Annotated in this window: 243 protein-coding genes, 13 tRNA genes and 1 pseudogene (2 of these 257 only partly in view); 72 read left to right on the top strand and 185 right to left on the bottom strand. The window is 38.3% G+C overall.

The features are described from left to right. From rpsP to EPR_RS01565, 15 genes are all read right to left on the bottom strand, one after another. On the bottom strand, nt 1–152 hold the 5' portion of the coding sequence (gene rpsP / locus EPR_RS01635) for a 30S ribosomal protein S16 (RefSeq protein ID WP_200763421.1). The gene continues 76 nt to the left of window position 1, outside the view; the window shows 152 of its 228 coding nt (coding positions 1–152); it begins with the start codon at nt 150–152; its stop codon lies off the left edge, out of view. Between the two features lie 87 nt (nt 153–239). Further along, entirely contained in the window at nt 240–1,583 is a 1,344-nt protein-coding gene (ffh, locus tag EPR_RS01630; RefSeq protein WP_200763417.1) for a signal recognition particle protein, read from the bottom strand. 95 nt (nt 1,584–1,678) lie between these two features. After that, nucleotides 1,679–2,410 carry an RluA family pseudouridine synthase gene (locus tag EPR_RS01625; protein WP_200763416.1) on the bottom strand — a complete coding sequence of 244 codons (732 nt, stop codon included), beginning with the start codon at nt 2,408–2,410 and terminating at the stop codon, nt 1,679–1,681. Nucleotides 2,411–2,496: 86 nt separating this feature from the next. Further along, a complete protein-coding gene (locus EPR_RS01620) occupies nt 2,497–2,784 on the bottom strand; it encodes a DUF167 domain-containing protein (protein WP_200763415.1) in 288 nt (95 codons plus the stop codon). After that, entirely contained in the window at nt 2,769–3,911 is a 1,143-nt protein-coding gene (gene waaA, locus EPR_RS01615) for a lipid IV(A) 3-deoxy-D-manno-octulosonic acid transferase (protein ID WP_200763414.1), read from the bottom strand. The genes EPR_RS01620 and waaA overlap by 16 nt, the downstream gene beginning before the upstream one ends. Nucleotides 3,912–3,972: 61 nt before the next feature. Beyond that, a complete protein-coding gene (locus EPR_RS01610) occupies nt 3,973–4,692 on the bottom strand; it encodes a zinc ribbon domain-containing protein (RefSeq protein ID WP_200763412.1) in 720 nt (239 codons plus the stop codon). Between the two features lie 9 nt (nt 4,693–4,701). Further along, nucleotides 4,702–5,424, bottom strand: a complete 723-nt coding sequence (locus tag EPR_RS01605; RefSeq protein ID WP_200763410.1) for a Nif3-like dinuclear metal center hexameric protein — start codon at nt 5,422–5,424, stop codon at nt 4,702–4,704. Further along, the gene (gene glyQ / locus EPR_RS01600; protein ID WP_200763402.1) at nt 5,421–6,293 is read right to left on the bottom strand and encodes a glycine--tRNA ligase subunit alpha; all 873 of its coding nucleotides are present in this window, start codon (nt 6,291–6,293) and stop codon (nt 5,421–5,423) included. Before glyQ ends, EPR_RS01605 begins: the two co-directional genes overlap by 4 nt. Before the next feature lie 8 nt (nt 6,294–6,301). Further along, on the bottom strand, nt 6,302–6,553 hold the full coding sequence (locus EPR_RS01595) for a glutaredoxin family protein (protein WP_200763400.1): 252 nt from the start codon (nt 6,551–6,553) through the stop codon (nt 6,302–6,304). 78 nt (nt 6,554–6,631) lie between these two features. Continuing rightward, complete coding sequence (locus EPR_RS01590) at nt 6,632–7,498, bottom strand: damage-control phosphatase ARMT1 family protein (protein WP_200763390.1); 867 nt, start codon at nt 7,496–7,498, stop codon at nt 6,632–6,634. A gap of 72 nt (nt 7,499–7,570) precedes the next feature. Then, nucleotides 7,571–8,065: a 5-(carboxyamino)imidazole ribonucleotide mutase gene (gene purE / locus EPR_RS01585; protein WP_200763389.1), complete on the bottom strand. Its 495-nt coding sequence runs from the start codon at nt 8,063–8,065 to the stop codon at nt 7,571–7,573. Between the two features lie 11 nt (nt 8,066–8,076). Then, nucleotides 8,077–8,415: a hypothetical protein gene (locus tag EPR_RS01580; RefSeq protein WP_200763381.1), complete on the bottom strand. Its 339-nt coding sequence runs from the start codon at nt 8,413–8,415 to the stop codon at nt 8,077–8,079. Further along, the gene (locus tag EPR_RS01575) at nt 8,399–9,673 is read right to left on the bottom strand and encodes a peptidase U32 family protein (RefSeq protein WP_200763380.1); all 1,275 of its coding nucleotides are present in this window, start codon (nt 9,671–9,673) and stop codon (nt 8,399–8,401) included. The genes EPR_RS01580 and EPR_RS01575 overlap by 17 nt, the downstream gene beginning before the upstream one ends. Then, nucleotides 9,660–10,139, bottom strand: a complete 480-nt coding sequence (locus tag EPR_RS01570) for an ankyrin repeat domain-containing protein (RefSeq protein ID WP_200763379.1) — start codon at nt 10,137–10,139, stop codon at nt 9,660–9,662. Before EPR_RS01570 ends, EPR_RS01575 begins: the two co-directional genes overlap by 14 nt. A gap of 35 nt (nt 10,140–10,174) precedes the next feature. Continuing rightward, on the bottom strand, nt 10,175–10,663 hold the full coding sequence (locus tag EPR_RS01565) for a hypothetical protein (protein ID WP_200763378.1): 489 nt from the start codon (nt 10,661–10,663) through the stop codon (nt 10,175–10,177). A gap of 69 nt (nt 10,664–10,732) precedes the next feature. Here EPR_RS01565 and EPR_RS01560 point away from each other — a divergent pair, with 69 nt between their 5' ends. Both EPR_RS01560 and glnA read left to right on the top strand, forming a co-directional pair. Beyond that, nucleotides 10,733–11,551, top strand: a complete 819-nt coding sequence (locus EPR_RS01560; protein ID WP_200763377.1) for a histidinol-phosphatase — start codon at nt 10,733–10,735, stop codon at nt 11,549–11,551. Between the two features lie 131 nt (nt 11,552–11,682). After that, a complete protein-coding gene (gene glnA, locus EPR_RS01555; protein WP_200763376.1) occupies nt 11,683–13,113 on the top strand; it encodes a type I glutamate--ammonia ligase in 1,431 nt (476 codons plus the stop codon). A 41-nt stretch (nt 13,114–13,154) separates the two neighbouring features. Here glnA and EPR_RS01550 read toward each other — a convergent pair whose 3' ends face one another. From EPR_RS01550 to EPR_RS01510, 9 genes are all read right to left on the bottom strand, one after another. Continuing rightward, nucleotides 13,155–13,568 carry a hypothetical protein gene (locus tag EPR_RS01550; protein ID WP_200763373.1) on the bottom strand — a complete coding sequence of 138 codons (414 nt, stop codon included), beginning with the start codon at nt 13,566–13,568 and terminating at the stop codon, nt 13,155–13,157. 19 nt (nt 13,569–13,587) lie between these two features. Continuing rightward, the gene (locus EPR_RS01545; protein ID WP_200763372.1) at nt 13,588–15,513 is read right to left on the bottom strand and encodes a transglycosylase domain-containing protein; all 1,926 of its coding nucleotides are present in this window, start codon (nt 15,511–15,513) and stop codon (nt 13,588–13,590) included. Then, nucleotides 15,510–16,202: an ATP-binding cassette domain-containing protein gene (locus EPR_RS01540; protein ID WP_200763371.1), complete on the bottom strand. Its 693-nt coding sequence runs from the start codon at nt 16,200–16,202 to the stop codon at nt 15,510–15,512. Before EPR_RS01540 ends, EPR_RS01545 begins: the two co-directional genes overlap by 4 nt. Further along, complete coding sequence (locus EPR_RS01535; RefSeq protein WP_200763370.1) at nt 16,189–17,286, bottom strand: aminotransferase class I/II-fold pyridoxal phosphate-dependent enzyme; 1,098 nt, start codon at nt 17,284–17,286, stop codon at nt 16,189–16,191. Before EPR_RS01535 ends, EPR_RS01540 begins: the two co-directional genes overlap by 14 nt. A 70-nt stretch (nt 17,287–17,356) precedes the next feature. Further along, nucleotides 17,357–17,917 (bottom strand): septum formation inhibitor Maf, encoded by a 561-nt coding sequence (maf, locus tag EPR_RS01530; RefSeq protein WP_200763369.1) that lies wholly within the window; start codon nt 17,915–17,917, stop codon nt 17,357–17,359. Between the two features lie 70 nt (nt 17,918–17,987). After that, the gene (gene speD, locus EPR_RS01525) at nt 17,988–18,416 is read right to left on the bottom strand and encodes an adenosylmethionine decarboxylase (protein WP_200763368.1); all 429 of its coding nucleotides are present in this window, start codon (nt 18,414–18,416) and stop codon (nt 17,988–17,990) included. A gap of 20 nt (nt 18,417–18,436) precedes the next feature. Continuing rightward, the gene (locus EPR_RS01520; RefSeq protein WP_200763366.1) at nt 18,437–18,916 is read right to left on the bottom strand and encodes a hypothetical protein; all 480 of its coding nucleotides are present in this window, start codon (nt 18,914–18,916) and stop codon (nt 18,437–18,439) included. A gap of 20 nt (nt 18,917–18,936) precedes the next feature. Further along, nucleotides 18,937–21,498, bottom strand: coding sequence for an alanine--tRNA ligase (gene alaS / locus EPR_RS01515; RefSeq protein ID WP_200763365.1), 2,562 nt, complete (start codon nt 21,496–21,498; stop codon nt 18,937–18,939). A 107-nt stretch (nt 21,499–21,605) separates the two neighbouring features. Further along, nucleotides 21,606–23,354, bottom strand: a complete 1,749-nt coding sequence (locus tag EPR_RS01510) for a peptidoglycan D,D-transpeptidase FtsI family protein (protein ID WP_200763364.1) — start codon at nt 23,352–23,354, stop codon at nt 21,606–21,608. Between the two features lie 152 nt (nt 23,355–23,506). Between EPR_RS01510 and EPR_RS01505 the strand changes: the two genes are divergently transcribed. Beyond that, on the top strand, nt 23,507–24,682 hold the full coding sequence (locus tag EPR_RS01505) for a peptidoglycan glycosyltransferase FtsW (protein ID WP_200763363.1): 1,176 nt from the start codon (nt 23,507–23,509) through the stop codon (nt 24,680–24,682). Continuing rightward, nucleotides 24,679–25,728: an undecaprenyldiphospho-muramoylpentapeptide beta-N-acetylglucosaminyltransferase gene (gene murG / locus EPR_RS01500; protein WP_234697145.1), complete on the top strand. Its 1,050-nt coding sequence runs from the start codon at nt 24,679–24,681 to the stop codon at nt 25,726–25,728. The genes EPR_RS01505 and murG overlap by 4 nt, the downstream gene beginning before the upstream one ends. On the opposite strand, the gene panC is transcribed toward murG, so the two are convergent. Beyond that, nucleotides 25,717–26,538 (bottom strand): pantoate--beta-alanine ligase, encoded by an 822-nt coding sequence (panC, locus tag EPR_RS01495; protein WP_200763362.1) that lies wholly within the window; start codon nt 26,536–26,538, stop codon nt 25,717–25,719. The genes murG and panC overlap by 12 nt on opposite strands. A gap of 79 nt (nt 26,539–26,617) precedes the next feature. On the opposite strand from panC, the gene prfB reads away from it, so the two are divergent. The 4 genes from prfB to EPR_RS01475 all read left to right on the top strand — a co-directional run bounded on the left by prfB (nt 26,618) and on the right by EPR_RS01475 (nt 29,872). Beyond that, entirely contained in the window at nt 26,618–27,733 is a 1,116-nt protein-coding gene (gene prfB / locus EPR_RS01490; protein ID WP_200763361.1) for a peptide chain release factor 2, read from the top strand. An 84-nt stretch (nt 27,734–27,817) separates the two neighbouring features. Further along, nucleotides 27,818–28,258, top strand: coding sequence for a hemerythrin domain-containing protein (locus EPR_RS01485; RefSeq protein ID WP_200763360.1), 441 nt, complete (start codon nt 27,818–27,820; stop codon nt 28,256–28,258). An 86-nt stretch (nt 28,259–28,344) separates the two neighbouring features. Next, a complete protein-coding gene (locus tag EPR_RS01480) occupies nt 28,345–28,605 on the top strand; it encodes a DUF2249 domain-containing protein (protein ID WP_200763359.1) in 261 nt (86 codons plus the stop codon). Nucleotides 28,606–28,612: 7 nt separating this feature from the next. Beyond that, nucleotides 28,613–29,872, top strand: a complete 1,260-nt coding sequence (locus tag EPR_RS01475; protein WP_200763357.1) for a hypothetical protein — start codon at nt 28,613–28,615, stop codon at nt 29,870–29,872. Nucleotides 29,873–30,211: 339 nt separating this feature from the next. On the opposite strand, the gene EPR_RS01470 is transcribed toward EPR_RS01475, so the two are convergent. Further along, nucleotides 30,212–31,474, bottom strand: a complete 1,263-nt coding sequence (locus tag EPR_RS01470) for a P-loop NTPase fold protein (RefSeq protein ID WP_200763355.1) — start codon at nt 31,472–31,474, stop codon at nt 30,212–30,214. A 170-nt stretch (nt 31,475–31,644) separates the two neighbouring features. Here EPR_RS01470 and EPR_RS01465 point away from each other — a divergent pair, with 170 nt between their 5' ends. From EPR_RS01465 to EPR_RS01445, 5 genes are all read left to right on the top strand, one after another. Further along, complete coding sequence (locus EPR_RS01465) at nt 31,645–32,631, top strand: hypothetical protein (protein ID WP_200763353.1); 987 nt, start codon at nt 31,645–31,647, stop codon at nt 32,629–32,631. Between the two features lie 97 nt (nt 32,632–32,728). Further along, complete coding sequence (locus tag EPR_RS01460) at nt 32,729–32,884, top strand: hypothetical protein (RefSeq protein ID WP_200763351.1); 156 nt, start codon at nt 32,729–32,731, stop codon at nt 32,882–32,884. 196 nt (nt 32,885–33,080) lie between these two features. After that, nucleotides 33,081–34,430, top strand: a complete 1,350-nt coding sequence (locus tag EPR_RS01455; RefSeq protein WP_200763349.1) for a hypothetical protein — start codon at nt 33,081–33,083, stop codon at nt 34,428–34,430. A 9-nt stretch (nt 34,431–34,439) separates the two neighbouring features. Continuing rightward, a complete protein-coding gene (locus tag EPR_RS01450; RefSeq protein WP_200763347.1) occupies nt 34,440–34,766 on the top strand; it encodes a helix-turn-helix domain-containing protein in 327 nt (108 codons plus the stop codon). Further along, a complete protein-coding gene (locus EPR_RS01445) occupies nt 34,702–35,781 on the top strand; it encodes a site-specific integrase (RefSeq protein ID WP_200763345.1) in 1,080 nt (359 codons plus the stop codon). Before EPR_RS01450 ends, EPR_RS01445 begins: the two co-directional genes overlap by 65 nt. Nucleotides 35,782–35,858: 77 nt before the next feature. Here EPR_RS01445 and EPR_RS01440 read toward each other — a convergent pair. The 4 genes from EPR_RS01440 to mqnP form a co-directional block, all read right to left on the bottom strand. Then, nucleotides 35,859–35,935, bottom strand: a tRNA-Arg gene (locus tag EPR_RS01440). A 68-nt stretch (nt 35,936–36,003) separates the two neighbouring features. After that, nucleotides 36,004–36,987, bottom strand: a complete 984-nt coding sequence (locus EPR_RS01435; protein WP_200763343.1) for a cytochrome-c peroxidase — start codon at nt 36,985–36,987, stop codon at nt 36,004–36,006. An 18-nt stretch (nt 36,988–37,005) separates the two neighbouring features. Next, nucleotides 37,006–37,713 carry a uracil-DNA glycosylase family protein gene (locus EPR_RS01430; RefSeq protein WP_200763342.1) on the bottom strand — a complete coding sequence of 236 codons (708 nt, stop codon included), beginning with the start codon at nt 37,711–37,713 and terminating at the stop codon, nt 37,006–37,008. Continuing rightward, on the bottom strand, nt 37,706–38,569 hold the full coding sequence (mqnP, locus tag EPR_RS01425; RefSeq protein ID WP_200763341.1) for a menaquinone biosynthesis prenyltransferase MqnP: 864 nt from the start codon (nt 38,567–38,569) through the stop codon (nt 37,706–37,708). Before mqnP ends, EPR_RS01430 begins: the two co-directional genes overlap by 8 nt. Before the next feature lie 65 nt (nt 38,570–38,634). Between mqnP and miaA the strand changes: the two genes are divergently transcribed. Beyond that, complete coding sequence (gene miaA / locus EPR_RS01420) at nt 38,635–39,537, top strand: tRNA (adenosine(37)-N6)-dimethylallyltransferase MiaA (protein ID WP_200763340.1); 903 nt, start codon at nt 38,635–38,637, stop codon at nt 39,535–39,537. 10 nt (nt 39,538–39,547) lie between these two features. On the opposite strand, the gene nuoN is transcribed toward miaA, so the two are convergent. From nuoN to EPR_RS01325, 19 genes are all read right to left on the bottom strand, one after another. After that, complete coding sequence (gene nuoN, locus EPR_RS01415) at nt 39,548–41,035, bottom strand: NADH-quinone oxidoreductase subunit NuoN (RefSeq protein WP_420827464.1); 1,488 nt, start codon at nt 41,033–41,035, stop codon at nt 39,548–39,550. After that, nucleotides 41,032–42,558, bottom strand: coding sequence for an NADH-quinone oxidoreductase subunit M (locus EPR_RS01410; RefSeq protein ID WP_200763338.1), 1,527 nt, complete (start codon nt 42,556–42,558; stop codon nt 41,032–41,034). The genes nuoN and EPR_RS01410 overlap by 4 nt, the downstream gene beginning before the upstream one ends. Before the next feature lie 11 nt (nt 42,559–42,569). Next, nucleotides 42,570–44,459, bottom strand: coding sequence for an NADH-quinone oxidoreductase subunit L (nuoL, locus tag EPR_RS01405; protein ID WP_200763337.1), 1,890 nt, complete (start codon nt 44,457–44,459; stop codon nt 42,570–42,572). Between the two features lie 9 nt (nt 44,460–44,468). Next, complete coding sequence (nuoK, locus tag EPR_RS01400; RefSeq protein ID WP_200763336.1) at nt 44,469–44,771, bottom strand: NADH-quinone oxidoreductase subunit NuoK; 303 nt, start codon at nt 44,769–44,771, stop codon at nt 44,469–44,471. Further along, nucleotides 44,768–45,322: an NADH-quinone oxidoreductase subunit J gene (locus EPR_RS01395; RefSeq protein ID WP_200763335.1), complete on the bottom strand. Its 555-nt coding sequence runs from the start codon at nt 45,320–45,322 to the stop codon at nt 44,768–44,770. The genes nuoK and EPR_RS01395 overlap by 4 nt, the downstream gene beginning before the upstream one ends. Before the next feature lie 11 nt (nt 45,323–45,333). Beyond that, nucleotides 45,334–45,942 (bottom strand): NADH-quinone oxidoreductase subunit NuoI, encoded by a 609-nt coding sequence (nuoI, locus tag EPR_RS01390; protein ID WP_200763333.1) that lies wholly within the window; start codon nt 45,940–45,942, stop codon nt 45,334–45,336. 9 nt (nt 45,943–45,951) lie between these two features. After that, a complete protein-coding gene (gene nuoH / locus EPR_RS01385; protein WP_200763331.1) occupies nt 45,952–46,947 on the bottom strand; it encodes an NADH-quinone oxidoreductase subunit NuoH in 996 nt (331 codons plus the stop codon). A gap of 3 nt (nt 46,948–46,950) precedes the next feature. Continuing rightward, complete coding sequence (locus EPR_RS01380; protein WP_200763329.1) at nt 46,951–49,437, bottom strand: NADH-quinone oxidoreductase subunit G; 2,487 nt, start codon at nt 49,435–49,437, stop codon at nt 46,951–46,953. Next, a complete protein-coding gene (locus EPR_RS01375) occupies nt 49,434–51,707 on the bottom strand; it encodes an NADH-quinone oxidoreductase subunit G (protein ID WP_200763327.1) in 2,274 nt (757 codons plus the stop codon). The genes EPR_RS01380 and EPR_RS01375 overlap by 4 nt, the downstream gene beginning before the upstream one ends. Nucleotides 51,708–51,716: 9 nt before the next feature. Continuing rightward, entirely contained in the window at nt 51,717–53,717 is a 2,001-nt protein-coding gene (locus EPR_RS01370) for an FAD-dependent oxidoreductase (RefSeq protein ID WP_200763325.1), read from the bottom strand. Next, nucleotides 53,717–53,947 (bottom strand): NADH-ubiquinone oxidoreductase subunit E family protein, encoded by a 231-nt coding sequence (locus tag EPR_RS01365; protein ID WP_200763323.1) that lies wholly within the window; start codon nt 53,945–53,947, stop codon nt 53,717–53,719. The genes EPR_RS01370 and EPR_RS01365 overlap by 1 nt, the downstream gene beginning before the upstream one ends. Before the next feature lie 86 nt (nt 53,948–54,033). Next, a complete protein-coding gene (gene nuoD / locus EPR_RS01360; protein ID WP_200763320.1) occupies nt 54,034–55,266 on the bottom strand; it encodes an NADH dehydrogenase (quinone) subunit D in 1,233 nt (410 codons plus the stop codon). 10 nt (nt 55,267–55,276) lie between these two features. Further along, nucleotides 55,277–56,074 carry an NADH-quinone oxidoreductase subunit C gene (locus EPR_RS01355; RefSeq protein WP_200763318.1) on the bottom strand — a complete coding sequence of 266 codons (798 nt, stop codon included), beginning with the start codon at nt 56,072–56,074 and terminating at the stop codon, nt 55,277–55,279. After that, nucleotides 56,074–56,583, bottom strand: a complete 510-nt coding sequence (locus EPR_RS01350) for a NuoB/complex I 20 kDa subunit family protein (RefSeq protein WP_200763316.1) — start codon at nt 56,581–56,583, stop codon at nt 56,074–56,076. Before EPR_RS01350 ends, EPR_RS01355 begins: the two co-directional genes overlap by 1 nt. Further along, nucleotides 56,565–56,963, bottom strand: a complete 399-nt coding sequence (locus EPR_RS01345) for an NAD(P)H-quinone oxidoreductase subunit 3 (protein WP_420827461.1) — start codon at nt 56,961–56,963, stop codon at nt 56,565–56,567. The genes EPR_RS01350 and EPR_RS01345 overlap by 19 nt, the downstream gene beginning before the upstream one ends. 152 nt (nt 56,964–57,115) lie before the next feature. Further along, nucleotides 57,116–58,849 carry an ATP-binding protein gene (locus EPR_RS01340; protein WP_200763311.1) on the bottom strand — a complete coding sequence of 578 codons (1,734 nt, stop codon included), beginning with the start codon at nt 58,847–58,849 and terminating at the stop codon, nt 57,116–57,118. Between the two features lie 70 nt (nt 58,850–58,919). Continuing rightward, a complete protein-coding gene (gene nfo / locus EPR_RS01335) occupies nt 58,920–59,786 on the bottom strand; it encodes a deoxyribonuclease IV (protein WP_200763309.1) in 867 nt (288 codons plus the stop codon). Nucleotides 59,787–59,874: 88 nt separating this feature from the next. Next, nucleotides 59,875–60,351, bottom strand: a complete 477-nt coding sequence (locus tag EPR_RS01330) for a hypothetical protein (RefSeq protein ID WP_200763307.1) — start codon at nt 60,349–60,351, stop codon at nt 59,875–59,877. Further along, entirely contained in the window at nt 60,348–61,745 is a 1,398-nt protein-coding gene (locus EPR_RS01325) for an MBL fold metallo-hydrolase RNA specificity domain-containing protein (protein ID WP_200763305.1), read from the bottom strand. Before EPR_RS01325 ends, EPR_RS01330 begins: the two co-directional genes overlap by 4 nt. Before the next feature lie 151 nt (nt 61,746–61,896). Here EPR_RS01325 and EPR_RS01320 point away from each other — a divergent pair, with 151 nt between their 5' ends. The 18 genes and pseudogenes from EPR_RS01320 (at nt 61,897) to EPR_RS01230 (ending at nt 79,659) form a co-directional block, all read left to right on the top strand. Continuing rightward, on the top strand, nt 61,897–62,154 hold the full coding sequence (locus EPR_RS01320; protein ID WP_200763303.1) for a hypothetical protein: 258 nt from the start codon (nt 61,897–61,899) through the stop codon (nt 62,152–62,154). Beyond that, nucleotides 62,154–62,765: a protein-L-isoaspartate O-methyltransferase gene (gene pcm / locus EPR_RS01315; RefSeq protein WP_200763301.1), complete on the top strand. Its 612-nt coding sequence runs from the start codon at nt 62,154–62,156 to the stop codon at nt 62,763–62,765. Before EPR_RS01320 ends, pcm begins: the two co-directional genes overlap by 1 nt. 79 nt (nt 62,766–62,844) lie before the next feature. Next, nucleotides 62,845–63,162, top strand: coding sequence for a MarR family EPS-associated transcriptional regulator (locus tag EPR_RS01310; protein ID WP_200763299.1), 318 nt, complete (start codon nt 62,845–62,847; stop codon nt 63,160–63,162). After that, on the top strand, nt 63,159–64,451 hold the full coding sequence (tviB, locus tag EPR_RS01305) for a Vi polysaccharide biosynthesis UDP-N-acetylglucosamine C-6 dehydrogenase TviB (protein WP_200763297.1): 1,293 nt from the start codon (nt 63,159–63,161) through the stop codon (nt 64,449–64,451). The genes EPR_RS01310 and tviB overlap by 4 nt, the downstream gene beginning before the upstream one ends. Nucleotides 64,452–64,461: 10 nt before the next feature. After that, complete coding sequence (rfbF, locus tag EPR_RS01300; RefSeq protein ID WP_200763295.1) at nt 64,462–65,235, top strand: glucose-1-phosphate cytidylyltransferase; 774 nt, start codon at nt 64,462–64,464, stop codon at nt 65,233–65,235. Further along, nucleotides 65,220–66,347, top strand: a complete 1,128-nt coding sequence (rfbG, locus tag EPR_RS01295) for a CDP-glucose 4,6-dehydratase (RefSeq protein ID WP_234697144.1) — start codon at nt 65,220–65,222, stop codon at nt 66,345–66,347. Before rfbF ends, rfbG begins: the two co-directional genes overlap by 16 nt. Continuing rightward, nucleotides 66,334–66,885 carry a dTDP-4-dehydrorhamnose 3,5-epimerase family protein gene (locus EPR_RS01290; protein ID WP_200763284.1) on the top strand — a complete coding sequence of 184 codons (552 nt, stop codon included), beginning with the start codon at nt 66,334–66,336 and terminating at the stop codon, nt 66,883–66,885. Before rfbG ends, EPR_RS01290 begins: the two co-directional genes overlap by 14 nt. Next, nucleotides 66,885–67,769, top strand: a complete 885-nt coding sequence (locus EPR_RS01285) for an NAD-dependent epimerase/dehydratase family protein (RefSeq protein WP_200763282.1) — start codon at nt 66,885–66,887, stop codon at nt 67,767–67,769. The genes EPR_RS01290 and EPR_RS01285 overlap by 1 nt, the downstream gene beginning before the upstream one ends. Beyond that, entirely contained in the window at nt 67,766–69,094 is a 1,329-nt protein-coding gene (gene rfbH, locus EPR_RS01280; protein ID WP_420827463.1) for a lipopolysaccharide biosynthesis protein RfbH, read from the top strand. The genes EPR_RS01285 and rfbH overlap by 4 nt, the downstream gene beginning before the upstream one ends. Continuing rightward, nucleotides 69,094–70,386, top strand: a complete 1,293-nt coding sequence (locus EPR_RS01275) for a lipid II flippase MurJ (protein WP_200763279.1) — start codon at nt 69,094–69,096, stop codon at nt 70,384–70,386. The genes rfbH and EPR_RS01275 overlap by 1 nt, the downstream gene beginning before the upstream one ends. Continuing rightward, nucleotides 70,370–71,308, top strand: a complete 939-nt coding sequence (locus tag EPR_RS01270) for a glycosyltransferase family 2 protein (protein ID WP_200763277.1) — start codon at nt 70,370–70,372, stop codon at nt 71,306–71,308. Before EPR_RS01275 ends, EPR_RS01270 begins: the two co-directional genes overlap by 17 nt. A gap of 9 nt (nt 71,309–71,317) precedes the next feature. Then, nucleotides 71,318–72,393: pseudogene (locus EPR_RS01265) on the top strand (glycosyltransferase family 4 protein). Continuing rightward, nucleotides 72,394–74,295: an asparagine synthase (glutamine-hydrolyzing) gene (gene asnB / locus EPR_RS01255; protein WP_200763269.1), complete on the top strand. Its 1,902-nt coding sequence runs from the start codon at nt 72,394–72,396 to the stop codon at nt 74,293–74,295. Then, on the top strand, nt 74,295–75,185 hold the full coding sequence (locus tag EPR_RS01250; protein ID WP_200763268.1) for a glycosyltransferase family 2 protein: 891 nt from the start codon (nt 74,295–74,297) through the stop codon (nt 75,183–75,185). The genes asnB and EPR_RS01250 overlap by 1 nt, the downstream gene beginning before the upstream one ends. Further along, complete coding sequence (locus EPR_RS01245) at nt 75,182–76,264, top strand: glycosyltransferase (protein WP_200763267.1); 1,083 nt, start codon at nt 75,182–75,184, stop codon at nt 76,262–76,264. Before EPR_RS01250 ends, EPR_RS01245 begins: the two co-directional genes overlap by 4 nt. Continuing rightward, nucleotides 76,264–77,424, top strand: a complete 1,161-nt coding sequence (locus EPR_RS01240) for a hypothetical protein (RefSeq protein ID WP_200763266.1) — start codon at nt 76,264–76,266, stop codon at nt 77,422–77,424. Before EPR_RS01245 ends, EPR_RS01240 begins: the two co-directional genes overlap by 1 nt. Next, a complete protein-coding gene (locus EPR_RS01235; protein WP_200763265.1) occupies nt 77,412–78,584 on the top strand; it encodes a glycosyltransferase in 1,173 nt (390 codons plus the stop codon). The genes EPR_RS01240 and EPR_RS01235 overlap by 13 nt, the downstream gene beginning before the upstream one ends. Continuing rightward, nucleotides 78,562–79,659 carry a glycosyltransferase family 4 protein gene (locus tag EPR_RS01230; RefSeq protein ID WP_200763259.1) on the top strand — a complete coding sequence of 366 codons (1,098 nt, stop codon included), beginning with the start codon at nt 78,562–78,564 and terminating at the stop codon, nt 79,657–79,659. The genes EPR_RS01235 and EPR_RS01230 overlap by 23 nt, the downstream gene beginning before the upstream one ends. Here EPR_RS01230 and EPR_RS01225 read toward each other — a convergent pair. Continuing rightward, nucleotides 79,654–80,577 (bottom strand): sugar transferase, encoded by a 924-nt coding sequence (locus tag EPR_RS01225; RefSeq protein ID WP_200763258.1) that lies wholly within the window; start codon nt 80,575–80,577, stop codon nt 79,654–79,656. The genes EPR_RS01230 and EPR_RS01225 overlap by 6 nt on opposite strands. After that, entirely contained in the window at nt 80,574–81,443 is an 870-nt protein-coding gene (locus EPR_RS01220) for a Wzz/FepE/Etk N-terminal domain-containing protein (RefSeq protein ID WP_200763257.1), read from the bottom strand. The genes EPR_RS01225 and EPR_RS01220 overlap by 4 nt, the downstream gene beginning before the upstream one ends. 77 nt (nt 81,444–81,520) lie before the next feature. Between EPR_RS01220 and EPR_RS01215 the strand changes: the two genes are divergently transcribed. The 3 genes from EPR_RS01215 to brnA all read left to right on the top strand — a co-directional run bounded on the left by EPR_RS01215 (nt 81,521) and on the right by brnA (nt 84,282). After that, nucleotides 81,521–83,722: an STT3 domain-containing protein gene (locus EPR_RS01215; RefSeq protein ID WP_234697186.1), complete on the top strand. Its 2,202-nt coding sequence runs from the start codon at nt 81,521–81,523 to the stop codon at nt 83,720–83,722. An 85-nt stretch (nt 83,723–83,807) separates the two neighbouring features. Beyond that, nucleotides 83,808–84,071, top strand: coding sequence for a BrnT family toxin (locus tag EPR_RS01210; protein ID WP_200763255.1), 264 nt, complete (start codon nt 83,808–83,810; stop codon nt 84,069–84,071). Beyond that, on the top strand, nt 84,058–84,282 hold the full coding sequence (gene brnA, locus EPR_RS01205) for a type II toxin-antitoxin system BrnA family antitoxin (RefSeq protein ID WP_200763253.1): 225 nt from the start codon (nt 84,058–84,060) through the stop codon (nt 84,280–84,282). The genes EPR_RS01210 and brnA overlap by 14 nt, the downstream gene beginning before the upstream one ends. A 73-nt stretch (nt 84,283–84,355) precedes the next feature. Here brnA and galE read toward each other — a convergent pair whose 3' ends face one another. The 5 genes from galE to EPR_RS01180 form a co-directional block, all read right to left on the bottom strand. Next, entirely contained in the window at nt 84,356–85,384 is a 1,029-nt protein-coding gene (gene galE, locus EPR_RS01200; RefSeq protein ID WP_200763251.1) for a UDP-glucose 4-epimerase GalE, read from the bottom strand. Beyond that, the gene (locus EPR_RS01195; RefSeq protein WP_200763248.1) at nt 85,381–85,626 is read right to left on the bottom strand and encodes a ComEA family DNA-binding protein; all 246 of its coding nucleotides are present in this window, start codon (nt 85,624–85,626) and stop codon (nt 85,381–85,383) included. The genes galE and EPR_RS01195 overlap by 4 nt, the downstream gene beginning before the upstream one ends. A gap of 10 nt (nt 85,627–85,636) precedes the next feature. Next, on the bottom strand, nt 85,637–86,080 hold the full coding sequence (locus EPR_RS01190; protein WP_234697142.1) for a Mut7-C RNAse domain-containing protein: 444 nt from the start codon (nt 86,078–86,080) through the stop codon (nt 85,637–85,639). Between the two features lie 20 nt (nt 86,081–86,100). Then, nucleotides 86,101–86,883 carry a GGDEF domain-containing protein gene (locus EPR_RS01185; protein WP_234697185.1) on the bottom strand — a complete coding sequence of 261 codons (783 nt, stop codon included), beginning with the start codon at nt 86,881–86,883 and terminating at the stop codon, nt 86,101–86,103. Nucleotides 86,884–86,959: 76 nt separating this feature from the next. Beyond that, nucleotides 86,960–87,622, bottom strand: a complete 663-nt coding sequence (locus EPR_RS01180; protein ID WP_200763244.1) for a S24 family peptidase — start codon at nt 87,620–87,622, stop codon at nt 86,960–86,962. Between the two features lie 86 nt (nt 87,623–87,708). On the opposite strand from EPR_RS01180, the gene EPR_RS01175 reads away from it, so the two are divergent. Then, a complete protein-coding gene (locus tag EPR_RS01175) occupies nt 87,709–88,974 on the top strand; it encodes a DNA polymerase Y family protein (RefSeq protein ID WP_200763242.1) in 1,266 nt (421 codons plus the stop codon). A gap of 39 nt (nt 88,975–89,013) precedes the next feature. On the opposite strand, the gene EPR_RS01170 is transcribed toward EPR_RS01175, so the two are convergent. From EPR_RS01170 to EPR_RS01060, 23 genes are all read right to left on the bottom strand, one after another. After that, complete coding sequence (locus EPR_RS01170; protein WP_200763240.1) at nt 89,014–89,283, bottom strand: RNA recognition motif domain-containing protein; 270 nt, start codon at nt 89,281–89,283, stop codon at nt 89,014–89,016. A 155-nt stretch (nt 89,284–89,438) separates the two neighbouring features. Then, on the bottom strand, nt 89,439–89,912 hold the full coding sequence (locus tag EPR_RS01165; protein WP_200763238.1) for a helix-turn-helix domain-containing protein: 474 nt from the start codon (nt 89,910–89,912) through the stop codon (nt 89,439–89,441). Nucleotides 89,913–89,993: 81 nt separating this feature from the next. After that, nucleotides 89,994–90,860 carry a ThiF family adenylyltransferase gene (locus EPR_RS01160; protein WP_200763236.1) on the bottom strand — a complete coding sequence of 289 codons (867 nt, stop codon included), beginning with the start codon at nt 90,858–90,860 and terminating at the stop codon, nt 89,994–89,996. Nucleotides 90,861–90,990: 130 nt separating this feature from the next. Continuing rightward, complete coding sequence (locus tag EPR_RS01155) at nt 90,991–91,506, bottom strand: glycine zipper 2TM domain-containing protein (protein ID WP_200763234.1); 516 nt, start codon at nt 91,504–91,506, stop codon at nt 90,991–90,993. Nucleotides 91,507–91,571: 65 nt separating this feature from the next. Further along, nucleotides 91,572–91,648: transfer RNA gene (locus tag EPR_RS01150), tRNA-Arg, on the bottom strand. 121 nt (nt 91,649–91,769) lie between these two features. Then, the gene (gene fusA, locus EPR_RS01145; RefSeq protein ID WP_200763233.1) at nt 91,770–93,848 is read right to left on the bottom strand and encodes an elongation factor G; all 2,079 of its coding nucleotides are present in this window, start codon (nt 93,846–93,848) and stop codon (nt 91,770–91,772) included. Nucleotides 93,849–93,964: 116 nt separating this feature from the next. Continuing rightward, on the bottom strand, nt 93,965–94,432 hold the full coding sequence (rpsG, locus tag EPR_RS01140) for a 30S ribosomal protein S7 (RefSeq protein ID WP_200763232.1): 468 nt from the start codon (nt 94,430–94,432) through the stop codon (nt 93,965–93,967). A 120-nt stretch (nt 94,433–94,552) separates the two neighbouring features. After that, complete coding sequence (gene rpsL / locus EPR_RS01135) at nt 94,553–94,924, bottom strand: 30S ribosomal protein S12 (protein WP_200763231.1); 372 nt, start codon at nt 94,922–94,924, stop codon at nt 94,553–94,555. Between the two features lie 127 nt (nt 94,925–95,051). Beyond that, nucleotides 95,052–99,572, bottom strand: coding sequence for a DNA-directed RNA polymerase subunit beta' (gene rpoC, locus EPR_RS01130; protein WP_200763230.1), 4,521 nt, complete (start codon nt 99,570–99,572; stop codon nt 95,052–95,054). Further along, nucleotides 99,550–103,710 carry a DNA-directed RNA polymerase subunit beta gene (gene rpoB / locus EPR_RS01125; protein WP_200763229.1) on the bottom strand — a complete coding sequence of 1,387 codons (4,161 nt, stop codon included), beginning with the start codon at nt 103,708–103,710 and terminating at the stop codon, nt 99,550–99,552. Before rpoB ends, rpoC begins: the two co-directional genes overlap by 23 nt. 121 nt (nt 103,711–103,831) lie before the next feature. Beyond that, complete coding sequence (gene rplL, locus EPR_RS01120) at nt 103,832–104,203, bottom strand: 50S ribosomal protein L7/L12 (RefSeq protein ID WP_234697141.1); 372 nt, start codon at nt 104,201–104,203, stop codon at nt 103,832–103,834. Between the two features lie 37 nt (nt 104,204–104,240). Then, nucleotides 104,241–104,732: a 50S ribosomal protein L10 gene (rplJ, locus tag EPR_RS01115; RefSeq protein WP_200763228.1), complete on the bottom strand. Its 492-nt coding sequence runs from the start codon at nt 104,730–104,732 to the stop codon at nt 104,241–104,243. Nucleotides 104,733–104,814: 82 nt separating this feature from the next. Next, nucleotides 104,815–105,519 (bottom strand): 50S ribosomal protein L1, encoded by a 705-nt coding sequence (rplA, locus tag EPR_RS01110; protein WP_200763227.1) that lies wholly within the window; start codon nt 105,517–105,519, stop codon nt 104,815–104,817. 65 nt (nt 105,520–105,584) lie between these two features. Next, nucleotides 105,585–106,010, bottom strand: coding sequence for a 50S ribosomal protein L11 (gene rplK, locus EPR_RS01105; RefSeq protein WP_200763226.1), 426 nt, complete (start codon nt 106,008–106,010; stop codon nt 105,585–105,587). Nucleotides 106,011–106,051: 41 nt separating this feature from the next. Then, the gene (nusG, locus tag EPR_RS01100; RefSeq protein ID WP_200763224.1) at nt 106,052–106,582 is read right to left on the bottom strand and encodes a transcription termination/antitermination protein NusG; all 531 of its coding nucleotides are present in this window, start codon (nt 106,580–106,582) and stop codon (nt 106,052–106,054) included. Between the two features lie 13 nt (nt 106,583–106,595). Beyond that, nucleotides 106,596–106,775, bottom strand: a complete 180-nt coding sequence (secE, locus tag EPR_RS01095; RefSeq protein WP_200763222.1) for a preprotein translocase subunit SecE — start codon at nt 106,773–106,775, stop codon at nt 106,596–106,598. Between the two features lie 16 nt (nt 106,776–106,791). Further along, a tRNA-Trp gene (locus tag EPR_RS01090) sits at nt 106,792–106,867 on the bottom strand. A gap of 62 nt (nt 106,868–106,929) precedes the next feature. Beyond that, on the bottom strand, nt 106,930–107,082 hold the full coding sequence (gene rpmG / locus EPR_RS01085; protein WP_200763220.1) for a 50S ribosomal protein L33: 153 nt from the start codon (nt 107,080–107,082) through the stop codon (nt 106,930–106,932). A gap of 42 nt (nt 107,083–107,124) precedes the next feature. Beyond that, nucleotides 107,125–108,324, bottom strand: a complete 1,200-nt coding sequence (gene tuf / locus EPR_RS01080) for an elongation factor Tu (protein ID WP_200763219.1) — start codon at nt 108,322–108,324, stop codon at nt 107,125–107,127. An 86-nt stretch (nt 108,325–108,410) separates the two neighbouring features. Beyond that, nucleotides 108,411–108,485 (bottom strand) — tRNA-Thr (locus EPR_RS01075). Nucleotides 108,486–108,567: 82 nt separating this feature from the next. Continuing rightward, nucleotides 108,568–108,644 (bottom strand) — tRNA-Gly (locus tag EPR_RS01070). Nucleotides 108,645–108,660: 16 nt separating this feature from the next. Further along, nucleotides 108,661–108,746: transfer RNA gene (locus tag EPR_RS01065), tRNA-Tyr, on the bottom strand. A 33-nt stretch (nt 108,747–108,779) separates the two neighbouring features. Next, nucleotides 108,780–108,856: transfer RNA gene (locus EPR_RS01060), tRNA-Thr, on the bottom strand. A gap of 193 nt (nt 108,857–109,049) precedes the next feature. Here EPR_RS01060 and EPR_RS01055 point away from each other — a divergent pair. Beyond that, nucleotides 109,050–109,787: a YaaA family protein gene (locus EPR_RS01055; protein ID WP_200763217.1), complete on the top strand. Its 738-nt coding sequence runs from the start codon at nt 109,050–109,052 to the stop codon at nt 109,785–109,787. 112 nt (nt 109,788–109,899) lie between these two features. Beyond that, a complete protein-coding gene (locus EPR_RS01050) occupies nt 109,900–110,295 on the top strand; it encodes a hypothetical protein (protein WP_200763216.1) in 396 nt (131 codons plus the stop codon). 17 nt (nt 110,296–110,312) lie between these two features. Here the strand turns inward: EPR_RS01050 and tkt are convergent, their stop codons facing one another. The 37 genes from tkt to rpsJ all read right to left on the bottom strand — a co-directional run bounded on the left by tkt (nt 110,313) and on the right by rpsJ (nt 130,862). Beyond that, nucleotides 110,313–112,256 carry a transketolase gene (gene tkt, locus EPR_RS01045; RefSeq protein WP_200763214.1) on the bottom strand — a complete coding sequence of 648 codons (1,944 nt, stop codon included), beginning with the start codon at nt 112,254–112,256 and terminating at the stop codon, nt 110,313–110,315. 10 nt (nt 112,257–112,266) lie between these two features. After that, complete coding sequence (locus EPR_RS01040) at nt 112,267–113,130, bottom strand: polyprenyl synthetase family protein (RefSeq protein WP_200763212.1); 864 nt, start codon at nt 113,128–113,130, stop codon at nt 112,267–112,269. 4 nt (nt 113,131–113,134) lie between these two features. Beyond that, nucleotides 113,135–113,449, bottom strand: a complete 315-nt coding sequence (locus EPR_RS01035) for a YbaB/EbfC family nucleoid-associated protein (protein WP_200763210.1) — start codon at nt 113,447–113,449, stop codon at nt 113,135–113,137. Nucleotides 113,450–113,548: 99 nt separating this feature from the next. After that, nucleotides 113,549–113,914, bottom strand: a complete 366-nt coding sequence (panD, locus tag EPR_RS01030) for an aspartate 1-decarboxylase (RefSeq protein ID WP_200763208.1) — start codon at nt 113,912–113,914, stop codon at nt 113,549–113,551. Next, complete coding sequence (locus EPR_RS01025) at nt 113,914–114,303, bottom strand: (2Fe-2S) ferredoxin domain-containing protein (RefSeq protein WP_200763207.1); 390 nt, start codon at nt 114,301–114,303, stop codon at nt 113,914–113,916. The genes panD and EPR_RS01025 overlap by 1 nt, the downstream gene beginning before the upstream one ends. A gap of 78 nt (nt 114,304–114,381) precedes the next feature. After that, nucleotides 114,382–115,686, bottom strand: a complete 1,305-nt coding sequence (locus EPR_RS01020; RefSeq protein WP_200763206.1) for a UDP-N-acetylmuramoyl-L-alanyl-D-glutamate--2,6-diaminopimelate ligase — start codon at nt 115,684–115,686, stop codon at nt 114,382–114,384. Next, the gene (locus EPR_RS01015; protein ID WP_200763205.1) at nt 115,676–116,290 is read right to left on the bottom strand and encodes a hypothetical protein; all 615 of its coding nucleotides are present in this window, start codon (nt 116,288–116,290) and stop codon (nt 115,676–115,678) included. The genes EPR_RS01020 and EPR_RS01015 overlap by 11 nt, the downstream gene beginning before the upstream one ends. 10 nt (nt 116,291–116,300) lie before the next feature. Next, nucleotides 116,301–116,579 (bottom strand): NifU family protein, encoded by a 279-nt coding sequence (locus tag EPR_RS01010; RefSeq protein ID WP_200763204.1) that lies wholly within the window; start codon nt 116,577–116,579, stop codon nt 116,301–116,303. Between the two features lie 132 nt (nt 116,580–116,711). Beyond that, nucleotides 116,712–117,062 carry a 50S ribosomal protein L17 gene (gene rplQ / locus EPR_RS01005; RefSeq protein ID WP_200763203.1) on the bottom strand — a complete coding sequence of 117 codons (351 nt, stop codon included), beginning with the start codon at nt 117,060–117,062 and terminating at the stop codon, nt 116,712–116,714. 10 nt (nt 117,063–117,072) lie between these two features. Next, complete coding sequence (locus tag EPR_RS01000) at nt 117,073–118,071, bottom strand: DNA-directed RNA polymerase subunit alpha (protein ID WP_200763202.1); 999 nt, start codon at nt 118,069–118,071, stop codon at nt 117,073–117,075. Between the two features lie 110 nt (nt 118,072–118,181). Beyond that, complete coding sequence (gene rpsD, locus EPR_RS00995) at nt 118,182–118,808, bottom strand: 30S ribosomal protein S4 (RefSeq protein WP_200763201.1); 627 nt, start codon at nt 118,806–118,808, stop codon at nt 118,182–118,184. Between the two features lie 65 nt (nt 118,809–118,873). Next, entirely contained in the window at nt 118,874–119,263 is a 390-nt protein-coding gene (gene rpsK, locus EPR_RS00990) for a 30S ribosomal protein S11 (protein ID WP_200763195.1), read from the bottom strand. Nucleotides 119,264–119,280: 17 nt separating this feature from the next. Next, entirely contained in the window at nt 119,281–119,643 is a 363-nt protein-coding gene (gene rpsM, locus EPR_RS00985) for a 30S ribosomal protein S13 (protein ID WP_200763194.1), read from the bottom strand. 3 nt (nt 119,644–119,646) lie between these two features. Further along, nucleotides 119,647–119,760 (bottom strand): 50S ribosomal protein L36, encoded by a 114-nt coding sequence (rpmJ, locus tag EPR_RS00980; protein ID WP_200763193.1) that lies wholly within the window; start codon nt 119,758–119,760, stop codon nt 119,647–119,649. A gap of 312 nt (nt 119,761–120,072) precedes the next feature. Continuing rightward, nucleotides 120,073–120,291 (bottom strand): translation initiation factor IF-1, encoded by a 219-nt coding sequence (infA, locus tag EPR_RS00975; RefSeq protein WP_187647494.1) that lies wholly within the window; start codon nt 120,289–120,291, stop codon nt 120,073–120,075. Nucleotides 120,292–120,351: 60 nt separating this feature from the next. Beyond that, entirely contained in the window at nt 120,352–121,113 is a 762-nt protein-coding gene (map, locus tag EPR_RS00970) for a type I methionyl aminopeptidase (protein ID WP_200763192.1), read from the bottom strand. Beyond that, on the bottom strand, nt 121,113–122,375 hold the full coding sequence (gene secY / locus EPR_RS00965; RefSeq protein ID WP_200763190.1) for a preprotein translocase subunit SecY: 1,263 nt from the start codon (nt 122,373–122,375) through the stop codon (nt 121,113–121,115). The genes map and secY overlap by 1 nt, the downstream gene beginning before the upstream one ends. Continuing rightward, entirely contained in the window at nt 122,375–122,776 is a 402-nt protein-coding gene (rplO, locus tag EPR_RS00960) for a 50S ribosomal protein L15 (RefSeq protein WP_200763188.1), read from the bottom strand. Before rplO ends, secY begins: the two co-directional genes overlap by 1 nt. Nucleotides 122,777–122,808: 32 nt before the next feature. Beyond that, nucleotides 122,809–123,252, bottom strand: coding sequence for a 30S ribosomal protein S5 (gene rpsE / locus EPR_RS00955; RefSeq protein WP_200763186.1), 444 nt, complete (start codon nt 123,250–123,252; stop codon nt 122,809–122,811). A gap of 9 nt (nt 123,253–123,261) precedes the next feature. After that, nucleotides 123,262–123,618 (bottom strand): 50S ribosomal protein L18, encoded by a 357-nt coding sequence (gene rplR, locus EPR_RS00950; protein WP_200763184.1) that lies wholly within the window; start codon nt 123,616–123,618, stop codon nt 123,262–123,264. Nucleotides 123,619–123,633: 15 nt separating this feature from the next. Further along, nucleotides 123,634–124,170, bottom strand: coding sequence for a 50S ribosomal protein L6 (gene rplF / locus EPR_RS00945; protein WP_200763183.1), 537 nt, complete (start codon nt 124,168–124,170; stop codon nt 123,634–123,636). Nucleotides 124,171–124,228: 58 nt separating this feature from the next. Then, nucleotides 124,229–124,624 carry a 30S ribosomal protein S8 gene (rpsH, locus tag EPR_RS00940; RefSeq protein ID WP_200763181.1) on the bottom strand — a complete coding sequence of 132 codons (396 nt, stop codon included), beginning with the start codon at nt 124,622–124,624 and terminating at the stop codon, nt 124,229–124,231. A gap of 65 nt (nt 124,625–124,689) precedes the next feature. Next, nucleotides 124,690–124,875 (bottom strand): type Z 30S ribosomal protein S14, encoded by a 186-nt coding sequence (locus EPR_RS00935; RefSeq protein ID WP_200763180.1) that lies wholly within the window; start codon nt 124,873–124,875, stop codon nt 124,690–124,692. Then, the gene (gene rplE / locus EPR_RS00930; protein ID WP_200763177.1) at nt 124,868–125,422 is read right to left on the bottom strand and encodes a 50S ribosomal protein L5; all 555 of its coding nucleotides are present in this window, start codon (nt 125,420–125,422) and stop codon (nt 124,868–124,870) included. Before rplE ends, EPR_RS00935 begins: the two co-directional genes overlap by 8 nt. Further along, nucleotides 125,419–125,661, bottom strand: coding sequence for a 50S ribosomal protein L24 (gene rplX, locus EPR_RS00925; protein WP_200763175.1), 243 nt, complete (start codon nt 125,659–125,661; stop codon nt 125,419–125,421). Before rplX ends, rplE begins: the two co-directional genes overlap by 4 nt. Next, entirely contained in the window at nt 125,661–126,029 is a 369-nt protein-coding gene (rplN, locus tag EPR_RS00920) for a 50S ribosomal protein L14 (protein WP_200763173.1), read from the bottom strand. Before rplN ends, rplX begins: the two co-directional genes overlap by 1 nt. Continuing rightward, nucleotides 126,029–126,280, bottom strand: a complete 252-nt coding sequence (gene rpsQ, locus EPR_RS00915; protein WP_200763171.1) for a 30S ribosomal protein S17 — start codon at nt 126,278–126,280, stop codon at nt 126,029–126,031. Before rpsQ ends, rplN begins: the two co-directional genes overlap by 1 nt. Nucleotides 126,281–126,292: 12 nt before the next feature. Further along, entirely contained in the window at nt 126,293–126,481 is a 189-nt protein-coding gene (rpmC, locus tag EPR_RS00910; RefSeq protein WP_200763168.1) for a 50S ribosomal protein L29, read from the bottom strand. After that, a complete protein-coding gene (gene rplP, locus EPR_RS00905) occupies nt 126,468–126,893 on the bottom strand; it encodes a 50S ribosomal protein L16 (RefSeq protein ID WP_200763167.1) in 426 nt (141 codons plus the stop codon). The genes rpmC and rplP overlap by 14 nt, the downstream gene beginning before the upstream one ends. 2 nt (nt 126,894–126,895) lie before the next feature. Then, nucleotides 126,896–127,594, bottom strand: a complete 699-nt coding sequence (gene rpsC / locus EPR_RS00900; RefSeq protein ID WP_200763165.1) for a 30S ribosomal protein S3 — start codon at nt 127,592–127,594, stop codon at nt 126,896–126,898. Beyond that, nucleotides 127,594–127,926 (bottom strand): 50S ribosomal protein L22, encoded by a 333-nt coding sequence (rplV, locus tag EPR_RS00895; protein ID WP_200763163.1) that lies wholly within the window; start codon nt 127,924–127,926, stop codon nt 127,594–127,596. The genes rpsC and rplV overlap by 1 nt, the downstream gene beginning before the upstream one ends. A gap of 9 nt (nt 127,927–127,935) precedes the next feature. Further along, complete coding sequence (rpsS, locus tag EPR_RS00890) at nt 127,936–128,217, bottom strand: 30S ribosomal protein S19 (RefSeq protein ID WP_200763154.1); 282 nt, start codon at nt 128,215–128,217, stop codon at nt 127,936–127,938. Nucleotides 128,218–128,226: 9 nt separating this feature from the next. Continuing rightward, a complete protein-coding gene (rplB, locus tag EPR_RS00885) occupies nt 128,227–129,057 on the bottom strand; it encodes a 50S ribosomal protein L2 (RefSeq protein ID WP_200763153.1) in 831 nt (276 codons plus the stop codon). Nucleotides 129,058–129,066: 9 nt separating this feature from the next. Beyond that, nucleotides 129,067–129,348, bottom strand: a complete 282-nt coding sequence (locus EPR_RS00880; RefSeq protein ID WP_200763152.1) for a 50S ribosomal protein L23 — start codon at nt 129,346–129,348, stop codon at nt 129,067–129,069. 1 nt (nt 129,349) lies between these two features. Then, the gene (rplD, locus tag EPR_RS00875) at nt 129,350–129,964 is read right to left on the bottom strand and encodes a 50S ribosomal protein L4 (protein ID WP_200763151.1); all 615 of its coding nucleotides are present in this window, start codon (nt 129,962–129,964) and stop codon (nt 129,350–129,352) included. Continuing rightward, entirely contained in the window at nt 129,961–130,539 is a 579-nt protein-coding gene (gene rplC, locus EPR_RS00870) for a 50S ribosomal protein L3 (protein ID WP_200763150.1), read from the bottom strand. Before rplC ends, rplD begins: the two co-directional genes overlap by 4 nt. Nucleotides 130,540–130,550: 11 nt before the next feature. Continuing rightward, nucleotides 130,551–130,862, bottom strand: coding sequence for a 30S ribosomal protein S10 (rpsJ, locus tag EPR_RS00865; RefSeq protein ID WP_200763149.1), 312 nt, complete (start codon nt 130,860–130,862; stop codon nt 130,551–130,553). Nucleotides 130,863–131,015: 153 nt separating this feature from the next. On the opposite strand from rpsJ, the gene EPR_RS00860 reads away from it, so the two are divergent. Both EPR_RS00860 and EPR_RS00855 read left to right on the top strand, forming a co-directional pair. Further along, the gene (locus EPR_RS00860) at nt 131,016–132,110 is read left to right on the top strand and encodes an ATP-binding protein (RefSeq protein ID WP_200763148.1); all 1,095 of its coding nucleotides are present in this window, start codon (nt 131,016–131,018) and stop codon (nt 132,108–132,110) included. Further along, complete coding sequence (locus tag EPR_RS00855; RefSeq protein ID WP_200763146.1) at nt 132,110–132,664, top strand: ribonuclease HII; 555 nt, start codon at nt 132,110–132,112, stop codon at nt 132,662–132,664. The genes EPR_RS00860 and EPR_RS00855 overlap by 1 nt, the downstream gene beginning before the upstream one ends. Before the next feature lie 12 nt (nt 132,665–132,676). Here EPR_RS00855 and EPR_RS00850 read toward each other — a convergent pair whose 3' ends face one another. The 7 genes from EPR_RS00850 to EPR_RS00820 all read right to left on the bottom strand — a co-directional run bounded on the left by EPR_RS00850 (nt 132,677) and on the right by EPR_RS00820 (nt 140,603). Continuing rightward, complete coding sequence (locus EPR_RS00850; protein WP_200763145.1) at nt 132,677–133,948, bottom strand: citrate synthase; 1,272 nt, start codon at nt 133,946–133,948, stop codon at nt 132,677–132,679. 2 nt (nt 133,949–133,950) lie between these two features. After that, nucleotides 133,951–135,279, bottom strand: coding sequence for an FAD-dependent oxidoreductase (locus EPR_RS00845; protein WP_200763144.1), 1,329 nt, complete (start codon nt 135,277–135,279; stop codon nt 133,951–133,953). 8 nt (nt 135,280–135,287) lie between these two features. Further along, nucleotides 135,288–137,030, bottom strand: coding sequence for an FMN-binding glutamate synthase family protein (locus EPR_RS00840; protein ID WP_200763143.1), 1,743 nt, complete (start codon nt 137,028–137,030; stop codon nt 135,288–135,290). Between the two features lie 242 nt (nt 137,031–137,272). After that, nucleotides 137,273–138,346 carry a chorismate synthase gene (aroC, locus tag EPR_RS00835; protein WP_200763142.1) on the bottom strand — a complete coding sequence of 358 codons (1,074 nt, stop codon included), beginning with the start codon at nt 138,344–138,346 and terminating at the stop codon, nt 137,273–137,275. Further along, entirely contained in the window at nt 138,339–139,028 is a 690-nt protein-coding gene (rnc, locus tag EPR_RS00830) for a ribonuclease III (protein ID WP_200763134.1), read from the bottom strand. The genes aroC and rnc overlap by 8 nt, the downstream gene beginning before the upstream one ends. 137 nt (nt 139,029–139,165) lie before the next feature. Then, a complete protein-coding gene (rnhA, locus tag EPR_RS00825; protein ID WP_200763133.1) occupies nt 139,166–139,594 on the bottom strand; it encodes a ribonuclease HI in 429 nt (142 codons plus the stop codon). Next, complete coding sequence (locus EPR_RS00820; RefSeq protein WP_200763132.1) at nt 139,572–140,603, bottom strand: tetratricopeptide repeat protein; 1,032 nt, start codon at nt 140,601–140,603, stop codon at nt 139,572–139,574. The genes rnhA and EPR_RS00820 overlap by 23 nt, the downstream gene beginning before the upstream one ends. A gap of 88 nt (nt 140,604–140,691) precedes the next feature. Here EPR_RS00820 and dnaG point away from each other — a divergent pair, with 88 nt between their 5' ends. From dnaG to EPR_RS00795, 5 genes are all read left to right on the top strand, one after another. Next, complete coding sequence (gene dnaG, locus EPR_RS00815; RefSeq protein WP_200763131.1) at nt 140,692–142,353, top strand: DNA primase; 1,662 nt, start codon at nt 140,692–140,694, stop codon at nt 142,351–142,353. Continuing rightward, nucleotides 142,331–143,320, top strand: coding sequence for a 7-cyano-7-deazaguanine synthase (locus EPR_RS00810; protein WP_200763130.1), 990 nt, complete (start codon nt 142,331–142,333; stop codon nt 143,318–143,320). The genes dnaG and EPR_RS00810 overlap by 23 nt, the downstream gene beginning before the upstream one ends. 3 nt (nt 143,321–143,323) lie before the next feature. After that, nucleotides 143,324–143,692: a diacylglycerol kinase gene (locus EPR_RS00805; RefSeq protein ID WP_200763122.1), complete on the top strand. Its 369-nt coding sequence runs from the start codon at nt 143,324–143,326 to the stop codon at nt 143,690–143,692. 30 nt (nt 143,693–143,722) lie between these two features. Further along, a tRNA-Ala gene (locus EPR_RS00800) sits at nt 143,723–143,798 on the top strand. A 206-nt stretch (nt 143,799–144,004) separates the two neighbouring features. Next, nucleotides 144,005–144,841 (top strand): M90 family metallopeptidase, encoded by an 837-nt coding sequence (locus EPR_RS00795; protein WP_267905525.1) that lies wholly within the window; start codon nt 144,005–144,007, stop codon nt 144,839–144,841. On the opposite strand, the gene EPR_RS00790 is transcribed toward EPR_RS00795, so the two are convergent. Then, a complete protein-coding gene (locus EPR_RS00790; RefSeq protein WP_200763118.1) occupies nt 144,838–145,275 on the bottom strand; it encodes a DUF2267 domain-containing protein in 438 nt (145 codons plus the stop codon). The genes EPR_RS00795 and EPR_RS00790 overlap by 4 nt on opposite strands. Nucleotides 145,276–145,513: 238 nt before the next feature. Here EPR_RS00790 and EPR_RS00785 point away from each other — a divergent pair, with 238 nt between their 5' ends. Continuing rightward, nucleotides 145,514–145,750, top strand: a complete 237-nt coding sequence (locus EPR_RS00785; RefSeq protein WP_200763116.1) for a hypothetical protein — start codon at nt 145,514–145,516, stop codon at nt 145,748–145,750. A gap of 28 nt (nt 145,751–145,778) precedes the next feature. Here EPR_RS00785 and hypA read toward each other — a convergent pair whose 3' ends face one another. Genes hypA through hypB form a run of 6 tightly spaced genes read right to left on the bottom strand, consistent with a single transcriptional unit; the run spans nt 145,779 to nt 151,070 of the window. After that, a complete protein-coding gene (gene hypA / locus EPR_RS00780) occupies nt 145,779–146,126 on the bottom strand; it encodes a hydrogenase maturation nickel metallochaperone HypA (RefSeq protein WP_200763114.1) in 348 nt (115 codons plus the stop codon). Then, nucleotides 146,108–147,832 carry a hydrogenase maturation protein gene (locus EPR_RS00775; protein ID WP_200763112.1) on the bottom strand — a complete coding sequence of 575 codons (1,725 nt, stop codon included), beginning with the start codon at nt 147,830–147,832 and terminating at the stop codon, nt 146,108–146,110. Before EPR_RS00775 ends, hypA begins: the two co-directional genes overlap by 19 nt. Nucleotides 147,833–147,841: 9 nt before the next feature. Further along, nucleotides 147,842–148,861: a hydrogenase expression/formation protein HypE gene (gene hypE, locus EPR_RS00770; protein ID WP_200763110.1), complete on the bottom strand. Its 1,020-nt coding sequence runs from the start codon at nt 148,859–148,861 to the stop codon at nt 147,842–147,844. Further along, entirely contained in the window at nt 148,858–150,000 is a 1,143-nt protein-coding gene (gene hypD, locus EPR_RS00765) for a hydrogenase formation protein HypD (protein ID WP_200763108.1), read from the bottom strand. The genes hypE and hypD overlap by 4 nt, the downstream gene beginning before the upstream one ends. A gap of 33 nt (nt 150,001–150,033) precedes the next feature. Beyond that, on the bottom strand, nt 150,034–150,282 hold the full coding sequence (locus EPR_RS00760; RefSeq protein ID WP_200763106.1) for a HypC/HybG/HupF family hydrogenase formation chaperone: 249 nt from the start codon (nt 150,280–150,282) through the stop codon (nt 150,034–150,036). 38 nt (nt 150,283–150,320) lie between these two features. Then, nucleotides 150,321–151,070: a hydrogenase nickel incorporation protein HypB gene (gene hypB, locus EPR_RS00755; protein WP_200763104.1), complete on the bottom strand. Its 750-nt coding sequence runs from the start codon at nt 151,068–151,070 to the stop codon at nt 150,321–150,323. 197 nt (nt 151,071–151,267) lie between these two features. On the opposite strand from hypB, the gene EPR_RS00750 reads away from it, so the two are divergent. From EPR_RS00750 to EPR_RS00700, 11 genes are all read left to right on the top strand, one after another. Continuing rightward, nucleotides 151,268–152,533: an O-acetylhomoserine aminocarboxypropyltransferase/cysteine synthase family protein gene (locus EPR_RS00750; protein WP_200763101.1), complete on the top strand. Its 1,266-nt coding sequence runs from the start codon at nt 151,268–151,270 to the stop codon at nt 152,531–152,533. Between the two features lies 1 nt (nt 152,534). Beyond that, nucleotides 152,535–152,951, top strand: a complete 417-nt coding sequence (locus EPR_RS00745) for an RrF2 family transcriptional regulator (protein ID WP_200763099.1) — start codon at nt 152,535–152,537, stop codon at nt 152,949–152,951. 9 nt (nt 152,952–152,960) lie between these two features. Next, entirely contained in the window at nt 152,961–153,881 is a 921-nt protein-coding gene (gene cysK / locus EPR_RS00740; protein WP_200763097.1) for a cysteine synthase A, read from the top strand. Between the two features lie 74 nt (nt 153,882–153,955). Continuing rightward, nucleotides 153,956–154,183, top strand: a complete 228-nt coding sequence (locus EPR_RS00735) for a DUF2061 domain-containing protein (RefSeq protein ID WP_200763095.1) — start codon at nt 153,956–153,958, stop codon at nt 154,181–154,183. Between the two features lie 11 nt (nt 154,184–154,194). Continuing rightward, a complete protein-coding gene (locus tag EPR_RS00730; protein ID WP_200763093.1) occupies nt 154,195–154,908 on the top strand; it encodes a phosphoadenylyl-sulfate reductase in 714 nt (237 codons plus the stop codon). 10 nt (nt 154,909–154,918) lie between these two features. Further along, nucleotides 154,919–155,830, top strand: a complete 912-nt coding sequence (cysD, locus tag EPR_RS00725) for a sulfate adenylyltransferase subunit CysD (protein WP_200763091.1) — start codon at nt 154,919–154,921, stop codon at nt 155,828–155,830. Between the two features lies 1 nt (nt 155,831). Beyond that, nucleotides 155,832–157,301, top strand: coding sequence for a sulfate adenylyltransferase subunit CysN (gene cysN, locus EPR_RS00720; protein ID WP_200763090.1), 1,470 nt, complete (start codon nt 155,832–155,834; stop codon nt 157,299–157,301). Beyond that, on the top strand, nt 157,298–158,866 hold the full coding sequence (locus tag EPR_RS00715; protein WP_200763086.1) for a nitrite/sulfite reductase: 1,569 nt from the start codon (nt 157,298–157,300) through the stop codon (nt 158,864–158,866). The genes cysN and EPR_RS00715 overlap by 4 nt, the downstream gene beginning before the upstream one ends. Before the next feature lie 74 nt (nt 158,867–158,940). After that, on the top strand, nt 158,941–159,366 hold the full coding sequence (locus tag EPR_RS00710; RefSeq protein WP_200763085.1) for a YqaA family protein: 426 nt from the start codon (nt 158,941–158,943) through the stop codon (nt 159,364–159,366). A gap of 18 nt (nt 159,367–159,384) precedes the next feature. Continuing rightward, the gene (locus EPR_RS00705; protein WP_200763083.1) at nt 159,385–159,816 is read left to right on the top strand and encodes a PNPOx family protein; all 432 of its coding nucleotides are present in this window, start codon (nt 159,385–159,387) and stop codon (nt 159,814–159,816) included. Further along, nucleotides 159,789–160,478, top strand: a complete 690-nt coding sequence (locus EPR_RS00700; RefSeq protein WP_200763081.1) for a hypothetical protein — start codon at nt 159,789–159,791, stop codon at nt 160,476–160,478. The genes EPR_RS00705 and EPR_RS00700 overlap by 28 nt, the downstream gene beginning before the upstream one ends. A gap of 61 nt (nt 160,479–160,539) precedes the next feature. Here the strand turns inward: EPR_RS00700 and EPR_RS00695 are convergent, their stop codons facing one another. Genes EPR_RS00695 through EPR_RS00655 form a run of 9 tightly spaced genes read right to left on the bottom strand, consistent with a single transcriptional unit; the run spans nt 160,540 to nt 168,329 of the window. Continuing rightward, on the bottom strand, nt 160,540–161,157 hold the full coding sequence (locus EPR_RS00695) for a V-type ATP synthase subunit D (RefSeq protein ID WP_200763079.1): 618 nt from the start codon (nt 161,155–161,157) through the stop codon (nt 160,540–160,542). Next, nucleotides 161,123–162,496 carry a V-type ATP synthase subunit B gene (locus EPR_RS00690; protein WP_200763077.1) on the bottom strand — a complete coding sequence of 458 codons (1,374 nt, stop codon included), beginning with the start codon at nt 162,494–162,496 and terminating at the stop codon, nt 161,123–161,125. The genes EPR_RS00695 and EPR_RS00690 overlap by 35 nt, the downstream gene beginning before the upstream one ends. A gap of 1 nt (nt 162,497) precedes the next feature. Further along, entirely contained in the window at nt 162,498–164,237 is a 1,740-nt protein-coding gene (locus EPR_RS00685; protein WP_200763075.1) for a V-type ATP synthase subunit A, read from the bottom strand. Then, entirely contained in the window at nt 164,238–164,777 is a 540-nt protein-coding gene (locus EPR_RS00680; RefSeq protein WP_200763073.1) for a hypothetical protein, read from the bottom strand. After that, nucleotides 164,755–165,057 (bottom strand): V-type ATP synthase subunit F, encoded by a 303-nt coding sequence (locus EPR_RS00675; protein ID WP_200763071.1) that lies wholly within the window; start codon nt 165,055–165,057, stop codon nt 164,755–164,757. The genes EPR_RS00680 and EPR_RS00675 overlap by 23 nt, the downstream gene beginning before the upstream one ends. Beyond that, nucleotides 165,054–165,329, bottom strand: coding sequence for an ATP synthase subunit C (locus EPR_RS00670; RefSeq protein WP_200763069.1), 276 nt, complete (start codon nt 165,327–165,329; stop codon nt 165,054–165,056). The genes EPR_RS00675 and EPR_RS00670 overlap by 4 nt, the downstream gene beginning before the upstream one ends. Continuing rightward, entirely contained in the window at nt 165,326–167,143 is a 1,818-nt protein-coding gene (locus EPR_RS00665) for a V-type ATP synthase subunit I (RefSeq protein WP_200763067.1), read from the bottom strand. The genes EPR_RS00670 and EPR_RS00665 overlap by 4 nt, the downstream gene beginning before the upstream one ends. A 2-nt stretch (nt 167,144–167,145) precedes the next feature. Beyond that, nucleotides 167,146–167,997 carry a V-type ATPase subunit gene (locus EPR_RS00660; RefSeq protein WP_200763065.1) on the bottom strand — a complete coding sequence of 284 codons (852 nt, stop codon included), beginning with the start codon at nt 167,995–167,997 and terminating at the stop codon, nt 167,146–167,148. Then, nucleotides 167,994–168,329 carry a hypothetical protein gene (locus EPR_RS00655; RefSeq protein ID WP_200763063.1) on the bottom strand — a complete coding sequence of 112 codons (336 nt, stop codon included), beginning with the start codon at nt 168,327–168,329 and terminating at the stop codon, nt 167,994–167,996. The genes EPR_RS00660 and EPR_RS00655 overlap by 4 nt, the downstream gene beginning before the upstream one ends. Nucleotides 168,330–168,480: 151 nt before the next feature. Here EPR_RS00655 and EPR_RS00650 point away from each other — a divergent pair, with 151 nt between their 5' ends. Next, nucleotides 168,481–169,719 carry a tetratricopeptide repeat protein gene (locus EPR_RS00650; RefSeq protein ID WP_200763061.1) on the top strand — a complete coding sequence of 413 codons (1,239 nt, stop codon included), beginning with the start codon at nt 168,481–168,483 and terminating at the stop codon, nt 169,717–169,719. 10 nt (nt 169,720–169,729) lie between these two features. On the opposite strand, the gene hemJ is transcribed toward EPR_RS00650, so the two are convergent. The 7 genes from hemJ to EPR_RS00615 all read right to left on the bottom strand — a co-directional run bounded on the left by hemJ (nt 169,730) and on the right by EPR_RS00615 (nt 178,927). After that, nucleotides 169,730–170,164 (bottom strand): protoporphyrinogen oxidase HemJ, encoded by a 435-nt coding sequence (hemJ, locus tag EPR_RS00645; RefSeq protein ID WP_200763059.1) that lies wholly within the window; start codon nt 170,162–170,164, stop codon nt 169,730–169,732. A gap of 114 nt (nt 170,165–170,278) precedes the next feature. Then, a complete protein-coding gene (hypF, locus tag EPR_RS00640) occupies nt 170,279–172,576 on the bottom strand; it encodes a carbamoyltransferase HypF (RefSeq protein WP_234697140.1) in 2,298 nt (765 codons plus the stop codon). A gap of 200 nt (nt 172,577–172,776) precedes the next feature. Continuing rightward, nucleotides 172,777–174,687, bottom strand: coding sequence for a carbamoyltransferase HypF (locus EPR_RS00635; RefSeq protein WP_200763057.1), 1,911 nt, complete (start codon nt 174,685–174,687; stop codon nt 172,777–172,779). 17 nt (nt 174,688–174,704) lie between these two features. Then, nucleotides 174,705–175,250: a HyaD/HybD family hydrogenase maturation endopeptidase gene (locus EPR_RS00630; RefSeq protein ID WP_200763055.1), complete on the bottom strand. Its 546-nt coding sequence runs from the start codon at nt 175,248–175,250 to the stop codon at nt 174,705–174,707. After that, complete coding sequence (locus tag EPR_RS00625) at nt 175,247–175,951, bottom strand: cytochrome b/b6 domain-containing protein (protein ID WP_200763053.1); 705 nt, start codon at nt 175,949–175,951, stop codon at nt 175,247–175,249. Before EPR_RS00625 ends, EPR_RS00630 begins: the two co-directional genes overlap by 4 nt. A 13-nt stretch (nt 175,952–175,964) precedes the next feature. Beyond that, nucleotides 175,965–177,695, bottom strand: coding sequence for a nickel-dependent hydrogenase large subunit (locus EPR_RS00620; protein ID WP_200763051.1), 1,731 nt, complete (start codon nt 177,693–177,695; stop codon nt 175,965–175,967). Further along, on the bottom strand, nt 177,692–178,927 hold the full coding sequence (locus EPR_RS00615) for a hydrogenase small subunit (RefSeq protein ID WP_200763049.1): 1,236 nt from the start codon (nt 178,925–178,927) through the stop codon (nt 177,692–177,694). Before EPR_RS00615 ends, EPR_RS00620 begins: the two co-directional genes overlap by 4 nt. 248 nt (nt 178,928–179,175) lie before the next feature. On the opposite strand from EPR_RS00615, the gene rpsU (EPR_RS00610) reads away from it, so the two are divergent. Continuing rightward, nucleotides 179,176–179,388, top strand: coding sequence for a 30S ribosomal protein S21 (gene rpsU / locus EPR_RS00610; protein ID WP_200763047.1), 213 nt, complete (start codon nt 179,176–179,178; stop codon nt 179,386–179,388). A 12-nt stretch (nt 179,389–179,400) separates the two neighbouring features. Here rpsU (EPR_RS00610) and EPR_RS00605 read toward each other — a convergent pair whose 3' ends face one another. The 10 genes from EPR_RS00605 to EPR_RS00560 form a co-directional block, all read right to left on the bottom strand. Then, nucleotides 179,401–180,708, bottom strand: coding sequence for a nickel-dependent hydrogenase large subunit (locus tag EPR_RS00605; RefSeq protein WP_234697184.1), 1,308 nt, complete (start codon nt 180,706–180,708; stop codon nt 179,401–179,403). Next, nucleotides 180,686–181,600 (bottom strand): NADH-quinone oxidoreductase subunit B family protein, encoded by a 915-nt coding sequence (locus EPR_RS00600; RefSeq protein WP_200763037.1) that lies wholly within the window; start codon nt 181,598–181,600, stop codon nt 180,686–180,688. Before EPR_RS00600 ends, EPR_RS00605 begins: the two co-directional genes overlap by 23 nt. Beyond that, complete coding sequence (locus EPR_RS00595) at nt 181,572–182,174, bottom strand: TetR/AcrR family transcriptional regulator (protein WP_200763035.1); 603 nt, start codon at nt 182,172–182,174, stop codon at nt 181,572–181,574. Before EPR_RS00595 ends, EPR_RS00600 begins: the two co-directional genes overlap by 29 nt. Before the next feature lie 148 nt (nt 182,175–182,322). Beyond that, nucleotides 182,323–183,105, bottom strand: coding sequence for an energy-coupling factor ABC transporter ATP-binding protein (locus tag EPR_RS00590; protein WP_234697183.1), 783 nt, complete (start codon nt 183,103–183,105; stop codon nt 182,323–182,325). Beyond that, nucleotides 183,098–183,385: a hypothetical protein gene (locus EPR_RS00585; protein WP_200763032.1), complete on the bottom strand. Its 288-nt coding sequence runs from the start codon at nt 183,383–183,385 to the stop codon at nt 183,098–183,100. The genes EPR_RS00590 and EPR_RS00585 overlap by 8 nt, the downstream gene beginning before the upstream one ends. 247 nt (nt 183,386–183,632) lie before the next feature. Continuing rightward, entirely contained in the window at nt 183,633–184,277 is a 645-nt protein-coding gene (locus tag EPR_RS00580; protein WP_200763030.1) for an energy-coupling factor ABC transporter permease, read from the bottom strand. Between the two features lie 8 nt (nt 184,278–184,285). Beyond that, nucleotides 184,286–185,260 carry a transporter gene (locus EPR_RS00575; protein WP_200763028.1) on the bottom strand — a complete coding sequence of 325 codons (975 nt, stop codon included), beginning with the start codon at nt 185,258–185,260 and terminating at the stop codon, nt 184,286–184,288. After that, entirely contained in the window at nt 185,257–185,673 is a 417-nt protein-coding gene (locus EPR_RS00570; protein ID WP_200763026.1) for a hypothetical protein, read from the bottom strand. The genes EPR_RS00575 and EPR_RS00570 overlap by 4 nt, the downstream gene beginning before the upstream one ends. Next, a complete protein-coding gene (locus EPR_RS00565; protein ID WP_200763024.1) occupies nt 185,670–186,341 on the bottom strand; it encodes a DUF4198 domain-containing protein in 672 nt (223 codons plus the stop codon). The genes EPR_RS00570 and EPR_RS00565 overlap by 4 nt, the downstream gene beginning before the upstream one ends. A gap of 127 nt (nt 186,342–186,468) precedes the next feature. Continuing rightward, on the bottom strand, nt 186,469–187,392 hold the full coding sequence (locus EPR_RS00560; protein ID WP_200763022.1) for a cation diffusion facilitator family transporter: 924 nt from the start codon (nt 187,390–187,392) through the stop codon (nt 186,469–186,471). 117 nt (nt 187,393–187,509) lie between these two features. Between EPR_RS00560 and prx-suh the strand changes: the two genes are divergently transcribed. Both prx-suh and EPR_RS00550 read left to right on the top strand, forming a co-directional pair. Continuing rightward, nucleotides 187,510–188,046 (top strand): thiol peroxidase Prx-SUH, encoded by a 537-nt coding sequence (gene prx-suh / locus EPR_RS00555; RefSeq protein WP_200763020.1) that lies wholly within the window; start codon nt 187,510–187,512, stop codon nt 188,044–188,046. A gap of 75 nt (nt 188,047–188,121) precedes the next feature. Continuing rightward, entirely contained in the window at nt 188,122–189,312 is a 1,191-nt protein-coding gene (locus tag EPR_RS00550) for an NnrS family protein (RefSeq protein ID WP_200763018.1), read from the top strand. 20 nt (nt 189,313–189,332) lie between these two features. On the opposite strand, the gene EPR_RS00545 is transcribed toward EPR_RS00550, so the two are convergent. Both EPR_RS00545 and EPR_RS00540 read right to left on the bottom strand, forming a co-directional pair. Beyond that, nucleotides 189,333–190,193: an abortive infection family protein gene (locus tag EPR_RS00545; RefSeq protein ID WP_200763016.1), complete on the bottom strand. Its 861-nt coding sequence runs from the start codon at nt 190,191–190,193 to the stop codon at nt 189,333–189,335. An 84-nt stretch (nt 190,194–190,277) separates the two neighbouring features. Beyond that, the gene (locus tag EPR_RS00540) at nt 190,278–190,973 is read right to left on the bottom strand and encodes a hypothetical protein (protein ID WP_200763015.1); all 696 of its coding nucleotides are present in this window, start codon (nt 190,971–190,973) and stop codon (nt 190,278–190,280) included. Nucleotides 190,974–191,676: 703 nt separating this feature from the next. Between EPR_RS00540 and EPR_RS00535 the strand changes: the two genes are divergently transcribed. Further along, on the top strand, nt 191,677–192,288 hold the full coding sequence (locus tag EPR_RS00535) for a hypothetical protein (protein ID WP_200763013.1): 612 nt from the start codon (nt 191,677–191,679) through the stop codon (nt 192,286–192,288). A gap of 22 nt (nt 192,289–192,310) precedes the next feature. On the opposite strand, the gene EPR_RS00530 is transcribed toward EPR_RS00535, so the two are convergent. The 6 genes from EPR_RS00530 to EPR_RS00505 form a co-directional block, all read right to left on the bottom strand. After that, nucleotides 192,311–193,201 (bottom strand): hypothetical protein, encoded by an 891-nt coding sequence (locus EPR_RS00530; protein ID WP_200763011.1) that lies wholly within the window; start codon nt 193,199–193,201, stop codon nt 192,311–192,313. Nucleotides 193,202–193,319: 118 nt separating this feature from the next. Further along, nucleotides 193,320–193,404 (bottom strand) — tRNA-Leu (locus tag EPR_RS00525). A gap of 45 nt (nt 193,405–193,449) precedes the next feature. Continuing rightward, nucleotides 193,450–193,526, bottom strand: a tRNA-Arg gene (locus EPR_RS00520). Between the two features lie 13 nt (nt 193,527–193,539). After that, nucleotides 193,540–193,616 (bottom strand) — tRNA-Arg (locus EPR_RS00515). A gap of 89 nt (nt 193,617–193,705) precedes the next feature. Beyond that, nucleotides 193,706–193,782 (bottom strand) — tRNA-His (locus EPR_RS00510). Nucleotides 193,783–193,788: 6 nt separating this feature from the next. Next, nucleotides 193,789–193,866: transfer RNA gene (locus EPR_RS00505), tRNA-Pro, on the bottom strand. A 189-nt stretch (nt 193,867–194,055) separates the two neighbouring features. Here EPR_RS00505 and EPR_RS00500 point away from each other — a divergent pair. Then, a complete protein-coding gene (locus EPR_RS00500) occupies nt 194,056–195,402 on the top strand; it encodes a sodium-dependent transporter (protein ID WP_200763010.1) in 1,347 nt (448 codons plus the stop codon). 68 nt (nt 195,403–195,470) lie between these two features. Here the strand turns inward: EPR_RS00500 and EPR_RS00495 are convergent, their stop codons facing one another. From EPR_RS00495 to EPR_RS00480, 4 genes are all read right to left on the bottom strand, one after another. Beyond that, nucleotides 195,471–196,250, bottom strand: coding sequence for a thiazole synthase (locus EPR_RS00495; protein WP_200763008.1), 780 nt, complete (start codon nt 196,248–196,250; stop codon nt 195,471–195,473). A 77-nt stretch (nt 196,251–196,327) separates the two neighbouring features. After that, on the bottom strand, nt 196,328–196,903 hold the full coding sequence (gene purN, locus EPR_RS00490; RefSeq protein ID WP_200763006.1) for a phosphoribosylglycinamide formyltransferase: 576 nt from the start codon (nt 196,901–196,903) through the stop codon (nt 196,328–196,330). After that, nucleotides 196,894–198,288 (bottom strand): NAD(P)H-hydrate dehydratase, encoded by a 1,395-nt coding sequence (locus tag EPR_RS00485; RefSeq protein WP_200763005.1) that lies wholly within the window; start codon nt 198,286–198,288, stop codon nt 196,894–196,896. The genes purN and EPR_RS00485 overlap by 10 nt, the downstream gene beginning before the upstream one ends. Before the next feature lie 12 nt (nt 198,289–198,300). Then, nucleotides 198,301–199,200 (bottom strand): LysR substrate-binding domain-containing protein, encoded by a 900-nt coding sequence (locus EPR_RS00480; protein ID WP_200763003.1) that lies wholly within the window; start codon nt 199,198–199,200, stop codon nt 198,301–198,303. 122 nt (nt 199,201–199,322) lie between these two features. Between EPR_RS00480 and EPR_RS00475 the strand changes: the two genes are divergently transcribed. After that, nucleotides 199,323–200,357: a YeiH family protein gene (locus tag EPR_RS00475; protein ID WP_200763002.1), complete on the top strand. Its 1,035-nt coding sequence runs from the start codon at nt 199,323–199,325 to the stop codon at nt 200,355–200,357. Nucleotides 200,358–200,417: 60 nt separating this feature from the next. Here EPR_RS00475 and EPR_RS00470 read toward each other — a convergent pair whose 3' ends face one another. From EPR_RS00470 to tig, 4 genes are read right to left on the bottom strand one after another with little or no spacing between them, the layout of a single operon-like run. Then, nucleotides 200,418–201,929 (bottom strand): YifB family Mg chelatase-like AAA ATPase, encoded by a 1,512-nt coding sequence (locus tag EPR_RS00470; protein ID WP_200763001.1) that lies wholly within the window; start codon nt 201,927–201,929, stop codon nt 200,418–200,420. Between the two features lie 49 nt (nt 201,930–201,978). Next, on the bottom strand, nt 201,979–202,521 hold the full coding sequence (gene def / locus EPR_RS00465) for a peptide deformylase (protein WP_200763000.1): 543 nt from the start codon (nt 202,519–202,521) through the stop codon (nt 201,979–201,981). Further along, nucleotides 202,522–203,112 carry an ATP-dependent Clp endopeptidase proteolytic subunit ClpP gene (gene clpP / locus EPR_RS00460; protein ID WP_200762999.1) on the bottom strand — a complete coding sequence of 197 codons (591 nt, stop codon included), beginning with the start codon at nt 203,110–203,112 and terminating at the stop codon, nt 202,522–202,524. Further along, nucleotides 203,112–204,410, bottom strand: coding sequence for a trigger factor (gene tig / locus EPR_RS00455; protein ID WP_200762998.1), 1,299 nt, complete (start codon nt 204,408–204,410; stop codon nt 203,112–203,114). Before tig ends, clpP begins: the two co-directional genes overlap by 1 nt. Before the next feature lie 135 nt (nt 204,411–204,545). Here tig and folE point away from each other — a divergent pair, with 135 nt between their 5' ends. From folE to EPR_RS00440, 3 genes are all read left to right on the top strand, one after another. Then, complete coding sequence (gene folE, locus EPR_RS00450; protein ID WP_200762997.1) at nt 204,546–205,121, top strand: GTP cyclohydrolase I FolE; 576 nt, start codon at nt 204,546–204,548, stop codon at nt 205,119–205,121. Nucleotides 205,122–205,198: 77 nt separating this feature from the next. Further along, nucleotides 205,199–206,377, top strand: coding sequence for a NifS family cysteine desulfurase (locus EPR_RS00445; RefSeq protein WP_200762996.1), 1,179 nt, complete (start codon nt 205,199–205,201; stop codon nt 206,375–206,377). 15 nt (nt 206,378–206,392) lie between these two features. After that, nucleotides 206,393–207,376 (top strand): iron-sulfur cluster assembly scaffold protein, encoded by a 984-nt coding sequence (locus tag EPR_RS00440; protein WP_200762995.1) that lies wholly within the window; start codon nt 206,393–206,395, stop codon nt 207,374–207,376. A 24-nt stretch (nt 207,377–207,400) separates the two neighbouring features. On the opposite strand, the gene EPR_RS00435 is transcribed toward EPR_RS00440, so the two are convergent. Both EPR_RS00435 and EPR_RS00430 read right to left on the bottom strand, forming a co-directional pair. Continuing rightward, nucleotides 207,401–208,675, bottom strand: coding sequence for an MgtC/SapB family protein (locus EPR_RS00435; protein WP_234697139.1), 1,275 nt, complete (start codon nt 208,673–208,675; stop codon nt 207,401–207,403). Then, the gene (locus tag EPR_RS00430; protein ID WP_200762994.1) at nt 208,665–212,615 is read right to left on the bottom strand and encodes an HAD-IC family P-type ATPase; all 3,951 of its coding nucleotides are present in this window, start codon (nt 212,613–212,615) and stop codon (nt 208,665–208,667) included. Before EPR_RS00430 ends, EPR_RS00435 begins: the two co-directional genes overlap by 11 nt. A gap of 108 nt (nt 212,616–212,723) precedes the next feature. On the opposite strand from EPR_RS00430, the gene EPR_RS00425 reads away from it, so the two are divergent. Beyond that, nucleotides 212,724–213,455 (top strand): arginyltransferase, encoded by a 732-nt coding sequence (locus EPR_RS00425; RefSeq protein ID WP_200762993.1) that lies wholly within the window; start codon nt 212,724–212,726, stop codon nt 213,453–213,455. A 42-nt stretch (nt 213,456–213,497) separates the two neighbouring features. Here EPR_RS00425 and EPR_RS00420 read toward each other — a convergent pair whose 3' ends face one another. The 11 genes from EPR_RS00420 to EPR_RS00370 form a co-directional block, all read right to left on the bottom strand. Next, the gene (locus tag EPR_RS00420; protein ID WP_200762992.1) at nt 213,498–213,728 is read right to left on the bottom strand and encodes a hypothetical protein; all 231 of its coding nucleotides are present in this window, start codon (nt 213,726–213,728) and stop codon (nt 213,498–213,500) included. Nucleotides 213,729–213,824: 96 nt separating this feature from the next. After that, nucleotides 213,825–215,324 (bottom strand): NAD(P)/FAD-dependent oxidoreductase, encoded by a 1,500-nt coding sequence (locus EPR_RS00415; protein ID WP_200762991.1) that lies wholly within the window; start codon nt 215,322–215,324, stop codon nt 213,825–213,827. Nucleotides 215,325–215,418: 94 nt separating this feature from the next. Beyond that, nucleotides 215,419–216,984: a single-stranded-DNA-specific exonuclease RecJ gene (gene recJ, locus EPR_RS00410; protein ID WP_200762990.1), complete on the bottom strand. Its 1,566-nt coding sequence runs from the start codon at nt 216,982–216,984 to the stop codon at nt 215,419–215,421. Further along, entirely contained in the window at nt 216,981–218,606 is a 1,626-nt protein-coding gene (locus EPR_RS00405; protein ID WP_200762989.1) for a CTP synthase, read from the bottom strand. The genes recJ and EPR_RS00405 overlap by 4 nt, the downstream gene beginning before the upstream one ends. Before the next feature lie 212 nt (nt 218,607–218,818). Further along, nucleotides 218,819–219,217: a rhodanese-like domain-containing protein gene (locus EPR_RS00400; protein WP_200762988.1), complete on the bottom strand. Its 399-nt coding sequence runs from the start codon at nt 219,215–219,217 to the stop codon at nt 218,819–218,821. 73 nt (nt 219,218–219,290) lie between these two features. After that, nucleotides 219,291–220,466, bottom strand: coding sequence for an NAD(P)/FAD-dependent oxidoreductase (locus EPR_RS00395; protein ID WP_200762987.1), 1,176 nt, complete (start codon nt 220,464–220,466; stop codon nt 219,291–219,293). Nucleotides 220,467–220,603: 137 nt separating this feature from the next. Next, on the bottom strand, nt 220,604–222,058 hold the full coding sequence (ccoG, locus tag EPR_RS00390) for a cytochrome c oxidase accessory protein CcoG (protein ID WP_200762986.1): 1,455 nt from the start codon (nt 222,056–222,058) through the stop codon (nt 220,604–220,606). Then, the gene (locus EPR_RS00385; RefSeq protein WP_200762985.1) at nt 222,055–222,699 is read right to left on the bottom strand and encodes a recombinase family protein; all 645 of its coding nucleotides are present in this window, start codon (nt 222,697–222,699) and stop codon (nt 222,055–222,057) included. The genes ccoG and EPR_RS00385 overlap by 4 nt, the downstream gene beginning before the upstream one ends. A 161-nt stretch (nt 222,700–222,860) precedes the next feature. Then, on the bottom strand, nt 222,861–223,880 hold the full coding sequence (locus EPR_RS00380) for an aldo/keto reductase (protein ID WP_200762984.1): 1,020 nt from the start codon (nt 223,878–223,880) through the stop codon (nt 222,861–222,863). Nucleotides 223,881–224,015: 135 nt separating this feature from the next. Further along, nucleotides 224,016–225,041, bottom strand: coding sequence for a cytochrome-c peroxidase (locus tag EPR_RS00375; RefSeq protein ID WP_200762983.1), 1,026 nt, complete (start codon nt 225,039–225,041; stop codon nt 224,016–224,018). 73 nt (nt 225,042–225,114) lie between these two features. After that, nucleotides 225,115–225,630 carry a ferritin-like domain-containing protein gene (locus EPR_RS00370; RefSeq protein WP_200762982.1) on the bottom strand — a complete coding sequence of 172 codons (516 nt, stop codon included), beginning with the start codon at nt 225,628–225,630 and terminating at the stop codon, nt 225,115–225,117. 143 nt (nt 225,631–225,773) lie between these two features. Between EPR_RS00370 and EPR_RS00365 the strand changes: the two genes are divergently transcribed. The 4 genes from EPR_RS00365 to purT form a co-directional block, all read left to right on the top strand. Next, nucleotides 225,774–226,175, top strand: coding sequence for a Fur family transcriptional regulator (locus tag EPR_RS00365; protein WP_200762981.1), 402 nt, complete (start codon nt 225,774–225,776; stop codon nt 226,173–226,175). Between the two features lie 55 nt (nt 226,176–226,230). Then, on the top strand, nt 226,231–226,443 hold the full coding sequence (gene rpsU / locus EPR_RS00360) for a 30S ribosomal protein S21 (protein ID WP_200762980.1): 213 nt from the start codon (nt 226,231–226,233) through the stop codon (nt 226,441–226,443). A 133-nt stretch (nt 226,444–226,576) separates the two neighbouring features. Continuing rightward, entirely contained in the window at nt 226,577–227,908 is a 1,332-nt protein-coding gene (locus EPR_RS00355) for an APC family permease (protein WP_200762979.1), read from the top strand. Between the two features lie 104 nt (nt 227,909–228,012). Next, nucleotides 228,013–228,850: the 5' portion of a formate-dependent phosphoribosylglycinamide formyltransferase gene (gene purT / locus EPR_RS00350; protein ID WP_200762978.1), read on the top strand. It continues 419 nt past the right edge of the window; the window shows 838 of its 1,257 coding nt (coding positions 1–838); the start codon lies at nt 228,013–228,015; its stop codon lies beyond the right edge, outside the window.

Below are 228,850 nucleotides of genomic sequence, written 5' to 3'. Positions count from 1 at the left end.
TCGAATTTTACAGTAGCAGGCTCTGTGAGAGGATTGTAATATCCGATAGACTCTATCCATCCACCGTCTCTCTTTTTTCTACTGTCCGTAACTACGATTCTGTAGAAAGGCTTTTTCTTTCTACCCATTCTTGTCAATCTGATTACTGTCATTAACTTTCTCCTTTTGATTTTTAAACGTTAGGTAAAAAAGTCAAAAGGTTTTCACCTTTTCACCTCTTTACCCATCAATCTTTTGGCCTACCTGGGTATATTCATATGCTTCATCTGATTCATCATATTCTGCAGATCCTGCATACCTTTTTTGCCGGAAAATTTTTTCGCAAATTTTGCAGCATTGTTGAACTGCTTTATTATTTTATTGACTTCCTGCTGTGAAAGTCCCGCCCCCGCAGCAATCCTTCTTTTTCTGCTGTTATTGAGAAGGTCGGGGTTTTGCCTCTCCTTGGGAGTCATAGAGTTTATCATTGCCCTTATCTTTTTTATCTCTTTTGAGTTGTCAAGGTCTATATCTTTCAATGCTCCGGCCATATTTGATAGACCCGGAATCATTCCTATAAGAGACTTTAGACTCCCCATCTTTTTCAAAGATTCCAACTGCTCCAGAAAATCTTCAAAATTGAATTTTCCTTTCTGAAGCTTTTTGGATATCTTTTTGGCCTTCTTCTCATCTATAACCGCAGCCGTTTTTTCTGCAAGAGACTCTATGTCTCCAGCCCCCATTAGTCTGCCGGTGATTCTTTCCGGGATGAAAACCTCAAGATCGGGCATCTTTTCACCCGTACCTATAAATCTCAGAGGAACACCTATTTGATGGGCAATACCCAGAGCAACACCACCTTTGCTGTCGCCGTCGTATTTTGTAAGGATAACCCCAGTTATACCTATCTCATTATTGAACGTGGCAGCACTCCTTACTGCATCCTGTCCTGTCAAAGAGTCGGCAACATAGAAAACCTCATCGGGATTAACGGCATTTTTGACGTTTTTGAGCTCTTTCATAAGCTCTTCGTCTATAGCCAAACGGCCTGCCGTATCTATAAGCAGCACATCATAAAGATTTTTGTTTGCCATATCAAGGGCATTTTTTGCTATCTTTACAGGGTCCTTTTCATTTTCGTCAGCGTATATGTCCACCTCTATCTGGGAAGCTATCTGTTTTAGCTGCTCAACTGCTGCCACTCTTTGCAAATCCGCAGCAACCATAAGAACTTTTTTCTTTCTAAGTTTCAGATAGTATGCCAATTTTCCTGTAGTTGTGGTTTTACCGCTTCCTTGCAGACCTGTCATCAAAACCACTGTAGGCGGTTTTGAAGCGAAAACAAATCCCTGTTTTCCCGGTACACTCAAAATTTCTGTAAGATTTTTTTCAAGAGCTTTTAGAAAGTTCTCTTTTCCTATGCCTGCTCTTTTTGTATCAAGTTCGACTCTTTGCAAAAGCTCTTTGACAACTTTATGGTGTACGTCCGCTTTCAAAAGAGATTTTTTCAGTTCGGACAACGCTTTTTTAAGAGCTTTTTCATCATCTTTAAATCTTATTTTTCTTATTGCGTTGCTAAATGAGCTTGACAGGGCTTCAAACACTTCTTTTCCGCCTTTTTGTTAAATTTTTGTATCTTTTCTATAAATTTGCAATAAAGAGTTTTTAGTGCCGAATTTTACTTAAATTTTTCTTTATATTATATAAATTTTTCAAACTCCTTTGGCTGGGGCGCTTCAAACGAGTATCCTAAAAGCTCTATTTTTTTGGCATGAAGCATAACTCTTTCATATTCTGGTCCGCTATAATATGTATCTCCGATAATCGGATGATCTATTCTTGAGAGATGAACTCTTATCTGATGGGTTCTTCCGGTTTTTATCACCGCTTTGACCTTTGTCTTTTTTGCAGCAATTTCCAAAGGCGTAATTGTGGTCAAAGCCTCTTTTCCTTTTGAATAGGAAATTCTGCTTCTCGCCCTGTGTCCTTTTTTGTCCGTCAAAATTGGCAAATCGATTTTTGTCTCCTCGGCGACAATCCCCTGAACCCATGCGATATACTCTTTAAAAACTCTTCCTTTTCTAAACTCTTCAATAGCTCTTTTCCTAAACTCTTCATTTTTTACAAGCAGCAGCACTCCGCTTGTCTCTTTGTCAAGTCTGTGCAAAAGCTTGGCTCCGCTCTCCTTTTCTATCTCTTCACTTGAAATGTGTGCCGGTTTGTCAACCGCAATAATATTTTCATCTTCAAAAATCTTTTTTACAGGATTTGTCTCTTTTACTTTGAACTTTGTCTTTGTATCGATCTCTCCTCTGGCAATCAAGACTTTTTTGCCTCCCGCATATACAAGCCCTCTGTCGATCAACTCTTTTGCTTTTTTATTGGAGATACCAAGCTGCAAAGCCAGTACCTTGTATGCTTTCTCTTTCATTTTTCCTTCTTTTTTCGTAATTCGTGATTGGTAATTGATGTCGGTAATCAGCATTCACTCACACCCACACCCACACTCACACTAACTCAACTCCCCATCTTCTTCACAAACTCTTTAATTTTCTCATTATACTGCATCTTTATCTTTTTGCGTTTGCTCGTTTCTCCTCCCAAAAACTCAATGGAACTTTTGGGTATTTTGAAACTTTTCGAAAGAAATTTTACAAGCTCTTTGTTTGCCGCACCCTCTACCGCAGGAGCTTTTATCTTGACTTTCAGCGAATCATCGTAAATACCGGCAAATTCATTTCTGGAACTGTTGGGTTGAGCTTTTATATAAAACAGTATCTCATCCCCGATTATCTCATACCACACTCTATCTCCCTGATAATTGGCGATAAATCGTTTTTCTCTTTGATATAGGATTTTCCCAGCTCTTTTTTCAATATATCGGCCAAATTTTCACTTTCACAGATATGGTAATTTTCCACCTTTGAAAAAGTCTCATGCTGATTGAAAATATTCGGGCCTGTTATCAAAGAACAGCCAAAATTTGCTGGTTCCAGAGGATTATGTCCTCCTATGGGGACAAAACTTCCTCCCAAAATTACAATATTGCTGATTGCATATATGTTTATAAGCTCTCCCATTTTGTCCACAACGGTAATATCGGCTTTGAAAGACTCATCTTCACTGAAACGTACGCAACTAAATCCCTCTTTTTTGGCAAACTCTTTGACAAGCCTCCACACTCTATCAAACCTCTCGGGATGTCTGGGTACTATTACCAGTTTTCCTCTGCCGTACTCTTTGAAAGCTTTCAAAACCAGTTCTTCTTCACCCTCATGCGTACTGGCCGCCGTTATGAGAATCTCCTCTGTTCTTTTCAATTTTCTGGTTGGTTTGAACTCCTGAGCCGATTTGATATTTCCGACAACTTCCACATTTTTGGCACCAAGAATCTCGAGTCTTTTTCTATCGATATCTCTTTGGCAGAAAACCTTGTCAATATTTTCAAAAATTTTTCTGTAAAACCAGCGAAATTTTAGATATTTCGGGTATGACCTTTCGCTGATTCTCCCATTTACAAGTATCGTTTTGGTACCTCTTTTTTTTGCAAGATAAAAAAGAAGATACCATAGTTCAGCTTCAGCCACCACAAGAACTTTTTGTGGCTTCATCCAGAAAAAAAGAAGTATCTCAAAGGGTAAAAATCTCGTATCAAATCCGTAACTTTTTGCCTCATCAAATCCGGTCTGCGTTATCACGGATATATTTTTGATACCCTTTACTCTCTCCAAAAGAGGACGTATAGACTTTACTTCACCTAAAGAACAGGCATGAAACCAGACTCCGCTTTTTTTGAACGGAGGATTTTTATAAAGAAAAAATCTTGCCGGAATTGAATGCCTGTATTTTTTTTTGAAAGACAAAAAGATTAAAAAAGGGATAGAAAGCAGATATACAAAAGATAAAATTAAAGTGTATATTATTGGAAACATTTACAGCCTCGACACTGGACACAGGGTTTTACCAGTGTCCGGGTTCCAATGTTCTATAGCTCTATACCGTCTCTTCCTCTTTTTCAAGATAGAGTATTCTGCCACAATGAGGACAGGTGACTATCTCCTCTCCTTTTATAACTTTTGCATAGGTTTTATCATTTATTCTCATAAAGCAGCCCATACATGCCTGTTTTTTCACAGGTACAACCGCTGTATTTCCTGCCCATCTTCTTATCTTCTCATAAAAAGCAAGAACTTTTTGGCTCATTTTGGATATAAGCTCTTCTTTTTTCTCAAATACTTTTTTTCTCTCTTCTTCTATCTGGGCAATCTCTTTTTCAACAGCCTCTTTTGTTGCGCTCAATTTCTCTTCCAGTTCGGAAAGCAATTGTTTAAGGCTCTCAATCTCCTCTTTCTTTGTTTCGCAGATATTTTCATATCTTGCTATCTCTTCATTAGCAAAATTTATCTGCTCTTTGGCAATCTCTTCTTCAAGCTGCAGAGCCTTTGCCTCTTTTTCGGTTTTTACCTGTGCGCTCTTTTTAGCAAGCTCCTCAAGCTTTGCTGCAAGTTCCTGAAGATGAAGTTCATTCTTTTTCTTCTTTATTTCGCACTCTGCCACTTCTTCATTGAGCTGCTCTATCTGCTTCTTGATAGTCTCTTCTTCTTTTAAAATATTTTCTAGTCTTACTTTGGCCGCTTCGATTTTCGGTCCGAAAGCGTCTATCTCTTTGTCTATCTTTGAGAGCTCAACAAGCTGTTCGATATACTGTTTCATTACTGCCCTTTATAAATATTCGAAAGGATTTTTTGAGGGTGTTATTATAACCTCTATTTCATATTTTTTCAAATGAGAGGCCAGAATTTCCGCAAAATAGCGTTCACTCTCATAATGACCTATATCTATCATACTAAGACCCACCGCTTTTGCTTCCATTGCATCATGATACTTTATATCACCTGTTAAAAAAAGGTCTGCTTTTACCTCTTTTATCAGCGATCCTCCAGATCCGGTTGTAAGAGCTACTCTTTTTATACGCTCTTTAGTTTTTACACTTTTCAAAATCGGCAGATTCAGATTTTTTTTGACCAAGTCTGCAATCTCTTCAAAGCTCATATCCACATCATAGTAGCATATAAAATCGTCACAAATGGCGCTTTCAAAATCCAAAATTTTATGAGCCACATATCTGTTAAGATGTGTTTTATCAAAGTTTGTATGCATAGCAATCATTGAGATATTTTTCTTTATCATCTCTCTTATCAGTATAGAAGGATACTCGCTAAAATTAAGAGATTTCAGCGGAGAAAAAATAAGAGGATGATGAACTATCAGCAGCGTATTTGCCGGAACTCTTTCCAGCAGTTCGGCATCTATATCCATTGAAAGTACAACATTTTCCGGCTCTTCGTAAAAAGTTCCAACCTGAAGGCCGCTATTGTCCCATTTCTCCTGAAGCTCGAAAGGACTCAATTCATCAAGAATGTTGTATATATCTATAATTTTCATGCGCTCTCTTTTAGCTCCGTAACCTCTTTGTAAACTTCCGCACATCCTCTGGCGAGCTCTCTTACTTTTAGTATGAAGTTCTGTCTTTGTGTGACTGAAATGGCCTTTCTCGCATCAAGTGTATTGAAAATATGAGAAGCCAAAAGACACTGGTCATATGCCGGAAGCGGAAGTTTTTCCTCAAGACACCTTTTACACTCATTTCTTGCATTTTCAAAATGTTCAAACAGCATATCCGTATCGGCAACTTCAAAATTGTATCTGCTGAATTCAAATTCGCCTCTTTTATGCACATCGCCGTATGTGGTTTTTTTGCCGTCAAACTCATTCCAGACGATATCAAAAACACTCTCCACCTCTTGCAGATACATGGCCAGTCGTTCAGTCCCGTATGTAATTTCTACGGCAACAGGTTCACATGTAAAACCTCCTACCTGTTGAAAATAGGTAAACTGTGTAATTTCCATGCCGTCAAGCCACACCTCCCAGCCAAGCCCCCAGGCTCCGAGAGTAGGACTCTCCCAGTTATCTTCTACAAAGCGAATGTCGTGCTTTTTTATATCAAGGCCCAGAAATTCAAGGCTTTTGAGATAAAGTTCCTGAATATTGTCGGGGCTAGGCTTTATGAGCACCTGAAATTGATAATAAGCCCCCAGCCTGTTCGGATTTTCTCCGTATCTTCCGTCGGTAGGCCTTCTTGAAGGTGCAACATATGCCGTTGACCAGGGTTTGTTATCAAGGCTTTTAAGAAATGTAGCGGGATGAAATGTCCCGGCCCCGCTCGGTATATCGTATGGCTGCATTATAGTGCACCCCTGGTTTGCCCAATATGTCTGAAGCTTGAGTAAAAGTTCGCTGAATGTTATCATCTATTCTCCTAAATTCCCAACTCTTTATTTATTTTTGCCTGATCAAAACCGCATATCCATCTGCTTCCGATAAGTACAACAGGTACTCCTCTGCATCCATGTCTTTCACAGTCGAGTGCCGCTTTTTTATCTCTGCTTATATCTATCTCTTTGAATCTTATCCCTTTTGCCCTAAAGTAGTTTTTGGCTTTTACGCACCAGTGGCATCCGGGACCTGTAAAAAGTACTACTCTTTTTTGAGGTTTTTTTGCTTCACTCATACAACCTCCTTTTTTTCTTGACTCGTGACTTGTGATTTTTTATCACACACCCACACACACTCACACTAGCATAACCTATCATTCGATTCCGTTATTCATACAAATTATATCACCAACCCGCTTTCCCACTTTTGAAGCCACTACATTGCATTTTACTTTGAAGAGAAAGAAAACTCTTTTGTCTTTTCTCTCTTCCATGCATTCATAGTTTCCCATACCTTTGGCAAGGATCAGATCCACCTTGTCAAAAAGCTCTTTGGTCTCTTCGTTTGCTCTTTCGTATACAAATCCGGGTGTATCAACTCCGCTATTTACTATAGTGGCGATTTTGTCTATATCAATGGCTTTTACGTCGCTTGGAGTAACATCATTGATGATAGGCTTCCCCCTTGTTACATAGTAGATATCCAGACCTGGATTGAAATCAAAAAGAATCTCCATCATTATTTTGTCAAAAACATGTTCGCCCACATTGTCGCCGATAACCATCAGAGTTTTCGCATCTTTGACTCTCTTTTTAAAAAGAGGCTTATCATCAATAGCAAATTCGGTTTCAAAAATAGTATCTATCTCTTTTTCGATATCAAATATCACTTCAGTCGCAAAATCTATCACATTGCCTGCAACCGCCGCTCTTAAAGCCGCATCCACATCATCTTCGCTCTTATTTATCTTTTCAAGTACCAAATCCATCAGCTTGAAGGCTTTGTTTGTAGACTCTATCTTTTTGGTTTCGTAAACATCTTCTTTTCCCAATACTTTAGATATTTTAGGATAAAGAATTGCAGCGGCTTCAGGCGGTGTTTGGTTTAGATCGAATTTCGCTAAAGTTAAAGCAGCCACATCCAAAACTTTTTTGGCACTGATATCGTCACAATCAAGAGCCTTAGTGACCCTTAGCATCTGGTTGAAAAGACATACCAGACAATCAGGTTTCATATTCATTTTTATCCTTGGTAAAACGTAATGCGTGATACGTAATGCACGGCATAATCATAGATACGTATCTCTATCACGTTATAGCAAAACCTCTATTTCACTTGAATCAGCCTCCACTTTTTTAGCTTTTGCTATTCTGTCTTCTTCAAGTTTTACTTTCAGTTCGTCATCGTCAATTGCAAGTATCTGCATGGCAAGATATGCCGCATTTACCGCTCCAGCTTTCCCTACTGCTACAGTTGCCACAGGCATGCCGGCAGGCATCTGAACTGTACTTAGAAGCGCATCCATTCCATCCATAAAACCACCTTTCATAGGAACGCCTACTACAGGTTTTGTAGTTAGAGACGCCACTACACCGGCAAGATGAGCGGCCATTCCGGCAGCACATATAAACACTTTTGCGCCTTTTTTTTCTGCATCTACCACATATGTTTTTGTTCTGTGTGGACTTCTGTGAGCACTGGATATTATCATCTCATACTGTACACCAAACTTTTCTAATACATTGGCACACTCTTTCATAACCTCATAATCGCTTTTACTTCCCATAATGATAGATATAAATCTCATGAATTCTCCTTTTATTTTTTACTTGCTGTTTTGCCTAAAAATTCATTATATTGCACACTATCCTCAACGTTTTCACATATGCACTCCGTTTCAGGCTCAATTTTGATACTAAAATCTCTGTATTTTTTCTGGAGGGCAAATTTTAAAAAATATATCGAGGCATAAACTCCAATGCCAATTGAAACAAGATTTGAAATTATATAAATATTTTCTTTTGATAAACCAAAAAGAGAACCGATAAAACCAATCATAAAGGTAAAAATCGAAGTAGCTACAATCGTAGCTACGGCAACTCTCCACTGCCAAGCCCACCAGATGGCTAAAACTTTTTTATTAGTCAGTTTTTCCAACTTCTCTCCTGAAAAATGAAAACGCAGGAAGGCGGCAGGGAAGTTTTACGGGATTTGTATTTCCGCTGTGAATACACTCCATCTCTTTTCCGCTTTTTGTTTCTATCTTGTAAAATCTGATAAACCAGTTTCCCTCTTTTTCGTAAACTTTTCCTATCTCGTTTTCACAAGGCTCCAATTTAGAGTTTGGCGGAGCTATGATTTCCACCTCATCGTTTATGCACATCCTGTCTTTGCACATAAAATAGAAGCCGTCCTCTGTAACTTCGGCAGTTACTTGATGAGTTCCTTCACTGATTGAACTGTCAAGTTTTTGCGTTCCCTCTTTTTCATATGGGCGCTGCACTAGATAAGCATCAGTAAAACCTCTGTGTTTTGTTGTATGAAGCTCTTTTTGATAAAGCTCGGGGTGAAACTCGCCTCTGTAATAGTCATCTATAGCCTGCCTGTAAGCTTTTGCTGTAATTGCGGCATAATACGGACTTTTAGTACGCCCCTCTATCTTAAGGCTGTCTACCGCGCCGCTGTCAAGTATCTCTTTGATATGGCTTGCAAGATTGAGATCTTTAGCGTTCATTATGTATGTTCCCTCACCGGGCTGCTCTTCAAGCTTGAAAAGTGTTCCGGTTTCGGGGTTTTCGGCATACAGTACATAAGGAAACCTGCAGTCGTTTGCACAGCTTCCTCTGTTTGGAACTCTGCCGCTTTGCATTGTACTTATTAGGCATCTGCCGCTATAAGCAAAACACATGGAGCCGTGTACAAAAACCTCCAGTTCAAGTTCGGGAACTCTTCTTTTTATCTCTGCAAGGTCTTTGAGACTGATTTCGCGTGCCGCAATTATTCTCTTTACCCCGGCTTCATAATAAAATTCTGCATCAAGATAGTTCATAACATTTGCCTGGGTTGAAAGATGCAGGTCTATATGAGGAGCAATCTCCCGACACAGTTTGATGACACCCGGAGTACTCACTATAAAAGCATCAGGATTAAGCTCTGCCATCTTCTGGATATGAGTTCTGAAAAGCTTTATCTGCGAATTGAAAGGAAAACCGTTTATTGTACAATAGACTTTTTTCCCCATCGCATGAGCATATTCGATACCTTCTTTGAAACTCTCCAGATCAAACTCTTTCCCGGCTCTGATTCTGAGAGAAAAGTGGCTTACTCCCCCATATACAGCATCTGCTCCGTAATTTAGAGCGATTTTAAGTTTTTCAAGATTTCCGGCAGGACTTAAAAGTTCAACTCTTTTCATACTCCTCCAACATTTTTAAAGTTTTTTTATTTCCTGTTATCCGCGCATAGTCAAATGCCGTTTTATTAAAACTGTCTTTGATATTTTTGTCAACTCCGTACTCCAAAAGATATTCCACTATATCCTCACATCCGTAGCTTACGGCTGCCATAAGGGGTGTAAAACCGCTTTTTCGTTTTGTAGTATTCGGATCTATACCTTTTTGAACAAGAAGTTTTACAATATCGAGTCTTCCTTTTTTTATGGAATCATCCAAAATACCCACACCCTCTTCATCAATTTCGTATATATTCGCACCTGCTTCTATCAAAATTTCTACCGTTTTTATATCTGCATTTCTGTTGACCGCATATCTTAAAAGTGAAAAATTTTCACTATTTTTTAGAGTATTTATATCTTCTATTTCGGACAGTTTTTCTGCAATACCTTTAGTATCATTCTCCTCAATCATTTTAAATATTTCCATCTCCCCTCCTTTTCAAACGCAATTATACATTAAGATTATTCAAAACTTAAAGCTAGGTGAAGAGTCCCGCTGGATGAAGGCAGTTTTATTTTATATACGGCCGGCTTTTCGATTATTGCAAAATTACCGTTTTGCAATTTTTTGATAATCATCTTCTTTTTGCTTGGTATTTTATATTTTATTTTTCCTTTTTTTGTCAAGAAAACTATCTTTTTGCCGTTATACCAAAAAGGTATCTCTTCTATCATATCTATTTTGGGCTTTGCATCCTTTTTGCAGAAGTTTATGTACAAAATATAAATATTGTCTTTATAGTGAGATATCTTGTATCTTTTCATTCTGTATCTGCCAGCAGCTGTTTTAACTTCAAAATCATAGTCTGCATATCCAGATGTGATTATTATATCTGTAACAGCTTCTTCATTTTCAATCATAAAAGCCCGTTCAACCTCACTTGCATCAAACGCAAACACTCCTAGAGGAAGAGCGGTTATAATAAAAATAGCAAACAATTTTTTAATCATATATGACCTTTAAGAGATTATTCATTAATATATCAAAGTTTTATTATAACAAAAGACAAAAGGCTGAAAATGAGAGTCGATTTACACAACCACACATCGCTTTGCAATCATGCTGAAGGCTCGATAGATGAATATATAGAAAAGGCTATAGAGAAAAAAATAGATATTTTCGGTTTTTCAGACCACGCTCCTATGAAATTTGACCAAAAATACAGAATGAGTCTTGAAGAAGCGGATTTGTACGAAAAAAACATTTTGGAAGCAAAAGAAAAATACAAAAACAGTATCGAAATTCTGCTGGGATATGAAGTTGATTTTATACCTGGACTCATTGAAAATAGGATCTTATGTGCGGAAGTGGACTACCTTATAGGAGCGGTTCATTTTTTGCCTAAGTCCAAAGAACATAAAGATATTTTGATACATCAGGATCTTTGGGGATTTGACAACCCTGAATTTATAGGTGAATATAAAAACAAAGATATTGACAAAATATGGCAGGACTATTTTGACGCTATTGAGCAGATGGCAAAAAGCGGTCTGTTTCAGATAGCTGCGCATCTAGATCTTATAAAAGTTTTCAATTTCAAACCGAAAAAAGATATCAGACTAATAGCTAAAAACGCAATCAAAGCAATAAAAAAGTCCGATATGGTTATCGAAATTTCTCCTGCAGGAATAAGAAAGCCGGTAGAAGAGATATATCCTTCAAAAGAGCTTCTTGAGATAGCATATGAACTAGACATTCCCATAACATTCGGAAGCGATGCGCACAGTCCCGATCATGTAGGATATAAAAGAGAGACAATTGAAAATTTTGCAAAAAGTATAGGTTACACAAAATGTGCATACTATCGTAAAAAAGAGAGGATATTGGTCGATTTTTAAACAGAAAAATCGACTATACATATATATTGTTTCTCATTTCTGATCATTTTTTAATCAATAGGTCAATTTAAATTTTATATTATTTTCGATATTATAATATGACTTGAAAATTTATCAAAGGAGTTGTTCAAATGGGTAAATTTGTAAACAGTGTAGAGGAGTTTTTCAGTTTCTGCAAAGAGAACGAGATTGAATTTGTCGATTTTCGCTTTACGGATATAAAAGGGGCTTGGCACCACATCACATATACGATGAAAGCGGTAAACGAAGAGATGCTTAAAAACGGTATGCCTTTTGACGGTTCTTCTATTGAAGCGTGGCAGCCGATAAACAAGTCTGACATGATTTTGAAGCCGGAAGTCGAAACTGCTTTCATCGATCCTTTCACTGCTGATCCGACAGTTATAGTTTTCTGTGACGTATACGATATATACAAAGGCCAAATGTATGAAAAATGCCCAAGATCTATAGCTAAAAAAGCTCTAGAATACTTGAAAGAATCAGGAATAGGCGATGTGGCATATTTCGGTCCTGAAAACGAGTTCTTTATTTTCGACGATGTAAAAATAAAAGATGATATAAATATTCAGTATTTTGAAGTAGATACAGAAGAAGGGGAGTGGAATACCGCTACAGAATATACTGAAAGTTACAACACTGCCCACAGACCGGGAACAAAAGGCGGATATTTTCCTGTTCCTCCAGTTGACAGTATGATGGACCTAAGAGCAGAAATCATGAAAGTTCTTGAAGAAGTAGGTCTTGAAGTTACTCTGGGACACCATGAGGTTGCACAGGGACAGGGCGAAATAGGTGTAAAATTCGGTACTCTCATCGAAGCTGCAGACAATGTTCAGATTCTCAAATATGTGGTCAAAAACGTTGCACATATCAACGGAAAAACTGCAACATTTATGCCAAAACCTCTCTTTGGAGACAACGGAAACGGAATGCATACACATATGTCCATCTGGAAAGATGGCAAAAACCTCTTTTATAAAGAAGGTGAATATGGAAACATAAGCGAAATAGCCAAGAATTTTATCGGTGGAATCTTCCATCATGCAAAAGCGGTAGCAGCTTTGACAAATGCAACTACAAACTCTTATAAAAGACTGATTCCCGGATTTGAAGCTCCATCAATTTTGACATTCTCTTCTCAAAACAGATCAGCTTCATGCAGAATCCCGTTCGGCGCGGGTGAAAAATCGACAAGAATAGAGATGAGATTCCCTGACAGCAGTGCAAACCCTTATCTTGCTTTTACTGCTCTATTGATGGCGGGACTTGACGGAATAAAAAACAAATATGAGCCGGTAGGTCCGATGGATATCGATCTATTTGAATTAACACTTGATGAAATCAGAGAAAAAGGAATTCCTCAGCTACCTCATACCCTAAGAGAAGCGCTTGAGGCACTTATAGCTAACAACGATTTCCTTAAACCGGTACTTACAGATGAGTTTATTGAAACTTATCAGCACTACAAATTTGAAACTCAGGTATGGCCTGACGAAGCAAGACCTACAGCTTACGAATTCAAATCAACATACTCTTGCTGATATTCAAAGAGGCTCTCGCCTCTTTGATACTATATAACCTCCTATTTCCCTGTTTCGCCGAATCTCTCTTTTACATAATTTTTGAAAAAACTTGTACAGCATCCCCCGCTGGGATTTCTAAGAGAACAGTTGCATCCATGGAGTTTGACTTTTAGTTTCTTCTCTTTAAAAGAATCCGCTTTGATGTTCGCTTTTGTGTAGTTGAAACAAAAACAGATTATTCCGTTTTCACTTGAACTGGCCTTATATCCCACTTCTCTTATCACATCTTCTTGTGTTAACCCCTCGGCAGATGTAAAATATATATTTTCGCAATTCTCATTCCAGCAAAAATAGTAATTTTTTTCCTTATCAATTTTTGATATATCCTTTAAATGACACATCAAAGTCTCATGTTCTACTTTTTGTCCTTTTGTTTTGCATTTGGGACACATATCTTCGGCAATAAAAAACATCTCTTTCCTTTCCTCGTTTTTAAAACAGCAATCTCTCTTGTCCGGAATTTTGTATAGCAGGCGGTTTTGAAATATCTGTAAACACCTCTTTTTTTCCGTTTATTTTAGTAAATATCACACCGTCCGGAATATCAAACTCTCTTTTTAGCTCCGGATGTTTTTTTAAAAGCTTTTTGAAAAAATATCCAAAAACCGGTGCTGCTGCAACTCCTCCGGCCTCACCTCTTCTCATAGGCTTATTGTCATCTTTTCCATACCATACAATAACCTCTATACTAGGCGAAAATCCACAGAACCATGCATCTATGTTGTTGTTTGTAGTTCCTGTTTTTCCGGCAAGTTCTATACCTTTTACTTTTGCTCTTCTACCGGTTCCTCTTTTGACAACATCTTTTAAAATATCTATCATCAGATATGCCTGTTTCGGCTCAAAAAGTTCTCTGCTTTCTACCTCATACTCTATGACCGTCTCTTTGTCCCTGTCCAAAACTTTTGATATAAGCCTTGGCTCAACCTTTTTACCGTAGTTCGAGATTATGGAGTAAAAGCCGGCAAACTCGTAAGGCGACATACCCATACTTCCCAATGAAAGAGAGAGGTCCAAGGGAATATCTTTAAATCCAAACTTTTTAAGCTCTTTATAGATAGTAACCAGACCTATTTCATTAACAAGATTTATAGTTGCAAGGTTTCTTGAGTGTACAAGGGCTTCTCTGAGCGTTATCAATCCTTTAAAATCTTTTTCATAGTTTTTGGGCTGCCACTTTTTGGTAATATCTTTATTGTCAAATTCATAAGTCCTTGCAATATCGGGTATCAGAGTGGCCGGAGAGTATCCAAGATTTAAAGCCGCCTGATATATGAAAGGCTTGAAACTAGATCCAGGCTGTCTTTTTGCCTGCGTAGCCCTGTTGAAAGAACTCTCCTGATAATTCACCCCGCCAACCAGGGCAAGTATATCTCCTGTGGTATTTTCCATAACAACCATGGCACCGTTTAATTTATCTGTCTGTTCGCTGTTTTTTGCTCTTTTGATAATATTTTCATAACCAAATCCAAGAGCCTCTTTTGCCAGATCCTGATATTCAAGATCGATAGTCGTATATATCTCATATCCGCCTTTTTTGAGGTCTTCTAACTCTTTTGAGAGCCTCTTGACAACTTCATCGGTAACATAAGGCGCTCTGTTCTGTGTCAAAGTATCATTGTAGACAATAGGAACCTCTTTTAATGCTGCAGCAAAAGTGGCATCATCTATCCACCCGAGTTTGTGCATTCTAGAAAGAACCCTGTTTGCACGGTCAAGTGCGTGTTCCATATTTTTTGTAGGGTCATAATAACTGGGGGCTCTGGGAAGCCCTACAAGCATTGCGGCCTCTTTGAGTGTAAGGTCTTTTAATTCTTTTCTGAAATATCCATACGCAGCTGTTTTTATACCGTAGTATCCATGACCGAAAAATATCTGATTGAGATATCTCTCTATTATCTCCTCTTTAGAAAGAACAGTTTCGACTTTCAAAGCAAGCAGAACTTCTTTGAGTTTTCTTGAAAACTTCTTCTCTCTTGTCAGAACGGTATTTTTCACAAGCTGCTGTGTAAGGGTACTTGCTCCTTCTACAAGCCTCATAGCTTTTATATCTTTTATCAATGCTCTGAAGATTGCATCGAAATTGATACCGTTATGCTCAAAAAAGAGAGTATCTTCAATAGCCAAAAGAGCCTCAATTACTCTTGGAGGTATCTCTTCGTATTTTGCATAGATTCTGTGCTCTTTATCAAAAATATTTGCTATTAGGTTGCCGTTTCTGTCATAAATTCTTGTGGTAAGATCAGGTCTGTAGTCTATAACTTTATCCGCCTCATGGCGAATCTCATTATAGTAATAAAGCAGCCCTCCGAAAAGCCCCAGAAAGGCAACTATCAAAACAGATATAAAAAATCTCACTTTCTAAATTCCCTTTTTGCAAAATTTGCTTCTATCAATCTTTTCGTATACTCTTTTTCTGGATTTTCCAAAACTTTTTTTGTCTCTCCGCTCTCTACGATTTTACCCTCTTTTATAACTGATATATCTTTGCAGAGCCTTGATGCGCTCTGAATATCATGAGTAACAAAAAGTATCAGAAAATTCATTTTTTTACGCATATCTTCTATAAGTTCCAGTACAAGCTCTTTTGTATCGGGATCAAGAGCCGTAGTCGGTTCATCCAACAGAAGTAGCTTTGGCCTCAGTACCAGAGCCATCGCAATTATCGTACGCTGCAACTGCCCTCCGCTAAGTTCAGGCGGAAACCTGTACAAAAACTCCTTTTCAAGTCCCACCATCTCCATAAACTCTGCCGCCACTTTTTCTTCTGCCAGAAACTGATCTTTTATTTTTGTAAGCGGCGAAAGAGATGTAAAAGGATTTTGCGGAACAAGAGACACAGTTTCACCTCTTTTGAGTTCAAAATCGCTTTCATACTCTATTTCGCTTTTTAGATTCGGCGGCAACAAAAACAGGAGCGATTTGAGTGTAAGACTCTTCCCGCTTCCGCTCTCCCCCACAAGTGCAAGTGACTCTTTTATATCAAAAGATATATCAACAAGCACCTTCTGGGGGCTTTTTATAACAAGTTTTTTACATCTGAACATATTCTTTTACTTCTCTTAGCAGTTTTTTCAAATCTTCGCAGCTCTCTTTCAATCTCGGTATTATTCTAAGTATCGGCTCTTTTACTGTAGGCGGCCTGATAGCCCCTGTCAAAAATCCTTTTTGGGCCAAAACTTCTTGCAGTTGCAGGGCCTCTTTGGAATTTTTCACAGGAACACTCAGTATCAGAGACTCCATATCATAGCCCAAAATATCTTTTACAATCTTTTTTCTTTTATTCAACTTTTTTTTGATAGCTTCTTTCTTTTTTTCAATTTTTTTCAGCGCTTCATGGGCCAATAAAACATCAAAAATAGAGAGTGCCGTTGTATAGATAACACTTTTCGCCCTGTTTTCTAAAAAAGAGATTATTTCATTAGAAGCAAGTATATATGCTCCGTAGCTCCCGTAAGCTTTACCCAAAGTCCCCATCTTTATATGCTTCTTTGTAACAGGTATATTATAATAATCAAAAACTCCTGTCAGATTTTGCCCTAAAACACCGCTGCTGTGAGCTTCGTCCACAATCAAAAGCGCATCTGTTTCATCTGCGATATCAAATATCTCTTTTTTGACAACTTCACCGCTCATGGAGTATACGCCTTCGACAGCTATGATAACACGTCCTTTGACGCCTTTGGAGTTGATCTTTTTTTTCAGGTTATCCGGATCGTTATGCCTGAAAAAAACCACATCCGCAGGTGTAAGTTTTGCAGCCAAAACTCCGCTGGCGTGATACTCTTCGTCTATAAATATTGCATCACCGCGTCTTGGTAGCGCCTCTATTAAAGCGATATTTGCCAAAAATCCACTTCCTAAAACAATTCCAGCTTCAAAACCGTTTATCCTGCATAAATCATCTTCAAAATTTTTATGAATTTCTGTATATCCGTTTACAAGAAGTGAAGCTTTCGCAGCATTTAAAGGATATTTTTCTAATTTTTCGTATGCTTTTTTCAAAAGCCTTTTATCTTCGGCAAAACCAAGATAGTCATTTGATGCGAAATCGCAAAGATTTTTATCAAAAATTTTTCGGTGCCTGAAACGCCCGGCTCTTTTAAGTGCTTTCAGTTCCTTTTCATACATCTGTTCCCTTAAGATAAGTGAAAAGGTAAAAATATTTAAAAGCGATACTCCTTTTCACTTCGTCACCTCGTCATTTTTTTATATCCATAAAAGGAAGCAGCTTTTCAATAGTAAGCCCCCTTGCGCAACTCTCATATCCACGGACTTCTCTTATATACTTTTTACAAAATCCCTCTACCATGCATGCACCTGCTTTTCCTATCCACTCTTCGCTTTCTAAATACTCTTTCAAATCCTCTTCCTCAAATTCATCGAAAACATAATGCGTTGCCGAAAGATCTACAAACTCTTTTTTTTCGGATTTATACATAGTACATGTAAGAATAGTGACTCTGTTTCCGCTTTGACGCCTCAGTATTCTGTAAGCTTCCTCTTTGTTCCGCGCTTTTCTCAGTATCTCACCATCTACACTGACAACGGTATCGGCTACAATAAGAGGAAGATCTAGTCCAAATTTCTGAAGACAGTTGTCATATTTCCCTTTTGTCGCATGATAGACGAAACTTTCTGGCCTCCTATACTTTTCCAAAAGAGCCTCTTCATCAAAATCGCCGCTGCATTGTATAAACTCAATGCCGACCTCTTTCAGTATCTTGGCTCTCGTTTCGCTCGCACTGCAAAGTCTTACCATTGTTTCTCTTTTATTATTTATTCGTGATTCGTGATTGGCATTTCACCCACACCCACACTCACACTATCACTCATCTCTTCCCGATATCTTCCACCTTTGTTCCTTGACCGCTTATAAAACTTCCTCCCGGCTTGTGTCTGAGATCCGGTATATTCAAAACACCTCTTAAAACCGTCTCTACAGTCGCATTTTCCGTTCTGAATACTTTTTTGAGGTACTCATGGGCTTTCATAGGATCTACATGATCACCGCATGTAAATATATCTACAGCTGAAAAACCGTACTCCGGCCACGTATGGATAGTAAGATGGCTTTCACTTATAACCACTACACCGCTGACTCCGAAAGGCTCAAACCGGTGAAAAGAACTCCCTATCACCGTAGCTCCTGCAATTTCTGCCGCCTTTTTCAAAGCCTCTTCAACTTTTGCCACGTCGTTTATCGCATCCTCGTCGCATCGGTAATATTCAGCTAAAAGATGTTTTCCCAATGATTTCATCTCTTTCCTTTGGTAATATTTTAAAACCCTCTGAGCACCGTTCCCAAAAAAATTGCTATCAAACCAAGTATTATATTGACCGGTAACATATACTTGGAAAGTATCTGCATAAGTGATTTCGTTTTTTCATGGTTTCCTGCAATAAAAAACTGTTCAGCTCTTTTTCTTATATAAAACATTGAACCGTAATTTAAAGCCATAACTGTCCAGATACCTTCTTTAACATGCGTAAGATATCCAAAATCGGTATTTTTAAATCCCATCCCTATACTCATTACCACACCTGTAAAGACAATGATAACTAAAAAAGGCATTACCAGCATAAAGAGTCTGTATACGATCTCAAGTGTTCTTGCCAGTCTTATACGGCTGTCCTGAATGTTCTGTAAAGCTGGATGTACTGCAAACCTTACAGCAATCATGCCACCTACCCAGACAACAGCCCCCAAAATATGTAAGAAGAGTATATATCTGGCATATTCATTAAAAATCGTCTCCATTATCTCCCCCCCTCCGATTTTTATAAAATACTTTTTATATACTCTATCGCCTTTTTCATTGCTTCTTCTACCATTTCCGGTTTTTTGCCTCCAGCCTGCGCAAAATCTGGCCTTCCGCCTCCACCTCCGCCGACTACGGGCGCTATAGCTTTCACCCACTCTCCGGCTTTAACATTAACATTTTTAGCCCCTGCGGCAATGAGAACTTTGTCTCCTCTCTTTTGAAAAAGCATAACTGCAACTTTATCGTTTGCATTTTTTATATCGTCTATAATCTTTTTGATATCACCGGCTTCTATCTCGTCTACAATTACTTTTGTGCCGTTTATATCATAGCTTTTCAACTCTTTTGATGAAATTTTCTGGGCATTTGCAAGCTCGTTTTTCAGCTCTTTTATTTCATTTTTCAGTTTGTTGATACCCAAAATTACATCTTTGTTTTTTACTTCGGCCGCTGCTTCGGCAAGTCTGCTCCTCCACCCTTTTGCAGTTTTTACAGCACTCAGACCGCATACAGCCTCTATTCTTCTTACTCCACTGGATACTCCCGACTCTTTGGTTACATAAAAGCTTCCTATTTCGGCACTGTTTTTTACATGCGTACCGCCGCAAAGCTCCACACTAACATCACCAAAAGAAACAACCCTCACCCTATCACCATACTTCTCTCCAAAAAGAGCTATAGCTCCTCTTTTTTTGGCATCTTCAAAATCGGTTTCGATAATTTCGGCTTCAATCGCTTCTGCTATAACTTCATTTACAAAATTCTCAATTTTGTCTATCTCTTCCGGCGTAAGAGGTTTCGGATGTGAAAAGTCGAACCTGAGTCTTTCGGCTTCCACAAGGCTTCCCGCCTGTGTAACGTGGTCTCCCAAGATTTTTCTCAAAGCAGAATGCAGCAGATGTGTAGCGGAGTGATGTTTTGCTATCTCTCTTCTTGATCTGTCCACAACCGCTTTTACACTATCTCGGTTTTTAATCTCTTTTTTTGCCTCAACAAGAGAGAGATTGAGATCGAAAAATTTTCTTGTATCCAGAACTTCAGCAACTGTCTCGCCGCTTTCGTCAATCAGTTTCCCAATATCTCCCGTCTGCCCTCCGCTTTCGGCATAAAAAGGAGTTTTGTCAAGCAGAACCCATCCTCTCTTTTTGGGCTCAAGCTTTTCTGTGAGCCTGAACTCTTCATCAAGAAGAGCTTCTATTTTTGCTTCTGCCTCGCTGTTTTCATATCCTACAAACCGGTTTTGACCGATTTTTTCGACAAGCTCTTTAAAATCACCGCTCATAGCCGCATCGCCACTGCCTTTCCATGCGGCTTTGGCTCTTTCTTTCTGCTCACTCATAAGTTTTTCAAACTCCTGGATATCGAGTTCTATCCCTTTTTCTCTCAGCATATCTTCCGTAAGGTCGAGAGGAAAACCGTATGTATCATAAAGTTTAAAGGCAACAGCCCCGCTGAATTTACCGGATGCTTTTGAAAGTTCCTCTTCAAAAAGCTTCATTCCCGACTCAATAGTCTGATAAAACCTCTCCTCTTCCGTCTTTATCTGGGACTTTACAAAATCTTTTTTCTCCTCCAGATACTTATACGGATTTTTCATCAGTTCTACGACAACATCCACAAGTTTGTACATAAAAGGCTCTTTCAGCCCCAGCATATAACCGTGTCTTACACCGCGTCTAAGGATTCTTCTAAGAACATATCCTCGCCCCTCCTTATCAAACATCACCCCCTGGGCAAGAAGGAAGGTCACAGCCCTTATATGGTCTGCTATGACCCTGAAACTGGCGCCTTTTTCATAAACATACCTAATACCAGTGAGTTTTTCTATCTCTTTGATTATAGGCATAAACAAAGAGGAGTCGTAGTTGCTCAAAACCCCTTCTTTTACGGCTGTTATCCTCTCTAGCCCCATTCCCGTGTCTATGGACGGTTTCGGAAGGGGATGAAGTTTCCCCTCTTCATCTCTGTTGTACTGCATAAAAACAAGATTCCAGATCTCAAGAAATCTGTCTCCTTCGCCTCCGAGATAGTCCTCCGGACCATTGAAGTGCTCCTCGCCCTGGTCAAAAAATATTTCGCTACAAGGACCGCAAGGGCCAGTATCACCCATCTGCCAAAAGTTGTCTTTGTCTCCGAAACGTTTTATTCTCTTCTCTTTTACATACTTTTTCCATATCTCATACGCTTCATCGTCACTCTCATGAACAGTCACCCACAATTTTTCGACAGGCAGTTTTAATATATCCGTAACAAATTCCCACGCATAAGCGATGGCCTCCTCTTTGAAATAGTCACCAAAAGAGAAGTTTCCCAACATCTCGAAAAATGTGTGGTGTCTGGCTGTATATCCTACATTTTCAAGGTCATTATGTTTGCCTCCCGCTCTTATGCATGTCTGGCAACTTGCCGCTCTTGGAGGTTCTGGAGGAGGAAGTTCGCCTGTAAATATCTTTTTAAATGGAACCATTCCTGCATTAGTAAAAAGAAGTGTAGGGTCATCCGGAACCAGAGGGGCACTGGGATATATTTTATGCCCTTTTGATTCAAAATATTTTAAAAACTCTTCTCTGATACCCATATTTTGCCTTATAGTTTTAAATTTAAATTCTGTTTTCTTAAAAGTGTATATTTTACCAAAAATTTATTTAATTGAGCCATCTGCATATTGCCGCGCGAAGATTTAAACTAAAGCTTTGGAGTTAACCTACCCTCTTCTATCAGTATCTTGACAACCTCTCTGAAGACCGGAACTGCCGTTTGAGAGGCGAAGTAGACTTTTTTCGGTTTTATTACTGTTACTCCTATTGTGTAGCGGTTCTTTTCATCATTGGCAAAACCGAAAAAGGAGCTGTTGTAACTTCTGACATACTTTCCCTTCTCAACCATATGCGCAGTTCCCGTTTTGCCGCCAATAACAAGACCTTCAATTCTTGCCGCCGTTCCCGTACCCTTTTCAACCGTTTTTATAAGAATTTTCTGCATCCTGCTTGCGGCACCGATAGAGAGAACCTTTTTTTGTTTAGGTCTTGGAAGTGCATACTGTTTCTGATTTTGGGTGCTAAGAAAATTGGCCAGTCTCGGTACTGCTGCTTTTCCATTGTTATTAAACACATTATACGCATACATAAGCTGCATAAATGTTGCTCTCATGCCGTATCCATATCCTACCGTTGCTTTGTATATTTCACTTTTGAGCCGGCTTGGATTCGGAATTGATCCTATATGTTCATAAGGAAGGTCGATACCTGTCTTTTGCGAAAAACCGAATTTTTTAAGCCCGTAATAAAAATCTACATTCGAGAGCTTTTGTGCAAGCTGTGCTATACCTATATTGCTCGAATAGACTATCACGTTTTCCGCACTCATCCACTCCTCTTTATGTTCATCCGTTATGATTTTTCGCCCCAGCTTGTATCTACCGTTATATGTCCTTACTATATCGTACGGATTGACAAGTCCCTGTTCCAAAAGCAACGCGAATGTTACGGGTTTCATAACAGAGCCAGGCTCGAACGTATACTCTATCGCTGCGGCATTTAGTGATTTGTAATCTCTTTTTCTTATCGATTTTGGATCAAATCTGTTAGAACTGGCCAAAGAGAGAATTTTACCGCTTCTTGATTCCATTACACAGGCTATTATCTCATCCGCATTTAACTCTTTTTTCATTCTGTCAAGCATATTTTCTATATTTTTTTGAAGTTTCAAAGATACATTCAGGTGAACATTGAAACCGTCTATTCTCTTTTTGATTTTTGCATCACGATTCAAAATAATATATCCCGCCACATCTCTGTAACCTTTTAACAAACCGTCCTGTATGGGCTTCAGCTTCTCTTCGTAATACTTCTCTATTCCCTTGACACCTGAAATTTTTGTATATCCCTCATCCTCAAATTTTCTCACATACCCGATAACAGGCGTAAGAATATCATCATATGCATAAATTCTGCTCTCTCCACTCTCCGTCACCGAAAGACCCTGTTTTATACTTCTTCCTCCTACGATATATTCCACAAAAACATCCATTTTATAAAGTTTTCTCGCAAGCTCTTTAAGATAGTTTGCCTGTTTCGGGTCAAGAGAATACGAAAGGACAACTGTGCCTTTTCTGCTGTTTAATATTTTCCTTATTTTCTTCTCGTTTATTCCGCTGTATATGGAAAAAAGCTTTATAAAAAGCTCTTTTTTGCCAGGGTCTATACATTTCGTATTTACACTTGCTTTGTAGAGTTTTTTCGAAGACGCGATGTTGAAACCGTCACTGCTTATAACAGAACCTCTTATCGCCCTGTTTTTCTCACTTATCTGTAAAGAGGGAAGTTTTCTCTCATCGATGATAATTTTGAAAACAACAAGTAAAAATATGATAAAACCGAAAACAAGAAGGCCAAAAAGCGAGATAATCTTCAGAAGTTTATTAGGAATTTTCATCAAAAGTTTTTCTTTTTGGATTGATATCTTTTCGAAAGCAATTCAAAACTTAATAATTTTTTTTGCAAACAGTCGCTAAAATGATAACTCTAAGCATATAAATATTTACTTAATATTTTATGCTCTAAACCAAACAAATCTGAAAGCAGCGGATGGTCGACAGAACTCTTTTTATCCTTGCCGCAATTCTCATAACAACAGGAATTGTCTGTTCATACTCTTTTACAACATATACGATCTTACACTACGGATACAATGAGTTCCATTTTGTAGTAAGACAGCTTATAGCCGGTATAGGCGCTATTTTTATAATGTGGTGGCTATCTAGAAGAGATCCGGCAAAATGGACAAACTATCTTGGCATTTCAATATTTCTGATATTTTTTATATTGATGTTTATCATGTATTTTCTACCTTCAAATATGGTAACCAGTGCCGGCGGTGCAAAAAGGTGGATAAGGTTTCCCGGATTTTCTCTGGCTCCGGTTGAGTTTTTTAAAGTGGGATTTGTCTATTTTCTGGCATGGAGTTTTTCGAGAAAATTTTCCGCTTCAGACAAACCGAAAAACCTCATCGAAGAGATAAAACTGATAACCCCTTATCTTTTTGTATTTTTCATAGCTGTTCTTCTGATAGCCGTTCTCCAAAACGATCTGGGTCAGGTTATGGTTCTGGGGCTGACACTCAGCATAATGCTCTTTTTTGCCGGCAGGACATTTAAGCTTTTTGCCACCCTTATAGGTATAGCATTTACCCTTTTTGTTGTTTTTATATTCGTATCCGAGCACAGAATCATCAGAATAAAAATGTGGTGGGCAAACGCACAGAACTATATACTCAACTTCCTTCCAGAAACTCTTGCCGAAAAACTTAAAGTGAACGTAACGGAAGAGCCGTATCAGATATCGCACTCCCTCAATGCCATTCACCACGGAGGTATAACGGGAACCGGCCTTTCCGAAGGAAGTTTCAAATTAGGGTTTTTAAGTGAAATCCATACCGATTTTGTACTCTCCGGTATTGCCGAAGAGTTCGGTTTCATAGGAGTTTTTGCCGTTACATTGGTTGTGGTTTTACTGATACACAGGATATTTCGCATAGCAAACAGAAGTGAAGAACCGATTGACTACCTTTTCTGCATAGGAGTCGCTCTTTTGATAGGTTTTTCATTTATGATGAACGCTTATGGAATCAGCGGAATAACTCCTATCAAAGGTATCGCTGTTCCATTCTTAAGTTACGGTGGAAGCGCAATGCTCGCAAACGGTCTTGCACTCGGTATGGTTCTTATGATAAGCAAAAAAGTAAACAGCCGGAGAATTGAGTGAAAGAGAGCAATTTAACCTCGTCAGCCATCACTTCCAATCCTTCAATAGTCATAGCCGGCGGCGGAACGGGAGGCCACCTCTCTATCGCAAGGGCATTGAAAGAAGAGCTTAACAAAAGAGGTATAAAACCGGTCTATATAGGTTCGACTGCCGGACAAGACAGAAAGTGGTTTGAAAACGACGAGGGTTTTAAAGAGCGCTTTTTTTTCGAAACAAAAGGAGTCGTTAATCAAAAAGGTATAAAAAAAGTTTTCTCTTTGCTAAATATCTTCAAAGCATCGCTGAAAGCAAAAAAAATCATAAAAAAACAGGCTACAACAGCAGTTATCAGTGTCGGAGGATATTCCGCCGCTCCCGCCGGGTTTGGAGCAGTTATGAACAAAACGCCTCTGTATATACATGAACAGAATGCTATTATGGGAAAACTTAATCGCATTTTGGCACCTTTTGCAAAAGAGGTTTTCGGATCTTTTACAAAAAATCCCATTCCCTATCCGGTGTCACAAACATTTTTCAAAAAACAAAGAATCAGATCCGAAGTTAAAACGGTCATTTTTCTGGGTGGCAGTCAGGGAGCAAAATTTATCAACGATTTTGCCATCAAAATCGCGAAAGAGCTTGAAAAAAGAGATATAGCCATCATTCATCAAACCGGAAGCAGAGATTTTGACAGAGTAAAAAAGGAGTATGAAAAGGCCGGCATTGACGCTGATGTTTTCGATTTTGACAAAAATATCAGTCTGAAAATTGCCGAAGCGGATTTTGCCGTCTCAAGGGCGGGAGCAAGCACACTGTGGGAACTTGCCGCCAATGCTCTTCCGGCTCTTTTTATTCCTTACCCCTATGCAGCAGCCGACCATCAGTACTTCAACGCAAAATATCTAAGTGAGAGAAACGCCGCATTTGTAAAAAGAGAAAGCGAACTAAAGCCTGAAGATTTTTTCGATTTTTTAGAAACAGATATAAAAAGCATGTCTGAAAAACTGCAAGATATAGCAAAACCTGAGGGTGCAAAAATCATTATAGACAGGGTTTTAAACCCATAGGTTGTCTATAAGCCTCGTATTTCCCACTTTTGCCGCAACGAGTATGATTGAGTTCTCTTTTTGAATCTCGTCTATCTTTTCAAAGTCCCGGCTTACTATCTCGATATATTCAACCTCTATTGGTTTTAGGATCTCCTCCATAGCCTTTTTCAAAACATCACATTTTTTCTCACCGGCCATTATAAGTTTTCCTGCCCTCTTTAAAGATTTTGAGAGCAAAAGCGCCTTCTTTCTCTCCTCTTCGCTCAGATACACATTTCTGCTGCTCATTGCAAGACCGTCAGGCTCTCTTACTATATCGCACTCTTTTATCTCTGTATCCAAAAAGAAATCTCTGACCATTTTTTTTACCAGGTAGAGTTGCTGAGCATCTTTCTTGCCAAAATAGGCGATATCGGGCTTTACAATATTCAAAAGTTTATTTACCACTGTAAGCACGCCGTCAAAATGGCCCGGACGGTTTAAACCTTCAAGAATATATCCTTTTATTTTGGGAGCCGTCACTCTTGCTTCGTCATCAAAATATATATCTTTCACATCTGGCATAAAAAGATAATCAACACCCACTCTTTCACATACTGCTCTGTCTGCTTCATATTTTCTAGGATATTTTTCAAAGTCTTCGCCCGGCAAAAACTGAGTGGGATTTACAAATATGGACACGACAACTACATCGTTTTCTTCTCTTGCCTGCTTTATCAGCGAGAGGTGGCCCTGATGCAAAGCTCCCATAGTAGGCACAAATCCCACTTTTCCTTTTATCTCTTTTCTTGTTTTCATAAAATCTGTGGGATACTTTATTATCTTCATATTAAGCCTTTTTTCAGTATAATATCAATCAAAATTTAATCAAATTTTTTGAAATTATATCATTTTACAGGAGAAAAGCTTGGATAGCTACGAATATTCGGAACTCTTAAAAAGACTTGAAAAAAAGATAGAAAATATAAAAAATATCATCAAACCGGAAGTTATAGAAAAAAGACTCAAGGAGATAGAGCAGCTTGAAAGTAGTGAAGATTTCTGGAATGATGCGAAGAAGGCCGCAGCAGTCCAGAAAGAGAAAAACAGGCTTTCCCGTCTACTTGAAAAATATAACGAAGCAAAAAACGCCGTGACCGATGCTAAAGAGCTTTTTGAAATGGCTACGGAAGAGAATGATGAAGAGACTCTAGCTATGCTTTACGAAGAGGCCGATGACCTTGAACAGAAAGTCTCAAAAGTAGAAATAGAAGTGATGCTTAGCGGAGAAAACGACGACAAGAACGCCATAGTATCCATACACCCAGGAGCCGGCGGAACAGAGAGTCAGGACTGGGCAAGCATACTCTACCGTATGTACCTCAGATGGGCAGAGAGACACGGTTTCAAAGTGGAGTTGCTAGACTACCAGGAGGGCGAAGAGGCAGGAATAAAAGACGTGAGTTTCATCATAAAAGGCGAGAATGCATACGGATACCTGAAAACGGAAAACGGTATCCACAGGCTTGTAAGAATCAGCCCTTTTGACTCCAATGCAAGAAGACACACATCGTTTGCTTCCGTCATGGTATCGCCTGAAATAGATGATGATATCGATATTGTGATAGAAGACAAAGATATCAGGGTCGATACTTACAGAGCCAGCGGTGCGGGAGGACAACACGTCAACAAAACGGATTCTGCAATCCGTATCACACATATCCCCACCGGCATAGTCGTACAGTGCCAAAGCGATAGAAGCCAGCACAAAAACAGGGCAACTGCTATGAAGATGCTGAAATCAAGACTCTACGAACTTGAGCTTGAAAAGAGAAAAGCCGAAGAAGAGGGAATAGAAAAGAGCGAAATCGGATGGGGACATCAGATAAGAAGCTATGTTCTGGCTCCATATCAGCAGGTCAAAGACAATCGAAGCAACAAAGCGTACAGCAATGTAGAAGCCATTCTTGACGGTGATCTCGACAAAGTTATTGAAGATGTCCTTATAGCGGAAGCACAGAAGAGTTCAAAAGAGCAGGAGTGATTCTCTTTGACCAAAATCAAGAAAATAAAAAATGTAATTGGATAATATTTCAAAACAAAATTTTATCCATAAAAGGAATAAATCATGACAAGTATAAAAAACTTTATGACTCATGACCACAGAGAATGTGATAATATTTTCGCGCCGGTAGAAGAAGCGGTATTAAGTGGCAATTGGGATAAAGCTCTTGAGCTTTTTGTTCCTTTTCACAAAGCGATGCTAAGACATTTTAGCATGGAAGAAGAGGTTCTTTTTCCGGCTATAGAGGAAAAAACAGGAACAAGCGAAGGACCTACAAACGTTATGAGAATGGAACATAACCAGATAAAAAAAGAGATGATGGAAATGGCTGACGCAATAGAAAAAAAAGATAAAGAGAAATTTCTAGGACATGCAGAAACTTTTATGATTCTGGTTCAGCAGCACAATATGAAAGAAGAACAGATACTATATAATATGGCAGAACATGTATTGAGCGCAGAAAAAGACAAAATTCTTGAGGATATGCAAAAAGTAAAAGTATAAAAATCGGTGGAGGCAAAAATCTCTTTGCCTCTTAACTCTTAATCTTTATTTTTTACAATACACGAATTACATATAACGGAAAAATTATGAAAGAGATACTCATAGATACCAGAGACCTTGAACCGCCTGAGCCTATGCAGAAAGTCATGCAGGCTTTAAGAGAACTTGAAGAGGGCGAATATGTCCATATGGTTCATAGGTTTGCACCTCTTCCCTTTCTTGACATTCTTAAAAACAACGCTTTTGCCTACAAACTTTTCGAACACGAAAATGGAGCTGATCTGTATATCTGTAAAAATTCCGATACGGCGTGTATCGAATACATAAACAAAATAAAAAAGGGTTAAAGAACAGATGTTCACCGGACTCTCTCTTGACCAGGCACCGCCTTTTGAAGCGCCTCTTCGTTTTTTCCTGACAGCGCCTATTTTTGGTATTTTAGCGGCTGCTTTTATGTTTTTTTCCGATGCTTCAAGCTTTGCAAACAGATATTCGCCTGAAATGATAGCTACACTTCATCTAATAACTCTGGGATTTATGACAATGGTAATGATAGGAGCAATGCAACAGATGCTCCCTGTGCTTGTAGGGGTGAGATTTCCTAAACCTCTGTTGTTTGCAAAAATCATACATACCGCTCTTGTTTTGGGAACTCTTTTGATGGGCATAGGACTCTACTTTTCATTTTCAAAACTTCTTATGGCAGCATCTTTGTTTCTTCTTTTTTCCATAGGCATTTTTGCAATTGTAACGGGATATAAAGTATTTCGTTCTTCATATTCAAACCATACGGTATTTTCTATGAGATTTTCCATTATTTCACTTTTTATAGCCCTGCTTCTGGGAGTTCATATGCTTGTATCACTGGGACTCTCAAAAACAGGCGAATCTTTTTTAACCTTTGTGGACATTCATGCTCTTTGGGCTTTTTTCGGTTGGACAGGTCTTCTTATCATAGGAGTTTCTTACCAGGTGGTACCAATGTTCTATGTCACTCCGGATTTTTCAAACAGTATAAAAAAACTGCTGGCCCCTTTTATCTTTCTCTTTCTGTTTCTGACTTCTGCCACACTCTTTATAGACTTTTCTTACGTTTTTGGAGCTGTGCTTTTCTGTTTTCTATTCTTTGGTATAGCTACATTCAAATTGATAGAAAAGAGAAAGAGAAAACTGATAGACACAACGATAAACTACTGGAGAATATCATCTTTGCTGCTCTCTTTAGGAGGTGCGCTTTTTATTCTTTATCTGTTTATACCGAACGACTCTCTTCTATGGATAGCGTCGGTGACGCTTCTGTACGGTTTTGCAGTCTCTTTGATAAACGGAATGCTCTATAAAATCATCCCCTTTCTTGCATGGTTCCACCTGAGCAGTATGGGGTATTTTGATATTCCCACTATGAGAGAGATGATACCCGAAAAGAGTGCAAAACTTCAGATGATTTTACATATATTGGCATATCTGTCACTTCTTCTGCTACCTTTTGCACCTTTGACTAAACTCTCGGCACTATTAATAGCCATATCGAACATTATGCTTTTTATAAATCTTTACAAAGCGGTAAAAGTCTTTTTTGAGTACAAGAAGAAACCGAGTCCGATGGGAATATGAAATTCAGCACAAACTGAAGAAATATATAGAGATTATCAAAGAGATTATTCCTATAAAAATCTGCACTATAGTTCCCGATATAGAAATAAAGCGAGTTTTTAATTGCTTTGAAACTATTCGTGAGAAAACCATTAAAAATATAAACAGAAAAGCAAATCCGTTTATGCAGTTGTCATCCATAAATTTTCCTGGCATGAAGCACTCTGGCGCGCCCGGAGAGAGCTTAATTTAACCTTAAACAAAAACCACAAAAGACCATAAAATCGGACTTTCGCAATCCTGTCACTTTCTTGATTTTAGCATAATTTAGTTAATTTTGGGCACAGTTTGGGCACAGTTCTATAAAAGAATTCCTGTTTCAATAAAATTATTTATCTGATTAATATTTTCTACTTCTTGTTCAGTTTTATCTATTATACGAGAATATTTTTCATTTATTTTAGTCTGATTTAATATATTATAAACAAAAACATAATTATACAAATCATATAAATAATCCGAATTTTTTTCAATAGTTTCCAATAATACCTTGTACTGCTCCTGGTTTTTATTTCCTATTTCATAATAAACTCTATCTTTCAGGCGCGACAAAAAAGCCTCTTTTTTCAATTTGTTAGTTTTATAGTTATTTACAAATGTATAAAATACAGTTATCAAAAGTTCTGAAAAATTTTCAGAAAGGTTAGTTATAGGACTTTTTATATTCGATATTTTAATTGTTTCATGATAGATACTAAAAAATATCGTATTCAATACCAAAATTTTTAATGAATTATCATTAATTTCATACTTATTATTATACTCATAAACATTTTTAACTATTTGAATATATATTCTTGCATTGCAAACATCTGTCATATCAATAATTGAGAAAATTCTCTTATTTAACTCTTGATTTTCTTTATTTAAACTTGAGACTATTTGATCAAACAGATGTTTTTTATCAGGCCTGTAGTGAAAATATTTGCTTATACTTTTTTCTTTTACTCTTTTGAAAACTTTTGCTTCTTCATCTTTAAAAGCTTCACTATTTACTATAATAATCACTTTGCAATTGTATTCTATAGTTAAATTCGTTATAAAACCAAAAAGATCGTTTAAATTGACAGCAGTTGATTTTCTTTCAAAATCATCAAAACAGATAATGACTCCATCATTTAAAACTTCTCCCGCTTTTTGAAATTTTTTTTCGATATTTAACTCTTTAACTGTTTCAATAACTTTTTCAAAATTAAAACCTATTAAAGGACTAAAACCTGTAGATACTTGAGTAAATACCGAAAAACCTTTCTCTATAATATCTCTATTCTCATCATCGTCTTTTTTCCCTAAACTCAAATTATATGCTTTTAACAATAGTTCATTTTCAATCGCTTGTATTGAATCTTTTCCATACAAACTTATATAAATATTTTTCACTTTTTTTTCATTCAACTCTTTTCTAATATTGTCCCAAAAAAATGTTTTTCCGCTTCCCCATTCGCCTGAAATCATAGCAATTTTATTTTTACCAATATCGCTTAAAAGATAAGAGTTTTCATTTTCTATCAAATAAGTTTTTAGAAGTTTCACATAATTTTTTTCTGTATTCTCAATACCCATAAATAACCTCTCTTTAAAAATTCAAAAAATTTATAAATACTATAATACAATATAGTGATAAAAAAGTAATATTTTTTGAAATTTCATAAAGAAACAACTTGTCTTTTATTGTACAAAGATATAACATTTTAACTAATAGTATCAACTAAAAAGTTAACAAAAGGTTTAAAGTGATAAACAAAAAATATATTCTGCACGAATATTATGATTATTATGAACTGAAGCCAAACCTAAAAATAGGTATAAAAAATTCACCAAAAGATAAAACTGTTACTCATAATACAATAGAAGTTTTTAACCAATTTCATGAGCATAAATATGCTTCAATATTCTATCAACTTAAAAATCCTTTTTATAAACTACGGCAATATGAAAAAGTAGTATTTTTTGAAAACCGAAAAATATTTTTTCATACCTATTATGTTCTTTTTTTAATTTACAGATATCTCGAGTCGATAGATTTTTACAATTCAGATGAGTATGAAAACAGCTTCGCTGGATTAAAGAGCGATAAAGTCAAATTTAGAAAAAAATATAGAAAATTTAGAAAAGAAATTTTTGATATGTGTAACACTTTTCCAGGATCATCCAAAATATATGCAGTATTATTCAGAATGATGATCCATAACCGGCCGTTTACAGAGATTTTTTTAAATATATATACACTTATTCCCATAGAGCAGATCAAATTTAAAGAGGATGAAACTTGGATGAAATCAATTATAAAGAAAATATATTTATATTTTTCAAGTACTCCAATTCATTCTGAAGAAATTATATATAAGAGTTTGGCAATTGTTCTTAATGCATATTTTCGGCAAAAAATGCAGATCAAATCATCATATGCATTAAATATTGTAAATGAAATTTTATATATTTTATTTGGTTACTATATTAAAGAAAATTCTGCTGATCTACTTAGAAAAATTTATATCTCTGGTCGGTTAGGAGGACTTCCAATCTTTAAAAACAAAACTTCTAATAAAATTTATCCAGATTCTGTAATAGAACAGTATGATGATTTTTTTAAAGAATTAAAAAAAGAACTTCCAGAAATAAGCTTCATATCAATGGATGCAGAAAGATTTTTCAATGAGCATCCTATTAACATGTTTTTTCAATTATTTCCATCCGAATTTTTACACCCAGTTAAGTAAAAACTCCTCATTTTTTCTCATCAAATTTCTTTACAATTTTCCTGTTGCAACAAAAAACGACTGCCGGCAGTCTCCAAAAAATGCAAAAGGAGACGAAATGCTTATCCTAAAAGGTCATCTGCTGCACATATTCACGCAGGCAGATTATGTAAATAAAGAGACAGGTGAAGTTATCAAGTACAAAGGCAAAGAGAACAGTGATGTTGAAGTAGAGGTGGCGACTATCGGCAAATGCCAATTCTACGGGATATAGGCCGTAGCTTTGCGGAGGCCTGACAACGAGCTTGAAAGACTGCAGCCCGGGCGAGCTGCATCGAGGCGTCAGCTCCGGGAAGTTGCGCAGCATTGGAGAAGAGGCGCAATTTTGCGAAGAGGCTCCAATGCGGTGCAAAGTATAGGGGTATTAGTAACACCCCTATACAAAACACAAAAATAAAAAAGGAAAGAGTATGAAGTTAAAAACTGATGTCAAACTATTTGACAAACCAAAAACTATTTCCGGTATAGATACTCTATACTACTTTTTAGAGACCAACAAAAGATATGATGATCTGTATCTAAATATATTAGATCAGATAGAAACCACAAAAGATAATTACGAGAAAAACTATCTGAAAATAAAAAACAAAGATATTATCATAACCTTAAAAGATTTAACACTTGAATTTCTTGGCAATGCAGAAGGATTCATTTGGCTTCAAGATACAAACCGCTTTTTTAAAATCGGATTCAAAGACCCTTATACCAATAAAAATCTACACAATATAAGAGTACAGCTCCTGGCTGATGGAATATATACCATTGGCATAAAATCCATGCTTGCTTTGATAGAGGATATTCTGCAGGATTTTACAACTGCTTACAGGCCTGTAACAAGAGCTGATCTAAATACATTCGTCCAATATGATATGAGCTTTGTAAATAAGGATATGTTTGTTACAAGAAAACAGAAATCTGCACTAATCTATAAAGAACTTTACACCTCCAAAAGACTTGAAACTATATATATCGGCAAAAAACCCTTTATGCTTAGAATTTATGACAAAAGAATTGAAATGTTAAACAGCAGTAAATCAACATTGATGCAGGAATTCTTTCTAAATAACGCCTTCTCTTTGGAAGAGCCGATATTCAATATTGAATTTGAGATTCATAGGCAGTATCTGAAAAACTACAAGATAGATACCATAGAAGATCTTTTAAAAAATGCAGAATCACTTTTTAAAAAAGCAATGGATGAGATACGGCTTGCCTTGCCTGAAACTATAAAAGAAAAAAACAGGTACAGAGCAAAAACAGATCCTCTTTGGCTCCATATCAAAAACTCATATGAAATCAAAGAGTTTATGCAGATACAAACACCTCTTGAGAGAATAAAGTCAAAAAGCTATCTGTTTAACGAAGAGATGTTTATAGAGGAGCATATAAGACTTGCAAGAAAAGCAAAAGCTCACAATATATTCATAACCAAAGAGCTATATGAAGAGCTTTATGAAAAGGTGGAAAAGTCATTAAAGGCAAACAATCATTCAAAAGAAGACTTTTATACACCAATAATAATCCAAAAGCAAAACGGTGAGACAGAAAATCTAAGATTGCTGCAAAATGGAGAGATCATCAAGCCTTTAAAGTCAAGATCTATAAAGAGACTCAATAATTATGAACTATTGCAAGAGTATCAAAAAATATCAAAAGTGCTAAATGTTGACTCTAACAAAGATGATCTTATGAAGGCAAGACATCAATTGCTTTACGAGGAGATCGTAAAACGAAACCTTGAAGCCGAAATCAACATATAGGGGGAGAATATGGATATAAAGTTTGAAAATCTCAACAAAATAGAAAAGATTGAAAAGGATATAGAAGCTATTAAAAAAGCATTGACAAACAGCACTCAAAAAAGGTGGCTTAATGTAAAAGAGCTTAGCCAATATCTTGGATATTCTAAAGACAGGATCTATAAACTCAAGAATGAACAGTTCATAGAAAATATTCACTATTTCAAAAAAGCTGGTAAAATTTTATTTGACAGGGTTGCGATTGACGATTGGGTGGTCGGAAAGGAAAGAGATGACACTGACCAGTCGCAACGGCAGATTGTACATAACATTTTATCATCAATCAAAAAGATATAGAAAGTCTTTGGGATTAGACGACACCAAAGCCAATCGTAAACTCGCCCAGCAAAAAATCATACCGGAACTGCTTTATAAGCTTAACTCCGGTGAGTTCTTTGAAAATGAGAAACCAAAAGTGCCAACTGTCGGTGAATTTGCCAAAGTAAGTTTTGAAATCCACAGGCACGAAAGAAGAGAAATTACACAAAAAGACTATATCCAAAGGTATGAATGCCATATCAAGCCCTATTTTAAATCGAAAAGGCTTGATAAAATCAAACCCTCTGATATTGCCAAATGGCAAAACAGGCTCTTGGATAAAGTTTCGGGTTCAACATTGGCAAAGGTGAGAAAAATCTTCAATATCATTTTTGAAGATGCGGTTAGAGATGAGATTATTGAAAAAAATCCTTTTAAACTTGTAAAGTCTCCAAAAATAGAAGAAGTAAGAGAAAAACGTCCGTTCACCTTAGAGGAAATTTTTGCCATTTTAAATGCGATGCCCGAACACATCAGAGCTTTTTTTGCAACAGGCTTTTTCACAGGTATGCGCACAGGTGAGCTTATAGGTCTGAAATGGGAAGATATAGACTGGAAAGAAAAGGTCATCCAGATCAAACGCTCAAGAAGAAGAGGAAAAGACTATCTGCCCAAAACAAAAAACAGTATCAGAGAAATTGACATTATAGAACCTCTGATGCCTTATCTGCAAATGCACAGAGAGTTATCCAGAAAAAAGGCAATTTATGTTTTTGAAACCTATGAGAACAGACCCTTTAATACCTGTGATAAAATCAGTGCCTATTACTGGAAACCTACTTTAAAAAAATTGGGGATTCCTCACAGAAATCTATATCAGATGAGACATACATTTGCAAGCCTAATGATAGCAAATGGTGAAGATATCCTTTGGGTTAGTCAAATGCTTGGTCACAAAGACAGCTCAATGACACTACAAAAATATGCAAGATATATCAGAAGCAAAAAGAAAAAAAGAGCCACCTTTATATCAGATTTTCTTATATCTGAATAACACTTGCTGACACAGTTTGGGCACAGTGGAAAATCGCGAGACTAAAAGTCCCCTAAAATCGGGAGTATGAAGCACTCTGGCGCGCCCGGAGAGATTCGAACTCCCGGCCTACAGGACCGCAACCTGTTGCTCTATCCAGCTGAGCTACGGGCGCTTTGAGGAGTGAAATTATACCATAAAAGAGTGCAAAGGGAAAATTCCGGGATAACTCTTCAAAGCTTTTTACTGTGGAAATTCGTATGGTATTTCGATATCCGGTCTCTTGCCTGTCAGTGTCTCGAGAAATTTTACAACTTTTCTCACTTCATCCATACTCAGTCCCCTATCTCTGAAAAAAGGAGACCTTCCTTTCATATCTTTATACCTACCTCCATTGCCGCATATATAAACAGCCTCTTCAAGTGTATGCACCGAACCGTCATGAAAATATGGAGATGTTTCGGCCACATCTCTTAAAGTCGGCGTTTTAAAGCACCCTTTCCATATGGGATTTTTGGTTATTGCAAAAACTCCTGGATCCGAGTCACCAAGAGCAATGTTGTTCAGGCTTTCATTGGTAAAATTGAAGCCGCTGTGGCAGGATATACATTTGCCCTTGTTTCTAAATATCTCAAAACCCTCTTTCGCCTCCTCGCTTATAGCATTTTGATCTCCTTTAACCCATCTGTCAAAAGCTGACTCTGTAGAAACTACCGTTCTTTCAAAGGAGGCTATCGCTTTTGCTATTGTCTCTTTTGTTATGCCAATCCCCGGAAACGCCTTTTCAAAAAGTTTAACATACCCTTTTATATTTTTGAGTTTTTTGACCAGCTCTTCTGCAGAGATATCCATCTCTGCTTTCGCCTCAATAGGACCCAATGCCTGCTCTTCCAAAGACTCAGCCCTTGCATCCCAGAAAAATGTGTGAAGATATGCACCGTTTACTATAGTAGGAGTGTTTCTTGTACCCTTCCTTCCCTCAATTCCAACTGCCCTTGGTACTCTGTCTGTCCAGTAGTAGTACGGTATATGACAGGTGGCACAAGATACCGTATCGTTGCGTGACAGTCTCGGATCAAAAAAAAGCAGTTTCCCTAGCTCTATTTTCTCTTTTGTCAGGGGATTCTCTTTCGGAGCCGGAATGTAGTCCGGCCTTAGCCAGATGCTCATATCTGATGCAAAGAGATATATGCCAAATAACACTACTGCAAGAATCTTTTTATTCATTTCATTATCCGTTTAATATCATTGTCTCTTTAAAAGTTCCATTTTACCAAAAAAATCGAGTGCTTCTTTGTTTGTCACGAAACTGACATTGTATGGGTGTTCCATATGGTAAACTTTAAATTTTCTACTCTCTTTGATACTCAGTATATCTTTTGCCGCATTGCCAAAAAGTATAAGTTCCAGATCTCTGTTTTGAAGTAGTTCAAGAAGTTTTGCTATGAATGGATGCCACTTTTTCAGATGTAGCCTGGTATCTTTCTTTGATGTAAAAACAAGTGCTTTGTTAAGCAGAAGAATCCCATTTTTCTCAAAATTGTTTTTCAGATCCATTATACTTACTATAAGATCGTCTCTGTTTACTTTTTTAATAGCCTCTTTGGAAGTATCGGTCGGTGAAAGTCTTCCATCTGCCACAAGTGCCATTTTTACAAAATTTCTGAGACTAACTGCTCTATTGACCTCTTTGGAAAGGCCGTTTTTATCATCAAAGATTCTTTTTACTTTCGCATCGATAAATGCATATCCGATGGCGCTTTCGCGTCTGGGATACGGGTCCTGTCCGAAAAGGATATATTTTGTATTTGCAAGAGGCAGCGTTTTAAAGGCGTTGAACATATTTTCAAAATCGGGAAAATATCCGCTGTTTTTTTCAAGAAACTTTCTATATTCACTCTCCAATGAATCATATGCTTCTTCTACTATATCACCCCAGTCGTTCTTAAGCATATACTATCCTATCTATTACTATCAATATGAAAAATATGATGCCTAAATATCCGTTAACTGTGAAAAAGGCTCTGTCGATTTTTGTAAAATCGCGTTTTACTATCAAATGTTCATACCATAGCATAACAGCAGATATCAGTACCGCAAGATACGCAAAAAGTCCCAACCCGGCTTCTACGGTAAAAAAGAGCCAAAAGAGTACGGTAAGTGCATGGAATATCCTGGAAATAAACATTGTACAATCTGCACCAAACCTGGACGGAATAGAGTGTAGGCCCTCTTTTATGTCAAACTCCATATCCTGCAGGCTGTATAACAGGTCAAATCCGGCTACCCAAAACATAACTCCGAGAGAAAGGAAAACCGACCACATGGTAATTGAAGCTTTTACCGCAACCACACCCGCTATCGGAGCGAGACCCAAAGAAATACCTAGAATTATATGGGCCGTGTAGCTAAATCTTTTAAAATATGAGTATGCTCCCAAAATCAGCAGAATCGGAAAAGAGAGCATAAATGCAAGATCATTTATAAAATAAGCGGTTACAATGAATATCAGGCCGTTTATCGCTATGAAAAGCAGTATTTTACTCTCGTCTATTCTACCGTCTACACTGGGTCTGTTTGCAGTTCTGGGGTTTTTGGCATCGATGTCTCTGTCAAGATACCTGTTAATACCCATGGCAAAGTTTCTGGCACTCGCTGCAGCTAAAAGTCCCAAAAATAGCAATCTCCATCCAAACCATCCATCTGCAGCCACTACCATAGCTATAAATATAAACGGAAGTGAAAATACAGTATGTTTGAACATGACAAGTTCATTGAAATCTCTTAAAACTTTCAGTATCCTATCCATAAAAATAACTCCATAAATTATTAAACGATATTGTATCAATTAATAGTTTAAGTTATAATTCGAACATGATTGAGATAGCAATAATTGGACCAACCGCTTCCGGAAAAAGCGACCTGGCACTGAAAATAGCAAAAAAACATAACGCCTATATTCTCTCTTTGGATAGTCTTTCTATCTATAAAGAGATTGATATTGCGTCAGCCAAACCTTCTAAAGAGGAGCTCAAAAGCGTAAGGCATTTCGGCATAGATGAGATATATCCAGATGAATATTTCAGTGTGGAGAGATTTTTTGATATTTACAAGGAAGCAAAAAAAGAGGCCTTGAAATCTGATAAAAATCTTATTATCGTAGGAGGAACACTCTTTTACCTCAAAAGTATGATAGAGGGTATTTCCAAATTACCAAAAATAAGTAAAGAGAGTATTCAAAAAAGTGCCAAATTGTTAAAAAATCCTAAAGCTGCATATGAGTTTTTGAAAAAAATCGATCCTCTTTTCGCAAAGAAGATAACACCTTCAGACAGATACAGAATCGAAAAAGGATTGAACATCTTTTTTGAAACAGGTGAAACTGCGACTGATTACTTTGAAAAGCATCCCAGAATCGCTTTGACAAAAAATATAAAAATTTATGAAATTGATATCAACAGAGATATTTTAAGAGAAAGAATAGCAAAACGAACAAAAAAGATGCTTCAATCAGGACTCATTGACGAGGTGGCATATCTGGAGAAAAAATACACAAGATTGCCCAACCCTATGGGTGCAATAGGGATAAAAGAGACGCTTGAATATCTGGACGGAAAACTTACAAAAGAGGAACTTTTTGAAAAAATATGCATAAACACGGCAAAATTGGCAAAAAGACAGCAGACTTTCGCAAGGACACAGTTTAAAGACAAAATATCGGCAGATATAAGCAGTCTGGAAGCTGAAATTGCAAACAGTTTTCAAAATCGGGCATAAGCCCGATTTATTAAAATCCGCTTATTTTAACGTAATAAGTAATATACTCCATAAGAGGGGATACAGCCAAAGTAGCCAGGATTGTTGTGATAGCTGAGAAACCCACAATAGTTTTCAAAGAGAGTGATGTGTTTTTAAAATAGATCGTCTCTTTATCCACAACTGGCTCTCTCATAAACATATAGACTATAAGTTTAAGATAATAGTAGGCTGAAATAGCACTGTTTATAGCCATTATTACAGCTAAAACAATATAATCGGCATTTACGGCAGCACTCATTATATAAAGTTTGCCCCAGAAGAGTGAAAACGGCGGAACGCCGGCAAGGCTTAGCATAAACATTGCCATGATTGTTGCGGCAACCGGCATTATATGTACAAGACCCGAAAATTTTGAATAAGGATGGTCAAATCTTTTATCCCATATCTGACTTTTATGTCTTGATATCCATAGCATAGTAAATGCACCCAGGTTTGTAAACAGGAAAAGTACCCAATAGAGGAAAAGAGCACTGTTTGCCTGCGTTGTACCTATCATTATGGCAGCCATTACGAAACCGGCATGACTAATTGAGCTGTAGGCAAGCATTCTTTTAACATCATCCTGAACCAGAGCGACAATGTTTGAAAACGTCATTGTTATTACAACACCTATATATAGAATATCCCTTACCCACATCACTTCACTATGGATCAAGAACTCAAACAGTCTTATAGCTACGACAAAACCTGCAAGTTTCGGCACTACGGACATGTATCCGGCAAGAGCCGCACTCGCTCCCTCATATACATCAGGCGTCCATGTATGAAAAGGCACCATTGAAAGCTTAAAACCAAGAGCGGCTATCATAAAAGCAACTGCGGCTAGAACAACCATTATAGGTTCATATCCTCTCTCGGCAAGAACTTCGGCAATTTTATATATCTCTACACTGCCTGTGAGGGCGTAAAGCAGAAGTGAACCGAATGCATAGAAACCGGCAGCCAAAGCACCCATTGTAAAATACTTTATGGCTGCTTCGAAGGATTTTTCTCTGTTATGCATAGCAATCATCGTATAAAGAGCAAGACTTGCAGTCTCAAGACCCACAAATATCAGTATCAAGTTATCTGTCGCGACCATAAACTGAAATCCGCTCACCATAAATAAAAAGAGCGCAAAAAACTCCGGCATTGAAAATTCATGAAATCTTTTAGACGTTAGTGCAAGCGGAATAAACAGCATAGAAGCAAAAACCATTATAATCTGAGAAAGTATTGCAATGCCGTCTACAAGCATAACGTCGAAAAAACCTCTTTGGTTTACTTCAAGACCTATTATCGCTCCCAAATCAACAAACAAAAAGAGAATTGCAAGCATTACATAAAGCGATTTGTGCAGATTTTTTGCCACAAGGTCTATACAAAGAATAGTCAAACCGCCGGCAATGGCAATTAGCATAGGAGCTAATGTTACTAAATTGAGTGATTCCAAACTTACGTTAATAGGCTCCATTATTTCGCCTCCACTTCCGCTCTGTTAGAGCTTAAAATCTCTTTTGCTTCTTTAGTTATAGCCTTTTTATCCATCAGTTCCAAAAGATTCTGAACACTGTTATCGATCGGACCGAGTACAGGTTTTGGGTATACGCCGAGCCAGACAACAACAAGAACCAGAGGAATAAGAGAAGTTAACTCTTTGGCGTTCAAATCTGACAAAGTTTTGTTCTTATCATTTGTAATAGGACCAAAAAATGTTCTTTTATAAAGAGTCAGCATATAAACTGCACCCAATACTATTGAAAAACCGGCCAAAAGTGTCATCATAGGAGATATTTTATAAAATCCCAAAAGACTCAAAAACTCACCTACAAAACCGATTGTCAGAGGAAGTCCTACAGAAGCCATCAGCATTATTCCAAATATAGTAGCATATGCCGGCATAACAGAAGCCAGACCACCAAACTCATTCATAAGTTTCGTATGGCGTCTGTCGTAAATATTACCTACGAGCATGAACAGCGCCCCACTCACTATACCGTGGCTCAGCATTAAAAATATAGACCCGCCTATTCCCTCGGCGTTCATAGCAAAGGTACCCAGAACAATAACACCCATATGAGATATTGAACTGTATGCGATTACCTGTTTAATATCTTCTTGAGCATACGCAACCATAGCGGTATATATAATCATGATAAGAGACAAAATTGCTATAGGCGTTATAGCAGCTACAGCCGCATCAGGGAATATCGGCAATGAAAGTCTGACAAAACCGTATGTACCCATTTTCAAAAGAACCGCAGCAAGTATCACAGAACCGATAGTCGGTGCCTGACCATGAGCATACGGAAGCCAAGTATGGAACGGAAACATCGGGACTTTGATAGCAAGTCCGATAAAAAATGCCAAAAAGAGCCATAGCTGAAGGTCAAATGGAATTATAAGTCTATGCCAGTCAGGAATTGCGAAACTTATCGTTCCTGTAGCTTCATAATAAAGATATGCCATAAAAAGCATACCGATAAGCATTATCAACGATCCGGTAAAGGTATATAGGAAAAATTTAATAGATGCATAGATTCTAAGATTACTACCCCAGTACCCTATAATATAAAGCATAGGGACTAGAGAGAGTTCCCAGAAAATGTAGAAAAGAATCGCGTCAAGAGAAACAAAGACTCCAACCATTGTCATTTCAAGAAAAAGTAGAGAAATTATAAGATTCTTGAGATTCTTGGTTATAGTCAGTGATATTAAACCTATTAATGTTATAAAAGTAGATAGCAGTATAATAAACAATGATATACCGTCAACACCAAGATAATAGCTGACACCAAATTGAGGAATAAGTGGCACAATTTCAACAAACTGCATACCGCCATTTGCAGAATCGAAACCCAGCCACAGCCACAAAGACAATATAAATTCTATAGCAGCAACTGTTATGCCGTACGTCCTTATACTGTCCTTTTTTACAATAAACCCGAGCATTCCGGCAAGTGCCGGGAAAAATACCAATACAGATAAAATATGACTCATCAACTATCTCCTTACCTTACCGGACTGTAAAAAATTACAAAAAGAAGAAGTATCAACAGACCTATAACCATCCATCTGAGCATTTTGGATAGATTACCGCTCTGAACCACTCTTCCTTTTTCACCTGTTTTGTATATAACATTTGCAATAAAATCAACCGTTGCGTCAACTATTCTCATATCGATATCTTTCCAAGCTATTTTGGAAAGTTCAGCATACGGTTTTGCAATAACTTCTTGATATATTTTCGGAATGTAATACTGATTAAAAAGAAGTTTATAAATAAATGTCTCTTTCCATTTTTCGCTGAATCCGCCTCTGCTGTATTTGTAAACTGCCAGCCCGATGCCACTTAGAGCGATCAGCGTTGTAACTCCGATCAGAGCATATGTTACAAGGCCGTGTGCATGAAACTCATATCCGGGAAGAAGCTGTGTCACAAAATGTTCAAAGCTCTCTTCGAAAAAACCGGCAATGATAGCCAATAATGCCAATGGAGCCATAGCCGCCAGCATATACCAGTATGCTTCATGTGGATGAAAACCGAATTTTTTATATCTCTCTTCGCCGAAAAAGACAAGCATTACAAGTCTAAAACTGTAAAAGGCTGTCATACCGGCAGTAACCCAAAGAACAAACCATAAGATATAGTGGTGCGAATCGAATGCAACTTCAAGAATTTTATCTTTACTGAAGAATCCCGCAAAAGGATAGATACCGGCTAGTGCTACAGATGCAATTATCATCATTATTGCGGTCCATCTCATCACCTTGTGGAGCCCACCCATTTTAAATATATTAAGCTCATCATCCATAGCGTGCATAACATTACCAGCACCAAGGAACAGAAGTGCTTTGAAAAATGCATGTGTCATCAGGTGGAAAAGTGCTATCCAATAAGCACCAAGGCCTGCTGCCACAAACATATATCCAAGCTGACTCAATGTAGAATAGGCAATAATTCTTTTAAGATCCTGATTGACCAGCGCCATAGAAGCCGCAAAGATTGCGACAAAAGCACCAAGACTAGCAATAAAAAATCCCACATCAGGAATCATAGAATAAAGAGGGAATGCCCTTATTACAAGATAAACTCCTGCAGTAACCATTGTAGCCGCGTGAATCAAGGCCGATACGGGAGTCGGACCTTCCATCGCATCTGCAAGCCATGTATGAAGCGGAAACTGTGCAGATTTACCCATAGCCCCGATGAAAAGAAATATTCCTATCATCGTAACAAGGGAAATATTCAAAACTGATACTTCTTTAAAAACAACATCATACTGAAGGCTTCCCACATTCCAATATATAAGGAAGAGGCCGATAAGCATACCCAGGTCCGCTATTCTATTCATAATGAACGCTTCATTAGCAGCCCATGAAGGACTAACAGACGGATTGACATCTCTTGTTTCATCTTTTTTGTGATACCAAAAACCGATAAGAAGCCATGAACAAAGACCGACACCTTCCCATCCTATAAAGAGACCGGCAAAGTTGTCGCTCATCACAAGAACCATCATTGAGAAAACGAAAGCCGACAGATAAGAGAAAAATCTGTTGAAACTTTTATCATGCTTCATATATCCGATCGAATATACATGTACCAGAGCGGAAACCGTTGTAACCGTTACCATCATAATAGCTGATACGTTATCAACGACAAATCCAAACGGAATATCGAGTCCCCCTACTTTTATCCACTCAAATAGCGTTACATGGACAATCTCTCCAGTACTTGATACGTAATAAAGTAAGTACAGTGAGCTGAAAAGAGAAACAAAAAGCAGTGCCGATGTAACAATTCCGGTAAAAAGCTTTTTCGGTTGTGCACCGAAAATAGCTGCAAATAAAGAACCGACTAACGGTGCAAAAAGTGCAATATATAGATATTTTTCCATTCCTCTTCCTTACCCGTGCATTGTTTGGAGCGTATCGAGGTCGATGCTGCCTCTTCTTTTATACCAGATTATCAACAATCCAAGACCCACAGCCACTTCACTAGCAGCAATTGCAATTATAAAAAATGCAAAAAGCTGTCCTGTCAAATCGCCATAAAATTTAGAAACAGCCGCAAAACCGATATTTACGGCATTCAACAGCATCTCTGTGGCAAAGAAAAGCATCAATAGATTTTTTCTTCTCAAAATACCGACCAAACCGATTGCAAATAGTATTGCAGCAACGATCAGATAATGACTTAGTGTAATCATTGCACAGCCTTTTTTTCTATTTCTTCATCTTCTATCAGAGTCAGACTCTCATCCATCTGCTTGCTTGCTAGTATTATGCCGGCTATCATGGCAACAAGAAGCATAACTGCAGCTACCTCAAACGGAACGAGATATTTTGTAAATAGTACAATACCTATAGCTTCTGCATTTCCTACATTTTCAAGCATAGGATAAAGAGGTGTGACTTTTTGTGAAATAATCGGAGCTACAACTATAATAACAAGCAGAACCGCTGTCATTCCGCTAAGCAGAAATACAACTTTTTTGCTCGGATTTTTCTCTTTAATGTCTCGCGTAGAGTCGAAAAACATCATACCGAATGCGTATAGGGCCATCACTGCACCTGTATAAACAACAATCTGTACAACGCCTAGAAAATCTGCATCAAGCAGGAAGAAAAATCCGGAAATAAAAATCATTCCGGCAGCAAGCGCACTCATAGCATAGAGTGCATTTTTTGTCATGACTGTTATACTAAACATTACTATTGTCAGTGCAGCAAACAGATAAAATGCTATTGCTTCAAACATCTTTATCCCTTTTAATAAGCTAACGGTGTTTTCTTGATAAATTTATCGGCATCATCACTCGGTGCACCGAACCCTGGGAACTCTTTCTGCCCTTTAAGGAAATCGAGTGGAGTGAGCATATCCTCTTTCAAAACAAAGTGTGCACGTTGTTCACTTGCATTTTCATAATTTTGTCCATGTACGATCGCCAGTTCTGGACAAACTTCCGCACAATATCCGCAGAATATACATCGTCCAAGGTTTATAGTATATGCAGTCGGTATTTTTCTATTATTTTCATCCATTTTAGTATCTATTCTGATACATTTGGCTATACATATCTTTTCGCAAAGGCCACAGCCGATACATCTTTCATTGCCACTTTCCAGAAGCCTCAAAAGTTTATGAACTGCTCTATATCTTGGTCCTATCGGTAGCTTCTCTTTTGGATATTTCACGGTATGTATGTTGAATTTCACCATCTCCCTGAACACTATCCAAAGCCCTACAAAAAGCTCATATCTGAAAGTTCTTCTGACAACTCTTTTAAATTTCTCCCATGGTGTTTTGGGATACTCTTCAATTTCGATCAGTTTGTAGTTCTGTTGACCGATATTTCTGTTTTTAAATTGTTCGACCATCTTATCCCCTTATATCATCAAAACGATGCCGGTTATTACTATATTCAAAACTGCTATAGGCATCAAAACTTTCCAACACAGCCACATCAACTGATCAGGTCTTATGTGAGGCCACGCCGCCCTAACCCAAAGGAACAGGAATATAAAGAAAAATACTTTTAGAAGTATCGCTATAGCCCCGGGTATAAACCAAAGATCGTTAAATCCGCCAAGGAATATAATACTTACAAGGAATGAAACGGTAAACAGGTTGGCATACTCCCCTATAAAGAACATCCCCCATCTCATACCTGAGTACTCTGTAGCATATCCTGCAATGATTTCAGCCTCATGTTCAAGTAGGTCAAACGGTGTTCTGTTTGTTTCTGCAAACCCTGCTATCATAAAGAGTAAAAAAGCAACAGGTTGACTCCAAATTAGCCAGTTTGATACTCCGCCCGCTTGATAATTGTTGATATCTACCAAAGAAAGTGATCCTACAATCATAAGTGGGGCAAGTACGGAAAGACCGGTTACAACTTCAAAACTCAAAAGTTGAATAACTGTCCTGGCCGCTCCCAAAAGTCCCCATTTATTGCTTGAAGCCATACCGGCAAGAAGCGGCCCGTACATACCTACCGCCATAACACCCAGTACATAAAGAAGTCCAACATTGATATCGGCTATTATCGGTTTGACAGTATATCCACCTACTGTAAACTCAGGGAACATAGGAATTGCAGCCATAGCCATAAACGCTGTAGCGGCAGTTATAACAGGTGCAATTTTAAATATAGGCTTTATCGCGTTTTGCGGTACGATATCCTCTTTTGTAAAGAGTTTTATACCGTCAGCCAAAACCTGAAGCAACCCGTATGGGCCTACATGCATTGGCCCCAGTCTTCTTTGCATAAATGCAAGTACTTTCCTTTCCGCATATGTAGCAAAACCAGCCAGTGCAGAAAATACACCCAAAACTATAAGAATTTTTATAACTGTCTCTATGATGAATGCCGTCTCACCCATAGCTTACACCTTTTTTATATTTGCTTCTGCAAACCTGTACCCGGCAGCAAAAAGCTTTTCAACATCTATGTTTTTGTCAAATGTAGAAAGATATGCGATGTTTCCGTCAATCTTATCATCAAGCTTTACCATAACGGTAACTTCGCACTCTTTTCCTGCTACTTCAACCTTGTCACCGGGCTCAAGCCCATGCTCTTCGAGAAACGCCCTGGAGGCATATAGTCCGCCCTGTTCACTCAGCTGATGCGCTTTGTTGGTAAAAGGACTGAACTGCAAAACAGGCTCACATCTGTATATAATTGTGCCGTTAAACTCCGGTAGCTCCTCTATCTCTTCGATTTTGGTTTCAGCTTCCGTAAGTTTCGGCTCTATCACATATCCTCTCACCTCTTCGCCCGCATTTGTATAATGGTTCGGCAAAGAATCAAAATCTACTCTCTTATATCCCTTCTCTTCAGGTAGCTCTTTTGTAAACTCTACTGTATACTCTTTATCACTTACTCCTAGCGCTCTGGCTATATCGTTCAGTACATACCCCTCATATGGAAGAGCAACGTTTGTCGGTACGACTCTTTTGTCTATATTTGTAAAGGTGCCCTCCTGCTGATTCAGTGCAGGCATATCCAAATCACCCTCTCCAAGAGCGCTCAGTATAAAGTCTCCCGGAGCGTTGTACCCTATCACGTACTCTCCGGCCTCATTATCTAGATCGCATATCAAAGATACGCCCAGACTGTTCGTCTTCGGAGGAACCAATACCACTTTAAAATCTGTATACCTCTCTATCAAACCCGCAAGTCTCGCTATATTCCCAGCCCTCGGATGAGTGTAGAGATCCTCGCCGAGGATCAGTGCAAAACTGTCTTTTTTTGCAAGCATTTTCTGAAGTTTTTCCATAAAGTCTTCAGAAGCATCTACCATATCAAGAAGCGCGTTGTGATCTACTTCTATCTCTTTTTTCACTTTTTTTGGAACAAGTTTTTCAACCTCAACTTCCTCTTCTCTCTCTTCACCGGTCTCTTCATCTTTTATCTTCTTGACAACTTTTTCTTTCACCTTCTCTTTTATCGTCTCTTCTATCTCTTTTTTTACGATTGAATGAAAGCTTTCAAGATATTTTGCAGTGGTTTCTGGAAGCTTCTCTTTATCGGCAAAGAGATCAAGAAGCAGATACATAACAGCCTCTTCTTTTAAGGGCTTATGGGCTATAGCCATAACATTTTTGCCAATTCCCTCGATAACAGGGTCCTTTACCGGATGAAAATAAAGACCGGCACCCTTATTCATTTTCACTGAGTTGTTGAAGGCAAATCTTGCTCTTGGATTGTCGCTTTTCAAAGCCGTACCGACCGAGATGACAAAGTTTGCATTATGAACTGACTTCAGGTCACCGCCATAAAGGCTAGAGCCGCTTGTTTTTGAAAATTCACTAAGAAAATCTCTATATTTTTTAGCCTCTTCGTTTACGAGTCTATATCCGAATTTTTCTTTGAGCTTTTGAAGTATCAAAGCCTCTTCGTTTGTTATATAGCTTGAAAATCTTATAGTATCCGCTTTTTTGAACGCCTCTATCGCATCGGCAAAAGCCTTTTCATCCTTTTGGGCTCTGTTTTCAAAATCGTAGCCAAATCTCCCAGCCCCGCACAAAGAGACATAGTTCCACTCATTTTTTACTCTGTATATTTTCGGTTCAGGATTGTCAATAGAAGTGTGTTTTATATCGTAATAGAGATGGCATGCGGCGCTGCAGTGGGCGCATGAAGCAGGCGTTGATTTAAGTTCCCATGCGTTTGAAGTATATTGGAAGTCGCTGCTTACAAGTGCTCCAACAGGACATACCGATATACACTCTCCGCACCAGGTACAGTCGAGCTCTTCTCCCGCAACCGCTCCGATAAGAGACTTTTGCAGTTTGTTCCACATAGCATAAGCATCTTTAGGCATCTCATCTTTAAGCTCTTTTGGAAGCTTATCTCCGCCTCTGGGAACAGTTTTCAAAGCTGCATCGCCTATCATATCTTTACAAACTGTAACGCATCTTTCGCATACGATGCAAAGACCCGGATCATATTTTATAAAATTCCAGTTTTTAGCGGGTCTGTGCACATCTTTGATTGCATAATGCTGCTCGTCGACTTTTATTTCGAGATTGTAGTTTTGAAGCTCACATTCGCCGCTCTGGTCGCAAACTCCGCACTGGAGCGGATGGTTTACATCGTAAACTTCCATTATGGCGCGGCGTTCTTCAATGATGTTTTCCGTAACGGTTACGATATTCATACCATCTTTTGCCTTGGCATTACAGGCATATACCTGTTTTCCGTCAGCTTCCACAAGGCATAACCTGCACGCAAGCGTTGGCGAACAGTTTGTCAGATAGCATATAGCAGGTATGAATATATCATTGGCACGCGCAATGTTAAGAACATACTCACCGGCCGTAGCTTCGCACTCTTTTCCGTCAATAGTAATTTTTATTTTTTCACTCATAGCTCGCCCACTTTTTCTATTTTTACAGCTTCATAACGGTAATCCGATAGTACATAAAAATAACTTAAGTCAATATCAAAGGTTGGGCATAGAGCAACCGTACCTTTGAGGTCTGTATCGATTCTAAACACTCTTTGCATTTCACCGTTTCTGCTTCTTATGATCACTTTGTCGCCATCTTGCAGTTTTGCAGCTATTGCAAACTGTTTCGAACCTGTAAGCTCACCTGTACTACTCAGCTGATGCGCTTTGTTGGTAAAAGGACTGAACTGCAGTACAGGCTCACATCTGTATATAATTGTGCCGTTAAACTCCGGTAGCTCCTCTATCTCTTCGATTTTACTTTCAGCTTCCGTAAGTTTCGGCTCTATCACATATCCTCTCACCTCTTCGCCCGCATTTGTATAATGGTTCGGCAAAGAATCAAAATCTACTCTCTTATATCCCTTCTCTTCAGGTAGCTCTTTTGTAAACTCTACCGTATACTCTTTATCACTTACTCCTAGCGCTCTGGCTATATCGTTCAGTACATACCCCTCATATGGAAGAGCAACGTTTGTCGGTACGACTCTTTTGTCTATATTTGTAAAGGTGCCTTCTTGCTGGTTCAGTGCAGGCATATCCAAATCACCCTCTCCAAGAGCGCTCAGTACAAAGTCTCCCGGAGCGTTGTATCCTATCACGTACTCTCCGGCCTCATCATCTAGATCGCATATCAAAGATACTCCCAAACTGTTCGTCTTCGGAGGAACCAATACCACTTTAAAATCTGTATACCTCTCTATCAAACCCGCAAGTCTCGCTATATTCCCAGCCCTCGGATGAGTGTAGAGATCCTCGCCGATTACAAATGTAAAGTTTTTCCTATGAAGTCTTCTTTTTCTATTAAACTTTTTGAGTATCTCTTCTATCTCTTCTTCGCCAACATTTGACTCTGCACTTATGTAACCGATATCCAAAGCATCAAACCACTCTTTATCTATGCTGTTTTTGGCATCTTCATCTATAAACGCATCTGCAACAAGGGCCATGACGCCCTCTTCTGTTCCCACTTCGTATTTGACAAATTTTGTTACTACGTTTTTAAGAAGCTCGTCCTCCATAGGATGCATATATACAACTTCGCTGCTCTGTTTTCGGGAGGCGACTGTAACGGCATATCTGACAGCCGGATTGTCTGTAGCTATCCTTGTTCCGAAAATTATGATATAGTCGCTTCTTTTAATATCTTCAAGCGATCCGCTATAAAGGCTTGAGCCGCTTGTTTTTGAAAATTCACTAAGAAAATCTCTATATTTTTTAGCCTCTTCGTTTACGAGTCTATATCCGAATTTTTCTTTGAGTTTTTGAAGTATCAAAGCCTCTTCGTTTGTTATATAGCTTGAAAATCTTATAGTGTCCGCTTTTTTGAACGCCTCTATCGCATCGCCAAAAGCCTTTTCATCCTTTTGGGCTCTGTTTTCAAAATCGTAGCCAAATCTACCAGCCCCGCACAGATTTGTAAATTCGTAATCATTTGTCACTCTGTATATAGCAGGAGAGTTTTTATCAAAACAGCCTTCATGTTTGGTTTCATAGTACAGATGACATGCTGCACTGCAGTGGGCACAGGATGCCGGGATTTTTGTCAACTCCCATGCATTTGCACTGTATTTGAAATCCTGGCTAATCATAGCACCGACCGGACATACCGCAATACATTCGCCGCAGAAAGTACAATCGAGCGTCTCGCCCTCTTTAACAACAATATGAGATTTATATCCTCCAAACTCTATCTCTATCGCATCATCACCGATCACTTCGTTACATGTATGAACACACTTTTCGCATAGAATACAAAGGGAAGGATCGTATTGTATAAATTTCCAGTCTTTAATGATTCTGGGCTGATCTTTTGCACTGAAATCCTGAGTGTCAACCCCGAATTCCAGAGTTTTATTCTGCAGATCACAATTCCCGCTCTTGTCACAAACTCCGCATTCCAGTGGATGGTTCACATCATACAGTTTCATTATATTCTGTCTGTGTGAATAAAGCTCTTTGGAGTTCGTTTTTACTTTTATACCTGTAGTAGGTGGTGTCTGACAACTTAGAACAAACCCCTCTACTCCTTCCACTTCCACCACACAGAGTCTGCATGATGCTATAGGTTTTACTTTGGGAAGATAGCACATTGTGGGAATATATATACCCTCTCTTCTTGCTGCTTCCAAAATAGTTTCGTTTTTATTAGCAGTGACTTCTTTTCCGTCTATATAAAATTTAATCATTTCCTGCCTTTATACAGCGACCATAGCTATATAGTAACATCTCATACATCGTTCGGCTTCAGCGATTGCCTGCTCCTGAGTAAGCCCCAAATTTACCTCTTTGTTATTATCTTTTCTCTCTTCTACAGTTAGCTTCTCACTCACAGCCCTTGGAAGTCCCGGAAGCCATCCTTTGATCTTCTCTTTCTTGTCATAGACTTTGAGCGCTCTTAAATGATCTTCCATTATCTCTTCATCTGTCAAAGTCACCTCACCGGTTAGTACATATCTTGCCATTACCGATGCGGCTCTTTTCGCCTGTCCTACGGCATTTACAATAGTCATAGGCCCGTATTCGCAATCTCCCGCGGCAAATACTCCTTTTCTACTGGACATATAGGTTTTGCCGTCCGTTTTTATTGTTCCCCAGCTTGTAAGCTCTATCTCCCACTCCTCTGGCAGATGCGAAAGGTCTGCACTCTGGCTTACTGCAGGTATAAGATAGTCGCACTCTATCTCAAAATCCGCACCTTCGATTTTTACGAGCTGCGGTCTTCCTCCGTTAGGATCGGGAACAAGTTCGAATCTATTGATTTTAAGTTTTTTTAGCTGATCGTTTTCATCTGTAATTATCTCTTCGACTGCGGAATAAAAGATAAACTCAACACCCTCTTCTACCGCTTCATGATACTCTTCGTATGTGGTGTTTCTTATAATTGTAGCTTCATCTCTTCTATAAAGCATAATTACTTTTTTGGCATTTGCTCTGACAGAACACCTTACAACGTCCATAGAGGTAAATCCGCCTCCCACGCAGACAACCGTTTTACCGGTGAGATCAACAGGTTCACCTATGCCATATTTTACATATAGATTTATCTCATCAAGAAATTTGATAGCCGGCCAGTAGCCCTTTATCTCTTCTCTTTCGTTTTTTGCTCTCACTTTTTTGGATATTCTAGTACCGGTTGCGATGAGAATAGCGTCATACTCTTTTTCAAACTTTCTCATCATATCCGCATCAACTCTTGTATTTGTATATATATTTACACCATCAAGGCTTTTTACAGCTTCTATATCTTTATTGTATTTCTCTACCGGCATTCTGTACTCGGGAACCCCCACAGCCACTTCGCCGCCAAGAACCGGAAGCTCTTCAAAAATATCACACCTTATACCTTCCAAAGCAAGATAATAGGCTCCTGCAAGTCCTGCGGGGCCGGCTCCGATAATAGCAACTTTTTTATCGGTCAAAGGTTTCTGTTTTTTGGGATGAAGCCAGTAAAGACCGTGGTCATCCTCAAAATCGGCTCCGAGTCTTTTGAGCTCCATAATCGATATTGGCTCGTCAAGATTCGTTCTTCTGCACGCGTCTTCGCAAGGGTGTGGACAGACTCTGCCGCAGGTATGTGCCAGAGGCATGGTTTTTCTTGTAGCCTGCAAAGAGTCGTCAAATCTGAGGTCTCTTACACCCTCGATATATGCCGGAATATCCACATGTGAAGGACAGGCATCCATGCAGGGTGCTGTAACTTTTGCTATATAGTCGCATTTCTTGTCATAATCAGGTGAGGGCTTTTTATCGTTTATAAGTTCCAAAATTTCATCTTGAAAATACTTCATAATATCCAAAAGAGGTTTCGGTACTGTTCTACCGATTTCACATTTACTCGTTTCCATCATGGTTCTGGAAACCTCTTTTAGATGTTCAAGATCACTTACCTCTCCCTCTCCTCTGGCTATTTTGTCAAAAAGATCATATAGTATCCTGCCGCCCCATCTACCCGGCGCACATCTTCCGCAGGCTTCAGAATATTCCTGATATTGTGCGGCATATTCGGTAGCTAGTCTTACTACATCGACACCTTCTTCAAAGATAGCAAAACCGTCCCATCCTATGAACGCTTTGGATTTTTTGTCAACGTTGTAATGCTCCGGAAAATTGAAAGATGATTCTGTCCACTCATCGGCCGGTTTACCGCGGTTGTCTATAAATTCATCCCGCCAGCAGGAAAAATAGACTCTGCTCACTATTTCTTCCTTCTTACAACTATAGTCCAGTCCACTTCATTGAACTTCAAAGAGTTCAAGAGCTCATGGCCGGCCTCTTTTATAAGATCTGCACTTTTCTGGATAGGAGAAAAATCTCCAATTTCAAAAAGAAATATAGCAACCTCTTCTGGTTTTACCTCTTTTTCCAAAAGCTCCAACATCCTGTCATAAAAATTATCATGCAAATGTCTCAAATCGTATCTAACCATCTTCTTCCTTTTAATAAGGTTGAAGGGTGAAGGACGAAGGATGAAGGAGGACTGTTTCTTCTACCTTCAGCCTTCTACCTTCAGCCTTATCTGTCAATTTCACCGAAAACTATATTTGTACTTCCTATTATAGTTACAACGTCCGCCAGATAGTGTCCCGGCAGAAGGTCTTGTAAAATTCCCGTATGCCAGAAGCTTGGAGCTCTGATTTTCAGTCTGTAAGGATACGGTTCGCCTTCGCTTCTGATAAAGAAACCGAGTTCCCCTTTCGGCGACTCGGTAGGTACATAAACTTCGCCCACAGGAGGCCTCATACCCTGAGTCACAAGGACAAAATGTTGCATAAGCGAATAGTTCTGGGTCATTATCTGCTCTTTTGGTGCAGATATATATTCCGGAACATGGGCCATAATTTCAGGTGATGTATCTTTATACATTGGAATAAGCTGTTGAAGAATTCTGACACTTTGTCTCATCTCTTCCATATAAAGTTTGTACCTTCCGTAACTGTCACATCTGTCAGACACCGGAATATCAAAATCAAGCTCATCATACAGCTCGTAAGGTTCCTCTTTTCTTATATCCCACTCTATTCCGCTTCCTCTTAGCATAATACCGGAGCATCCCCAGCTTTTCGCCATCTCAGGCGGTACTACACCCACATTTTCAAGCCTCATTCTCCAGATTCTGTTCGTATCTAAAAGCCCTTCATAATCCTCTATATCTTTTGGAAGCTTGGCTATGAAAGCGCTGAGTCTTTCTATCCAGCCTGCAGGAAGATCCAGTGGAACTCCTCCTATCCTGACTGCACTGTGCGTAAGTCTTGCGCCGCAGTACTCTTCCATAAGGTCCATTGCATATTCGCGCTCTCTGAAACAGTACAGGAAAACACTCATAGCGCCTACGTCAAGTGCATGGGTTGCAAGCCAGAACAGGTGCGAGATAATTCTGTTGAGCTCAAGAAGCATCGTTCTTATCACTTTAGCACGTCTAGGAACTTTATCTTCTATCCCAAGAAGTCTCTCAACTGCAAAAGCGAATGCATAGTTGTTTGATGTTGCCGCAATATAGTCCATTCTGTCTGTAGTGGGCAAAAACTCGTTATATATCATGTTTTCGCCCATCTTCTCCATACCTCTATGGAGGTATCCGATATCCGGTACTGCTTTTACCACCTGCTCTCCGTCAAGTTCGAGTATAAGTCTGAGCTGTCCGTGGGCAGATGGATGCTGCGGACCGAAGTTGACGATCATATTTGTATCGTCTCTTTCAAATACAAGGTTTTCGAAAAATGGTTGTAGTCTGTTTCTTTGCTGCATATTCCGGCCCCTATCTGTCTCTGTTGACTATTTTTGATTTTTTCATATCGAATGTTTCTACAAGCGGTGCATCATCATTGAATACATCAGGATTTCCCTGTTCTTTATAATCAACCGGTGCACCTCTTGGCACTTCATGTCCGAGCCTTGCAAATCTTTCAGTATCATACCTGTCTACAAATGCCGCATCTCTTATCTCAGGCCCTATGATTTCTCTGTACTCTTTTCCAAATATTTTGTCCACCTCATACCACTGGGCAGCTTCGTCGCCGTGAAGAGGATATGTTTTTCTGAGAGGATGTCCACTCCAGTCGTCCGGCATAAGAATTCTCTTCATATACGGATGATTATTTACTTTTACACCGAACATATCGTACATTTCCCGCTCACTCCAGTTGGCGCTTCTAAACACACTCTCAACACTCTCTATAGCCTGGTTCTCTTTTATTCTGCATTTGATTCTTGCTCTCTTTCTTTTTGATGTGGAGAGCATCTGATAAAAAATTTCAAATTCACCGTCTTGGGCCAGATAGTCTATTGCGCTTAGCTCCGACAAAAAATCGTATTCAAGCTCATCTTTGAAAAACTTTACTACCTCTTTGTTTATCTCAGGAGCAATGCAAACCACCAACTGCCCTCTTTGAATATATGCTTTTTTTATTTCAAAATTCTCTTCAAGTTTTTTCAGATCCTCGGCATATACCTCATCATTTTGCACATCTTCTTCCGGTATTTTGGGAGCAACCCAGAATCTGTCGGTATAGTAGGCTTTTGCCTGTACGTTGTCTTTTGGTTTATATGGTCTCATCATACCAACCTTTTTGGTTTTTGACTTTTAAAAATTGACTCTTTTCTTATCTTTTTCTGAAGCAGCATAACAGCATATTGAAGAGTCTCGGGTCTTGGAGCACATCCTGGCAGATACAGGTCAACAGGTATTACTCTGTCGACTCCCTGAACTGTCGCGTATGTGTTGAACATACCGCCTGTATTGGCGCAGCTTCCCATAGATATAACCCATTTGGGCTCAGTCATCTGGTCATACAGCCTTCTGATAAATTCGGCATGCTTTTTGGTAAGTGTACCTGCAACTATCATAACATCAGACTGTCTCGGACTCGCTCTGAATATAACACCGAATCTGTCGAAGTCATATCTGCTCGCCCCGCTTGCCATCATCTCTATCGCGCAGCAAGCAAGCCCGTATGTAAGCGCCCAAAGAGAGTTGCTTCTTCCCCAGTTTACAAGTTTGTCTACAGTTGTAAGTGCAACGGGAAGACCGCCGCTTGCAGCATAATTTACCTGATGCTGTGCCATTCTAGTGCTCCTTTCCTCCATGCGTATATGAATCCGATTGCAAGTAAAAGTATAAAAAGTATCATCTCTGCAAACCCAAACCATCCGAGTACTTTAAAGTCTATGGCCCATGGAAACATAAAAATTATCTCAACATCAAAAAGAATAAACAGAAGCGCAAAAAGATAGAACTGCACAGATATCCTGTTGGGCTGTTTTGTAACTTCAGGACCGCACTCATAGATAGTGAGTTTCAGTTTTTCCGTATCCAGTTTTGCAAGCTTTCTGCTCACAAACCTTGCTGCTGTTGTAGTTGCCGTAAAAGCTACTATTGTAATAACAAACAGCAAAAATGCACCAAAATAGGGATGTGCAACATCCATATGAGTCAACATCAACATCTCCTTTGGATCAAGTAACAAAATTGCTACCGACACACTTTTAGATTCTAAATGCAACTATAACAGAAAAAGATTGAAATCAATTTAAGATGAGTAAATTTGTTAACTTTATCATTTATTTGTTTCTTATAGAAACAGTCTTTCAAATTGTTCTAACTTATAAATCCCATAGATTTTTCATCACCAAAGGTTGATGCTTTCTCTTTTTTGATTTCTGTTACGAAATCTTCCACCCTGAATATAGGACTTTCGCTAGCTGCGACCCTGTAGGCGGTATTTTTTATAACAAGGTTTATCTGTCCTCCTGTAAGATCGTAACTCGCCAGCTTTTCTATATCAAATCCCTCTTCATAAGGTGCATTTTTAGGAAGCATTTTTTTCCATAACTCAACTCTTTCTTTGAAACTTGGTTTTTTGAACTCTATTTTGTAGTTAAATCTTCTCGAAAATGCCTGATCTATAGTTTCAAGCAGATTTGTCGTGGCGATAAGCACCCCTTCAAATTTCTCTATCTGTTCCAAAAAGATGTTTTGCATCTGGTTGTGCATTTTGTCGGCACTGCTTCCGGGACTGCTTGTCCTGCTTGAGAGAAACTGATCCGCTTCGTTAAGGAGTAAAACCGGTTCGGTTTTCGCTTTTGAACTTAGTTCATTGTATGTATCAAAAATTTTTCTTACATTTTTTTCACTCTCACCAACATACATTGAAAGTATTTTAGAGCAGTCAAAACTGAGAACCGGTTTTCTCAGCGACTTGGCAAGAGAAAGAGCCGTCATCGTTTTTCCGGTCCCTGGAGGTCCGTAAAGGATGATCCTGGCATCTATTCCTTTCTTCTTCGGCTTTATACCCCACTCTTTAAGTCTGTTTGAAACTGTTCTGTCCATCTGTTTCAAAAGATTGTTGAGTGTCTTTCTTGTTTCTGGATGAAGCACCACATCGTCAAGCGTCGTTTTGGGCTCAATCAGTTCAAAAATATCCTGCTCTTTTATCAGCATATCGAGTTTCAGCTTTTTGCTCTTTTTCTTTTTCTGCGGATGTATAATTCTTTGAAGTATGTCTTCGACTATAAAAAAAGATCTGCTTATGCCTCCAAAAGGTGTGAGCATCTCATCATAGTCTATAAGCCTCTCTTCTATAAGTTTTGCTCCCTCTTCAAGCATAGCCCTGTTTTCAATTCTTTCGTATTCATCAAAACTTATCAGGTCTATAAGAGTATTCATCTCTCTAAGATTCCCGTCTGTTCCGGCATATTCTTCTTTTAAAAGTGCCAAAAAAATGATTTGCTCTTTTTCATTGAGGTCGTACTCTTTGAAAAATTTCTCCACTTCAATATCTTGCTCGGTAACTTTGAGCCTCTCTTCTATCCTCTTTTCAAGGAGTTTGAGTTTGTTTCTGAGTCTGTGAATACTTGGGGAGTCGAGATTGAAATTCTGCTTTGTTGCACTGAGCTTCTGATACAGATCTATTCTGAAAAACTGGTCCTGCAGATATTCCAGATGATCCGTGTACGGTTTGATCTCAGGAAGAACAAGGTCGAGATTGCCTTCTTCGACAAGTTTCAAAAAGGGTACACTCAGTGTTATGTGAGTATGAAGAAGTTCCAGTGTGGTATGTTCGTTTGTCTTGAAACTGCCGAAACTTCCCTGAACTATCCACCCGAGTTCAAGCAGATTTTTTATAATGGGAAGCTTGTGCAGATGCTCAAAATCTTTCCCTCCGTAGATATCGAGAAGAAGGTCCGATACAAGAACCTCCTCCTGTGCATTGATATACCTTTTTGCAAGCTCACGCAAAAGTTTTGCTTCCTCTTCGCTGCATTTAAGCTGAGGAAAAATTTTCGTTTTTTTTATGTCCTCTGTTTTTATGAAATCTATCAGATAGTTCACTTATCTCCTTTGTCCTATCTTTTTTAATTATTTGCAAAAGCATATTTTCAATTCAATTGCCAAGTCGATTCTATCTATTTTTAAAACTATATAGAAGCTCTATCTCTTTATCCCATATACTATCATCTATTGTCTCCAAAATCAACGGTATGTTATCAAGCCTTCCGTCGTTCATTATAAGCCTGAATGCTTCAAGGCCTATTTCGCCTTCTCCTATGGAGTGATGTCTGTCAACCCTGCTTGCAAATTTCGCTTTCGAATCATTTATATGCATACCTCTTAGATATTCAAACCCAACGATTTCATCAAACTCTTTCATCGTTTTTTCATATGACTCTTTATCTCTGATATCATAGCCGGCGGTAAACATATGGCATGTATCAAGACACACGCCTATGCGGCTCTTATCCTCCGTTTTGTCTATAAGATACGCCAGATGTTCAAATCTGTATCCAAGATTGCTCCCCTGCCCGGCAGTATTTTCAATGACAAGAGTTACGCCCTCGGTCACATCAAGCGTCCTGTTTATTGAATCGGCTATGAGGTCCAGACACTGCTCTTCGCTTATCTTTTTTAGATGGCTTCCGGGATGAAAATTGAGTTTATCTAGACTCAAAAGTTCACATCTTTTCACCTCATCGATAAAAGCATCCAGACTCTTTTGCCGCTTATCCTCTTCGGGATGACCCAGATTTATTAGGTAGCTGTCATGGGACAGTATCTGCTTCGGATCGATTCGAGACTCTTCTAGATTTTTTAAAAACTCATCTATCGTTTTTGTATCAAGAGGTTTCGCCATCCACTGTCTTTGGTTTTTTGTAAAAAGTGCAAACGCTTTTGCACCGATATTTTTTGCATTGACAGGAGCATTGAAAACACCCCCGCTTGCACTCACATGGGCTCCTACGTATTTGTTTGATTTTTCACTGTTTTTCAAAATGTTCCTTTTTTGCAAACTTCCAACTCTTCAACACTTCTCAAAATATTCCCCTTTCAAGCACCAACACTCACACTAACACTCACACTTATATATCTTTAACCTTTATCAAAATCCGGTTTATTCTATCTTTAAAATATATCTCGCCTTTTTTCACGCGGTAGATTATATCAAAACTGTTTTTTTTGTATATATGCTGCTCAAACCCATCTTCTGATTTAAAGATATTTTCAGCTTTGAAGATCGGTCTTCCAAGAAAAACGTTTTTCAACAAATCGGGAGGATAGTGAGCTGAGAGATATTTTTTGTTAAACTCCTTTTTACTCATACATCCCTCATCAGTGCATACCCTGTTTGATATACTCAGGCCCAAAAGCGCGCTTCCTGCAGAGTAGATTTCCACTTCTACTCTATTTTTATACTTCTTTACAAAACCGGTATCAGCAAATCTAAGCTTGGGTGTTTTCATAACTATCAGAGAGCTTTTTACCTGTTGCGGCATTTTAGCGGCACACCCCCATAGAAGGAAAACTGCACAAACAGCAAAAAGCCAAGATTTTATCATAGATATATGACCTCTTTTTCATTGACTATATGTGCTTTGGCATGAAGTCTTTTTTCAATTGCTTTTTTAAAAATTTCCTGTTTCTCTTTTTCGCCATGTATAAGAAAAATATGCCCGAGTCTTTTGAAACTTTCTATCCACTCTATCAATTCGTTCTGGTCTGCATGGGCGGAAAAACCGTTTATCGTATAGACTTTTGAAGCGACTTTTATCTTTTCGCCATATATCTCTATCATTTTTGTACCCTCTATTATTCTTCTGCCAAGCGTTCCATGCACCTGATATCCTACAAATATTAGAGAGTTTTTAGGATTCCAGAGCCTGTGCTTCATATGGTGAAGAATTCTTCCGCCATTGCACATTCCGCTTCCGGCTATTATGATGGCTCTGCTTTCGACAGAATTTATTTTTCTTGACTGATTGGGAGTCTGTGCAAACTGTAGATAGGGAAATCTGAATATATTTCCGTCTCTTTTGAGATAGTAGTTACATTTTGGTCCAAGCTCTTCGGGATAATTTGTGTATATATTCGTAGCTTTTATGGCAAGAGGACTGTCAAGAAAGACCTGACACTCAGGCAGTTCGCCACTATTATACATATCTTTTAATATGCACAAAATTTCCTGTGATCTCTCTACTGCAAAAGAGGGAATCAAAACATTTCCATCCACCAGCAGAGTCGAAACAACCGCCTCTTTAAATTCTATTATACTTTCATTTAAAGGCCTATGGTTCCTGTCGCCGTAAGTAGATTCTATAAAAAGATTGTCAGCCTTTTCGGGATACTCTACCGGCTTTATGACCAAAGAGCTGCGGTCTCCAAGGTCACCGGAAAAAACAACTTTTCTTACTGTTTTAAACTCTTTATATTTTATGGTAACAAAAGATGAACCCAGTATATGTCCCGCATTTTGGAAAAGCAGTTCTATCGATTTTGGCAGCTTAACGGGCCTGTGATATTTGGCTACTCTTTTTTTCATCTTCCTGAACATATCTCTGACATCTTTTTCATCATAGATAGGCTTTCTCACCCTGTCGGCTTCTCCTCGTCTAAGAGCCTTTCTATATATTGTTTCATACTCTTCGCTCATAACTTTGGCACTGTCAAGTAGAAGAATTTTGGCAAGGTCAAAAGTAGCTTTTGTAGCGATTACAACTCCGGAAAATCCCTCTTTAAAAAGCTTGGGCAATCTTCCTATATGATCCAGGTGAGCATGTGTCAAGACGACAAAATCCACTCTCTTGGGATTAAAGCCGAATTTTTCATAATTTTTCTCTTCAACTTCCCCTTGAAACATTCCGCAATCTATCAATATGTGTATATTGTCTATTTCAAGAAGATGGCACGAACCCGTCACCGTTCCTGCAGCACCATAACTTATAACCTTTGCCATGTTCTTTCCTTATTTTTAGCTTTCAGCCAAGAACCTTATAACAGTTCATATGTTCTATTATAAATAAAATTAGTGTTATAATTGATTAAAAGGGGATGAAAATGGATTTTTTTATAGATCTGATTTTTACGGTGCCCTGCTAACTTATATAGTGTGGGGATTTGTTTTCTCATTTGAATCGCTTCTTGCGATGAACGGAGCAAAAAGCGCATATCAGTGGATAAAAAAATGGCACTCGCCCAAAGTTTTTGCCATAGAACTTGTTATATTTATGCCCATGCTACACATAACCTATGTATTTCTGGAAGTGATTCCGTATATTTTTGGCATAAATGATGAACTAAAATCTTTTAACACCGATACTCTTTTAAAAGATATCTATGAAAATAAGGAGCAATGCGGCTACTGATGAAAAGCAACAAAAAACTTGTAGAGCATCTGATCGACTGCGGTGTCCTGAAAACGCAAGAGATCATAGAAGCATTCAAAAATATCGACAGAAAAGATTTTGTTCCCAAAAAATATCTTGACGCTGCATATGATGACTATCCTCTTCCCATAGGACATGGCCAGACCATTTCTCAACCCTTTACCGTAGCTTTTATGCTGGAGCTTCTGCAGCCAGAAAAAGGGGACAAAATCCTGGATATCGGTTCCGGATCGGGATGGACTACAGCTCTTCTGGCTTTTATAGTCAAAGATAAGGGAGAAGTCATTGGGCTAGAAAGATTTCCCGAGCTTGTGGAATTCGGTCAAAAAAATCTCTCAAAATACAACTTCAAAAACGCTCGTATCGAAGAAGCCGAAACTCTCGGAATACCGGGAGAAAAATTTGATAAAATACTCGTCTCCGCTTCTGCCGCCTCACTGCCTGAAACTCTTGTAGATCAACTCAAAACTGGCGGTAGGATGGTTATTCCCATATTGGAGTCTATCTATAAAATAGACAAAATCTCAGAATCCGAAATAGAAAAAGAGGAACATTACGGATTTGCGTTTGTTCCGCTGATAGTATTCTGATTATTTAAGCTTTCTGTCATATAAATATAACTATACTATTTATTCAAAATTTGAATCTTAAATTCCCAATCGAGGGCAAATGGCATTTAAAGAAAAATATGAACAGGAACTCAGTCTATCTATCCTTAGAGAAATAGAAAATATCCCCGATCAAAAATCACTGGCCCAGTCTCTGGGCTGCAGTGTGGGAAAAACAAACTACATCATAAAAGAGCTCGTCAAAAAAGGCCTGGTCAAAACCAAACGCTTCATAAAAAGCAACAACAAAAAAGGCTACAGATACCTTCTGACAAAAAAAGGCTTGGAAGAGAAAATCAGACTGACGAAAGTTTTCATAGAGATAAAGAAAAAAGAGTATGAAGAACTACAAAGAGAACTTTATAAGGATAAAATATGAAATTAGCAATCATAGGTTTAGGCTACGTTGGGCTTCCTTTGGCTGTAGAGTTTGCAAAAAAATATAAAGTAATCGGCTTCGATATAAATCAAAAAAGGATTGAGGAACTAAACAGAGGTATCGACTCTACTTTGGAAGTTGGCGAAGATGAACTAAACTCGGTCCTTGAGACTTCAAACCTGAAACTTACAACTTCAACGGAAGATATAAAAAATGCGAATGTCTATATAGTTACCGTTCCTACACCTATAGACTCTCATAAAAATCCCGATTTGACCCCTCTGAAAAAAGCCAGCAAAACTGTCGGAGAGGTTTTGAAAAAAGGAGATATCATTATTTATGAATCCACCGTATATCCCGGCTGTACAGAAGAAGTCTGCGTTCCAATTTTGGAAAAAGTCAGCGGGTTGAAATTTAATGAAGATTTTTATTGCGGATACAGTCCAGAAAGAATCAATCCCGGGGACAAAAAACATACACTCCCTACCATAAAAAAAGTAACTTCCGGCAGTACACCAGAAATTGCAAAAAAAATAGATGCTCTTTATAAAAGCATTATTGAGGCGGGTACCCACTTGGCTCCTTCCATCAAAGTGGCAGAAGCTGCAAAAGTGATAGAGAATGCACAAAGGGATATCAACATCGCTTTTGTAAACGAACTTGCACTTATTTTTGACAAACTGGGCATTGATACTCTAGATGTCCTTGAAGCAGCAGGGACGAAGTGGAACTTTTTACCTTTCAGACCGGGTCTTGTCGGCGGCCACTGCATAGGAGTCGATCCATACTATCTGACTTACAAGGCAAAAGAGGTCGGCTATCATCCTCAGATAATACTATCAGGCAGGCGTGTTAATGATAATATGGGTATATATGTAGCCAATAAAGTGGTAAAACTTATGATACACAAAGGACACACTATCAGAGGAAGCAAGGTTTTAGTATTAGGAGTCACATTCAAAGAAAACTGCCCGGATATCAGAAACAGTAGGGTAATTGACGTTATTGACGAATTAAAAGAATTTGGCTGCAACGTTGATGTCTATGATCCCTGGGCCGATCCTGAAGAAGTAAAAAAAGAGTATGGGATTGAACTACTTCCTTCAGCTTTCAACCTTCAACCTTTAACCTTAAAAAATTACGACGCAATCGTATTAGCAGTAGCTCATAACGAATTTAAAAATCTAAACAAAGAACTAAAAACTAAAAACCAAAAACTAAAAACTAACACTGTAGTATATGATCTAAAAGGTGTTTTAGATAAAAATTTAATAGATAGAAGATTGTAAAAGGATGAAAATGAAAGTACTCATATTGGCAGGTGGGTTTGGAACAAGATTAAGTGAAGAGACCGAATTAAAACCTAAACCAATGGTTGAAATTGGTGGCAAACCTATCTTATGGCATATAATGAAAATATATTCCTATTACGGTTTTAATGATTTTTTAATATTGCTTGGCTATAAAGGGTATTATATAAAAGAGTATTTTGCAAACTATTTTTTGCATCAAAGTGATGTAACTATAAATTTACAAACAAATGAATTAGAAGTCCATAACAATAGTAGTGAGCCATGGAAAGTTACCTTAATTGATACTGGTAATGATACAATGACTGGAGGAAGGATTAAAAGGGCTCAAAACTATATTGGTAATAGACCATTCATGTTAACTTATGGAGATGGAGTTGGCAATATTGATATCAAAAATTTATTGGAGTTTCACAATGCTCATGATGGTGCCATAACAGTCACTTCAGCACAGCCGGAAGGTAGATTTGGTGCGTTAAATGTTGATAAAAATAACAAAGTAATAAACTTTTTGGAAAAGCCAAAAGGTGATGGTAATTGGATTAATGCGGGATTTTTTGTATGTGAACCGGAAATATTTAATTATATAAAAGATGGTGATAAAACAGTATTTGAACAAGACCCATTGAAAAATCTTGCAAAAGATGGGAAAATGTATACATACAAACATCACGGTTTCTGGAAACCAATGGATACACTAAGGGACAAGAGAGAACTTCAAAAGCTTTGGGAGTCCGGAAATGCTCCATGGAAAGTGTGGTAATGCAAAATCTTTTTGGCGGAATTTATAAAAACAAAACCGTCTTAGTAACCGGACATACAGGCTTTAAAGGTTCATGGCTTAGCTTTTGGTTAAAACAATTAGGAGCAAATGTTGTCGGATATTCATTGGAACCACCGACAAAGCCTAATCATTTTGAATTATTAAATTTAAAAATTGTTTCAATTATTGGAGATATACGGGACCAGGAAAAATTAGATAGTGTCTTTAATAAATTTAAGCCTGATATAGTTTTTCATTTGGCTGCTCAACCGCTTGTTCTTATGTCTTATGAAAATCCTATTGAAACATATGAGACAAATGTAATTGGAACATTAAAAGTTTTTGAGGCCTGCAGAAAAACAAATGTAAAAGCAATCGTAAATATAACAAGTGATAAATGTTATGAAAATAAAGAGTGGATATGGGGGTATAGAGAAAATGACCCAATGGGCGGGTATGATCCATACAGTTCATCAAAGGGTTGTGCAGAACTTTTAACTTCAAGTTATCGAAACTCATATTTTAATCTGGATGATTATGGTATAAAGCACAATACGCTGCTGGCTTCATGCAGGGCCGGTAATGTAATAGGCGGTGGAGATTGGGCAAAAGATAGACTGATTACTGATATCATGATAGCAGTTAGTAAAAATGAAAAAATAAAAATCAGAAATCCATATGCAACACGGCCATGGCAACATATACTGGAGCCTTTGAGTGGATACTTGCAAATAGGGCAAAAACTATTAGAAGGCAAAAAAAAATTTGCCGAAGGGTGGAATTTTGGTCCTTCTAACGAAGTTAGTATAACCGTAGAAAATGTTATAAAAACTATGCAAAGATATTGGAATAAAATAAAATATGAATATGAAAAAAATATTGAACATCCACATGAAGCAAAATTTCTAAAATTGGATTGCAGTAAAGCTCATATTAAATTAAATTGGAAATCAGTTTGGGATAAAGATAAAACTTTTGAAAAAACTGCACAATGGTACAAAAATTTTTATGAAAACAATATTATATTGACACAAAAACATTTAGAAGAATATGTTTTTGATGCAAAAAAAATGAATATTGAATGGAGTATTGAGAATAATGACAATCAATGATACTTTTATTTATGGTTTAAAAGTAATTGAAAATAAAAAATTTATAGATAGCAGAGGGTCTTTTTTGAAAATATTCAATAATGAAACATTTCAAAAATTTGGTATAAATTTTTCTATAAAAGAGAGTTACTATTCTATATCGAAAAAAGATGTAATTAGAGGAATGCACTTTCAGATACCGCCAAAAGAACATTTGAAGTTGGTTTATGTACCAAAAGGGCGCATAATCGATATAGTTGTCGATATAAGAAAAGGTTCTCCTACTTATGGAAAATACTTTGAAATAGAGTTAAATGAAGAGAATGGAAAAGCATTAATCATACCTATTGGTTTAGCCCATGGTTTTAAAAGCATAGAAAATGATACTATCGTTGTTTATATGCAAAGCAGCAGTTATGATAGAGAGTGTGACAAAGGAATAAAATATGATAGTTTCGGTTATGATTGGAAAATAGATCATCCAATTTTATCAGAAAGAGACAAAACATTTCCTCCATTAAATGAATTTATTTCTCCATTTAAATTTGGAGATACCTGATGAAAATATTGGTAACTGGTGCTACTGGATTTGTAGGAAAACACTTAAGCAAAAAATTAATAGAGTATCATGATGTCTATGCAATTGTTAGAGAAGGGAGCGATATTTCACAATTGGATAATAAAATAAAAATTTTTCGTTATAGTGGAAAAATTTCAGATCTGTTAGTATTTTTTAAAGATCAAAAATTTGATGGAGTTGTTCATTTAGCTTCAATGTTTCTGTCTGAACATAAACCTACTGATATAAAAAATTTAATATATTCAAATATCTTATTCGGTACAGAGCTTTTGGAAGCGAGCAAACAAACTAAAGTAAAATGGTTTATAAATACCGGTACATTTTGGCAAAATTTTAATAACGAAGAATACAATCCTGTAAATTTATATGCAGCAACAAAAGAAGCTTTTCAAAAAATTGCAAAATACTACACAGAAACCTCAAATATGATTTTTACTACTATAAAACTAAATGATACATTTGGTCCAAACGATACACGAAAAAAAATTTTTAGTTTATGGCAAAAAATTGCAGAAAGTGGGGACACAATAGATATGTCTCCAGGAGAGCAAATAATAGATATAAGTTATATAGAGGATGTAGTTGAAGCTTATTTGAAGTTGATTGAACTTTTAAACTCCAATGAATCATGTGAACTTAATGAAAAAGAGTTTGTAGTAACAAACAGTAAAAAAGTTTCCTTAAAAGAGTTGGCAAAAATTTTTGAAGAGGTTACAGGTACTAAACTTGGTATAAACTGGGGGGGAAGAAATTATAGAAAAAGAGAGGTTATGGTTCCTTATAATTTAGGACAAAGTGTACCCGGTTGGAATCAAAAATACAAATTAAAAGAAGCTATCAAAAAAACATTGAGGAAAAAATAATGAAAGATAGATTAAAAAAAGAGATATTTGAGAAGATAGTTGAATATTACAAAAGTGTTCATAAACCAGAACAGGAAAAAGAGTTCATTCCAGGACAATCTCGAGTTAATTATGCAGGACGTATATTTGATGAACATGAAATGATAAATTTGATTGAAAGTGGTTTGGATTTTTGGTTAACTTTTGGAAAATATGCAAAAGAGTTTGAGGCAAAATTGGCAGATTTTTTAGGTGTTAGATATGTTTTAAGTGTAAATAGCGGCAGCAGTGCAAATCTATTGGCTTTTTTCGCTTTGACGTCACCTCTGCTTAAAGATAGGCAAATTCAAAGAGGTGATGAAGTTATTACAGTTGCTGCTGGCTTTCCGACTACAGTTGCGCCTATAGTTCAATTTGGTGCAATACCTGTTTTTGTGGATATGGAGCTTGATACTTTCAATATTGATCCAAACGAAATTGAAAAGGCAGTTTCTCCTAAAACGAAGGCTATAATGATAGCTCATACGTTAGGGAATCCTTTTGATATTGAGAGAGTCAAAAATATTTGTGATAAATATAATCTTTGGTTAATAGAAGATAACTGTGATGCTTTGGGAAGCAGGTATAAAGGAAAATATACCGGTACTTGGGGAGATATAGGAACAAGCAGTTTCTATCCTCCACATCATATTACTATGGGAGAGGGTGGAGCAGTTTATACTAACGATCCTCTTTTAAAAAAGATTATGCTTAGTCTTAGAGATTGGGGAAGGGATTGTTGGTGCGAAAGCGGAGTAGATAATACATGTGGTCATAGATTTTCACAACAATTTGGCTCTCTTCCTAAAGGCTATGACCATAAATATGTTTACAGTCATTTTGGTTTTAACCTTAAAATAACCGATATGCAGGCTGCTATCGGTGTTGCTCAACTTGATAAACTTCCTTATTTTATAAAAAAAAGAGAGAAGAATTGGCAAAAATTATATGAGGGATTGAAAAATATTGATAAGTTTGTACTGGTTACACCTCAAAGAGACAGTGACGTTAGCTGGTTCGGGTTTTTAATCACATTAAAAGATAATGTAGGGTTTAACAGAAATGAGCTTGTTAAATATTTGGAAGAGCATAATATACAAACAAGAAATCTTTTTGCAGGAAACATGATAAGACATCCTATGTTTGAATCTTTAGAAAAAGGTAAGGATTACAAAATTATCGGTGATCTTAAAAACACAGATAAAATTATGAGAGATAGTTTTTGGTTGGGAGTTTATCCCGGAATAAAAGACGAAGCAATTGAGTATATGATTGAAAAAATACAAGAGTTTGTAAAAAATCATTGATGTTTAAAATAAAATATAATTTTCTTGTTCTGATACAGATATTAATAAGTATATTAAACTCTGTTATTTTATTAAAACTATTTGGTGTTTCCTATAAAGCAGATGTTTATTTGATGAGTATTGCAATTTTCTCTTCTATAAGTTTATTGCAATTAATGTTTGTTGAACAGTTTATGTATTTTTATAATGATGCTAAGACCGTCGGTAATGAATATGCTTATAAATTTTATAATTTTTCACTATTCTTCTCTTTAGCTACAGGACTTGTTATGTTCTTAATATTTTATATTTTTAGAAACTTTCTGGTGGAACTATATGCATTTGGCATTGATCCAGAAAGAAGAGACCTTCTTGTAAAGAGTGTTACAATTTTGGTTTTTAGTGGAATTTTTAATTTAGCTTTATATGTCAATATCAGATTTTTAAATGCAGAAATGCACTTTTCTCTTCCCTATATTTTAGAAATGATACCCGGTTTTATGACTTTATTGATGTTGATATATTCCTTGATATTTAAACTAAATAATATTGAACCGATATTAATAGCAAGAATAATAGGAACCGTAATATCATTATCTATTAGTATCTATTTTATTTTTAAATATATTAATGTGCCTTTTAATATTGTTTTAAAGCACAAGCTTGCAGCAAGTTTTATAAAAAACAGTATTTCAATGAGATTCGGACACAATATTCATAATCTTTTATTTACGCCTATTACAAGTAATATTTTGGCAGTTTTACCAAGTAGTTACGCATCTATATTTTACTATGCCCAAAGATTGATACAAATCGTTTACTCTCTTACAACAGGTCCGTCGCATAGGGTTTTTGTTGTAAAAGTATCAAAGCTTTTTTCTAACAAAAAATACGATGAAATTAAAAAATCAGCAATACAGTATCTAAAAATTGTACTGATTTTGTATGTAGTTTTTTCAGTGATAGTTTTTTTGATTATTCCTTATATTTTACCGATTTTATCATCAAAACTTACAACGCAAAATATTTGGATGATTGAAATGATGTTTCTTTTTCTGTCAGTTTGGTATTTTATTTTAACTTTAGAATCTTCTGTAACACCGATAGGTATTTCATCCAAAAGAAGTAAAATCTTTATAACTACAAATACTATATTTATAGTGACCTATTTTTTTATTTCATTTTTTTTAAAAGAAATTATAGGAATATATTCTATACCCGTTGCTGCTACTATTGCACAGTTAATCAACCTGATTTTATACGTTTTGTTTGCAAAAAAAATCCTCAAGGAATATAATGTTACCGAAAGTTAGCATCATAATACCTACTTATAATAGAGCCGACTATCTTGTTCAGGCGATAGAGAGTGCTTTAGCACAAGATTATCCAAATCTTGAAATAGTTGTTTCAGACAATTGTTCAACTGATAAGACAGAAGAAGTTGTCAAAAAATACTTGTCTGATAAAAGATTCAAATATTTTAGAAATGAAAAAAATCTTGGAATGACAGGCAACTGGAGAAGAGCTTTATATGAATATATTTCCGGTGATTGGGCCATTATATTGTCAGATGATGATTATTTTATCGATAATAGTTATATTAGTAAAGCTGTAAAACTAATCATGAAATTTGAAGATTTGGTGATTGTTCATGCCAATCAAGTAGAATATCTTGAGGATAAAAATATAAAAATTAAAATAAATAGGAAATTTCCTAAAATTATGAATGGATTAGATGTGTTTTTAAATTACCATTTGAATCAACTGGTTTATTTTTTGGCCACAACTATTTTTAATGTAAATGAAATAAAAAAACTTGATGTCTTTAAGAAAAATATAAACAGCTCTGATTGGTTAGAATTTTTAAAATTAAGTTTAATAGGCAAAATCGGATTTATTGAAGACCACGTATCTGTTTATAGAGTTCATAGTCAGTCTATTGCACAAAAAGCAGAATTAAATGATTTAATCAAAAACCTTGACTATATTTTGACTCCATATGAATTTGCAATCAAACAAAAAATTATAGACCGAGATAGTTTGTATAAATGGAAAAAAAGAATGATAAAAAATTACTTATATATGGTATTGATCGGATTGCTTAAATCAAAGAACAATAAAGCTATAAAAGAATTGTTTAGTTACATATTGAAAAATTATGAATATGCTTTAGTAATCTTCTTTTATCCAAGAAGTGTAAAAAATTTAATTTTTAATTTATTTATAAAAAAATAATGGCTTATAATGAAAATTTTATTTGTGATATCATCTCTTGGAACCGGTGGATCTGAAAGAGTATTAGTGACACTTGCCAATTATCTTGTAAAAAAATACGAAATAACTATAGTTTTATTATCAACTGATACAATTTTTTATGATATTGATTCAAACGTTAAAGTAATAAGTCTTAATTTATCTAAATCTGCAAAATCGTTTATTGATGGTTTGTCAAATAATTTTAATAGAATAAAAGTATTGTCAAAAACAATTAAAAAAGAGAATCCCGATATTATAATTAGTTTTTTGACGAGAACTAACATTTTATCTATTGTTGCTTCAAAATTAGTTGGTAAAAAGATTATTGTTTCTGAAAGAAGTAATTATAATTTCCTAAAATCAAAAGTTTGGAGATTTCTTAGAAGAGCTGTTTATCCTTTCGCTGATGGATTGATCGTTCAATCCAAATATGATAAATCAAAATATGATTTTCATAAAAACTGTCAAATAATATATAATCCGCTATTTATAAAAAATTCCAAAAAAAATAATTTTTTTAAAAAAAAACATATTATTTTAGGTGTTGGAAGAATAGATTACAATAAAGGATTCGATAGACTTTTAAAAGCCTATTCAACTATTGATACAGATTGGAAATTGATTATTGTTGGAGAAGGTGAAGAGAGAAAAAATCTACAAGATTTAATTAAAAAGCTAAATTTAGAAAATAAAGTTTTTTTGATAGGAAGAAAAAAAATATTGAAGATTATTATAGAAGGGCATCTATTTTTGTACTATCTTCAAGAATGGAAGGTTTTCCCAACGTTTTGGTTGAAGCTATGGGATATGGCTGTGCCTGTGTTGCATTTGATTGCTTAACGGGACCAAGCGAGATAATAAATAATAATGAAAACGGTATATTGGTAAAGAATGGAAATGTAGATGAATTAAGCAAAGCAATAAGAAGTTTAATAGACGATGAAAATAAAAGAGATTTGTTGGCTCAAAATGCTTTAAAAATCAGTGAAATACTTGATGTAAAAAAAATTGCTGACGAATGGGAAACCATGATTTATTCAGTAATTAATAATGAAGGTATGTAAATGTGCGGGATAGCGGGATTTATTGATTTTAATAAAAAATCAGATAAATTAGTTTTAAAAATTATGACCGACGTATTACATCATAGAGGTCCTGATGATAGTGGATATAGTTTTTATGATCTAAATAATGCAAATATTGGACTTGGCCATAGGAGGCTTTCAATATTGGATCTTTCAAAACATGGTCATCAGCCTATGAGTTTTGAAAACTTGGAGATAGTTTATAATGGAGAGATTTACAATTTTAAAGAAATTAAAGCTGAACTTGAAAAATATGGATATACATTTGAATCAAATTCTGATACAGAAGTGATATTGAAAGCCTATCATAGATGGAATATAGAGGCGATTTATAAATTTATAGGAATGTTTGCAATAACAATTTATGATAAAAAAGAGCAAGAAGTCGTTTTAATCAGAGATAGAGCTGGCGTTAAACCTCTTTATTATTATTTTAAAGATAATTTATTGATGTTCTCAAGTGAATTAAAGTCTTTCCATAAAAATCCTTTATTTAAAAAAGAGATAGATTTAGACAGTCTTAGTTTATACCTTCAATATGGATATATTCCGGAACCATATTCGATTTTTAAGTGGACCAGGAAATTAAAAGCGGGATATTATTTAAAAATTGATTTAAAACAAAAAAAAATTGAGGAAAAACAGTATTGGAATATTTTTGATTTTTATAATAAACCAAAACTTTCTATTGATACAAAAGAAGCAATCAACGAAACAGAAAAGCTTTTAAAATCTGCTTTTGAATATAGGATGGTTTCTGATGTTCCAGTGGGAATGTTTTTAAGCGGCGGATATGATAGCAGTGCAGTAACTGCACTTTTACAAAGTGAAAAAACGGAAAAGATTAAAACTTTTACAATAGGATTTTATGAAAAAGGGTATGATGAAGCGCCTTATGCAAAAGAAGTTGCAAATTATCTTGGAACAGATCATACTGAATATTACTGCACTCAAAAAGATGCAGTAGAAATAATTCCTTTATTGCCGGAAATATATGATGAGCCTTTTGGTGACAGTAGTGCAATCCCCACAACTCTTGTTAGTAGATTAGCAAGGGAAAAAGTTACGGTAAGTTTAAGTGCCGATGGTGGAGACGAGATATTCGGAGGTTATGGAAAATATAACACTTCTTTGAAATATTATAATTTCTTTAAACAATTCCCCTCTTTTTCTTTACCAATCATTTCAAAACTGATGAATTATGTAAACCCAGATTTTATACCGGTATTTAATAAAACATACAATTATAAAACAAGGTACGAAAAAGTTAAAAATATTTTAAAATCAAACAGTTCATCAAAAGCTATGCAGTATACAAGCCAACATTTTACACTTAAAGAGTTAAAAAAGTTATTGAAAAATGAACCAAGATATATCCAGACAAATTTTGATTTAATAAATTTACTAAATCAAAATAATGATGATATAGATCAGATGCTGGCCATCGATTATAAAACATATATGGTGGATGATATTTTGACTAAAGTAGACAGAGCGACTATGAGTATAAGTTTGGAAGGAAGAGAACCTTTGCTTGATCATAGAATTATAGAGTTCGTTGCTCAGTTGCCCTCTAACTTGAAAATTAAAAATGGCGAAAAAAAATGGCTCTTAAAACAGATTGTTCATAAATATTTGCCAAAAGAGATGATGGACAGACCGAAAATGGGTTTTGGTGTTCCGATAGTGGAATGGTTTAGAGATGAATTAAAAAAATACTTTTTAACTTATTTGGATAAAAATAGACTTGAAAAGGAAGGTATATTTGTTTCCGAAGAGGTTTTAAAGCTTAGAGATAGCTATCTACAAGGCAATAAAGAAAACGTACAGAGGCTTTGGTTTATTTTAATATTTGAGATGTGGTATGAAAGGTGGATGTAATGGAATATAAATATACTTTTACTGTTTTTACGCCAACTTATAACAGAGCTCATTTAATACACAGAGTATTTGAAAGTTTAAAATCTCAGACTTTAATGGATTTTGAATGGTTGATTGTAGATGATGGAAGTAAAGATAATACAAAAGAAGTGGTAGAAGAGTTTAAAAAAAGTAATTTCCCTATTAGATATATCTATCAAGAGAATGGAGGAAAACATAGAGCTTTTAATAAAGGCGTAAAAGAAGCAAAAGGAAAATTTTTTTTAACAGCAGATAGTGATGATAGATTTTTACCTGATGCTTTGGAAAAATTGAAATATTATTGGGATTTAATTCCAGATAATGAAAAAGAGAATTTCTCAGCAGTAACAGGTCTTTGTATAGATAAAAATGGAAATATTATAGGAGATAAATATCCAAAAGATATTTTTGATTCTAATAGTTTTGAAACTACCTTTATTTTTAAAATTAAAGGTAAAAAGTGGGGATTTCAAAGAACAGATGTTTTAAAAAGATTTCCTTTTAAAGAATTTGAGGGAGAAAATTTTATTCCTAAAAGTAGTGTTTGGTTTGAAGTTTCAAAATTTTATATAACGAGATATATAAATGAACCTTTAAGAATTTATGAGATTAATGAAGACTCTTTATCTTCAAATGCTATTCAGTTAATGATTAATAATCCAAATGGTACAATATATAACTATTATAAAGAATTTAATTTACCAATCCCATTAAAGTATAAGATTAAATTTATGATAAATTGTTTGAGATTTTCATTTTATAATAAAGAATTATTTTTTGGATGTATAAAAATTCAAAATAAACTTTTATTACCTTTTATTTTTCCAGTGGCTTTTTTAATGTATATAAAGGACAATTTAAAAAAATGAAAAAGAAGATTTTTTTTATCGTGCCTTCTATGAGAGGGGGAGGTAGTGAAAGAGTAATATCAATAATATTAAATCATTTGGATAGAAGCAAGTTTGAGATTTTATTAGCTTTATTAAGAAAAGAAGGTAAATATTTGGATGATTTACCAAGAGATATAGAAATAATCGATTTAGATGTAAAACAGGCAAGATATTCAATTTTTAAAATAATTTATTTGATAAAACAGAAAAAACCGGATATTGTATTTTCTACATTGGGATATTTGAATCTTTTGATATCGATTATTAAGCCCATATTTAGTAAAAAGGTAAAATTTATTGCCAGGGAATCGAGTATAGTTTCCGTTCAAAATCAGCAGGAAAAACACCCTAATCTATTTGATTTTTTATATAAAAATTTTTATAAAAATTTTGATCTTATCATCTGTCAATCAAACTTTATGAAAAGTGATCTTATTAAAAATTATAATATTCCAGATAAAAAGATGGTGGTTATTAACAATCCAATAGATTTTGATAAAATTGATAAATCAGCTAAAACTGGCGAAAAATTATTTAATAATGACAAGATAAATCTTTTGGCTGTGGGAAGATTGGATAAGGTAAAAGGTTATGATCTTCTTTTAAAAGCTTTTGTAAAATTAGATGAAAAATTCTTTTTAACAGTAATAGGCGATGGAGAAGAAAAAGAAAACCTTTTAATGCTGACAAAAAATCTTGGTATAGAAGATAGAATAACGTTTAAAGGTTTTAAGAAAAATCCATATAAATATATGGCTCAAGCTGATCTATTTATATTGACTTCAAAATATGAAGGCTTTCCAAATGTTTTATTGGAAGCGAATGCATGCGGACTACCTGTAGTTGCATTTAATTGTCTCGGAGGAACTCGAGAAATTATAAAAGATGGATTAAATGGTTTTTTAGTTGAGTGTGAGAATACAGAACAATTAGCTATTGCAATAAAAAAATCAATACAATTAAAATGGAATAGTTTATTAATTAAAAATCTTGTAAAAGAAAAATTTGAAATAAAAGAAATTATAAAAAGATATGAAAAGGTATTGGAAAACATCTGATGGAGTTTTATAATCCCGACAATCTGTTTTTTATAAGTCTTGTTATATTCATCTTTGGTGTAACTGTTGTTTTTATTTACTCTAAAAATATATATATTTCATTTTTTATCGCATCTATTAAAACCACATTTTTCTTTATCTATTTCTATCTTTTTTTTGATGGAACATTTACGCTTCTTGATGACTGGAGTTATTTAAAACAGACTGAAGATATCATTAATCAAAATAAAACGCTGTTTACTTTGATTTTTAATCCCAATGATCTGGTTAATTTTTTCTCAACCAAACATATTGTTTATCAATTATATAATGTAGCTGCATTTAATGTTTTCGGTAATAATTATTTTTCTCCTGTAGCATTAAATATAATATTAACCTATTTCATTTCTTGGATTTTATATAACTTTCTTCTTTTGTTGAAGTTTTCTAAAAAAATATCACTTTTAATTGCAGTTTTTTATTTGATACATTGGGATACACTGTTTTGGAGCAGCATAATAAATATAAAAGATTTTTTAGCACAGTTCCTGTTTTTGGTTATTTTATATAATTTGATCAAAATAGAAAATAAAAAAAAGATCGTTCCTTTAATTTATATTTTCATAAGTGTGGTTATTTTGACTTTTTTACGATTCTATTTGCCTTATTTGATATTTATTTCATATCTTCTATATAAAATATTTATAAAACTCAAAACTATTAAAAATTTCAACTTAAAAGTGGTGGGATTTTTTCTGTTTTTTTCCATTCCTTTTTTATTAATAGCTGCAATAATCAATTTTTTTCCTCATTACTGGAATTTATTTATGTCGTTTTTTTCAAATCCTATAATAGGTACTGTTAGATTCTTACTGACACCTATGCCGTTTAATTTGGAAGAATCTTATCAGTTTTTATATTTTTCATCCATCTTGCATTGGATGTTTTTCCCTTTTCTTTTATATGGTTATTGGATTTTCAGGAGAATAAATACACAAATATTCTATTTAATTAGTTTTGTCTTATTGATTGTTATAGTGTTTTATGGTTCATTTTCTGAACTGCAGGGACCAAGGCATAGAATTCAAATTACTCCATATTTAATTTTATTCGAAAGTATAGGTTTCTTGGCTTTGTTTTATAAAGAAAAATTTTATAGGACTTTGTTTTGTATAAAGTAACATTTCTCATAAATTCTTTTTCATCAGGTGGAGCTGAAAAGGTTTTAAATGTAATTATAAATGAACTGGCAAGACAAGGTTGTGAAACCGAGGTAATTTGCCTTGAAAAGAATAATTTTTATAAATTGCCAAAAGAAGTTAAAGTTACATATCTAAGCAATTTAACTGGAAATGAAAGCGGTGTAAAAAAAATGCTATATCTTCCCATTTTTGCTTGGAAATTAAAAAATTATATAAAAAAAGACAATATTGATTTAATTCAAAGTCATATTTATAGAGCAAATTTTGTAAATATATTGGCAAAAATTTTAGGTTCTAAACATAAAGTCCAAATTGTTAGCAATAGTGTAGTTAGTAGATACAAAAAGGAAGGTTTTTCAGGAAAAATAAATCTACTACTAGTTAAGTATCTTTATCCTAAAGCAGATGTTGTTATTTGGAAATCTTTTGGAATGAAAAATGATGTAAATAAGTTTATAAATTTTCAAAATAAACAATATATTATAAATAATCCGTATGAAATAGAAAAAATAAAAAACTTATCGAATGAAAAAGTTGATTTTGGTTTTGATGAGAGTAAAATCTATTTAGTTTCTGTTGGAAGGTTGATTAAATTAAAAAGAAATAAGGATGTGGTAAGAGCTTTAAAATATTTACCTCAAAATGTAGAGATTCTGTTTATAGGAAACGGAAAGGAAAAAGAAAATATTAAAAATTTATCCAAAGCTTTAGGATTGAAAAAAAGAGTACATTTTATAGGACAGGTTGAAAATCCTTTTAAATATATTTCAAAATGCGATATTTTCATACATACAAGTGAGACGGAGGGTTTCCCAAATGTAATAGTTGAAGCATTAGCCTGTGGATTACCGGTGGTTAGCAGCGATTGCTTAAGCGGTCCAAGAGAAATTTTAGCACCTCATAGTGATATTAATAAGCAGTTAGGCTTTAATGATGATATTGAAATAGCTAAATATGGAATACTATTTCCTATAGGTAATGTTGAAAAACTATCGAAAGCTGTTAATTTTCTTATAGAAAATAAAGAGCTTTATAACAGATATAAATATTTATCTTTGCAAAGAGCAAAAGTTTTTTCAGTAGATAAGATTATAGAAAAATATAAGAGGGTTTTATTTGAAAAGGATAATTTTAAGTAGCAATACTTCTTGGAGTATTTATAATTATAGATTAGGTCTTGTAAAAGAACTATTAAAATTTTATGAAGTAATTGTTGTTGCACCAAAAGATAAATATAGTCACGAATTAATTAAAATAGGATGTAAGTATTATGACATTTTTATAGACAATAAAGGAACAAACCCAATAAATGACTTAAAAACCTTTCAGCAATATTATAAATTATATAAAAAATTAAAACCGGATATTGCTTTACACTTTACTATTAAATCTAATATTTATGGAAATTTTGCTTGTAATCTGTTAGATATACCTGTCATAAATAATGTAACGGGACTAGGAACGGTTTTTATAAAAGAAAGTTTTGTTACAAAAATGGTTAAATCCATGTATAAATTAGCTTTTAAAAACTCTTTTGTTTTTTTTCAAAATTATGATGATAAAGAAATATTTGTAAAATTAAATTTAGTAAAAAACCATGATGTTCTACCAGGAAGCGGAATAGATACAGAAAAGTTTCAACCTCTAAAAACCGAGAAAAAAGACAATATATTTAGATTTTTATTAATTGCAAGAATGCTTTGGGATAAGGGGATAGGAGAATATATTGAAGCGGCTAAAATCATAAAACTCAAATATAAAAATGTAGAATTTCTACTTCTTGGTGCTATTGGCATAGATAATCCAACTGCTATCCCAAAAGAAAAAATTTTAGAATGGGAAAAAGAAAAAATAATTAAATATTTAGGAACTACCGACAATATAAAAGAAAAAATAGCATATACTGATTGTATTGTATTACCAAGTTATAGAGAGGGAACTTCAAGAACTTTGCTTGAGGCTGCAGCTATAGAAAAGCCTATAGTAACTACAAATGTGCCCGGTTGTAAAGGAGTGGTTGAGGATGGAGTGAATGGTTTTTTGTGTAATGTAAAAGACTCTATAGATTTAGCAGATAAAATGGAAAAGATATTAAATTTAAGTGAAGAAGAAAGAAAAACTATGGGTAAAAAAGGTAGAGAAAAAGTAATAAAAGAATTTGATGAAAAAATTGTTATTGAAAAATACATGGAGGCAATAAAAGATATTTTATAATCCTTTTTTACCTACCATAACCAATATAGTCTTAAAAATAGTCTTAATCTCAAGCCAAATATTCCAATACTTTATATAATAAAGATCGTACATAAGTTTTTGTTTGGTATCTTCGATGTTGCTTCCATACTGGTAGTTTACCTGTGCCCAGCCTGTTATACCAGGAGCTACGAGATGCCTTTCATTATAATAAGGTATCTCTTTTTCGTAGTTCTCTACCAACTTGTCCCATTCGGCTCTGGGACCTATAAGATGCATCTCTCCTTTTAAAACATTAAAAAGCTGTGGAAGCTCGTCTATACGCATTTTTCTCATAATCTTTCCCCAGGGGAAAATTCTCGGATCATTTTCCTGGGTATATGGATGGAAAAAATCTATATCTGTTCTCATACTTCTAAATTTATAGCAGATAAATTTTTTGCCTTTGGCTCCGACTCTCGTCTGTTTGAAAAAAACTGGTCCATCAGGAGACTCTTTTTTGATCCTGTAAGCACAGTAAAGCATAATGGGTGAAGTTATAATGGCTAAAGGGAGGGATATAATAAAGTCTATAAATCTTTTTTGAATATACTGAAAGGTATTAAATGGCTTGATACTTTCCAAAAAACTTATATCGCTGTTATCTTCAGGGATATAGCATTTGTGAAGATATTTTTCCAGAAAGTGCTCGATCGTAATAAAATCTACGCCTTTTAGCTCAAGATTTGTGAGATATTTCAAAAGTTCGTCATCGATTTTATCTCTTGCGTTCAGAACTATCAATTTGCATTCGTTATTTGCTATTTTTTCCTCAAAAAACTCTATTGTCTCTTCCGGGTATCGGTCGTTATATTTGATTAACTCAGTATTTTTAAATCTTTTTTTGAGTTTTTCTATCTCTGTTGGAACGAACTTGTATCTGTCACCAAGAACAATCATCTCTCTTCTTTAAAACTCTTTACAAACTCCATAAAAAAGACCAAAAAGATCGACAAAATCAATCCAGTTACAAAAGCTACTGTAACGATAAGTTTTTTCTTTGGCTTTATAGGATGGTCGTTTTGAATCACTTTGCCTATCACATGGGTTCTGGTGATATTTGCGGGAGAGATTTTTGATTTTAAAGAATCAATTTTCAATTCGATATTCAGTATATCTTTTTGATAATCTTTTATGTTATTCAAAAGCGCCTGATACATTACCGGGTCTTTTACCTCTTTTAGCTGAGTTTCAAACATTTGAAGCTGTTTTTTATATTCTGTTTTCTGTTTTTTCAGTATCTCGATTTGAGAGTTTACATTTTCTACAAAAGAGTTCAGTTTCCTCTCTTCCTCTTTTTTTATAGCTTCCAATATTTTGTCAAGGTATCTTTTGCCAGAATCGTTGGAAATATCCATGATTTTCAGACTAAGTATATCATCCGTCTTTTTGACGAAATTTACATCCACTTTGGGGTATGCAAGATTTTTATTCTCTGTTACTGCGAAGTTGTTGTGTATGAAAATTTTCGCAGCATTTGGCTCTATTAGATAAATTTTGCTGTTGCTGTTGCTGTTGCTGTTGCTGTTGCTGTTGCTGTTGCTGTTGCTAACATATCCAACCTGAATATCCGCTTTTGTCTCGTACACGGGGGTAACCATGAAAGCATAAACGACCGCAGCGGTTGTCATAAAAAGAGTAAACAGCAAAATAAATACTCTATGTTTCCATAAAGTTTTGAGAATCTCTCTAAGATCTATCTCATCTTCTTCACACGACATCGGCACATATTGTACTGGAATATATTTAGTATCCTTTTCACTCATCCGCCTACCTTTCAAAATATAAATGTTGATATAATATCAAAATCTTAATCTTTCGTAAAGGAAAAAATGTGTCAAAAATGTTCAATTTTGGATACGAAAATGTAACAAAGAGAGAGTTGATACTACTAATAAGTATAGCATATATAATTTCTATAATCTTTAGATACTACTGGATATACTGGGCTTCCGGTTTCCCTGAATTTTTCTGGAACAACCAGATCATGATAAATACCAATGACGGCTACTTTTTTGCAAGCGGTGTTCAAAAAGCGCTTTTCGGTATGCACGAATACAATCCCTTGGTTCCGGAATGGTACAAAAGAGGACTGGTTTTTGTAACTGCAGCTCTATCTAAACTGCTTCCTTTTTCTCTGGAGACGATTCTTCTTTATATGCCAGGTCTCATATCATCTTTGATAGTTGTTCCGATGATACTTATCGGCAGACTCTACAACATAACATGGGTCGGCTTCATGGCAGCCATCTTTGCCTCTGTGGCATGGAGCTACTACAACCGCACAATGTTCGGATACTACGATACTGATATGTTTAGTGTCGCGGTTCTTATGTTTATATTTTATTTTCTACTTTCATCTATAAAAAAGAAAGATCCCAAACAAGCTTTCTGGGCCGCTTTGACAAGCTGTATCTATCCTTTTTTATACTCTCCAGGCATAAACGTTTTGTACGGACTGGTTGTCGTATATACCATATATATTTTCATTTTTTACAGAAAAGAGAAGTTTTTCTATCCGTCCATTACCATGCTTTACGCTTCGCTTTTCCCGTTATACTTCCTTTTCAAACTGATAATATTGCCCATTTTGTTCATTTTGATAAAAAAAGAGTTGATACCGCAAAAATATGAAAAATATATCGCAATAGGCTCAATAGTCATTTTCTTTGCATGGAGTGGGGCTCTCGTGCAAATATGGCAAAAGGTATCTGCATACTTTTTAAAACATGGAACCGAAACGGAAGGGCTGCATTTCTACAAAGTAATGCAGACTATCAGAGAAGCCTCCGGCATACCGTTTGAGACGCTCGCAAACAGGATCAGCGGCCATCTGATAACTTTCACGATAGCGATGGCAGGATATCTGCTGCTTCTTTTCAAAGAAAGAACATTTTGGCTAAGTATCATACTGGTGGGTCTTGGCCTATCTGCGATAACCGGCGGGCTCAGATTTACCATATATGCTGTTCCGTTTCTGGCTTTTTCTCTCGCCTATCTGTTTTGGGTCGCACTTTTTTGGATAAAAAACGAAATTTTGAAAAAAGTTTTGACTCTTAGCTTTTGCGCCTTTGCGCTGATACCTAATATAATGCACATTGTAGAGTACAGAGTCCCTACTGTGTTTATGAAAAAAGAGGTTGAAGTTCTCGACAGGCTCAAATCTACCGGCTCCTCAAAGGATTTCGTGATAACATGGTGGGATTACGGATATCCCATCTGGTTTTACGCAGAAAAATGCACTCTTATAGACGGAGGAAAACACCATCACGATAATTTCATAGTATCGGAGATCCTCTCTACCGATTCTCAGCTCGAAGCGGCAAGATTGTCAAGAATTGCCATTGAAAAATACAGCGAACAGATAAGCTGGTACAAAAAATACAAAGAAGAGGACATGGATATCTCGCAGATACCGGAAGAGTTTCTGTTTGAAAAAAAGGATGGAGAAAAGTTTGTAGCATCTTACAGTTTTCCTGTCGCCGATGTGCTGTTTCAAAATGGAAAAAAGAATCAGTTAAATCCTAACGAATTTCTGGAAGAGCTGAAATATGGCGATGTAAAACTGCCTGAAAAAACGAGAGAAATTTACCTCTATCTGCCTCTTAGAATGATGGAGATATTCCCTACTATAAAAATTTTCAGCAATATCGATCTATTAACAGGGAAAAGCAAATCTGATCCTTTTATGTACTATACTGAATATTTTAAAGACACTAAAGAAAAAACGATACTTGGCCGTGGAGTTGAAATCGACAAAAAAAGAGGTATGTTGATACTAGGCAAACAAAAAGTGCCTATAAAAGCATTTTATAATATCGGCTATACCAAAAGCGGAAAAATTGTAAAAGATGTTCAGCATCTAAGACCAAAAGCTCCGTTTTCAGTAATTTATCTCTCAAGTTATCAAAGTTTTCTTGTTGTCGATGATGAGATGCTAAACTCAGTGTATATACAGCTTTTTGTATTTGAAAATTATGACAAAGAACTTTTCGAGCCCGTAATTCTCAATCCTTGGACAAAAGTCTATAAAGTTTTGATATGAAAAATAATTACGAATTAAAAATGTTCAAATCAGTCATAAATCTAAATATAATACAAAATATATATAAATATGGTATAATTTTTATATGAATTTTGAGTACGACCAAAACAAGAGCCGATCTAACAAAATCAAACACAACATAGATTTTGAAGAAGCCAAAAAACTATGGAACGATCCTGATTTAGTAGAGATACCGGCAAAAACGACTGATGAACAGCATTTCGTTGTTATAGGAAAAATAGGTCAGAAGTTCTGGAGTGCCGTAATTACCTACAGAAAAGGCAAAATAAGGATAATTTCGGTCAGAAGATCAAGAAAAGAGGAGATACAAATTTATGAAAGCTGCTGAATTCGATAAAAAATTTGATGAGAACGAGTCTGTAATAGAGGATTTGGATCTTAAAAAGATAAAAAAACCGAATCTACAAATAAAACGTATAAATATAGATTTTCCCTTATGGCTTGTTGAAAAAATAGACAAAGAAGCAAAAAAACTGGGAGTCTCCCGACAAGCGATCATAAAAATGTGGCTTGCTCAGAAAGTCGAACATGGATTTTAAGTTAACTGAAATGCTAAACTCCAGTATTTAAATCTTTTCTCCTTTTTAAACATAATAGTCTAATAATAAAGTCTCATAGTCTCTTCTCCCATTCAAGGGCACTTTTGCAGATAAGCTCCAAGTCATCAAACTGTGCTTTCCATCCTATCGTTTCTTTGATTTTATCACTGTTTGAAACCAAAATGGCCGGATCACCGGGGCGTCTGTCCGCAATTTCCACGGCAAAATTCACGCCGCTGACTCTTTTCATGGTCTCTATCACGTCTTTTACGCTGAACCCCCTGCCGTAACCCACGTTGAATATAGTGTGAGTGTTAGTGTTAGTAGAGAGATAATTTAGGGCAGATATATGGGCGTTTGAGAGGTCGTCCACATGGATGTAGTCCCTTATACATGTTCCATCCGGGGTAGGATAATCATCTCCAAATATATACATCTTCTCTCTTTTGCCAAGTGCAGTCTCAGCAGCCACCTTTATAAGATGTGTGGCGTTTTTCGTGGACTGCCCTATCCTTGGAGCAAGCTTTGAGTTTTCATAGAATATATCCGCTCCGGCTACATTAAAGTATCTAAGGGCAATATATCTAAAATCTTTATAGGCTTTTGCCGTATCTTCAAGTACCCATTCGCTCATCAGTTTGCTTCTGCCGTAAGGATTTATAGGTCTGGTCTCATACTCTTCTCTTATACCATCCTCTAGCAGCTCAGGTTCTCCGTAAACTGCGGCAGTTGAGCTGAAAACAAATCTGTTTACACCCTGTTTTATACATATTTTGACAAGGTTTGAAGTATTGGCTGTATTGTTGAGATAGTATTTGAGGGGATTTTCAACAGATTCCGGAACTACAAGGCTTGCTGCAAAATGTATAACAGCGTCGAATCTATTAAGCCTGAAGATTTCATCGATCATTTCCCAGTCGGACAGATCAGCCTTTATAAAAGTTATCCGGCCGGCAAAGAGCTCTTGAAGTTTTTGTACCGTACTCTCAAAACCTGTGGAGCAGTTATCCAAAATCGTTATGTTATGATCTGTATAAGTACAAATCTGCTTTGCCACATGAGAGCCTATATAGCCGGCTCCACCGGTTATGAGTATATTCACTCGCCCACCTCTATATCATCTTTTATCTTTTCGAATATTTTAGGCCCTATTCCTTTGACATTCATAATATCTTCTATCTTTACAAACTTCTGCTTTCTTCTATATTTCATTATAGCTTTCGCTTTGGCAGGACCTATACCTTTAAGCTTTATCAGCTCTTTTTTAGAAGCACTGTTTATATCAACTCCCGCAAAAGCCAGAATTATACCAAAAAAGAGAACAGACACTATTTTTTTGAACATAGCAGCTCCTTCAGACTCCTAGAAGAGAATCTATGAATTTTTTCATCCTCTCATAATGTGACCCGAGCCAGTAAATCTTTTTGCATACGGGGCATATCTTGAAATCTTCGTAAAAACCTCTGACTTTTTCGGGCAACTGTTCTTCAATATCACTTTTATCCACTCGTTCAAGAAGAGCGTTGTCTTCCATGCACCTGGTAAAAGGTTTCGCCTTTGATTTAAGATCAAAATGTTTTACTATCTCTTTTACCTGATCTTCGGGAAATTTGGAGTTTACATAAAAGCATCTGTTTTCAAGTCTTTTGCAAAGCTCTCTGTCTTTTGTCAAAACTGTTCTGTTTTCTCTCAATGCAATATCGATAATATCGTTGTCCTCTATATGCTTGAAATAGAGCGTATCGAAACCCAAAAGCCTTAGATACTTTGCCGTTCTTCCCAGATGAACATCCGCCAAAAACTTTATATTCTCTTTTTCTATTTCGCCACCTCTATTCTGTTTCTGCCGTTCTCTTTTGCCGTATACAAGGCTTCATCGGCTCTTTTGACAAAACTGTCTATACTGTCGCCGGGTCTTAGATCAGTCACGCCAAAACTACAGGTAACCCGGCCGGCCTTTTCAAACTTATGCTCATTTATGAGCAGATGAAGCTTTTCGGCGATTTTTACAGCACCGTACAGAGGTGCACCGGAAGCGAGTATCACGAACTCCTCTCCTCCCCATCTTACAAATATCTCGTTTTGCCGGATATGCGATCTTACCAGATTTGATATCTCTGCCAAAACTTTGTCTCCCACCTGATGGCCGTATATATCGTTTATCTTCTTAAAATGGTCGATATCGAACATTATCATAGAGAGGGGATGTTTAAACTGTTTTGCCTCCATTATCTTATATCCCAAAATCTCATTGAAAGCTCTTCTGTTCAAAGCTCTTGTCAAGGGGTCGTAGTTTGACTTCTCTATCATATTTTTATAACGCTCTTTGACTCTTTTTATACTCTCTTTGTATTCCAACAGCTCAAAATAGATTCTGTCTCTCTCTCTTTCAAGCGCTATTATCTTTCCGGTAGTTATGGCAAGAGCCGCAGCAGCTAACAGCGGAACGACCAAATCATCGATTGTAGGATTTTTTAAAGGATATATCAGAAAAAAATGTATCAAAAACAACAAAACAACAAAAGAGACATATAAAAATATATATTCAAAATAGTATCTGAAACTCTTTTTCCGTCTTTTCTCCTTGTTTTCCCTGTTCATTTTCAATACCGACCCCCATCAAATATCACTCATGCTATCGACAGTATAACAAAAAATTTTAAATAAAATATTATATTTATCCAGGCTTTTTCTCCAGTGCTCCCATAACTTTTCCTATTATTTTTATCTCTTCAGGCAAAACGGACTCTTTGGGATAACTTCTGTTTTCCGATATAAGCTCTATCTCTCCTGTTATTTTTAAAGCCACTCTTTTTATAAAAACACCGGCATTGGTCGAAATAACAAACACTCCTCCTTTTCTTATATCTTTTTGACTTCTGTCTATAAAAACAATAGACCCATCTTTTAAAAGAGGTTCCATAGAGTCTCCTATAACATTGAGCGCTTCTATATCTTTAAGCCTTTTCTCTCCTCCGAAAAATCGTATCAGTTCAGGATCAAGATAGAGCTTTTGCGCACTCTCTTCATAATTGAGCGCTCCGCCTCCCGCACTGGCATTTATCTCCTTGAAATATTTTACATATGCAAACTTTTCTGTAGGCTCGCATAAAGATGCGGGATTTTGATCATATAGAAGCCAGTTTATGCTTATGTTTCTGGCTGCACAGAAGTTTGCAAGCTCTTCTATGGGAAGTCTTTTTCTCTTTTTCATCATTGAAAAATATTCTGGTGTAACACCCAGAACCTTCGCCACATCTTTATCGTATATTTTTCTCTCTCCCAGCTCTTTGGAGAGTATATCCTTTACTCTCTCCGTCACTTCATCAAACGAAAGCATAATTGCTCCTTAACAAAATGTTTATATTTGTAGCTGTTTTTACTATTTTTATTAAAATATTGTTAGTTTAACACGGAGGAGCTGAAATGAAAATTCATCTCGATCTGGACTCCTTTTTCGTATCGGCGGAGAGAACAAAAAACAGAAAACTTCTTGGCAAACCGGTTGCCGTAGGAGGCAGAGGGGATCCTTTCATATTCAGGAGAGAGAAAAAAACAAACGTCGACTCAAAGCTTGACAACAAAGGAGCATTTGTTCCTTCCATATTTTACGACTCAAAAACAGACTTTGAAAGCTATTTTGTAGAGGGAGAGAAGATACGGGGCATTGTCATAACATCAAGCTACGAAGCCAGACAATACGGAGTTAAAACAGGAATGAGTATAAGAGAGGCTCTGCAGATATGTCCAAGCCTCATTGTCCTTCCTCCAAACCACCTTTTTTATCATACACTTTCACACAAACTGAAAATCTTTTTGGAAAAAGAGATTCCGGCTGTTGAACAATTCAGTATAGATGAGTTTTTCGGAGATCTCAGTGGATGGGTAGATGATGATAAGATAGAACCCTTTTTAAAAAATCTTCAGCAAAAAATTTTGAAAAATTTCGGACTTCCCATATCCATAGGAGCGGCAAAAAGCAAATGGACCGCAAAAATAGCCACAACTTTCGCAAAGCCTTTTGGCGTAAAAGTGGTAAGAGAAAACGAACTGGAGGCTTTTTTGAAAAATATTCCCATAGAAAAATTCCCTGGCATAGGCAGGGGATATACAAAAAGACTCAAAAACTACGGAATTAAAAACCTGGGAGAAATAAAAGATCTCAAATCACTTTTTTACATATGGAAAAAACCCGGAATCCTCCTTTACAAAAGAATATTAGGCATCGACAATGAACCGGTCTGTAAAGAGAGCCCAAGAAAATCGATAGGAATATCAAGAACAATTGATCCCACAGATGATAGAGAAGAGTTAAAAAGAAGAGTTATAATACTTTCAAGACATCTTGCATATACGGTCTCAAAACTTGAACTAAATCCTCTTATATTTTACATTTCACTAAGATATGAGTTTGGAGGAAAAGGCAAAGCCCATATACATCTAAACAGAATTTTCGGTGAAAAACTTTTGAAAGATATCATGCTGGAGCTTTTCAAAAAAGCGGACAGATACCCTTATGCAAAAGTGATAAGAATAGGAATACGGTGTACAAAATTTTATTGTAAAAACGAAATTTTTAATATATTTGAGATAAAAAATGATAAAAAATCGAAATCTCTTTTAAAAAAATGCGGGAAAATCAGATCAAAATATGGAGTAGATGCGATAAGATGGGGAGGTGAAATGATATAAAGAAGTACGCAGTGCTTTGCACTGCGTATTTATTTAAGGTTAATTAAATTCTCTTCTTGGTCTCTGTTCTCTTGGCCTTGCTTCATTGACTCTGAGTGTTCTTCCTTCAAACTCTTTTCCGTCAAGTGCGTCAATAGCAGAAAGTGCGCCGTCATCTTCCATCTCTACAAATGCAAAACCTCTTGGTCTTCCTGTTTCTCTATCGGTTATTATCTTTACTGAACTTACGTCACCATACTGAGCAAAAAGCTCTTTAACTTCCTCTTCGCTTGATCTATAAGGCAGATTGCCTACATAAATTTGCTTCATACATTGTCCCTTTGAAATAAAATGCGCTGCTCCGTTGATACTTAAAAACCCGAAGATTTCTGAAGTTCAAGGAGAAGATTTACGACTTTTTTAAAAGTCAGGAACATTATATCATCTTTTATAGATTTTTCAAAGTCTGTTTTTAAAAAACCTGCTTATTTCTTCTTTTTCTTTTTTTTCTTCTCTTTGCCGGGGCGCTCTTTATATACTGTATCATCCTCTTCTTTCTCTTTTAGACCGGTCGTTCGTCCGATTTCCGGGAAAAGAGGTACAAATGTCTCTATAAGTTTCCTCGCTTCAAGATGCACACCTTGGGCAAGTTTCACGTTGTCTTTGAGTGCGCTTTTTACTTCACCGTTAAGCTCTTCTATCTTTTTCTCTTTCTCTTTAAGAAGAGACTTGAGCGCTTCTATCTCTTTATCCTTTTTCTCCAGTTCATCCATAAAAAAGGAGAAAAAAAGCTCATACTCCTCTTTATAGCTGTTATTTTCACTCTTTTCATCCATTACTACAAATATATGTCCGTTCTCTTTGACAGAATTCAGTGTTCCTCTGCTGATTCTCTTTCTTATAGCCTGTTCTGAAATTCCTAAAACCTCAGAGGCCTCTTTGATTGTCAATTTTTTCATAAAATTGCCTTGAAATAGAGTTTTTGGGGGAACTGTATAACAATTTTACCAAAAAATACTAAAATCAAAGCAGCAAAGAGCTTACATTTTCTCTTTTTGAAGTATTTTTCTGGCGGCTGCAAGTTTGATTTTTTGTAAAGGATTGGCGTTTCCGAAAGGAACCCATACATTGTACATCTTATTAAGATATGCATCAAATTGTATACTTTTTGGAGCTGTAACAATATCTCCTCTGTTTAAAAGAATTTTTACAGTCTGCGCTCCTACAATACCGTTACAAAGTCTGCAGGCAATTGCAGTTGATGGCACTCTGTTGTTTTTCAAATCTACACCATCGGGATCTGCAAGATATTTTGTCTGGGCCATCTTGGGAGAGAGCCCTATAAGAAATCTCAAAAGCTGCTCCTCTCTTGAACACCCTTCGAGTCTGAAATATTGATCAAATGTGATTCCATCCGGCATAAAGACTATACACGCCGAACCCATTCCCATAGCAGCGGCACTGACTGCCGGAATACCCTTTTTTCTGCACGCATCAAAAACTTTTCTTCTCAGTTCTATAACAAAAAAGTCAAGACCGTCTATATATATATCGACTCCATCTAAAAAATCGTCTATATTCTCTTCTGTTACCCCTTCGGGAAATTTCTTTATATTCAGTTCGGGATTGATATCTTTTGCCATCTTTTCCAAAACATCGACTTTATTGTTCCCAAGTGTTCTAAGATCAGACCCCACCTGTCTGTTTAGATTGGAATAATCAAAAATATCAGGATCAGCAATATGAAAATTCAATATTCCCAGTCTCACCAGCGTAAGAAGATGGCCTCCCCCTACACCTCCAAGTCCGCCTATAGCAACCTTTTTATTTTTAAGCTTCTCCTGTTCTCTCTCGGCAAACCAGCCAATGTTTCTAGATGTGGCCAAATAGTAATCATATCCCGGCATGATATCCTCTTTGTAAACGGATTTATGATTTTGATTCCGTTATATTTAAATTATCCAATCTGATATTATATCAAATAAAAAATTATATTATTGAATTATTTTAAATTTTTATACCGGTATATTTTTTAATCTAATAGGTAACGGTAACCTTAACTTTTATATTCCTAAGTGGGCGTCTACTAAATTTTACAATCTCACGACCGTTATAAAAGGCATAATTTCTATAACCTTTTTGAACTCTCTCTTCTCTCTCTTCATATCTCGTTCTGCATCTTCTTACGGTTTTATATCCCGTTGTCACATACGAATTGTTTCTTGAAGCGAGATTTTTCCCTACAAGAGTACCGATAATAGCTCCTCCTACTGTAGCAGCAGTCTTTCCGCTTCCTCTTCCTACCTGGTTTCCGATGATTCCTCCGGCAACACCTCCGATAAGGGCTCCGACGGTATCAGAGTTATCGCTGTATCTATTTTCATAGGCAACGGGAACTTCTTCATCCCAGCACTCCTGATAGGGTATCCTTTTTACAACTGTCCTGTATACCGGTTCACTTCTGGTTACCTCTACATATTCTATATAACTGAAACTTTGCGCAAACATATTTGTAGCGACTATGGCCAAAACTGCAAAAATTAGTTTTTTCATTTTTCACCTCCTGCATACTTTTAATAATCATACATATTGATTGAGGAAAAATTGTGGAATGGAGGTGGTGTCCCGGACAGGATTCGAACCTGTGGCCTCCGGATTAGGAATCCGGTGCTCTATCCTGCTGAGCTACCGGGACATTTTAAAGTTAAAGTTAAAGAATTCAGGTTGAAGGTTGAAGGTTGAAGCAGTTTTACGAAAATGGCTTCGGGGATGAAGGAGTTTTCTCCTTCGCCCTTCAGCCTTTTATACAAATATAATCAGCCGTTTCTCTTTTTGACTATCTCTTCTGCAACGTTTCTTGGAACCTCTTCATAATGATCAAATTCCATGGAGTATGTTCCACGTCCCTGTGTAAAGGATCTAAGATCGGTAGAGTATCCGAACATCTCAGCAAGCGGAACCATTGCTGTTATGATTTTATTGCCGGCTCTGTCATCCATAGAGCTTACCTGCCCTCTTCTTCTGTTGATATCGCCTATAACATCCCCCATATACTCTTCCGGAACTTCCACTTCAACTTTCATGATAGGCTCAAGAAGAACAGGGTTCGCTTTTTTCGCTGCCTCTTTGAAAGCCATAGAACCGGCAATCTTAAACGCCATTTCAGATGAGTCCACATCGTGGTAGCTTCCGTCATACAGAGTAGCTTTTACGTCAACAACCGGATATCCCGCAACAACACCGTTTTGCATCGCTTCCTGGATACCTTTATCAACGGCAGGGATATACTCTTTCGGAATAACACCACCTGTAATTTGATTTACAAACTCATAGCCTTTTCCTGGTTCCTGAGGCTCAAGCTTGATAAATACGTGTCCGTACTGACCGCGGCCACCTGACTGTTTTGCATATTTGTATTCTTGATCGACAGGTACTTTGATAGTCTCTCTGTACGCAACCTGCGGCTGTCCCACTTCAGCTTCCACTTTGAACTCTCTTTTCATCCTGTCGACGATAATCTCAAGGTGAAGCTCACCCATACCGGAAATTATTGTCTGGCCGGTCTCTTCATCTGTATGAACTCTGAAACTCGGATCCTCCTCGGCAAGCTTAGAGAGTGCAACAGACATTTTCTCCTGGTCCGCTTTAGTTTTAGGCTCAACGGCAACAGAGATAACAGGCTCTGGGAACTCCATTCTTTCAAGAATAACAGGCGCTTTTTCGTCGCAGAGCGTATCACCTGTCAATGTATTTTTGAGTCCAACAACCGCACCGATTTCACCTGAAGGCAGCTCTTTTATCTCTTCTCTTTTGTTTGCATGCATCTTAAGAAGTCTTCCCACTCTCTCTTTTTTGCCTTTTGTAGAGTTAAGAACATAGCTTCCGCTTGCTATCTGCCCTCTGTAAACCCTGATAAATGTCAACTGTCCAACAAACGGGTCAGTCATGATTTTAAATGCAAGTGCGGCAAAAGGACCTTCGTCTGTTGACTCTACAGTAACCTCTTCTTCGGTATTTGGATCGATCCCTTTGATCGCTTTTACTTCTGTCGGAGCAGGAAGGTAATCCACAACAGCGTCAAGAAGTGTCTGCACACCTTTGTTTTTGAAGGCGCTTCCACAAAGCATAGGAGTCATATCCATAGAAAGAGTTCCGGCTTTTATACCTCTTTTTATCTCTTCGTTTGTTAGCTCTTCTCCGCCAAGATATTTCTCCATAAGCTCTTCGTCGCTTTCGGCAACCGCTTCTATCAGCTTTTCTCTGTACTCTTCAGCTTTTTCTCTCAACTCTTCCGGGATATCTATAACGGTATATTTCGCTCCCATAGTCTCATCATCCCAGACGATTCCCTTCATCTCTACAAGGTCAACAACGCCTCTGAAATTTTCTTCTGCACCGATCGGTATCTGCAAAGGAACTGGATTGGCTTTTAGTCTCTCTCTTATCTGATTTTCAACATTGAAAAAGTCAGCACCGATTCTGTCCATCTTGTTGACAAAAACGATTCTTGGAACTCCATATTTATTTGCCTGTCTCCATACAGTCTCTGACTGAGGCTGTACACCGCCAACGGCACAGAAAACCGCAACTGCACCGTCAAGTACTCTCATCGATCTTTCAACTTCTATCGTAAAGTCAACGTGCCCCGGTGTATCGATGATATTTATCTGATGGTTGTTCCAAAAACATGTGGTAGCAGCAGAAGTAATAGTAATACCTCTCTCTTTCTCCTGCTCCATCCAGTCCATAGTTGCCGCACCTTCATGAACCTCGCCTATTTTATGCGAAATTCCGGTGTAATATAGAATTCTCTCTGTAGTTGTAGTTTTACCAGCATCGATATGAGCTGCAATTCCTATATTTCTTACTTTGTCTATAGGAGTCTTTCTTGCCATTTTTTATCCTTTAATGATTTGAAGTTTCAATGAAGTTTTTAGAAGGCAGGGCAAAGCCTGCTTCTGTGAAGTTGCAGCAGAACCCGCTTCTGCTTCTGTCTGTTTCTGTTTCGGTACTACCATCTGTAGTGAGCAAAAGCTTTGTTGGCTTCTGCCATTTTGTATGTATCTTCTTTTTTCTTATAAGCTGCACCTCTTTTGTTTGCAGCATCAAGAAGCTCGTTTGCCAGTCTTTCGGCCATAGTTCTTTCATTTCTGTTTCTGGCTGCATCCACAAGCCATCTGATTGCCAAAGACTGCTGTCTTACAGGTCTTACTTCTACAGGTACCTGATATGTGGCACCTCCGACTCTTCTACTTTTCACTTCAAGAAGAGGTTTAACGTTTTCTATAGCTTCGTTGAAAACTTCAATGCCTTTTTTCTCGCCTTTTTTTTCGATAAGCTCAAGTGCCTGATACATTATCTTTTCTGCAACGCTCTTCTTTCCGTCCCACATCAATTTATTTATAAATTTTGTCAAAACTTTACTGTTGTAAATCGGATCAGGAAGTACTTCTCTGACCGGTGCTCTTCTTCTTCTCACTTTTAGCTCCCTTCAATTTTTAAATTTACTCAAGCGGTAAGCCCCGCCTGTGGCTAGTCAGTGAGTCTTAATCTTTAGAAAAACTAATGACTAACGACTAATGACTAAACTGTTTGTTGATTATTTCGGTTTTTTGGTTCCGTATTTAGATCTTGATCTTTTTCTGTTTGCAACGCCTGCTGTATCGAGCGCACCCCTTACTATATGGTACTTAACACCCGGCAAGTCTTTTACCCTTCCGCCTCTTACAAGAACTATGGAGTGCTCTTGCAGGTTATGACCTTCACCCGGAATATAGCTGATCACTTCATATCCGCTTGTAAGTCTTACTTTTGCAACTTTTCTCAAAGCCGAGTTTGGCTTTTTAGGCGTAGTGGTATAAACTCTAGTACAAACACCTCTTCTTTGAGGACACTTTACAAGTGCTGGAGATTTGGACTTTTTTATAACCTTTTTTCTTTCTCGTCTAACCAATTGGTTGATAGTTGGCACTTCGTTTCCTTTCTTTAAAGCTATTCTTAAAATTAATGGCAAATTATAGTCAAATAAAACTTTAATTTGTCTTAAATTAATATTTTTTTAAGCTATAGGTGGCCGGGGCAAAAGCCCCGGAACTATACTACTTCTCTTCCTCTTCTATCTTTATTACTTTATCGCGGTAAAGGCCTGTCCCTACAGGAATCAGTCTACCTATGATAACGTTCTCTTTGAGGTCTTCAAGGTAATCGATTTTCGCAGAGATACTGGCTTCCGTGAGAACCTTTGTTGTATCCTGGAAAGAGGCTGCAGAGATAACACTATCCGAACTAACAGCAGCTCTGGTAATACCTACAAGTACCGGTTCCGCAATCGCCGGCTCGCCTCCGAGTCTTAAGATCTTCTCATTCTCTTCTTTGAAAAGTTTTCTGCTCACAAGGTCGCCTACTATAAACTTGGTATCCCCGCTCTCAACGATTTTAACCTGTCTTAGCATCTGTGAAATTATTATCTCAATGTGTTTATCGCTGATATTAACACCCTGTCTTCTATACACCTGCTGGATTTCGCTTACCATATAGTACTGAAGCGCTTTTTCACCAAGAATTCTTAAGATATCATGACTTGACACAGTTCCGTCGGTAAGTCTCTCGCCTGCGTGTACAAATTCACCGTTATGTACCAGTATGGTTCTGTTTTTATCTATCATATACTCGGCTTTCTGCCCGGTATCCGATGTAATTACAATCCTCTGTTTTCCTCTGGCAGGCTTTCCAAAACTGACAACTCCGTCAATTTCCGCTACCACTGCAGGGTCTTTCGGGCGTCTTGCTTCAAAAAGTTCGGAAACTCTCGGAAGACCACCGGTAATGTCTCTTGATTTCGCAATGGCTTTCGGTGTCTTTGCCAGTGTTTCCGCAAGAGTCACCTCTTCACCGTCATGAACATATATGGCTGTTTTTGGCTCAAGCGGGTACCTGATAACTGTGTCATCTTTTTTAGAAGCAAGAACAATAGTAGGTTTATATTCTGGCGGAATATACTCGTTTATCGTAAGCCTGCTCTCGCCTGTAAGCTCATCTATCTGCTCAACTGCAGTAACACCAGGAATTATATCTTCAAATGCAACTGTACCTTCAACCTCTGCAATGATTGGTATAGAGTACGGGTCCCACTCCGCCACAACAGTTTTGTCGTTCTTTTCCGGAACCGCTATAATAGTATCTCTCTCTACCTTTTCATTGTCGTCTACCTCTATGATAGAACCTCTCGCCACATAGTGTCTTATCGCTTCTCTTCCTTCCTCATCGGCAATGACAGCGAAGAGTCCTTTCTCTTCAACTTTATGTCCTTTCTTAATAGCTTCGTATCTCTCTAGATAATCGCCTTTAAGAAGATAAAACTTTATCGTTCCCTTAGCTTTTGACTCAATTTTCTGAGTTATAGGAGCACCGTCATGAACTTTCAGTTCAGCCGCATACGGTATCCTGTTGGGTACATTCCATCCGACTTTGATAATCTCTACTATACTGTCGCCCTTTTTTATCTCTGTCCCGTTTTCATATGGAATATATATCTTCCCTTCAATTTTACCGCTGACTCCGGCAAGCTCGTTTGGCTTTGCAACGTCAGATTTTCTTAGAGAATATCTAGCTTTCTCTTCACCGTTTTTAAGCGTTATCATAATTTCATCATGAATGGCTTTTACTTCAAGTTTTCCATCAAAAAGAGCTTTTATTTTAGGTTCAACCAAAAGAACTGCTGCGTTTCTTCTATTTGCAACTACTATTTTCCCCTCTTTTGTTTTATAGGTTTTAAGATTGTAATATCTTATAAAGCCCTCTTTTGTGGCAACTACCTGTCTCTCTTCAGCCGCCCTGCTTGCCGTACCACCGATATGGAATGTTCTAAGCGTCAACTGAGTTCCGGGCTCACCGATAGACTGTGCCGCGATAATACCGATGGCCTCACCCGGTTTTACAAGTTTTGCTTCAGCCATATTAAGGCCGTAACACTTGGAACATACTCCCTTTTCGGCTTTACAAGTTATAGGCGTTCTGATAACTACAGATTTGATACCCGCCTCTTTTATCGTTCTCGCACTCTCTTCATCTATAAGAGTTCCTTCGTTGAAAAGAATCTCGTTTGTTATAGGGTCGATTACATCTTCTGCTAAAACTCTTCCGAGTATTCTGTCCTCCAAAGGCTCTATCATTTCGTTACCTATTGATATATCCGTAACTTCTATCCCTTCATGTGTTCCGCAATCTTCAATAGTGATTTTTACATTCTGTGCAACATCCACCAGTTTTCTTGTCAGATAACCTGCATTTGCCGTTTTAAGAGCGGTATCCGCAAGACCTTTTCTCGCACCGTGTGTAGAAATGAAGTACTCAAGAACATTCAGACCCTCTTTGAAGTTCGAAATAATAGGCGTTTCGATAATCGTTCCGTCAGGCTTGGCCATAAGACCCCTCATACCTGCAAGCTGTCTTATCTGTGCTGAACTACCTCTCGCTCCCGAATCTGCCATCATATAAATAGAGTTGAAGCCCTCTTTGTCGTTTTGGATCAGTTTCATCATAGCTTCAGCAACGGCATTGTTCGTATCGGTCCAGATATCTATAATTTTGTTATATCTTTCCTGCTCCGTCAAAAGACCGGCCTGGAACTGCTGCTGTATCTCTTTTACTCTCTTTTTGGCATCTTCTATAAACTTTTTCTTCTCTTCAGGCACTTTTATATCAAATGCAGAGATAGAGATTCCAGCATAAGTCGCATATTTGAACCCTAGATTTTTTAGATTGTCAAGAAATTCGGCTGTTATTCCCTGTCCACCCTTTTTATATACATAATCAACAAGATCAGCTATATCTCTTTTTTTGAGAATTTTGTTCCATAAAGATACAGGAACAAAATCGGGAAGAATCGATTTTATAATTATTCTTCCTGCCGTAGTCGAGATAACCCTGTTGTCTATCATGGTTCTTATTTTTGCATTTATATCGAGCATTCCTGACTCAAGGGCGGTCATAACTTCGTTAACATCGGCAAAAAGCTTATTGGAACCTTTCACATCATGCTTTTCACGGCTAAGATAGTAAAGACCCAAAATCATATCCTGCGAAGGTATGGCTATCGCACGACCCGATGCCGGCAGCAAAATATTCATTGAGCTCAGCATCAATACTTTGCACTCAGCTATAGCTTCTTCACTCAAAGGTACATGAACAGCCATCTGGTCACCGTCAAAGTCAGCGTTGAATGCTGCACATACGAGCGGATGAAGCTGAATAGCTTTTCCATCTATCAAAATAGGGTGGAACGCCTGAATAGAAAGCTTGTGAAGCGTAGGAGCCCTGTTGAGCATAACAGGATACTCGTCAACAATTTCCTGAAGGCATTCCCAGACCTCGTTAGTCTTATCTTCTATCATCTTTTTTGCGGCTTTAAGCGTTGTTGCATAACCCTTTTCTTCAAGTTTTGCCAAAAGATGCGGTTTGAAAAGCTCAAGAGCCATGGTTTTCGGAAGGCCGCACTGGTCCATCCTCAGATTTGGCCCCACAACGATTACGGATCTCCCTGAAAAATCTACCCTTTTCCCAAGAAGGTTCTGTCTGAAACGTCCCTGTTTCCCTTTGATAATTTCACTGAGCGATTTAAGTGGTCTTTTGTTTGCACCTTTTACCGCATTTCCTCTTCTTCCGTTGTCTATCAGAGCATCTACAGCTTCCTGGAGCATTCTTTTTTCGTTTCTGACAATGATTTCAGGTGCGTCAAGCTCCATCAATCTTTTCAGACGCTGGTTTCTGTTGATAACTCTTCTGTAAAGATCGTTAACGTCAGAAACTGCGAACTTCCCGCCATCAAGTGCAACAAGAGGTCTTAGATCCGGCGGCAGAACAGGAAGGAAAGTAAGCATCATCCATTCCGGTCTGTTTCCGGAATTGAGAAATGATTCTATTACTTTAAGTCTCTTTACGATAGTTTTTCTTTTAGCTTCTGATCCTGTCTCTTTTATCTCTTTTTTTAGCTGATTAAAAAGCTCTACAAGGTCTAAATCTTCAAGAAGCTCTTTAACAACCTGACCGCCCATATGCGCTTCAAATCCGGTATCGGCAAAGTGCTGCTTGAGTTGCTGGTACTGCTCTTCGTTGAGTACATCATATTTTTTCACCGGATTTTTCTTTTCAAAATCGTAATAGGCATCTCCGGGATTTTTTACGATATATGCTTCATAATAGAGTACTCTCTCTAGATCTTTCATTTTAACGCCAAGCAGAATTCCTATACGGCTTGGAAGAGAGTTTACATACCAGATATGCGCTACGGGAGTTACGAGCTCTATATGTCCCATGCGCGAGCGTCTTACCTTGCTTGATGTTACTTCAACACCGCACTTTTCACATACTACGCCTTTGTAGCGCATTTTTTTGTATTTGCCGCAAAGACATTCATAATCTTTTATAGGTCCGAATATTTTTGCGCAGAAAAGACCGTCGCGTTCAGGTTTCAGAGTCCTGTAGTTTATCGTCTCAGGCTTTTTGACTTCGCCATGAGACCATGAAAGTATCTTTTCAGGGCTGGCAAGTCTGAACTGAAGTGCCGAGATATCTTTAGGTCTTTGCTCTTCGCCTATTTCAATTGGTACCAGTCTCTTCATCTTCTTTTTCCTCGTTTAAAATTTCTACATCAATTCCAAGGGATTGCAACTCTTTTGTCAAGACAAACAGTGTCTCAGGTATCCCGGGCGCCGGGATAGGTTCGCCTTTGGTAAGGGCTTTATAGGCTTTTACTCTTCCCTCAACATCATCAGATTTTATTGTCAGCATCTCTTTTAGAGTATGAGCCGCACCGTGAGCTTCAAGTGCCCATACTTCCATCTCACCGAATCTCTGACCACCAAACAGCGCTTTACCGCCAACAGGCTGCTGAGTGACAAGAGAGTAAGGTCCGGTGCTTCTTGCGTGAACTTTTTCATCAACAAGGTGATGGAGTTTAAGCATATACATGTAACCCACATTTACTCTCTCTTTAAATCTATCACCCGTTTTTCCGTCATAAAGCTCTGTTTTTCCGTCGATATCGATTTTTGCCATCTCATAAAGTTTTTCGAACTCTTCAGCTGTGACACCTTCAAAAACCGGACTGGCAAACTTGACTCCTCTGCTCCAGTCTCTGGCATATGCAATAAGCTCATCATCGCTCATCTTTTCAAGAGCCTCTTTTGCATTAATAAGTTTTGTCACATCGGCAATCTCTATCATTTTTTCTCTAAGCTCTTTTACAAAATCGGCTTTTTTGGATTCGAAAATCTCCTGAATCTGTTCACCCAGTTTCTTCCCTACAAGTCCCAGATGAACTTCTAGAATCTGCCCGATATTCATCCTTGAAGGAACCCCAAGCGGATTAAGAACAATATCTACGGCTCTTCCGTCTTTTAGATATGGCATGTCGATTTCAGGAACTATGGTAGATACTATACCTTTGTTTCCGTGGCGACCTGCCATTTTGTCACCCACTTTCAGTTTTCTTTTTGTAGCGATATAAACTTTTACAAGTTTTACCACTCCGCTTGGCAAAATATCGTCTTTTTCAAGAATGGAGAGCTTCTCTTCATGCTCTTCAGTCAATTTTCTTTTCTCATTCTGGAAATATGTTTTTAGCCTGTTATACTCTTCCTGGACCTCTTTTGAGTATGATTTGACAAGAGCGTTGAGCGCGAATCTGTTTATCTCCGAAAGCTCTTCTTTGGATATTTTTTCACCGGCTTTATACTCTTTGTCTTTTATTTTTGCATCTTTTTCGAGAGGCGCTTTTGCAAGGAAAGAGATGATTCTGAGCATCTCTTCTCTGTCAACCATCAAGAGTTTGTCATGATGCTCTTTATCGAGTCTCTCTTTCTCCTCCTGATAAGCCCTTATTGCTCTTGGGTCTTTTTCATACCCTTTTTTCGTAAATATTTTTACATCTACGACAACACCCTCCATAGATGGTGGTGTATAGAGCGACTTATTTACCACATGTCCGGCTTTTTCCCCGAATATTGCTCTAAGAAGTCTCTCTTCCGGAGTAGGTTTCACTTCACCTTTGGGAGAAACCTTTCCTACAAGTATCATTCCCGGTTTTACATATGTTCCTATTTTTACGATACCGCTCTCATCAAGATGAGCTATCTCCTCTTCTTTGATATTAGGAAGGTCTTTTGTTATCTCTTCTATACCATGCTTCAGCTCTCTTGCTTCAACCTCTTTTTCATATATGTGAACAGACGTAAACTCATCGTCTCTGATAATTCTCTCACTGACTACAATAGCATCCTCGAAGTTGTATCCGTTCCATGGCATAAATGCAACAAGCATGTTCTTGCCCAGAGCCAGTTCACCTTTGTCCATATTCGGACCGTCTGCAATTATCTGTCCTTTCTCGACAAAATCACCCTTTTTGACTATCGGTGTCTGTGTAAAACAGGTGTTCTGGTTTGTTCTGAGATTTTTTTGCAAAGTATAATGATCGATATAAGCCCCGTTTTCATCTTCACCCAGGATATAGATATTTTGCGCATCTATCTTTTCTACTATACCGCTTCTTCTGGCTTTCACACACTCCCATGAATCTCTGGCTACAACTTTTTCCATGCCTGTTCCAACCATAGGAGCTTCTGTTTTCAGAAGAGGAACGGCCTGACGCTGCATGTTTGAACCCATCAAAGCCCTGTTTGCATCGTCATGTTCTAGGAAAGGAATAAGACTTGCCGCAACACCCACAACCATTGTCGGAGCCAGATCGATCAAATCCACTTTATTTTTTTCTACCAGGATGATCTCTCCGTCTTTTCTAGCTTCGATCATATCGTCTTTTATCTCCAGATCATCGGTAAGCTCGGTGCTGGCCGGAGCTATAACAAGACCTTCCTCCTGTGCAGCGGTAAGGTAGACTATATCATTCGTTACTTTTCCGTCTACAACCTTTTTATATGCCGCTTCAATAAACCCGAGATCATTTACTTTCGCATAAGTAGAAAGTGTGTTGATAAGACCGATATTCTGGCCTTCCGGAGTCTCTACCGGACATATTCTCCCGTAATGCGTAGGATGGACGTCCCTCACTTCAAAACCGGCTCTCTCTTTTACAAGGCCTCCCTCTCCGAGAGCAGAGAGTCTTCTTTTATGTGTAATTTCACTAAGAGGGTTTGTCTGGTCCATAAACTGCGAAAGCTGACCGCTTGAGAAAAACTCTAGAATCGTATTTGTTATCATTTTTGAATTTACAAGGTCATGCGGCATCAGTTCGTCTAAACTTCCGCTTATGGTGCTCATTTTATCGCGTATGGCCTTTTGCATCTTAACAAGCCCGTTATGAAGCTCATTTGCAAGAAGTTCACCTATCGCTCTGATTCTTCTGTTACCCAGGTGGTCTCTGTCGTCTATGTGTCCCTGTCCGTTTTTTACTTTTATAAGATACTGGACACTCTTGATAATATCCTCATGCGTAAGAACCGTTACATATTCCGGAACGCTTACACCAAGCTTGTGATTCATTTTCATACGACCCACGCGCGTGATATCATACCTTTCCGGATCGAAAAAGAGCTGTTTTACAAACGCTTTTGCGGCATCTTTCGTCACCGGCTCGCCGGGTCTCATAACTTTGTATATTCTTATTGCCGCCAAATCGTTTTCATCTTCTATACCTTCGGTTTGCCTTAGAAGTTTCAAGCTCTCCTGGTCCGCTATAAAAGAGTTGATTATAGATCTGTCTTTTCCGCTTGCAAGATCGTTTGCTATTTCAAACTCTTCTATACCAAGCTCTATCATTTTTTTCAATTTCGTTTCATCAAGCTGAGTCAAGGTATCGAAAAGAATCTCTCCGCTGGAAGTATCGATAATAGGTGCGGCCAAAAATCTGTCGATTAGCACATCGACAGGGTATTCAACCAGTTTAAGACCCTCTTCGGCAAGTTTTTTTGCTTTTTTGTTTGTAAGTCTTTTGCCGGCAGCTATTATTAGATTTCCATTTTCATCACGTACGTCATATTCTACACGCCCTACAAAATTTTCCGGATTGAATTCTGTAAAAAATTTGTTGTCTTTTATAATTATCTTCGATACCGGATAAAAAAGCTTCAAAATATCTTGTTTGCTGTATCCGAGCGCTCTGAAAAGTATTGTTGCAGGAATTTTTCTTCTTTTGTTTATTCTGACATAAAGAATATCTTTGGGATCATATTCAAAATAGAGCCAAGCACCTCTGTCGGGAATTATCTGTGCAGTATAAACAAGCTTTCCGCCAGAAGTTGCGGATTCTTCTTCTTTGAATATGACACCTGGGCTTCTATGAAGCTGATTTACTACGACTCTTTCCACACCGTTTATGATAAAAGATGTTCTGTCGGTCATAAGAGGAATTTCTCTGACAAAAATCGCCTGTTCTTTTATATCCTTGACACCGATTTTTTCACCGGTTTTTTCGTCTCTCTCCCATAAAACAAGCCTAATTTTCATTTTTATAGAGACGCTGTATGTCAGGCCTCTCTCCATACATTCTCTAATGGTATACTTCGGCTTTGTTATCTCACTTCCCGCATATTCAAGGCTAAGACGATTCTGCGGATCGTGAATAGGGAAAATCGATCTGAATACTTTTTCTATACCGCTGTTGTTTCTCTCTTCTTTGTCAATCATAAGAAAATGTTCAAAACTGCTCTGCTGCAGTTGAAGCAAATTTGGAATTTCAATCTCTTGAGGGATTTTTGAAAAGTCGACTCTCAATCTGTTTCCGGATTTTATACTGTTTAGCATAGGCACTAACCTCGTAAAGTAGTATTAAGCGGTTCTCCGCTTTGAAGGGGGTAAGATTTTATCTTAACTAATTTTACATTAAAGAGAGGAAAATCCTCTCTTTTAATTTTTAAAGGTAGAATTATTTTATCTCTACTTTTGCACCAGCTTCTTCGAACTGTTTTTTGATCTCTTCAGCTTCCTCTTTGCTAACACCTTCTTTGATAGTTGTCGGTGCACTTTCTACCGCTTCTTTAGCCTCTTTTAGACCAAGACCGGTAACTGCTCTTACAACTTTGATCGCATTGATTTTCTTAGCACCAGGATCAGTAAGTACTACATCAAATTCTGTTTTCTCTTCTGCAGCGGCAGCACCACCTGCAGCTCCACCTGCTACAACCATAGGTGTTGCAGATACGCCAAACTTCTCTTCAAACTCTTTAACAAGCTCTGACAGTTCAAGAACTGACAAATTCTCTATATATTCAAACAGCTCTTCTTTAGTGATAGCCATTTTTTCTCCTTTCTCTTATCTTTTTTATTCGCCGCTATTAAGCAGCACCTTCTTCTTCTTTTTTCTTTCTAAGCGCATCTAAGCCGATTGCAAAATTTCTGACCGGTGCTGTCCAGACAGAAAGAAGCATACCAAGAAGCTCTTCGCGACTTGGAAGATTCGCAAAAGACTCAACTTTTTCAACACCTGTAACTTCGCCGTCAATGTAAGCGCTTTTGATTTTGAAATTGTCTTTATGCTCTTTTGCATAATCAAAAACAACTTTTGAAACTGAAATGGGATCATCACCCCAAACGGCCAAGTTGGTGTCTTTTAGCTCTATGCCTTCGATATTGGCGCCCTTAAGCGCTATTGAAGCCAAGGTATTTTTAACGACTCTTACTTTGGCCTCTTTTTCTCTGGCAGCATCTCTGAGCTCTTCCAACTCTCTGTGTTTAAGACCTTTATAATCACAAATGATTATCGTATTTGAGTTGGCGAACTCATTTTGCAGGTAATCTATAACCTGGGCCTTTTGTTCTCTGTTCACTTTTCCTCCTTTCCGACGGAAGACTTCAAGCAGGTCTTATTGGATGCCCGCTATCTTCAGTCTAAGATAAAAAACTTCAATACTATTTCAAATCCATAAGTTCATTTGTATCAAGCTCTAAAGAGGGACTCATCGTCAAAGATAGAGCTGCATGTCTTATATATCTTCCTTTTGCAGAAGCAGGTTTAAGTTTGTTTATTGTTCTTACAAACTCTCTTAAGTTTTCAGCAATGTGTTCTGCCGGAAAGCTCGCTTTGCCGATTCCGACATGAATATTACCTTTTTTGTCAACCCTGAAATTAACCTGTCCACTTTTAGCATTTTGAACGGCTTTTGCAACATCCATAGTTACTGTTCCGGTTTTAGGGTTTGGCATAAGCCCTTTTGGACCCAAGATTCTACCTATTTTACCCACAAGACCCATCATATCAGGTGTGGCAATAGCAATATCAAAATCGATTTCGCCGTTTTGAATCTTTTCTACTAAATCTTCAGCGCCTACGATATCTGCACCGGCCTCTTTTGCTTCATCTGCTTTTACGCCCTTGGCAAACACTGCCACTCTTACTTTTTTACCTGTTCCGTGAGGAAGAACTACTGAGCCTCTTATCATCTGATCGGCATGTCTTGGATCAACACCAAGCCTTAGTGCCAACTCAACAGTTTCGTCAAATTTCGCAGATTGTAGCTCTTTTATTTTCTGAGCAGCCTCATCTACAGAATATTTTTTGTCAGAATCTATTTTTTCCAACAGTTGTTTATATCTTTTACTTAGTTTCTTTGCCATTTTTTCTCTCCGCATTTTTTTTGCTACCGCACTTATTTTAGATCTCTGCGGTGAAGATCACTTTTTTAATCTACTATTTCAACGCCCATGCTTCTTGCGCTACCTGCAATGATTTTTTTTGCAGCTTCAATATCTTTTGTATTTAGATCCGGCATTTTCATTTTTGCAATATCTTCAAGCTGAGCAGTAGTTATTTTTCCGACTTTGTTTTTCAAAGGGTTGTCACTACCTTTTTGAATGCCTGCCGCCTTTTTGATAAGGTCACTCGCAGGAGGCTGTTTTGTAATAAATGTGAAGCTTCTGTCAGCATAAACAGTAATGATAACAGGAATATTAAATCCCATCATATCTTTTGTTTTTTCATTAAACGCTTTACAGAACTCCATTATGTTTACGCCTCTTTGTCCCAATGCAGGTCCAACAGGAGGGGAGGGGTTTGCTTTTCCGGCTGGAATTTGCAGCTTTATTTCACCAACAACTTTTTTAGCCATCTTTTTTCCTTTCTTGATTATTTAAATATATATTTCAGAATTTATATAATTTTTTCTACCTGTGAGTAGAGAATTTCTACAGGGGTGCTTCTTCCAAAAATAGAAACATTCAGTTTAAGCTTTCCGTGTTCAAGATCATACTCTTCCACAACACCGGTAAAGTTTGCGAAAGGACCTTCTATGATTCTGACGATTTCGCCCGGTTCAAACGAAATCTTCGGTTTTGGCGCACCTTTGTGTTCCGCTTTTTCAAGGATAACTTTTACGTCCTCCTCAGATAGGGGGGTAGGTTTTTTTGATTCGCCTATGAATCTTGACACTTTCGGCAACGATTGAATTTTATGCCAAAGGTCAGTATCAAGATCGATATTTGCAAAAACATATCCGGGATACAGACATCTTTGCGTAATCTTCTTCTTGCCGTTTTTAACCTCAATTACATCTTCAGTAGGAACTATAATATCTTTTAGCCTCTCTTGAATTCCTAGCTCTTTGACAAGATTTTCTATTGCCCTTTTGACTGCCTGCTCACTGCCGGCATATGTCTGAATCGCATACCATTTGTGTGCCATCGATTTCCTTAGCTTACATTATGTGTGAAAGAGTAAATGACATTGTTGCATCTATCAAGGCCAGAAAGAGCGATACAATCAATACAACTATAAAAACAGCAATATATGCATTTTTTACCTGATCTTTTGTGGGAAAAATGACTTTTTGCAACTCTAATTTCGAATGGTGAAAATATTCTAAAAATTTGTCCATCTCAATGTCCTTGTTATGGCAGGGCAGGAGGGACTCGAACCCCCAACACGCGGTTTTGGAGACCGCCGCTCTACCATTGGAGCTACTGCCCTGTATTAAAGGATGAAGGACGAAGGATGAAGAATTTTTCTTCTGCCTTCTACCTTCTTCCCTTTTACAGTTTTGCTTCTTTATGTAAAGTATGCTCTTTGCAGAATTTGCAATATTTTTTAATCTGAAATTTTTCCGTATGTGTTTTCTTGTTTTTTGTCGTATGGTAATTTCTTCTTCCACACTTCTCACAAGCAAGATGTATAATCTCTCTCATTGTTACTGCCTTCTTTCAATAAAGGGGCAAGGCCCCTTGAAATTACTCTATTATTTTTGTAACGACACCAGCGCCGACAGTTCTACCGCCCTCTCTGATAGCAAATCTCGTTCCTTCTTCAAGCGCGATAGGAGCAATCAGCTCAGCAGTAATTTTTACATTATCTCCAGGCATAACCATTTCTGTGCCTTCAGGCAATGTTACGCTACCAGTTACGTCAGTTGTTCTAACATAGAACTGCGGTCTATATCCGCTGAAGAAAGGTGTATGTCTTCCGCCTTCCTCTTTTGTAAGAACATAAATTTCAGCTTCGAATTTTCTATGAGGCGTAATTGAACCAGGCTGGCAAAGAACCATACCTCTTTCAACATCTTCTTTTTTTGTACCTCTTAGAAGTACACCTACGTTATCTCCGGCTTCACCTTTGTCAAGCTCTTTTCTAAACATTTCAACACCGGTAACAGTAGTTTTCTGAGTTGGTCTGATACCAACGATTTCTACTTCGTCACCAACGCTTACAACGCCTCTTTCGATTCTACCTGTAACAACAGTACCCCTACCTGAAATAGAGAATACGTCTTCGATAGGCATCAAGAAAGGCTTGTCTATATCTCTCTCAGGAGTCGGGATATACTCATCTACCGCATCCATAAGAGCGATTATCTTTTCAGACCAAGGTCCAAGTTTTCCTTCTTTTACCTCTTCAAGAGCTTTAAGAGCAGAACCTGCAACAACAGGAACGTCATCACCAGGGAAATCATACTCATTTAGAAGCTCTCTAACTTCCATCTCAACAAGCTCAAGAAGCTCAGGGTCATCGACCATATCTTCTTTGTTCAAAAATACTACGATATAAGGAACACCGACCTGTCTTGCAAGAAGGATGTGCTCTCTTGTTTGTGGCATTGGGCCGTCAGCAGCAGAAACAACCAATATAGCTCCATCCATTTGCGCAGCACCGGTAATCATGTTTTTAACGTAGTCAGCGTGACCCGGGCAGTCAACGTGCGCATAGTGTCTTTTTTCAGTTTCATACTCTACGTGAGAAGTAGCAATAGTAATACCTCTTTCTCTCTCTTCAGGTGCATTGTCTATCTGATCATAATCTCTCTTCTCAGCGAAACCTTTTTCAGCCAAAACAGCAGTAATTGCTGCTGTCAAAGTAGTTTTACCATGGTCAACGTGACCGATAGTACCTATGTTAACGTGCGGCTTGGTTTTAACAAACTTTTCTTTAGCCATACTTTCCTCCATTTTGAATTAAATTAAATCGGGCTAATTATACCAAAAAAAACCCAAATTTGTGCTTTTTGCTGCATAAAAATGAATGGAGCCCAGAAGCGGGATTGAACCGCCGACCTCTTCCTTACCAAGGAAGTGCTCTGCCACTGAGCTATCTGGGCATAGTTACAAAACAGTTACAATACATTTTCGGAAGCAAAACTAAGCAGAATACTGAGGTCTCTATAGTTCAGCTCCCAGTTATGGAGCGGGAGACGGGACTCGAACCCGCGACCCTCAGCTTGGAAGGCTGATGCTCTAGCCAACTGAGCTACTCCCGCATCTCTTGTGACGCAATGGTGGTGGGAGGAGGATTCGAACCTCCGAAGGCAAAAGCCAGCAGATTTACAGTCTGCCCTCGTTGGCCACTTGAGTATCCCACCCGATGTCACTACTGGTCAAACACTGATAAATCATGGAGCCGGTGAAGGGACTCGAACCCCCGACCTGCTGATTACAAATCAGCTGCTCTAGCCAACTGAGCTACACCGGCATTGAAAACGGACTGGAATTATACAAACTTTTTTCTGATTTGTCAATATTTTTTCAAAAAGAAGATCCAGCGCCGAATAATCGAAAAATATTTCGTTTTCCGGACAAACTGCCCATAAATGCTAAGAATCATACAAGAAGTTTTTCGATATAAAATATATATTTATTTGATTGACATATTTCAAAGGAAATAGATGAAAATCCTTTTTTCGCCAAGTGAAAGCAAAAGCTGTAAATCCCAATTTTCTGCTTATGACAAAAATTCATTTTTTCTTCCCGACCTTTTTGATAAAAGAGTTTATCTTTTAAATCTCTACAGGAAGTATGTAAATAAGGCTTCTTCGGAAGAGTTACAAAAGCTGTTTGGTCTTAAAAAGGAGTCTGACATACAAAAATATACAAAAGATATTGCAACTCTTCCTACAGCAAAAGCCGTCGAAAGATATAATGGTATAGCGTATGAGTATCTTGACTACAGCTCTTTGGATAAAGCTAGCCAAAGATATCTGGATAACAACCTCATCATATTTTCCAATCTCTTCGGCCCGATACTGGCTAAAGACAAAATCCCTCGGTACAAACTTAAGCAAGGTTCCAAAATAGGCAATACTGCACCGGAAGCATATTACAAAAAAAATTTTTCAAAAACGCTAGAAGAGTATTTAAAAAATGAACCTATTTTGGATCTTAGAGCAGGCTTTTACGAAAAATTCTATGCTCTCAATCAGCCCTACATTACTATGAAATTTTTAAAAAACGGTAAAACCGTAAGCCACTGGGCAAAGGCGTATCGCGGAATTGTGCTTAGAGAAGTGGCTAAAAACAGGATAGAGACACAAAGGGATCTATTGGCACTTCATATAGAAGGTCTTGTGGTCAAAGAAATTATTGAAACAAAAAATTGCATGAAAATAATATATTCAATATCATAGCAATCTCCTGATAGCTTTTAGAATTTATAAAAACAAAAAAAGATAAAATTTACAAAACACTGTTTGATAATCGGACTAAATAATCTCAACAAATATAATAATCGGACATTTGATGATTAAAAAAGTATACCTCTATCTTTTTTTTATAATACTGCTTATCTCCTCGATTGCTGTAGTCGCCAAATTTACAAAGGCTGACTCTTTGGAAGAGGCATTGAGAAAAAAAGAGTACAGACCGCTTAAAGACATTGCGATTGTTGACATAACCGATAATCTGGAACAAGAATCAAATGACACGCAAATACTACTTAAAGAAGATATAACCGCCCCTATGCATCCGCTCAATATCGGAGTATTGAAAATCCAAAAAACTCAAAGAGCTATAGAAAAAGAGGTTAGCGAAGATATCAAAAAAATATTTTTTCTGCCAAAGAAGATAAAAGTTCGCTCGAAAATCAAAGGCAACAAATTTCAGACTTACTTTATATACAGGTTTGAAGACAAATAGCCCAAAGCCTGACGGCTTTAGGTATTTATCAGATTTTCGACTCTTTTTATAATATTTTCTATTGTAAATCCGTATTCTTTAAATATAACATCCGCTTTACCGCTTGCACCGAATCTGTTTTCTATACAGAGTACATCATCTGCAAATCTATACCATTCCAGTCCACTTGCTGCCTCTATGGCCAAAGTTTTTGTATTTGGGTCTATTACCTCATCTCTATAATCTTTTGGCTGATCCAAAAAGAGCTCCATACAGGGCATACTAACCACATTTGCCATAATGCCTCTCTCTTCGAGATGGCATCCTGCCTGTAGAGCAAGCATAACTTCGCTTCCGGTAGCAACAAGAGTTACAGTGGCTTTCTCTCTTCTTTTTATAACATATCCGCCTTTTGCAGGCTCACCGAAATCTCGTGATTTTTTCAAAGTTTTCAGCTTCTGTCTGCTCAAAACAAAAGCGCAAGGGTTTTCTAGTTTCAGGGCACTCTTCCAGCACTCTACGTTTTCACTGGCATCAGCCGGCCTAAAAACATAAAACTGCGGAAGGGCTCTGAATTGGCTCAGATGCTCTATCGGCTGATGCGTAGGTCCATCTTCTCCCACTCCTATGCTATCGTGCGTCCAGACAAAAAAGTTTTTGAGTTTCGAAAGCGCGGCAATTCTGACAGCCGGCTTCTGATAGTCGCTGAATACAAAAAATGTCGCATTAAACGGCATCAACAGTCCGTATGCTGCAATGCCGTTGGATATTGCGCCCATAGCGTGCTCTCTAATTCCGAAATGTAAATTTTTCCCGTTCGGGAAATCACCCATATTGTGCAGATATGTTTTATTTGAAGGTGCAAGATCAGCACTTCCTCCTAAAAATCCCGGAAGTGCTTTTGCTATGGCATTCAGTATTTTGCCGTTGCTGTCTCTGGTGGCAACCATGCTGCCTTCTTCAAACTCCGGCCACTCGATAGAGTCAAAATCGGGATTTTCAAGTTTTTCGAGCATCTCGTTTTGCTCTTTGAAAGGAAGTTCCAAAAGAAGTTTCTTCCACTCCTTTTCATACATTTCGCCTTTTTCAACCATACATCTGAATCTTGCAAGCACATCCTCGGGTACATAGAATTTTTTATCCCTGGGGAATCCGGCTTTTTCTTTTGAACACTCTATCTCTTCAACTCCCAGTGGCGCACCGTGAGAATGGGGGTCTCCCTCGAAATGGCAGCTTCCTTTTGCAATTATCGTATTTGCTATGATGAGCACCGGTTTTTTTCTGTTTTTGGCCCAGGCCAAAGCGGCATCAATATCTTCGTAATTGTGTCCGTCTATCTCTATAACGTCCCAGTTCTGGGCTTCAAATCTAAGCCTTACGTTTTCATTCCACGCTATGGAAGTATCGCCTTCTATCGTTATATGGTTGCTGTCGTATATCATTATGAGATTGTCAAGTTCATGGCGTCCGGCCAGGGCACATGCTTCATAGCTGACTCCCTCTTCCAGATCTCCATCTCCACACAGACAATATACATGATGGTCTATAAGTTTTGCATTTGCGGTATTTAGAAGATTTGACATATATTTGGCGGCTATTGCCATTCCAACAGCATTTGCCACGCCCTGTCCCAGCGGGCCGGTTGTGATTTCAACTCCCGGAGTATGCCCAAATTCCGGATGTCCAGGCGTATTTGAGCCGTACTGTCTGAAGTTTTTCAGATCCTCCATAGATATATCATAACCCCATAAATAGAGCAAAGAGTATATTAGCCCCGTGGCATGGCCTCCTGAGAAAACTATACGGTCGCGGTTAAGCCATTTAGGATTTTTTGGATTGATTCTCACATGTGAACTCAAAACCGTTGCTATATCGGCGAGCCCAAGCGGGGCACCAGGATGTCCGCTATTCGCCTCCTGTATCATATCCAATGCCAAAAATCTGATAGTATCGGCCATCTTTTTCATCATATCTTTGTCCATCTACCCGCCTTTATAAATTTTTATGTCTGTAAAGATAATTATTCAGAATTTTTTTCAGATTGTTTTTTAGCTTTGTATCAAAAGCTTCGAGTCCGGTTTCCAGTTTTTCAACAAGCTCATCAGCACTTTTCATCGCACCGTCAATACCCAGCAGATTTACAAAACTGTTTTTGTTTTCATCGTTGGAAGTGGTTTTTCCGGCCTTGGTATCATCCTGAAGCGCATCTATAAGGTCGTCCTGGATCTGAAAGAGCAATCCCAAATCTATACCGAAATCATACAATTTTTTTGCAATCTCTTTCTCGTTACATATAATAGCACCGATTTTAAGACTTGCGGCTATGAGCTTTGCCGTTTTGTGGATATGCAGAAACTTAAGTTCATCCAGAGCAAGTTTCTTTTTTTCAAACCAGCAGTCTATCGCCTGCCCTATGATCATCCCCTCTATTCCGCCCTCTCTCGCCAGTTCTTTAACAATTTCAACTTTTGTATCGGCAGGCAAAGGGGCGTCTGCCAAAAGAAAAAAAGCGTGCGTATTCAAAGCATCGCCTACAAGTATCGCTGTAACTTCATCATATGTTTTATGCAGTGTAGGCATGCCGCGCCTGAGATCCGCATTGTCAAAAACAGGCAAGTCGTCATGTATAAGTGAATATGTGTGAAGAAGCTCTATAGCATAGGCTACCGGCAAAGCATTTCTAAGAAGAAGGGGTTGCAAGGCATCAGTGACACTTAAAACAAGAAGGGGCCTGAATCTCTTTCCGCCGGCAACAAGCATCTGCTGAAGCGCTTTTTCAAAATGGGGATGAAAACTTTTGGATTTTGGTAAATTATCCAGGAGATACTTTTCAAACTGTTCGTTTAGCCGGTTCATGAAATCATTTTTGTCCGAAAGGATTTACATCGCCCATAAGGCTCATTGCTACTCTCTTTTTTTCATCTTCCACCATTTTCAAAGCATCATTTACTGCACTGATTAGAAGAATTTGCAAAGACTCTTTATCTTCAAGAAGCGAATCGTCTATTTCGATATCTACAACTTCTCCTTTTCCGTTTATGCTTACCTTTACCAGGCCGCCGCCGCTTTTTGCGGTAAATATCCTATTTTCGCTCTCTTCCTGAAGCTTTTTCGCTTTTTCCTGAATATCTTCGAAAACTTTTCCCAATTCGCCAAGATTGAGCTTGTCAAACATTTTTTTCCTTTGGAAAAAGGTTAAAAGGCTGAGAGGTTAAAAGGCCAAAGGATCTGTTTATAACCTCTTGGCATTTTTGCCTCTTCACCTGTTTTCCTTCTACATATAGTTCAATATCTCATCGATATCATTTTTTTCATTTACCAATACAACGGTGGGTTCGTAATTTTCCAGATCTTTTTCATCATAAAGAGCATATGCGACAATAATGATTTTGTCACCGGGATGGACTTTTCTTGCGGCTGCGCCGTTTAAGCAGATATCCCTTTTTCCTCTTTCGCCTTTTATCACATATGTGGTAAATCTCTCACCGTTATTGATGTTGAGTATCTCTACCTTCTGCCCGACTCTTAGTCTTGCCGCTTCAAGAAGCTCTTCATCGATAGTAATGGAACCTACGTAGTTCAGATTCGCATCCGTTACCGTTGCCCGATGAATTTTGCTAAAAAGCATTTCGATCTGCATTATCCAGCTCCGCCGCCCATATTTATCATATCTGTAACTGAGACCGGCTCACCCCATGCCTCTTTCGGTATAAGATACTCTTCTACGGGTTTACCGCCTATGATATGTTCATCTATAATTCTATCAATTTTTTCCTTAGTCAATCCGACATACATAAAATGCCCCGGTTCAACAAGCATAACAGGCCCGTAGTTACATCTGTTAAGACACCCTGTTCTTACAGGCTGCACTGTTGCAATAATACCTTTTTCCATAAGTCTCTGCGCCATATGCTGAAAAAGTTGTTGACTTTCAGGATCATTCGCATTTACGCAACTGGGTTTAGGAAAACCAGGAGGTGCTGACTGTTCGCATTTGAATATATAAAAGGCCGGCTGTGGCATTACCATATCGTCTCCTTGATAATTAACACGTTTTTTGTCCGAATTTTAACTTAAAATTCTTAATCTTAAATTACAAAAATTTATTTAAAAACCGTTTTTATCTTGGTGCATAAAAATCTCTCTTATCACTCTCCTGTCGTCAAAAGGGATTTTCCTATCTCCCACTATCTGATACTCTTCGTCTCCCTTGCCGAGAATCAGCAGTATCTCCTCTTTTTTCAACTCTTTTACTGCCCTTTTTATCGCTTCTTTTCTATCAGGTAAAATCTTGACTTTTTCTTTATCATTTATGCCCACATATATCTCTTCTATAATCTTTTCCGGTTTTTCGTTTCGTGGATTATCACTAGTCAAATATATTTTTTTTGCATATCTGTTAGCAACCGCTCCCATTTTCGGCCTTTTTCCCCTGTCTCTGTCGCCGCCTGCACCAAAAACAACAGCTATATCTTTTCCCGGAAACGCTTCAAAAACCTTTTGCATCCCATCAGGCGTATGGGCAAAATCTACAATAACAAGAGGCTCGCCGCAGACAACTTCCATTCTGCCGCTGACTCCCCCGAAGTTTTCAACAGTCTCGCATATCTCTTTCAGCTCTTTATTTGTAACGATTTTTGCTGCGGCTATTGCAGCTGTAAGATTATACAGATTGAAAAGGCCGGTTATCTGCGAATGAAAATCGGCTATCTCGCTGCCAAATCTAATAACAGCGCCAAGACCCTCTTTCATTGTATAAGCCATAACCTGGAAAGTTGCGGGATTCTCTACTCCGTATGTCATCGCATTTTTTATATTAAATTTTGCCTTCTCTTCATCTTTGTTTATCAGTTTCAAAGACTCATCCGCAAAAAAGCTGTTTTTCGTATATATGTAGTTTTCCAGAGATTTATGAAAATCGAGATGATCCTGGGTAATGTTGGTCAATATTTTAAGAGTAAAGTCTATACTCTCTACTCTTTTCTGTGCTATTGCATGAGAACTCACTTCCATAACAAAAAACTCGCACCCTTCTTCCAAAGCTCTGTTCATATTGTAGAGATTTTGAAGTATTGGCGGAGTAGTCAAGGATTTCTCTTCCGCTTTTGCGTCATTGATGAAAAAACCTCTTGTTCCTTGAAGAGCAGTTTTGTACCCAAGGTCCAGAAGGATGGAATAGATCGCCGCAGCGGTAGTAGTCTTTCCGTTGGTGCCGGTAATTCCTATAATTTTGAGCCTGTCGATTTCCAGATTCTCATAAATTTGGGCTGGAGTTACAATATCAGCTCCCGCTTTTTTTGCTTCTTCGCTAAAAGCTGCATTTTGCCATGTTTTTAAAAAAAGATCGCCTTTTTCTATCTCTTTACTATTATCCGTAATATAGCGGTCGAGTCTGTCTAGTTTAATTCTCATGATTTGTCATCGGTTTTATTTTTTCAAAAAGCTCCTGAAGTTTTTCATCAGCAGGATATATGGTATAGGCATCCTCAAGATAACTCAAAGCCATCTCGTCAAATCCGTTTTTTATAAGCTGTTCCAGAAAATCTATAAAATCTTTTTTCTCTTCTATTATGACTCTTGTACTGAACATAATATCTTCAAAAGCGCGTCTGAAACTTCCTCTGTCCTCTATAAGCATTTTAAAATCATTGTAGTTTATCCCGTCTTCCATATCCACATCGAAATTTTGCGTATTTTTCAATAGTCTGTTTATTTTTTCAGAATCTGTATTGAACGAATCTATAAGATCTTCTATAATCTCTTCCGCATTGCCTTCTTCATCCTCTTCTTTGAGAACAGTATAATAGTCAAACAGTGCATGTGCTTCCGTAGCACTCTCCATTGCCATATCACAAAGAAGAGCACCGATGCGTGCCTCCTTATCCTCAGGATACTCTTTCAGTATCAAAGAGTAGCAAAAAAGCGAATTTTGATAATCGCCGTTCATAAAATATTCTACCGCTTTGTTAAATAATTCTTCCCTTTTCATTTCACCCTTTGTTTCAATAGTTTTCATAACTTCTGCTTTATGCCATCTCTTCCCATCTGTCTTCCATTCCTATAGGAACATTGATCACTTCTATTTCAGGATGTATATCTACTCTGAGCTGTTTTTCGACCCCGTATTTTATAGTATTTCCGCTTGCACTGCAACCTATACAGGCTCCCTGCAGCTGAACAAAAACTTTTCCGTTTTTTATGCCAAGGAGTTTGATATCTCCTCCATCAAGCGCAAGCATGGGTCTTATCTTTTCAATTACGTTTTCGACCGCAGGCTTTAGGTCTTCATCGCTGAATGGCATCATAAGCAATCCTTTAATCGTTAATGATAAGTATTGTCAAGAATATATGTAAATAAGGCTTAGACAAAGATTAATAAATTGTATTAGTTTGGAGTTTGTGTGTAGGTGCCATCAAGGGTGAAGACCCTTGAGTAGCTATACAAGCTCTATGAAAGCCATAGGAGCAGCATCACCTCTTCTTATTCTAGTTCTAACTATTCTAGTGTATCCGCCGTTTCTCTCATTATATCTTGGTGCCAACTCTTCTACCAGTTTTTTTGTAGCAGCTTTGTCCTGAAGATATGCGTACACTTCTCTGTGTGCATTAAAATCACCTGCTTTTGCTTTTGTAATAAGTTTTTCAATATAACTTCTGAGTGTTTTTGCTTTGGCAACAGTTGTTTCAATCTTTTCATTCATAATAAGTGCTATCGCCATATTTTTAAGAAGCGCTTTTCTATGAGAACTTGTTCTTCCAAGTTTTCTGTATCCGTGTTTATGTCTCATTTCTCACCCTTTAGGACTTGATCTTTTCGATTCTTTTTTTCAATGCCTCAGCCTCTTCGCTGCTTAGACCTTTTTCCGGAGAAAAACCCAACTCTTCAAGTTTTTCTTTTATCTCTTCAAGAGATTTTTTTCCGAGATTCTTAACATTTTTGAGTTCATTTTCGGTCATAAGGACCAACTCACCTATATATTTTATACCCGCTCTTTCCAAACAGTTATGGCTTCTTGCGCTTAGATTGAGCGCTTCGATCTTTTGAAGAAGCTTTTTCAATCCGGGTATCTCTTCTTGTGTTTCCGCACTTTGAACTATATCGATATTGAGTTCATTATTGAAAACAGACATCTGTTTGTACATAACACCCAAAGCATCTTTAAATGCACTCAACGGGTCTATCTGGCCATCTGTCTGAATATTGAATACAATCTTTTCAAAATTCGGATTGTCTTCGACAAGAATATTTTCTATCTCATAAACCGCTTTTCTTACGGGAGTAAAGAATGCATCAAGAGGAATATATCCCTCTGGCAACTCCTCCCTTATCTCTTCACTAGGTACATAACCGATACCTTTATGAATAATAAGAGAGAATTTTACCTCTGCATCCTCGTTGAGAGTTGCAAGAAAGTTTTCAGGTGTAACTACTTCCACCTCTTCTGTTTCCATATCTTTTCCGTATATCTCTTTGGGACCTGTGAATTCATAGTTGACTTCAACTTTTTCTGCATCGTTTTTAAGCTTGAAGCGTATATTTTTTAAATTTATTATAAATACAGCCACATCTTCAAGCATTCCTCTGATGCTGTCAAATTCATGAGAGGCCCCTTCTATTTTGACGGCTATAGGGGCATATCCTATAGTACTACTTAGAAGCAGTCTTCTTAACGGATGAGCCAAAGATATGGCATATCCGCTTTCAAAAGGATACGCTTCTATTTTAATTTCATTATCTGATACTTTTGCAATCTCAACTTCTGACGGCATAAATGGCGAAGTTTTTATTTTTTTCATTGCTTACTCTCTCTTTTTGAATTTTTAAAATTTAAGGTCGAAGGCTGAAGGTCGAAGGTTGAAGAATATATAACAAAACTCTCCTGCCTTCTGCCTTATCTCCTTCTACCTTACTTGGAGTATAGCTCGACTATTAGACGCTCTTCTACAGGGATTACAACCTCTTCTCTTTCGGGAAGTCTGGTAAATATGCCAAATACTTTATCTTTATCAACATCAACCCAAGGTACAATCCCTGTCTGAGCAGTAAGTTCCAAAGACCTTTGTACCTGAGGATTGTTTTTTGATTTTTCTCTTATCTCAATTTTTTGTCCGGGCTTAACTCTGTAAGAAGGGATATTCACTCTTCTTCCGTCAACAAGAACATGTCCGTGGTTTACAAGCTGTCTTGCAAATCTTCTTGTACTTGCAAAGCCCATTCTGTAAACAACATTGTCAAGTCTTCTTTCAAGAAGAGTTATCAGGTTTGCACCTGTATTTCCTTCCATTCTTGCAGCTTCTTTAAACAGATTTCTAAATTGTTTTTCGGAAACTCCATACATATACTTTGCTTTTTGCTTTTCTCTAAGCTGCAAACCGTATTCGGAAATTTTTGCTCTTCTTTGTCCATGTTGACCCGGAGCATATGGTCTCTTTTCAAGAGCACTTTTACCGGCCAACCTTCTTTCGCCTTTAAGTGCCAAGCTAACACCCAATCTTCTCTCGATTTTTTCAACCGGACCTCTATATCTAGCCATTTTATCTCCTAACCTTCTAAATTCTTATCTTTTTGGACTCTGACTTAAGCGCACCAAAGGCTATTTTATACTCTTCTTCTTTTTGGAGGTCTGCATCCGTTGTGTGGTAACGGTGTAATATCTTTAAAGAACAGGACTCTTATACCTTCTATGGCACCCACTGATTTTACAGCGGTGTCTCTTCCGCTTCCTGGTCCCTGTACTTTAATCCCGACTTCTTTTATGCCGTGCTCTTTTGCTTTTGTCATAGCATCTTCAACAGCTTGCTGAGCCGCGAAAGGAGTCGATTTCTTGCTTCCTTTGAATCCAAGGCTTCCGGCACTGCTCCATGCAATGACGTTGCCCATTTCATCAGTAACAGTAACAACAGTGTTGTTAAAGGTTGCAGAGATATAGACTACACCTTTTGCTATATTCTTTTTTACAACCTTTTTTCTAATTCTTCTCTTAGCCATCTATTCTCCCTGTTCCTTTATTTTGAACCTACGGTTTTCTTTTTGCCTTTTCTTGTTCTGGCATTTGTTTTTGTTCTCTGGCCTCTTACAGGAAGACCTCTTCTGTGTCTTAAACCTCTGTAGCACCCTATATCCATGAGCGCTTTTATATCCATAGCCACTTTTTTTCTAAGATCACCCTCAACCATATAGTTTTCGCGGATCTCTTTGTTGATTTTTGCAACTTCTTCTTCGGTAAGCTCATAGACTCTTTTGTCATATGATATACCGATAGCATCAAGAATCTTTCTTGATGTAGTAAGTCCTATACCGTATATATACGGAAGTGCATACTCTATTCTTTTCTTTTTGGGTAGATCAACACCAGCAATCCTTGCCATTTGTTATCCTTGTCTCTGTTTGTGTTTTGGATTTACGCAGATTACTCTTACAACGCCTTTGCGTTTGATAATCTTGCATTTTTCGCACATTTTCTTTACAGATGCTCTGACTTTCATCTATTCTCCTTCTGTGAATTATAGAAGGAAGAAGAATACGGTATGAAGGTGTAGAACATCTCTTCAACCTTCAGCCTTCATCTCCTTCAACCTCTTTTTGGTTTTTCGGCAAACTGACGTCTGTCGGTTCGTTACTACGCTCCAAACAGCACCATATCGCCGTACGACCAACCTTGTTTGCACTATCCTTCGGTACGCACAGGTTTAACGAGTCCTATTAAACCAATCCTCGCATAAACAGTGCAATTTATGCAAAGATTCTTCGCGCAGTTTCCAAAAAGGCCACTATTATATAAAAAATTACGTAAAACTTTACTTATATCTGAAAGTTATTCTGCCTTTATCCAGGCTGTATGGTGTAAGTTCTACTTTTACTTTGTCTCCAGGCAGTATTTTTATATAATGCATCCTCATTTTGCCTGCGATATGACAAAGTACAACATGGCCGTTTTCGAGTTCGACTCTGAACGTTGCATTCGGCAACGCTTCTTTGACTATACCGTCAACTTCTATAACATCATCTTTTGCCATCAATCCTCCTCTTTTTAAATTAGAAAGCTAAATTGCTTTTCTACTTATTAACGCCTTTTTTTAACTGACGCTGCTTAGTATCTCTGCTCTGCCATCTATGATAGCAACAGTATGCTCATAATGACTGCCGTTGAGTCCATCTTCTGATACAACCGACCATTTATCTTCAAGAATCTTGGGCGTTCCTAGTTTTTGACATATCATCGGCTCAAGGCAAAAAACCATTCCCTCTTTGATTTTCGGTCCGCTTTTGGGCGTTCCGTGTTCAAGGTAGTTTGGGATTTCCGGCTCTTCATGAGGCTTCCTGCCTATTCCATGCCCGCAAAAACCGTGAAGAGGGACAAACCCGCGAGATTTGATAAATTTCTCTATCTCGTAACTGAGCTCTTTAAATCTCATTCCGGCTTTTATAATTGAAATTGCAAACATCAATGTATCTTTGGCACAGGCAATGAGATCTTTGTCTTTTTGGGATATCTCTCCCACACCGACTGTTATAGCTGCATCACCATACCAGCCGTCGAGCTGCGTACCGATATCTAGTCCTATTATATCGCCGTTTTTAAGTTTGTAATCACTGGGTATTCCATGAATGATAACTTCATTGACAGAAGTGCAGACCGAGGCCGGAAAACCGTAAAGTCCTTTAAATGAAGGGGTGGCGCCTCTGCTTCTTATATACTCTTCGCCCATTTTGTCAAGCTCTTTAAGGGTTACCCCGGGCCTGCACTCCTTAACAAGCAGTTCAAGAGTTTCGGCCACTATGATATTGGCTCTTCTCAAAGCCTCTATCTCTTTGGGTTTCCTTACGGCTATCGACATCAAAGTCCTACGGCACTCAGAGTTTCATACTTGCTCATATATATCTGGGCTTCTATCTTTCTCATCGTATCAAGTGCAACCTGTACGACAATTAGAACCGCTGTTCCTCCGAAATAGAAAGGAACACCCATACCCTTTACTAAAATCCATGGAAGTGTAGATATGATTCCGAGATAAATCGCACCCCAGAACGTAAGCCTGCTCGCAACTTGATTCAGAAATTCCGCTGTATGCTCTCCAGGCCTTACACCCGGTATAAAGCCACCCTGTCGCTTAAGATTTTCAGCAATATCTTTTGCATTGAAAACAATCGATGCATAAAAATAAGCAAAAAATACAACAAGAAAGAACATCAACAAGTTAAAGAAATATCCGTTCGGATTAAGAAAGTCTGAAATTTTCTGTATTATTGGGTTAGTACTTGCCTGCAATATGGTTGTAGGAAACATCAACAGTGCTGAAGCAAAAATCGGAGGAATAACTCCGCTCAGATTCACTTTTATAGGAATATAATTCATGACTCTTTTGTTTTGATTCTGCATTATGGTTTTTCTTGAATAAGATATCGGTATTCTTCTTTCTCCAAGTTCCACGTATATAATAAATCCGACTGTAAGAAGTATTATCGCAGCTATTGCTATAAGAACAAGAAAGTTAAGTTCGCCTGTATTTACAAGATTGATCGTTCCTGCGATTGCAGAAGGGATACCCGATACAATACCGGCAAAAATTATCAAGCTTATACCGTTTCCAATACCTCTTTGGGTTATCTGTTCACCAATCCACATAAGTATCATGGTTCCGGCAAGCATAGAAATAGCAGCAACAGTTACAAACGTAGGCATATCGATCATTATCGCACTTTCACCGGCTCTTCCAGTAAGGCTTTGAAGTCCGATGGAAACACCGACTGCCTGCACGATGGTAATGGCAATTGTCGCATATCTGATAATCTGCATATATTTGACCATACCGTCGCGCTCTTTCTTCATCTGTCCAAGCGAAGGAAATGTAGCTGCAAGCAGTTCCATAATAATAGAAGCAGTAATATAGGGCATGATACCCAAAGAAATTATACTTAGTCTCTCTACGGCATTACCGCTGAACATATTAAAAAGGCCCAGGGCGTTGCCCGCCTGGGAATCAAAAAACTCTTTTACTACATCAATATTTACACCCGGGACAGGAACATATGCCAAAACTCTATAAAGAAACAAAAATCCGAGTGTAATAAATATTTTATTCAAAAGAGCTTTGTTCATTATTTTTGTCCGCTGTAAGTAATATTTTCGTCTTTGATTTTGGAAACGATCTCTTTAACAGAACTTCCTATAAGTTTTACTTTATCGACACCTTTGTTCATCTTGTGAACACTTCTTATAGTCTCTATTGTTATCTCGTCAAGAGCGGCAACCGCTTTTACTTTATCAACATTTATCACATAAGGCTTGACAACATTCGATGTAAATCCAATTTTTGGGAGTCTTCTTTGAAGCGGCTGCTGTCCGCCTTCAAAACCTCTTTTTCTTTTGTATCCCGTTCTGGATTTCTGCCCTTTGTTTCCTCTTGTGGCAGTTTTACCCATTCCGCTTCCCTGTCCGCGTCCGACTCTTTTGGTCTTGTGCGTGCTGTTGCAAGCAGGTTGTAGATTATTCAACGCCATTTTTATTCCTTAATTCAAAATTTTGCTCTTGCTTAATGCTTGATTTTTGCAAGTGCTTCAACTGTTGCCCTGACAAGGTTTGCAGGGTTGTTTGAACCCAAAGATTTTGTCAATATATCTTTGATTCCCGCAAGTTCTATCACAGGCCTAGCAGCACCACCGGCGATAACACCCGTACCCTCGCTTGCAGGCTTCAGCAAAATTTTGCTTGCATTATATTTGTGAGTTACATCATGAGCTATGGTAGAGCCTTTGATATGAACGGTCGTTATGTTTTTAAAAGCGTTGTCTATAGCTTTTTTTATAGCATCAGGAACCTCTTTTGCTTTACCGATTCCGAAACCAACATGACCTTTTTTATCGCCGACTACTACCAAAGCGGTAAATCTAAATCTTCTACCACCCTTTACAACCTTTGTAACTCTACCTATGTTTACAACTACTTCTTCAAACTCTTCTCTATTCCACTTTTCCATGTCAACACCTTAAAACTTGATTCCGTTTTCTCTTAGCGCATCGGCGAACGATGCTACTACTCCATGGTAAAGATAGCCGTTTCTGTCAAAAACGATTGTCTCTATTCCTTTGGCTTTTAGCTGCTCAGCAAGAGCTGCAGCGACTTTTTTGACATCTTCTTTGTTGGCTCTCAAACCCATTTTGCTTCCGTCTGCATAGGCAATAGTATGACTTTTGTCATCATCAATTGCCTGAGCGTAGAAGTGTCTGTTGGATTTGAAAACGGTAACACGAGGCAATGTTTCAGTACCTCTTATTTTTCCTCTTACTCTTCTTTTTCTTTTTATTCTGAGTTGGTTTTTCTTTCTTTGCAATGTTTCTCTCATAAGACTCGCCCCTTACTATTTCTTAGCTGTCTTACCAGCTTTTCTGATGATAACTTCATCAACATATTTGACACCTTTTCCTTTATATGGCTCAGGCGGTCTGAAACTTCTTATTTTGGCAGCTACCTGCCCTACTTGTTGCTTATCGGCACCTTTTATGATAATAATGTTTTTTTCTACTTTTATTTCGATACCTTCGGGAATCTCAAAGTTTATCGGATGAGAAAATCCAAGCTGAAGCTCAAGCGTTTTACCACTTACCGCCGCTCTGTAACCCACACCGTTTATTTCAAGCCTTTTTTCAAAACCTTTTGTCAGGCCTTCTATTATATTGTTTGCAAGTGCTCTGTATGTTCCCCAGAAGGCTCTTGACTGTCTGTCTTCGCCTTTTGGCATAAATTTTATCATATTGTCTTCCACAGCAATATCTACTCTTCCTTCGGTATCGAGTTCTTTTGTAATATTGCCTTTTTTGACAATCAATTTAGGTCCGTCTACTTTTACTTCAATACCACTTGGTATTGCGACTGGCTGTTTTCCTATTCTTGACATTTTTTTCCTTTTTTTACGATATTTCTACGAATTCTTCGAATGGATATCGTATAACCGATTACCAAATACTACAAAGAACTTCGCCGCCTACGCCCTCTTTGAAAGCCTTATCATTCGGCAGCACACCTTTTGACGTACTTACTATAATGGTACCGTATCCGTTTTTAAAGTTTTTTATTTCGTCTCTGCCTTTATAAATTCTTCTTCCAGGCTTTGAGATTCTTTTCAATTCGTTTATTACAGAGTTTCCGTTTTCGTCATATTTCAAAACTACGTTTATAAACTTCTTGTTTCCGTCTTCAACGACTTTATAGCTTTCTATATAGCCTTTATCCTGCATAATTTTAACAATCTCTTCAACTATTTTCGAATAAAGAAGCTTTGTGACCTCTTGTTTTCTCATCGCCGCATTTCTGATTCTAGTTATTGAATCAGCTATCATATCGTTAATCAATTTATTCTCCTTGTTACGTGATTATGAAACCGGGTTTCGGCCGCCCGACTACCGGATTCCGTGACTTACCAGCTGGCTTTTCTGACACCTGGAAGCAGACCTTCGCTCGCCATTTTTCTAAGACATACTCTGCAGAGACCAAAATCTCTGTAAACAGAATGCGGTCTGCCGCAGATTCTGCATCTTGTATAGGCTCTAACTTTGAATTTCGGTTTTCTCTTAGCTTTCGCTATCATTGATTTTTTAGCCATTTTCTCTACCTTTTGCAAATGGTAATCCAAGAAGCTCAAGCAATTTGAACGCTTCTTTGTCGCTCTCGGTTGAAGTAACGATCGTAATATTCATACCGTGTGTTTTGATGATATTGTCATAATCCACTTCAGGAAACATCAACTGCTCGTCAAGACCGAAGTTGTAGTTTCCTCTTCCGTCAAAACCGTTTCTCGGAAGTCCTCTGAAATCTTTAACTCTCGGAAGCGCAATTGTGATAAGTTTCATAAGGAAATTCCACATTCTTTCACCTCTTAGCGTTACTTTGACACCAACAGGCATTCCTTCTCTGATTTTAAAACCAGCTTCGGACTTCCTAGCTTTTGTAACAACTGCATGCTGTCCTGAAATAAGACTGATTGTATCTTGAATGTTTTGCATCAATTTACTGTCCCTGCTCGCTTCGCCGGAACCGACACTTATAACAATTTTTTCAAGTTTTGGCGTAAGCATAGGGTTTTTTATGTCCAGAGCTTCTCTCAAAGCCGGAACCACTTTTTCCTGATAATCTTTTTGAAGCGCTATCATGATTCGCCACCTTCTACTTTTCGAACATTAGAGATATGAATAGGCATCTCTTTGTTTATAAATCCACCTTCAGGATTTTTTTCGCTTGGCTTGACAGCCTTTTTGACTATCTTGCAGCCAGCCACTATAACCGCATCTTTTTTAGGCAGTACCTGAAGTACCTCTCCTCTTTTGCCTTTGTCATCTCCGGTGATAATCTCAACAGTATCACCTTTTTTGATTTTGAATTTCTTAGCCATTAAAGCACCTCCGGAGCAAGGGAAACGATTTTCATAAAGTTTGCGTATCTTACTTCCCTGCTTACAGGTCCGAAAATACGGGTACCAATCGGTTCACCCTTGTTGTCCAAAATTACTGCTGCATTATCGTCAAATCTTATCAAGGAACCGTTTTCTCTCTGGATCTCTTTTTTTGTTCTGACGATTACGGCCTTCACTACCTGGCCTTTTTTCACTTTTCCGTTAGGCAGCGCTTTTTTTACAGATGCAACGATAACGTCTCCTACGCTTGCATACCTTCTTTTGCTGCCGCCCAGAACTTTAATACACATAATTTCTTTTGCGCCGCTGTTGTCGGCAACATTTAATCTTGTAAAACTCTGAATCATTATTTAACTCCTGTGGAAACCACTTTTTTGAGCCTAAAAGATTTTCTTTTAGAGATTGGTCTGCACTCTATTGCCACCACAACATCACCGACGTTAGTTTCATTTCTTTCGTCATGAATAAGATATTTTTTAAATCTTTTTACGATTTTGTGGTAGCGCGGGTGCATAACTTTTCTTTCGACAAGAACAGATGCAGTCTTGTCTCCGGACTTTTTGACAACAACACCCTGTATCTCTCTTTTGTATGCCATACCTGCTACCTTTTATTGTTTTTGTGCATTTATCGCAGTCATAATTCTTGCGATATCGCGTCTTGTTTTTCTTATCTCGCTAGTGTCCTGAAGCTGCATTGTTTTCAGTTTAGCTCTAAGCTGAAAAAGCAGCAACCTCTTTTCCCTAAGCATCCCTTCGAGCTCTTCTATGCTCTTATCTTTTATCTCAGTATATTTCATTTTCACTCTCTTGCGTTACGATTTTTGTTTTGAAAGGAAGTTTGTATCGTGCAAGATCAAGCGCTTCTCTTGCCAAGCTCTCTTCAACACCGGCCATTTCATAAATGATTCTGCCCGGCTTGATATTCATAACCCACTTTTCGACAGAACCTTTACCTTTACCCATCCTTGTCTCCAATGGTTTTTTGGTAAGAGGCTTATCAGGGAACACCCTGATCCATACTTTTCCGGTTCTTTTTACTTTTCTTGTCATTGCGATCCTTGCAGCTTCTATCTGCCTTGAATCAATTCTTCCGGCTTCAACAGCTTTGATGCCTATTGTACCGAATGCAAGGAAGTTACCTCTTTGGGCTTTTCCTCTGTTTCTGCCCTTTTGCTGTTTTCTGTATTTTGTTCTTTTTGGCATTAACATGGCTATCTACCTCTCCTTCTTGGAGCTCTTCTTCTGCTCGGCCTTTTTTCTGCTTTTTCAGGCTGGATTCCTTTCTGAAGAACCTCACCTTTGAAAATCCATACTTTTACGCCGATGACTCCATAAGTTGTATGAGCTTCAGCAAAACCGTAATCTATTTTCGCTCTGAGCGTATGCAAAGGAACTCTTCCTTCAAGATACCATTCGGTTCTTGCCATTTCAGCACCGCCAAGTCTTCCTGCCACCTGTACCTTTATACCTTTGGCGCCGGATTTCATTGCGGACTGGATAACTTTTTTCATAGCTCTTCTGAAAGCCACCCTTCTTTCAAGCTGGGTAGCAACGTTTTCTGCCGCAAGCTGTGCTGACGCCTGAGGACGCTTCTGCTCTTTTATATTTACAGAAACCTCTTTTTGTACTATTTTTTGAACTTTTTGCTTGAGTTTCTCTATGTCGGCACCTTTTTTCCCGATGATTATACCGGGTCTTGCCGCAACTATAGTAACTCTGAGCCTTTTAGCGGTTCTTTCGATAATAATATCGCTGACACCTGCATAATAGAGCTCTTTTTTCAAAAATGTTCTGATTTTATGATCTTCTTCTACAAAATCCGGCATTCTGTTGTAATCCGGATACCATCTTGAACCCCAATTTCTGTTAATTCCCAGTCTCAAACTTATCGGATTTACTTTTTGACCCATTAGCTTTCCTTGCCTTTTTGTTCAGCCACTTCAACATATACATGAGAAGTCGGTTTCATTATTCTGCTTGCTCTTCCTCTTGCTCTCGGTCTAAATCTTTTCAAAACAGGCCCTTTGTCGACTCTGCAAGAAGTTATCACAACCTCTTCCGGTTCATAGCCACCGTTTGCTACAGCTGAAGCTATAACTTTTGATATAACTTTTGCCGCTTTGTTCGGCATAAACTCAAGGCTTGCAAGTGCAAGTTCTGCATTCATTCCCTGAACTTCTCTCGCAATAAGTCTTGCTTTGGTCGGTGATAGCCTGATAAATTTCAATATTGCTTTACTCATGGCCTACCCTTATTTACCTATCTTTTTCTGAACGGAGCCTTTATGCCCCCTGAATGTTCTTGTCGGCGCAAATTCACCAAGCTTAAATCCCACATGGTTTTCAGTAACGTAGACAGGCACAAACTGTCTTCCGTTGTGAACGTTGAATGTAAGCCCTATCATTTCAGGAACGATAGTGCTTCTTCTTGACCAGGTTTTAATGGGTTTTTTGTCACCGGTCTCTTTTGCTTTGATCACTTTTTTCATAAGATGATCATCTACAAATGGACCTTTCTTTATTGATCTTGCCATCTTCCTACCTTATTTCTTTTTTCTTCTGGAAATTATAAGCTTATCACTCGCTTTTTTCTTTCTGGTCTTATAGCCTTTTGTAGGCTGTCCCCAAGGAGTAACAGGATGACCGCTAGGACCTGTTTTACCTTCACCACCACCGTGCGGGTGATCCACAGGGTTCATCGCACTACCTCTAGTCTGCGGTCTGATACCTCTGTGTCTGTTTCTACCTGCTTTTCCGATAGTAATGTTTATATAATCCTCATTTCCTACTGTACCTATAGTAGCCATGCACTCACCAAGCACGTATCTCATTTCACTGCTTGGGAGTCTGAGTATTACATACTTTCCTTCTCTCCCCATTATCTGTGCATACGCTCCTGCACTCCTCGCTATCTGTCCGCCTTTCCCTGGCTTCATTTCGATATTGTGCACAAGCGTACCAACAGGTATGTTTTTAAGTTTCATAGCGTTACCCGGAAGAATATCGAGTCCGCTCTCAGCAGCCTCTACAGTATCGCCTACTTTAAGTCCAGACGGCTGAATGATATATCTTTTGTCTCCGTCTTTATACACGATGAGCGAAATTCTGCAGTTTCTGTACGGATCGTATTCTATTGTGGCAACACGTCCCGGAACGCCGAATTTGTTTCTTTTAAAATCTATGATTCTGTAAAGTTTTTTGGCTCCTGCCTCTTTATGCCTGGAAGTTACTCTTCCTTTGTTGTTTCTACCCGCATGAGCAGGAAGCTTTTTAAGCAGTTTTTTTACACTCGGTTTGCTTGTTATATCGCTTGAATCAAGCGATGTCATAAATCTTCTGCTTGGTGTGTACGGTTTATATGTTTTTATTGCCATTTTCTTTCCTTACACCGATAGACTTTCTATCTGAGCGCCTTCAGGCAGCTTCACATAGAATTTTTTATAGTTGTTTCTCTGTCCTTCGATTCCTCTGAATCTCTTAACTTTTCCCTTCATCTTCAAAGAGTTTATTTTGACAGGAACTACGCCGAAATACTCTTTGAATACCTCTTTAAGCTGATTTTTTGTCATCTTGTCAGAGGTCTGAACTACTATATATCCCTCTTCTTGAAGGCCCAGTGTTTTTTCTGTGTATAGTATTGATTTGATATCTGTTATATCTGCCATCTTAGCCCTCTTTTACTAAATTTTCCCAAACAGCTTTTTCTATAACGATAGCATTGTATGCTGCCGCCAAATAAGCATTCAATTCGTTTGGCTCTATAAGATAAGCGTTTGGAAGGTTTCTAAATGCCATATACGTCTTTTCGTCAACTAGGTCTTTGACCACAAGAGCGTCTCTGACGTTCAGTTTTTTAAGTATAGCCGCCGCATCTTTTGTCTTTCCGGACTCTACATTTACCGAATCCACAACAAAAAGATTACCGTTTTGGGCTTTTTCAAAAAGCGCATATTCAAGAGCAAGTCTCTTTTGCTTCTTGTTTACTTTCTGTGTATAGTTTTTTCTGTTTGTAGGACCGAATGCAACACCGCCCCCTACAAACAAAGGACTTCTGATAGAACCGGCTCTGGCTCCCCCTCTACCTTTCTGAGGCCACGGCTTTTTTCCGCCGCCGCTGACTGCACTTCTGTTTTTTGTATGCGCGCTGTTTGCTCTCATCTCAGCCGCATAACTCTTTACATAAAGATAGAGATTGTGCGGACTGATCTGCGCAAAAGACTCAGGAAGCGCAAGCTCATCGCTTTTTTCAAACTTTTCGTTAAGTACTATAGCTTTACTCATTTTACTATCCTTATCTTGCCAAGTGCACCGTTTGGTCCTGGAATCGAACCTTTTACAACAAGTATATTGTTCTCAGGATCAAAAGAGACAATCTCATTTTGAACTGTTATCTTTTCGTTTCCGTAATGTCCGGGCATTTTCTGTCCAGGCTGAATTCTACCGGGGAATTCGCAGTTACCGACAGAACCTGTTCTTCTATGAAACCTTGAACCGTGGCTTCCCGGTCCACCAGCAAAATTCCATCTTTTCATAACACCGGCAAAACCTCTTCCTTTGGAGTTGAAAGATGTTTTTATCTTCTTTGCATTTTGCAAAACAGAAACATCAATGTCTCCCGGCTCTTTGTTTGCAACTTTCAATGTAGCAAATCTGTTGAACTCGCCTGAAAGGTTATATTTTTTCTGCTGACCTTCCACTGCTTTGTTCTTTCTTTTACCCATGCTATACGCTACGATAGCACGTCCGTCGTTAAGAATTTCGCAAACTTTTGCTTCTTTTATTTTCAGCAGGGTTACAGGCACGCTCGGTACGCTGATGGTTCTGCTCATTCCGATTTTTTCTACTATAAATTCCATACAATTTCTCCTTATTGACCCATTGACCTAACTTCTACATCCACTTCAGGAGCCAAGTCTAATTTCATTAGCGAATCTACTGTTTCAGGCGTAGCTGAAACGATGTCAATAAGTCTTGAATGAATTCTTATTTCAAATTGTTCGCGTGAATCTTTGTTAATGTGAGGCGATCTAAGAACTGTATATCTTCTGATCTTTGTAGGCAATGGAATAGGACCGCGTATTTCAGCGCCTGTTCTTTTGACAGCTTCGACAATTGCTGCAACTGATCTGTCCAGTACTCTGTGGTCATAAGCTCTAAGCTTAAGTCTGATTTTTTCCATCAATTTTCCCTTGTGAAAAGAACTCGCTATCTAAAATAGCCTTATTTGGAGTCGAAATTATATGAGATTTTTCTCTAACAGTCAATAATTTAAGGGTACTTGATGTAAAATTCTTTCAAATTTGTTTCCTTTTTGGAAGGAAAATACAACAGTTTGGAAGTTTTGATGGAGATACTGGAGATACTTTACGAAAAAGATATAGGCAAACTACCCTTTATAAATAGAAAAATAAAAATACCCGAAGGAAAGAATGCCATACTTTTCGGAACAAAAAGGAGCGGCAAAACTTTTCTTATAAAAGAGTATCTGAGCAGATTTCCCAAAAAAAAGCGTCTATATATCGATATGTCGGATTTAAGAATGGATATACATTCCATAAAATCCAATCTGCAGGAGTTCATCAACAAAAAAGGCATCGAGATAGTAGCAATAGAAAACTACAATGAGCAGATACCTCTTCCCGAAACAAAACAGTTGATACTCTCAAGCGAGAAACCGTTGATAAAAGAGAATTTCGAAACGATACATATAAGAAATCTCGATTTCGAAGAGTATATAGCTTTTGAAAAAAAGAGTCAGGATATAAAGGCGATTTTCAGCAATTTTTTAAAAAACGGCACGATTCCGGAGATCATACAGCAGCCTGAATACAATAAAATAGCAAGAATACAGGAAATTTTGACTCTTGCATTCAAAGAGGATTCTCTTTTCTTGACCTTCAGAGAAGCCGCACTATCCCAGGGACATAAAAGCTCACCCTACCACCTCTTTACAAAACTTAAAAGCAAAACCAGAATATCAAAAGACAGATTTTACTCAAACTACGAAGAGCTCAAAAAAAGAGGATACATATACAGTGTTGAAAAATACGGCAGTTCAAATGCGGCAAAAAAGATATATCTTTTCGATTTCACAATAAAAAATGCGCTTACTTTCGAAAAAGAGTTTTCCAAAATGTTTGAAAACATGGTTTTTTTGGAGCTTTTCAAAAAAGGGGGTTCTGTTTTTTATTACGATTATATCGATTTTTTACTGCCCGATATCTCACATGCGGTTATATGTGTTCCTTTCGGAAACGAGGTAATGATACAGAAAAAAGTCCATAAAGCCCTCAAAGGTCTGAATGAGCACAAAATAAAAGAGATAGATATCGTTACGGTCGGCAGCAGTTTCGAGTTCGAAGAAAATCAAATCAGATGCCACGTTCTTCCCTTTTATGAATGGGCTTTGATAGAGATGGAGGGCTGATGAGAAACCATCTTTGCGGAATAGATGAAGCCGGAAGAGGGCCTCTTGCGGGTCCTTTGGTGGTCGCGGGAGTTGTTCTAGAAAAAGAGATAGAAGGTCTGGCAGATTCCAAAGCTCTCAGCCAAACGAGAAGAGAAAAGCTTTATGAAACGATTTTGGAAAATTCATTGTATAAAATAGTATTTGTCGACAATAAAACGATAGACGATATCGGTCTTTCAAAATCTATCTCTTACGCTTTAAGGCAGATTATCTCTGCAATAGATGCAGAAAAATATCTTTTTGACGGAAATTCGAAATTTGGCGTAAGCGAAATTGAAGTTATGATAAAAGCAGATACAAAAATAGAAGAGGTCAAAGCCGCCAGTATTTTGGCTAAGGTAAGCCGCGACAGATATATGGCCGAAATTTCGTCCAAATATCCCGGATACGGCTTTGAAAAACATAAAGGATATCCCACAAAAGAGCATATAGAAGCGATAAAAAAGCTGGGGCTTTGCCCAATTCACAGAAAAAGTTTTCGCCCCAAAGCTCTTCAACCCACACTCTTTTAGACTGTTTGACTCTTACGGAACGCTTCTTCTCTTTTTTCCTATGTATCTCTGTCTCGGTCTATATATCTTCTGTTTCGGGTCTCTTTTCTGCTCGATAAGGTGCGTTATCCACCCTACCGTTCTGCCTATAACGAATATGGGAGTAAACATCTTTTTTCTGATTCCAAGAGCCTCAAGAATCGTACCGGAATAAAAATCGATATTTGGATAGAGATTTCTTTTCACAAAGTATTCGTCATTAAGAGCAATCTCTTCGACTCTGTCCGCTATCTCTATCAGTTTTGAATTTATACCTATAGTATCTCTGAGTTCATCTCTAAGTCTCTTTAAAACCCTGGCTCTGGGATCAAAATTTTTATAGACTCTGTGTCCGAATCCCATCAGTCTGAAAGGATCATTCGGATCTTTTGCTCTTTTGATAAATCTGTCCACATTTTCAACACTTCCTATCATCTCAAGCTGAGCTATAACCGATTCGTTCGCTCCTCCGTGAGCTCTGCCCCACAAAGCATTTATACCGGCAACTACGGCCGCATAAGGGTGCGCACCGGTAGAACCTACTGCTCTTACTGTAGTTGTGGAAGCATTCTGTTCATGGTCGGCATGAAGCATGAATATAGTATCGAGCGCTCTTGTCTCTACTTCGCTTATTTCGGTCTTTCCGGTAGGAAAGGCTCTTAGCATATATAGAAAATTTTCCGTAAAGTATCTGTCCATATCCGGATAGATAAGAGGATATCCCATAGAGTGTCTGTATGTATAAGCGGCAAGTGTAGGCATTTTCGCTATGATTCTTCTTGCCATCTCCATAAATTCTTCATCATCTTTGATGTTCAGATGCTGATGGTGAAAAGCACTCAGAGCCGAAACAGCAGAAGAGAGTATCGCCATAGGATGTCCGTTGTCCGGAAAAGCGCTGAAAAGATTTTTTATACCTTCATGCGGATAACTTTTTATACGTATATCTTTTTCGAAACTCTCATACTGGTCACTGTTCGGCAGCTCTCCGTGCAAAATCAGATAACATACCTCGATATAGTTTTTCTTTTCGGCAAGCTCTTCTATAGGATAGCCTCTGTAAAGAAGTTCTCCTTTTGCACCGTCTATAAATGTTATTTCAGATTGACAAGTTGCAGTCATTCCAAGACCGTTATCGTACGTATATACTCCCAGCTCTTTGTGCAGGCCGGTTATATCAACTACCGGGGAACCGAGGGTGGAGTCAAGAACTTCAAATTCCGCACTTCTTCCTGTACGATTATCCTTTATCGTAAAAGTTGCCATTTTCAAGCTCCTTTCATCAGCTCTTCTTCCAGTCTGCCCCGGTCGAATCTACAGTTGAGATATGTTGATATTAGCTCCACATCTTTCAGCGCATTTCCCAGACAACTTGTTGCCCCTGGTGAAGGTGTCATATTGAAGACAATCCCCTCTTTCGTATCTATTTTCGCTTCGCCCAGAAGCAGTTTTCTGTTTTTCTTATCTATTATCTGAGGACGAAGGCCTCCCACATGGTCAGCAAACTCAATATCATCTTCTGTCAGAGTCGGCACAATTTTCTTTGCCTCTTTTAAAAAGAGCCCTTTTCTGATACCCGGTACCTCAAACATCATATTTTTGAAAATATAGTCCCTAATATCTTCATCCGAAAGCAGATCGTAAAAGACTTTCAATACATTTTTGTCCGGACTGAATGCCTCAATAAAATCGATATACGTAGTATCTCTATAACGTTCCAGTTTAGGCAGGGCAAGAGCCGTAGGACCAAATCTTGTTTTGCCTTTTGCCAAAATATCGGGATCTCCGTGAATAGCAGCAAAGGGGAGTTTGTCGTTTTGAACTGTATAGACTTTTGAACCAAGAATGGAAGCGGGAGCATAGTAGAAACTTCCTCCAATAGGAAGGCAAGAGTACTCTTTTCCATAACCCATTTTGTGGGCAAGCAGAAGCGAATGGGCTCCGGCATCAACTACAACATAGTCTGCAAAAAATTGCCCTCTCGGGGTATTTAGCATATATTTATTACCCTTCTTTTCTATATCGTAAACCTCTGTACTCAGATAAAGATCGCATACTTTATCTTTGGTCTTTTGAGCATTTTCCACAAAAGTTTCGGCTATTCCTCCGAAATCCATTGCGCAGTACTCGTCAAGAGCACCCATTGCTACGATATCCTCTTTTCTTCCTTCTATCAGTTTCGGTTCAATTTTTGACAGTTCCTCTTTTGTAAAAAGTTTTAAATATCCATATAAACTACTAAATTTTTCATATCTCTTTTTGATAAATTCGACCTCTTCATCTCCTACTCCAATAACCATTTTGGGAAATTTGAAAATATATTTATCTTTATACCCGTTTTTGATAGCGTAGTTTGAGAGCATCTGAGCGGTCTTTTTGACTTTTTCGGCTTTCTCTATAGTATAGTTTGTCTCAATATCACCGCAATGCAGAGTCTGGGAGTTGTTTTTCCCGTTGGAGTTTAGCGGTGCAATTCTCGAATATTTTTCGAAAAGTGCCATACTCTCTATATCTGTATATTTTGAGAGTTCATAAAAAAGCGCGGTACCAGATATACCGCCACCGACGATTATAACGTTGTAATAATGCTGCTCCATGCCAATCCTTATATATGAAGTTTTTGGTGAAAATAGTTATCTACATCAAAATATATCTCACCCAGACGATTTTTATAGGTAAGATGTTTTTTATCAAGCTCTTTTATATGCTTTACACCCATAACAGCCAAAAGAGTTTTAATTCCCTTTAAAAGATTTGTATGATAATTCGCTATCTCTTTTCCTTTTCTTACGACAAGATAGGAAGCTCTTCGTTTCGGGTCCTGTGTAGCCATACCCACGGGACATACATGAGAATCGGTTCCGGCACACTTCCTGGCCCTTATGCATCCGCCGCTCATCATAAATCCTCTGGCAATTCCAACGGCATCCGCTCCGAGGCTCAGTGCTATTACCACATCATCGGGTGTCAGTATTTTTCCGCTTACTATTATACTCACATCTTCTCTGAGATTGTATCTTCTTAATATAGTATCAAGGACATAAAGGGCATTAGGGGTTGTAAGTCCAACAGACTCCATAAGTTCAAGCGGCGCCGTTGCACTTCCTCCATCTCCGCTATCAACAGTTATAAAATCGACTATCGCCTTCCCCTCTTCTTTTCTTTTATGCATGGTATATACCAGATCCTCCACACTTTTTGCATCCGATATAACTATCTTGATTCCTACCGGTTTTTTTGAGATATCCTGAAGTTTTCCTACAAAATCAAGAAGCTCTTCAGTAGTTTTGGCATAGGGGAAACGGTTTGGAGAGATAAGATCTTTTCCCTCTTCTACACCGCGATAATAGGCGATATCAGCTGTTACTTTTGAGCCGACAAGCTTTCCGCCAGTCTGTTTAGCCCCCTGTGCTATCTTTATCTCGGTCATTCTGCAAAAACGCATCGCTTTTTCATATCTTTTTTCGTCAAAATTCCCCTCTTTATCTCTTACTCCGTAAAGACCCGAGCCGATTTGAAGTATAAGATCAGGCATATCGGCCGGAACCTCTTTTGGAAACTCTTCAATGGGAGCACTCCAGTTTACACGAAAAAGAGAGTGAGAAACGGGATCATAAATATAGGTATTCTCCGTCTTTTTATGAAGTAGAAGTTTTCTATATACCTTTACAGCAAGAGAACGGTTGAAGAAAAAAGTTACAAGCTTAAAAGCAAGCTGCGCAAAAGGCGTACTTTTTACTATCTCAAGATATCCGGCATTTTTCAAATCGGGCCTGTGGGTAAAAAAATAGTTGGAAGTAAGCCCTCCTTCTCCAGTATTTATAGTAAAATTGGAAAGTGTTGCCCCAAGCGTAAAAGCACGTACGGCTTCCGGGCTGAGCGCACCGTCACTCATTGCAGAACGGATAATCGGACTTTTCGATCTAAACGGAATGGGACGATTTTTCCCAAAAACAACGCTAAAATCGTTATCTACCTCACTGTCATTTAATACCTGCGGAGAGTGTTTGATGATAAACCTTGAGCCAGAAAAGGGCTGAGAAACAGAAAAGGACATAAAATTTGGCAGATTTTTCGCGGCTTTGTATACCCACTCTACCTTATCCCTTGACTCGTAGAACTTCTCTTCAGCAAAATATTGTCTCAGAGGTTCTCGCAAGGCTTCAAAAAGATATCTGAATCTTCCTATTACAGGATAGTTTATAAGTAACTGATGTTTTCTCTGTACGTATCTATCATATATGAAAAGATTTGCCAATCCAAAAACAGCAAGAAAAAGAATAATTTCCACAAACTCTATAAAATAAGACAAAAAATTATCCAGGAACAGATCTATGCTCTCAAGCATTACAGCCTCCAGTGTTTAACAAAAAATTTTTTTATGTAGAGATTATTATTGCCAAATGTTTCTGAGTTTTAGATAAGAAATGATATAAATTTGCATAATATTTACAAATATTGGGGTGTGGTAGTTTGAGTGTGAGTGTGAGTGTTGGTGTGGGTGTGAGTGTGAGTGTTGGTGTGGGTGTGAGTGTGAGTGTGGAACCAATCACCAATCACATTCACCATTCACGAATTACGAGTCACGAATCACGAATAGTACTTCCTGATCCCATCCATTCTTCTGCCCATATTAAGAAGCAGCATATCCGCAATAACCAGAGCCGCCATAGCCTCCGCAACGGCAACACCTCTTATAGCCACACACGGATCATGTCTGCCTTTGAGTTCGCATATCACCTCTTTGCCGTAAATATCGATCGTTTTTTGAGGTTTAAAAATTGAAGGAGTGGGCTTGAAATAGACTTTTAATTCTATCGTATCCCCGTTACTTATTCCGCCTAAAATTCCACCTGCGTTATTTGAGAGAAAACCATCTTTGGATATCTGGTCGTTGTTCTCGCTTCCTTTGATTCTTGCGCTCTCTATACCTCGTCCTATCTCTACTGCTTTTGCTGCATTTATACTCATCATAGCATCTGCAAGAACAGCGTCAAGTTTATAGTATATGGGCTCACCCAATCCTATCGGAGCGTTATTTATCCTTATACAAACGGCTCCGCCCACAGAGTCATGTTCATTTTTAGCTTCCAAAACAGCCTCTTTTTGAGCCTCCTCTACATCTGGATCGAGCGCAAAAATTTCACTTTTTTTCGCATACTCAAAATCCTTTTTTCGTGATATTATCCCGGCAATTTCACATACACCGCCCTCTACTTCGATACCTAGCTCTTTTAACATCAGCTTAGCAACAGCACCTGCGGCAACTCTTGCGGCAGTCTCTCTGGCACTGCTTCTTCCTCCGCCGCGATAGTCTCTTATCCCGTATTTGTACCAATATGTAAAATCGGCATGCCCTGGTCTGAAAATATCTTTTATATTACTGTAGTCCCGGCTTTTCTGATCTTTGTTATATATAACCATCGCTATGGGAGTACCTGTACTTTTGCCTTCGAAAACCCCACTTAGAATCTCAACTTTATCAGCCTCTTTTCTTGCCGTTGAAAAAACATTCTGTCCCGGCTTTCTTTTATCAAGCTCTTTTTGTATGAACTCTTCGTCTATTTCGAGTCCAGCAGGAACACCGTCTATTACACAGCCGATAGCTTTTCCGTGTGACTCTCCGAAAGTGGTAAAAACAAATCTTTTTCCAAAACTATTCAACTTTTTCCCTTTTTCTCAAAATATCAAGCGCAATCTTCGCGGCTTCCTGCTGTGCGGCTTTTTTGCTTTTGCCTTTGGCGCTTGCCAGCTTTTCTCCATTTAAAAAAACAGCTACTTCAAACTCTTTTCTATGATCCGGCCCGGATGAGTAGAGCAGCCTGTACTCCGGAGTCACGCCATAATGCGCCTGGGTAAGTTCTTGCAGTGTGGTTTTATAGTCTTTAAAAAGAGTGGTAAGGTCGATCCTCGGATAGACCTCTTCAAGAAGTCTCAAGGCTATTTTTTTTACCTCTTCAAGACCGCTTTCAAGATATACAGCACCCATGACCGCTTCAAATGCATTGGATAACAAAGATGGTTTGTTTCTGCCGTTGTTATTCTCTTCGGCAACAGATATAAAAATATAGTCTCCCAGATTTATCTTTTTTGCGAGCTTGGCAAAACCCTCTTCGTTTACCAGTGACGCTCTCATTTTGGAGAGCTCTCCCTCGTTTGCCTTTGGAAATTTTTTAAACAGATATTCTCCTATCACAAGATCCAAAACAGCATCTCCCAAAAACTCCAGTCTTTCATTATTATAAGGTTTTTTGTAGCTTTTATGCGTAAGTGCTTCTATGATGAGATTCTGGTTTTTGAAGTGATAGTTTAAAATCTTTTCCAGCTCTTCTATCCTTTTTTTCATTTTCTCTCCTCTTTTTGGAGAGTGAGAAAGTCAGAAAGTTAGCAAACAATCATACTCTAACTCTCTAATTTTCCAACTCTCGTTGTTCGTGATTCGTGATTCGTGAATGTGATTGGTGATTGGTTCCACACCCACACTCATATCTCCGATTTGATCCTGTTCGCTTCCTCTTTTGCTATTTTATCACATAATTCGTTTTCGCTGTGCCCGCTATGCCCTTTGACCCATATGGCTTTTATTTTGTGAGGCTTGCTTATTTCAAGATACTCTTTCCAAAGATCCACATTTTTTACATTTTTAAAATCTTTCTTTATCCAGCCCGGCAGCCATTCGTTTATCGCTTTGACAACATAGTTCGAATCAGAATAGATAACAACCTCACAGGGCTCTTTCAATGCTTTTAGGCCTTCTATGACGGCTCTTAGTTCCATTCTGTTGTTTGTGGTATGCGGCTCTGCGCCTTTTATTATCTTTTCATGCTTCTTGTATCTTATAATGGTACAAAAACCTCCAGGTCCCGGATTGCCTAATGAGGAGCCGTCACTATATAGATATATCTTTTTCATTTATAACCTCTGATATGAGCATTTCTGGTTCAGCACTGCCTGTTTTCATACAGTTCGGACATCTGTTGAAAGGAAGAGGAAATATCTGTTTGCACTCACGGCATATATATTCAAATTCCAGACCGGCTCTACCGTATTCTTCTTTGTTAAGGTTTATCAAAACATCAAACTCAAAAACAGTACTTCCATCAGCATAGTTTCCATAACCTTTTGCACTATAAAGCTCCTTTAAATATCTGTTTTTTTCTACTCTTCCGAAATCTACACTATGATAAGGCAAGTTCCATAAAATATCGCATATAATCGGATAATGCTCCTCTTTTAGCGCCTTCCAACCTTCATTTGGTCTGGTTTTGAATATAAATTCGAAAATCAGCCTCGTATGGCCTGGAAAATCTGCATAAAGAGCAAGAAGTCTTCTTATCTTCTCCGTATCGGACAAAGAGGACTCTTCGATAATGTTTCTGGCCAAAAGATAGCCTCTTTCTTCTTTTACATCTTCGAGCTCTTCTAGAGATTCTGTTATCTCAAGAGCCTTTCTGTAGTCTCTGAGCCTTTCGTATGTAACCATAAGATATCTGAGAGACCATGGGTCTCTTGGGAAAAATTTGAGAATTTCGATAAAAATATCTTTACATCTTTGCAGGAATCCCGCTTTGAAATAGACTCTTCCAAGAAGTCTTAAAACATCATGTTTTTCACTTTTATTCACAGTTTTTTCAAGAATTCCCAGATAAATGGCTATAGCTTTTTCAAAATCGCCGCTCTTTTCAAAAGAGGATGCGAGCAACAGAAGCGCTTTTTTTGTATCGTCCAGATTTTCCGGGCTCCATAGCTCTTTGTCAGCATTACCTTCAAACTTTGAAAGAAATCTGCCTAGCTCACTCTCCTCCTCTTTTGATTTCATTATTCCCCACCAATAGCTAAAAAAAGAGATAATGAATATAAGTGAAAAAAAAATGATGATTCCGAAAAGCGGGTCTCTGTACTCAAGCAAAAAGTTATCCAAAGTCTTCCCTGCTAATTTTTGATTTAATTATACTATAAAGGGACAAATGGATAAAGACAAAAAGAGGCCATTATGATATAATGAATATATGATAGAGAGAGATTCAATAGAACAACTTAAAAACAGACTTGATATTGTCGATGTTGTAGGGAATTATATAGAGCTTAAAAAAAGCGGTGCAAATTTCAAGGCACTCTGTCCTTTTCATAACGAGGATACTCCCAGCCTTGTAGTAAGCCCTTCAAAACAGATATATCACTGTTTCGGCTGCGGAGCCGGAGGAGATGCGATAAAGTTCGTAATGGAGTACGAAAAACTCCCCTATCCCGAGGCGATAGAGAAACTTGCCTCCATGTACAATATACATCTAAACTACACAAACGAAAAAAAGGGGCATGACCTTCATAAAATACTCGAAAAGGTGAACAAATTTTATAAAAAGATGCTAGACTCCACACCCGATGCTATGAAGTATCTCAAAGAAAGAGGTGTTTTTGAGTCAAGTATAGAGAAGTTTGAGTTGGGTTACGCGCCATCTTCAGAAAAGACTATAAACTTCATAAAGTCCAATTTTCTTTCCGTAAAAGATGCGGTGGAAACCGGGATTTTGGGAACTGACTCAAAACGTGTATATGCAAGGCTTATAGAGAGAATCACCTTCCCCATATATTCGCATAGCGGACGACTTGTCGGATTTGGAGGCAGAACCATAACGGGTCATCCTGCAAAATATATAAACTCGCCGCAGACTAAGCTTTTTAACAAATCAAATCTCCTATATGGATATCACATTGCAAAAGAGCATATATACAGAAAAAAAGAGATTATCGTTACGGAAGGTTATCTTGACGTCATTATGCTTCATCAGGCCGGTTTTGATACAGCGGTTGCTACTCTTGGCACAGCCCTGACGCCGCAGCATCTTCCTATCCTAAGAAGAGGAGAACCCAAAGTAATTCTTGCATATGACGGAGACAAAGCCGGAGTAAATGCAGCCATCAAAGCGGCAAAGCTGCTTATATCTTCCGGTATAGAAGGAGGAATCGTACTTTTTGGCGAGGGGAAAGATCCAGCAGATATGGTAAACGAATCCAAAATAGAGGAACTGAACAAGATTTTTCATAAAACAGAACCTTTTTACGATTTCGTTATAGAAAAGACGGTTACCATGTTTGATATAGAAAATCCGGTAGAGAAAGAGAAAGCGTTTAACGAATGCATAAAAGTGCTAAAATCCGTTTCGGCTCTTTATAGAGAAGATATCCGCTTTTTGGAACCTATTGCCTCAAAACTTGGTATCTCTACGGCAAAAGTCAAAAAAGCGATATCAGTCAATACAAAATATTCAAAATCAGACTATCTACAGACAAAAGATACAAAAGAACTTAGCATTATAAAAACGCTTTTAAACGAATCCTCTTTGATAGACACGGTTTTAGACTATATAGACGAAGAGCACTTCATATATCACAAAAACGAATTCAGACTCCTTAAAGAGGGAAAAACCGATCATCCTAAACTTTTGGGAGTTCTACTCGATGAAGACCTCAAAACTTTCAGCGAAGAGGAGCTAAGATCGGAACTATTAATTTTTTTGATAAAATACTACTCGCAGAAACTTAAAAAACTTGCAAAAGATAAAAATATAGATTTCAAAGAAAAGACATTCAAAATAAGAAAATATAGAGAAATAATCGAAAAACTAAAAAAAGGAGAACTTGTAACATATGAGAGCTTTGGCACTATTTAGCGGGGGACTTGACAGCCTTTTGGCTATGAAACTTATCATAGAACAAGGCATCGAAGTGATCGCTCTTCATTTTGAAACAGGATTCGGAGGTGCGAAAGATGCCTATGAAAAGCAGGAAAACCTTAGAAAACTAACAGATAAAATCGGAGCAAAACTCGAAATAGTTGATGTAAGAGATGAATATATACAAAAAGTACTTTTTGATCCCAAATACGGATACGGAAAAAACTTCAATCCCTGCATCGACTGCCATGCACATATGGTAAGAGTGGCAAAAGCGCTTCTTGAAAAACTTGATGCAAAATTTATCATCAGCGGTGAGGTTCTCGGTCAAAGACCGATGAGCCAGAGAATGGATGCTTTAAAAATAGTAAGCGAGTTCAGCGATGCTGACGGATTGATATTAAGGCCGCTCAGTGCGAAACTTCTTCCCCCAACCATTCCTGAAACAGAGGGATGGGTTGATAGAGAAAAACTGCTCGATATCAGCGGAAGAAGCAGAGAAAGACAAATGGAACTTGCCAAAAAATGGGGTATTGAAGATTATCCTTCGCCATCCGGCGGATGCCTGTTGACAGATGAGTATTTCAGTGAAAAGATCAGAGATTTTATAAAATACGATACATTTGAGGTTGAAGATATTCCCATTCTCAAAGTAGGCAGACATTTCAGACTTCCGGATGGAGCAAAGCTCGTTATTGCCAGAAACAAAGAAGAGAATGAAAAAATTGCGGCAATTGAAAATCCAAAATTTGTTAAGATTTCACTTCCCGGAATCGTAGGTCCCTTGTCCCTTCTTTCAAAAAGTGCCGGCAAAAAAGATAGAGAGTTGGCCGCATCTTTGGCACTCACATATTCAAAAGCTGATAAAAGTAAAGAGCATGAAGTGCTTGTTGGAGATGAGAAGATAACTGCCCGTCCTCTTCCTTCCAAAGAGGATGCAAAACAGTATTTCCTACAGGTGTAAAAGATGCTTTTCAAACCGGGATACTCTCTTTTTTCCAATGCAAAATATGCAATTGACGGCCTAAAAGAGGTCTTTTTGAATGAGACCTCTTTTAAAATAGAGGTTTTTTTGTTTGTAATTATGAGCGTTGGACTATGGTTTTTACCTGTGGGATTTACATCAAAAGCTCTGCTTCAGGTATCTCTTTTCTTTCCGCTTCTTGTAGAGATACTCAACAGCGCTATAGAAAGAGTGGTAGACCTGGCCTCTCCCGAAAAAAATACCCTAGCCAAATTCGCTAAAGACGCAGGAGCAGCAGCTGTACTTATAAGCCTTGTCATGACATCGCTTGTCTGGATTTTTACTCTTCTGGTAGAATTTGGCATAGTTTGAATTTTTTGCTATAATTACACCGCTTTAAAAGGGGCGTTAGCTCAGCTGGGAGAGCGCCACGCTGGCAGCGTGGAGGTCACCGGTTCGATCCCGGTACGCTCCACCATTGTCTACTCAAAACTTCTGACGAAACTTTCAAAAAGCTCTCTAATGATTTTGTAGAATCTTTTCGAAAAACTTTTGTTATAAAGAGCGATATATCTCATAGTCCTCTCCTAATTTTTGAAAAATTATAGATTTTTTAAAAGCAATTCTATAATAAATTAACATTTTGTTAATATTTGCTACTATACTTATTTAGAGGATTCAATAATGAATTTTTACCAATCTCTTTTCATAATTTTTCTCTCACTGATTTTCATATATCTCATTTATAGGTTTTACATCTTTATAACAACCGATTTTAGATACCAACTATGTAAATTCAAACCCTTTCCGCAAAAATACCGGTCCTTTTTGAGACAGCGATTCCCTATTTATAAAAGACTTCCGCCGGATATAAAAAGAAATCTCCATGCATGCATAATGGTTTTTATCAAAGAGAAGGAATTTATAGGAGTAAAAGGAATAGTAATAGATGATATGAAAAAAGTTTTGGTTGCAGCTAATGCCTGTCTTTTAACAGCAGGAATCGACAGATGTATGTATAAAGATGTAAAAACCGTAATACTCTACCCGGAAGCTTTTGTCAAAAAAGAGAAAATCATAAACGGATGGGTGATAAGCGAAGAAGAGAGCGCTCTGCTGGGAGAAGCATGGCAGAGCGGACAGGTCGTAATTTCATATAAAGACCTAACAGATGGAGATATAAATCCAAACGATGGCAAAAATGTAGGGCTGCACGAATTTGCACATCAGCTTGACATGGCCGACGGCTTTGCGGACGGCACTCCACTGTTGCCTTTTTCGCTTTACGGCAGATGGAGACGTATAATGTCAAAAGAGTTCAAAAAAATAGAAGAGATATACGCAGATTATAGAGGCTCTTTTTTGGATTCATATGCCATAACCAGTCCGGCAGAGTTTTTTGCTGTAGCAACGGAAAATTTTTTTGAAAAACCTGAAAAAATGAAAAAAGAATTACCAGAACTCTATACTCTTTTAAAAGAATTCTACAGACTTGACCCAGTCAAATGGAAGGAGGCTTAAGCCTCCTCTATAAACTCTTTTATCACTTTTGGCAATTCAGCTTCAAGGTCTTTTATTTCACCTTCGGATACATGCTTTTTTATTACTCTGAAAACTGCTTTTACAGCCTCTTTCGCCTGATTTTCATCACCAAAGTCATTATCGGCCGATCTCTTGTCTTCTTCTGTAATGGCCTTTATAAAATCGTCTACATTTTTTATGGATTTGTCAGGAAATTCGGTCAACTTCCACCCATCTACAGCAACAGCTTTTATACACATAGGAAGCTGCGATATGAGATCCAGATACTCATCAGGCGATATTTTTCTTCTAAGTACTCTCAAAACCGACCTTAAAACTCTTCCGCCTCTGTTGATATCTCCAGGATGACCAAGTTCAATTGCCACCTCTTTTAGAAACTCGTTTCCAACCTGTGCATTTTTTTCGAAATTCATATCAGCCTCCTTTTTTTGTCTTCTCTAAATCATTATACATCAAATTTAATAAATTTTATTACTTTGTATTTATCATTTTGCAACAATGCTTTCATAAGCTTTTTTCATAATCAGTCCTTATGAAAATCATAAATAAAATAATATAAAATTTTATTATATTAATTTGTTAAATAACAGTTATGATGACTATTTAAAAAACTTTATATAAAATAGTAAAAAATTTCAAAAAAGGGAAAAAATGAAAAAATTCAGAAATCTTATAATAACAGCATTGATAGGTACTGCTTTTGCCGCTACTGCCGCAATAGCTTGTCCTGGAGGAAACTGTAACAGTACAAAATGTTGTTCTATGAAAGAGATCAAAGCATCAAAATGCGACTGCAAGGAAAAAGGTCTTGAAAAATGCAACTGCAAAGCAAAAAAAGTGGAAAACAAAACTCCATGCGGTTGCAGCAAAAACAGAGAGCTTAAATAATAAAAAACAGAGTAAAACGCTCTGCATTTTACTCCATCTCAAGACTCATCAGGTACATATCTTCTCCGTCGAGAACTTCTAGTTCGCATGAACTGCAAGAGGGGCATTCGTATAACAGATCTTTAGACTCTATCTCGCTGACGACATCACACTTTTTGCAGCGGACTTTGAGTTCTTGAATATTCATAACAAAATCAGCTTCTTCGCATATGGTTCCTTCTTTAAACGTATTGAACGCAATTTCCAGCAGATGAGGCTCTACACCGCTGAGTCTGCCTATCTTTACGACTATTTTTTTTATTTTTTTAGCCTCATGTTTTCTTGCATTTTCTTCTACCAGATCTAAAAGAGACTGGACTATACTGTATTCATGCATAATTTTTTCCTGTGAAACGCTATTCTGTTTGGCGTGCTAATTGGACATACTTTATAAACAAAGTCGTGCCTTAGTTTGTGAAATTCGCTTGTTTCGTCAAAAAAACTGGGTCTCATCTTCTCAAGTTCCATATCTCTGTATGTCTGCAAAGGTTTAATGGATTCCTGGAGTTCAAGTTTTTCGATTTTTTCATCCAATATATTGTAAAATTCATCTGAATCCGCCAATTTGCAGCAGAATTTTTCAAGCTCATTATGAAATTTCAAGAAATCTTCATCAAAAACTTTATCCACAAGGCCAAGCTTACAAGCCTTTGAAGCACTCACCGGCAGACACTCTTCAGTCAGCCTTAAAGCCGTATTCTCTCCTACTCTTTTTGGTAGCGTATATGTCCAATATTCGCTGCCGTACAATCCCATCGTTTTGTAGTGGGGATTTAAAACAACACCCTCTCTTGCTATAACAAAGTCACAAGCCAAAGCCAAAAAGACTCCCCCTGCCCCTGCATTGCCTCTTACCGCAGCAACAGTCAAAAATTCTTCCGTATAAAGAATGGTTTTAACAAGCTCATTCATCGAATGAATATTGGACCAGCCGTCTTCGGCTTTTTTCTGTGAATCTTCAAGAATATTCAGATGTATGCCGTTTGAAAAAAAGTCCTCTCCTCCCATTAAAACAAGCAGTTTTATATCTTTTTCCTTAAGATATTCAATGGCATATTTGAGCCTCATGCACTGCTCTGAACTCATCGCACCGTTGTAGAAATTGAAATAGAGATATCCCACATCTGCTTTTTGTTCAAACCAAATCTCTTTGAAAGTCTCTCTCTTCTCTTCCAAAACAAGAGGAATACGACTCTCTTTTATACCTTTTAGCCTGCTTTTTAAAACAAAGGTGGCCGGAAGTTTCATTGACTTAACTGCCTTTTCTTTCAAATGAGTTATCCAGACAGCACCATCAACAGTCCCTATACATATTGCACCATACCTCTTTGCCAGAACTTCTCCCGGTCTGCCTCTGAGAATATCCTCTTTGTGGGCTCCGTAAAGATAGCATTCAAGTCCCAATATGTTGTCCAAAACACCCGGTATGCTATCGGATGCCCTTATCTTTTTTATCACTGTATCTGTATCATCTTTTGTCCAGTCTATCTGCCTGTCGGCCTGTTTCATAGCAGAGTGCGGCCTTCCTATGTAGTCCGGTTTGGACAAGTCCTGTTTTTCGGGAATGAAATTTTTATCACGAAATTTTCTTAACACCTCTTTTACGAGTCTGGATGCCAAAGCAGCAACTTCTCGCCTGTAAATAGAGGCTTTGGAAGCATCTCTCATCTCAAAAGTTTCGCTTGCCCAGATATCTCCGGCATCCATCTCACTGTTTGCCTGCAAAGCTGTAACTCCCCATACTTTCACATTTTTCATAACAGCCCAGTCTAAAGAAGAGGGTCCTCTGTCGCCTTTGGGACCCGGATGGATGATAATAGTCGTGATTTTTTTCCAGATGGACTCCGGAATCTTCTTTGTAAGATAGGGGCATATTATCAAGTCCGGTTTGAAGAGTTCCACAGCCTCTTCCATAACGGAGTTATTTATAGCATACTCTACCGATACTTCGTGTCCTGCATCTCTCAGTTCGCAGAAAATTCTCTGCGTCAAAGAGTTGAAAGCTGTCACTATCAGAAGTATTTTAAGAGTTCGCTCTTTCAATTTCACCCTTTAGCAGATTCTTGGCAGAAGTTCACCGGTAGGCAGGTCGAGAAACCTTTTGGTGCCCCATTCGCTTTTAAGCACCACTTTTTTCGGATATTCACCTGTAACTGAACCTATAATAGCCGCATTTTTGCCGTTTTCAAAACTTTGTATGATTTCAAGAGCTTTTTGAATATCTTTTTCTTCTACGGCAAGAACAAATGTTCCTTCATTTGCCAGATTATAGGCTTCAAATCCCAAAAGCTCACATATACCTTTCACCTCTTCGGCTATCGGAACCGAAGCCTCTTCTATCTCTATACATACTTCAGACTGCCTCGCCCACTCATTCAAAACGGCGGCAACACCTCCTCTCGTGGCGTCTCTCATAGCGCTTATTCCGATATTCGCTTCTATAAGTTTTTCAACTATCGGCCATAAAGATGCGCAGTCGCTTTTGAGCGAACTGCTAAGCTCTATGCCTTCCCTATCCGCAAATATCGCCGCTCCATGCCTTCCTATATCTCTTGAAACAATTATGGCATCTCCTGCCTTTATAGAAGAGGAAGAGAGTCCGTTTTTCTGCACCTCTCCTATTCCGGTGGTATTGACAAATATTTTGTCTGCACTTCCTTTGGGCACCACTTTCGTATCACCGCATACTATTTTTGCACCGTTTATATCAAGCTCCTTTTTCATAGAGCGCACTATTTTTTCAAGTTCTCTTATTTCAAAACCCTCTTCGACTATAACAGAAAGACTCAGAAATTTCGGTTTTGCTCCCATCATCGCAAGGTCGTTGCAGGTCCCGCAGATACTGAGTTTGCCGATATCTCCGCCACTGAAAAATATCGGGCTTACGGTAAAACTGTCAGTCGTAAAAGCTATTTTGGAAGTCAACTGCATATTGAAAGGTTCTATAATAGCGGCGTCTTCATTTCTTTTTAGAGTCTCGTTTTTAAGATGACGGTAGAAGATTTTGTTTATCAATTCGGCATTCTCTTCTCCGCCATTGCCCTGAGCAAGGGTTACGGTTTTTCTGCTCATATAAGACCCCCGTATTTGTAATATGCTGCACAAGCCCCTTCGCTGCTCACCATACAGCTGCCAAGAGGAGAACTTGGTTTGCAGACAGTTCCGAAAACAGAACACTCGTTCGGTTTTGCTATACCTCTTAAAATATCACCGCAAATACAGAGTTTATGGTCTTCTATCTCATCTTTGGGCAATATATCTTCATAAATTTTCTCGGCATCCAGATAAGAAAACTCCTCTTTAAGCTTCAATGCACTTTTTGGAATGTTGCCAATACCCCTCCATTTGAAAAGCTCTCTTTTTTCGAAATATCTGTCTATCATCTTCTGAGCCGCGATATTTCCCTCTTTGGTGACGCTTCTTTTATACTGTATTTCAAGCTCACATCTATTTTGGACAAACTGTCTAACCAGCATATAAACAGACTCCATAACGTCTACCGGTTCAAAACCGCTTACCACTACCGGTTTGTTGTATCTTTCAGGGAAAACCTCATAAATTTTGGAGCCTGCTATGACGCTGACATGAGCCGGTCCTATAAAAGCGTCTATGCGGTTGTCATAACTGTTCACATGAATGTCTCTGCTATCTATGAGCTCTTTCATCACCTCCGGAACAGTCACATGATTTATATGAAAAAACAGATTTTTTATCCCTCTTTTTATAGCAGTATCTATCAAAGCGGCCGTCATGGGAGTTGTGGTCTCAAAACCTATCGCAAAAAACAGAATCTTTTTGTCCGGATTGTCCAATGCAATTTTGACAGTATCCAAAGGAGAATAGACAAATCGTACATCCGCCCCTTTTGCCCTGGCGTTTTGCAAAGAGCCTTTTGAACCCGGTACCTTTATCATATCACCCAGAGTTACCAATATCACATCTTCTTGCATAGCAAGAATATATGCGTGGTCGATTCTCTCTTTCGGCATTATACATACAGGACATCCGGGACCGTGGATAAAATTGATCTTTTCGGGCAGAAGCTGAGGCAGGCCGTATTTCATAATAGTGTGCGTATGACCACCGCAAACCTCCATAATATTTATGGGAGTATCCAGTTTTTCTGTCTCTTTTTCTATAAGAGAGGCAAAACTTTTTATCGCTTTTGGGTCTCTGAATCCGTCATAAAGGTCTTTTAGTTTCAGTTCCATATTTCCCCCGTAAATATTCCTGTAGAGAAAAGGCTATGTTTGATTTTCTTCATTTTCCATCTTCTTTATGATTTCCTGATATAGAGCAAGCGACTCTTTTGCATACTCTTCATCTATAATATTCATGGCATATCCTATATGTATAAGGACATAATCGCCCACTTTAACCTCATCAGCGATAAAATCGATTCCTACTTTTCTTTTCACACCCATAGTATCTACTACGGCCGTCTTCTCGTCTCTGTTTATCTCTACTACCTGTGATGGAATTGACAGGCACATACAGACTCCTTTTATTTATACTCTTTGCTTTTTACCAGCTATCTAAATTTTCTTTTGTACTCAATCCACTCTGCCACTTTTTCAACAGTTTTGATATCTTTTGTATTTACTTCCAATACATCCACATTCGGCTTCAGTCGTCTCGCGGCTTCTTTTGCCCTGTTTACGTCAAAATCAAAATGGGGCAAAAGGTCCGTTTTCGTTATCAAAACCAGATCCGCCTGCCTGAACATAACAGGATACTTCTCTATTTTGTCTTCCCCTTCCGGCACAGAGACCAAAACCACATTCAGATGGCTTCCCACATCATAGCTTGCGGGGCACACAAGGTTTCCCACATTTTCTATAAAACAGACATCCATCTCTTCCAAAGGCATCTGATGCAACCCTTCATGAACCATAAATGCATCCAAATGGCAAGCGCTTCCTGTCTGTATTTGATATGCGGGAATTCCTTTTGCCTTTATCCTCTCTGCATCTCTGTTAGTCTCCAGATCCCCTTCTATAACACCAAATCTAAAGCCGGCAACATCGGCCAATTTTTCCAAAAGAGTTGTTTTTCCGCTTCCCGGACTGCTCATAAGGTTGATTGCCAAAACGCCGAGTTTGTCAAAATGGGCTCTGTTATGGGCTGCTTCATGATCGTTTTTATCCAAAATTTTAGTAATAACCTCTATCGTTTTGGTATCGTTCAGCTGGGGATTGTGATGAAGATGCTCATGGGCAGTTTTATGTTCATGAGAGTGGTGATGATGGTCAGTGATACTGCAGCCGCAATCCTTGCACATTTTTTCTCCTTTAAGTGAATGACTATTCAAATTATAGGTTTCTTTTTTGAAAAAACGGTTAAAAAATATTATTCTTATATATTTTCAGGACTAGACAATTATATTTTCACTTTTAATCTATATAATGTCGATAGTTTTACTTGACATTAAAACTTTTTTTCATTATAATTTTCGAAAACATATAAAAAGGACTCAATATGAAAGACCAAACCATTGCTCTTCACTACGGATATAATAAAGATGAATACAAAACAATGGCTGTACCAATCTATCAGACAACTGCATATGATTTTGAAACAGCCGAGCGGGCTGCAAATCTTTTTGCACTCAAAGAACTGGGACCAATTTATACCAGGCTGAACAATCCCACAACCGAAGTTTTGGAAAACAGAATAGCAGCACTCGAAAAAGGTGCTGCAGCTATCGCTACTTCAAGCGGACAGGCTGCGATATTTTATGCTGTGGCAAACCTTGCTGAAGCAGGCGACAATATAATTGTAGCGAAAAAGATATACGGCGGAGCGACTACGCTTCTTACGCATACTATAAAAAGATTCGGTATTGAAGCAAGGCTTTTTGAGAGCGACAACGCAGAAGACCTGGAAGAGCTCATTGACGATAAAACAAAAGCGATATTTTTCGAATCGCTTTCAAACCCGCATATCAGCATTGCTGATGTTGATAAAATAGTTGAGATCGCCTCCAGGCACAATGTGGTAACCATATGCGACAACACCGTAGCAACACCAATAATTTTCAATCCTCTGACCAGAGGCGTTGATGTGGTGGTTCACAGCGCCAGCAAATATATAAACGGTCAGGGAACCGCAATAGGCGGCCTTATAGTGGAGAACAAAGAGCTCAATAATAAACTTATAGGAAACAGTAAATATCCGCAGTTCAATGAGCCGGACGAAAGTTACCACGGGCTTGTATATGCAGACCTTCCCTTTCCTATCTTTACGCTCAGGGTCAGACTCTCTTTGATAAGAGATATAGGAGCGGCCCCTGCACCATATAACTCTTGGCTGCATATCCAGGGACTGGAAACTCTTGCCATAAGAATAAAAGAGCACTCAAAAAATGCTTTGAAAGTCGCAGAGTTTCTTGAAAACCATCCGAAGGTGCTCAAAGTAAACTATCCCGGACTCAAAAGCGATGCCAACTACGAAAAGGCACAAAAATATTTCAAAGAGGGATTGGCTTCGGGACTCGTCAGTTTTGAAGTGGGCGATTTTGAATATGCAAAAAAGATCCTTGACAATACAAAACTCTTTTCAGTCGTTGTAAATATAGGTGACTCAAAGTCTATAATAACACATCCGGCAAGCACAACGCATCAGCAGTTGAGTGCCGAAGAGCTTGAAAAGACGGGTGTAACTCCCGGTTTGGTAAGACTAAGTGTTGGGCTTGAGTCGTATGAAGACCTTATCGAGGATCTTAAACAGGCTATGGAGAGCTGATATGACTCTCCTCTCCTCAAAAGGTGCATACGGCCTTGTCGCCATGTACGAACTCTCTAAAGAGTTTCAGTTTGCCAAACCTGTAAAGATAAAAGACATAGCGTCAAGAGCAAATATACCCCAAAACTATCTTGAACAGCTTTTGAATACACTCAAAAAGGACGGTTTTGTAAAGAGTATCAGGGGAGCTCATGGAGGATATATGCTGGCAACGCATCCGTCAAATATAAAAGTACTCGATATCATAAAATCACTTGAAGGGGATATAAAAATCACCGAAACATCTACAGGAAATCCTGTATTGGAACTTTTTTATGAAGAGGCTCAGAAGAAACTGGAAGAGATTTTCGACCTTGCTCTTGAAGATTTCAAACTCTATCAGCAAAAGGTCTCAAATCGGCTGGTTTACAGCATATAAGGAGAGACTATGAGATATGCGAACGATGTAACCGAACTTATAGGCAATACGCCGCTTGTAAAGATAAACTCTTTTTCAAAAGAGACCGGAGCTCTTATTTTGGGAAAATGCGAATTTATGAATCCGACCCATTCGGTTAAAGACAGAATCGGTGCAAATATGATTCTTAAAGCCTTCGAAAACGGCAAAATCGATAAAAACAGCGTCCTGATAGAGCCCACAAGCGGTAATACAGGTATCGCCCTGGCATCTGTAGCGGCGGCTATGGGAATCAAACTTATATTAACTATGCCGAGCTCAATGAGTATAGAGAGACGAAAACTCCTTGCGGCTATGGGTGCCGAACTTGTTCTGACAGATCCTGCAAAAGGGATGGCCGGAGCAGTCGAAAAGGCGATAGAGCTGGCAGAGGAGATAGAAGGTGCAGTAATTTTGCAGCAGTTTGAAAATCCTGCAAATCCAGAAATTCATATAAAAACTACTGCACAGGAGATATTAAGAGATACAGAGGGTAACATAGATATTTTTGTTGCCGGAGTGGGTACCGGAGGTACAATAACAGGTGTGGGGAAAGTTCTGAAAGAACACAACCCGAAAATTCAAATCGTAGCGGTAGAACCTGTAAGCTCACCCGTACTTAGCGGAGGAAAACCTGGTCCCCACAAAATACAAGGAATTGGTGCAGGTTTTATTCCGAAGGTACTAGATACCCATATATATGACGAGATTATTACGGTAAGTGACGAAGTGGCAGTCTCAACAGCCAAAAAACTTGCAAAAGAGGAAGGTCTTCTTGTGGGTATATCATCTGGCGCAAACGTTTTTGCCGCTGCCAAAATAGCAAGAAGAGCAGGAAATGAAGGCAAAACGATTGTGACAATGCTGAACGATACCGGTGAAAGGTACCTCAGCAGCGGGCTTTTTGAGTAGCCCGAGTAAAAAGGCAATTTTTTTATATTTAATCTTGACTAAATCGATAGAGTTAGTAAATATGGAGTAAAGGAATGCATGAAAAGCCTTATAGAAGTGTAATAAAAACAATATCATGGAGAGCACTCGGCACAATCGATACTATAATCATATCCTTTTTCATAACCGGCAGTTTCGGAATGGCCGCTTCTATAGGCGGCATCGAACTTGTAACCAAAATGATTCTTTACTATTTCCATGAAAGAGCATGGAATAAGATACCCCTTGGACGAATAGAAAAAGAGCCTGAATATCAGATATAGGAGAGATTTAAATGAATGGATTGACACAAATCGCCGAAAATTTCAACAAAGTTTATGAAAAAGAGAATCCTGAAAATGTTCTCGAATATTTTCTGAAAGAGTTTTCCGGCCATATCGCTCTTGCAAGCAGTTTCGGGGTCGAAGACCAGGTGCTTACACATATGGTAGCAAGCATCGATCCCAAAACTGAGATCTTCACGCTCGATACAGGAAGACTCCATGAAGAGACATACAGAACATGGGAGAAAACCGAAAAGAGATACGGTATAAAAATACGGGCATACTACCCCGACTATAACAGCCTGGAACAGCTTGTAAGAGATCAGGGAATCAACGGTTTTTATGAAAGCATAGAGAATAGAAAACGATGTTGCGAAGTAAGAAAAATAGAACCGCTAAAAAGAGCTCTGAAGGACAAAAAAGCGTGGATTACAGGTCTTAGACGAGAACAGTCTGTTACCAGAAGCGATGCCAGACTGATCGAATACGATACGACCTTTGGCCTAATAAAACTTAACCCGCTTTTCGAATGGAAAACCTATGAGGTATGGGAATACATCCGTAAAAACGATATTCCGTACAACTCTTTACATGACAGAGGATTTCCAAGTATCGGTTGCGAGCCCTGTACAAGGGCCGTCAAAGAGGGCGAGGATATAAGAAGCGGACGATGGTGGTGGGAAGAGCCAGAACATAAAGAGTGCGGACTGCATATAAAAAGATAAAGAGGTAGAAATGAGTGAAAAAAACAGACTTACACACTTAAAACAGCTTGAAGCGGAGTCGATACATATATTAAGAGAGGTGGCGGCTCAGTTCGAAAATCCGGTTATGATGTACAGCATCGGCAAAGACAGCTCGGTAATGCTACATCTTGCTATGAAAGCTTTCTATCCCGGAAAACCGCCTTTTCCTCTTCTGCATGTGGATACATTGTGGAAGTTCAAAGAGATGATCGAATTTAGGGATAAAAGAGTAAAAGAGCTTGGAGTGGATCTGATAGTTCATACAAATCCGGAAGGGATAGAGATGAATATAAACCCTTTTATCCATGGTTCGAAGCTACATACGGACATAATGAAGACACAGGCACTGAAACAGGCTTTAAACAAAGGAAAATTCGATGCTGTTATCGGAGGAGCCAGAAGAGATGAAGAGAAAAGCAGAGCAAAAGAGAGAATCTTTTCATTCAGAGACAAGTTCCACAGATGGGATCCCAAAAACCAAAGACCGGAGCTTTGGAACATATACAATACAAGAATAAACAGGGGCGAAAGCGTAAGAGTATTTCCTCTTTCCAACTGGACGGAACTTGATATCTGGCAGTATATATATCTGGAAAATATTCCTATTGTACCGCTCTATTTCGCAAAGAAAAGACCGGTTGTGGAAATCGACGGAGCTCTGATAATGGCTGATGACGACAGAATGCCCGAAGAGTTAAGAGCCAAAGCGAAGATGCAGAAGGTCAGATTCAGGACTCTTGGATGTTATCCTCTAACCGGAGCGGTAAGATCTGAAGCCGAAACTCTTCCGGAAATAATACAGGAGATGCTACTCTCCCGTACCAGTGAAAGAGAAGGAAGAGTTATAGACAAAGATCAGGAAGGAAGTATGGAGAAAAAAAAGATAGAGGGGTATTTTTAAAATGAGTAAAAACCTTATATCCACAAATATAGAAAAATATCTGAAAGAACACGAAAACAAAGAACTTCTGAGGTTCATCACATGCGGAAGCGTTGATGACGGAAAGAGTACGCTTATAGGACGTCTTTTGTACGACAGTAAGACAGTCCTGGAAGATCAGTTAAGCGCAGTCAAAAGAGAGAGCAGAAAATACGGAACCACAAATGAAGAGATAGATTTTGCTCTTCTGATAGACGGTCTTCAAAGCGAAAGAGAACAGGGGATCACTATTGACGTTGCATACAGATTTTTCGCAACCGACAGAAGAAAATATATCATAGCGGACACTCCCGGTCACGAACAGTATACGAGAAACATGGTCACAGGAGCCAGTACCGCAAACCTTGCGGTGATACTTATAGATGCAAGAAAAGGGGTGCTTACCCAGACAAGAAGACACTCATATATAGTCTCTCTTCTTGGGATTAGACATATCGTTGTTGCGATAAACAAGATGGATATAGTCGGCTACAGCGAAGATGTATATAAGAGTATAAAAGAAGAATACCTGAAGATGTTTGAGAAACTTTCAGAAAGTCTTCAGTACGCCCAAAACGGAAAAAGCGGCTATCACAAACCGACAGTCGATTTTATCCCTATTTCTGCCCTGAAAGGTGACAATGTTGTACAAAAGAGTACAAACATGCAGTGGTATGAAGGTAAACCTCTTCTGGAATATCTGGACACGATAGAGATATCAAAAGATATAAATCTCAGCGATTTCAGATTTCCCGTCCAGTATGTAAACAGGCCCAACCTAGACTTCAGAGGCTTTACAGGAACTATTACAAGCGGAAGAATAAGAGTGGGTGAGGAGATAACCGTTCTTCCTTCGGGAAAAAAGAGCAGAATAAAAGAGATAGTCCTCCCCTCTTTGGAAAGCGGCTCCGAGCTTGTCACAACGCCGGAAGCATTCGCACCCATGGCGGTTACTTTGACTCTTGAAGACGAAATAGATATCAGCAGAGGAGATTTGATAGTACATTCAAATAACTCCCTGACAACCTCGGACAGCATCGAAGCGATGATAGTATGGATGGACGAAAAGGCCCTTGAACTTGGAAGAGAGTATGAAATAAAAAGAGCTACTACCTCTTTGAATGCGATATTTGAAGAGATAGCATTCAAAAAGGATGTAAACAGCTGGGAAGAGATAAAGACCGATACCCTTGAGCTGAACGAGATAGGAAAATGCCGCCTGCTTCTGACACGTCCGATAGCGTGCGATCCGTACAGCAAAATAAAAGGTACAGGGAGTTTTATCGTAATTGACAAGATAACCAACCATACTGTTGCGGCAGGCATGATACTGGATGCAGCAAAAAGGGAGAGAAAAAAAAGAGTCTACACCGAAGCGGAGATCGAACTGAACCGCTATATCAGAAAACACTTCCCTGAGTGGGGATGTGCAAATATCGAGGAGATAAAATGAAAGAGAGCAAAGCGGCGCGTGTGGAAAGAATCAAACGCCAAAAAGACGGACTGGATGTTTTGAATGATATATACAGATATGCCAAAGCCGATATTCCGGTAGATCCGGAAGATATTGACCGTCTTAAATGGTACGGCCTTTATACGCAAAACAAAACGCTTCAGCCAAAATACGACCAGACACAGTATTTTATGCTCAGAGTCAAGATAGAAAAAGGCGTCCTGAACAAAGATCAGATCAAAACTCTGGGTGAGATAGCGGTAAAATATGCAAGAAACAGTGCCGATTTTACAACAAGACAGGATCTGCAGTTTCATTGGATAAAAATGGCCGATCTGCCCGATATCTTTGAACAGCTTCAAAAAACCGGTCTTACTACATGCATGGCAGCCGGAGATGTGGTAAGAAACACCGTTACATGTCCTATAAGCGGAAGAGCCGAAGAAGAGATAGCGGATGTTTCGGATGTGGTAGATGAGATAAACACACTTTTTTGCAAAAACAGAGAGTTCAGCAATCTTCCGAGAAAATTTAAAATCGGCGTAAGCGGATGTGCGCAGCACTGTATGCCACACGAGATACAGGATTTGAGTTTTGTAGCCGTAAAAAGAGAAAATGGTGTGGAGTTTGCCCTGTTTGCCGGCGGCGGTCTTGCCAGCAACAGACGCTTTGCAGATTTTCTGGGATATGTGCAAAAGGATGATATAGTTCCGCTTACAAAAGCGACTGTTGCCATATTCAGAGATTTTGGAAACAGAGAAAAAAGAAACAGAGCAAGGCTAGGACATCTGATAAAAGAGTGGGGTGTGCATAAATTCAAAGAGACTCTTGAAAAAAACTCAGGTGTCAGGATCAAAGATGGAAAAATCTTTGAGGTATCGCCTGCAAAAATGAGACATCATTGCGGAATCTTTTCATCCAAAAACAGCGATACCAGTCACATAGGATGTGCACTTTTCGGCGGAAAAATGGGAGGAGACAGACTCTTGCAGCTATACAGCCTGCTTGAAAAATACGAAATAAATGAAATTCGCACTACAACAAAACAGAATTTCATCATTTTGGATGTTCCGAAAGAGGCGGTAAACAGAGTTTGCGAAGAGCTTGAAAAGATGAAAATCAATCCTTATCCATCAGCTTTCAGGACAAGGACAACGGCATGTACCGGTCTGGATTTTTGTAAATTTGCCATAAGCGAGACAAAAAGCCTTGCTGAAGAAATCGCTCTTTATCTTGAAAACAGATTCCCGGCTTTTGGCGAGCCGGTCAATATAAGCGTAAACGGATGCCCTAATTCATGTGCACATCCCTGCATTGCAGATATCGGCCTAAGCGGAGCCACTTTTACACGGGGCGAAAAAAAAGTCAGAGGTTTTGAGCTTTTGGTAGGCGGAAAACTCGAAGGAAAATCAAGCCGTTTTTCAAAAAGAACAGGAATTTTGCTCACACACGAAGAGATACCCGGTTTTATTGAAAAACTTATAACAAGTTATCAAAAAAGCGGTTTCAAAAGCTTTGGCGAATATCTTGCAAGTGAAAGCTTTGATATAGAGTTTGCCGTATGACCTGAACCGAAAAGCTTTTGCTTTTCGGTGACAGCTGTGTTATCATATCCGAAAAAACAAAGGCTCTTTTGTTTATGCTCGGATATTTTCTGCTTTTTCTGTCAGCTTTTGCTGCGGCAACTTTTCTTCCCGTATACAGCGAGGGGATGCTGGTATATTATCTTCACCAGGGACTCAATCCCTGGATTTTGCTCTTAAGCGCCTCAATAGGAAATACACTCGGCTCGCTGCTCAACTACTATATAGGACTCAAAGGAACAGACTATCTTGTAAGAAAAAAATATCTGAAAGCAGATCAGATAGAAAAAGCCCAAAGCTATTTTGACAGATTTGGGCCATTTGCGCTTCTGCTTTCCTGGGCGCCTGTTATCGGAGATCCGATAACATTTATCGCCGGCGTTATGCACTATAGTCTGAAAAAATTCCTGATACTGGTATTTTTAGCGAAATTGGGAAGATACTGGTTTGTTCTTCAAGGGTACAATCTTGCAGTCGGATAATATGATAATATTTCAACTATGAAAAAAATCGATGAAAAAATCCAAAAATATTTTGCCAAACATCACCTGCTCACACTTGCAGTATGCAGTGAAAAAAGCCCATATTGCGCAAGCTGTTTTTATGCATATGAGAGTTGCGGCGCTGTTTTGGTTTTTGCTTCTGACATAGAGACGAGGCATATGCAGGAAGCTCTGAAAAATCCAAATGTGGCAGGAACAATCTCCAAAGAGACAAAAAATATAGGAAAAATACAAGGTATCCAGTTTACAGGCCAATTGCAAAACAGTATAACCAAAGAGCAAAAAGAGTGCTATTTTAAAAAATTTCCCTTTGCAAAAGTAGCGAACCCCATACTTTGGACAATAGAGCTTGAATTTATAAAGATGACGGATAATACAATGGGTTTTGGCAAAAAAATTGTATGGCAAAAAAGCAGCACAAAAACATGATTAAAGAGTGCATATACTGCAAAAATGAAAAGCTTTACAGGCTTAAAAGCGGACAACTCAAATGTTCAAAATGCAAAAAAAAGATGAGCCCAAAAAAAATAGCTCTCGATACTGCTGTCATAGAAGCCTTTTGCAGCGGATTAAACGCATATGAATGCTCAAAAAAAATCGGGGCAAATTATGCAACTGTCAAAAAAAGATATGATCTCTTCAGAAAAAAGATAGCACTTTTTCTTGAAGAGGAGTACCAGAAAAAAAAAGAGGTTAAAGAGTTTGACGAATATATGTATCTTGAAAGAAGCAAAAGAAAAGAAAAAAAATATATTTTCGATGCACAGAATTTCCTGACATTCGACTACGGCGGCAAAGTCTATAACCTCCTGATGCCGGATCTGAAAAAATACAAAAGCGCTTTTTTGCAAGACGGTATCGAAGATGTCTACTACAACCAGCTTTCACAATTTTTAAGATTCAATAAAATCGCAAAACTTGAAAAAAGACTTAACCTCATAACCGAATTCTGGGATTTTTTCGAAGAGTTTATAGTCAAATTCAAAGGAGTAGAGAGTGAAAATTTTTTCTATTATTTGAAAGAAGCGGAATTCAAATTCAACTATACCATAGAAGAACAAAAAGAGATATTAGCCCGGATTTTACAGTGATTGGCACTACTCTATTAAAGTCTATTGCAAAATCCTTTTTAACAAAACTGAACAGCTGAATTTATTCAAAAGGTTCGATTCTCTTTTGTAAAATTTTTAAAACTGCCAAAAACTCTCTTTCAGACTCTTCAAGAGAAGAACTTATCCTTTTTATCTCATTTTTGTATTTTGGAAGATAGTAGTTTTTAAGAGCGTTTACCCTTATAACCGTTTTTTTAAGTTCTTCAGCAAGCCTCCAGACTTTTATCTCTATGCTTGAAAGTTCTAGAATAAGTTCGAGAGCCTTTGCAAAAGAATTCCGTGCAATATCGATATAGACGGATTCTGAAACATATCCTACAGGAAGCTCTTTCTTCTTTTTTTTGAAATAGACTTCCGGAACGACTATGCCTATAAAACTTTTGGAAACCACACTCAGCTCAGCATCAAACTTCACCAGAGCGCTCTCTTTCTCAACTCTCTCGTATCCGCTCTCCATAAAAGCCTTGATAAGATGACGATAGCTTTTTACCACCATTTCGTCTGCAATTTTGCGCTTTTCGTCCACTACATCCAGCAAAGAGATTATCTCTTTTAAAAGGATATTTCTTTTCTGTTCAAGTATCTCTTCGCCACCGGATGCAACCTCAAGTTCGGTTTTGAGTTCAAGAAGTGCCGTTTTGCTGTTTTCTCTTGCCATCTATATATCTTTTAATATCTTCCGGTTTTAGACGGGTCAGTTCTATATCGGGAAGCATTCCCAAAAGCTTCCAGCCTATATCCAAAGTTTCCTCCAACGTTCTGTTTTCATAATTTCCCTGCGAAATAAACTCTTTTTCAAAAGCCCGACCAAATTCCAGATATTTTTTATCAGTTTCGGATATCTCCTCTTCTCCCACTATGGAAGAGAGCATCTGCGCTCTTTTGGCTTTGGAATATGCGGCATAGAGCTGGTTTGACTCTCTTTGATGAACTTTATCGATTCCTTTGTTCATAAGTCTCGACAAAGATGTCAGCACGTTTATGGGAGGATAAATCCCCATCTGATGAAGCCCCCTGTCTAGTACTATCTGACCTTCGGTTATATATCCGGTCAGATCAGGGATGGGATGGGTTATATCGTCGTCGGGCATTGTCAATACCGGAATCTGTGTCAAAGAGCCCGGTTTTTCTTTCATAATACCGGCTCTTTCATATATTGTCGCAAGATCGCTGTACATATATCCGGGATACCCTTTTCTACTGGGAATCTCTTCCCTTTTTGCCGAAATTTCCCGTAAAGCGTCACAATAATTGGACATATCGTACAAAACTGTCACAACATCATATCCATGCTCAAAAGCAAGGTATTCCGCCAAAGTAAGTGCGCTTCTTGCCAACAATAGTGAATTTACACTGGGCTCATCCGCTCTGTTAATGAAAACAGCGGTATTTTTATACTGACCGCTCGCCATTATGTTTTTGATAAAAAAGTCTGCATTTTCATGTTTTATTCCTATGGCTGCAAACACGACAGCACTTTTTTTATGTGCAGCCCCTATCTGTCTTACTATCTGTGCAACAAGTTCGTCAGTTGAAACCCCTGACAGTGCAAATATGGGAAGTTTTTGTCCTTTTACAAGAGTGTTGAGACCATCTATGGCACTTATTCCTGTATGCACATAGTCTCTTGGATGGACTCTTTTTGCCGGATTGTAGGCCGAACCTGAAATATCCAGCCTATCTTCTATCACGACAGGTCCCATTGCGTCTATCGGTTCGGCAAACGCATCAAATATACGTCCCAGCATAGACCTTCCGACTCCTATCATAAAAGGCTCTTTGCTGTACTTTACCCTTAGCCCTTCCACTCCGATACCGTAGGTGGTGCCAAGTATCTCTATAAGGGTTGTCTTTTCTCCCACAGCGGCGACTCTGCCGTATATTTCACGACCCTGATATTTTATCAGTACTTTTTCTCCGTAGGCCACATCCTCTACAGTTTCAAAAAAGAGAAGATTGCCTTTTATCCTCAAAGCCCCCTTGTACTCTATAAACATATCATTTCCTGCCGTACTCTTCGATAAGTTTATCAAAACTCTTTATAACCCTCTGTTCAATCTCATCATACTTTTCCAATTCCTCATTTTTTATTTCAAACTTTGCTCTTGCAAACTCCGATACAACTGGCTGAGACTTGAGAACTTCCACGGGAATACGTCTTTGTTTGTAGCATTTTTGCCATACTCTTTGGATTGTGCAGATTATTTTTGCCATCTTTATGATTCTCTCAGGAGTCGAATAGGCGTCTATCGCGTCAAAAGCATTCTGCTGCAGAAAAATCTCTTTTATCAGCGAAGCGGTTTCCACCAACAGTTTCTGCTCTTCAGGCAGCGCTTCAGTTCCCAAAAGTTTTACGATTTTTTGCAAAGATGAGTCTTTCTGTAAAACCCAAAGCATCCACTCTCTTAGTGCGGAAGCATTTTCATCAACTCTGTCCCACCACTCTTTCAAGATATTTGCATATGCACTGTAACTTTGATTGTAGTTTATGGCAGGGAAAAACCTTGAACTTGCAAGCTCCCTGTCAAGAGCCCAGAAAGCGTTTGTATAACGCCTGGTGTTTCTTGTGACAGGCTCGGAAAGATCGCCTCCGGGAGGTGATACCGCACCTATGATCGTAACCGAACCTCTGTTTGAGTCCAGCGTCTCCACCATTCCTGCTCTTTCATATATGGCGGCTATGCTTGAAGCAAGATAAGCTGGAAAACCCTCTTCGGCCGGCAGTTCGTTCATTCTGCCTGAAATCTCCCTCATAGCTTCGGCCCATCTTGAGGTTGAATCGGCCATAAGAGCCACATGATAGCCCATATCACGGTAATATTCGGCAATTGTCAGACCCAAAAGTATGGAAGCGCCTCTGGCAGAGACCGGCATATCCGAAGTATTTGCTATCAGGACTGTTCTGTCGATAAGTTTTTTGCCGCTTCTTGGATCGCTGAGTTCCGGAAACTCTTCAAGAACCTCCGTCATTTCGTTGCCTCTTTCGCCGCATCCTACATATACGATAACATCGGCATCACTCCATTTTGCAAGAGTCTGCTGCAAAATTGTCTTTCCCGTACCGAATCCTCCTGGAATTGAGGCGGCTCCACCTTTTGCAACCGGAAACAGAAAATCGATTATTCTTTGTCCCGTAAGAAGAGGCTCGTACGAACTTTCACGGCTTTTAAACTCTCTTGGAATTCTTAGAGGAACTTTTTGCACCATACTCATCGAAAAGCCGTTTTCAAGGCGAAGAATCTCCTCTTTTATTCCGTACTCTCCCTCGCAAGAAATATACTCTATAACTCCTTTGGTATCGGAAGGAAGCATGATTTTATGGATGAGGCCGCGCTCACGGACCTCTCCTACACACTCTCCCGGCAACACCTCATCGCCTACTTTTTTAACAGGTTTGAAATGCCATCTACGCTCTTTATCCAAAGAGTATAGCATCAAACCTTTTTGTATCTTTTCGCCGATTTTATCCAGAGGTCTTTGAATCCCGTCAAAAACTGATCCCAAAAGGCCTGGCCCAAGATGCGCACAAAACATTTCGCCGGTAAATTTTACGCTCTCTTTAAGTTTCAGTCCTTCACTGTTTTCATATACCTGCAAAACTGCTTCATTCTTTGAAACCTCAACAACTTCGGCGATAAGACCCGCCTCTCCCACAAAAGCAAGCTCATAAAGACTCGCTTTTTCTCCATCCAGAGAAACTCTGACAACAGGACCGGAAATATATGATATATACGGCATCTAAACCTCTATATGTTTTGAGAGCTCTTCATCTATCATTACAGAAAACTCTTCCATCACAGATTCGGGACTGAACTCTATGATAATATTTTCTTTTGAAAACTTTACGATTTTTTGCGGAGTTTTTGTTATATTGAAATTATCAAACCCTTCGGTTTCAAGATTTTCATAAACCGTCAAATTACCTTCTTTATAAATCTCTTTGAGCCATTTTAAAAAACATCCGGCCATTTTTTCGAAATTTCGCTCTATCTCTTTTAGAGTATCCGCCAAAACGGCGGCCTTTATATCTGATAAAAAGAGCTGCCAATCTATTTTTAATTCCGATTCAAGTTTTGTATACTCCTCTTTCTTAAAAGATTCGGCTTCTTTTCGCAGTTTTATAGCAGCCTCATTAAGAGTGGCAAGGGCCTCATTTTGTGCATTTTCTATCTTTTTTCTGGCATACTCCCGTGCTTCTTCCAAAATTTCTTCTGCTCTGTTTTTAGCCGAAGAGAGTATCTTTCTTGAAAAGTTTTCAAAGTCTGATTCCGAGTACACCTGATATATATCCTTTTATATCTCTTTTTATATGTTTGCCCTCTATTGAAGGAACAAAAACAACAGCCGGAACAGCTTTTTTCTTTCTTTTTTTGGAAAACTTCAAAGAGTAGACTTCAAAAAAGCGGTCTGCAGCGATAATGACGCCTGTATCTTTCTCTTTGAGCAGTTTTTCCATAGTTTCAACAAAATCATCTTCATTTCGCACCTGAATACTCTGCGCACCGGCCAGAGAAAAACCTAGACACTCCTCTTTATTACCCAGAAAAAAAAGTTTCAATCTATCTTTCCCAAAATCATAATAGATACTATAAGGCCGTAGATGGCGATTCCTTCGGCAAGACCCAGGAATATGAGTGCTCTGCCTGAAATTTCCGGTTTTTCTCCCATTGTCCCCATAGCTGAAGCTCCTACAAGCCCAACAGCTATACCTGCCGCAATACATGCAAGCCCTACAGACAAAGCAGCGGCTATATATGCCCATCCGTTGTCATCTGCCATCAAAACGGCAGGCAGTGCCATAAATAAAAAGATAACCGGTAATTTTTTCATTTTTCGCTCTCCAATACAAAAGGTTCGTAAGGCTCACCGCCTCCTTTGAAAAATCGTTTGAAAAACTCATAATATTCGAGTCTCAGTGTCTGGATAGTCACAACAACACCCTCTAAAACAATTATAAAGCAATTTCCTAAAAGGATTATAAACCAGTATGTAATTCCTCCTGCCTGGGTTTTCGATACTATATCCGCGATGGAGAACAGAGCTAGAAACAGTGCTCCATGCGCCAGAGCAAATGCACCGAGCCTTATAAAAGAGATAGTATTTACGGCATGTTCGAACATCTGCATAATAGTATCCAAAAGACTTTGGGCGAACTCTTTTCTTTTCATAAACAGAACAATAAATAAAAAACCGAGTAGCACACCCAGAATATAGAGCTCATACTTTACAGGCATCTCAAGAATAACGGCTTTTACGGCTATTCCTATGGCAAACCAGTATATAAGCAGCCACAAAACTCCCCCTTCGCCCATTATAAGAGCCGAGAGTTTTTTTCTCCTTGCAAGAGAGATGATATTTAAAATAAAACTGAGTGTAATAAAAAAGACACCTATGGCTATACCGGAATATATGATCATATCAACATTTTCAACCGGGTTGAAAAGAATGTGCGGAACAATATCGTGAAATCCGAAAACCGAGCCATACATAAAGCCGAATATAACGGAACTGGCTCCCGCAAGTATATATATCTTTCCCAAATCTTCATATTTTGGAAATTTTTTGGAAACAAAAAAACCGGCAAGCATCAGGACCAGTCCATGTCCTATATCACCGAACATTACTCCGAACATTATCAGAAAAGCCGCGGCAAAAGGGACTGTAGGATTTATCTCCTGATATCTTGGATATGAGAAGTTTTTTATCAAGGTCTCAAAAGGTTTCAGTATTTTCGGGGTTTTGAGCAAAACAGGCGTATCCTCCCCCGGTTTTGAAAAGATAACCTGTGCATATCTTAAAGCTCTTTCAAATTTATTTGCCTGTTTTTTCGGTACCCATCCGTAAAGCAGATAATTCTCTCCCGATTTTTGCAATGCCCCGCGGGCAGAAAAGATTTTGAGCATAAGTTTCAGATTTGCATAGATACCCAGCAGCTCCTCGCCATGCAGTTTTTTTATCTTTTCAAGATCCGATTCAATCTTTTCTCTCCTCGATTTTATCTCCTCGATTTTTTCTTTCAAAAAATAGTCTTTGGGTATCTCGTTTCCTTCCAGTTTTGTAAGTGCGTTTATTACGTGGTTTTCATCCGAAATATCATAAAAAAGAGCAACGGCTTTTGTCCCGGAACTTAAACTGTTATAGACTACAAAAGGATCGTATCTTTTCAAAGCAAGTATAAAAGTTTCAATATTTTCACTCGGCAGAACAATGGATTTGAAACCTATAAACTCCAGGCTTCGGGCTATTTTTTCAACATCTATATCATTTTTGAGCGACTGTGCAAATTCCCGGGCACTCTCTATCATCTTCTCTTCTTTTTCTACTTTTTTAAAAGCGTTGGAAAGTTCCTCTATCTTAGGGGCTATTATTGAGACTCTTTTTTCCGTTTCCGAAAGATTTTTACCAAACTCTTCTTCCATGTGAGGGTATTTTTTTATTTCGCTCTGAAATCCCAAAAATTTAAGATATCCTTCTACAACTCCCAACAGCTTGTTTACTCTGTTTTGAAGCTCGTAAGAAAAGGAGCGACCTTTACTTTTGTCGATATGAAGTAACCCGGCTTTTCCTATAGCTTCAAGCTCTTTATAAAGATGCTCTTTCGGTATAATTATCTCTACTCTGAGCATACTTTCCGGAAAAAACATCTCTAAATTCCTGCCAGCAGCTTTTTTATATCATCTTGAGGAAGACGATAATATATGCCTTCAACAACTGCTCTTATATTTTTTATCTCTATCTCTTTCATTCTTAAAAGCGCAAAAATAACGGACATTTTAAAAGGATAGCCAAACCATACTCTTTTAAGAGAGTCCATATGGTATCTGTAAACAGCCTGTCTGAACTCATGATAGCTGTAAAAAGAATTTTTGAGGACCTCTTCAATCGCAGCCGATATCTCTGAGAGAGTAGAGAGATTTGCAACTTTTCCCAAAAATTTTATATCAAATTTCCATCCATAAGGCATCAAAAAAGGTATGATCTCCTCTGGAGCCATTTTGTATACCGTTCTAAATCTCACTATGGTAAAAAGATTGAGCATATCAAAATAGCTTCCAAGTATCTCTTTGAGATCTTTTCTATCCTCCCTTTTCAGATTTTTAAGTGAATTTTTTATCGAATTTATATACTTTGTATCTATTCTTCTATAAATAACAGACAAATTTTTGCTCTCTTTAAAAGCCGTTTTCTTTTTGAGAAGCTCGTCTTTTGAGCGAAAAAAAAGATCAAATATCTCTTTTTCCTCTTTTTTCAAAACAGAGGTACTTTTTTTGTAAAGCTCTTCGAATGAATTCTCAAGTGCACTGGCTATGTTCTCTTTTTCTGCATCTTTTAGATAAGAAGAGTATGAACTATCTTTCAAAAGAGCATATATATCCCCTATGCTTTTTGCCAAAACAGCCTTTTCGAAAAACTCTTTTTCAAGAATTGCGGATTTTAAAGCTCTACATTTGGCATTTATATAACCGAATCTCAAAGGTTTTGAAATCAGCATACTCATAGATTCTTCCCAAAATCTTTACTGCATATACTTTTTTGTATCGATTTTGCTATTTTTTTTGCGATATCCGAAGTTTTCAGTTTCTTTAAAATTTCATCTTTCTTTTTTTCAAGAGACTCCTTCTGCTCTTTTTTGAGAGACTCTATCTCTTTTTTTAGAGCAGAAAATTTTCTGTTTCTGAGTTCTGATATCTTTTTTTCTGTTTCGCTGTATATCTTTTCACATCTTTCATCTGTCTGAGCCATAACTCTTTTCGCTTTTTTTTCAGCACTCTGCACAATTTCAACCGCTTTTTTGTCGAGACTCAAAATTTTTCCGCTTAGTTCACCCATCTTTTCCCTTTAAAGGACTATTATATGATTATAACAACTCTTTTTAAAAAAAGAATCTAAAAATAAAATTTTTTCTCTATTTTCAATATAAAGGCTTTTTTAATATAAATCTGTTATAAAATAGTTATATGCCAAAAAGCGGGAGGCATGGTTGAGATATATCTTTTTACTTTTTGCAACTTCTTTTCTTCTATATGCCGGTTATCTTGAAGATGGAATCAAAGCGTACAAAAAAGGTGACTACAAAAGTGCCCTCTTTTTCTATAAAAAATCAGCCAAAATGGGAGACCCAAGAGCACTTACAAATCTTGGGGTAATGTACAGATATAGCATCGGCGTCAAAAATGATTACAAAAAAGCGTATCACTATTTTAAAAAGGCGGCCGAAAAAAATTATCCGAGAGCTTTAACAGAGCTTGGCATACTATACGAAATGGGCTATGGAGTCAAACAGGACTTTAAAAAAGCGGTAGAACTTTACAAAAAAGCGGCTGACAAAGGTTACAGAAGAGCCATAACCAATCTTGGATATATGTATGAGATGGGCTACGGAGTAGAACAGGATTTCAAAAAAGCAATGGAACTTTACAAAAAAGCGGCTGCAGCAGGACATACAAGGGCAATGGCGTTTATCGGATATATGTATGAACTCGGACGAGGCGTTCCGAAAGATTATAAAAAAGCTGTCTTCTGGTACAAAAAAGCAGCCCATAAGGGATATGCAAGAGCCCAGACCGATCTTGGTGCGATGTACGAAAAAGGGAAAGGTGTCAAAAAGGATTTCAAAAAAGCGATATATTGGTGGAAAAAAGCTGCGGCTCAGGGATTTGCTGATGCCCAGAACGCTTTGGGCTATATGTACATGAAAGGCCACGGCGTCAAAAAAGACAGCAAAAAAGCATTCGACTGGTTTGAAAAAGCTGCAAAAAAGGGTGTTCCCTGGGCACAGCACAATATCGCTCTTATGTATGAAAAAGGAATAGGCATTAAAAAAGATTGCCGCAAAGCACTCTTTTGGTACAAAAAAGCCGCAAAAGAAGGCTACAGCAGATCACAGACAAACCTGGCCTTTATGTATAAAGATGGAGTTTGTGTCAAAAAAAATGACAAAAAAGCCTTTGAACTTTTTAAAAAAGCGGCCCTTCAAGGAAATACTATCGCACAATACATGCTTGGAAAAATCTATGAAGAGGGTTCAGGGGTAGAAAAGAGTTTTAAAAAAGCCGCTGAGTGGTACAAAAAAGCGGCTTATCATGGCCATCCGGAAGCCCAATACAATCTGGGACTTCTATACTACAATGGAATAGGAGTAGTAAAAGACTTGCAGCAGGCAGAATTCTGGATGAGCAAAGCCAAAGAGTCCGGTCTGAAAATTCCGGGCTCTATGTAATTTTCTCCTTTTAAAACGGCTTGATTATCACCATTATAACGATAAATATCATCAAAATCGTGGGCACTTCGTTATATACCCTGAAAAATTTACCGCTCTTTGTACACTCATCTGCAAGGAATTTTTTCCTATAATAATTGAGACTGAAGTGATATATTGCCAAAAGTGTTACGAAAGTCAGTTTTGCATGCAGCCATCCTCCGGTTTGAAAAAGAGACGGATTTAACGATATCATAAGCAATCCACTTATAACAGTTGCCCAAAAAGCCGGTACTCCTATGAACTTGTAAAGTTTTTCTTCCTGAATCTTAACGACCTGAACAAAACCTTCATTGTCGATATTCTCTGCATGATAGACAAAGAGTCTCGGCAGATAAAAAAGCATTGCCATCCATGAAGTAAAACTGAGAATATGAAAAGCAAGTATCCAATTATAATATTCCATAATCAATACCCCTCTAGCGAAATTGTTAAAACAATTTTTACACAGTTTCGCTTAATACATCTCTTCTTTACCTATCCGGATACCGTTTTTCTGTTTTTTGTACCCGGAGTGTCACTATTTGGAATATTTGGACAAAATATACCATATCTGTCCCAATGATATTCCACCATCGTTAATAGGGGTATCGTGCTGGAAGTAGTATCTTATTCCCTCTTTCTCAAACTCTTTTATAACATTTTCAGAAAGTATTCTGTTTTGAAATACTCCTCCGGAAAGAATCACGGGCATATTCTCTTTTTTTGCAATATTTACGATTATATTTTTCATCGTATTGAGAAACTTTGTGGATATCATACATTTGCAGTTCTTTTCGGTACAGTTTTTCGCATTCAGATCCGTTAAAATCTGCCTTATCATTTGCGAAATATCAATAATTCCATCTTTAATTTCATATTTATAGGAGTCACTGCACATATCGTTATAGAGTTTTTCGATAATAAGACCGCTCTGGCCTTCGTATCCGGATTCTTGTATAATTCCTGCAAATGATGCAACTGCATCAAAGATTCTACCTGCCGAGCTTGTAAGAGGCGAGTTGAGACCTTTTTCATAGGCCTGATGTAAAAGTTTTATCTCCTCTTTGGAAAATGCCTTTACGGTGGGATTGTCCATCTCCAAAATCTCATCTAAAGAAAATATCTCAAAAAGAAGACCAAGTGCCGCGCGCCTTGGCTCTTTTACAGCTTTTTCTCCGCCTATGAGCCTGAAATATTTGAAATGATACGCTCTTTCGTCTCCTTTGAAAACTTCACCGCCCCAGATATTACCGTCATCACCATATCCTGTACCGTCCCAGCTAAATCCCAGACAATCCTCATCTATGCCAAGTTCCGCTTTACACGCATAAATATGCGCAAGATGGTGCTGAACCTGTAAAAGTTCGACTTCGCCTTCTCTTTTTTGAGTCTCTTTTACTGCCCATTTGGTGGTTTCGTATCCGGGATGTTTGTCACATACTATAATATCTGGTTCAAAATCGTAAAATCTTTTGAAAGTATCAACTGTTTTTTCAAAATAGCCAAAGGATTCAATAGTATTCAAATCTCCAATATGAGGTGACATTATCAGTTTATCTTTTATAGCAATTGTTATACTGTTTTTCTGATTTGCACCTACTGCCAATATGTTTTTTTCAACTGAAAAGGGAAGTTTTATAGTTTTGGGAGCAAAACCACGTGCTAGTCTGACCGTCTCTTTCTTATCGTCTATACACTGAATTACGCTGTCATCACATGCGTTTACTATCTCCCTGTTGTAATCTATATAAAAATCGATAACATTTCCCAGTCTCTTTAGCAAATCTTCGCTGTCTGTTATTATTGGTTCATCACTCATATTCGCACTAGTAGCCACAAGAGGACATCCGTAATACTCAAAAAGTATATGCTGCAAAGGGGTATATGGCAAAAACACCCCTAGCCTGTCTATCTCAGGAGCCACACAGGCTGCAAGTTTGTATTTGTAGCACTCAAGTCTGTGGATTTTTCTTTTTTTCACGATTACTATAGGCTTCTCTTTTGAGAGTATAAGTTCTCTTTCTCTTTCGGAAAGTTCGGCCACTCTTTCTATCTGGTCAAGATTTCTAAACATTACGGCAAAAGGCTTGGACTGTCTGTTTTTTCTCTGTCTGAGTGTCTTGACCGACCTTGCGTTGGTTGCATCACACATCAAATGAAATCCACCCAAGCCTTTAACCGCTACAATTTTGCCTTTTTTCAAAAGTTTGGCGGCCATTTTTATAGCTTCTATTCCCTCGGCAAAAGTCTTTCCTTTTTTGCTTTTTATACATAATCCCGGACCGCAATCAAAACAGGATATTGCCTGTGCGTGATATCTTCTGTCAAGAGGATCCTCATACTCCTCTTTACACTTCGGGCACATTTCAAATTCGGCCATAGAAGTGTTTTTTCTGTCAAAAGGAACAGTTCTTGTTATAGTATATCTTGGACCGCAATCTGTGCAATTTATAAAATAGTACTGATATCTTCTGTTTTGTGGATTTCTCATCTCTTCGAGACAGTTTTCACAAACCGCTATATCAGGAGAAACGGCAGCGCTTTTTTCAACGTCTGAACAACTCTCTTTGATAAAAAAGCCGTCTCGTTGCAAAGAATCGAAAGTCTTATAGGATATTTCATCGATACGTGCAAGCGAAGGCTTTTTATACGAAATAGCTTTTAAAAAAGAGTCGATTTTATCATCTTCAATATCAATATCTATAAGAACGCCTTTTGCGTCATTCATAACAAAACCGTTCGCATAGTACTCTTTCGCAAGTTTATAGATAAAAGGTCTAAAACCGACTCCCTGAACTATGCCATTAATCTTTATTACAGCTCTTATTTTCCGCAAAAATCTCTCCTGCTATTTTATTAACATATTATATAAAAAAATTATAAAAATATACAAAATTAATTTAATATTTACAGCTTCTTTACTATTTTGATTCGCAGAAATATTTTTGAGTTATATGAAGTAAGTAAAAAGTTTGCAAGTATATAAGAGAGGTCTCCTGTTTTTCAAGACTTATTAAAAAATTAACTTAATAACTTTTATACAAAAATTCCTCCGTAAACAAAATTTTGCTCATCACAAGGAAATTCTCTGTTTATTAATGGCTTTGCGAATGTCAGTTTGGTGGAAAATCTGCTGAAAAATACCTGATTTGCTATGTATTTTCCTGACAATACAACATTTTTCGCTTTTGTCTTTTCTCTTATTTCGTTTACCACCGAAGCGATAAAATCCCCAAGCGATTCAAAAATGGAATAACAAAGAAGAAGCTCGTCGATATCCGCCAGTTTATAACTCATAATGGAGGCAAAAAATGAACTGTAGTCAAACTTTCCCTCTCTAAATCCGCAATCAATCGCCACTCCTCCTTTTCCTGCGAACTGAAGTGCTCTGTTTGCGAGTTCCTCTTCCGAACCGATCCCCGCAATTATAGCGGCAGTATTTAGAAAATCTTCTCTTTCTCCTTCTATCCTTGAAATCTGATCACAAATATCCTCAAATCTCTTTTTAAAATTCTCTACAAGCCTGTCGGAACCCTCTCTTAATGTTTTTATATCATCTAGGATGGCTGCTGCGTTGTACTTTCCAAACTCCATCACTCTTTTGGCCCTTTTGGCACTGTAAAGCATAAAAGAGACATTTTTTGAGAAATAGACTCCCACAGCACTTTTGTCAAAAACATTGTTTTCGGCAATTACAGATAAAAAAGCAGCCTTGTCAGCAGAAAAACTCTTGATATTGGAGTGCTCTATCTCTATAGGTTCGTTATCAAGAACTTTGACTTCAACAGCCGTTGATTTGGGAACTTTATCTATTTTATCGATCAGTGTCTTTCCTTCAAAACCGACTGCCGCATATCCTTTTGCCACACTGACAGTATCTATAGCATTTTCAAAGATTTTTGGGAAGAGTGAGCGCTCACCTTTTGCAAAAAATTTAGCGTTTTTATTGATAAAATATTCACACTCTTCCTGAGTGTTTATCGGCAAATCAAATGTTATCAGGATATCGTAATCGATATTTTCCTCTTTCACATCCCTGTAATATATATAGTCAATTCCCGCCATCGATAGTTCTTTTGCAAGCAGCAGCGTAAATCCCTCATCGGGAGCTTTTATCCTGGCAACCGATGTACCTGTATCCTCTTTTATCTTCTCATTGGAAACGGTTGCTCTGATTATAGGTTTTTCTATACTGAAAAGCGCATGTTTTTCCTGAGAAAGAAGAAGAAAATGGTTCGAAACCCTGTTTGCGTTTGTAATCAATATATTCTGGTCTTCAACTGGTGTTTTACAAAAAAGTCTAAATCCGAACAGAGTTTTAACCAAAACTTTTTCACCATTTTTTATAGATGCAGCAGCGATTCCAAAAACCTTTTTATATTCACCTTTATCATTGGCCCAAAGGGTTTTTGAAGCCTTTCTGTTTTCGGCTCTTATCGGGATATTGCACTCTATGCAGGAAATCAGTGCGAACTCTTCTCTAAAAGGGTTGTTCTGTTTCTCATTTTCACATTTTTCACAATTTTTAAAAGGCGAAAGATAGGTATTTTCCCTGATAAAGGGATATTTTTCGAAAAAAGCGTAATGTCCCCCGCAGTTGCTGCAAAAAGTAAAAGGATAGTAATATCTTCTCGACTCTACATCCAGCATCTCTTTGATACAATTTGGGCACAATCCCAAACTGAGCGGTATATCAACCAACTTGACTTCATTTATCTCTCTGTTTGATACAACATATCCGCTCTTGCCCATAAAAAGCGAATATGGCAATAAATCTTGCAGATTTTTCATAAATTTTTCGACATTTTCACTCTTTTCGTCAAATAAAACAACTATTTTATCCTCTTCTCTGCCTATTTTTATATCTATATTCGAATATTTGGCAATCGCTTTTATATATTTTTGTATATAGTTCTGTTTTGATGAAAAATCTATCTCCAATACCATTTTTGCCTCTCTGTTTATTAATAAAGAAGTTTGTGAGAAGGTGAGTTGTAGTCAGCTATAATCTCTTCAAGCACTGTTTCTTTTTCATGTTTTGTAGTTACTACCCCGCTTTTTTCAAGCTCTTTTATCACTTCATTTATGAACGGTTTAAAAGATTTTTTGAGTTTTTCCGTAAGATCGATCTTTACGCTCTCAATATCTTCAGGAATTATGCCTATTATATTTACCTCGGCCATTTTGTCAAGCATCGAACAGATCTCTAACATCTCCACTACCTCGACTTCGTGGGCTGTCTGACGATAACTTCCAAGTCCCATAAGAACATCGCTGGGCATATTGTAAACAGAACCGGGTTCATCTTTGACAGAAACAGTATCAAGAATTATCACTTTGTCATATGTCTGATAGTATGTCATCAGTTTAAAACCGAGAGTTCCACCGTCAATTATCTCGATATCGGGGGAGAAAGAGAAATTCTCCCTTAGATATTTTGCAGCATATACTCCCACTCCTTCGTCCATAAAGAGTATATTGCCTACACCAACGACAACTATGTTTTTCATTTTTCATCTTTTGCAAATTTATAGCCGCCAAATACGATAGCCATATCGCCCTCTCTCCAGTATATAGTACGCCATATCTGATAGTAGACATGGAAGATTACCCATGCGACTATCCACCAGCATGTATAGTGATGTGAAATCCTCACATCCATAAGCGACCCGCCTGTTGCATATATAGTCCAGTCGGTAGCAAAATGCAGAAGCCACGGCCACCAGTCCCCTATAGAGCTGTGTCCGGATGCAAGTCCGTGTACATATAGCTGCAAACCCGTCAAAAGCATCCACACTAGCATCAGATGCAATATTGTAAAATAGACAACATTGAAACTGTCACTGTGACTGGAATCAAAGTTTTTTCTTCTGTTAAGCGTTATAAGATTTAACACAACTTCGATAAACTCTTTAACATTTTTGCCGGTAGGGATTATCTTTTTATAAGGCTTCTCAAATCGACTGAAAAAATAAAGATACGCTACTACAATAGATGTAACATCTAGCAAAATCGCACCTATAAAATGTACCCATCTGTTCCACGCCATTACATATTTATCCACAGCCGGATCGGCTATAAAACTCTGATAGTAGGGATGGCCGATATATAAACCGGTTATAACAGCAGCTACAACACTGATAACGTTTATCCAGTGAATAATGCGCATAGAGCGAGTCATTCGCTCTACTTTTTTATATCCTGCTTTCATTTGCCGCTCCTTGTCAGATTGCACAGGAAGTATCTACTTTGTAAACTCCCAGCTCTCTTCCTTTAGTATCAATCAGATGCACCGCACATGCAATACATGGGTCAAAGCTGTGAATTGTTCTTAAAATTTCGAGAGGCTCTTCGGGATTTGCTACTTTTGTTCCAATCAGACTCGCCTCATATGCACCCATTCTGTCTTTATAGTCTCTTGGACCCGCATTCCACGTAGAGGGAACAACTGTCTGATAGTTCGCAACTTTTCCATCTTTTATCTTCACCCAGTGTCCAAGCGCACCTCTTGGAGCTTCCGCCAGTCCATATCCTTGGGCATCTTTGCTTACTTTGTCAAAGTCAAATTCAGTCCAGGTTGAAAGATCTCCCGAAGCTACATTTTTAGCAAGTTCATCAGTCCATTCTACCATTATATCAGCCATGAGTTCTGTCTCAATCGCTCTTGCCGCCGTTCTTCCCACAGTAGAAAAGAGAACTTTTGTAGGAAGATTTCCGTTCTTAAGGAATCTTGTCACATATTCGCTGATTCTTTTATCTCCTTTTGCAACTCCGACCACCATTCTTGCAAGCGGTCCTACCTCAACTCTGTGATCGTCATAAATAGGCGATTTTATCCAGCTGTATTTCTCTTTTGTATTTAGATATGCGATACCTCCCTCTTTTTTACCAAAACCGGTATATTTAGGAATAGTTTCTCCATCAAAAGGATGCAGAGGTTTATCTCCCTCATACCAGGCGTGTGTTACGTCTTCTGTAACTTTGTTTTGGTCAAACTCATAAACCCTGCTCAAATCCCCATTTAGAACTACACCGCTTGGAAACAGGAGCGCAGAGTTGTAAAATCCTGTATCGTCAAGTCTGAAATCTCCGTATGAAAGAAAGCTTTTAAGACCTCCTCCCGTTCCATCAAGAGCCTCATCCGCATACATTGTTCCGGCCATATAGATATCAGGAAGATACGCCTGCTTGATAAATTTTCTGAAATTCATCAGCAAATCTTTAAAAAGTCCTATTCTCGCCGGATTTTTGATATCCTGCACACAAGTTACACCGCCAACTACAATGCTTTGTGGATGCGGCTGTTTTCCTCCGAATACGGCCATCATCTTCGCAGCATCTCTTTGAAGGTCAAGTGCCTGCAGATAATGGGTTACCGCAAGGAGATTTTGTTCCGGCGTCAGTTTGTAATGTGGATTCCCCCAGTATGCTTTCGCAAAAGGTCCCAGACGTCCCTGTTTTACAAATTTTTTCAGTCTTTCCTGAACTTCGCCAAACTTGGCAGCATCTGCAACCCATGGATTGACTCCAGCGACTTTGGCCCATTTGAAAGCTTCGTCAACCGTCTTTTTTGGATCCGCTTCAAGCGCTTTTGTAATATCAACCCAATCTAGAGCGTGAAGATGGTAAAAATGTACCACATGGTCATGAACATACAAAGAGCCCTGTATAAGGTTTCTGACAATTCTTGCATTTTTAGGTATTGTAATGCCAAATGCATGTTCAACCGCTTCAATACTCCTTTGATAATGGGTTCCTGTACATACTCCGCATATCCTCATAGCCAAAAGGCCGCAATCCCTGGGGTCTCTGCCTCTTAGTATCTCTTCGATTCCTCTGAACATCGTTGAGGAACTGTATGCATCAACAATAGTGTTGTTATCATCTATAATCGCTTCAATTCTAAGATGTCCTTCTATTCTTGTAATAGGATCAACTACAATATGTTTGCTCATTGTTTTTCTCCCTCGTCAGATTTTTTGCCGGCCAAAACGCTCGCCGCTGCATGGATACCTATACCTACCGCAGTTGCAGTTAAAACTCCTAGACCAAACTCATCAACTGTTTTTTCCACTCCGCCAGTGGGAGCTTTTATATTCGCATCTGCCATAGGTCTTTCATATGCATATTTATCCCAAAAATCAGGCTCACTGCAACCTATACATCCATGTCCGGCACCTATAGGCCAGTTAACAGCCTCGTTGTATCTGACAATAGAACAGTTATTGAATGTCATAGGACCTTTACAGCCTACTTTATAAAGACACCAGTTGTTTTTAGCACCCTCATCTCCCCACTCCTCTACAAACTCGCCTGCATCAAAGTGCGCTCTTCTTTCACAGTTATCATGAATTCTGTAACCGAAAGCAAATTTGGGTCTAAGGAGAGAGTCAAGTTCCGGAATCTGACCGGTAAGAACAAAATGTAAAATAACTCCTACCATATTTGCCGGGTTTGCAGGACAAGCGGGAATATTGATAATCGGTTTTCCGTTTATTATATCCATAACACCCACTGCACCCGTAGGATTCGGTGCAGCTGCGGGAACTCCACCAAATGTTGCACAAGTACCCACTGCTACAATTGCCGCTGCATCTTTGGCCACCCTTTTTAGATGCTCTTCAAAAGTCTCTCCACTAGGTCCGATTGTTCCGTAAATTCCACCATTTGCCAGAGGTATGGCGCCTTCAACAAAAAGAAGATATTTCCCTTTGAAATGCTCCATTGCATCATGAAGCTGCTCTTCAGCCTGATGACCCGCTGCCGCCATAAGAGTCTCGTGGAATTCCAAGCTGATAATATCGAGTATAATTTCATCTATTTTAGGCCCGTCGCTTCTAAGAAGAGCTTCTGAGTTGCCGGCACAATCCTGAAGTTCCAGCCAAATAACGGGAACTCTGTTCATAAGTTCGGCAGCTTCTGCAACAAGAGGAGTAAATGAGGCAGGTAGCATTAGCATTGCTGTAGCGGCACTAGCCCATTTCATAAAATCCCTTCTGGTAAGCCCTTCATCTTCAAGCACTTCACTCAGATCGACTTTTGTACGGGGAGCCATTTTTTTAAGTTCATCAAGCCTGGCTCTGCATTTTTGCCACAAAGCTTCATAATAGGCTTCACCTCTATTTGTGTCAATCCTGCTGCTTTTTGCAGTAAATACTCTCTTTAATGCCTCTCTTTTGTCAAGCATAATACCCTCCAAATGAATGTTCATTCAAAATGGTATAATAAATTCTCTTATATAGAAATAAATTAAAGTATAAATTTATTAAATATTAATTATTCTATTTTTTTATAGTTTTATTTCTTATTATTAATAATATCGTTTTATATTATGGATTTTTATAGCTATATAATAAACAAAGCAATGAGAAAACGATATCCTTTATGTTATAATTTCGTCCAATTTCTTCACATTTTTCGTTAAAGGAGTCGTTGATGCCAGGCATCATAGTGCAACCTAACGAATCTTTTGAAGAGGCTTACAGAAAGTTCAAAAAGCAGGTTGACAGAAACCTGATTGTTACAGAGGCAAGGGCGAGAAGGTTTTACGAACCGCCGACAGAGCGACGAAAAAAAGAGAAACTCAAAGCCCGCAAAAAAATGCTTAGGCGGATATGGATGCTTCGAAGACTGGAAGCCAGAATGTAACGGCTTCCGTCATCAATGGGTAGTACATACAGAACAGATATCAAAGGATCTGAAAACAAACTCTGCAAGTTTTTTATCTTTCAACCCTATCATAGCTTTTTGCGCAACGCCCGGACATTTTTTTGTACCGTTTCCTAGATTCCATTGAGTCGGTGTTATAATCTCATATTTTTTTACAAGCCCCTCTTTTATCTCTATTTTGTGTATGAGCGATCCTCTTGCCGCTTCAACTACACCGATGCCCGAACCGGAAATTTTATGGATATTCTTTTTGGGTCTTATGTATGAAGGAGCATCTATATCAAGACATTTCAGCAGATCTCTTGTCTTTTGAAGAAGCAGAGCAGTTTCCGCAACTCTCGCTACAATCCTTGTTATAGCCGAGTCTTTTAGTTTTCTATGAAACTCTCTTACTAAAGGCTGCTTTAAAAGCATCTGTCTTGCGAGAGGTCCCGTTTCATAAAATTTATCTTTGTAATATACATTTTTAGAATATGTAAATGTTTGAGTTTTTTCTGTTACATATTTCGTTTTTACCGGATATACTATCGTTGTTAATACTTTTCCAGATTTAAAAAGAGAGTTTTCGCCAAAAACGATAAATCTGTCATAACTTCTGCCTATTTTCTCATAAGATTGTTCATAGGCATTTTTTACAAACAGCGATATATCACCATCTTTTGAAATCAGTTCACTATTGGAACAACTCAAAAAAGCTTCTACACCGTCAGAAAAAATATTTTTCTCAAAAAAGCCGTAAACTTCATCCAGAAAAGATAAAGCCTGGACAATTTCAACATATGTGGGATCACACATAACACCACCTGGAAGTGCATAAGAGGTATGAGGCCACTGTCCGCCGAAAAGCGCTATTATTTTGGATATTTGGACAACTGCTTTTTGTGCTTCGAAAAATTTTTTATTCTTAAGAGATATAAACTCTTGACTACCTTTTTGGATTGATCTTATCAAAGGATACATAACAAAGTAAAACCATTTGATGTGATTTTGGATAATTTCGCAATTAAGTGTTATCTCTCTTATATCGGAGGCTTTTTTTGTTATCTCTATATCATTTGAACTGTTTTTGTAAAGGTCTTCCATAGCCCTTGTTGCAGCTATTAGATGGGCATGGCCGCATATACCGCATACCCTTGGGGTAATTACCAGAGCATCCATAGCAGATTTTCCTTCGATAATATGCTCCATTCCCCTAAAATGCGGAAATTTTATCTTTACATTTTCTATTATTCCATTTTTATAGGTAAAATCGAGTTCGGCTTCGCCTTCAATCCGTTCAATTATCTCTTTTACTATCATCAATCAATCTCTTTTCAAGTCTATCTATCTTAAAAGCTTTTGTTATACCGGTAACTGTAAGATATGCTCTTTTGGGGATGCCAAACGGAAGTTCGGCAGGAATAGACATATATTTTTTTGTTTCAAAAAGCTCTGTTTTAGGAAAGTCGGGCTCGGTACATCCTATACAGGGCATTCCTGCCATGGTTTTGGAACTGACACTGTTCCACAATATTTTATTGCAACTTGCGTGTGTCATAGGCCCCCTGCAACCATGTTCATAATAAAGACAGCCCTCCTTATATCCAAAATCTTTGACATCTATCTTCCATTCGAAATACTCATTTCTTATACATCCATCATGCGCAAGATAGGCATATAGCTCTTTTGGCCGGAGATATTCGTCAAGATGCGGCATTTTTCCTATACTTAACATATCAAGAACGGTGATTAACCATTCAGGATGAAGGGGGCAACCTGGAATATTAACTGTTTTGTTCTCATACTCTTTGAAAATACCTCTCTTACTCTCTTTATCAAATACAATTCCGGTTATATTTTCCGGATCATACTCTTTAAAAACGCCGCCGTAGGAGGCACAACTTCCGGCAGCTAAAATATACCTGGCTTTTTTTGCCAATTTTTCAAAAAGTTTAGCAAAAGAGGTTTTGCCTCTTTTAAACTCCTCATTACCGGTTACCGCACCTTCAAGTATCAGAAAATCGAAATTTTCTTCAAATTTTGACAGATCGTTTATACCAAGCTCCGTATCGAACAGCGGATGATAAAGCAGATCATATCTTTGGAAAAATCTCTCAAAACCTTCATAGTTGAGAAACGAGTGAGTGTTGCCGTTACAGGTAACTCCCTGCAACCAGATAATTTTAGCCTTTTGCGCCGTAGGAGAGTGCATAGTGGATATTTTCCGATATATCGTCTATATAGTAGTCCAGTCCGTTAGGCAAAATACCTTCGCCTTTTAAAAATACCATTCCCCCCAGATAACCCATAAAAAGACCGAATGCGCTGAAAAAATCCTGGTCTCTAAGCTCCCCTTTTCTTACACCTTCTTCAAAAAATATCATTATTTCGGTAACAAATGCAGAGATACATATCATGCCTTCACATCCCTCTTTGAAAACTTCTCTGTTTGAGAGATAGACACGTAGAAAGTACTCTATCATCTCCGGTCTTTCCTGAGCTATTTTAAAATACACTTCCACAAACTTCTTTATCTTCTCTTTTGAAGATATATCAAGATCATTTATCTTCCTCAACTCACTGCCAAGAAGTTCAGATGTATAGATAATGATCTCTTTTGCCAATGCCTCTTTTGAATGAAAGTAGTTATAAAGATTACCAACGCTCATACCCAGCTCTTTTGCAATCTCAGGCATTGTAGTATTGTAAAATCCTTTTTTTGAGAAAAGTCTCAGAGCCGTATTTATGATCTCTTCTCTTCTCTCTTCCTTGGATACCCTTGCCACTGAAATCCTTTTTTTATTTTTATAGTATCAAAAAATGATTTAAAAGTTCAAAAAATATCGACCTGTCTAAAGTTGTTATAACCGCTATACTTTTTAAGACCGAGGGAACACTAATAAGCTATGAATAACTAATCGTATTTATTAGAGTCTATTCCCAGTCATGCAGATGAAAATGGGTATGCTCTACCGGTCCGTGTTTATGTCTGTGTTTATGCAGAAGTTTAGCTTCCATCATGAGTTCTCTGTTTTCCACAAACTCTTCCAAAGAACCGTCAAATATAAGTCTGTGCTCATCTGAAAGCACAAGAACTCTATCTCCAAACTCAGGTGCAAGGCTTAGATTGTGCGTTGATATAACCGTTGTTATATCCATATCGTTTAACAGGTCTACCAGCCATCCGGTGGTAGGAGGATCCAGATTTGCCGAAGGCTCATCCATCAGAAGAACTTCAGGCTCAATCGCAATGAGCGAAGCTAAGGCTACTCTTTGTTTCTCGCCTCCGCTCAGATAAAAGGGTGGAATATCCAGATATTTTTCAAGCCCGAATCTTTTTGCGATATCTACCACCCTGCTTTCAATATCATCAAAACCGAACTGTCTCAATCCAAACTCTATCTCTTCTTTTACAGTAGCATTGAAAAGTAGCATATTGGGGTCCTGCATCAAAAAAGCAACCTCTTTTCTGAAACTGCGCGATATCTTTTTAAAGCCTCTTTTCCCTATTTTAGTACCTTTATAAAAGTAACTGCCCGATTTTGGAAAAACAAGAGCATCTAGGATCTTAAGAAGAGTGGATTTTCCGCTTCCGTTTATTCCCAAAAGTACAACTCTCTCTTTCTCATCTATCTTGAAACTTATATCTTTAAGTAGCTCTTTTTTCTCACCTTTGAAATCTGTATAGTCAAAGTTTACATCTATTAGCTCAATCATCAAAAAATCCCCTGCTTTTCATACCGGCTGAAATATCGCGGCTACTGTGAAGTGTTTTGTTTAAAAAAAAGAAAACTGCCGATTTTACCGATTTTAGCCAATCAGTATAACTAAAAACCGCCTGTCTCGACTTTAGTCCCATCCAAAAATCCGAAAAACTTCTTCTAAATATATTTATCTGCGAAAAGGAGAGTGCAACAAGCGAAGATAAGCTTTTTGAAAAAGAGAGCGCTTTGAATATATTTATCTTCTCAAGAATAAAAAAGGTCAAATACGTCAAAAGAAATACCCTAATATTGAACAATATCAGAAAATTATAATCTATATTTCGGAAAAAGCCCATTATCATATACGAGAGGGAGACAATCGAAGTGAAAATGATAATAGATTTAAATGTCTTTTTTACCAAATATAAAAAATTTTTTCCTGAAAATAGGAAAAATATCACCAATGCAGATAAAAGAAGGTACTCTTCATGTATTGATGTAAAAAAAACAAGCAATCCCAAATATGCAAAAAAAAGCACTCTATCTTTCATCAAATATCACTTTGAAATTTTTTCTCAGAAACCTGTATAAAACGACTGTAACCACACCTTCAACTATACCAATCAACGCGTGGGGTATCATAAGCGCCGCTACTGTCGTTTCAATATCAAATGGAAAAAACAGAGGTTTTCCCTCTGCCGATGCTATCAGAGGCTGCAGTCCCAAAACAGCAGCTACAAAAAGTGCCGGCATATTCATGCCGAACCAGCCTGCCAAGAAAAGAGCGATATTTTCATTTATTTTTTTTAAAAACCTGTAAACATAATATGAACTGAAACAGCCTATGAAACCAATTGCCAGAACATTTATACCAAGAGTGGTCACTCCGCCCTCACCAAAAAAGAGCGCCTCTATAACAAGTACCATAGATATGGCGGCAAAGCCGAGCCACGGTCCAAATACTATACTAAGCAGAGCAACTCCGCTAAGATGCGCCGACGTTCCTCCCGGAAGCGGCACAGCTATCATCATAAAAACAAAACTGAGTGCAGAAAGAGCCGCAAGAAATGAGATCTTGTCGCTATCGAGTTTCGTTTTTGTATAAGTAACGTACCATAATGTTACCGTTGCGGCATATGCCGGCATATATGTAAGGGGCGAAATGAAACCGTCTGGTATATGCATCTATCCTCCTAAAAGAGTGTTGAAAAACTGAAAATCACTCTATAGTCTTCTTTCCCCTCACTGCCCTGCTGCAGATCCTCTTCGTTAAGCTTTGTCCATACGGGAACTTTTAATCCGACAGCGGCGCTTACATTGTTGTAAAAAACCCTGAAACCTGCCGTATTGTATAAGATATCTCCGCCGGTAGCCTCCTGCGGTATGCCGTTTTCTTTGTCACGTCCCAGATGCAAAAAGTTGGCTTCCAGATTTGCATCTACTCTAAGTCTCTTTTTCACATTGGTATAAAGTTTGTATGTCAAAGCGCCGTTGATCCTTATCTCATCGGCAAATTTTACTCTTGTCCCATCGCTGTATGTATGCTCCGTAAAAGTGTTATACGATGTATCGGCTACAAATGTCCACTCATTCCCGAACCATTTTGTCGCACTCATCCCTATCATATACGAAGCCTCTCCGAAGCTAAGTTGCATACCCGCATCATAAAGGCTGCCGTCTGGTTTTTTAAGTTCACTGTTTCCGGTAGGCAAAGTGAGATTTGCAAAAAGAGTAAAATGCCAGTCTTCAAGATCGTCAAGACTCTCATTGGACGGCGTTAGTATAAAACCTTCATCATATTTAAATCCGAGTACTCCCATAAGATTTATATCGTGAAAGCCGCTTGTCTCCTCACCGTTTTCAATCCTCTTTGTATAGTAAGGCGCAAAAACATATCCGCTCAAATAAGGCGTAAAGCCATATCCCAAACCGTACATCCAGTAGTAACTCTTATCTGTCTCATCATCTATGACAGGAGTATAATTTTCATATGACGCATAGTCCAGTTTCATATAGGCCAGATACTTTCCTTCAGGCAGTGTGGCAGAGCTTGTAGTCTCAACAGGCGCACCTGGCCCTTCAAGTCCAGCAACACCCAGCGATGCGACTCCGTGATGTGCAAAAAGCGATGAGGTTGTAAAAGCGGCACAAACCAAAACTTTTTTCAATTTTTCCTCCTTTTTATTATGGTCAGTAATCCAAAAATCCCGAAAATCAATGCGACCCCTACGAAAATTTTCTGAAATCTCTCAAAAAAACTCTGCGAATACTCTTTTACGCCAAACTCTTTATCGATTACGACTTTGATTTCCGCCCCATGCCCGTCTTCGCTCATAACTTTTACCCTCCACTCTCCTTTGCGATCCGGTATGAAAACCACCCTTGAGAGTTTGTCACTCCTGCCCACTGCAAATGGTATATCGCTTTTTGGGGCATAAACTTCATAGGACTGATATGAAAAATCTCCCTCTCCTCCAAAAGAAAACGCCACAACAACAGCTTCTTGATTGAGAACTTTATGATGCAGATCATGTGCGAAAAGTGATAATGAAAAAATAAGCAAAATCAACACTCTTTTCATTCAGCCACCTCTATATTCAGTGTGGTTGTATATACCACCTCATCACATCTGTTGTCATCACACTTTTTTCTTAAAGTCGCTTTGATATTTTGAAGGCCGCTTCTTTTGACTCTGATATTCACCCTTCCGTCAACCCCGCTTTGTCCTCTTGGCTTATCATCGTAAGCCACAACAGCTCCTTCAACAGGCCGCCCGTCAAAGAGTATCAGCAGCCTTGCTTTGTCACCAACCTTTTTCACATCGTTTAGCAAAAGGATCTCCAAACCTTTTCCAATCGATTTTTTTGAATTTTTCTCAATTCTTTTAACACTTTCAAAACTTCTCCAGCTTTTAAGAGCCATTTTTACTTCGTTTTTGGGAAGATTTTTTGTACCGTACGGCGTCTTTGTAAAATAACCGTTATCCATATATATAAATAGTGCATCACATTTATCTTTTATAACAAGGGGATAACTCCGTGTATTTTCGATTTTTTCGATTTTTCCCTCTTTTTCACAAACAATCTCTTTTATATTTTCAGGGTTGTACTCGATCGTTTTTTTGCCGGCGTGCTCCGATGAGGGATGCAGATGTCCGTAGTTAAGCTGATATCCCTGCTCATTTTTCTCTATCCATATATCGTGTCCAAAAAGCATAAAGGGGAGTAGAAAAAGTACGGTTTTTTTCATAAAATCTCCTCTTTGGTGAATGATGATTCATATTTTAATCAAAAGAAGTTAACCGATAGATAAAAAAATGCAGTTCTTGTATATTTTTGGGACTAAATATTTATTCAATCGCTTTAAGAAGAAAATATCAGGATCTGTGGATAACGGAACCTCCCATTTTGCAAGCCTTGAGCTCCGGCTGCAAAACCGCATGGGTTATCCCCTCGCTTTTGAGCTTCTCCTCCATTTTTTTGACCAGTTCGTCTATGTTTTTGAAGCTTGTATCCTCTTTGTATACAAAATGAGCGGTAAGGTAAACCTCACCTCTTCCAGGTTCCCATATATGTACGTCGTGTACATCCTCTACATTTTTAAAACTTTTGATTACACTTACAATTTTATCCATATCGGCCGGATTTGAGTCGAGTATCTGAAAAAAGGCTTTTTTGATAACTTTGAAGGCTTCCATTCCTATGAAAAAAGAGAACAGAAGCGAAAGAGCCGGATCCATCCAGTGAATATTCCATATATAGATGGCGGCTCCTCCCAAAACAACACCCAAAGAGATTGCCGCATCACTCACCATATGAAGAGTTGCGGCTTTTATGTTTACATCGTTTTCTCTGTTCTCTCTTATACTGTTCAGAAAAAGTGCAGATAAGACATTTGCGACAAACGCTATCAGCGCTACCCATATCATCCATACAGCATCTGATTTTTCAGGAGTTATGAACTTCAAAACCGCCTCAAAAGCAATATAGATCATCATCAAAAGAAGAAACAGAGCATTTACAAACCCAGCTATGGACTCTATCTTGATATAACCGTAAGTCAGTCTCTTTGTAGGAAGCTTCTGTGAAAAAAGAATTGCGATATATGCGATAACAAGAGAGAACATATCTGAAGCATTATGAAAAGCGTCTGAAAGAAGCGCAAGAGAGTTACTTACAACTCCGGCAAAAATCTCTGATATTACGATTGCCAGATTGAATATCAAAACCCAGAAAATCACTCTTCTTTTTCTTTTTATATCTCCCATATCACATCTTCCGCCTCTCTGTTTGACAAACATTTTATCATTATATCCTCTGTGTGTAAAATTATTAATATTTATAAAAAGATTAATTAAGAGAGTTTTTATCCTGCTTAACTATAATAGGGGTTACTAATTATTTTGAAAGGAAAAAATATGGCAACAACAAAACTTAAAGGCAACGAAGTAAAATTGGCTGGAAATGAAGTAAATGTAGGAGACGTGGCTCCCGTAGTACACGTTGTAGGAAAAGATCTTGAAGATATTCAAATTGGCGGACAGAAAGGATGTGCCCAGATCGTCGTAGCAGTTCCTTCACTCGATACAGATGTTTGTGCCGCTGAGACGAGAAAATTTAACGAAGAGGCAGCAAAGATTGAAAATGCGGAAGTAATCGTAGTATCTATGGACCTTCCATTTGCTATGAAAAGATTCTGTACTACCGAAGGGATAGAAAATCTCAAAGTCGGAAGTGATTTTAGAAACAAAGATTTCGCAAACGCTTACGGAGTTCTTATAGCCGAAGGTCCTCTTGCCGGTCTAACTGCAAGAGCGATATTCATAATAGACGTAAACGGTGTGATCGTATATAAGCAGATCGTTCCCGAAATCACAGAAGAGCCAAATTATGACGAGGTTCTCGAAGCTGCAAGAGCGGCTACTTCTACAAGCTGCTGCGGAACTTGTCAATAATCAATTTTTAAAATACTCCTTTTTGGTATAATCCTGTTTAAAAAAGGCTACTTCGGTAGCCTGACAGGATAGAATATGCTCTCAACTTGGTATAAAAAATTTTCATCACAGCCCCATCAGCCTTTCTTTACCTCAGGCATGCTGCTTCTTATAACATTTACCGCAGTTTTACTTGGTGTATATTCCGGTTTTCTCGATATAGGGGTTTCAGTCATAAACTTTCATGCATATCCTATGATATTTATCATATTCATTCAGTTTTTCCTGGGTTTTTTGTTTGTGGTATTTCCAAGATTTCTGATGCAGCCCGTTCTCAAACCGGAGCTTTATATGAAACACTTTTTTATTTTTCTAGCGGGGTCTTTGCTATACATAGCGGCTCTTTTTATCTCAGACAAGCTCCTTATCGCTGCTTCCATACTGCTCATAGCGGCACAGACAAACTCTTTTTTACTTCTGCTTTCAATATACAGAAAAAGTATAGTTAAGGATAAATACGACACAAGATGGGTACTCATAGCTTACGCTTCCGGTATCGTCGCGCATCTTTTCTTTATCGCTGCATATTTTGCGACTCCTGTAAGTACTCTTTTTGAAAATATTGCGATAAAGGGTGGATTTTACCTCTTTTTGTTTACGGTAGTTTTTGCCATAAGCCAAAGAATGATACCCCATTTTACACAGGTAAAGGTTCAGGGATACCAGATAAACAAAACAAAAAAGATCATGGAGATAATCTTTTCGCTTCTTGTGGTAAAAGTGGCACTCTTGCTGATAGAACCGAAATACAGCTTTTTGGCGGATATTCCGCTTTTTATCTTTTTTGTCAGAGAATTTGCCAAATGGAAACTTCCTGTTACGAAAGTCCCCGCCATCATATGGGTTTTGTATCTCTCTCTAGCATGGATACCGGTAGGATTTCTCATCTCTGCTATAGAGTCCTTATCGGCACTCGCAGGTCTTGGCATAGAGTTTGAAAAAGCAGCCCTTCACGCGTTTGCAGTAGGATATTTCCTGACAATTCTCATAGGTTTCGGCACGAGAGTGGTTCTCGGCCACTCCGGCAGAGTCCCCACTGCCGACAAACCCGCAATCGCCATATTTTTATTTATACAGGTGGTGGCCCTGAGCCGGATTTTCGCCGCTTTGTCTCTAAACCTGGCTCTTGACTATACATTTTTGATAAACCTCAGCGCCACACTGATGCTCGCGGCCCTGCTTGCATGGTGCGCAAGGTATTTCAGAATACTGGCGATCAGTTTTTAGAGAGTGTGAAAATTTTATATTCAATATTTCACATTGTCGGACTGAGCCGCTTTGTTAATGCTTTTTCTTTTTTTTTGATATTCGTAAGTTTCAAAAAGGAAATTTACTATCGTTTTTGCCGCATTTACTACTAATACAGCGTGATGTTTTTCTGGTTTATACGTCCTAACATGACGATCGCCCATACGGTTACTTAAACCGGCCATACCGCCTACAATACTTACTAAGCCAGAGAGTACCTGCTTTAACGGGCCTTCAATATCTGGACGACCCGGCTCTAAATTCAGTAGCTTCTGAACCCTTTTATAAAGCTTGAGCAAGTCTCCGTCATATTGCGGTGCATTTTCGTCTATAGTCTTCTCAAGCTCAGTTAGTACTGCCTCCAATAATGACCTGGCATTAGTAATTGCACCATCATAGTCACCCTCTTTGATTTTTATTTCTGATTTTTGTATCTGTTCATCAATGAATAGGTGTCCTTCCTTTTCGGAACCTTGAAAGGGATGTTCGCAAGCAACAGAAACTCCTGTTAGATCGCGTATTTTTGCGTAGCCGTTATCAATAACTACTTCATAACCGTCGTATTTGAGCCTCGCGTTAATGTATTGCACGGCTTCTTCTACCTTAAACTTAGTATCCATAAATTCACGAGGATCGAGCACTTGGCATAACAGAGAGCCGAGAGCAGCCGTGCCATTTAAAGAACGGATTTTTTCTTCCGCATAATGCCAACGTGACGGAAAACCTTGTCCATATACATCATTTGCTCCGTAATCATTAAATAGCCGAACTAATTGTGGACCACTGCGATAAGGTGAAAGTTGTTCATCTCCTGTAACAATCTTCCCAATCGCACTAATTGTCCCTTCTGTAACTTTCATAATTTTTACCATTTTTAGTTTCTAACATTTAAATTGAACATATAAATTATCCTAAGAGAAAATTTATTGATTTCTGATGACTTGTTATAAGTCTTTTTGAAACTTCCATATTTCATGATCCAATTTTCGAAGTGTTAAATTTGGAAAGTCGCTCTTTAAAACATCAAAAGCTTCATATACTAATTTTTCAATATCATTAATTGATAGCTCTTTACCTATAGCTTCTTTCACAAAACGACATACCATTCTATCTAGTTTTATAAAATCATCGTTTCCTGCTAACATAAAAAAATATGTTAATGAGATTCCACTTTTCTGTCCTTTTATTTTCTTGATTTCAGTGCTAAATTCCTTATTTGTAATAACATTAGACAAATCTTGAAAATAGTTAACATTAAATTTTTGGAGTACTTTTGCAAATTCTAGAACAGCTTCACTTTTTAAAATTCCATTTCTTGTTGATGTTCTACATCTATTTTTATAAATTTCACTCGTTATAAAGCTTATGTCATTTTGGTTATATATTTCAATAAGCTCATCAATTGAAAGTTGTTTATCAATTGATGCGAAATCACTACCATATTCTCGATATTTTTTCAATTGCAAACATTTACAAAAATTGTCAACTACTTTTTTAGTTACTTCATATCTTATTCCTATTGAATAAACAGCATCGATAACACATAAAGGCAGGCTCATATAGTAATATTCATGACTTAATACGGCATTTTCCAAATCTAATTTTTCTTTACAATATTCTACAAAAAGTTTATTATCCATATACAATCTCCTAACAACCAAGCTCGCCTACCATTATAAAACAGAAGCGGAATAGCAGTCATATGTAACACATTGTTAGGCATCTTTTGCCACTCTTTCCCCATTTAATTGTTGATTCCCAAAAGTTGTATTCCAAAACGTATTGAATACTAGTCAAAAAAACCACCAAGCATAAATGGAATATATACTTTAATTTTCTTCATAACTAGTCAAAATTCCAGTTTACTCCCCCACCTTGCTTTTTTTCTACTGGTTCAAACAGCTGTTGTTCATCACAACCTGTTAAAACAATAATAAAAATACTAAATATAATTATCCTGATAATATTTATTTTCATACTTCTATCTTAATTATTATTTCAATATAATTCTTCATTTCTATTAACAAATATTATCCATTACCTACTTAAGCCAATATGAAGTTATTTTTGGTATCGGACTTTATATATTTTTAATGAACATCAATTTCATGATGATCATTTCACAAAAGAGGAGGTATTGAAGCTTCGCTACTTACTATAGCATTTTACGTTCACGCCAGACGGACTTAGCGGCTAAAAGAGCTAAGTGAAAGAAAAAAATCACTATCAATTACTGGCAGTACACTTTTTATCATCATGTGACACCTATTTAGTATCATCTATTTTATTGTTTTATAACTCTTTTTTGGAAACAATAGGAGGCAAAAAAGAGGATCAAGACCTATGGAACTTAAAGAAATCCAGATGATCGCAGCTATCACGCTGGGAACTATCGGAACTTCTCTTGGTGTTATAAATCTGGTAAGAGATATAAGAAAAAACAGAGAAAGAGTCACTATATCCGCCTGTCCAGTTTTTAGATACAGACTCGATGACCGGCATATAATGGATTTTCCTCAAGTTTCCGCATTGGAAGCAAATACGGGCAAAAACCCATCATATAGAAATATCGGTCTGTGGAATGTGGAAGCTCTTGAAAATAGTATAAAAAACGGCGCTTTTCCCAACCTGATAGGTTTTCAGATACAAAACAGCTCCAACCATTCGATTTTTTTGGAAAATGTTGGTCTTACAGACTACGATAACAGAAAAAGATATATGGGAAAACATTATGATGCTATACAGTCGATCAAGGCAGAAGCAGTAGATACAGGGATACTTGAAGTAAAGCCGAACAGCAAATATACGTCATATTGTATACTGGACGATCATCTGTCAAAACTGATAGCATCAGGATATATCTACCCCTTTGTGGAAACACAAAGCAGAAAAAAACGTATCTACTCCGAAAGTGAAACGATCAGGTTTTTGTCAAAATGGCTAAAAAGCCGCTGATTTGTATATACTTTTCGTTTTTCTACTTTTTCATATCCCGTTTCAGGCAGTTTGAGACAACTTCCACATCCGGGCAATCTTTGTCAAATACAACTACATAACCGTTTAGCACACTGACCCAGCCATAAACGTTGGGACTTTCGATAAGAAAAGGATATGACAGATCGCATTTTTTTGGGCGAAAAAATATGATATATGAAGGTTTGGCTATTTTCGATATCTTTTGTATGTCGCTCTTTTTAAGCCCTTTTATATAACCGTATTTCGTCAGTTTTTGCAACAGTTTTTTTGTAAGTTTTACAGTATCCGTTCTTACCGTTTTCTTTTTTGAGATAATAATAAAAGGTTGATACGGTTTTGCCTCCTCATAGGAAAGAGGTATCTTTGCCCCGGGTATATAGAGTTTTACTATACTATTCATCTTTATCAGTGCTTTTTTAACATCCTCCAACCTCTTTAGATATGGATATTCCGCTTCGATACGCAGCAAAGAGGGAGAATCCCAGTAAAACTCCCAGTTGGGGAAAACGACAGTAAGGAGAGGTATAAGCTTCTCACCTAAAAGCGAAAAGAGCTCTTTGTCTCTTTTAGCGGCTCTCTTCTCGTATCTCATCCATTTTTTCCAGTCAGAAGCTGCTTCTTTGTTTTCAAACCTATCTGAAAGATCCAGTGATGTTACGATCGATCTGAAAATATCTTTCATCTCCACTGTTATGTCTAGTCTAAGACGCTCGTTATATCTTTCGGCCTCTATTTCGACTCGGTATTCTATTTCTAGTTTGTCGAAAAAACCGGGATCGGGTAAGGTGTAGATGATATCTTTTTTGTTGAGTATGAGTGTATATTTATTTTCGATAGGCACACAGGCAAAAATAGAAGAGACCAGAAGCAGATAGACAAGAATTTTTCTCATAATGCAACCTTAAAGTGCTTTTATATACTTATACTACACCCAAATAGATTAAACAAAAGAAAAAAGTAAAAGTCGATAAGGTAGAAAAGAGGGATTATATGATTTTAAAATATTGAAGTGGTGCGGACGAGAGGAGTCGAACCTCCACGCCTTGCGGCACCAGATCCTAAGTCTGGCGTGTCTGCCAGTTCCACCACGTCCGCATGTGGATGAAATACTAACGCTTTTTATATAAAAAGCGGTTTAAATGGTACGCCCGCCAGGATTCGAACCTGGGACCTACGGCTTAGAAGGCCGTTGCTCTATCCAGCTGAGCTACAGGCGCATATTTTGGGCTATGGCACGCCCGAGAGGAGTCGAACCTCTAACCTACGGATCCGAAGTCCGTTGCTCTATCCAATTGAGCTACGGGCGCATCTGAAAAACACAAAGGGCATTGCGCCCAGCGGTTGCCCCGCCGCTCTTTCAAACGACCCATAGGTTTGTCATCGTCGGCTCAAAAAATGGGGTGAGTGATGGGATTTGAACCCACGGCCCCCAGAGCCACAATCTGGTGCTCTAACCAACTGAGCTACACCCACCATCGATGGTCGGGGCGGAGGGATTTGAACCCCCGACCCCCTGGTCCCAAACCAGGTGCGCTAACCAGGCTGCGCTACGCCCCGAACAAATGGACTGAAATTATATTAAAAAATCTTTGCTTTGTCAACAAAAAATATGCTTTTTTCACCAGCCGCTTCATGTATTGTATTGTTTCAACCCGAATTATGCAATCTTGTTCATTTAAAAAATCTGTTTGTATCGTTTTTGTATAATTTGTAAGAAATTCTTAACTATGACCAACAGGGGAAAAGATGAAAATCCAAAGATTTAGTCGTATAGGGTTTATCATGGCTGCCGCGGGGAGTGCCGTCGGTCTTGGAAATATATGGAAGTTTCCCTATATGACGGGAGAGTATGGCGGAGGAGCCTTTGTTCTGGTATATCTCATAACGATAGCTTTTATAGGTTTTTCTGTTATGGTTGCAGAGATGCTTATAGGAGCTCTTGGTAGACTCGATACGGTCAGCTCTTTTGAAGAGCTTGCGCCTCCTGATAAAAAGCAGTGGAAATATGCGGGTTTCATGGGGTTTAATGGTATCATAATAATGACTTTCTACTCTGTAGTTATCGGCTGGATTTTCTACTATCTTTTCAGACTGTTAAACGGACTTCCTTCCACTACCGACAAAGCTAAAGATATTTTTAACACTCTTGTGGGAAACGAGCCGGGTATACAGATATTTTGGCATACCGTTGCCGTTCTTATCGTAGGATACATAGTCTACAAAGGTATAAAGGGAGGTATCGAAAAGATAAACCTCATCCTCATGCCATCACTTATGGCTATACTTTTTGGACTACTCTTTTATGCTTTTACACTTGACGGATTTGAAAAAGCTTTTGAGTTTATGTTTGCTCCAAAATGGGAGAAACTCAACTCAGAAGCGATAGTAAGAGCCGTGGGACACTCATTTTTTACTCTCTCACTTGGCATGGGCGCAATATTAACCTATGCCGCAAGTCTTCCCAAAAACGCCAACATCACCCAGACTGCACTTATAGTTACCTTTATGGATACTCTCATAGCTCTCGTCGCGGGACTTGTGATATTCTCTTTTCTTTTTCAATTTGGTGCAGAACCCGGACAGGGACCGGGGCTTGTATTTATCTCTCTTCCTACAATACTCAAAAATTTTGGAACACTTGGTATCTTTTTTGCCCTTATGTTCTTTCTCGCCCTTGCATTTGCCGGTATCACCTCAGCAATAAGTCTGGTTGAGCCCGTTGTACAGTATCTAATAGACAGATTCGACTATACAAGAACAAAAGCCGTTGTCGTCACAAGTTTTATATACTGGATAGTCGGTATCGGTGCTTTGCTATCTTATACAAAAGAATGGGGAGAGATGTTCAGTATTGGGAAAAAGCCGCTTTTTGATATACTCGAATATACGACCGACTCCATACTTCTACCTCTAGGCGGACTTCTCATAGCGATTTTTGTAGGATATATACTGCATAAAGACAGAGTCAGAGCGGCTCTTGAGCATGAAATGGGTGATAGGGTTTTTCATATATGGAGATTCAGTATAAGATATATAGCACCTGTTGCTTTAATTTTTATGATGCTAAATCTCATGGGAATTATAAAGATATAAAGGGGACGGGTGAAGGTGTTGGTGTTAGCTAAATATCGATCTATCTGACACCCACACCCACACTCACACTAAAACTGTATCATTCCCTCGGTGGGGCTTGAAGCCGTAGCGTACGGTTTTTTCGGAATTCTGCCGGCAAGATAACTCATCCTACCGGCTCTTACCGCATCTCTCATCGCTTTTGCCATCAAAACCGGATCTTTTGCCTGGGCAATTGCGGTGTTTGTCAAAACCCCGTCGGCACCAAGCTCCATAGCTATTGCCGCGTCGCTTGCGCACCCAACGCCTGCATCTACTATAACTGGAACTTTTACAGCCTCTTTGACAAATACAACATTGTATTTATTCTGTATTCCAAGACCGCTTCCAATGGGAGCAGCAAGAGGCATAACCGCTGCAGCGCCCGCATCTTCAAGCTTTTTTGCCATAATCGGATCGTCGTTTGTGTATGCAAGGACCGTAAATCCCTCTTTTGCCAAAACCTCACAGGCTTTGAGGGTCTCTATGACATCTGGATAAAGTGTTTTTTGAGTATCTCCGATGACTTCAAGTTTTATAAAATCTATTCCGGTTGCCTCTTTGACAAGTCTGAAAAGAGTTATCGCCTCTTCGGCGGTTGTACATCCGGCGCTGTTTGGAAGAAACTGTATATTGGTATCTTTGAAATAGTCCATAAGGTTTTCTTCGTCCGGATTTGTGATATTCACTCGTCTTACCGCAACTGTTATCATCTCCGCTTCACTGGCTATCGTGGCATCTCTCGTGGTTTGAAAATCGGGATATTTTCCGCTCCCCACTATAAGTCTGCTTTTAAATGTTTTATTGCCTATTTTTAACAAATCTTCCATACTTTCTCCTTCACTTTTTGGCATTATATATTTACAATATAAAAGAGTGAAAATTTTTATTTATTATATTTTATATTTTATTTTTTTAAAAGTTTTATTACTGTTTTCGGAAGAATTTCATACTCTATGGCATGAATTTTTGCTTCAAACTCTTCAAAACTCTCATTCTCTCTGTGAAAACACTCCTGCTCAAGTATCTCGCCCGAATCAAGCTCGCTGCTTACTCTGTGAACTGTCGCACCAGCAACTTTCATATCGCTAGCATAGCTTCTCTCAATCGCTTTTGTTCCTTTGAAAAGCGGCAGCAAAGAGGGGTGAATATTTATCGCATTTTTAATGTTGTCCGTAAAAACGGGACTCAGTATTCTCATAAAACCCGCAAGAACTACAAGATCCGGCGAATATTTTTTTATCTTTTCTACCAAAACTCCGTCAAACTCCTCTCTAGAAGAATATCTGTCGTGCAAAATTATATCTACGGAAATGTTATTACTTCTTGCAACATTTATACCTTCGGCTTTTTCGTTGTTTGTAATCGCTGCAGCTATCTCAATAGTTATATCTCCAAACCGCTTTTTGTGTACCTTTTGGATAAGATTTTTAAGATTTGTTCCTTTCCCGCTAAATAGCACCACCACTCTTTTTACAAGCATCCCACAGCCTCTATCAAATCTTTGGGTGTCAGAGCGAAGTTCGCTTTTTTTACTTTTTTTGCTGCAAACGAGTGAGCAAGCGTTCCCTGGATGGCTGCATCAAGCGAATCGTACCCCTGCGCAAGCAGAGCGCCTATAAGGCCCGTCAGCACATCTCCGCTACCTCCTTTGCTTAGGGCATTGGAGCCGTACGGATTTACAAAAAGCTCCGCCCCTTTTGCAACAATCACATTGGCGCCTTTCAACACCAATACCGCATTTGGGAATTTTTCGCAAAATTTCAGTACAAGTTCAAAACGTCTCTTCTGCACCTCTTTTGCATCCGTCTCGCAGATACCGGAAATTTTAAGCAAAGAAGCAAACTCTTTCGGATGAGGTGTAAGTACGATTTTCTCTCTTTTTAGAATAGATAGAATTTTTTTCGAATAGAAGAGGTCTGCATCTATTACAAGAGGAAAATCGTTTTTCAAAATAAGAGTTTCAAACTCATCATCGCTATATTCACACCCCAGCCCCATTCCTACAGCAATGGAAGTGGTTGTTTTGGGAAGTGAATTTGCATGCATCAGCTCGTAAGGAACGGCGATTTTTTCATTTGATACGACAGTTACAAGCCCTGCGCCGAAATTTAGCGCCGAAAGAGCCGCCATAATCGCCGCTCCCTCTTTTTCACCGGCAATTACCGCAAGATGGCCGTAGTCTCCTTTGTTCGATGAGAGTTTTTCCCTGACCGGCGGTCTGAAATCATCAGTTTCAAGTACCCTGTAAAAACTGGGCTCTTCGTAAAGAGTACGGCTGACACCTAGATCAGCAACATCTATTTCACCAACATAGTCTTTTGCAAAGTCCGAATAAAGCGCCAGTTTCAATGCTCCCATAGTTATGGTTCTGTCCGCTTTGAAAGCGGTTGGCAGAAGATTTCCGTTTTTGTCTATCCCTGTTGGAATATCACACGCTATTTTGAATCCTTTCATAGCATTCAGTTTTTCGATAATTTCGATTGCTTTTTCATTTAAAGGCTTGGTAAGCCCAGCTCCAAACATAGCATCAACTATCACATCGGCCTCTTGAATAGTTTCACTCTCTTTTCCGCCGACAGCCTCAAACCTCTCTAGCTGCAAAAGAGCCATCTGAGATTTTGCACCAAAGGGCAGGAACAAAAAAACTTCATAATCGCCCAGCAGCTGCCTTGCAAGCGTTATGCCGTCTGCCCCGTTGTTTCCCGGTCCGGAAACTATCAAAACTTTTGAATTTTTTGCAAAATTTGCCCTGATAAAACTGTTCATAGCTTCCGCTGCTTGTTCCATAAGTATATCTTCGGGAAGCAAGTATGCGTCATAACATTTTCTATCCAGAAAGTCTACCTTCTCGTATAGATTTTGCATTTGTACCCCTCTTTAACTCTTTATAATCTCACCGAATCTGTATCTGGCAAATACCATAAATTTTTTGAAAAGCTCGCTTTTATATTTGTCTTTGTGATAAAGCTGCAGAAACTCTCTTTCAAAATCGAACCCTTTCAGTTTTATTTCAAAAAGTTCGCCTCTTTCTATCTCTTTTTGTACCGCAATTTTTGAAAGGCAGCTAAGAGAATCATCCAGTTTCATAAGCACACTCTTTATAGCCTCTGTATGAGCAAGTTCCAGAAATATATTCATATCAGGAACAAACCTTCTGATCTTATCCAGAAACACTGCTCTTGTTCCTGATCCTATCTCTCTTAATATCCATTTTTTGTCAAGAAGATTGTCTATATAATACTCTTTTCTTTTTTTAAGATTTTTATCTCCAGTAACTATAACAAGTTCATCTACTCCCATAACTTCTTCTACAATACATGTACTATCTATCGCTCCTTCTATATATCCAAGATCTGCCACACCGTTCTCTATCATCTCTATTATCTCTTTCGTATTGCCTATTTTCATAGAAATTTTTACTTCCGGATACCTTTGCATATATTCGCATATAATATGAGGCATGATATAATCGGCGATAGTCGTACTTGCCGCTATTATAAGTTCGCCCTTGTTATCCTGCGAACTGAACTCCTCTTCTATATCTTTAAGTTTCTGTACAAGAGGCTCGATCTCGTGAGCAAAAGCACGCCCTTTTTCATTGAGTACCAGTTTCTTCTGAATCCTGTCAAAGAGTTTGCATCCCATTGTTGACTCAAGCTCTTTGATAGACATAGATACAGCAGACTGACTGAGTCCAAGCTCGTTGGCTACATGCGTAAGATGCCCTGTTTTTGCGACTTCCAAAAAGATTTCCATCTGTCTTAGCGTAATTTTCATATCGCACCTCTTTTTCAGATATTCTGATTATAATATAACATTTTATTTATTTTACTTATTTTAAAAATAATATTATAATTGGTTACAAATATTTTAACTTTTTGTTATACAAAAGGGGCGTTATGGCGTTTAGCAAAGAAAATATCAGAAGTACACTAAATGGTATTCTTTTTGTTGCACTCTTTACTGTGGCAGCTATAGATATTGCTGAAATACCGATATTGAAAAGTCTAGGTATCAGCCCTCTTATCATAGGTATTGTTATAGGTATGTTTTATGCAAATACTCTCAGAAATCATCTACCCGCTGCATGGGTTCCCGGAATTATCTTTAGTGCGAAGACTCTGCTAAGGACTGCCATTGTCCTTTACGGTTTCAGGATAACCTTTCAGCAGATAGAAGCTGTAGGCATGGCCGGACTTCTAGTCTCCATCATTATGCTCTCTTCAACATTTATCTTAGGGGTTTTAATAGGTACAAAACTTTTCAAACTTGATCGCGATACAGCAGTTTTGTGTGCATCGGGTTCTTCTGTTTGCGGTGCAGCTGCAGTTTTGGCAACGGAACCGGTACTCAAGGCCGAACCGTACAAGAGTGCCATTGCCGTTGGTACGGTAGTTCTTTTCGGAACAATTGCAATGTTCGTATATCCTGCACTCTATAAAGCCGGTATTTTTGATATGGATCCTTCCACATACGGCATATATGTGGGCGGAACCGTACATGAAGTTGCGCAGGTGGTAGCTGCCGGAGGATCTATTGACGGATCGGCAGACAACGCAATCATAGTAAAGATGACGCGTGTCATGATGATAGCTCCCCTTCTTATAATACTCGGTATAGTTCTTGCAAGAAGTGCATCCAAAGATAGTAAAGAGGGCAAGATAAAAGTTACCATTCCATGGTTTGCCGTATGGTTTATCGTCATGGCTGGCATACACTCAATCGGCTTCATACCGGAAAATATCATAAGCGTTATAAACGATGTTGACACATTTTTGCTGACAATGGCTATGACGGCCTTGGGAATGGAAACAAATGCACAAAAATTTAAACAGGCAGGTGCAAAACCTATACTGGTTGCACTTATCATGGCTCTTTGGCTTCTTATAGGCGGCTATTTTATAACTAAATGGGTTGTAGCAGCTTTATGCTGATCTTACAAAACTATCCCGTATCGCAAAGGATTCTTCTTTTGCGATATCATCTCAATTAACTCAAATCTCTGCTCTTTTTCTGTAGCTCAGTGCCTCAAACAGATCGGATTTTCCGATTTTTTCTTTCCCGTTCAAATCTGCAATAGTTCTTGAAACTCTTTTTATCTTATTTATGCTTCTGAAAGAGAGAGAAAATTTTGAGACCGCCTTTTGAAGAATCTCCTGTGCCTCCTCATCTAACATACAATACTCTTCTATCTCTTTTTCATTCAGTTTTCCGTTAAAATCTCTTTGCCCTCTTCTCTTTTGCATAACAAAAGCTTCCAATACTTTCTCAAACATCTCTTTACTCGATACGGTGGACTTGTCATCTTGTGACGTCTCATTCATTCGGACATATATGTCCAATCTGTCTAAAAACGGCTCAGAGAGTCTGTTTTTGTATCTTTGAATCTCTAACTCACTGCATCTGCACTCTTTTGAACTGCTCATAAGATTTCCGCAGGGACATGGATTTTGCGCCGCAGCAAAAAGAAACTTTGTCTCATATTCCGTTTTTGTATTCACTCTTGATATAAGTATCCTGTTATCCTCCAAAGGCTCTCTCAAAGCCTCCAGTACGCTTTTTGGAAAATGGGGAAGTTCATCGAAAAAAAGTATACCTCTGTTTGAAAGAGCAACTTCTCCTATCCTTGCACTGAGAGTCCCTCCTCCGAAAATACTTGCCCTTGTGGAGGTATGATGGGGTGAGCGGAACGGACGCAGAGGCCTGAAACCGGGCTCTTTCGTATCCATTGCTTCAAGTTTTGCAATTTCAAGTATCTCTTCAAGGCTTAAAGGAGGCAGAATATACCTAAGCCTTTTGGATATCATACTTTTTCCGCATCCGGGACTCCCTTCAAAAAGTATGTTGTGAAACCCTGCTGCACTGACAAGAGCCGCTCTTTTCGCAACTTCCTGCCCTTTTACATCGATAAAGTCGTATTCGAAACTCTTTTGATAATAGTATAAAACCTCATCTATTTTTATACTTTCCGCTTCTATTTTTCCGGCAGGCTCGCTCCGGAGGTTTCGCTCCTTGAAAAAGGATATGGCATCTTTGAGAGTATCGATACAGTAAAGTTCTATTCCGGGAATTTTCGAGAGTTTGTCTCTGCTCTCTTTGGGTGCTACTACTCTTATATTTTTCTCTTTTCGCGCCAGGGAGAGAACAAGAGGAAAGATAGAGAGCGTATCTTTTACTTTTCCGTCAAGTCCCAATTCTCCGAATGTATAAAATCCATCAGTTTTTGTTTTCTCTTTCTGAAGCGCAACGGCAAGAGCGATCGGCAGATCAAAATGGCTTCCCTGTTTTTTCAGATCGGAAGGTGAAAGATTTATAGTAAGTTTTTGGGGAGGAAACCTGAATCCTATATATACCAAAGCTGCTTTTACACGCTCTTTTGCCTCTTGTATGGAGCTTGATGCAAGGCCGACTATGGAAAAGGAGGGAAGGGCTCTTACAAGAGAGCTTTCAACCTCTACTCTTTTCGCTTCGTTTGCGTCTAATGTTGCGCAAAGAAGTGTTTTCATAAAAATCCTTTAAAAAAGCGAAGGTGCTCTGTATAAAAAGAGCCTCAAATCACCCTTTTCCTCTTGCTCCTTTAGCCCCTTTTGTAGCTTTTTTTCTTTTTTTCCACTCTTTTTCAAACTTTTTTCTTTTTAAAATGGAGAGTTTTTCTATGAAGAGATGTCCGTTTAGATGGTCTATCTCATGCTGGAATGCAATCGCCAGAAGACCGTCTGTTTCGATAACTTTTTTTTCACCGTATCTGTCCTGAAACTCAACCTTTACCCATTCGGCTCTTTCTACATCGTCATAATATTCAGGAACGCTCAGACACCCTTCCGTATAAACCGCCGATCCTCTCTTTTCAAGAATTACAGGATTTATAACCTCCAAAAGAGCCTCTTTTGGTTGGTTTCCCTCTTCGTCCGGCAGGTTTATGATAAGAGCTCTCAAAGGCACGCCTATCTGTATTGCAGCAAGGCCTATGCCGTTTTTGGCGATCATAGTCTCGTACATATCATCCAGAAGAGTGTGGAGATTTTCATCAAAAGACTCTACCGGTTTTGAAACCTCTTTTAGTCTTTTGTCGGGATATACAACAACTTCTCTTATCATCTATTTGAAACTCTTTTTCAAAACCTCGTCTATTAGTCCGTACTCTTTTGCATCTTCGGAACTCATAAAGAAGTCTCTGTCGGTATCTTTCGATATCTTTTTCAGACTCTGCCCTGTATTTTCCGCAAGTATCTCGTTAAGCATATGTTTTAGTCTAACTATCTCTTTTGCCTGGATCTCTATATCGGTAGCCTGTCCCTGCGCGCCTCCCAAAGGCTGGTGTATCATTATCCTTGCATGAGGAAGAGCGTATCTTTTTCCTTTGGCTCCGCTGCTCAGAAGAAAGGCTCCCATAGACGCCGCCTGTCCTATACATATAGTACATATGTCCGGCTTTATATAATTCATAGTGTCATATATGCTCAGTCCGCTTGTGATAACGCCTCCCGGCGAATTTATATAAAGATATATATCTTTGTCCGGATCTTCGGCTTCTAAAAAAAGAAGCTGTGCTACAACGGAAGAAGCAACCGCATCGTTGATCTCTCCGCTCAGCATTATTATTCTGTCTTTGAGAAGCCTTGAAAATATATCGTAGCTTCTCTCTCCTCTCCCCGTTCTTTCGATAACATAGGGAATGTAATAGCTCATTATTTCTGCTCCATCTTTTTGTTAAGTAGTGCTGTTAGAAGTTTATCTTCTATCATAGCCATTTTTATCGCGGGAATCAAGCCCTGCTTCTGATACATCTCAAGAATTTCCTGAGGATTCTCTCCCATCTGCATCGCTTCGAAGTAGATAGTCTGAATAACTTCCTGATCATTTACCTCTATCTTTTCCGCTTTTGCAAGTGCATCTACTATAAACGTAGCTTTCACGCTTCTTTGAGCCTCTTCTTTAAAAGAGTCTCTAAGCTCTTTTATCTTATCTTCATTTTCTCTAAGCTCTTTTAGCTCCTCTTCGGTCATATTCTGTAGTTTCTTTCTAAGATGCAGATCAATCTCCTGCTCTACAATATTTTTCGGTAGGTCAAATTCGAACTTTTCCACAAGAGCTTCGATAAGCTTAGGCTTCAGCTCCTCGTTATAGAGTTTGCTGAGTTTTGCGGATTTAAGCTCCTCTCTAACCTTTTCTCTGAGTTTTTCTACCGTAGCATCTTCTTCATTTAGAAGTTTTTTTGCAAGTTCGTCATCCAACTCCACATCTTCTTTAACCCGAATCTCTTTGAGTGTTACATCAAACTTTGCAGGTTTACCGGCTATATCTTTATTATGATAATCTTCAGGGAATGTAACCTCTATCGTTTTGGTTTCACCGGGTTTCATACCTATAAGCTGCTCTTCAAATCCTTCGATAAACTGTCCGCTTCCTATTTTGAGGCTGAAGTTCTGTGCACTTCCTCCTTCAAGCTCTTTGCCTTCAACATACCCTTTGAAATCTATAACGGCTGTATCACCCTCTTGAAGCGGTCTATCCTCTTCCACTTTTTTCAAAGGAGCCGCCGACTCCACAAGCTGCTTTATCCTCTCTTCAACTTCCTCTTCAGTTACCTCGGGCTCTTCAAAATCGGGAACTACCTCTTCGTATCCTTCAATATCGATTTGAGGTCTGAAACTTACAGTAATTACCGCTTCTATTGCTTCTTCTGTTCTGTTGAACTCTTCAAATTTCGGCTCTCCCAAAAGCTCATCTTTTTTTATTCCGGCTTCTTCGATACCTTTGTTCAAAGCTTCCTGGAAAAGCTGCGATTCAGCATCTTGTGTAAGTTTTTGTCCATATTTCTTTTTAACTATGGCTACAGGTACTTTGCCTTTTCTAAATCCCGGCATATCCATAGTTTTTGCAAGCTGTTTTGCAATCTTTTCACTTTTGTTCTCTATCTCTTTTTTGTCGATTTTCGCTTCGATTTTAACATTTGCGTTATCTGTTTTTGAAGTTTTTACTTCCATATTTTCCCTTTTTAAACAAAATTTGTCGCTTATTTTAGCAAAATCTTTCTTTACATTATCTATAATATACTGTTTTAATAAACAGACAAGCAAAAAACGGCTATAAATGTGGCAAATTTTTTACGAGGAAAAAATATGGATAAAAAAACAGAGTTTGAAAATGCAGTAAAAAAAATTTTAACTCTTATAGGAGAGGACCCTGAGAGAGATGGCTTGAAAAAAACACCTGAAAGAGTATTTAAAGCATATGAGCATCTATGTAGCGGTTACAGTAAAAATCCGGCCGATATATTGAATGAAGCACTTTTTGAGAGTACAAACGATGAAATGGTAGTAGTAAGAGACATTGAATTCTACTCTCTTTGCGAACATCATCTACTGCCAGTTATCGGACGTGCACATATAGCATATATTCCCGACGGAAAAGTTGTAGGTCTTTCAAAAATTCCCAGAATGGTAGAAGTATTTGCAAGAAGGCTCCAGATACAGGAACAGATGACAGAACAGATTGCAGATGCTATAATGGAGACAGTAAAACCTAAAGGCGTTGGAGTAGTTCTTCAGGCCAGGCATATGTGTATGGAGATGAGAGGAGTTGAAAAAATCTGCTCTACTACGGTAAGTTCTGCTATCAGAGGAATATTCAGAGAACAGAAAACCAGAGAAGAGTTTTTTAATATTATCAATTCACCTGTTAGTAATAGGTTTTAATATTTCTTTAAGTTTTAATAAGGTAATATTTGCCAAGCTTAATTAGGACTAAAATTGTCTGATTTAGAGGAGAAAAAATGAGAGTCTATCTGGACAACAACGCCACAACAATGGTCGATCCGAAAGTAAAAGAGGCGATGGATCCTTTCTTTTGCGAAATATACGGCAATCCAAACTCGCTGCACGATTTCGGTACGGCAAGCCATCCATATCTAAGACGTGCGATGGATCAGTTGTACAGCGGTATTAACGCAAGCGATGAAGATGATGTAGTAGTGACTTCATGCGCGACAGAATCAAACAACTGGGTCATAAAATCGGTATATTTTGATCATATTCTTAATGGCAACAAAAATCATGTTATCACATCGGAAGTAGAACACCCCTCCGTAATAGCAGCATTTAAATGGCTGGAGAAAAGAGGTGTTAACGTAACCTATCTTCCGGTTAACAGTGAAGGTATAGTAGAAGCGCACACTGTAAAAGATTTTATAAGGGACGATACCGCTCTTGTATCGATTATGTGGGCGAACAACGAAACCGGAATGATTTTTCCGATAGAAGAGATTGCCGAAATATGCAAAGAAAGAGATGTACTGTTTCACACCGACGGCGTACAGGCGATAGGAAAAATTCCTGTCGATGTCCAGAAGGCCGGAGTCGACTATATGAGTTTCTCCGCACATAAATTTCATGGCCCCAAAGGTGTAGGAGGTCTATATATAAGAAAAGGCAAAGAGCTGACTCCTCTTCTTCACGGCGGCGAACATATGAGGGGACTTAGAAGCGGTACCCTCAATGTTCCCGGTATTGTGGGAATGGGACTTGCCATGGAGCTTGCAAACAGCTATCTTGATGTGGAGAAGACAGAGGTCAGACGCCTTAGAGACAAACTTGAAGATGCTCTTTTGGAAATTCCCGATACTTTCGTCGTCGGAAGCAGAGACAAAAGAGTGCCGAATACTATACTTATAAGTATAAGGGGCGTGGAAGGCGAAGCGATGCTTTGGGATCTCAACCGAGCAGGGATCGCAGCAAGTACCGGAAGTGCGTGCGCCAGCGAAGACCTTGAGGCAAACCCCGTTATGGAGGCTATAGGAGCCGAAGCCGACCTTGCGCATACGGCGGTAAGACTGAGCCTGAGCAGGTTTACAACCGAAGAGGAGATAGACTACACCATAAAAGAGTTTAAAAAAGCTGTAGAGAGACTAAGAAGCATATCAAGCAGTTATGCCTACAAACCGGCAAATGTTTAAGAAAGGAAAGAAAAGATGGCAAAACATGATCTAATAGGCGGCTCTATCTGGGAAGAGTACAGCCAAAAAGTACAGGATTTGATGAACAATCCCAGAAACAAAGGAGAGCTTACCGAAGAGGACGCAAAAAGACTCGGCGGACAACTTATAGTTGCCGACTATGGAGCTGAATCCTGCGGCGATGCGGTAAGATTATACTGGATAGTAGATCCGAAAACAGATAAAATTCTCGATGCAAAATTCAAATCATTCGGATGCGGTACGGCTATAGCCAGCTCCGATACTATGGTTGAACTTTGTAAAGGAAAAACAGTAGATGAAGCTGTAAAGATAACAAATATAGATGTTGAAAAAGCGATGAGAGACCATCCTGATGTTCCTGCTGTTCCGCCGCAAAAAATGCACTGCTCCGTTATGGCATACGATGTTATCAAAAAAGCCGCCTCTATATACAAAGGCGTCGATATGGAAAGTTTTGAAGATGAGATCATAGTATGTGAATGTGCGAGAGTGAGCCTTGGAACGATAAAAGAGGTTATAAAACTGAACGACCTTAAAACTGTAGAAGAGATAACAGACTACACAAAAGCCGGAGCCTTCTGTAAATCCTGTATCAGACCTGGCGGACATGAAGAGAGAGAATACTATCTTGTGGACATCCTAGAAGAGACAAGAAGAGAGATGGAAGAAGAAAAACTCAAAGAAAAAGCCGAAGCCCAGGCTGAAGGAAAAGAGGTGGCTTTCAACGATATGACGGTTGTACAGAAAATAAAAGCTATAGAAAAAGTGATAGATGAAAGTATCAGACAGTTCCTTATAATGGACGGCGGAAACCTTGAGATAATCGATGTAAAAGAGAACGGCGCCTATACAGATGTATATATCAGATATCTCGGAGCATGTTCCGGATGTGCAAGCTCAACAACCGGAACTCTTTACGCAATCGAATCCACTCTTAAAGAGAAGCTCGATCCAAATATCAGAGTTCTTCCTATCTAACCTTAAAAGAGGGCCTCTGCCCTCTTAAACAAAAAAATTTTCCGAAACCCAAACACCTATACCCATTATCCCCAAAGTTACAACAAAAAACTGAGTCAATCTCCATCCCAGATGTCTTCCCCCAAGCCAATATACAATACCCAGTTTTACAATAGAATTTGTTACAGAGGCAATGACTATGCCGTTCATAGAAACACTCAGGTGAAGTTTCTGTTCTCTTGAAAGCTCAGAAAGAGAAAGCGTAATGGCATCCACATCGGTAATACCGGAAAAAAAAGATACCACATATACTCCTACATCCCCGTATTTTGTTTTTACAAAAGCGATGGCTCCATAAATAAGTCCAAATAAAATTCCAAATTTTATTGCCTCACTGAGTTGTAAAGGATTTTTCATAATTGCACTGTTTTCAAATGAAATCTCGGCTGTTCGCGAAAAGCGATAAAAATAGTAGCTGAAACCAAACCCTGCCAAAGCAGCTCCCGCAAAAGCAGGAACAAGTTTTTCGGCAAGTCCCGGATAGATCACGGCCGCCTCAAAAAGTACCCGCAGATACATAAAAGTACAGGCGATTGCAATACCTCCCGCATAATTGCTTATATACTCTTTTTGAAAATTGTAAAGCTTAGAAAGTGTGATAGAAACAGCGGTAGAAGAGATAAGCCCTCCAAAAGCACCTGTAAGAAATACTCCCCGTTTGTTACCTAGTATCTTTATAGCCGCATATCCAACAAAAGAGATAGCTGCTATAATTACGGCCATAAGCCATGTCTTGTAGGGATTGAATAGATTATACGGTCCCATCATCCTGTCGGGAAGTACCGGCAAAACAACAAAGCTCATCGCCATAAGCAAAATTGCGGCATTTATATCGGCGGCGGTTAGATGTGACTCAAAACGCTGAAGTCTCGGTTTTATATCAAGCAGTATAACTATAAGCACACCCAAAAATACCGCATAATTTTCCAAATCATAATAGATCATCAATCCCAAAAAATAAGTAATCAATGCCGCAATCTGCGTAGTTATACCTTTTTTGCCCCCTATAGCCGCCTTGATATAGTAGGATATCGCTATCAAAACCCCTAGTATAGATATAGCTAAAGGAACGATATTTTCTATATACTCTTGCATCCATCCGGAAAGATATCCGAGCAGACAAATCAATGCAAAAGTCCTAGAACCGGCAAAAGGAATACGGTTTTGCTGCATATGTGCAAGTGTACGCTGCATACCGATCACAAATCCCAATACCAACGCTATCAGCAGCGATTTGATAATACTATATTCAAGTACCACTATTTTCCTTTTTTCCGGCTATAAACCTTTCGATCCATTTGTACAATTCTACCGCAACGAAAAGCGGAACTGCAACAGCAAAAATCAATCCCCAGTCAGCAAGGCGAAGAGGCACGGTATGAAGGGTCTGCTGTAAAAAAGGTACATACACAGCCGCAACCTGTGCTCCTACAGTCAAAAGCCAGGCACCTATCAACCATGGATTTGAGAAAAAGCCTATAAAAGGAATGGGATCTTTTAAAGAACGGTAATTGAATACATTCACCTTTTCAAGTATTATTATGCCCGTAAAGGCTGCTGTCTGAGCCATGGCAACAGCCTGTGCCTGAGGCATTTCGAGAGAGAGATAGTGGTGAAAAAGCCAAAGCGTAGCGGCAGCTATATAACCTCCAAGCAACAGTATCATAATGACTCCCCTTGTCTGTAGAAAAGGCGCATTTACAGAAAGGGGCGGACGCTTCATAATTCCTTTTTCAGCTTTTTCCATACCCAGAGCGACAGCTGTCAGGCTGTCTGTTACCAGATTCATCCAAAGAATCTGTACAGGCAGCAAAATAAGGGGTCCGCCCAAAAGTATGTTTATAAATATAGCCATTACTTCACCGGTATTGGAAGAAAGTAGATATGTGACAAATTTTTTTATATTATCATACTGTCTTCGTCCCTCTTTTACGGCATTTATAATCGTCGCAAAATTGTCATCAAGCAGTATCATATCCGCGGCACTTTTTGCCACATCTGTTCCCCTCTGCCCCATAGCTATACCGATATCCGCTTTTTTCAGAGCCGGCGCATCATTGACGCCGTCGCCGGTCATAGCGACAATCATTTTCTCCTTCTGCAAAAGCGATACGATTCGCAGTTTGTGTGCCGGTGTGGTTCGGGCAAAAACGGCCTCTTTTTTCAGAAGCGAAACAAGCTCTTCATCATCCATTTTATCAAGCTCTGAACCTACGACTACCTCCTCTGACTTCATCTCAACTGCATTTGCTATAGCTAAAGCCGTAAGAGGAGCGTCCCCTGTTATCATAACAACTTTTATCCCTGCGGATTTTGCCATTTTCACTGCCTCTGGTACTTCAGGACGAGGAGGATCGATAATCCCTACAACGCCTATCAGCGTCAGATTCTTTTCCACATCTTCTGCATCAAGACGAATATCATCAGGCAGTTCGCGTCGAGCCAATGCGAGGGTTCTCAGACCCTTTTTTGCAAGCTCTCCAAAATACTCCTCAAACCTCTTTTTCGCATCTTCATCAAGTCTCTTTTTCTCTCCGTTTTCCAGATACCAGGATGCTCTTTGGATGAGAACTTCGGGCGCGCCTTTAATATAAGCGATCTTTTTTCCGTTCTCCTCTACTATTACACTCATTCTTTTTCTATCGGAATTGAAAGAAAATTCGTTAATAATTTTTTCATTCGAAAGAACTATTCCCGCCTTATATGCCGCTACGATAAGAGATGCTTCCGTGGGTTCACCGCTTATTTTCCATTCACTATTTTCTTTATAAAGGGATGCATGATTGCATATAAGACCGGTTTTTAGCAGTTCAATCAGATCAGGCTCTCTTTTTGGATCGATTTTTTTACCCTCTTCTAAAAAACTGCCTTTCGGTTCATATCCGCTTCCGGTAACCTGTAACCTGTGCCCCATCAACCTTATCTCTTTAACAGTCATCTGGTTTTGTGTAAGTGTACCGGTTTTATCTGTACAGATAAAATTTGCACTACCAAGCGCTTCTGCAGCCTGAAGGCGTCTTAATAGTGCATTCTGCTTGACCATCGCTTTTACACCTAATGCAAGAGTTATTGTTACTACTGCCGGCAACCCTTCCGGGACAACTGCAACAGCAAGAGAGACTCCTGTCAGAAACATCTCCATAAGATCTTTTCCGAGAAAATAGCCAGCAATAGCAACAAATGCCGATATAGCGACAGAGATTACACCCAGTTTTTTCCCAAGAACTGCTAGTTTTTTCTGCAGAGGCGTTCTGGTCTCTTCAACTTCGCTTGTCATTTTCGCGATTCTTCCGAATTCAGTCCGCATAGCCGTTGCGACTACTACACCTTTGCCATATCCATTTGTAATATTTGTACCCATCCAAACCATAGAGCTTCTACCTGACAAAGGAGTATTTTCCGGTACAGGGTCTGTCTGTTTCGGAACGGGAACAGACTCTCCGGTAAGAACGGATTCATCGGCTTTGAGATTTACCGCTTCTATCAGTCTCAAATCTGCCGGAACTTTGTCGCCAATCTGCAGCTTTACCAGGTCGCCCGGCACCAGAAAGCGTGCCTCGATCTCTTTTTCTCTGCCCTCGCGTATAACTTTGCAACGGGGACTCAGCATCTTTTGAAGCGCTTCGATCGCCTTTTCGGCTCTATACTCCTGCACAAAACCCAAAATTCCGTTTAACAGAACAATGAGAAGTATTGTCCAGGTATCGCTTGTTTCACCGATCGCATAGGCGATTGCCGCTGCAATAAGCAGTATAATTATCAATATATCGGAAAACTGACGGAGAAGGATTTTATACCATCTCTCTTTTCTAGCCGTTTTCAGTTGATTTGGCCCGTAAATTTTAAAGCGTTTTCTTGCTTCATCTTCGGAAAGACCTTTTTGGGGATCCGTATGCAACAGCAAAGCTACTTCTTCAGGCTTTTTTGCATACCAAGCAGGCACAGTCGGCTTTTTCTCAGCAGCTTTGGGTTTTACTTTTTGGGGTAAGGAAACAAAAATCTCTTTTTTCCATCTGACAACCAATGCTGAGAAAAATATGGGAACTATAATCGTAGAAAGAGAGGAGGCTGCAACCAAAGCTGTAAAAAGTTTTACATCGATAATCTTCGCATCAAGCAGAAGTTTTGCAACGATTATTTCCGTCGTAAGTCTTGCATTTAGTCCTATTCCTATCACCCATGCTTCTTTCGGCGATAGTTTCTTCATAGGAACCATCAAAAAAATACCTATAAGTTTTCCCAAAAAAGCAGCTAAAAAAAGTAAAATTGCAAGTTCAGGCGACTTGATCAGCCCTTCAAGATCTATGCTAAGCCCTATCCATAAAAAGAAAATTACCCCGAAAAATCCATAACTTACAGCGCGTATGGCATAAGCAGCTCTTTGTCCCGCTTTATTGGCCGCATCAAAAACAGGCTGCATAAGCATTCCCGCCGTAATAGCGCCAACAACCAGTCCAAGCTCGGAATATTCTGCATATCCTCCGAAAAGAAAAAGTGTAATAATGGCTAAAAAAATAAGATTTGATACTTTTGTTTCAAGCCATCTGGAAAGAGGTATTAAAATCCATCTTCTTGCCACCCATGCAAACAGTACAAATACGATCAAATGAAAAACTATTTTTAATATATCTCCTTCCAGAAAGCCTGTACCGGCCTGCAGCGTTCCTATCCAAACAGAGACAAAAGCTACAAGAAAAACTTCTATTACATCATCCAATACTCCAACGCCTATAATGTAACTGCCCACTTTCGTACGTGTCAGTCTGAACTGATCAAGTATGGGAACAACTACAGCCTCTGCAGTTGGCATCCTTGTAACCCCGATAACAAAGGCTATCATCCATCCATATCCCAGATATATCATTACAGCTACACCCAAAATAAAAGGAAAAATCGTATTTAATACTGTTGCAACAACAATATCTTTACTTTGGGAACGCATCTGCTTTATATCAATTTCAGAACCAATAAAAAAGAGTAAAAACAGTACGCCTAGTTCAGCCAGTGCAGTAAATACATCACCTATAGGTCCTGTAGTCATCATAGATTTCAAAGGAGTATAGTGCAAGGCCATAGCTATAAAAAGAGCAGAGAGAATACCGGGAATTTTCAGCCGTTCTAGAAGGCCTGCAAGTAGATAGCTCATACCGAAAATCAAAGCCATAAAAAGCAGAAACTGACCTAATATCTCATTATTCATTCTACTTCCTTTAAAACAGGCCCGCTTTATCAATTATAGTCTAATATCATTAAAATGCAATTTAATAAATTTTTTCGATTTACCCCTGTTGCTGGTATAATATGCATTATGAAAAACAGTTATAAAATTGAATCGGTTGATTTTTGCATGCTCGATTATAAATGTCCTTATCTCAAAGACAGAAAAACGAGAATGTATTACAAATTTATTCCTAATGCTTCCAAAGAACTTTGCAGTTTACTGATAGCAAGAGGATGGAGAAGGTTTGGTTACTCTTATTTCCACCCTATTTGCAAAGATTGTAATGAATGCAAAAGTCTGAGGATAGATGTTCGAAATTTTAAATACTCCCGTTCCCAAAAGAGAACTATAAAAAGAAACAGTGATACATATATTGCTATACAAAAACCTTCTGTCTCATATTCTCATATAGAGCTTTACAACAAGTTTCATCAATATAAAAGCAAAAAAGATGATTGGCCTTATCATAAAATCGATATACAAAGTTATTATGAAGAGTTTGTACAAGGAGCTTATGATTACGGCAAAGAGGTACTCTACTTCAAAGACAAAAAACTTATAGGAGTTGACCTTATCGATATTGTTGACGACGGCATATCTTCCATCTATTTTTTCTATGATCCGGATTATTCCCACTTGTCTCTGGGGGTCTACTCTCTTTTGGTTCAGATAGACCTAGCCAAAAAGATGGGTCTGAAATGGATATATCTGGGATATTGGGTGGAAGGGTGCAAATCTTTTGCATACAAAACAAATTTCAAACCTTATCAGCTTCTTGACGGATTCCCGCCTCTTGACAAAGAGCCAGAATGGAAGTAACTGAAAGTTTACAGTCAGTTGATTTTTGCGAGTGATGACTCTTTATCTGTTTATCGCTTTTCTTATTATCTTCACAAACAGTCTTATTATCAATATAAAAATATACCCTCCAAAAGCAAACAAAAAAGGGTGCAACGGTCCAAACTCACTTGACGGAAGCGCTTTGATGTGTTCAACAGGATGGCTTATCCACTCTTTAAAGTGCATACCGATGGCAAGAAACAGAAAAATTGCTATATATATAAACAACTCTTTAATTAAAATCTTCTTCATTGATACCCTTTGAAGTTTTTAATACTTGTTTAATATTTCTTATAAAAAGATTATTGATAAGAAAAGTGCAGATTCTAGACGGGACAAAAGAGCGGCTTACGCCAGCCCTTTTAGCATCCCGAACTGTGTCATCGGTTTTAGCAGGTAAACTTTAAGCACCCAGTAAATCCATCTTGGTTTTGTAGGATCAAGCGGGAACGAAGGAGCTACGATTCCGTTATATTTTCCGTTTGCCGGATCGGCCCATACAAATTCAGCAAGCATAACCTTGCCTATCTCTGTTATCAACGGGCAAACCGTATATCCGTTATATTGAGCAGTTGGCTCTTTTCCTTCCATTACGGAAATCAGATTTTCAACTAAAACTTTATATTGTTTTCTTGCACTTCCGCCGGTTTTTCCAAGAGGAACAGCCGCAATATCTCCCAAAGAGAAGATATTTTTATACTTTTTGTGCTGCAACGTCTCATATGTTACAGGTATAAAACCTTTTGAGCTTCCTACAGGAGATTTTCCTATTAGATCAGGCGCTTTCATTGGAGGAGTTATATGAAGAAGATCAAAAGGAACCTCTACTCTTTCATGTTTTACGACTTCTGTATACTCTTCAAGATCCGGATCCCATTCGCCTTTTTCTTTCCAATGATGATCAAAAACGGCTATTTTGGCATTAAGATCCACTTCAGTGAGGTTATGGGCAAACTGATATTTGAGATTTTTCTCTTCAAAAAGTTTAAATATTGCATCATTGTATTCAGGCACACCAAACATTTTTGAACCGTTCGGATAAAATGTAAGCTCCGCATTCTCTCTTGCTCCTGCGTTTCTCAGCTGTGAATCTGTAAGAAACATTATCTTTTTAGGTGCACCGCCGCATTTTATAGGAGTATTTGGATGGGTAAAGATACCTTTTACCTTCTTGCCGGCCTTTGCATCTTCAATAAATTTTTTAATATTTTTCTTCATAAGTTCGGCGCCATCCACAAAATAGATTGAACTCGCCCCGCTATCACCGAATATCTGTGCAGCTTTCTCATTTTGTCCCAATGTATATAGAGTGCCTACCTCTTCAAGCCCTTTGATTCTGCCAAAATCAAGTTCAAGTCCCCCCGCTATAACCATGAAATCGTAGGAGATTGTCTCACCTTTTTGGGTTTTTACCTTATTGTTGTCAGGGTCAAACTCAACAACTTTATCCTGAACCCATTTTACACCTTTCGGTATAAAGTCTTTTGTCTGATAAAGTATATCTTTAGGCGTCCATTCATAACCGCCTACCAGTGTAAGACCCGGCTGATAGGATACACTTCTGGGATTTGGCTCTATTATGGTGATATCAGGATTGTCGAGTTGTTTGCTAAGTCTTGCAGCCGTTGCAACACCGGAAAGACCTCCGCCTACAATAACTATCTTTCCTTTCGCACTACTTGCAGCTTTTGCCTCGGTCGCCGCATCTGCCTGGGTCGTACCGCCTCCCATAAATGCTGCGGCACCTCCAAGACCCATAATTTTCAGGGCATCCCTTCTTGATATACCCTCTTTTTTCAGATACTCCTCAATAATCTCCTGAGCATCTTTTTGGATCCTTTTTTTCATAACAGCTCCTTAAAATGGTGGTGTGATTATAAAATTATAATAGTTTATCTATAAAATAACCTTAAACAATATAAAGGTTCTTTAAGCAATAATTTTAAATTATATTATCTATATTGATATGAATTGATTTAATTCCGTTATAGTAGTTTTTCTGGAGTGTAAAAATTATATCTGCTTTCTCGTTTTCTGGCAGTTTATTGTGCCTGAATTTAATGGCTCTGAATCTCTTTCCATCTTTTTGTAGATAAAGCGACAGATGATTTTTCTCTTCGCCTACAAGCTTCGCATCAAGAATTTCCACATCTGAACAAAAAAATTTAGGCAGAGGGTTTGACTCTCCGTAAGGTGCAAATCTATCCAAAATCTGCATTGTCTCCCAGTCTATAAATCTAAAACTCAGTTCACCTAAAATACTGTTCTCTTCTATAAGCCACTCGGAGGGAATATTTTCTGAAGCTTTTGCAATACTATTTCTAAAATCCGGAAAGTTTTTTACTTCAAGCGAAAGGCCTGCCGCTTTTTTGTGTCCTCCAAATTTCAACAAATGTTCTTTTGCGCTGTTAATAATTGAGAAGAGATCTATATTTGCATAGCTCCTTCCGCTCCCTTTCAATAAATCTCCGTTTTGGGACAAAACGATGGCCGGTTTTTTGAAACTCTGCGCTAATCTTGACGCAACAATTCCAACAACCCCTTCATGCCACTCTTTCCCCGCTGCTATGATAACACTCTCTTTGTCTTCAACTGTTTTTGACGCTTCATTGAAAACTTCGGTTTCTATCTTTTTTCGCTGAGAATTGAAGTAAGACAACAAAGAGAGTCTCTCACCTGCCTCCTCAGCACTTTTTGAAAGTAAAAAATCCAGAGCGACGGAAGCGTCATCCATTCTGCCTGCACTGTTTATCAGAGGTGCTACAATGTACCCTATATCTTCGGCAGAAAAGCTCTCTTTTCCCAAAAAAAGTCTCAAAGCTTTTACACACTCTCTTTCGGACTTTGACAAAAAGTTCAATCCGGCTGCCACAATGGGTCTGTTGATATGTCTAAGCGGCATAACATCTGCTATTACCGCCAAAGATAAGATATCAAGATACCTTTTCATATCGATATCTAAAGCTAAAACAGACTTTATCTGACCTATCAATAACCAGACTACCTGTGCTCCGCATATCTCTTTATACGCAAAAGAACACCCTTCTTGCTTCGGGTTTACAACTGCATATGCGTCAGGAATCAGAGGACCGGGAGTATGGTGATCCGTTATAATAAGGTCTATACCTTTTTCTTTGCAAAATTCTGCCGCATCTATAGCATTTATCCCATTATCTACCGTAATTACTAGTTCAGCATCGAGATTTTCGATAAGCTCTTTTGTTACACCGTAACCCTCTTTAAATCTGTTAGGTATTTTAACTGTTACAGGATATCCTATATATGCGAAAAAATCCCACATAAGAGCTGAGGATACAACGCCGTCAACATCATAGTCACCAACTATAGCTATCTTTTCCTTCTTTTCTATAGCTTTGGCTATCCTCAATGCAGCTTTGGAAACATTTTTCATTGTCTTCGGATGGGGAATATCGGAAAGTTTTAAAAAACCTTCCGAAAAACGCTTTTGAAGAATCTCTAAGAGAGTCTTTTTATCAAGACTTATCATAAATCTTTATTTTTTAGCGTACTCTCTATAAAGGCGGTTACAAGAGGATTTGGGTTTTGCAGATGAGATGTAAACTCAGGATGAAACTGAACGCCGACAAACCACGGGTGATCTTCAATCTCAACCGCTTCGATTAGTCCATCTGACTCACCGCTTACTATCATACCGGCACTTTCCAGCTCTTTTCTATATTCAGGATTTGCTTCATATCTGTGTCTGTGCCTCTCGTAAATTATCTTTTTGCCCTTATAAGCCTCCCAGAGCTTCGTGCCCTCTTTCACTTCACAAGGATACTCTCCCAGACGCATAGTACCGCCCATAGGACTTTTGTGTGTTCTTATCTGCTTATTACCAAGCTGATCGATAAACTCGTCTATCAGATATATGAAAGGATGTTTTGTCTCTTTATCAAACTCCATAGAGTTCGCATCTTTTATACCCAAAACATTTCTGGCAAACTCTATAATGGAGAGCTGCATACCGAGGCATATACCCAAATAAGGTATTTTATTGATTCTGGCATATTTGATAGCCTCAATTTTACCTTCAACGCCTCTTTCTCCGAAACCTCCTGCTACAAGGACGCCCTTTACATCTTTTAAAAGCTCCTCAGGGCCTTCCGCTTCCAGAAGTTCACTGTCAACCCATTTGATATTCACTTTAGTATCAAGGTTTGCCCCGGCATGAATAAGGGCTTCTGTCAGGGATTTATACGACTCTTTGAGCCCGAGATACTTTCCGACAAATGCGATAGTAGTCTCCTCTTTCGGTGCTATTATCTTTTTGACAAGCATATCCCATGCATCCATATCAGGCTTCAGATCACCGAGTCTAAACTGTTTTGAGATTGGTACAAGCACATTTTCCCGCAGAAAATTGAGGGGGACTTTATATATGGTTTCCGCATCTTTTGCTTCAATAACACCGTGAATATCTATACCGCAGCTTCTGGCTATCTTTTCTCTTACATCTTTTGGAAGAGGCTTTTCACATCTGGCGATTATCATATCCGGAGTTATACCGATACGTCTGAGCTCCTGAACACTGTGCTGTGTGGGTTTTGTTTTGAGCTCACCCGCTGCCTTGATGTATGGAACCAGTGTTACATGGATATTGAGTACTTTGTGTGTACCCAGCTCGTGAGTCAGTTCCCTGATAGCTTCCAGAAACGGAAGTCCTTCTATATCGCCAACCGTTCCTCCAAGCTCGACGATAAGAATATCGTGCCCTTTCCCCGCTTTTTTTATCCGATTTTTTATCTCATCGACTATATGAGGTACTACCTGTATCGTTTTTCCAAGATAATCACCCTGCCTCTCTCTTTTTATAACGGACATATAAACCTGTCCGGTTGTAAAATTGTTTTTTCTGGAGAGTTTGACATTGAGAAATCTTTCATAATGGCCTATATCAAGATCAGTCTCAGCCCCGTCAGCAGTTACGAAAACCTCACCGTGTTCAAGCGGACTCATGGTACCGGGGTCAACGTTTATATACGGATCTATTTTCAATATACTTACGCCGAGTCCAGAGTGTTTTAAAAGAGTACCTATACTTGCGCTTGAGATACCTTTCCCCAAAGAGCTGAGAACGCCGCCCGTTACAAAGATATATTTTGTCATGCCAAAAATCCTGCTGCTATTAAATTAATTTGGGAATTCTAACAAAAATAAACTTTCAGTTTGATAATTGATATACGGTAAAATCAAACCATGTCAGCTCTCAACAGTTTCCTTTAAGCCAGGAGAGTGAAGTTTTACCACAGAAGAACAATCTACCGACAGTTTTCCTCTTCTCTGCCGGTGATTGCCTCACTTTTCTGATATATGAAAATCTATTTTGCCGCTTTGTATATTTCAATAAAATCTTCTATATCAGTATCGAGAACATAAACATTCTCATATCCTAAAACTTCCAGATAACCGGCTATCCTGTTTGCAAACCATCCCTTTAGACAAGCAGTGACAATCGGAGTAGTCTTATCTTTTGGTAAAACATCCAGATATTCAGTAAATTCGGTAAAAGGAGTATAAAAAGCATTAGGTACATTCGCTTCTTGTGCATTCTCTCCCGTAACTTTAGATGGAGGCCTTACATCCAAAAAAACAGCACCCACTTCGGTTAAAAGCTCCTGAGCTTTGTGAATATCCACATTTCCTAGTCCCGGTTTCTCTTTATCTAGTGATATCGCCGCTTCTATTCTCTCCAAAATGGACTGGTCAAGTTTTGTCATATGAACTCCTTTAATCAAATTTTTCCCACTAAATTCATTATAGTACGTCTGTTTTAAAAAAAGATAAAAACTCCTACAACCCCGGCAATCTAGGAATTTTTCCAAGTTTTGAATTTTTAAAGTACCAACCCCATCCTTTTTTGAGCCAGTGACCTATCAGCGGCATCGGAATCATCATACCTCTTTTATCGTCTCTGTATACGAATGCGGCACCGTCACCGCTATCCATAACGCAAAGAATATTCAGATGCTCTTTATACCCTTTTGGTTTGCCTGTTTTCATACCCTCTTTCAACGCAATATTATTTGCAGTGTTTCTTGCCATAACTTCAGCAATATGCCCCTGTTTTGCCCTCCAGTCCGGCCCTTCTATGTTTGCACTGTCTCCTATTGCATACACGTTTTCTAATGCCTCAACTTCACAGTAATCATTAACTTTTATAAATCCGGCTTCCGTTAAGGGAAGATCAGAGTTTTTAAATACAGAGTGTCCCGCATTTGCCGGTATAAACATAGTAAAATCACTCTCCAGTCTGCTTTCATCTTCAAAGATAATTCCATCTTTTTCAAATCTTTTTATTTTTTTGCCGAAATGTTTTTTAATATCCAATTTTTTGAAGAAAAGATCCATCATTTTCAGTGCCTGCGGCCCCATTCTGGCTCCGGGTTTTTCCATAGGAGCAAAAAATGTCAGTTCGAAATTTTGTCTGACTCCTTTTTTCTTAAGATAATTGTGCACATTAAAAAGAACTTCAAAAGCTGGTCCGCCTCTTACAGCTGAACTCTCTTTGGGATTTCCTCCGAAACCCATTGCAATTTTGCCGCTACCTTTTTCTACAAGTTCATCTATTTTGTCTCTGATTTTTAAAGACTCTTCCGGTTTACCGCATATTGAAAGAGTATTTTCTATCCCCTCATGTTTAACTTTTCCCGCACCTATTGCAACTATCAGATAATCAAAATCATCAAATTCTCTCGTTTTGCAGACAACTCTCTTTTCTTTGGCTTTTATCTGTACAACTTCATCAAGAACCCACTCAAAGCCGTGTACTTTAGCAAGTTCGCTTAAATGGATTGTAACATCCTTAAATTCCACGTCATGAACCGGAATCCATATGGATATTGGATAGATATACATATAATCTCTATCGCTTACAATAGTGATATTTTTAAATCCCTCTTTTTTTAGTTGTATCGCGGCTTCTATTCCGGCAAATCCGCCTCCGAGAATCAAAATGTTTTTTTCCATCTATTTTCCTTTGCGTGTATGGAGAAAGGTCCGCAGCCGAACTTTTACGACCGCAGACTTGCAGAAAGTTTTCTATTGTAAAGAATAACGATACACTCGTATCGATACGGTTATTTTTTTAGCTTACGTATTATTTTTTACTTTTTTTTCATTTTCTTTTCAACAATGTCCCACCTGGGGTAGACAAAGACAGTTTTTCTGGTGACGGATATTTTCGGGTCGTCAACAGCATACGCTCTGATGGTAATAGGAATAGGCGTATCTTTTCTGCTCTCTTTTACCAGAGGTTTTCTGGCATAGAGTATAACTATCTTTTTAACCTTTTTACCCGCTATCAGATTGAAAGGCTTTTTGGGTCTTTTTATAGCTATATCTTTATTGTCCGCTATCTCGAAATAGTACCTGTGGTCTTTTGTATCTGTATTCTGAAACAAAAATACATATGAGTTCTCCACTCTTCCGTCCGCTGTTATTTTGTACAGCTGGCTCGTTCTGTTTATGTTAAGGAGCATACTCTCTTTTTTTGTCCCCATCCAGAAGAGTGCTATTAGAACTATGGTAAGAGCCACAAGGTATGCTATCACTCTGAATCTGAATACTCTTGTCTTTCCTCCGCTCTCAAGAGCGTGGTAGCTTGTCCATCTGATAAGGCTCTCTTTTCCCAGTGCCCCCATCACTTTGGTACATGCGTCTGCGCACTCGAGGCAGTTGATGCACTCAAGCTGCATACCCTTTTTTATATCTATATGGGTAGGACATACTCGCACACAGCTGTCACAGTATGTACACTCTGCCTCCGGGTCTTGTTCCAGAAGCTCTTTTCTGTTTTTTACTCTTTTGACTATCTGGTGTGTCTGGGGATCCTCTTCATATATCTTACCGCCTCTTTTATAGTCGTATACAGTCTGGAAGGTATCATCATCGTACATTACCGACTGTACTCTTGCGTATGGGCAGATATAGATACAGAAATTCTCCTTTATAAACACGATATCTGCTATTAAAAAAAGTGCCGTACTTATCCAAAAACCCATAAGTATCGGATGATCGCCCGGGTTCTGGATATATTGGAAAAACTCCTCGGGCGGTATGAAATACCATAGAAAATCCGCCGCCGCTACAAATGCAAGAACGGACCACAGAAGTATAGCTATCAGTTTTTTTGCCTGATTTGAAGGTTTACTCATATCAGGCTCTATCTGTTTATTATCTATTCTTTTTCTCAGTCTAAGCAGTTTAGTCTCGAACAGATCTCTGTATATAACCCGAAATATAGTCTGCGGACATGCCCATCCGCACCACACTCTTCCCCCCAGTGTGGTTAGAAAAAATATCCCCAAAAACAGCAGCAGAAGCACGAATGGCATAAGGTACAGCTCCTGCATATCGAATCTGACGAAAAACAGATGCAGTTGCTTCTGATCGAAATTCAGCAAAAAGAAATGGTTGCCACCTATCTTTATAAATGGCAATACTAGTGCTATTATCGTTATAGCCCCGTAAAACAAATATCTCTTGTATCTGTATGGCACCCACCCTCTTAGGTAGTCGCTGGTTTTGGATTTCGGCTTTGACGTGGATGCACTACTCACTTTTCACCCTTTATAAGTTCACACCTCTTCTCACCAAAAATAAAAACTTTCTCTTCACTCCCCTTCCCCTTTGCAGCAGCAAACTCTTTAAGTCCCCTGGACTCTATATAGTCCCTTAAAGAGGTTCTTCTTACACCCAGTTCTGTTGCAATTGTACTCACACTTTTTCCCTCCTTCAGTTTTTTTATTATCTCTTCTTTAAAAACATCATATTTTGATCTGGAAATACTTCCTTTCGGGCGTCCAAGACTCTTTTTCTTCTCTTTTTTTAAATTTTCTCTAATTTCGTTCAACAGCTCAAGCATATCTGCTGCCGAACTCTTTGAATCTATTTTAATACTATATTTCGAAATATATACATCTACACCTCTTTTAAAGAGACAATTTAAAATTTTTACAAGCTCACCCACTCTTGTGCTAAAAACAGGCAGTTCATATACAAAAACAGAATCTCCTTTTTTTAAAGAACGAAGAAACTCTATAAACTGTTCTCTCTCTTCCAGAGATTTGTTTAAAGGAGTGATCTCTTTCTCTTTTGAGTCTATCTTTTTACCAAGCTTCAAAGCATAATCATATATGTTTTTCTCTTGTAAAGAGAGACCGTAACGTTCGTTTTTTATCCTGAGATAAGACACATTCATAGTTTATCCATAATGTCTAATTATAATGATAATAACAATTTGTTATTACATAATGGAAGTATATTAAATTTGGCGAGGAAAGTCAATATGTCGCATCATTTTCCCGTCAGATTTTATAAAAGCAGATAACGAAACATTTTACATATCAAACACTATAAAACCTATCCCATTGGATAAAGAATTTCTGCCTGAATCTTTTTAATCTCCTCAAGTACAACTTTGTCCAGTTTTAGTTCCAAAGCGTCCAATGAGGCGTCCAATTGCTCTTTTTTTCTGGCCCCTATTATCGTTGATGCTATAAAATCAAAAGATTTTGAATAGGCCACAGCCAAAGTGACCGGATGTATATCATACTTTTTAGCCACATCCAAAAATAGTTCCGTAGCTTTCAATGTCTTTTCATTATAAAATTTTGTCGCATGGGTTCTGACTCTTTTATTGCCATGTTTTAAATATACAGAAAATCTTGCGTCTTCCGGTATAAATTTGTTATTGTATTTTCCACTCAGAACACCGCCGGCGATTGGAGAATAAGGAAGCAGTGAGACTTGTTCTCTTTTACATACTGTAGCCAGTTCATCAAAAAATCTTGGATTTAGTACGGAAAAATTGTTTTGAATGGATTCAAATCTGGCAAATCCTTTAAATCTTGCTATTTCATTCGCCTTTGTAAGCCCATACGCTGTATCGTTTGATGTACCTATATAGCGTACCAACCCTCTTCGAACCAATCTGTCAAAGGCTTCCATTGTCTCTTCTATCGGCACTACCGTATCTGGCCAATGCATCTGATATAGGTCTATATAGTCAGTTTGCAACCTTTTCAAACTACCTTCTACCGCTTTTTCTATATGAAATCTGTCCATTGCAGTCAAACCGTGTCTGATTGGCGGAACAAACCAGCCACTGGCAGCTCCGGCCACTTTTGTGGCCAAAATTATCGAATCTCGTGGTTTTGTCTTAAGCCACTCACCCACTATCGTCTCAGTCACTCCCGCTGTTTTGGCTTCCGGCGGGACAGGATAAAGTTCTGCGGTATCATAAAAATTTATCCCTCTGTCATAGGCGATATCCAGTATTTCAAATGCCTCTTTTTTACCCGTACTGCTCCCGAACGTCATCGTACCGAGACATATAGGAGTAACTCTTAGGCCCGATTTTCCAATATATCTGTATTCCATGATAAACCTTTGTCAAGTCTCTTTTAGTTATCAATATTTGCTTTGTAAACCGTTATCGGAAGTGTATCTGTGAATGAAAAAATATTATACTGCAAAGAAGATAATAGAAGTAGCTAAAAGCGGAAGAATCCGCTTTTAGTCAAGACTCGGTTTTGGAGTTTTATCTGTAGAGCTTGGAAGCATAGGATACTTAACATACGGTTTTTTGCCTGTAAGAGAGTTGAGGAATGCTACAATACTCTCCACCTCTTTTTTACTTAGATTTTTACCAAGCTGTGTCTCACCCATAATTTTTACAGCCTCTTCAAGAGTCCATACGGCACCGTTATGGAAATAGGGAGCAGTATCTACAATATTTCTCAAAGTTGGAACTTTTACCATTCCGTTTTTATTCCCTTTGAAATCACCAACGTTTGCATATTTATAAGGTTTTGCTACAGGGAACGGCTGCATAGACCCACCAAGTCCTATTCCGTTGTGACAAGATGCACATCCAACTTTTATAAAAGTCTTGAGACCATCTTTCTCTTTTTTGGTAAGAGCTTTGCTGTCGCCGTTAAGGTAAGCATCAAATCTTGAAGGTGTTACCAATGTTCTTTCAAATGCCCCGATAGCTTTTCCTATTGTCTCAATAGTGATCTCCTCACCAGGATAGGCTTTTTTAAACGCTTCTACATATTCCGGCATAGATTTTACAACTTTGACTGCCATATCTTTGTGCATATCCATTTCAGGCGGAGCCTGTATAGGTCCTGTGGCCTGATCTTCAAGGTCAGGACTTCTTCCGTCCCAGAACTGCCTTTCGTTGAATACTGCATTATATACGGTAGGCGAGTTGAGATGGTGAGGATTGGCAGTCCATTTATGTCCGGTAGCCGCAGGTATATTGTCATCTCCGCCTATGGCAAGATTGTGGCATGTATTACAGCTGATAAGAGCACTTTTGGAGAGTCTCGGTTCAAAATATAACTTTTTACCAAGTTCTATCTTCTCTTTTGTAAGAGGATTTTTCGGGTTATCTATCACCTTATAAAGCTCTTTGAGCTCATTTGGGATAGGCTTCAACCCTGCTTTTTTAGCTTTTTCTATAAGTGCATCGCTTGCAATTGCGCTGATTCCAAGGCCTAGAGTTATCACAGCCAAACTTTTTAGTAGTTTCATCTTTTCCTCCTAACGATTTTTTTGAAATTTTATCATTTTAAAGATTAATATTCCTTTAACAATTTTTTTCCTTTCAATATTTGTTGCCTTTTACCTGCTCAATAAACTCTCTTATGTCATCATGCAATGCCTGAAGATCCTCCTCATGCTCAACCTCATCAGCAAGAATCTGCGATACTATGTCATAAGTTACTATATCTTTATCCTTAGTTATTTTAGCAATTTCGGAATATATACTTATAGCGCACTGTTCACCTTTTATCGCATCTTCAAGAATACTCAGAACATCAAAATCTTCAGGAGCCTCATAGCCGCAGTTTGTATATTTTAGCCAATCAGAGGGACTAAGAAGAGGAGTGCCTCCAAGCTGTAGAATTCTCCCGGCAACCATATCGGCATGTCTTAGTTCATCGGCAGCATGCTGATCAAGTTCAGCAATCGCAGCATCTTTCATAATCCCTTTTATAACTTTTGACTCTATATAATATTGATAATATGCTAGCCACTCATCTGCATATGCTCTGTTTAAAAGTTTTACTACCTCTTCGGCCTCAATCCCTTTAAGTATGGATATACCTTTTCGTGCCATCTCTTCTCCTTTTATAAATTTATTCATGGTCCGTACTATAGATATTACTCTATTAACCTTAAAAAAGCTATTATTTTTTGACAATTTTTATCTTTTATAGTACAATCACGATAAATCCCAATTTACAAAAAATGGACATGGATATGAAACAGTACACGGTTATTTTGAAAGACTATGATCTCAAAGTCACACCTCAGAGGATAAATATCTTAAAAATAATAGATAAAGAGGGGCATATAAGTATAGAAGATCTGTATACGCAGATAAAAGAGTTTTTTCCTAGTATATCACTGGCCACACTTTACAAAAATATCAATACTATGTGCGATACCGGTCTTATAAAAGAGATAAAAATTCCCCACTCAAAATCAAAATATGAGTTATCCAAAGAAGATCATTCGCATCTTTTATGTATGAAATGCGGGAAAGTGGAAGATATAAAAATTTCCGCCGATAAATTCATACAAAAAGCAGAAAATTTAAGCGGATATAAAATAGAAAATATCTCTATACTCTTCAAAGGCGTATGTCCTTCTTGTCAATAATATCTCTTTTTGATATAATGCATATCCAAATCTAACCGGAAGGGGGTGATGTCAGATGCCTGGCATCCTCGTTAAGCCACATCAGTCGTTTGAGGAAGCATACAGACTCTTTAAAAAACAGGTCGACAGAAACTTGATAGTTACTGAGGCCAGAGCAAGAAGGTTCTACGAAAAACCTACTGAGCGAAGAAAAAAAGAGAAAATTGCTGCTCGCAAAAAAATGCTCAAACGACTATATATGCTCAGACGATACGAATCTCGTCTGTAACCAAAAGGCTTTTGCCTTTTGGCTTCTACCGATACAACTTCTGCCAAAACACTCTTTATAACTCACATAAAATAAAAATATCAATAACTCTTTTTGTGGTAATATCTATTCTAAATATTTTTAAAGGGGTGCCATGCAGAAAGCTTTCGGTTTATGGAGCGCGGTGTTTATTGGTATAGGTTCTATGGTAGGGGCAGGTATTTTCATAATCATAGGAGAGGCCGGCTCCATAGCCGGAAATATAGTATGGCTCTCTTTTGCCATAGGAGGAGTCATAGCACTTCTAAGCGGATATTCACTGGCAAAACTGGCCGTTAGATATCCATCAAGAGGAGGGATAATCGAATACCTGGTACAGTGTTACGGCGAAGGTTTTTTTTCGGGCTCCATGGGTGTTCTTTTCTATCTTGCCCAGCTTATTTCTCTTGCTGCCGTAGCCAAGTCTTTCGGAAGCTATGCATCCACTTTCCTGCAGGGAGGCTATACTCCCTTCTGGTCAAATGTCTTCGGAGTGCTTATCGTTATCTTGTTTGCTGTCATAAACCTTGTGGGAGCAAATTTTGTGGCAAAATCAGAAAATATCATCGTTATAATAAAACTTGCGGTATTATCTCTTTTTGCTATAACGGGATTTTTTTTCATAGACCCCGAACTTTTAAGCGCAAAAGATATGCCGCCTCTTATAAATATGCTTTTTGCCGTAGGACTCACATTTTTTGCATATCAGGGATTTAGCGTAATAACTAATACGGTAGAAGATATGGAAAATCCCAGTAAAACAGTTTTGAAAGCTATGATAATAGCCATATCGATAGTGGCTATTTTATATATCTCAATAAGTATAGTGGTTCTTGGTACTCTGCCTCTTCCGGAAGTAATTAAGGCAAAAGAGTATGCTCTTGCCGAGGCCACAAAACCGATATTCGGAGATACAGGTTTTCGCATAATGGCCGCAGCTGCTCTCGTATCAACAGCATCTGCTATAAATGCCACGCTATACTCCGTAACCGAGATCGGATATACCCTCGCAAAAAAAGGAGAACTTCCAAAAATATACGAATATAATGTTTTTAACTCATACGAAGGGCTGATAGTCAGTACGATAATAACTCTGCCTATGATACTTTTTCTGAATCTCTCCGAGATAACCACAATAGCCGCTCTATGCGTACTTGCCATACAGGCTCTTGTACATATTGGACACCTTTTCAAAACAGAGGAGACAAAAGCCCACAAGCACCTTATTTCTCTTGCGATATTGGGAATGGTAGCTACCATTGTACTAACACTTATGTATACATACAAAAAAATGCCACAGATTCCGTATTATATAATGGGAGCTCTGTTTTTGGCTTTTATGACAGAGGTGACTCTAAGACTTGTCACAAAAAGAATCATCTTAAGACAGACCATCCATCTTCCTGAATATCTGAAAAAGAAAAAAAATAAAGATCTCGAGCGATAACAACAGTGCAGAGTCTCTTTTTATATTTTATCTTTACCGGATTTATCAAACAAAAATATATTTGAATGTATAATTTGCAACATAAACAATAAAAAGGAAAAATTATGCAATTTACCACTCCTCTCAAACACAACTCTGTCAAAATTATGCTTTTAGGCAGCGGAGAGCTTGGGAAAGAGGTGGCCATAGAGGCCCAGAGACTGGGAATTGAAGTGATAGCGGTCGATAGATATCCAAACGCACCGGCGCACCTTGTAGCAAATGAAAGCTATGTTATAGATATGAAAGACAAATCACAGGTACTTGAAACGATACTGAGAGTAAAACCCACATATATTCTCCCTGAAATTGAAGCTATAAACATAGAAGCACTTTTTGAGGCCGAAGCTCTGGGCTTTACAGTCATACCAAACGCTGAAGCGGTAAACAAAACCATGAACAGAAAAAATATCAGAAAGTTTGCGGCAGAGGAGCTTGGGCTCAAGACCAGCGGTTACAGATTTGTAAAGACTTTAGATGAGCTGAAAGAAGCTGCGGAACATATAGGCTTTCCATGCGTTATAAAACCGGTTATGAGCTCTTCCGGACACGGGCAGAGTGTTGCCAGAACTTATGAAGATATAGAAAACTCTTTTGAGATAGCAAAAGAGGCAAGAGGTGATGCGAGTGAACTTATCATAGAAGAGTTTATAGATTTTGATTATGAAATCACACTTCTTACAGCCAGAAATGAAAAAGAGACCGTATTTTGCGAACCTATCGGCCATATCCAGAAAGATGGAGACTATATATTCAGCTGGCAGCCGATGGAGATGAGCGAAACGGCAAAAAAGAGAGCTCAGGAGATAGCAAAAAAGATCACCGACGGACTTGGCGGAAGAGGAATATTCGGTGTAGAGCTCTTCATAAAAGGAGACGAGGTCTATTTCAGCGAAGTGAGCC

The sequence above is a fragment of the Nitrosophilus alvini genome (assembly GCF_015100395.1).
GTDB lineage: Bacteria > Campylobacterota > Campylobacteria > Campylobacterales > Nitratiruptoraceae > Nitrosophilus > Nitrosophilus alvini.
The sequence above is the reverse complement of the archived record's forward strand: the minus strand, read 5'-3'. Positions and strand labels throughout refer to the sequence as shown.

What these genes read in the sequence shown, in the direction of transcription:
- EPR_RS01625 (WP_200763416.1), bottom strand. Translation starts at nt 2,410, where the DNA reads ATGAAAGAGAAAGCATACAAGGTACTGGCTTTGCAGCTTGGTATCTCC.
- waaA (WP_200763414.1), bottom strand. Translation starts at nt 3,911, where the DNA reads ATGTTTCCAATAATATACACTTTAATTTTATCTTTTGTATATCTGCTT.
- EPR_RS01610 (WP_200763412.1), bottom strand. Translation starts at nt 4,692, where the DNA reads ATGAAACAGTATATCGAACAGCTTGTTGAGCTCTCAAAGATAGACAAA.
- EPR_RS01605 (WP_200763410.1), bottom strand. Translation starts at nt 5,424, where the DNA reads ATGAAAATTATAGATATATACAACATTCTTGATGAATTGAGTCCTTTC.
- glyQ (WP_200763402.1), bottom strand. Translation starts at nt 6,293, where the DNA reads ATGATAACATTCAGCGAACTTTTACTCAAGCTTCAGACATATTGGGCA.
- EPR_RS01595 (WP_200763400.1), bottom strand. Translation starts at nt 6,553, where the DNA reads ATGAGTGAAGCAAAAAAACCTCAAAAAAGAGTAGTACTTTTTACAGGT.
- EPR_RS01590 (WP_200763390.1), bottom strand. Translation starts at nt 7,498, where the DNA reads ATGAATATGAAACCTGATTGTCTGGTATGTCTTTTCAACCAGATGCTA.
- purE (WP_200763389.1), bottom strand. Translation starts at nt 8,065, where the DNA reads ATGAGATTTATATCTATCATTATGGGAAGTAAAAGCGATTATGAGGTT.
- EPR_RS01575 (WP_200763380.1), bottom strand. Translation starts at nt 9,673, where the DNA reads ATGAAAAGAGTTGAACTTTTAAGTCCTGCCGGAAATCTTGAAAAACTT.
- EPR_RS01570 (WP_200763379.1), bottom strand. Translation starts at nt 10,139, where the DNA reads ATGGAAATATTTAAAATGATTGAGGAGAATGATACTAAAGGTATTGCA.
- EPR_RS01565 (WP_200763378.1), bottom strand. Translation starts at nt 10,663, where the DNA reads ATGATTAAAAAATTGTTTGCTATTTTTATTATAACCGCTCTTCCTCTA.
- EPR_RS01560 (WP_200763377.1), top strand. Translation starts at nt 10,733, where the DNA reads ATGAGAGTCGATTTACACAACCACACATCGCTTTGCAATCATGCTGAA.
- glnA (WP_200763376.1), top strand. Translation starts at nt 11,683, where the DNA reads ATGGGTAAATTTGTAAACAGTGTAGAGGAGTTTTTCAGTTTCTGCAAA.
- EPR_RS01550 (WP_200763373.1), bottom strand. Translation starts at nt 13,568, where the DNA reads ATGTTTTTTATTGCCGAAGATATGTGTCCCAAATGCAAAACAAAAGGA.
- EPR_RS01540 (WP_200763371.1), bottom strand. Translation starts at nt 16,202, where the DNA reads ATGTTCAGATGTAAAAAACTTGTTATAAAAAGCCCCCAGAAGGTGCTT.
- EPR_RS01535 (WP_200763370.1), bottom strand. Translation starts at nt 17,286, where the DNA reads ATGTATGAAAAGGAACTGAAAGCACTTAAAAGAGCCGGGCGTTTCAGG.
- maf (WP_200763369.1), bottom strand. Translation starts at nt 17,917, where the DNA reads ATGGTAAGACTTTGCAGTGCGAGCGAAACGAGAGCCAAGATACTGAAA.
- speD (WP_200763368.1), bottom strand. Translation starts at nt 18,416, where the DNA reads ATGAAATCATTGGGAAAACATCTTTTAGCTGAATATTACCGATGCGAC.
- EPR_RS01520 (WP_200763366.1), bottom strand. Translation starts at nt 18,916, where the DNA reads ATGGAGACGATTTTTAATGAATATGCCAGATATATACTCTTCTTACAT.
- alaS (WP_200763365.1), bottom strand. Translation starts at nt 21,498, where the DNA reads ATGGGTATCAGAGAAGAGTTTTTAAAATATTTTGAATCAAAAGGGCAT.
- EPR_RS01510 (WP_200763364.1), bottom strand. Translation starts at nt 23,354, where the DNA reads ATGAAAATTCCTAATAAACTTCTGAAGATTATCTCGCTTTTTGGCCTT.
- EPR_RS01505 (WP_200763363.1), top strand. Translation starts at nt 23,507, where the DNA reads ATGGTCGACAGAACTCTTTTTATCCTTGCCGCAATTCTCATAACAACA.
- panC (WP_200763362.1), bottom strand. Translation starts at nt 26,538, where the DNA reads ATGAAGATAATAAAGTATCCCACAGATTTTATGAAAACAAGAAAAGAG.
- EPR_RS01485 (WP_200763360.1), top strand. Translation starts at nt 27,818, where the DNA reads ATGACAAGTATAAAAAACTTTATGACTCATGACCACAGAGAATGTGAT.
- EPR_RS01480 (WP_200763359.1), top strand. Translation starts at nt 28,345, where the DNA reads ATGAAAGAGATACTCATAGATACCAGAGACCTTGAACCGCCTGAGCCT.
- EPR_RS01475 (WP_200763357.1), top strand. Translation starts at nt 28,613, where the DNA reads ATGTTCACCGGACTCTCTCTTGACCAGGCACCGCCTTTTGAAGCGCCT.
- EPR_RS01470 (WP_200763355.1), bottom strand. Translation starts at nt 31,474, where the DNA reads ATGGGTATTGAGAATACAGAAAAAAATTATGTGAAACTTCTAAAAACT.
- EPR_RS01460 (WP_200763351.1), top strand. Translation starts at nt 32,729, where the DNA reads ATGCTTATCCTAAAAGGTCATCTGCTGCACATATTCACGCAGGCAGAT.
- EPR_RS01455 (WP_200763349.1), top strand. Translation starts at nt 33,081, where the DNA reads ATGAAGTTAAAAACTGATGTCAAACTATTTGACAAACCAAAAACTATT.
- EPR_RS01450 (WP_200763347.1), top strand. Translation starts at nt 34,440, where the DNA reads ATGGATATAAAGTTTGAAAATCTCAACAAAATAGAAAAGATTGAAAAG.
- EPR_RS01445 (WP_200763345.1), top strand. Translation starts at nt 34,702, where the DNA reads ATGACACTGACCAGTCGCAACGGCAGATTGTACATAACATTTTATCAT.
- EPR_RS01435 (WP_200763343.1), bottom strand. Translation starts at nt 36,987, where the DNA reads ATGAATAAAAAGATTCTTGCAGTAGTGTTATTTGGCATATATCTCTTT.
- EPR_RS01430 (WP_200763342.1), bottom strand. Translation starts at nt 37,713, where the DNA reads ATGCTTAAGAACGACTGGGGTGATATAGTAGAAGAAGCATATGATTCA.
- mqnP (WP_200763341.1), bottom strand. Translation starts at nt 38,569, where the DNA reads ATGGATAGGATACTGAAAGTTTTAAGAGATTTCAATGAACTTGTCATG.
- miaA (WP_200763340.1), top strand. Translation starts at nt 38,635, where the DNA reads ATGATTGAGATAGCAATAATTGGACCAACCGCTTCCGGAAAAAGCGAC.
- EPR_RS01410 (WP_200763338.1), bottom strand. Translation starts at nt 42,558, where the DNA reads ATGAGTCATATTTTATCTGTATTGGTATTTTTCCCGGCACTTGCCGGA.
- nuoL (WP_200763337.1), bottom strand. Translation starts at nt 44,459, where the DNA reads ATGGAAAAATATCTATATATTGCACTTTTTGCACCGTTAGTCGGTTCT.
- nuoK (WP_200763336.1), bottom strand. Translation starts at nt 44,771, where the DNA reads ATGATTACACTAAGTCATTATCTGATCGTTGCTGCAATACTATTTGCA.
- EPR_RS01395 (WP_200763335.1), bottom strand. Translation starts at nt 45,322, where the DNA reads ATGTTTGAAGCAATAGCATTTTATCTGTTTGCTGCACTGACAATAGTA.
- nuoI (WP_200763333.1), bottom strand. Translation starts at nt 45,942, where the DNA reads ATGGTCGAACAATTTAAAAACAGAAATATCGGTCAACAGAACTACAAA.
- nuoH (WP_200763331.1), bottom strand. Translation starts at nt 46,947, where the DNA reads ATGGGTGAGACGGCATTCATCATAGAGACAGTTATAAAAATTCTTATA.
- EPR_RS01380 (WP_200763329.1), bottom strand. Translation starts at nt 49,437, where the DNA reads ATGAGTGAAAAAATAAAAATTACTATTGACGGAAAAGAGTGCGAAGCT.
- EPR_RS01375 (WP_200763327.1), bottom strand. Translation starts at nt 51,707, where the DNA reads ATGATTAAATTTTATATAGACGGAAAAGAAGTCACTGCTAATAAAAAC.
- EPR_RS01365 (WP_200763323.1), bottom strand. Translation starts at nt 53,947, where the DNA reads ATGGTTAGATACGATTTGAGACATTTGCATGATAATTTTTATGACAGG.
- nuoD (WP_200763320.1), bottom strand. Translation starts at nt 55,266, where the DNA reads ATGCAGCAAAGAAACAGACTACAACCATTTTTCGAAAACCTTGTATTT.
- EPR_RS01355 (WP_200763318.1), bottom strand. Translation starts at nt 56,074, where the DNA reads ATGAGACCATATAAACCAAAAGACAACGTACAGGCAAAAGCCTACTAT.
- EPR_RS01350 (WP_200763316.1), bottom strand. Translation starts at nt 56,583, where the DNA reads ATGGCACAGCATCAGGTAAATTATGCTGCAAGCGGCGGTCTTCCCGTT.
- EPR_RS01345 (WP_420827461.1), bottom strand. Translation starts at nt 56,963, where the DNA reads ATGTTGATGTTGACTCATATGGATGTTGCACATCCCTATTTTGGTGCA.
- EPR_RS01330 (WP_200763307.1), bottom strand. Translation starts at nt 60,351, where the DNA reads ATGATAAAATCTTGGCTTTTTGCTGTTTGTGCAGTTTTCCTTCTATGG.
- EPR_RS01325 (WP_200763305.1), bottom strand. Translation starts at nt 61,745, where the DNA reads ATGGCAAAGGTTATAAGTTATGGTGCTGCAGGAACGGTGACGGGTTCG.
- pcm (WP_200763301.1), top strand. Translation starts at nt 62,154, where the DNA reads ATGAAAAGCAACAAAAAACTTGTAGAGCATCTGATCGACTGCGGTGTC.
- EPR_RS01310 (WP_200763299.1), top strand. Translation starts at nt 62,845, where the DNA reads ATGGCATTTAAAGAAAAATATGAACAGGAACTCAGTCTATCTATCCTT.
- tviB (WP_200763297.1), top strand. Translation starts at nt 63,159, where the DNA reads ATGAAATTAGCAATCATAGGTTTAGGCTACGTTGGGCTTCCTTTGGCT.
- rfbF (WP_200763295.1), top strand. Translation starts at nt 64,462, where the DNA reads ATGAAAGTACTCATATTGGCAGGTGGGTTTGGAACAAGATTAAGTGAA.
- rfbG (WP_234697144.1), top strand. Translation starts at nt 65,220, where the DNA reads ATGGAAAGTGTGGTAATGCAAAATCTTTTTGGCGGAATTTATAAAAAC.
- EPR_RS01290 (WP_200763284.1), top strand. Translation starts at nt 66,334, where the DNA reads ATGACAATCAATGATACTTTTATTTATGGTTTAAAAGTAATTGAAAAT.
- EPR_RS01285 (WP_200763282.1), top strand. Translation starts at nt 66,885, where the DNA reads ATGAAAATATTGGTAACTGGTGCTACTGGATTTGTAGGAAAACACTTA.
- EPR_RS01275 (WP_200763279.1), top strand. Translation starts at nt 69,094, where the DNA reads ATGTTTAAAATAAAATATAATTTTCTTGTTCTGATACAGATATTAATA.
- EPR_RS01270 (WP_200763277.1), top strand. Translation starts at nt 70,370, where the DNA reads ATGTTACCGAAAGTTAGCATCATAATACCTACTTATAATAGAGCCGAC.
- asnB (WP_200763269.1), top strand. Translation starts at nt 72,394, where the DNA reads ATGTGCGGGATAGCGGGATTTATTGATTTTAATAAAAAATCAGATAAA.
- EPR_RS01250 (WP_200763268.1), top strand. Translation starts at nt 74,295, where the DNA reads ATGGAATATAAATATACTTTTACTGTTTTTACGCCAACTTATAACAGA.
- EPR_RS01245 (WP_200763267.1), top strand. Translation starts at nt 75,182, where the DNA reads ATGAAAAAGAAGATTTTTTTTATCGTGCCTTCTATGAGAGGGGGAGGT.
- EPR_RS01240 (WP_200763266.1), top strand. Translation starts at nt 76,264, where the DNA reads ATGGAGTTTTATAATCCCGACAATCTGTTTTTTATAAGTCTTGTTATA.
- EPR_RS01225 (WP_200763258.1), bottom strand. Translation starts at nt 80,577, where the DNA reads ATGATTGTTCTTGGTGACAGATACAAGTTCGTTCCAACAGAGATAGAA.
- EPR_RS01220 (WP_200763257.1), bottom strand. Translation starts at nt 81,443, where the DNA reads ATGAGTGAAAAGGATACTAAATATATTCCAGTACAATATGTGCCGATG.
- EPR_RS01215 (WP_234697186.1), top strand. Translation starts at nt 81,521, where the DNA reads ATGTTCAATTTTGGATACGAAAATGTAACAAAGAGAGAGTTGATACTA.
- EPR_RS01210 (WP_200763255.1), top strand. Translation starts at nt 83,808, where the DNA reads ATGAATTTTGAGTACGACCAAAACAAGAGCCGATCTAACAAAATCAAA.
- brnA (WP_200763253.1), top strand. Translation starts at nt 84,058, where the DNA reads ATGAAAGCTGCTGAATTCGATAAAAAATTTGATGAGAACGAGTCTGTA.
- EPR_RS01195 (WP_200763248.1), bottom strand. Translation starts at nt 85,626, where the DNA reads ATGTTCAAAAAAATAGTGTCTGTTCTCTTTTTTGGTATAATTCTGGCT.
- EPR_RS01185 (WP_234697185.1), bottom strand. Translation starts at nt 86,883, where the DNA reads ATGAACAGGGAAAACAAGGAGAAAAGACGGAAAAAGAGTTTCAGATAC.
- EPR_RS01180 (WP_200763244.1), bottom strand. Translation starts at nt 87,622, where the DNA reads ATGCTTTCGTTTGATGAAGTGACGGAGAGAGTAAAGGATATACTCTCC.
- EPR_RS01175 (WP_200763242.1), top strand. Translation starts at nt 87,709, where the DNA reads ATGAAAATTCATCTCGATCTGGACTCCTTTTTCGTATCGGCGGAGAGA.
- EPR_RS01170 (WP_200763240.1), bottom strand. Translation starts at nt 89,283, where the DNA reads ATGAAGCAAATTTATGTAGGCAATCTGCCTTATAGATCAAGCGAAGAG.
- EPR_RS01165 (WP_200763238.1), bottom strand. Translation starts at nt 89,912, where the DNA reads ATGAAAAAATTGACAATCAAAGAGGCCTCTGAGGTTTTAGGAATTTCA.
- EPR_RS01160 (WP_200763236.1), bottom strand. Translation starts at nt 90,860, where the DNA reads ATGCCGGGATATGATTACTATTTGGCCACATCTAGAAACATTGGCTGG.
- EPR_RS01155 (WP_200763234.1), bottom strand. Translation starts at nt 91,506, where the DNA reads ATGAAAAAACTAATTTTTGCAGTTTTGGCCATAGTCGCTACAAATATG.
- fusA (WP_200763233.1), bottom strand. Translation starts at nt 93,848, where the DNA reads ATGGCAAGAAAGACTCCTATAGACAAAGTAAGAAATATAGGAATTGCA.
- rpoC (WP_200763230.1), bottom strand. Translation starts at nt 99,572, where the DNA reads ATGAAGAGACTGGTACCAATTGAAATAGGCGAAGAGCAAAGACCTAAA.
- rpoB (WP_200763229.1), bottom strand. Translation starts at nt 103,710, where the DNA reads ATGCTAAACAGTATAAAATCCGGAAACAGATTGAGAGTCGACTTTTCA.
- rplL (WP_234697141.1), bottom strand. Translation starts at nt 104,203, where the DNA reads ATGGCTATCACTAAAGAAGAGCTGTTTGAATATATAGAGAATTTGTCA.
- rplA (WP_200763227.1), bottom strand. Translation starts at nt 105,519, where the DNA reads ATGGCAAAGAAACTAAGTAAAAGATATAAACAACTGTTGGAAAAAATA.
- rplK (WP_200763226.1), bottom strand. Translation starts at nt 106,010, where the DNA reads ATGGCTAAAAAAGTTGTTGGTGAAATAAAGCTGCAAATTCCAGCCGGA.
- nusG (WP_200763224.1), bottom strand. Translation starts at nt 106,582, where the DNA reads ATGGCACACAAATGGTATGCGATTCAGACATATGCCGGCAGTGAGCAG.
- secE (WP_200763222.1), bottom strand. Translation starts at nt 106,775, where the DNA reads ATGGACAAATTTTTAGAATATTTTCACCATTCGAAATTAGAGTTGCAA.
- rpmG (WP_200763220.1), bottom strand. Translation starts at nt 107,082, where the DNA reads ATGAGAGAGATTATACATCTTGCTTGTGAGAAGTGTGGAAGAAGAAAT.
- tuf (WP_200763219.1), bottom strand. Translation starts at nt 108,324, where the DNA reads ATGGCTAAAGAAAAGTTTGTTAAAACCAAGCCGCACGTTAACATAGGT.
- EPR_RS01055 (WP_200763217.1), top strand. Translation starts at nt 109,050, where the DNA reads ATGAAAATCCTTTTTTCGCCAAGTGAAAGCAAAAGCTGTAAATCCCAA.
- EPR_RS01050 (WP_200763216.1), top strand. Translation starts at nt 109,900, where the DNA reads ATGATTAAAAAAGTATACCTCTATCTTTTTTTTATAATACTGCTTATC.
- tkt (WP_200763214.1), bottom strand. Translation starts at nt 112,256, where the DNA reads ATGGACAAAGATATGATGAAAAAGATGGCCGATACTATCAGATTTTTG.
- EPR_RS01040 (WP_200763212.1), bottom strand. Translation starts at nt 113,130, where the DNA reads ATGAACCGGCTAAACGAACAGTTTGAAAAGTATCTCCTGGATAATTTA.
- EPR_RS01035 (WP_200763210.1), bottom strand. Translation starts at nt 113,449, where the DNA reads ATGTTTGACAAGCTCAATCTTGGCGAATTGGGAAAAGTTTTCGAAGAT.
- panD (WP_200763208.1), bottom strand. Translation starts at nt 113,914, where the DNA reads ATGCAGATCGAAATGCTTTTTAGCAAAATTCATCGGGCAACGGTAACG.
- EPR_RS01025 (WP_200763207.1), bottom strand. Translation starts at nt 114,303, where the DNA reads ATGGTAATGCCACAGCCGGCCTTTTATATATTCAAATGCGAACAGTCA.
- EPR_RS01020 (WP_200763206.1), bottom strand. Translation starts at nt 115,686, where the DNA reads ATGAGAATTAAACTAGACAGACTCGACCGCTATATTACGGATAATAGT.
- EPR_RS01015 (WP_200763205.1), bottom strand. Translation starts at nt 116,290, where the DNA reads ATGAAAACTATTGAAACAAAGGGTGAAATGAAAAGGGAAGAATTATTT.
- EPR_RS01010 (WP_200763204.1), bottom strand. Translation starts at nt 116,579, where the DNA reads ATGATGCCATTCAGCGATGAAGACCTAAAGCCTGCGGTCGAAAACGTA.
- rplQ (WP_200763203.1), bottom strand. Translation starts at nt 117,062, where the DNA reads ATGAGACATAAACACGGATACAGAAAACTTGGAAGAACAAGTTCTCAT.
- EPR_RS01000 (WP_200763202.1), bottom strand. Translation starts at nt 118,071, where the DNA reads ATGAAAAAAATAAAAACTTCGCCATTTATGCCGTCAGAAGTTGAGATT.
- rpsD (WP_200763201.1), bottom strand. Translation starts at nt 118,808, where the DNA reads ATGGCTAGATATAGAGGTCCGGTTGAAAAAATCGAGAGAAGATTGGGT.
- rpsK (WP_200763195.1), bottom strand. Translation starts at nt 119,263, where the DNA reads ATGGCTAAGAGAAGAATTAGAAAAAAGGTTGTAAAAAAGAATATAGCA.
- rpsM (WP_200763194.1), bottom strand. Translation starts at nt 119,643, where the DNA reads ATGGCAAGGATTGCTGGTGTTGATCTACCCAAAAAGAAAAGAATAGAG.
- rpmJ (WP_200763193.1), bottom strand. Translation starts at nt 119,760, where the DNA reads ATGAAAGTCAGAGCATCTGTAAAGAAAATGTGCGAAAAATGCAAGATT.
- infA (WP_187647494.1), bottom strand. Translation starts at nt 120,291, where the DNA reads ATGGCAAAAGATGATGTTATAGAAGTTGACGGTATAGTCAAAGAAGCG.
- map (WP_200763192.1), bottom strand. Translation starts at nt 121,113, where the DNA reads ATGTCGATAGCCGTAAGGAAACCCAAAGAGATAGAGGCTTTGAGAAGA.
- secY (WP_200763190.1), bottom strand. Translation starts at nt 122,375, where the DNA reads ATGAACAAAGCTCTTTTGAATAAAATATTTATTACACTCGGATTTTTG.
- rplO (WP_200763188.1), bottom strand. Translation starts at nt 122,776, where the DNA reads ATGGCGTTGAATAATCTACAACCTGCTTGCAACAGCACGCACAAGACC.
- rpsE (WP_200763186.1), bottom strand. Translation starts at nt 123,252, where the DNA reads ATGGAAAAGTGGAATAGAGAAGAGTTTGAAGAAGTAGTTGTAAACATA.
- rplR (WP_200763184.1), bottom strand. Translation starts at nt 123,618, where the DNA reads ATGAGAGAAACATTGCAAAGAAAGAAAAACCAACTCAGAATAAAAAGA.
- rplF (WP_200763183.1), bottom strand. Translation starts at nt 124,170, where the DNA reads ATGTCAAGAATAGGAAAACAGCCAGTCGCAATACCAAGTGGTATTGAA.
- EPR_RS00935 (WP_200763180.1), bottom strand. Translation starts at nt 124,875, where the DNA reads ATGGCTAAAAAATCAATGATAGCGAAAGCTAAGAGAAAACCGAAATTC.
- rplE (WP_200763177.1), bottom strand. Translation starts at nt 125,422, where the DNA reads ATGATAGCGCTTCAAAAAGATTATCAGGAAAAAGTGGTTCCGGCTTTG.
- rplX (WP_200763175.1), bottom strand. Translation starts at nt 125,661, where the DNA reads ATGGCTAAGAAATTCAAAATCAAAAAAGGTGATACTGTTGAGATTATC.
- rplN (WP_200763173.1), bottom strand. Translation starts at nt 126,029, where the DNA reads ATGATTCAGAGTTTTACAAGATTAAATGTTGCCGACAACAGCGGCGCA.
- rpsQ (WP_200763171.1), bottom strand. Translation starts at nt 126,280, where the DNA reads ATGGCATACAAAAGAGAGATACAGGGTGTTGTTGTCAAAAAGTCCGGA.
- rpmC (WP_200763168.1), bottom strand. Translation starts at nt 126,481, where the DNA reads ATGAAATATACTGAGATAAAAGATAAGAGCATAGAAGAGCTCGAAGGG.
- rplP (WP_200763167.1), bottom strand. Translation starts at nt 126,893, where the DNA reads ATGTTAATGCCAAAAAGAACAAAATACAGAAAACAGCAAAAGGGCAGA.
- rpsC (WP_200763165.1), bottom strand. Translation starts at nt 127,594, where the DNA reads ATGGGTCAAAAAGTAAATCCGATAAGTTTGAGACTGGGAATTAACAGA.
- rplV (WP_200763163.1), bottom strand. Translation starts at nt 127,926, where the DNA reads ATGAGTAAAGCAATATTGAAATTTATCAGGCTATCACCGACCAAAGCA.
- rpsS (WP_200763154.1), bottom strand. Translation starts at nt 128,217, where the DNA reads ATGGCAAGATCAATAAAGAAAGGTCCATTTGTAGATGATCATCTTATG.
- rplB (WP_200763153.1), bottom strand. Translation starts at nt 129,057, where the DNA reads ATGGCAATAAAAACATATAAACCGTACACACCAAGCAGAAGATTTATG.
- EPR_RS00880 (WP_200763152.1), bottom strand. Translation starts at nt 129,348, where the DNA reads ATGGCAGATATAACAGATATCAAATCAATACTATACACAGAAAAAACA.
- rplD (WP_200763151.1), bottom strand. Translation starts at nt 129,964, where the DNA reads ATGAGTAAAGCTATAGTACTTAACGAAAAGTTTGAAAAAAGCGATGAG.
- rplC (WP_200763150.1), bottom strand. Translation starts at nt 130,539, where the DNA reads ATGGAATTTATAGTAGAAAAAATCGGAATGAGCAGAACCATCAGCGTA.
- rpsJ (WP_200763149.1), bottom strand. Translation starts at nt 130,862, where the DNA reads ATGGAAAAAATCAGACTTAAGCTTAGAGCTTATGACCACAGAGTACTG.
- EPR_RS00855 (WP_200763146.1), top strand. Translation starts at nt 132,110, where the DNA reads ATGAGAAACCATCTTTGCGGAATAGATGAAGCCGGAAGAGGGCCTCTT.
- EPR_RS00850 (WP_200763145.1), bottom strand. Translation starts at nt 133,948, where the DNA reads ATGGCAACTTTTACGATAAAGGATAATCGTACAGGAAGAAGTGCGGAA.
- EPR_RS00845 (WP_200763144.1), bottom strand. Translation starts at nt 135,279, where the DNA reads ATGGAGCAGCATTATTACAACGTTATAATCGTCGGTGGCGGTATATCT.
- EPR_RS00840 (WP_200763143.1), bottom strand. Translation starts at nt 137,030, where the DNA reads ATGCTTGAGAGCATAGATCTGTTCCTGGATAATTTTTTGTCTTATTTT.
- rnc (WP_200763134.1), bottom strand. Translation starts at nt 139,028, where the DNA reads ATGAAAAAAAGGATAGAAGAGCTGGAAAAGATTTTAAACTATCACTTC.
- rnhA (WP_200763133.1), bottom strand. Translation starts at nt 139,594, where the DNA reads ATGAAAAAGATATATCTATATAGTGACGGCTCCTCATTAGGCAATCCG.
- dnaG (WP_200763131.1), top strand. Translation starts at nt 140,692, where the DNA reads ATGATAGAGAGAGATTCAATAGAACAACTTAAAAACAGACTTGATATT.
- EPR_RS00810 (WP_200763130.1), top strand. Translation starts at nt 142,331, where the DNA reads ATGAGAGCTTTGGCACTATTTAGCGGGGGACTTGACAGCCTTTTGGCT.
- EPR_RS00805 (WP_200763122.1), top strand. Translation starts at nt 143,324, where the DNA reads ATGCTTTTCAAACCGGGATACTCTCTTTTTTCCAATGCAAAATATGCA.
- EPR_RS00795 (WP_267905525.1), top strand. Translation starts at nt 144,005, where the DNA reads ATGAATTTTTACCAATCTCTTTTCATAATTTTTCTCTCACTGATTTTC.
- EPR_RS00790 (WP_200763118.1), bottom strand. Translation starts at nt 145,275, where the DNA reads ATGAATTTCGAAAAAAATGCACAGGTTGGAAACGAGTTTCTAAAAGAG.
- EPR_RS00785 (WP_200763116.1), top strand. Translation starts at nt 145,514, where the DNA reads ATGAAAAAATTCAGAAATCTTATAATAACAGCATTGATAGGTACTGCT.
- hypA (WP_200763114.1), bottom strand. Translation starts at nt 146,126, where the DNA reads ATGCATGAATACAGTATAGTCCAGTCTCTTTTAGATCTGGTAGAAGAA.
- hypE (WP_200763110.1), bottom strand. Translation starts at nt 148,861, where the DNA reads ATGAGCAGAAAAACCGTAACCCTTGCTCAGGGCAATGGCGGAGAAGAG.
- hypD (WP_200763108.1), bottom strand. Translation starts at nt 150,000, where the DNA reads ATGGAACTGAAACTAAAAGACCTTTATGACGGATTCAGAGACCCAAAA.
- EPR_RS00760 (WP_200763106.1), bottom strand. Translation starts at nt 150,282, where the DNA reads ATGTGCCTGTCAATTCCATCACAGGTAGTAGAGATAAACAGAGACGAG.
- hypB (WP_200763104.1), bottom strand. Translation starts at nt 151,070, where the DNA reads ATGTGCAAGGATTGCGGCTGCAGTATCACTGACCATCATCACCACTCT.
- EPR_RS00750 (WP_200763101.1), top strand. Translation starts at nt 151,268, where the DNA reads ATGAAAGACCAAACCATTGCTCTTCACTACGGATATAATAAAGATGAA.
- EPR_RS00745 (WP_200763099.1), top strand. Translation starts at nt 152,535, where the DNA reads ATGACTCTCCTCTCCTCAAAAGGTGCATACGGCCTTGTCGCCATGTAC.
- cysK (WP_200763097.1), top strand. Translation starts at nt 152,961, where the DNA reads ATGAGATATGCGAACGATGTAACCGAACTTATAGGCAATACGCCGCTT.
- EPR_RS00735 (WP_200763095.1), top strand. Translation starts at nt 153,956, where the DNA reads ATGCATGAAAAGCCTTATAGAAGTGTAATAAAAACAATATCATGGAGA.
- EPR_RS00730 (WP_200763093.1), top strand. Translation starts at nt 154,195, where the DNA reads ATGAATGGATTGACACAAATCGCCGAAAATTTCAACAAAGTTTATGAA.
- cysD (WP_200763091.1), top strand. Translation starts at nt 154,919, where the DNA reads ATGAGTGAAAAAAACAGACTTACACACTTAAAACAGCTTGAAGCGGAG.
- cysN (WP_200763090.1), top strand. Translation starts at nt 155,832, where the DNA reads ATGAGTAAAAACCTTATATCCACAAATATAGAAAAATATCTGAAAGAA.
- EPR_RS00715 (WP_200763086.1), top strand. Translation starts at nt 157,298, where the DNA reads ATGAAAGAGAGCAAAGCGGCGCGTGTGGAAAGAATCAAACGCCAAAAA.
- EPR_RS00710 (WP_200763085.1), top strand. Translation starts at nt 158,941, where the DNA reads ATGCTCGGATATTTTCTGCTTTTTCTGTCAGCTTTTGCTGCGGCAACT.
- EPR_RS00705 (WP_200763083.1), top strand. Translation starts at nt 159,385, where the DNA reads ATGAAAAAAATCGATGAAAAAATCCAAAAATATTTTGCCAAACATCAC.
- EPR_RS00700 (WP_200763081.1), top strand. Translation starts at nt 159,789, where the DNA reads ATGGCAAAAAAGCAGCACAAAAACATGATTAAAGAGTGCATATACTGC.
- EPR_RS00695 (WP_200763079.1), bottom strand. Translation starts at nt 161,157, where the DNA reads ATGGCAAGAGAAAACAGCAAAACGGCACTTCTTGAACTCAAAACCGAA.
- EPR_RS00690 (WP_200763077.1), bottom strand. Translation starts at nt 162,496, where the DNA reads ATGTTTATAGAGTACAAGGGGGCTTTGAGGATAAAAGGCAATCTTCTC.
- EPR_RS00685 (WP_200763075.1), bottom strand. Translation starts at nt 164,237, where the DNA reads ATGCCGTATATATCATATATTTCCGGTCCTGTTGTCAGAGTTTCTCTG.
- EPR_RS00670 (WP_200763069.1), bottom strand. Translation starts at nt 165,329, where the DNA reads ATGAAAAAATTACCGGTTATCTTTTTATTTATGGCACTGCCTGCCGTT.
- EPR_RS00665 (WP_200763067.1), bottom strand. Translation starts at nt 167,143, where the DNA reads ATGTTTTTTCCGGAAAGTATGCTCAGAGTAGAGATAATTATACCGAAA.
- EPR_RS00660 (WP_200763065.1), bottom strand. Translation starts at nt 167,997, where the DNA reads ATGAGTATGCTGATTTCAAAACCTTTGAGATTCGGTTATATAAATGCC.
- EPR_RS00655 (WP_200763063.1), bottom strand. Translation starts at nt 168,329, where the DNA reads ATGGGTGAACTAAGCGGAAAAATTTTGAGTCTCGACAAAAAAGCGGTT.
- hemJ (WP_200763059.1), bottom strand. Translation starts at nt 170,164, where the DNA reads ATGGAATATTATAATTGGATACTTGCTTTTCATATTCTCAGTTTTACT.
- EPR_RS00635 (WP_200763057.1), bottom strand. Translation starts at nt 174,687, where the DNA reads ATGGTATTGGAGATAGATTTTTCATCAAAACAGAACTATATACAAAAA.
- EPR_RS00630 (WP_200763055.1), bottom strand. Translation starts at nt 175,250, where the DNA reads ATGAAAAACATAGTTGTCGTTGGTGTAGGCAATATACTCTTTATGGAC.
- EPR_RS00625 (WP_200763053.1), bottom strand. Translation starts at nt 175,951, where the DNA reads ATGAAAGCAGGATATAAAAAAGTAGAGCGAATGACTCGCTCTATGCGC.
- EPR_RS00620 (WP_200763051.1), bottom strand. Translation starts at nt 177,695, where the DNA reads ATGAGCAAACATATTGTAGTTGATCCTATTACAAGAATAGAAGGACAT.
- EPR_RS00615 (WP_200763049.1), bottom strand. Translation starts at nt 178,927, where the DNA reads ATGCTTGACAAAAGAGAGGCATTAAAGAGAGTATTTACTGCAAAAAGC.
- rpsU (WP_200763047.1), top strand. Translation starts at nt 179,176, where the DNA reads ATGCCAGGCATCATAGTGCAACCTAACGAATCTTTTGAAGAGGCTTAC.
- EPR_RS00605 (WP_234697184.1), bottom strand. Translation starts at nt 180,708, where the DNA reads ATGATAGTAAAAGAGATAATTGAACGGATTGAAGGCGAAGCCGAACTC.
- EPR_RS00600 (WP_200763037.1), bottom strand. Translation starts at nt 181,600, where the DNA reads ATGCACTCTCCTACGGCGCAAAAGGCTAAAATTATCTGGTTGCAGGGA.
- EPR_RS00590 (WP_234697183.1), bottom strand. Translation starts at nt 183,105, where the DNA reads ATGATTGAGCTAATAGATGTAAACTTTGACTATACAGATTTCAAAGGT.
- EPR_RS00580 (WP_200763030.1), bottom strand. Translation starts at nt 184,277, where the DNA reads ATGCATATACCAGACGGTTTCATTTCGCCCCTTACATATATGCCGGCA.
- EPR_RS00570 (WP_200763026.1), bottom strand. Translation starts at nt 185,673, where the DNA reads ATGAAAAGAGTGTTGATTTTGCTTATTTTTTCATTATCACTTTTCGCA.
- EPR_RS00565 (WP_200763024.1), bottom strand. Translation starts at nt 186,341, where the DNA reads ATGAAAAAAACCGTACTTTTTCTACTCCCCTTTATGCTTTTTGGACAC.
- EPR_RS00560 (WP_200763022.1), bottom strand. Translation starts at nt 187,392, where the DNA reads ATGTTTGTCAAACAGAGAGGCGGAAGATGTGATATGGGAGATATAAAA.
- prx-suh (WP_200763020.1), top strand. Translation starts at nt 187,510, where the DNA reads ATGGCAACAACAAAACTTAAAGGCAACGAAGTAAAATTGGCTGGAAAT.
- EPR_RS00550 (WP_200763018.1), top strand. Translation starts at nt 188,122, where the DNA reads ATGCTCTCAACTTGGTATAAAAAATTTTCATCACAGCCCCATCAGCCT.
- EPR_RS00545 (WP_200763016.1), bottom strand. Translation starts at nt 190,193, where the DNA reads ATGAAAGTTACAGAAGGGACAATTAGTGCGATTGGGAAGATTGTTACA.
- EPR_RS00540 (WP_200763015.1), bottom strand. Translation starts at nt 190,973, where the DNA reads ATGGATAATAAACTTTTTGTAGAATATTGTAAAGAAAAATTAGATTTG.
- EPR_RS00535 (WP_200763013.1), top strand. Translation starts at nt 191,677, where the DNA reads ATGGAACTTAAAGAAATCCAGATGATCGCAGCTATCACGCTGGGAACT.
- EPR_RS00530 (WP_200763011.1), bottom strand. Translation starts at nt 193,201, where the DNA reads ATGAGAAAAATTCTTGTCTATCTGCTTCTGGTCTCTTCTATTTTTGCC.
- EPR_RS00500 (WP_200763010.1), top strand. Translation starts at nt 194,056, where the DNA reads ATGAAAATCCAAAGATTTAGTCGTATAGGGTTTATCATGGCTGCCGCG.
- EPR_RS00495 (WP_200763008.1), bottom strand. Translation starts at nt 196,250, where the DNA reads ATGGAAGATTTGTTAAAAATAGGCAATAAAACATTTAAAAGCAGACTT.
- purN (WP_200763006.1), bottom strand. Translation starts at nt 196,903, where the DNA reads ATGCTTGTAAAAAGAGTGGTGGTGCTATTTAGCGGGAAAGGAACAAAT.
- EPR_RS00485 (WP_200763005.1), bottom strand. Translation starts at nt 198,288, where the DNA reads ATGCAAAATCTATACGAGAAGGTAGACTTTCTGGATAGAAAATGTTAT.
- EPR_RS00480 (WP_200763003.1), bottom strand. Translation starts at nt 199,200, where the DNA reads ATGAAAATTACGCTAAGACAGATGGAAATCTTTTTGGAAGTCGCAAAA.
- EPR_RS00475 (WP_200763002.1), top strand. Translation starts at nt 199,323, where the DNA reads ATGGCGTTTAGCAAAGAAAATATCAGAAGTACACTAAATGGTATTCTT.
- EPR_RS00470 (WP_200763001.1), bottom strand. Translation starts at nt 201,929, where the DNA reads ATGAAAACACTTCTTTGCGCAACATTAGACGCAAACGAAGCGAAAAGA.
- def (WP_200763000.1), bottom strand. Translation starts at nt 202,521, where the DNA reads ATGATAAGAGAAGTTGTTGTATATCCCGACAAAAGACTAAAAGAGGTT.
- clpP (WP_200762999.1), bottom strand. Translation starts at nt 203,112, where the DNA reads ATGAGCTATTACATTCCCTATGTTATCGAAAGAACGGGGAGAGGAGAG.
- tig (WP_200762998.1), bottom strand. Translation starts at nt 204,410, where the DNA reads ATGGAAGTAAAAACTTCAAAAACAGATAACGCAAATGTTAAAATCGAA.
- folE (WP_200762997.1), top strand. Translation starts at nt 204,546, where the DNA reads ATGGATAAAAAAACAGAGTTTGAAAATGCAGTAAAAAAAATTTTAACT.
- EPR_RS00445 (WP_200762996.1), top strand. Translation starts at nt 205,199, where the DNA reads ATGAGAGTCTATCTGGACAACAACGCCACAACAATGGTCGATCCGAAA.
- EPR_RS00440 (WP_200762995.1), top strand. Translation starts at nt 206,393, where the DNA reads ATGGCAAAACATGATCTAATAGGCGGCTCTATCTGGGAAGAGTACAGC.
- EPR_RS00430 (WP_200762994.1), bottom strand. Translation starts at nt 212,615, where the DNA reads ATGAATAATGAGATATTAGGTCAGTTTCTGCTTTTTATGGCTTTGATT.
- EPR_RS00425 (WP_200762993.1), top strand. Translation starts at nt 212,724, where the DNA reads ATGAAAAACAGTTATAAAATTGAATCGGTTGATTTTTGCATGCTCGAT.
- EPR_RS00420 (WP_200762992.1), bottom strand. Translation starts at nt 213,728, where the DNA reads ATGAAGAAGATTTTAATTAAAGAGTTGTTTATATATATAGCAATTTTT.
- EPR_RS00415 (WP_200762991.1), bottom strand. Translation starts at nt 215,324, where the DNA reads ATGAAAAAAAGGATCCAAAAAGATGCTCAGGAGATTATTGAGGAGTAT.
- recJ (WP_200762990.1), bottom strand. Translation starts at nt 216,984, where the DNA reads ATGATAAGTCTTGATAAAAAGACTCTCTTAGAGATTCTTCAAAAGCGT.
- EPR_RS00405 (WP_200762989.1), bottom strand. Translation starts at nt 218,606, where the DNA reads ATGACAAAATATATCTTTGTAACGGGCGGCGTTCTCAGCTCTTTGGGG.
- EPR_RS00400 (WP_200762988.1), bottom strand. Translation starts at nt 219,217, where the DNA reads ATGACAAAACTTGACCAGTCCATTTTGGAGAGAATAGAAGCGGCGATA.
- EPR_RS00395 (WP_200762987.1), bottom strand. Translation starts at nt 220,466, where the DNA reads ATGGAAAAAAACATTTTGATTCTCGGAGGCGGATTTGCCGGAATAGAA.
- EPR_RS00385 (WP_200762985.1), bottom strand. Translation starts at nt 222,699, where the DNA reads ATGAATGTGTCTTATCTCAGGATAAAAAACGAACGTTACGGTCTCTCT.
- EPR_RS00380 (WP_200762984.1), bottom strand. Translation starts at nt 223,880, where the DNA reads ATGGAATACAGATATATTGGAAAATCGGGCCTAAGAGTTACTCCTATA.
- EPR_RS00375 (WP_200762983.1), bottom strand. Translation starts at nt 225,041, where the DNA reads ATGAAACTACTAAAAAGTTTGGCTGTGATAACTCTAGGCCTTGGAATC.
- EPR_RS00370 (WP_200762982.1), bottom strand. Translation starts at nt 225,630, where the DNA reads ATGGCACGAAAAGGTATATCCATACTTAAAGGGATTGAGGCCGAAGAG.
- EPR_RS00365 (WP_200762981.1), top strand. Translation starts at nt 225,774, where the DNA reads ATGAAACAGTACACGGTTATTTTGAAAGACTATGATCTCAAAGTCACA.
- rpsU (WP_200762980.1), top strand. Translation starts at nt 226,231, where the DNA reads ATGCCTGGCATCCTCGTTAAGCCACATCAGTCGTTTGAGGAAGCATAC.
- EPR_RS00355 (WP_200762979.1), top strand. Translation starts at nt 226,577, where the DNA reads ATGCAGAAAGCTTTCGGTTTATGGAGCGCGGTGTTTATTGGTATAGGT.